Here is a 227507-nt window from a genome sequence, read left to right as displayed (position 1 = left end):
CCTTGCGTTCGGCGTACTTGAGGTACTGGCGCAGCAGCATCGACGCCCAGTCCTGCGCTTCCGTGCCGCCCGCGCCCGCCTGGATGTCCAGGAAGCAGTTCAGGGGATCGGCCGGATTGGAGAACATGCGGCGGAATTCCAGGGCTTCGAGCTTTTCCTGGAAGGCGTTGGCGTCCAGTTCGATCGCTTCGAGGGTGTCGCCGTCATCGTCGGCGGCGGCCATTTCGAAGAGTTCCTGGGAATCGGCCACGCCGGCGCCCAGGCTCGTCAGTGTTTCCACCACGTCCTCGAGCGATTTCTTTTCACGGCCCAGGTCCTGGGCGTGCTTGGGGTCGTTCCAGACGGCCGGGTCTTCGAGTTCGGCGTTTACGACCTGGAGGCGTTCAGCTTTGGCATCGTAGTCAAAGATACCTCCGTAGAGCCTGTTCGCGCTCCGCGTAGTCGGCGAGGCGGGCTGCGAGCTGGTTCTGACGTTCGGCTTCCATGATTGATCCTGTGATGACTTTTGTGCGAAACCTGGCATTTTACCGTGGTTGGACCGACTGCGCGGGCGCGCGGCGGCAGACGGGGGACGGGCCCGATTTCGGCCGCCCGGCGGCGCGGTTCCAAGTTGTTCAGTTTTTTGTCAACCCGACGGCTCTAGCCTTGGCGGGTGGCTGCGATGTCCCCGTTTGGGACCGCCGACCCCGAAAACGCCGGCCCCGCGCCGGCCTATCCCGCCAGAGGAATGGAGACAGAGATGGAAAACACGATGACCCCCGGGGTCTCGCCGGCGCTTGACGCCAGCGAAGAGGACCGGATCTACCGCAAGGTGGGCTGGCGGCTGGTGCCGCTGTTGGTGGTCTGCTATGTGGTGGCGTACCTGGACCGCGTCAACGTGGGGTTCGCCAAGCTGCAGATGCTGCAGGAACTGCAGTTCAGCGAGACGGTGTATGGGCTGGGCGCCGGGATTTTCTTCATCGGCTATTTCATCTTCGAGATTCCCAGCAACATCATCCTGCACAAGGTGGGGGCGCGGATCTGGATCGCCCGGATCATGATCACGTGGGGCATCATCTCGGCCTGCATGATGTTCGTGACCAGCGTGCATATGTTCTATCTGCTGCGCTTCCTGCTGGGCGCGGCCGAGGCCGGGTTCTTTCCCGGCATCATCCTGTATCTCACCTATTGGTATCCGGCCGCCCGGCGCGGCCGCATCACGACGTTCTTCATGACCGCGGTGCCGATGTCCGGCCTGATCGGCGGCCCGATCTCGGGATGGATCATGGCGACCTTCCACGGTGACCACGGCCTGTCGGGCTGGCAATGGCTGTTCCTGCTGGAGGGGATTCCGTCGGTGGTGATCGGCGTGCTGGTGCTGATCTATTTGGACGACCGCATCAACAAGGCCAAGTGGCTGACGGCCAATGAAAAGGCCGTGCTGATCCGCAATATCGCAGCCGAGGAGCAGCAGAAAGAGGATCCGCCGATCCGCGCCGCGCTGACCAAGCCGCGCGTGTGGGCGATGGCGCTGATCTATTTTTCGTTCGTGATGGGCCTGTACGGCGTGGGGTTCTGGATGCCGAGCCTCATCAAGAACACCGGGGTGCAGAGCCCGCTGGCGATTGGCCTGCTGACGGCGGTGCCCAACCTGTTCGCCGTGATCGGCATGATCCTGATCTCGCGCAATTCCGACCGGCAGCGCGAGCGCCGCTGGCACGTGGCCTTGCCTGCGCTGTTCGGCGCGGTGGGGCTGTTCCTGTCGGCGGTGTGGAGCGGTAACACCGTGCTGGCGATTCTGGCGCTGACGGTGGCCAACATCGGCATCTGCACGGTGCTGCCGCTGTTCTGGAGCCTGCCGACGGCGCTCCTGGGCGGCACGGCCGCCGCCGCGGGGATTGCGCTGATCAATTCGGTGGGGAACCTGGCCGGCTTTGTCAGCCCGTATCTGGTGGGCTGGCTGAAGGATATGACCGGGACGACGAACACCGGGCTGTACATGCTGGCCGGCTGCCTGGTGGCGGGTGCGCTGGTGGCGCTGGCGCAGCCGGCGAAGCTGGTGAATAAGTAACGTTGCGGGTGGACGGTGTCTGATGGGTGTCAGACACCGTCGCGCATTATCCGGCGTGTTCGATCACCAGCTGCACCGACACCATCCCGTTCCACACGTTCTGTTCCAGGCGGTACGCCGCCTGGATGTGTTCCGGCAGGGACTGGTCGTGGCCGAACCAGATGGCGTCGAAACGTTGGTGGCCGCGTTCCAGGGACAGCTTCAGGTGCTTTTCGCCGACCAGACGCTGGTTGCGCACGACGAATTCGTCCAGGAACAGGGGGGCGGCAAAGCCAGCGCCCCAGACCTGTTGCTGCAGCATGCCGGCCACGTCGGCGTTGGCGTAGCCGGTTTCCAGCGAGCCGTCGGTTTCGATGACGGGCTCGAAGGAATCGCGTCCGGTCAGCTCACGCACGGCGGCGTCGAAGGCGGGGGCGAACGCCGGGAAATCGGACTTGCCCAGCGTCAGGCCGGCCGCCATGGCGTGGCCGCCGAACTTGCGGATCAGGTCGGGATGGCGCTTGGATACGAGGTCCAGCGCATCGCGCAGGTGCACGTCCGGGATCGAACGGCCGGAGCCGCGAATCTCGTCGTCGCCCGCCGGCGCGAAGGCCAGGGTGGGGCGCCAGAATTTTTCCTTCAGTCGTGAGGCGACCAGTCCCACCACGCCCTGATGCCAGCCCGGGTCGAACACGCAGACGGTGGCGCCGGAGGCGGCGTCGGGCGCTTCCATGGCGGCCAGCGCCTGCTCGCGCATCTCGGCTTCGATCGTGCGGCGTTCGCGGTTGATGTTGTCCAGCTCGCGCGCCATTTCCAGCGCCTGCGCCTCATCGTCCGTGGTCAGGCAGGCGATGCCCAGGCTCATGTCGGCCAGACGACCGGCGGCGTTGATGCGCGGACCCAGCGCGAAGCCCAGGTCGAAGCCATTGGCGCTGCGCGGCTCGCGGCCAGCGACGGCAAAGAGCGCGCGCAGTCCCGGTTGCAGACGGCCGCTGCGCATGCGCTGCAGGCCCTGCGTGACCAGGAGGCGATTGTTGGCGTCCAGTTTGACGACGTCGGCCACCGTGCCCAGCGCAACCAGATCGGACAGCGCGTCCAGGCGCGGTCCGCCGTCCGGCGCGTAGACGCCGCGGCGGCGCAGTTCGGCGCGAAGCGCCAGCATCATGTAGAAGATGACGCCCACGCCGGCCAGGTTCTTGGACGGAAAGCCGCAGCCGGGCTGATTGGGGTTCACGATGGCCAGCGCGTCCGGCAGGGTGTCGCCCGGCAGGTGGTGGTCGGTGATGACCACGCCGATGCCGGCGTCGTTGGCCGCGGCCACGCCGTCGACGCTGGCGATGCCGTTGTCGACCGTGATGATGATGTCGGGCTTGCCCGCGCGGTGGCGGCAGGCCAGTTCGACCACGGCCGGGGAAAGGCCGTACCCGGTCTCGAAACGATTAGGCACCAGGAAGTCGACGTCGGCGCCCATTGCGGACAGCGCGCGCAGGCCGACGGCGCAGGCGGTGGCGCCGTCGCAATCGTAGTCGGCCACGATCAGCAGCTTTTTGCCGGCCTGGATGGCGTCGGCCAGGACGGCGGCCGCGTGGGCCGAATGGGTCAATCCAGCCGGCGGCAGCAAGGACGGCCAGGCGAGGCGGGTCTGGTCCGGATGCGTCACGCCGCGCGCGGCCCACAGACGGGCCAGCAGGGGGTGAATGCCGGAGGATTCGAGGACGTGGCAGGCGGCCAGATCGGCCGGACGGATGGTTAAGCGGGGTGAGACCACCAGGCGCTCCAGTTCTTCTTGGGCGCGGGCAGCAAGCCAAGCAGGCCCCCGCGCGGTTTCAGGTCAAGGGCGGCCTTGCGGTCATCGCCCAGCAGCAGCAGTTGCACCGGCGTGGCGGGCAGGCCTTTGGCGGCGGCCAGCGGACGCAGATGCTGCGTATCGAGTTCGGTCAGCGCGTCGAGCCACGCGGCCCAGTCGCCGGCGCGTTGCGGCGCGTCCAGTTGCGTCAAGACTTGCGCCGGGCCGGCGGGCGCCGACGTCCAGGGCGTGCCGCCGCCATACAGCCACAGCGCATTGACGGGCGGCAGGCCGCGGGCGGCCCGGACGTCGTTGACCGGGTGTTCGTGCCACGCCATCTGGATTTCGTTCAGCAGGCGCCGCCACGGGCGCGTTTCGGCATCCTGGCGCCACCAGTCGTTCAGGCGCTTTCCGGCCACGGCCAACGGACTGGCGGTCTGGGGGCGCAGGTCCGCCGGCAGGCGCAGGCGCCAGCGCTGCGGCGACAGCGGCTCGACCGAGAATCCGGTGCCTTCGAAGATAGGGCGCGCAGTGTCGAGCAGGGCGGCCGTTTCCGATTCGGTCAGGTCCATCGAATCCGGATCCAGCAGCGACGCCTGATCCGCGCCCAGCGCAAGGTGGACCAGTTCGCATAGCCAGACGGGTTCGTCAGCCTGTGTGTGGGATTGTTGCCCGGCCAGCAGCGGGCCGAGCCCGGCGCTTTGCAGCAGGCCAGGTTCGGGCGCATACCCGGCGCGCTCCAGCTGCCACGATTCGAAGGCGGTGCAACCGTGGGCGCGCAGGTCGTAGGCCTGGGGGCGAGCGGTCGCAGCCTGTAGCCAGCCGTGCAGGGTGGGCGCGCGCTCGGGCAGAAGCTTGGCCAGTTCGGCGGCGACGGGAAGGGCGGGCAAGGCGCCCGGAATGACGATCAGCATGGCGGCGATTGTAGTCCGCGCCGGGATGGGGAACTTAGCGCCGCGGCCAACTGCCATACGTTGTCACGCCTGGTCTAGGATCCGCACATCCGCGGGGCGATTTACGGGCGGTTAATGCAATAATGCGCACGTGCTGAAAATACCCTACGAACTATGGATCGGCGCCCGCTATGCGGGGCTTGCCCGGATCCGCCAGCGACGCGGCCGCCGCGATCGCTTCATCTCCTTCATTGCCGCCAGTTCCATGGCGGGCATCGCGCTGGGCGTCGCCGCCCTCATCGTGGTGCTGTCCGTGATGAACGGGTTCCAGAAAGAAGTGCGCGACCGCATGTTGTCGGTGCTGCCGCACATCGAACTCTATCTTCCCGGCGCATCGCCCGAACGGGTGCTTGAGCAGTGGCAGCAGTTTGCCACCGCCGCCGAGCGCAATCCCGAGGTCAAGGCCGGCGCGCCCTTCGTGGCGGCGCAGGGCATGCTGGTCCGGGGGCAGGCGTTGCGCGGTGTGCAGGTGCGGGGCATCGACCCCGCCACCGAGGGCAACGTGTCGGACCTGCCGCGCCAGATGGTGTCCGGCAAGCTGACAGACCTGAAACCCGGCGGCTTCGGCGTCGTGCTGGGCAACGAGCTGGCCGACGGCATGGGTGTCAAAGTCGGCGACACGCTGCTGATGATGGCGCCGCAGGGCTCGATCAGCCCGGCCGGGTTTGCCCCGCGCATGCGCCAGTTCACCGTGGTGGGCGTGTTCTCGTCGGGCCACTACGAATACGATTCCTCGCTGGCGTTCGTGGACAACGAAGATGCGGCGCGCGTCTTCCGCGAAAGCGGCACGGCCGGCGTGCGTCTGCGCATTGCCGACATGCAGAAAGCCCCCGAAGTGGCGGCCGAACTGCGCAACGTCCTGCCGCCGTACGTCATGGCCAGCGACTGGTCGCGCAACAACCGCACGTGGTTCGCCGCGGTGCAGACCGAAAAGCGCATGATGTTCCTGATCCTGGCGCTGATCGTGGCCGTGGCGGCGTTCAACCTGCTGTCCTCGCTGGTCATGGCCGTCAAGGACAAGCAGTCCGACATCGCCATCCTGCGCACGCTGGGCGCGGGTCCCGGGGAAGTGGCCCGCATCTTCCTGGTGCAAGGTGCGCTGATCGGCGTGATCGGCACCTTGCTGGGCGTGGCTGGCGGCATTGCTATTGCCTATAACGTGGACGTGATCGTGCCGTTCATCGAACGCATGCTGGGCGTGCATTTCCTGCCGCGCGAAATCTACTTCATCAGCGCGCTGCCGTCCGATCCTCAGGTGGGCGACATCGTCACCATCGGCGTGACCTCGCTGGTGCTGTCGCTGCTGGCGACCTTGTATCCGAGCTGGCGCGCCTCGCGCCTGCAACCCGCACAGGTGCTGCGCCATGATTGATACCCCGACGCAGAAACCGCAGTCCGGCACGACGCCGGCGCTGCAGGCCGAAAACATCGTCAAGGTCTACGACGAAGGCCCCGCCCGGATCGAAGTGCTCAGCAATGTCAGCCTGTCCGTCGCGCGCGGCGAGATGGTCGCCATCGTGGGCGCGTCGGGATCCGGCAAAAGCACCTTGCTGCACATTCTGGGGCTGCTCGACGTCCCGACCAGCGGCTCGGTTTCGGTTGACGGCCAGGTGGGCATCGGGCTGTCCGAGTCCAAGAAAAGCGCGGTGCGCAACCGCAGCCTGGGCTTCGTCTACCAGTTCCACCACCTGCTGGCCGAGTTTTCGGCGCTGGACAACGTGGCGATGCCGCTGATCGTGCGCCGCGAGAACCGCGACAAGGCCCGCGAGGCGGCACGAGAAGTGCTCGGATTGGTCGGCCTTTCCGCCCGGGAAGGGCACTTTCCCGGCCAGTTGTCCGGCGGCGAACGGCAGCGCGTGGCGCTGGCGCGCGCGCTGGTGACGCGGCCGGTGTGCGTGCTGGCGGACGAGCCCACGGGCAACCTGGACCGGCACACTGCCCACAACATGTTCGAACTGCTGACGCGGGTGAACCAGGAGTCGGGCACGGCATTTGCGATCGTCACCCACGATCCCGAGCTTGCCGCCCGCGCCGACCGTCAGTTGCTGATGGAAAACGGCCGCCTGGTGTCAGGCTAGCCCGGTCCGCAGCGAAAGCCGTCAGCGCGGGTCCGCGCGACGGCCGCGGGGCGGATAATCCGCATAAGGAGGACACGCCCATGCTCATCGACACCCATTGCCATCTGGACGCCGCTGAATTCGATGCCGATCGCACCGAGGTCGCGGACCACGCCGCCCATGCGGACGTCCAGGCCATCGTGATCCCTGCCATCGAGCGCGCCAATTTCGCGGTCGTGCGCGACCTGGCCGCCAGCATCGCCGGCGGCGCGTATGCGCTGGGCATCCACCCGCTGTACGTCGCGCGCGCCGACGACGGCGATCTGGACGTGCTGCGACAGACCATCAAGGAATCCCTGGGCGATCCGCGCTTTGTCGCCATCGGCGAAATCGGGCTGGACTTCTTCGTGCCGGAGATCGCGTCCGGCCCGCCGCGCGAACGTCAGGAACGGTTCTACGCTGCGCAACTGGACATGGCCGTGGAGTTCGGCCTGCCCGTGCTGCTGCACGTGCGTAAATCCCAGGACATCCTGCTGAAGTACCTGCGCCGCCATCCGCGCATCGGCGGCATCGCGCATGCGTTCAATGGCAGCGCGCAGCAGGCGCAGGCCTTCATCGACCATGGCTTTGCGCTGGGAATGGGCGGCGCGATGACGTTCGAGCGGGCGCTGCAGATTCGCCGCCACGCGGTGGATGTCGGGCTGGAGCATCTGGTGCTGGAGACCGACGCGCCGGACATTCCGCCCGCCTGGCTGCATGAACCCGATCGGCGCAATCGTCCCGGCGAACTGGCGCGCATTGCGCAGGTGCTGGCGGAACTGCGCGGCATCACGCCGGCGCAGGTGGCGCACGCCACCACCGCGAACGCGATGCGGGTGTTGCCGAGGTTGCCGGCAGCGATACTGGCCGACGCGGATTGACCCGTCGGAATTCGTGGCATTGAGTTCGGGTTATGGGAACACCGTCATCACGTTCTGATGCGGCACGCGGTTCGTGGCGTCACCCCGCAGCAGGGCGCGCCGCGGTGGCCGATAGCAACGGCAGATCCATGCGCACGCTCAAGCCGTGCGGGGCGACGTTGCGGGCCGATATCGATCCTTTATGCGCGGCGATCGCGGCCTGCGCGATGGAAAGACCCAGTCCCGCGCCGCCGCCCGGCGTGTTGGCGGTGCTGGCAGAGCCCGCGCGATAGAACGGTTCAAATAGCGACGCCAGCTCCTGCGTGGCGACGCCCGGGCCGCGGTCTTCGATCTCCAGGCTGGCTTCGCTGGCGCTCGTCAGAAGCCGCACACGGATGACGCTGTGCGCAGGCGCAAAGCGCAGGGCGTTGCGCAGCACGTTCTCGATGGCGCTGGCCAGGCTGGCGCGGTCGCCGGCGATGAGAATCGGCGCGGGCGTGTCCCAATCGATCTGCAGATGCCGCCCCTCGGCCTCATAGCGGGCATCGTCCACGACGCCGGCCACCACGTCCGACAGGTCCAGCGGATCGGTCGGCACGGGCAACGCACCCACGCGGGCAAGCCGCAGCGTGTTGCCCACCAGGGCGTCCAACCGCTCGCATTCGCGTTCGATGCGGTCAAGCTGCAGATCCCGGCGTTCGTCGTTGCGCCGCGCCAGTTCGGAAGCCAGGCGCAGGCGCGCAAGCGGTGACCGGAGTTCATGCGCCACGTTGTGCAGCAGTTGTTCGCGCGTATCGACCAGCGCTTTCAGACGCACGGCCATCGCGTCGAAGTCGCGCGCCAGCAGGCCAAGTTCGTCCTGGCGCGTGGCGAGCTTCGGCGGTGTTTGTGTATCCAGTTGCCCTGCCGCCAGGGCGTGCGTGGTCTCGCGCAATTGTGCCAGCGGCGCGGTGATGTGGCGCGTCAATGCCCAGCAGAAGGGCGCAGTCACCGCCAGCGCGAACAGCAGCAGCGCCAGCGCAACGGGCGACAGCGCCAGCACCTCCCAGCGCGACGAGTCGAACGGCAGGAACAACATCAGCAGTTCCGAGCCGTCCGGCAGGATCAGGATCTGCGGCTCCCACCACGACACGCGTTCACCTGCGGGATCGGCCGGCACATAGTCGGACTGCGGCGACCGGTCAGGCGCGGCGCGGTACGCCACCAGCCAGTCATACAGACGCGTGGGCAGGCGCCGGCCCAGGATCTCCTGGTCCTGCGCGTCCAGGACGTAGATCTTCAGCGCCGAGTAGTTGTCGTCCATGGCGCGAACCCAGCGTTCCAGGCCTTCTGCGCCCTGCGTGCGCGCGACCTGCGCGGCGTCGCGTGTGAGGTTGCCGGGATTCAGGCCATCCAGCGAGTTGAAGCGGTACCAGGCCACCGACGCCGTCAGCACCATGCCGCAGACCAGGATGACCGCCATGGCGCCCCAGAACGTCAGGAACGCGCGCCAGAAGAGCGAACGGGCAGGCAGCAACGTCATCACGCAGCGCCCGCCAGCACGTAGCCCAAGCCGCGCAGATTGCGGATGGACAGCGTGTCGGCGTGTTGATCCAGGCGCAGCTTCTTGCGCAGGCTGCTGATGTGCGTGTCGATGCTGCGGTCGTAGCGGTCCGGGGCTCGGCCCAACGCGTACAGGCCGATCTGGTCGCGCGCGATCACCTGGCCGGGCGTGCGCATCAGGATTTCCAGGATGCGCTGTTCGGCGCCGGTCAGCATCACTTCGTCGGCGCCCATGCGCGCGCGGCCGGTGGCCGGGTCCAGCGACAGGGCGCCCAGGCTCAGCGACGGACTGGCAGGGACGGGCGTTTCCTCGAAGCGGCGCAGCACGGCCGTGACGCGCGCCTTGAGTTCACGCGGGCTGAAGGGCTTGGCCAGGTAATCGTCGGCGCCGAACTCCAGACCCAGCACGCGGTCGGTCTCGCCGCCGTGCGCGGTGAACATGATGACCGGGCGGCGCGAGCGCTGGCGATAGTGCTTGAGCAGATCCAGCCCATTGCCGTCGGGCAGCATCAGATCAAGCAGCACCAGGTCGAAATCGTCCTGCGCCAGCAAGGACAAGCCTTGCGAGCCGGTATGCGCCAGCGTCAGCTGGCATTGATGGGGTTCCAGGTATTCGCGCAGCATCTGCGCCAGCTCGACATCGTCGTCGATCAGCAGGATGCGGCGCGCCACCGCTGAATGAGTGAAAGGCATGCGTGTTGGGCGTCGAGCATCCGGCAGTTTGGCCGAACGCTGCGCGCCGGAGTGTCAAGAAGTGCAAAGAAGATAAAAGTTGCGGAAAGCGTGTTGCGGCGTGCTGCAAGCCCCAATTCTAATATGAGAATGGTTTTCATTAATAAGTGGGAGCCGGGCAGCGCAGCGCGTGGGGCGCAGAGCGAACCGGGGACGGGAGAAGTTGGAATCATGAGCAGGAAAGATCTGGCCGCCGGCCAGCGTATCAGCGCGTCGCGCACGCAACTGGCCGCCGCCTTGTGCGCCGCGGGTTTCGGCCTGGGGCCGTCCGCCGTCTGGGCGCAGGCCGCGGACGCCACCACGACGATGGACACGGTGGTCGTGACGGCCAGCGGTTTCGAGCAACGCATCCAGGATGCGCCGGCCTCGATCAGCGTCATCACCCGTGAAGATCTGGACAAGAAGTTCTACCGCGACCTGAACGACGCGCTGGTGGAAGTGCCCGGCGTCATCGTCACGGGCGGCGGCGACCGCCAGGACATCAGCCTGCGCGGCATGGGGCCGAAGTACACGCTGATCCTGATCGACGGCAAGCGCCAGAGCTCGCGCGAAACCCGCACCAACTCGGACTCGACGGGCGTGGAGGGCGGCTGGACGCCGCCGCTGTCGGCCATCGAGCGCATTGAAGTGGTGCGTGGCCCGATGTCGTCGCTGTACGGGTCTGACGCCATGGGCGGGGTGATCAACATCATCACGCGCAAGGTGCCCGACGAATGGCACGGCGAAATCCGCATGGATACGACGATCCAGGAGAGCAGCAAGTCGGGTGACATCTACCAGGGCAACTTCTACTTGGCCGGCCCGATCAAGAACGACCTGCTGGGCCTGCAGATCTACGGCCAAGCCACGCAGCGCGACGAAGACAACATCTACAACGGCTACCGCAAGCGCAACGCCGAAAGCGTGACCGCCAAGCTGGCGCTTACGCCCAACCGCGATCACGACATCGTGCTGGAAGCGACCACGATGCGTCAGAAGTTCCAGGACACCCTGGGCAAGACGGTCGAGCCGCTGCCGCCTGGCACGGCCTGCCCGCGCACGGGCTGCCCCGCGTCGTCCGAAACCGATTACCGCAGCAGCAAGTGGGCGTTGTCGCACACCGGCCGCTGGGGTTGGGGCGTGTCCGACAGCTATGTGCAGCAGGAAGAGTTCGACAACCGCTCTCGCCAGATGAAGATCAAGAATCTGGACCTGCAGACCAGCTGGTCGCTGCCGCTGGGTTCGCACATGCTGACGCTGGGCGGCAGCTATTTGAACCAGCGCCTGCATGACCAGAACGGCAACCAGTTGGAGGGCGGCCCCAACAAGGTGGAACGGTATCAGTGGGCACTGTTCGCCGAAGACGAGTGGCGCCTGACCGAAAGCTTTGCCGTCACGACCGGCCTGCGCATGGACGAGGACGAGAATTTCGGCAGCCACTTCAGCCCCCGCCTGTACGGCGTGTGGCACATGGCCGAACGCTGGACCCTGAAGGGCGGCGTGTCCACCGGCTTCCGCGCGCCGGACCTGCGCCAGACCGTGGCCGGCTGGGGTCAGACCAGCCGCGGCGGCAACATGTACGGCAACCCGGACCTGACGCCCGAAAAGTCGGTGACCCAGGAAATCGGCCTGCTGTATGACGACGGCGAAGGCATGAGCGCCGGCGTCACGCTGTTCAACAACGACTTCAAGGACAAGATCACCCGCGTGGCTTGCCCCTTGTCGCAGTGCACGGACGGTCCCAACCAATTCGGTTCGGATCCCACCACGTACATGAACGTGGACAAGGCCGTGTCGCGCGGCGTGGAAGCCAGCCTGAAGCTGCCGCTGGCCGCCGACTGGTCGATGACCAGCAGCTATACGTTCACGAAGTCCGAGCAGAAGTCCGGCCAGTACAAGGGCGAGCCGCTCAACCAGTTGCCCAAGCATCTGTTCACGACCACGGTCAATTGGCAGCCGTCCGACGCGCTGCAGGCGTGGGCGCGCGTGAACTTCCGCGGCCGCGAAAGCCAGCCCACCACGGGCCCGTCGTCGGACGCGCTGGTCGCGCCGTCCTACACGTTCGTGGACCTGGGCGGTTCGTACGCCGTCAACAAGACCGTGTCGGTGTATGCCGGCATCTACAACCTGTTCGACAAGCAGGTCGCCTACGACGACTTCGGCTATGTCGAAGACGGCCGCCGTTACTGGCTGGGCGTGGGCGTGAAGTTCTGAATTATGACGGGGCGCCGTTGGCGTCCCACCACAGAGAGGTTTGCATGAACAATGGAAAACAGGCGGGCGCCGCCCGCCGCTGGGCAACCCGGGCCGGCGTGGCGCTGGCACTGAGCGCCGCGGCCGCCGTGAGCGCCGCGCAGTCCACCACGCCGGTCAAGCACGCACGCGGCGAAACCGCCGTGCCGGCCAATCCGTCCAAGACGATCGTGCTGGATCTGGCCGTACTGGACACCCTGCACTCGCTAGGCGTGGACCCCATCGGCGTGCCCAGCGCCGCCAAGCTGCCGCCGCAGCTCAGCCAGTTCGCCGACAAGCGGTATCTGAAGGCGGGCACGATGTTCGAGCCCAACTACGAAGTCATCCACGCCGCTGCGCCGCAAGTCATCTTCGTGGCCGGCCGCTCCGCGCCCAAGTACGACGAGCTGTCCAAGATCGCACCGACCGTGGACCTGACGGTCGACGCCAAGGATCTGGTCGGCAGCGTCCGGCGCAACACCGAAACGCTGGCCGCACTGTACGGCAAAGAAGGCGTGGCCAAGGAGAAGCTGGCCGCGCTGGACGCGTCCATCGCTTCGTTGAAAGGCAAGGCCGCCAACGCCGGCACCGCGTTGATCGTGCTGACGACCGGCGGCAAAATGAGCGCCTACGGTCCGGGCTCGCGCTTTGGCGTGATCCACGACGCCTTCGGCGTGAAGCCTGCAGCGACGGGCCTGAACGTGTCCAACCACGGCCAGGCGATTTCGTTCGAGTTCATTGCCCAGACCGATCCGGACTGGCTGTTCGTGATCGACCGCGACGCCGCCATCGGCCGCGAAGGCGTGTCGGCGCAGCGCATGCTGGATAACGAATTGGTGCGTCCGACCAAGGCGTGGAAGAACCAGCGCGTGGTCTACCTGAACGGCTTCAACTGGTATCTGCTCGGCAGCGCGGGCCTGACGGCCATGCAGCAGAACGTGGATCAGATCGCCGCGGCGTTGTCGCAAGGAAAGTAAGCAGCATGCAAGACGGGAAGGGCTGCCGGTGAACTGGCGGCGCGCAATCAGCGGGTGGGGTGGCCTGACGGCCGTGGTGGTGGTGTTGCTGCTGTTGTGCGTGGCCAGCATCAGCCTGGGCGCGGGCCAGATGCATTGGGCCGCGCTATGGAACGGGGGCGAAGAGGGCGAGCGCGCGTGGCGGCTGCTGCTGGTCAGCCGCGTCCCGCGCACCCTTGCCCTGCTGCTGGCAGGCACGGCGCTGGCGGTTGCCGGTCTCATCATGCAGATGCTGGTGCGCAACCGCTTTGTGGAGCCCACGACGGCCGGCACCGTCGAATCCGCCACTCTCGGCATCCTGGTCGTCACCTTGCTGGCGCCCGATACGTCCGTGATCGGCAAGATGGTGACGGCCACGGGTTTTGCGCTGGCGGGCACCTTGCTGTTTCTGGCGCTATTGCGCCGCGTGCCGCTGCGCACGCCATTCATCGTGCCGCTGATCGGATTGATCCTGGGTGGCGTGATCCAGGCGGTCACCACCTTCATGGCGTATCGCTTCGACCTGTTGCAGTCCCTGCATGCGTGGACCACCGGCGACTTCTCCGGCGTGCTGCGCGGCAGGTATGAACTGCTGTGGATCGGCTTTGCGCTGGCGTGCGCCGCGTATGCCGCCGCCGACCGTTATACGGTGGCGGGCATGGGCCGCGAGTTTGCGTCCAACCTGGGACTGAACCATGCGCGGCTGACGCTGGTCGGCCTGTTGATCGTTTCCGCCATCTCGGCTGTCGTTGTCGTAACGGCCGGCAGCATTCCGTTCCTGGGCCTCATCGTGCCCAATGCCGTCAGCCTGGTGCTGGGCGACAACATGCGACGCGCCATTCCGTGGGTCGCATTGCTGGGCGGCGTGTTCGTGCTGGCCTGCGACATCATCGGCCGGCTGGTCATCCACCCTTACGAGATTCCCATCGGCACCGTGGTGGGCGTGCTGGGCAGCATCCTGTTCCTGTGGCTGCTGCGCACGCGGAGGAACCGCCTTGGCTGAAGTCTCTTCGCTTTCCCGCGTGGCCGCACGCCCGCCGCAGACATGGCGTCTTGCCGCGCTGGGCGCCGGTGCGCTGCTCTGCATCGTCGCCTTCATGACGCTGGGCGCGAACGGCCAGTGGTCGTTCGTCATTCCCTTTCGCGGCGGCAAGCTGCTGGCCATGCTGCTGGTGGCGTATGCGGTGGCGGTGTCGTCCGTGCTGTTCCAGACCATCACGCACAACCGGATCCTTACACCCGCCATCATGGGCTTCGACGCCCTATACCTGCTGATCCAGGCCGTGGTGGTGTTCGGCTTCGGGCAGGCGGCGGCGACTGCCAATCATCCGGTCGCCGCATTCCTGCTGGAAGTGTGCGCGATGACCGCGTTCGCGTGCCTGCTGTTCCGCTGGCTGTTCTCCGACGCCGTGCGCAGCCTGCATTTGATGATGCTGGTGGGCATCATCTTCGGACTGCTGTTTCGCAGCCTGTCGAGCTTCGTGGTGCGGCTGATCGATCCGAATGAATTCCTGGTGCTGCAGGACCGCATGTTCGCCAGTTTCAATTCGGTGCGCGTGGAGTTGCTGCCAATCGCTTTTGGGGCAGTCTGGGCCGCGTCGCTTTTCGTTTGGCGCATGCGCCGGCGCTACGACGTGCTGGCGCTGGGGCGCGATATGGCATTGAACCTGGGCGTGAACTATCGCCGCACGCTGATGGTGACCCTGGCGGCGATCGCGGTGCTGGTGTCCGTCTCGACGGCGCTGGTCGGTCCCGTGACGTTCTTTGGTCTGCTGGTCAGCAACCTGGCGTACCAAGCCATGGGATCGGACAGGCATCGGTACACGGTGCCGGCCGCGACACTGCTCAGCGTCATCTTCCTGGTGGGCGGCCAGACGCTGTTGGAGCGCGTGTTGGGGCTGAACACTACGGTGAGCGTGGTGATTGAATTCGTGGGCGGCGTGATGTTTCTCGTCCTGATCTTGCGCAGGGGGCGCCGATGATAGAAATCCAGAACGTCAGCAAGCAGTACGGCGACACCGTCGTGATCGACGATGTCAGCCTTGACCTGCCGGCCGGCGGCGTCACCGCCATCATCGGGCCGAACGGGGCGGGCAAGTCGACGTTGCTGTCGATGGTGAGCCGGCTGCTGCCGATGAGCGCGGGCCGCGTGCTGGTGGAAGGCCTGGACGTCACGCGCGCCGACAGCCGGGAACTGGCGCGGCGCCTGGCCATCCTGCGCCAGGATAACCACCTGCCGCTGCGGCTGACGGTGAAAGACCTGGTGGCGTTTGGCCGCTACCCGCACACGGGCGGGCGGCTGACGATGGATGACAAGGTCCACATCGACCAGGCCATTGCGTACCTGAACCTGGAGCCGCTCGCGGACCGCTATCTGGACGAGATGTCCGGCGGCCAGCGCCAGCGCGCGTTCGTGGCGATGGTGCTGTGCCAGGACACGCGCTACGTGCTGCTCGACGAGCCCTTGAACAGCCTGGACATGAAGCATGCCGTCGCCATGATGGGCACCTTGCGGCGCGCGGCTGATGAACTGGGCAAGACGGTGGTGCTGGTGCTGCACGACATCAACTTTGCGTCCAGCTACGCGGACCGCATCGTGGCAATGCGGCAGGGGCGGATCGCCCGGCACGGCACGCCGGCGGAATTGATCCGGCCCGACGTGCTGAGCGATCTGTACGAACTGCCGATCGACGTGCATGAGATCGGCGGCAAGCGCATCTGCGTGTACTACCGCTGAGGCGGGGCGCCCCACTGCAGGGCGCCCGCCGGATCGAACCGCTTACTGCGTCAGATCGATCGCATAACGCGACAGCTGCGTCACGGGATCGGGCGTGGCATCAAACACCGACACGTTGGTCACGTCATGCGCCGTGGCCATCGCCAGCGTGCCCGGCACCGACGAAAACACCACCGGTCCGGCCAGCGAACTGACCTGCGCGAAACGCCAGCTGCGGTCCAGGCCGTAGGTGGCCAGGTCGAGCGTGGGGTTCTTCTTGATGTAGCTGATCAACACGTCGCGGCTGGCGTCCGGCGCCTGCAGCACGATGTCGCCCTTGCCGCCGGCCAGGCCGGGGAAGTCGCCGCCACCGCTGGCGCGGTAGTTGTTGGTCACCACCAGGAATTGCGCATTCAGATCCAGCGGCGTGCCGTTGTACGTCAGCGCCGTGATGCGCGAGCCCTTCGGCTTGGTCACGTCGATTTCATACTGCAGCGCATTGCCGGCCGCATACAGCACGTCGAAGTTGAACGTCGGAAAGCCGGTGTCGATCAGATCCTGCGGCGCGACCTGTGCGGGGTCGATCTGCTTGAACTGCTCGGCCGTCTTTTCCAGCCATTGGCGCACGATGTCGCCGCTGACCCGCACGACTTGCAGCGTGTTGGGGTACAGGTACAGGTCGGCCGCGTTGTTGATCGCGACGTTGCCTTGCTTCACATACGTGAAGTCGCCGGGACCGTTGCGCCCGCCCTTGAACGGCGCGGCGGCCGACAGGATCGGCAGGCCCGCGTACGACGGGCTGTTCTTGGCGATGTAGTCCGTCAGGTAATCGATCTGCGCCATGTTCACGATCTGCAGCGCGGACACGTCGCCGGCCAACGCGTAGTACGTGGCCATGTCGAACTGGCTCTGGCCGATCGGCGTCTTCACGTAGTCGATCGTCGCGGCGTGCTCGGCTTGAACCAGCTGCTGTGCGGCCGCGTCGGGCGCCACGTAGGTCGCCGGCGTGGATCCGCTTTGCGCGGTCAGGCGCGTGGAGATGCGCTGCACCTGCGTCGCCTCCTTCTGCACCTTCCAGCCCTGGTCATACGCGAGCTTCAGCGTGATCTGGCCGAGGTTGTTGCCCCACTGGCCGGCCTGCACGGTCGGCACGCCATTGATCAGGCCCTTTGCCAGCTCGACACCGGGTTGCCCCGCGAACTGCGATTTCTCGTTCGTGTCGGGGAACAGCAGATGCTGGTGGCCCGTGATGAGCGCGTCGATGCCGGGCACGTGGCTGAGATAGCCCGCGCCGTTCTCCATGTCGGGGCTGTAGGGCGTGGCCAGGTCGATGCCGCCGTGCGCCAGCGCCACCACCAGGTCCGCGCCCGCGGCCTTCATTTCCGGCACGTAGCGCGCCGCGGTCTCCTTCCAGCCCGTGACTTCCACGTGGCCTTCCAGATTCGCCTTGTCCCACTGCATGATGGGCGGCGGTGCGAAGCCGATCACGCCCACCTTGAGCGGCACGTCGATGGACTTGCCCGCGCTGTTGGTGGCGGTGAAGGTCTTTTCCAGCAGCACATAAGGCTTGAAGATCGGCTGCTTGGAGGCCGCCGAGACGACGTTGGCCGACACGAACGGGAACGCCGGCGCCGCGCAATCCTTGGCGCCCGCCGGGTTGGTCTGCGCCGTGCCCTTGGTGATGCCGGCCAGACCGAAGTCCACATTGGTGATCTGCGACAGATAGGGCAGGCCGTAGTTGAACTCGTGATTGCCCATCGTGGCCGCGTCGTACGACAGCAGCTTCATCTGCTTGTAGATCGCGATCATGTCGGAACACTGCACCGGCGACACCAGCGCCTGGTAGTCCGACAGCGCCGTGCCCTGCACCGTGTCGCCGTTGTCCAGCAGCAGCGTGTTCGGATACTGCTTGCGCGCATTGGCGATCAGCGTGGCCGTGCGGTCCATGCCGTAGCTCTTGTCCTCGGCGAGCTTGTAGTAGTCGTAACCCAGCACATTGGCGTGCAGGTCGGTCGTGCCCAGGATCGCGAGGTCCAGCGTCGTGCCTTGGGGCACGCTGGCCTGCGGCGGGGTCTCGGGCGCGGTGGTGTCGTCGTCATCGTCATCGCCGCCGCAGGCGGACAGGCCGGCCACCAGCGCAAAGCTGGCGGTCACTGCAAAGATCTTGCGTAGGTTTGGCTTCACCGTCTTTCCTCCGTGTTGAAGGGAGGAATTTTGGGGACGGTGTGTGACCTACCCGTGACATGCACGGGGTCAAATCAACGAAGCGGGGATTCCCGAGTCAGGCAATCCGCGTCCAGCGCCGCCAGCGCATCGAGGAACCGCCATGCGAAAGAGCCCGGCCCGTCGGCATGTGGCGCGGCGCGCTCGCCTGCGATGCCAAAGCACGACAGCGCGGCCACCGCCGCCATATAGGGATCGTCTTTCGATACGGCGGCAAAGACGCCGACCACCGCGCTGAGCGCGCAGCCGGTGGCGGTCACGCGTGGCATCAGCGGCGACCCGCCCGCAATACGTACCGCGCGCGTGCCGTCCGTGACGTAATCGACTTCGCCGGTGACCGCCACCACGCTCTTGCGGCGCGCGGCGATGTCGTGGGCTGACTGCTCGGCCTGCGCCACGGCGTCGCGGGCGTCCACGCCCTTGCCGGCGCTGTGGCCGCCGGCCAAGGCGATGATCTCGGATGCGTTGCCCCGGATGATGGCGGGTTCAAGGTCCAGCAGTTGTTGGATGGCATCGCGGCGAAAGGCGGTGGCGTGATGCGCCACGGGATCCAGGACCCAGGGGGTGCCGGCTTCTGCCGCGGCTTGCGCGGTCAATAGCATGCTGCGCAGCCAAGGCGAAGACAGCGTGCCGATGTTGATGACCACCGCGCCGGCGAAGCGGGCGAACTCGGGCGCCTCTTCCTCGGCGTGCACCATCGCGGGCGATGCGCCGATGGCGAGCACCGCATTGGCCGCGTAGTTCATGGAGACGAAATTGGTCAGGCACTGCACCAGCGGGGCGTCGCGGCGGACGGCGGCGAGGAGGTCCTGGGACTGGCGGGCGAGGGAATGCAGGTCGGGATGCGTCATGCCGGGCGGTCTCGGGGCGTGGGACGCGCATGCGGAGGCACACGCACCATCCCTACGCCAGCGTTATCTGGATCAGGTTCGACGGGTCGCCGTGCATCGCCTGCCATGGCAATGGCAGACCAACGGATTCTCAGCTTCTTGGCGAAGCTCCCCGGGTGGATGGCGTATGTTCCCGGCGGAACCCGGGAGGTGTCAAGCGGCCAATTCGTGCCGGATCGCTTTGCATACTCAATTTGAGGTATTGGCGGGTGCTATGCCTGGTTCACAATCATTGACCCGCCTCTGATCGCCTTGATGAACGCACACGCGACGGTATCGGCGGGGCGCCATGACTCCCTATGCAAGCAGGTGACCGCCATGCTGAGTGCAGAACAACTTCAACGCGTCTTTCCCAACTGCAAAGCCCCCGCTGCGTGGGCCGACGCATTGGCTCCCGCATTTCAGAAATACGAAATCGAAACCCCGGATCGCATCGCCAGCTTCCTGGCGCAAACGGGGTATGAGTCGGGCCAGTACAACCGGATCGAGGAAAACCTTAATTACTCAACTGCCGCGCGGTTGACCAAGGTGTGGCCAAAGCGATTTCCCGATGAGGCGTCGGCCATGCCGTATGTGAACAATCCGCAAGGACTGGCGAATCTGGTGTATGCGAACCGGATGGGTAATGGCGATGCGCAAAGCAACGACGGGTTCCGGTATCGGGGAAGAGGAATCATCCAGCTGACGGGGCGCAGCAATTACGATTCGGCCGGCGACGCCATGGGCGTCAATTTGCTTGAAACGCCCGAGTTACTGTCCGATCCGAAATGGGCTGCGATGAGTGCCGGGTGGTATTGGCAGTCGCGCGGGCTAAATGAGTTGGCTGACGACCGCACGCATGACGATGACCTGGAGGATTTCGCCAGGATCACGCGGCGGATCAATGGCGGGCTGGTGGGTCTGAAGGATCGTTTTGCGTTGTTCAAGCAGGTTTATGCCGAGCTGATGCGGTGAAGGCGCCGGTCCGCGTCGGCGCTTCGGATAGCCTTGTCCGGCGGCAGTCGCCACATCCGGAATCGTCAGATCACGTATGGCCAGCGTGACTAGGGTTTGCGGACGCATTGAAGAAACTGCACGTCATGCGCCGGCGCATTATTAGCCCGGCATGCTTACGCAGCCGAAGCCATGCAATACAACGCCCGCCCGGCGCAGGGTGCGGCGGGCGGGCGGTTTCAATACCACGCGTATTGCAGCTTGAGGTGCTTACGTCGCTGCGCGGAAACGATTGCGCAGATCACGGATCTGGTCGTGGTTGCGCAGCACGCCCTGATATTGGCGTTCGACAACAGCGCGCACGTTGTCAGGCAGCGTTTCCTTGAGCGCCTTTTCGTAGTCCGCCTTGGCCACGTCCTCGCCTTTCTCGCATTCCTCGAGCAGCGTCAGGTCGGTGCGGCTGGATACCGCCGCCTTGATGTTGGTCCAGCCACGATGCATGGCGCCGGCCACCGTGCCGCTGTCCTCGGGCTCGCCGCCCAGTTGGGTCACCAGGGTTTGCAACTCCGTGGCGCCGGCCGCGCAGTCGCGCGAACGGTTGCGGAACAGCTCCTGCATCTCGGGCGCCTTCGCATCTTCAGCCGCCGCGGCAAAGCCCTTTTCGCCGTTCTTCGACGTCTCGATCAGATTGTTCAGCACCTTAATTACATGTTCAGCCATGTTGGTCTCCTTGGTTTGGAAGGAACAGGCGGCGCAGGCCGCCTGGGAATTGGAGACTCAGCAAGTGGCGTGCCTGGGTGAGCAAGGGCCAGTGCGATCATTTGGCTGATCGCCTTTGTGATCATCCTTTCGCGTTAGACACGTCAGACGCGCGGACATGTGGAGCCGGCTTTCAGCGCATCAAGTTCCTCGTCGGTCATCTCCAGCGCCAGCGACGCCATCGCGCAGGTGACCGCCAAGGCGTTGCGCATTTCGTCTTCCCGAATGATGTCCGGCAGGTCGCCGCGCGACAGGATATGGCGCACGCGCGATTCGGGCTTCTCGAAGCCTGCCACCAGCCGCAAGGCGGGGATGCCGTGCTTGGCGAAATTGGCGTGGTCCGAATTCGGCATGAACGGCAGCCAGTGCGAGACCGGCACACCAGCGCGCGCCGCCGTGTCATTGACCACGCCCGCTAGCGCCGGATAGTCGCTGATCAGCGCGCAGAGGGTGTCGTCGCCCGCCACGGTGTCCAGATTGATGTCGAGCTTCAGGCGGTCACGCTCCGCAACGGGCAAGTCGGCCAGGTAGCGCGCCGAACCGGCCAGCGCCCATTCCTCGGCGGTGAAGAAGCAGATGCGCAGCCCGGGCGTGTTCGGACCCAATTGCCTGGCGAGCAGCCGTGCCGCAGCCAGCGCGACGGCGACGCCCGTGGCATTGTCCAGCGCGCTTCGGCCCAGGTCGTGACCGTCCATGTGGGCGCTGATGACGATACGGCTTTCGCGGCCGCCAGGCAGGTCCAGGACGCCGGCGCACGCCATCGAATCGCGTAGCTCCTCGCCCCGGATATGCAGCCGGACTCGCGCGCCGACTTCCGCCGTCAATGCCGAAGCCGCCTCGTGGCCGATGTAGGCTGCGGGGATGCCCGCCCCGTCACGAGGACGGCCAGAGGAACCGGACAAGGGGCCGGCGCCCGGCAGCGGGTTGGCGATGAGGAAGGCAGCGGCCCCTTGTGCCACCGCCATGTCGTATTTGCGGCGACGGTGAACGTGCGTTTGCGAGAACGGAAACTCATGGCGCACCAGCACGATCTTGCCGCGCACGGATTCGCCGGCGCGTTCAAAGTCCTCCGGACGGCCCGCGCCCAGATCCAGGATCACGCCTTCCAGCCCCTGTCCGTTCGTGGAGGCCGAGCGCAGCAGGGGTACGCATTCCAGGTCGATGGGCGTGTCGCCCAGCAGCGTCAGACTGCTGGACAGGCAACGCCACCCGTCGTAGGGCACTGGTACGCGCCGCACATCGGATCCGATCTCGCGAAGACGGCCGAGTGCCCAGTCCATGGCCGCCTCGTCCTGCCCGGTGCCGGACAGGCGTCCGCCGAAGCCGCAAATGGTCTGGAAATCGCTCATCAGGGCCGCGTCGTCTGCAGCCGCCTGTTGCCAGGGTGTCGTCATGGATGTCTCCGACGCCGCACGCATGCCGCGCGGCGCTGCAATGTTGTTATTCGAAGGTGATATTGGCGCGCTGCACCAGGTCGGCCCAGCGCGCAAAGTCCTGCGCCAGCAGCGCGTTCAGCGCGGCCGCGCTGGTGTCCGGCGGCAGGTTCATGCCAACGCTGGCCAGTCGCTGCTTGACGGGCTCGGACTGCATGACCTTGGCCATGGCATCCGACAGCTTCTGACGCACGGGTTCGGGCGTTCCGGCCGGAGCAACGAGCCCCCACCAGCTTTGCACGGTCAGCCCCGGATAGCCGAGATCCTGAAACGTCGGGACATCCGGCGTATCCGCCTGCCGTGCGGGTGACGACACGGCGATCGGCTTGATCTTGCCGCTCTGAAAGAGGGCCACGGCAGAGGCCATGGTGGTGAAGCTGGCGTCGATTTGGCGGCCGGCCAGGTCATTGACCGACGCGGACGCGCCCTTGTAGGGGATGTGCGCGAGCTTGACCTTGGTGTCCTGCATGAACAGCTCGGCCATCAGATGGGTCAACGAACCGTTGCCGCCCGAGCCGATGGAGATGGTGTCCGGCTTGGCGGTGGCGGTCTTCACCAGCGTCGGAACGTCCTGCGCCTCGAACCCGGGATTCACGAACAGGTACATCGGCGACAGGCCCAGCAGCGTGATCGGCGCAAAGTCCTTCTTCGCGTCGTACTTCACGCGATCCTTGTACAGCGCCGGGACGATGGTGAATGGGACGTCGGCGAGCAGCAGCGTGTAGCCGTCGGGCGCTTCGGTGGCCACATAGGCGGTTCCCAGCATCGAGCCCGCGCCGGCGCGGTTTTCCACGATGACGGACTGGCCCAGCTGGGCGCTCAACTGGTCGCTGATGGCGCGGGCGACCACGTCCGAGCTGCCTCCCGCCGAGTACGGTACGACGATCTTGACGGGTTTATCGGGATAGGCGGCGGATGCCGTTTGTGCGGCGGCCACGGCCGTAGGGATGGCCAGGGCGGCCAGCAGTTTTTTCCACTTGAACATGATTTTTATGGTGATCCATGAATAATTTACGTCATTGTGGTGGCTGCATTTTCCATGGGCAAAGGAAGTATGCGCATGGGATATTCCAAATGGGAATACCGAAATCCGGGCGCTTTGGAGCGTGGTGAACTGACGGAGCGGGCGCACTGCGCGCTACGCAATTCCCGCGTAGCGTCGCGTTCGAAGATTCAGGTCCCGGCCTTGCGCGATGACCCAGTCGCAGAACGCCTGGCAATACGGCCCGCCAATGTTGGGCCGGGGCTGCATGAGGTGATAGCCGTAGCGGCCTTCCACCGTCTCTCCGAACGGCCGGACCAACTGTCCGGATTCCAGATGGTCCAGCACCATGCACAACGGCATGATGCCCGCACCCAATCCATTCAGCACGGCAGGCAGCAGGATCGAAAAGCCTTCGTACTCTGGCGCCGTGGCGGCAGGGCCGGACCACAGCGGAGCGACGTCGGCTCGCCATTCGTCCCAGCCGTATCCGCGCTGGGCACGCTTGAGCAGCGGCAATTGGGTGATGTCATCCACCGACTTGACGGGATGGCGATCCAGCAGCGACGGCGCCGCGACCAGCGTCATCTCACGGCCGCAGAGATACTGTGCGCTCATGCCGGACACATAGCCCGTATGAAGCTGGATTTCCGCGTCGAACCGTTCCGAGCGGTCGCGCGCATGCAGCAGGCGAGGACGGATGTTGACGCGGATCTCGGGGTGCAGTTCGAAAAATTCGGACAACCTGGGCAGCAAGAAAAACTGCGCAAAGGACGGCGACACCGCCACGTTCAGGGCGACGCGTGAGGCGGGATTGGCGACCAGCGCGTCCGCCTCGTCGATGAGGCGCACTGCCGCGCTGATGCGTTCCAGATATAGGGCGCCGGCATAGGTCAGCCGCAGGCCGGCGGGCATGCGCTTGAAAAGCGCCGTGCCTAATCTGTCCTCCAGGGCCGCAATGTGTTTGCTGACCGCGCTTTGGGTCAGATTCAATGCTTCGCCTGCGCGGCTGAAATTCAGGGTTTCGGCGGCGGTCAGGAAGATGCGTAGCGAGGAGAGGGAATTGCGGGTGCCTTTCATGCCAGGTGGTAAGTGGGTGCTGGGTTTGGGTCTGATTTGGCGCTGATTCGGCGCTGACGTCGCGCTACTGTACTTCGCACGCCCGGACAATGGCGGTTAGCCGAGGTGGATCAATCCGTTCACTGGCTCATCCACCGATCCTGGGGCCTCCTACGCTTTCTCTTTTCAGGAGAAAGCCATTACGGGCCGATCGTTCTGCCTTGCGTTCATTGCCGGTGCGGGACTGGTGCAAATGTCGCCGCGCTTGCCCAGTGCGCTCGTGCTGTGGCTGCTTGCCGCCATTGGCGTCGCGTCGTGCGTGGCATGGGCGCGCGCCCGGTATCCTTTATCGCGTGTGCTGGCGGCCTTGGCGCTGGGCTTTTGCGCCGGTCTTGTCAACGCAGCCCTGCAAGCGCAACACCGCCTGGACGACGCGCTGGCCGACGAGCACCAGGATCAGGTCTCGCGGCTGGTGGTGCGCGTGGTGGGACTGCCCGATGGCGATGCGAACCGGCTGCGCTTCCTGGCGGAGCTTGATTCGCCCGCGCGTCCCGGTATCCCTTCGCACATCCAGGTCACGTGGCAGGCGGGGGCCGGCACCAACCAGACCGTGCCGCAGGTGCTGCCGGGTCAGGTATGGCGCATGGCTTTGGTGTTGCGCAGACCGCACGGACTGCTCAATCCCGCCGGGCCGGACACGGAGGGGCGCATGTTTGCCCACGGCGTTCGCGCGACCGGCACGGTGCGCGGACAGCCTGTGCTGCTGGACGATCGGCCGTGGGCGTCGCCCGGCATCGCGATCGAACGCGCGCGGCACCACGTGCGCGAAGGCATGCGTGCGGCGCTGGGCGAGCATCGTTATGCGCCGGTGCTGATTGCGTTGGCAATTGGCGATCAGGCTGGTGTGTCGCGCGACGACTGGCGGATATTCAACCGCAGCGGCATCACGCATCTCGTGTCGATCAGCGGCATGCATGTGACATCGATTGCGGGCATTGGCGGTCTGCTCGCGTCGGCGCTGTGGCGACGTCTGCGCTGGCGAGGAGTGGGAATGGCGGAGCGCATGCCGGCCCGCATCGCCGGCGGGGCGGTGGCCGCGTTGGTTGCGCTGTTGTATTGCCTGCTTGCGGGGTGGGGCGTGCCGGCGCGCCGCACGTTCTTCATGTTGCTGGTGGTGCTGGCGGCGGCGTTGTCTCGGCTGCCGTTGTCGGGCGGTCGTGTGCTGGCGTGTGCAGCGGCAGCCGTGGTGGCGCTGGACCCGTGGGCGCCAATGGCAGCGGGCTTCTGGTTGTCGTTCGGCGCGGTGGCAGTGTTGTTGCGCATCGCTGCCGCGCCGATTGATGTCGACGCCGGCTGGCGCGCGCGCTGCGCGACGCGGCTGGGGCAGGCCGTGCGCGTGCAATTGCTGGTGACGATTGGGCTGATGCCGTTGCTGGCATATCTGGTGCATCAGGTGTCGCTGGGCTCGCCTTTGGCCAATGCCGTGGCCATACCCGTTGTGACCTTTATCGTGACGCCGCTGGCGTTGCTGTGCGCGGCGCTGTCGTGCCTGCCGGGTGCCGAGACGTTGGCGGCATGGGCAGGGCACGCAGGACTGGACAGTTTCGACCTCACCATGGTGCCCGTGGCATGGGTGGGCAACGCAAGCTGGGCCAGCGTGCCGGTTGCGGCCGCTGGTTGGATGTGGCTGCTGCTGGCGGTCGCGGGCATGGCGTGGGCGTTGCAGGCACGCGGGTGGCCGGGGCGTCATCTGGGATGGGTCTGCATGTTGCCGTTGCTGTTCTGGCGGCCGGACAAGCCCGAACCCGGCTACTGGCGCATGAGCGCGATGGACGTGGGGCAGGGCAGCGCGATCCTGGTGGAGACGGCCAGCCAGTCGTTATTGTTTGACGCCGGGCCGCGCAGCTATGGCGGCAGCGATGCGGGCGAACGGGTGGTCGCGCCGTTCTTGCAGGCCCGGGGGATCGGACGGCTGGACGTGCTGGTGCTGTCGCACGCGGATATGGATCATGTCGGCGGCACGCGTGCGGTGCTGGCGGCGGCGCCGGTGGCGCGAAGTTACACGTCTTTCGATCTGCCGGCCTACGTGCGGCGGGACGCCCGTATGTGGCCGGACGTGGGCAACGCGCAGCCGGTCTTGCCCGATGAGATGGTGCGGTGCGAACGGGGAGGGCGCTGGGAGGCGGATGGGGTGGTGTTCACCTTCCTGCATCCGGGGCCGTCAGAACGCACACGAAAGGCGGATGACCGCAATGCCGACAGTTGCGTGCTGCGCGTGGAGGGCAAGGAGCATTCGCTGTTGCTGACGGGAGATGTCGGAGTGGCGCAGGAGAGGGCGCTGGTCGAGCAGGGGCTTGCGGCTTCCGACGTCGTGCTGGCGCCACATCACGGTTCGTCGTCGTCGTCCAGCCGTGAATTGGTGGCGGCTTCCCAGGCCAAGCACGTCATCGCGCAGGCGGGCCACCTGAACCGGTTCAAGCATCCGGCGCGGGCGGTGGAGTTGCGGTGGATGCGGGCTGGCGGAAGGTTCTGGCGCAGCGACAAGGACGGGGCGGTGATGGCCGAAGCGACGCCGCAGGGGTTGACCGTGTGGGGCCAGCGGGAATCGGCGAAGCGGTACTGGCACGGCCGGTAGATATCGCATGCAAAGGTCGTCAGGGCATTCGCCATTCACCGAGTGCGCCGCGACGCGGCAGGTTGCGGGGCTCCCGTTTGACCGGATACAGTGGAAAGCGGGATCTTTCGCCAGGGAGCATAAAGCTGGCAAGCGCCTAGCCGTTGCCGGCCGCCAACGCATCAAACAACCGATCCCCGCCCATCTGTCCGCCCTTGAGCATCAGCTCAACGCCGTCGGTCACCGGATCGTCGCTGCGCGCCACGCTGACCGTCACGCCGGGCGCCAGCACGCATCGGAACGCCAGCCCCCATAACCCCAAGGCAAGCGTGGCCTGACTTGAGGTATCGCCACCGGCGATGCCGATGCGGTTCAGCCGATGGCCGGCCTTGGCGCTGGCGCGCACGATATCCGCGACCAGCCTGGCAGTGCCACGGGCGGTGGCGGCGGTTTGGTCAGCGTTGACCGTGCCGGTGGGCCTGTCGGTGTGCACGAGCACGTTGCGGCCCGCGGCCAGCGTAGCAGTGGTCAGAGCGACTTGTTGTGCGACGTAGTCCGCATCGGAACGTAAGCGCTCCACCTGCAACGGCTGGCGCGTATAGCTCTCGCAAGCGGCGATCTGCCGGGCGGTGACCGGCGACAGGCTGCCCGCGACAACGAGCACCGGGCCGTTGGCGGGGCCGAGCGGCTTTGCCTGTGCGGCGCCGGTATGCCCAGCAGAGCATGCGCGGGCCAGCGCCTGTTGGACACTGCTTGGACCGACGGCCAACAGCGGCGCGCGGGAGGCGGCGCGTTGAATCAGGCGGCCGATCACGGCAAGCTGCGAGTTCTCCACCAGATCCAGCAGCAGCGGCCCGTCCGCGCTTTCGATGACCTCATCGATCCATGCATCAAGCGCCGTCGACCTCGCGGTTGAATCCGCAACCGAATTCGTAGCCGGGTTTGCACCCGTCTCCGGACCCATGTCCGCACCCACACCCAAAACCGAAGGATACGCAACATGCGGCACCGACCGCACGCTCTCCAACCCCTGCGCCTCCAAATGCCGCCGCAAATCCGCCTCGTGCATCGGCGTGACGGGATGCACGCTCATCACGGGATGGCGATCGATGCGATGAATCTCGGGCGCAGACCCCGCGCGCGCAAAGAGGTTTCCAAAGCTGCAATACCGGCCAATGCTGGGCTGCCCGCCAACGATCGGCACGAGAGGGTTCGCAAAGTGCCGACGCAGCTCGCGCACCGCCACGCCGATGCTGCCGACATGCGGTGCGCTGTCGAAGGTGGAACAGCACTTGTAATGCAGTACGCGCGCGCCGGTGCTGGCCATGAACGCGCCAACCGCGCGCAGTTCCTCGACCATCTCCGCCGGCGCCATCCCACGCGCGGCGCCCGCGATGCCGATGGCATCCAATGGCCCGGCACGTTCCAGTTGCGAAGAAGAAGGCACGCCCAAAAACAGCAGGCTGCGCAGGCCCGCCCGGGCGACCTCGGCGAGCGTGTCTGTGGCGCCGGTGAAGTCGTCGCCATACCAGCACACCTGCGGCGTGGGCGCGCTGCGCGCGTCGTTCGTCATTCGCGGTTGCCGAAGAAGTCGAGCGCACGCTGCAGTTCCGGCGCGTTGCGGGCGTAGTCCTCCAGGCGCGCGTTGTCCCGCACGGCGTGCCACGCCTGACGAATGCTCTGCACCCCAGCCGCCGGACCATCCGGATGCGCCAGAATGCCCCCGCCCGACATGAACAGCAGATCGTCGCTGCGCACGGCCGCCCAGGTCGCGGGCACGGTCCCGGCCCACTGACCCGACGAGAAAGCAGGCATGACGGCGTCGTCGATCCCCGGGGTCAGCGACGCCAGGCAATCGCGCGCCGAGTCCACGACTTCGCTGTCTTCCTGCGAAAACTTGCCTTGCAACCCATGCACGTGCATGTGGTCCACACCGGCCAGCCGCCACAGCGTCTGATACGCCTGGAATCCCATGCCCAGCAGCGGATGGCGCGATAGCGCGCCGAACCCATTGCGATGACCATGCAGCGCCAGCGGCGTGCTGCGGCGCAAAGTCTGGATGGCGGAATAGCCGCACCAGTTCAGGCTGGCCATGACGCAGGTGCCGCCTTCGCGTTCGATCAGGTCGGCGTGGCGGCGCATGGCGTCGGTTTCATCGGTGATGTTGAACGCGACCATCACGTTGCGGCCGGTGCGTTCGCGGTGCGCGCGCACCACGGCCATCACTGCGGCGACGCGCTGGGCGAGCGGGGCGTGGGCCGGGTTGGCGCACACCTCGTCGTCTTTGATGAAGTCCACGCCGGCCGCGCACAGCTGCGCCACCAGGTGCGCAGTCTGCTCGGGCGAGAGGCCGACGTTTGGCTTGATGATGGTGCCGACCAGCGGACCCTTGTCCACGCCGGTCAGCGCGCGCGTGCCGGCGATGCCGACCTGGGGCAGGTCGAATTGCGCGCGGTAGTTGGCGGGCAGCTCCATGCTTTCGAGCCGCAGGCCGGTGACTTCGCCCAAGTCGTACAGATTGCCGCCGACCGTGGCGGCCAGCGTGGGCAGGTTGGCGCCCACGTTGGCGACGGGAAATGCGATGCGAATCCGCGCGCGCTGGAATTTGCCGGGCATGCCGCCCGGCTGGCGCGCGAGATACGCATTGGGCAGGCTGGGCGTGTCGACCGTTTCCAGCGTCTCGATGGATTCGATCCGGGCGCGGGCGCGGGCGCGCAGTTCGTCCGTTTCGCCCTGCACGCGCGTGAAGGTGCCGCAGGACTGCTCGCTGGCCATGACCTCCGCAACCTTGGCGGGGTCGACGGGGGTCTCAATCAGGTAGGTGGCGGTAAACGATTGGGAATTCATGGTGGCGTGTGCGGCAGGGGTGTATCAGAGGCGGCTCAGGTCGGGGAAGGCGCGGACAGGGTCCTTGCCGTCCCAGTTCACCGAGCTTTCGCGGATCAGGTCGAAGAGGCGGCCTTTGGGGCCGGCCACTTCGGAGAGCTCGATGACGGTGCCGGGGTGGTATTCGGTGTCGAAGTAGATGAAGCGGCCTTTCTCGCCGACTTCACCGCTCATCTTGGGCTTGAAGCCTTGCGCAAGCAGGCGCTCCAGGTCGGCGTCGTAGCTTTCGGTCCAGTAGGCGACGTGCTGCAGGCCGGTGCGGCCGGCTTGCAGGAAGTCGCGGTACATGGAGGGCACGTCGTTGCGGGTCTGGATCAGTTCGACCTGCACATAGCCGGAGTTGGCCAGGGCGACGGAGTTGTGCGGTTCATAGCCCTTGTCGTCGTATTGGTAATTGACGATGGGCACGCGCGGGTTGTAGTACCAGGGACCCACGCCGAGCTTGGTGCTCCAGTAGTCCATGGCGGCTTCGATGTCGTGCACGACATAACCGAGTTGGCGGATCTCGCCCAGGAAACGACTCATGTTGGATCTTTATAAAAGGGTGGCTGAGAGACGGGAAGGGCGCGGCCCGCAAGGGGCCGCGCTGGGTCACAGGAAACCGATGGAGAACCAGGGGAAGGCGGCGACGACGATCAGGCCGATCAGCAGCGCGCCGATATAGCCCCAGATCGGGCGGATGCCTTCGTTGGGATCGACGCGGCTGATGGCGCAGGCGCCGTAGTAGCCGACGCCGAAGGGCGGGGCGAACAGGCCGATGCCCATGGCGAAGATCACGACCATCGCGTAATGGACTTCATGCACGCCGGCCTGCACCGCGATCGGGAACAGCAGCGGGCCGAACAGCACGATGGCGGGGATGCCTTCCAGCACGCTGCCCAGGATGATGAAGGCCACGATGGAGACGGCCAGGAAGCCGTAGCTGCCGCCGGGCATGCCCGCCATCAGCTTGGCCAGATCGCCCGAGAAGCCCGATTGCGTCAACGCCCACGCCATCGCGGTGGCGCAGCCCACGATCAGCATGATGGCGCCGGACAGGGACGCGGTCTCGATCAGCATGGGCTTGACACGAGCCCAGTCGAAGCAGCGGTAGATCACAAGGCCCACGACGACGGAGTACACGATGCCGATGGTGGAGACTTCGGTGGCGGTGGCCACGCCTTCGACGACGGCGGCGCGGATCACGAACGGCAGGGCCACGGCGGGCAGCGCGATCATGAAGAAGCGGCCGATCTCTTTGAAGGTGAAGCGCTGGACGAGGCTCAGGTCTTCTTTGCGGTAGCGCCACCAGACCACGCCGCACAGGGCCAGGCCCAGCACGACGGCGGGCAGCAGGCCCCCCGTAAACAGCGCGGCGATCGACACGCCCGTCACCGAGCCGATGGTGATGAGCACGATGGACGGCGGAATCGTCTCGGTCTGCGCGCCGGTGGCGGACAGCAGGGCGACCAGATCGCCAGGCTTGGCGCCGCGCTTTTTCATTTCGGGGAACAGCACGGGCGCGATGGCCGCCATGTCGGCTATCTTCGAGCCCGAGATGCCGGACACCAGATACATGGCGCCGATCAGCACGTAGGACAGTCCGCCGCGTACGTGGCCGAGCAGGCTGGCCAGGAACTGGATCATGGCGCGCGCCATGCCCGTCATTTCGATCAGCGAGCCCAGGAAGATGAACAGCGGCACCGCGAGCAGCATCAGGTGCGACATGCCTTCGTCCAGCCGGCCTACCATGACGACCATCGGCGTGTTGGTGGTCAGCGCCAGGTACGAGAAGGTGGCCAGCGCGAACGAGAATGCGATCGGCACGCCCGAAAATACGGTTGCGGCGACGATGCCCACGAAGAAGATCACCAGGTTCAGCTTGCCCAGTCCGGAGAACAGGGGCTGCGCGAGCCAGAACAGGCCCACGACCGCCGCCACGCCAGCCAGCGCCATCGCCACCTGCGGCAGCGGCTGCGTGCGCAAGAGGCGCAGCAGCGCAATGACGCCCATCAGGCCCATGCCGACCGGAATCGCCGAGGCACGCCACGCGTTGCTCAGTTCCAGCGCCGGCGTGATGATGAAGTGTTCTTCATGCGCGTACTCGATGGCGGGCGCCAGGATCAGCACCAGGAACGCCAGCGACGCGGCAAGCGCTGCGGTTTCAAGCTGCGCGCGCCGCGCCGGGCTGACGTTGTTCACCAGCGCCGTCATGCGCATGTGCTCGCCGCGCCGCAACGCCACGACGGCGCCCAGCATGGACAGCCAAAGGAACAGGATCGAAGCCAGTTCGTCGGACCAGACCAGCGGGCTGTGGAACGCGTAGCGCGCCACCACGCCCGCAAACAGGACGAGGATCTCGACCAGCACGATGGCCGCGGCAACGTGTTCGACCACGGTGCCCAACACGCTGTCGAGCGCGCCGGCCGCCCGGCGCAGGGGATTGGCCGGCAGCGCGGGCGCCGCGGCGTGGGGAGCGGACAGGGAGGACATGGCGCGCGACCTCAGGCCAGCTTGCCGACGGACTGCTCCAAGAGGCCCCAGGCCTCATTGCCGAACCGGCCTTGCCATTCCTTGTAGAAGCCCGCGGTGCGCAGCTGTTCGCGGAAGCTGTCGGCGGACGGCTGGTTGAACACCAGACCCTTGGATTCCAGGTCTGCCTGCACCGAGGCGTTGAGCTTCTTGATGTCTTCGCGCTGGGCCAGGCCGGCTTCGTTGATGCCGCGCGCCACCACCGTCTTCAGGTCGGCGGGCAGGCCTTCCCACATGCGGCCGTTGGCGATGAACCAGTAGCCGTCCCAGATGTGCTTGGTCAGCGAGCAGTACTTCTGCACTTCGTACAGCTTGGCGACCTGGATGATGGGCAGCGGGTTTTCTTGCGCGTCCACCACCTTGGTCTGCAGCGACGAGTAGACCTCGCTGAACTGCAGGCTGGCGGGCGCGGCGCCCAGGCCCTTGAACATGGAGATCGGCAGCGAGCTCACCGGCACGCGGATCTTCAGGCCGTCCATGTCGGCGGCCGTGTTGACCGGACCCTTGCTGCTGGTGGTCTGGCGGAAGCCGTTGTCCCACATCTTTTCAAAGGCGTAGAGCTTGCGCTGCGCGATGGCGGCGCGCACGTGGGCGCCCAGCGCGCCGTCCATGGCGTTCCAGACCTGGTCGTAGTCCTTGAATGCGAAACCGACGGCGTTGATGGCGGCCACCGGCACCAGCGTGGCGATCACCAGGGCGGACGGCGTGAAGAAGTCGATGCCGCCGGAACGCACCTGAGCCAGCATGTCGGTGTCGCCGCCAAGCTGGTTGTTCGGGAAGATCTTGATGTCGACGCGGCCGTTGCTTTCCTTGAGGATGCGTTCGGCCGCTTCCTGGGCGCGGATGTTCAGCGGATGCGTCACCGGCAGGTTGTTGCCGTACTTGAGCGAGAAATCGGCGGCGCGGGCGATCAGCGGAAAGCCGGTGCCGGCGACGGCGAGGGCGGGAACCGCGCAAAGGCGGCGCAGGGCACTGCGGCGAGCAAGCAGCTTCATGGTTGTCTCCATTGTCTTTCTTATGATGTTTTTTGATGTGCCACAAAACCGCCTTAGCCCTGCGGCACTGTGGACAATAGTGAATAGGCGCTATCATCGTCAAATCTTATTCATGATGGTTTTTGATGTGAATAGAAGCGCTTCCTCTCGTGGACTCGCCAAGCTGGCGGACGTGGCTGCCCGCGCGGGCGTGTCGACGGCCACGGCCGATCGCGTGCTCAATCGCCGGCCCGGCGTGCGCCCGGCCACGGCGCAAAAGGTCTTCAAGGCCGCCATCGAACTGGATTACCTGCCGGACGACGAGGCGTACGCGGCCCCCGCGCCCGAGCCGATGCGGCTGGTGTTCCTGCTGCCGCGCGGCAGCAATCGCTATCTGCGCATGCTGGGCGATACCGTCAACTTTGCGCACGAGCACTTTGCGCCGTTAAATGCCAAGTGCCATGTCGAGTACGTGGAAAGCTTCAATCCCGACGCGCTGGCGCAGGCGCTGGCCAAACATGGCAAGCGGGCCGACGGAATTGCGTTCATGGCGCTGGAGCACCCCGTGGTGCGCGAGGCCGTGAATGCGCTGGCGCAGCAGGGCGTGCCGACGGTGACGCTGATCTCGGACATCGCCAACAGCGCGCGCACGGCTTACGTGGGATTGGACAACCGGGCCGCCGGGCGCACGGCCGGCTATCTGATCGCGCGCTTTATCGGTATGCGCGCGGCGCATGTGGCGCTGATCGCGGGGTCGCGGCATTACCGCGCCCATGAAGAGCGGGAAAGCGGATTTCTGCAGCTCTACGCCGAACAATTCCAAGCCATGCAGGTGGTGGACCTGCGCGAAGGCTATGACGACGCGCAGCGCAACTACGAACAGACGCGGCAGTTGCTGGAGCAGTATCCGCAGCTTGCCGGGATTTACAACATCGGCGGCGCGTCAGACGGGGTGGCCCGCGCGCTGAAAGAAGCAGGACAGCAGCACCGGGTTGTTTTCATCGGGCATGGACTGACGCCGGACACGCGTTCGCTGCTGATCGACGGCACGATGGACGCGGTGATCACGCAAAGCCCGATGGAAGCGCTGATGAGCTGCGTGCGCATTTTCAGCAATCTGCGGGATAAGCGCAGCGCGATGAATGGGGTGGAATTGGCGCGCAGCCAGGTGATATTCCGGGAGAACCTGCCGTAGGGGTGGGGGCGGGCGTATTATTTCGACTATGGGCTCGCACCCAGTGCGGCAGCGGCGGGGCACGCCGCTGCCTACTTCAACGGATGGTTCCTCTACAACGGTTGCCCGGCGCTTGCCGGCGGACGGCCGTGAAGGCGCTGCGCCATGGACCACACAGCCGACCGCCAGGCCGATCCCGCCGCTTGCGAGGCGGGGTCTGCCGCGCGATCACCGGCGGGTGATCACGATTTCCATGTACTCGCTGGGCACCACGACCGCCGAATCGCCGGAGCGGTTGAAGCGTTCGATCTGCGCGGTGATATCGGCGGTCAGCGCCGTCTGCGCCGCGGGTTCCAGCGCGCCGAAGGCCTTGAGCAGCGGGCCGTAGTAGGTCTTGAAAACCTGCATCCAGTGCTCGGGCGAGCGGTAGCGGAACACGAAGTGGCGCGGTTCGCACTGAATCGACGCGGCTTGCGATCCGAACATCTCTTCGATGCGCGCCTTGGTTCCCCACAGCGCGGGCGACTTGACGCCGGCGGGCGGGGGCAGGTGCTTGCCGATGGTCTTGAAGATCTGGCCGATGAAGCCGTCGGGTGTCCAGTTGGCCAGGCCGATCTTGCCGCCGTGCTTGCACACGCGCATCAGTTCGGAAGCGGCCTTGTCCTGGTCTGCCGTGAACATCACCCCGAAGGTCGACATGACGACGTCGAACGCGGCGTCGGGGAAGGGCAGCGCCTCGGCGTCGGCCTCCTGGAATTCGATCTTCAGGCGTTCCGCGGCGGCGCGCTCGCGGCCGCGGCTGAGCAGCGCGGGCACGTAGTCGGTCGACGTGACGTCGCACCAGCGGCGGGCGGCGGCCAGCGTGGCATTGCCGTTGCCGGCGGCAACATCCAGCACCTTCTGCCCGGCGCGGACATCAAGGGCTTCGCAAAGCTGTTCTCCTACGATCTGCAGCGTGGTGCCGACGACGGCGTAGTCCCCGGAGGACCAGGTGCCCTGCTGGCGGGTCTTCAAGGCGGCCAGGTCGGGCTGTGCGGTTTCGCGCACGTCACTGGTGGCAAGGGAGGAAATGGACATGGTGACTCTCCGTTATTGCGTGGGGTGCGCGACAGCATCCATTGCCAGCGCGCCGGGGTGATGCAACCAGCGCCGCGAAGGAATTCGCGTGCCGTGCGCCCCGGAAACCACGATAAGAACCGGGCGTGGAGGCGAGCGTGGTAGCGGGCGTGGAATCTGCCGTGGATTCGGCCGGCGCGGGCATCCACGTGCGCATGCTGGGGCCGCTGGCGATCAGCCGCGGCGGCGCGCCGCTGGCCTTGCCGCCGTCGCGCAAGCTGCGGGCGTTGATCGCCTACCTGGCGCTGGCCCCGAACGCCGTGATGCGGGCGCACCTGTGCGAATTGCTGTGGGATATTCCGAACGATCCGCGCGGCGAGCTGCGCTGGTGCCTGAGCAAGGCGCGCGGCCTGCTGGATGAGCCGGGCCGCCGCCGGATCGAGACGGTGCAGGACGCGGTGCGCCTCGACCTGTCCGATTGCCGCGTGGATGTCCTGGACATCGGCGCGGCGATGCAGGACGGCATCGACAAGGCGGGTCCCGACAGGCTGCGCGCCCTGTTGGCGCTATTCCAGGGCGATTTCCTGGAAGGGCTTGAGATCGGCCGCAGTCCGTTCTTCCATAGTTGGCAGACCGCGCAGCGGCGGCGCCTGCGCGCCTGCCACGCGGCCGTGCTGGCGCACCAGGCCGCAAGCCTGCCGGCGGGCGCGGAAGAACGCTTCGCCTGCCTGGACAAGTGGCTGCAATTGGCGCCATTCGATGCGCAGGCGCATGAACTGATGCTGGACGCGCTGGGCCTGCGCGGGCAGTGGCGCGAGGGCGAGGAACATCTGGCTGCGGCTGTGCGCGCGTTTGAGGCCGAGGGGCTGGATGGGCGGCCGCTGCGCGAGGCGTGGCGTGACGTGCGCGCCCGGCGGGCGGGCGGCGTGCAGACGTTGGGGCAGGGCTTGGGTCAAGTGCTGGATCCGGCTTTTGCGGTGGCGCCGCGGCCTGAAGAGGCGGGGGCGATGATCACGGCCGAGACAGGCGCGCAGATCACGGCCGACCCGCCGTTCCAGCCGACGCCCGAAGCGGCTCTGCGTTCCCGCCTTTCCGAGCTCCCGCCGGACCGGCGCGGACGGGCATCCATCGCGGTCATGCCGTTCGTGGACCGGTCCGCGCAGGCCGGTGTACGGGGCGGATTGGCGGACGGCCTGGCCTTTGACGTTATCGCGCGGCTGGCTAAGCTGCGCAGCCTGTTCGTCATTGCGCAGGGCACCGTGTTTGCGCTGGATCAGCGCAGCGTCGGACCGGAGGAAGCGGGCCGCACGCTCAACGTGGATTATGTCGTCAGCGGCTCGCTGCGGCGCCACGGTCAGCGCCTTGCCGTGGACGTGCAACTGGTCGATTCCCGCACGGCACGCATCGTCTGGGCCGATGTCCTGGATCACCCGTTCGATGACGCCTTGCTGGCGCTGGACGAGATCGGCAACCGGATCGTGGCGTCCGTCGACATCGAGATCGAGGCGGCCGAGCGCAACCGCGCCATCCTGACGCCGCCCAATTCGCTGGACGCGTGGCAGGCGCATCACCGCGGCCTGTGGCATATGTACCGGTTCAACCGTACCGACAATGAGCAGGCCCGGCATTTCTTCGAGATGGCGGTGCGGCTGGATCCGACGTTTTCGCGGGCCTATGCGGGCTTGTCGTTCACGCATTGGCAGACCGCGTTCCAGCGTTGGGACGAGCAGGGCGATGCCATCGACCGGGCGTTCGACACCGCCGGCCAGAGCCTGATCGCCGATGACCGCGATCCGGCGGCGCATTGGGCGATGGGGCGGGCGCTGTGGCTGCGCGGCAGCCAGGATCAGTCGGTCAGTGAACTGCAGATCGCCGTGGACCTCAGCCCGAACTTCGCGCTGGGCCATTACACGCTCGGCTTTGTCGACTGCCAGATGGGCGATGCGCAAGCCGCCATCGGCGCATCCGATCACTCGCGCCACTTGAGTCCGTTCGATCCGCTGCTGTTCGGCATGCTGGCCGTGCGCGCGCTGGCGCTGGTGCGGCTGGGCCGGATCGACGAGGCGGCCGGATGGGCGATCAAGGCGGCCGCGCGCCCCAACGCGCACGTGCACATCCTGGCGATAGCCGCGTGTTGCCTGTCGCTGGCCGGCCGGACCGACGAGGCGCTGGGGTTTCTGCCCGCCATCCGCAAGGCGCAGGCGACCTACCGGGTCGACGACTTCCTGGCGTCGTTCCGGCTGGAGCCCGACACGCAGGCGCTGTTCCGCGAGGGCGCGCGGCGGATCGGAATCGGATAGTGCAGCATTCGCCACGCATCGCCAGATTCCGCTTGCTAGGTAGCTGCCTAGGCAGCTAATATTCCGCCATTGATATCGACGGCGGCGCGCCGGGCCCATCATGAGCAACGCAACTCCTTCCGTGCTGGACGAACTGTGCACCGGCGAACTGGGATTCCTGGTGACGTCGGTGCGCAACGGCATTCTGGACGCACTGGACCGCGATCTGGCCCCGTTGCAGATCACCGTGCAGCAGTACGTCGTGCTCAATTGCATCGTCAAGGGGTGGGGACGCACGCTCAGCGACTTCTGCCGGGTGCTGTCCTATGACTCGGGCGCCATGACCCGATTGCTGGATCGGATCGTGGCCAAGGGCTTTATTCGCCGGGTCGAAAACGAAGCCGACCGCCGCAGTTCGCTGATCGAGCTGACCGAACAGGGCAAGGCGGCTTTTCCGCAGGCGCGCCAAGCCACCGAAGTGGCGTTTCGCCGGCTGCTGGACGGCTTTTCCGAGGCAGAGGCGCAAGTGCTGCACAAGCTGCTATCCCGAATCCTGATCAACGCGCGGCCGGCGTAATTTGCCGGGCGCTTTTTTTTATCCATTTATCTGCCTAGGCATATACAGCCTGGGCTGTGAACCATGTCCCACCCTAAGCCTTCCGTCTCGCTGCTCCTCGTCATCGGCGCGCTGACGTTCATCGACTTCCTGCAGAACGGCATGGCCACCTTTGGCGCAGCGCCCATCATGGGAGAAATCGGCGCCAGCCCCGAGGAATACACCCACATCGCGCTCATCTACGCCTGCGTGGCGGTCATGATGATCGCGTTGCAGGGCTGGCTTACGCATCGGCTGGGCTTGCGCGCCTACCTGCTGGCGTCGCTGGCCGCCGCCGGCATGGGCGCGGCGGTCTGCGCGCTGGCGCAGGACCCGGCGCAATTCCTGTTGGGGCGCGTGTTGATGGCGCTGGGCTGCGCAGCGTTGCTTACCTCGTCCCGGCTGACCGTCAACCTGATTCCACCCAGCCCCGCGCGCTTCCTGGGCATCAAGGCCTTGGCGACCGGTCTGTGCCTGGGGACCGCGCTGGCGCCCTGGCTGGCCGCGATGGCGGTCGAGCACGATGGCTGGCCGTTGATGTTCTGGCTGATCGCGGCGCTGTCGGTGCTGGCGATGGCGCCCGTCTTGCTGGCCATGCCGGGACGCGAGGCAGGATCTGTCCTGGCCGGCAACGTGCGCCTGCTGCCGATCGCCGCGCTGGGCGCGGGCAGCTTCCTGGTGCTGCATGCGTTGCAGCGCGCGTATTACGACTTCTTCAGCCACGGCAGCCTCCTGGCGCTGTCGGCGGCGGCGGGGGTAGCCGCGCTGGGTTACTTCGTGTGGTCGGAAACGCGCAACGGCGCGCCGCTGCTCCGGCTGGGCGGCATGAACGAAGCACGGTTCCTCTGCGGACTGGCGCTCTTCACGGTCTGCTATGTGATGCTCGGGGCCAATGGCTACCTGGTGCCGGTGATGCTGCAGCGTGCGCTGGGACAGGCCTGGGTCACCGCGGGCAAATTCTTTGCGCTGGGATTGGGGGCGGGCGTGCTGACCTGGGCCGTGATGTCGCAATTGCTGCCGCGCTGGCCCTCGCCGCGCAAGTTCTTCGTGACCGGCTTCCTGGCGCTGGCGGCGTTCGGGGTGTGGATGTCACGCGTGACGCCCACGGCCAACATGTGGACCGACGTGTTTCCCGCGCTGGCCTGCTACGGCATGTTCATCATGACCCTCATGCCCACGACCGCGATGCAGACCTTTACGGGCCTGACGGGCGACCCGGCAGTGTTCGCTCATGCGCAGCAGGTCAAGAATATGCTGGCGCAGGTCGGCCAGGCGCTGGGGATCATGCTGGCCACCATCGGGCAGCAGTGGTTCACATTGCGGCACTACACGGTGTTGCGGGAAAGCATTGCGACCGGCAACGCGCAGTTCGAGGCGGCGATGGCGCAGCTGACCGCCTATTTCACCGCGGCCGCGGGGCCAGCACAGGCGCGGCAGCTTGCCACGGCGCAGATCGCGCAACTGCTGGACCAGCAGTCGGTGCTGCTGGCCAGCCTGGATCATTTCCGAATCGTTGCGGGCGTGGCGCTGGTGGCGGCCGTCGTCAGCCTGGTCCAGCGCGTGTTCCGCTAGGGGCAGGGTTCAGTTGCCGCCCAGCTGCGCGATGATCTGCCGCGCCACGTCTGCCAGCGACAGGCCGCCGTCCATCGCCGCGCGTTGCAGGCGTTCGTGCGCCGCCTGCTCGGTCAAACCGTATCGGCTGATCAACAGCAGCTTGGCGCGGTCGACGCGCTTTCTGTCGTCCAGCGCGCCACGCACACTGGTCAGCGCATCGTCGGCGTGCTGCATGCGCAGCGTCTGCTCGCGCATCATGTCCAGAATCGACCGTTCCAGCTCGCCGCCCACGCCGTCCTCGGGCGGCACGTCCATGATGCGGCTCTGCACGCTGAACACCATGCTGGGGACGCGGCCGCTGGCATGATCGGTGTAGCGGCTGAGCAGGAGGCGGCGGTCGTCCAGTTCCTGGCGGGTGTCGGCGATGCGCCGGGCGCACTGCTGCGCCAGTTCCTGCGCCAACTGCGTTTCTACGTGGCGCATGGCGTCGATGCGCGCCGTACACAGGTCAAACCACAACTCGGCCAGGCCGCTGTCGACGCGCTGCGCGTCCGACGTGTGCTGCGCCATGTCGCGCATACGTTGCACGGGTTGCGCCTGCTGCTGGACCTGGTCCCACGCTTGCAGTGGCGCGCCCTGCACATACTGCGTGTAGACGCCGAAGCTGCGGGCCTGGTTGGCCGCGAGGCCCAGCATGCGCGCCTTGCGGGCGTCGTCGAACCAGCCGGCTGTAAAGCCCATGACGCCGCAGGCGCGCTCCTGGCCGCTCAGTTCCTTGCCTTGCATGAAATTCAGCAGCGCCACCAACAGGCGCGTGACATCCGGATCGAGTGAAGAGTCGGCGGCTTCGAAGACCACTGCAAGCAGGCTGCCGATCACCTGGGTGAATCGGGTATCGGCTTCTTCCACCGCCACGCGCCGGTCGCGGACCCCGCGGCGCAAGGCCGGCAGCTCGTCCAGCCGGAAGAGGGCGTAGGCGATGCAATTGAGCAAGCGTGCCCGGCCGCTGCCGGCCGCGGGGTCGGATTCCAGTCCATCGAGAAATGCACGTACGCCGGCTTCCACGGCCTGCGCGTCGCTCGACAGGCCGGCCAGCACCGGCTGCAGCCGGTCCGCGGCGCTGCAAAGGGTCAGGTTGGAGTAGCCGCGCTCCTTTTGCAGCGCGTGCACCAGCGCGCTGATGCGCAGCACCAGGTCGCAGGTGGCGGCCAGGACTTCCAGTCCCTGAAGCTCGCTGCGGCGGGCGGCGAGCAGGAAACGCAGCGGCGGCGGCATGTGGCGTTCGGCCATCGGTATCTCTATGCGGGGTGAGGCGCGGTGTGTTCGCGGAAATCAGGCCGTCCGGCGTTGCGGCGCAAGCACGCCGCCCGCGTCGTCCAGCACGCCGAACATCCGGCAGGCGGCAACTTCGCCGATGACCAGCACGGCAGGGCTGCGCAACCGGAAGGTCTGGGCATCGGACGCCATGCTGGCCAGCGTCGACGGACAGACCCGCTGGCCGGGAAGCGACGCGCGCTCGATCATCGCTACCGGCGTGTCCGGCGCCATGCCGGCGGCCAGCAACTGGGCGGTCATGTCGAGCACCTTTGCCACGCCCATGTAGACCACCAGCGTCGTGCCGCTGCGTGCCAAGCCGGACCAGTCGGGCGTTGCGCCGTCCTGCGAATGCGCGGTGATGAGTGTAACGCCCTGGGCCATGCCACGCTGCGTCAGCGGGATCCCGGCCGACGTTGCCGCGGCCAGCCCGGCGGTGATGCCGTTTACGATTTCGCAGGCGACGCCGTGGTCGCTGAGCCACTGCGCTTCCTCGCCGCCACGGCCAAAGATGCAGGGATCGCCACCCTTGAGCCGCGCCACGCGCAGGCCCTGACGGGCGTAGCGAAGCATCAGGCGCTGGATGAAGTCCTGCGGCGTGGAGCGGCAGCCCCCGCGCTTGCCCACGCGCACGATGCGGGCGTTGGGGCAGTGCTGCAGGATCTCGGGGTTGACCAGGTCGTCGACCAGGACCACGTCGGCCCGGGCAAGCGCCTTGACGGCTTTCAAGGTCAGCAGCTCGGGATCGCCGGGGCCGGCGCCGATCAGGGACACGGTGGGATTCGTGGCGGGCATGGTCGTCTCGTTTCAGGAGGTCAGGGCCTGGATCACGATCACGATGGCCAGGATCAGGCTCAGGCCTTTCCAGAAAGCCACCGGATTGCGTTCCAAGAGGGGCAGGCGTTCGCCGCCGCGCACGTCGGGCGGATTGCGCAGCGCGTGCGTGAATTCGGACAGCTCGGGCGTGCGGTGCTGCGGGTCGGGATGCAGGGCCCGGCTGAGCACGCTGTCGATCCACGCCGGGATTTCGCGTTCCCGGTCCAGCACCGACACGTAGGTCAGCCGTAGTTGCGCGGCGCGGCTGCGCGATCGCGCCACATCGGCGCCGTACGGCAGGCGGCCGGACAGCATCTGGTACAGGATCGCGGCCAGCGAATAGATGTCGGACCGCGTCGTGCCGGCTTCGCCCAGGAAGTACTCGGGCGCCGCATATTGGGCGGTGCCCAGCACCGGCATGGCGTCGTCGCCATCGGCGCCCAGTTCCTGGATGCCGGCCGTGCGGGCCGAGCCCAGATCGATGATCTTTGCCGTGCCGTCGGGCGTGATCAGAATGTTGTCCGGCCGCAGATCCTGATGCACGATCTCCAGCCGGTGAAACGCCTGCAGGCCGCGTGCGATCTGTTCGATGATGGCGATTGCCGGTTCCAGCGCCGGACGCGGATTGGCCGCAATCCATTGCGTCAGCGTGCGCCCTTCGATGTATTCGCTCACGGTGTAGAGCGAGCGGCGCTGCCGCGTACGGGGCCAGGCGCGCACGACGTGGCGGCTGTCGATGCGGCGCGCCAGCCATTCCTCGGTCAAGAGGCGCTCCAGATACGCGGGATCGTGCCGCAGGTCCAGCGAGGGGATCTTGATGACGACGGTGTCGCCGCTGTCGAGGTCTTCAGCCAGGTAGACGTGGCTGCGGCTGCTGGCGCGCAGCTCGTCCGTGATGCGAAAGCCTTCGAACGCCTGACCCACGTCCAGCAACGGCGGACAGGGCAGACTGCCGGAATACTGCGCCATCTCAGCGGCCTGGCGCGCGGGCAGGGCGTCGACGCGCACGATTTGCATGGTCAGGTTGTCGTCGCTGCCGCGGGCAAGCGCCAGCGCGACCAATGCGCGCGCGGCGGCGTCCAGATCGCTGGCGTTGGCGGCCACGGCCTCGCGCAGATCGTCGTCGCCGACATGCTCGTACACGCCATCGGTCGCCAGCAGGAACACGTCGCCGGGTTCCACGGCCTGGGTGTGATAGTCGATTTCCAGATGCGGCGCCAGGCCCAGCGCGCGGCCCAGGTAACTTTTGTCGTGCGCGACCCAGACGCGGTGATCCTCGGTCAGCTGCTCGATCGCGCTATCCCGCAGGCGATAGATGCGCGCGTCGCCGATATGCAGGATGTGCGCGGTGGCGCCCTTGAGCACCATCACGGTCAGCGTGCAGACGTAGCCGCTGTCCTGGTCCTGCCCATGGCGCTGGCGGCTTTGCGAATGCAGCCAGGCGTTGGCCGCGCTGAGCACCTTCTGGGCCGACTTCTTCACGGACCAGGTCTCGGGCGTGCAGTAATAGTCTTCCAGAAAGCTGGCCACCGCCGTCTCGCTGGCGATGTGACTGACGTTGCTGCTGCTGATGCCGTCGGCCAGCGCGATGGCGATGCCCTTGGCGCCCAGCAGCGGCTCGCCCGGCACGCACAGCCCGTGGAAGTCCTGGTTGACGGACTTGACGCCGGGATCGGTGTGCTGGCCCACCGCCACTTTCAGCGAGGCGGCGGGCGCGCCGGGAGAGTAGCCGTCCATGCTGAAGCGATCAGTTGAAGCGGCGCTTGGGCGCGGTCTTCATGTGCGTGGTGTAGAGCGTCAGGCCCGTCAGCGAGATGCCGCCGATCAGGTTGCCCAGCACCACCGGGATTTCGTTCCAGATCATGTAGTCCATGATCGAGAAGTTGCCGCCCATGATCATGGCCGACGGGAACAGGAACATGTTGACGATGGAGTGCTCGAAGCCCATCGCGAAGAACAGCATGACGGGCATCCACATGGCGATGACCTTGCCGCTGACGGTGGTCGAGATCATGGCGCCCACGACGCCCAGCGACACCATCCAGTTGCACAGCACGCCGCGGATGAAGATGGTCAGCATGCCGCCTGCACCGTATTCCTTGTAGCCCAGCGTGCGGTCTTCGCCGATGTGCGAGATGACCTGGCCGACCTTGTTGGGCGGCACCGAAAAGCCGTACGTGAAGACGATGGCCATCAGCACGGCGACGGTCAGCGCGCCCAGGAAGTTGCCCACGAAGACCTTGCCCCAGTGCTTGAGGATGCCGCCCATCGTGACGCCGGGCCGCTTGTCAAAGAGCGCCAGCGGGGTCAGTACGAATACGCCCGTCAGAAGGTCGAAGCCCATCAGGTACAGGATGCAGAACCCGACGGGAAAGAGCGCGGCGCCCAGGATGGGCGAGCCGGTCTGCACCGTGACGGTGACGGCGAAGACCGCGGCAATCGCGAGGATGGCGCCGGCCATGAAGGCGCGGATCAGGACGTCGCGGGTTGCCATGTAAAGCTTCGATTCGCCGGCATCCACCATCTTGGTGACGAACTCGGAGGGAGCGAGGTAGGACATGATGTTTCCTGTTGCTGTGCTGATGTGATGAATACGTTTGCGGCGGCCGTCAGGCGATTTCGACCGCGTCGCCGTTCAAGCGCACCTGCCAGGTCTGCAGGCGCTGCTCGGGAAATTGCACGCAGCTGCCGTCCGCCAGCCGGAAGTGCTGCTTGTAGAGCGGAGACGCCACCACCAGATCGCCGGCCAGCTGGCCCACGATTCCACGGCCGATGACGTTGGCGCCGGACTTCGGGTCGCGGTTCGACACGGCGTACAAGGTCTGGCCCTCGGCGTCGGGCAGGTAGAACAGCGCGACTTGCGCGCCGTCGACCAGGGCGACGACGCCGGAGTTGGCGACGAGGTCCTGGCGGTTGCACGCGTGGCGCCAGGCGGGTTGGGTGTTGGGCAGGGCGGCCATCAGACGATCTCCTCGGCAATCGGGATGACGCGCTGGACGGCGCGCGCCGGGGCCGGACGGGGCTGGCCGCGTTCCTGAACGAACTGGATGTCGGGGTCGCCTTGGCTGTCGTTGACGAAGGTGCGGAAGCGCTTGAGCTTTTCAGGGTCGCTGAGGGCGTTGGCCCATTCGCATTCGTAGCGGTCCACCACCAGTTGCATCTGCGCTTCAAGCTCGGCGCCCAGGCCCAGGCTGTCGTCGATCACGACCGCCTTCAAGTAGTCCAGGCCGCCTTCCAGCGATTCGCGCCACACCGACGTGCGCTGCAGCTTGTCGGCTGTGCGGATGTAGAACATCAAGAGGCGGTCGATGTAGCGGATGAGGGTGGCGTCGTCCAGGTCGGTGGCAAAGAGTTCGGCGTGGCGCGGGCGCATGCCGCCGTTGCCGCACACGTACAGGTTCCAGCCGTTCTCGGTGGCGATGACGCCGATGTCCTTGCTTTGCGCTTCGGCGCATTCGCGGGTGCAGCCGGACACGGCGAACTTCAGCTTGTGCGGCGCGCGCAGGCCTTTGTAGCGGTGCTCGATGTCCAGCGCCATCTTCACGCTGTCCTGCACGCCGAAGCGGCACCAGGTGCTGCCGACGCAGGACTTCACGGTGCGGGTGGACTTGCCGTAGGCGTGGCCCGTCTCGAAGCCGGCGGCGATCAGTTCCGACCAGATGCCGGGCAGCTCGTGCAGTTGCGCGCCGAACAGGTCGATGCGCTGGCCGCCCGTCACCTTGACGTACAGGTTGTATTTCTTGGCGACCATGCCGACGGCGATCAGGCCGTCCGGCGTGACTTCGCCGGCCGGCATGCGCGGCACCACCGAGTAGGTGCCGTTCTTCTGCATGTTGGCCATGAAGGTGTCGTTGGTGTCCTGCAGCGGCACCAGGTGCGGGTCTTGGATGGGCCGGTTCCAGCAGGACGCGAGAATCGAGCCGATGGCGGGCTTGCAGATCTCGCAGCCGACGTGACCACGGCCGTGGCTGGCCAGGATTTCTTCAAAGGTCTCGGCACCGCTCACGCGCACGATCGCGTACAGCTCCTGGCGGGTGTAGGCAAAGTGCTCGCACAGGCTCTTGTCCACCACGACACCGCGGCTGGCCAGTTCGTGTTCGACCACCTGCTTGAGCAGGCCCGCGCAGCCGCCGCAGCCCGAGGCCGCCTTGGTGCAGGCCTTGACGCCCGCCAGGTCCGTACAGCCGCCGTCGATGGCGTCGCAGACGGCGCCCTTGCTGACGTTGTGGCAGGAGCAGATCGTGGCGGTGGCGGGCAGGGCGTCCACGCCCAGCAGCGGCGCGGCCTGGCCTTGCGGCAGGATCAGGCTGGACGGATCCGCGGGCGGTGCGATGCCGTTCTGCGCGTACTGCAGCAGCGTGTCGTAGTAGCTGTTGTCGCCCACCAGCACCGCGCCCAGGACACGCTTGCCGTCCTCGGAGATCACCAGGCGGCGGTAACTGGAGCCGGCCTCATCGATGAAACGGTAACTGCGCGAGCCGGGCGTGGCGCCGTGCGCGTCGCCAATCGACCCCACGTCCACGCCCAACAGCTTGAGCTTCGTGGACATGTCGGCGCCCGAAAACGCCTGTTCCGGCGCGCCGCACAGCTCGGCCGCGACAATGCGGGCCATCTGGTAGCCGGGGGCAACCAGACCGAATACCGTGCCGTTCCACGACGCGCATTCGCCGATGGCGTAGATGTGTTCGTCGCTGCTGCGGCAGCGGTCGTCGATGGCGACACCGCCGCGCTCGGCCAGCGCCAGCCCGGCCTTGCGCGCCAGGAACACCTGCGGACGGATCCCGGCCGAGAACACGATCAGGTCGGTTTCCAGCGGGGCGCCTTCGGCAAAGCGCATGCGGTAGCGGTATTGCGTGCCCGGCTTGATGTCCTGCGTGGCGCGCGACAGGTGCACGCCCACGCCCAGCGCCTCGATGCGCGCCTTCAGCGCCGCGCCGCCGGCCTCGTCCAATTGCACCGGCATCAGGCGCGGCGCGAACTCGACCACGTGCGCTTCCAGATTCAGCGACTTGAGCGCGTTGGCCGCTTCCAGCCCCAAGAGCCCGCCGCCGACAACCACGCCGCGCCGCGCGCCGCTGGCGGCTTCGCGGATCAGGTCCAGGTCGTCGATGCTGCGGTACACCAGGCGCGAATTGCCCTCGGCGCCCGCGATGGGCGGCACGAAGGGATAGGAGCCCGTCGCCAGCACCAGCTTGTCATAGGCGAAGCGGCCATTGGCGGTGATGACTTCCCGGGCGTGGCTGTCGATGTCCAGCACGGGCTCGCCCAGGCGCAGCGTCACGCCGTCCTGCTCATACAGCGAGGCCTCGCCCAGCGCCATCGACTCGGCGTCGCGCCCGTTCAGGTACTCGGACAGATGGACGCGGTCATAGGCGCGGCGGGTTTCTTCGCCAAAGATGGTGATGCGATAGCGCTCGAGGGCGCCGCGGGCGATCAATTGCTCAACGCAATGATGGCCCACCATGCCGTTGCCGATGACAATCAGCGTCTGCAAGGAATCGGAGGTGGCCGCTGCATTCATGGGATTTCCCCAGGCTTGGATTTTCGGTTTCAAAAGACAAACGGCGCCCTGGACCTTTCGGTCGGGGCGCCATTGCCGGTACTGCTCACGTTGTCTTGCCGGGTTTGCACCCGCACATAGGCAATTAAGCAAAGTCCATGCCAGGTATGTCGAGGCGCGATGTGTCGGGAGAAATTCCCTTGCGATTCATAGGGAAGGAGGGCGGTGCGAAGCCGCGATGAGGGGCAGCGGCCCATCCGCGCGGATCCGCGCGCGTGCTTCGTATCGGTGCATATCCGTGTGCGCCCTGCACCCGTTTGGCGCAGCGCAGCATGAATGGCCGTCGGGGCGTGCGGCGGCCGACAGCCGAATCAGGCGAATGCCGCCTGCACCGCGGCAAAGGCGGCCGCGACGAGCGGATCGTTGCGCCGCGCCGCCTGGGTGATGAAGGACAGCTCCGCCTGGATCGACAGGCCTTTCACGAGTTGCAGGCCGCTGGATTGCGATTCGCGCAGCGCGATGGCGTCGCGCGCGAGGGACAGGCCCACGCCCGAGCGCACCAGATCCAGCATCGAAGCCTCCTGATCGACCTCGGCCACCGCGTGCGGCGTAATGCCCAGGGCGTCGAACTTGTCGGACAGCAGGCGGTGGTGGACTGAATCCGGCGGGGTCCAGATCCACGGCAACGCGGCGATTTCCGCCCAGCCCCGTCCCGCGACCTGCGCGCTCCAGCTTTTCGGGGCGACGACGTAATAGGAAAAGGAAGCAAGCGGTTGGGCGTGCAGGCCGGAAGGCTGGCTGCCGTCCCGGGCGTGTGGCCCCAGAAAGAACCCCACGTCCAATTCTCCGGCGCGCACTTGCCGGCCGACCGATCCCGACATGCCGTGCCGCAGGGTGGGGCGGATCTTAGGGTAATGCTCGACCAGATACTGCAGCGTGGCGCCCAGCCGCAGGAATTCCGGGTCCAGGATCGTCCCGATGCGCAATTCGCCTTGAACGGTATCGCGCAACGCGCCGATAGCGCGCTGAAAGTCATCCAGCGCGTCCAGCACCCTTTGCGCCGACGGCAACAGCGCCCGTCCATCCGCGTTAGGCGCCAACCCCTGCGCCGTCCGCGCAAACAGCGTCAGGTCCAGCGACTCCTGAAAATTTTTGAGCTGCAGGCTGAGCGCAGGCTGCGTCAAATGCAGATGCTCGGCCGCGCGCGTCAAATTACCTTCGCGCGCGACGGCGGCAAACGTGCGGATGTGCTTCAGGTCCATGGATGCTCCCGGAAATCGCGTTGGAGGGTGTCAGACACCTCATTTCGTCCTACAAAACCGGTGGTGTCAGACACCTCATTCAGTCCTACAAAATCAGGGGTGTCTGACACCCACCCACACCCGACCAAGCGTGGAAACTGCCGAGCATTATTAGAGACGCTAATAATCCCCTTTTCAACATTTCATTGGACAGCCGCCCCGTCCTGCGCCAGAGTCTTGCCAGATTCCCGGCGCGCGTCCAACGTCGTAGCCGGGGCGGCTCACCGTGGCGGCGTTCGATTAGGACCCGCGACTTGATAAGAAGAGCTTATGGAGACATACGACTACATCATCGTGGGCGCGGGTTCGGCCGGCTGCGTGCTGGCCAACCGCCTGAGCCGCGACCCCGCCGTGCAGGTGCTGCTGCTGGAAGCCGGCGGGCGCGACAACTATCACTGGATTCATATCCCGGTCGGTTACCTGCATTGCATCGGCAATCCGCGCACGGACTGGATGTACCGGACGGCCGAAGAGCCGGGGCTGGGCGGGCGCTCGCTGATCTATCCGCGCGGCCGCGTGCTGGGCGGATGTTCGTCCATCAACGGCATGATCTACATGCGTGGCCAGAAGCAGGACTACGAGGACTGGGCCGCGCTGTCGGGCGACGCGGCCTGGAGCTGGGATCAGGTGTTGCCGGTCTTCAAGCGCAGCGAGGACTATCACCGGGGCGCCGACGAATTCCACGGCGCGGGCGGCGAATGGCGCGTGGAGTCTCAGCGCCTGCGCTGGGACATCCTGGAAGCCTTCGCTTCGGCGGCCGAACAGGAAGGCATCCCGCGCGTGCAGGATTTCAACCGCGGCGACAACTTCGGCAGCGGCTATTTCGAGGTCAACCAGCGCAGCGGCTGGCGCTGGAATACGTCCAAGGCGTTTCTGCGGCCGGTGCGCAAGCGCCCGAACCTGCATGTGATGACTGGCGCGCTGGCCGAACAGCTTGAATTCGATGAAAAGCACTGCGTCGGCGTGCGCGTCAACCAGAACGGCCGCGCGGCGTCGTTGCGCGCACGGCGGGAAGTGGTGCTGGCGGCCGGCGCGGTGAACTCGCCGCACCTCCTGGAAGTCTCCGGCATCGGCGAGCCCGCGCGCCTGCGCGAAGCCGGCATCACGCTGCGCCACGCCTTGCCCGGCGTGGGCGAGAACCTGCAGGACCATCTGCAATTGCGCGTCATCATCAAGGTGAACGGCGTCAAGACGCTGAACCGTATCGCGTCCACGTGGCTGGGCAGGGCGGGCATCGGGCTGGAGTATCTGGTGAGCCGCAGCGGTCCGATGAGCATGGCGCCATCGCAACTGGGCCTGTTCGCCAAATCCGATCCCGGCCAGGACCGCGCCAACGTCGAATTCCACGTGCAGCCGCTGTCGTTGGGGGCGTTCGGCGAACCCCTGCATGGTTTCGACGCCTTCACCGCCAGCGTCTGCAACCTGCGCCCCACGTCGCGCGGCAGCGTGCACGCGCAAGGACCGGCGGGGCAGAAGGGCAGCGAAGCGCCCGTCATCCGGCCAAACTACCTGAGCACCGACGACGACCTGCGCGTGGCTGCCGATTCCATTCGCCTGGTGCGCCGCATTGCCGCCGCGCCCGCCTTGCAGCGATACCGGCCGGACGAATGGCTGCCGGGACCGGCATTCCAGACCGAAGAAGAATTGCGCCAGGCGGCGGGCAAGATCGGCACCACCATCTTCCACCCGGTGGGCACCTGCGCGATGGGCCGGGACGCCGACAGCGGCGCAGTGGTGGACGCGCGGCTGCGCGTGCATGGGCTGCAAGGCCTGCGCATCGCCGACGCGTCGATCATGCCGCGCATCACCTCGGGCAACACCAATTCGCCGACGATCATGATTGCGGAGCGCGCGGCGGACATGATCCGGGAAGAGGCGGGGGCGGCGCGATAGCCGTCCGCCCATGACAACAAGCCGCCCGGTCAGGGGCGGCTTGTCTGGACACGCGCGAATGCGGCGGGTCTAACGCAGCGACCGGTACGTCTCCTGACGCTGCGGATGCGTCAGGATGACCTGCCAAAGCTGCCCTTCGCGCGACCGGAAAAAGCCCGCGCAGCACATCAGGTAGTACTTCCACATCCGGTAGAAGCGGGTGCCGTAGCGCGACTCCAGCGTGGGCCAGGCCTGCTCGAAGCGGTCCCACCATGCCATCAGCGTGCGGTCGTAGTCCGCCCCGAAGTTGTGCCAGTCCTCGACGATGAACCGGCCTTCGACGGCCGTCGCGATTTCGCGCGCCGACGGCAGCTTGCCGTTGGGAAACACGTAGCGGTCGATCCACGGATCGGTGCTCTGGCTGGTGGCCGCGATACCGATGGTGTGCAGCAGGAAAATGCCTTCGGGCGCCATCAGCCGCTGCACGTTGGTGAAGTACGTGTCGTAGTTCTTCGGCCCGACGTGCTCGAACATCCCGACCGACACTACCTTGTCGAAGCGGCCTTGCAGATCGCGGTAGTCCTGCAGCAGCAGCTCCACGGGCAGGCCTTTGACGCGTTCCTGCGCCAGGGCCAGTTGCTCCTTGGACACGGTCACGCCCGTGACCTTGACGCCGTAGCGCTCAGCCGCGAACTTGGCCAGTCCGCCCCAGCCGCAGCCGATGTCCAGCAGCGTCTCGCCTTCCTTCAGTTGCAGCTTGCGGCAGATCATGTCCAGCTTGGCGACCTGCGCCTCCTCCAGCGTCTGGGCGTGTTCCCAATACGCGCAGGAGTAGATCATCCGGCTGTCCAGCATCGCCTCGAACACGTCGTTGCCGGCGTCGTAATGCTGCTCACCGACTTCAAACGCCCGATGCTTGGACTGAAGATTGAACAGCTTGTGGCGCAGGTGTTCGGCGATCAGCTTGATGCGCGCCACGCCCAGCGCCGCCGATCCCATGTCGGCACGCAGCAGGCGGGTGAAGAGCTCGTCCAATTGGTCGCAGTCCCACTCGCCGTCCATGTACGACTCGCCCAGCCCCAACGACCAGCTGGCGAACACCCGCTCGTACATATGCTTGTCATGCACCTGCATGTCCCACGGCCGCGTGCCGTTGATCTGCACGTCGGCGCGCGCCATCAGGTCCTGCAGGATTTTCGGGGGGGCGGGGGGAGGGGAAATGACGCTGGGTTGACCGGCAGGCTGCTCGGTCAGCGGGGTGATGGGACTGCTTTGCTGCATACGGACTCCATATCAATTTTGGGATGACTGATCTGGCAATGCCTGAAGCTTTTTACTGTGCGCCTTGAAAGGTATGCAACTCCAATTTAATGATTGCATCGGGCCCATAGCCAACGGCAATGGGCGGCGGGCCGGGCGAGCGGCGGCGCTCGGAGGATGCAAGGATCGTAGCCACGACGGCCGGGATAGTCCAGAGCAGGCCGCACCGGCGTTGCATAACCGATAAGATAGCGGCCAAATGGCGCAGCCGTGCCGGCGCGCGCCGATCGTGGAGCCTATCGAAGTGGATGCCAGCCTGGAACCCCGTTTGGAATTCGTCACGTGCGCCAGCCCGGCGGGCCTGCACCGCATGGCCTATTGGGAATGGGGCGATCCCGCCAATGACCGCGTGCTGCTCTGCGTGCATGGCCTGACCCGCAGCGGGCGCGACTTTGACGCGCTGGCGCGCCGGCTGGCGGGCACCTACCGCGTGGTCTGCCCCGACGTGGTCGGCCGCGGCCGGTCGGATTGGCTGGTCAATCCGGCGTTCTACACCGTGCCGCAGTACGTGTCCGACATGGTGACGCTCATCGCGCGCCTGCGCCCGGCCAGCCTGTCGTGGGTCGGCACGTCGATGGGCGGGTTGATCGGCATGGCGTTGTCAGGCGCCGCTGCATTCGCCAAGGCCATGCTGGCGATGCGCCCGCATGCCGGCATGCTGCCGCCCGACCAGGGGCTGCGCCTGGACAAACTGGTGCTCAACGACGTGGGCCCGCGTCTGGAAAACGGCGCCCTGTCGCGTATCGGCCAGTACGTGGGCGCGCCTGGTGAATTCGCCACGTTCGCAGAAGCCGTGGCGACGATGCGCGCCAATTCGGAAACCTTCGGTCCGCACACGGACGCCCAATGGGCCGAGCTGGCCAAATACCTGTACCCGGCGCAGGGCGGCAAATGGGTCAAGCACTACGACCTGGCCATCGCCCAGGCGCTGGCGGCCCAGACGCCCGAAGAGCTGGCGGCAGGCGAGCAGATCCTGTGGCGGTCGTATGACGCGCTGGACTGCCCGATCCTGATTGTGCGCGGCGAACTGTCCGACCTGCTGACGCGCGCCACCGTCGAAGAAATGCGCCAGCGCAATCCGCGTGCACAGGCGCTTGAGGTGCCGGGGGTGGGACACGCGCCCACGCTGATCGCGGACGATCAGGTGAACCCGGTGGCGGAATTCCTGCTGTCCTGACCGGCCAGGCGGCAATGTGGGGACGGCACCGCGCTAGGCGCGCCGCCGGGCCTTCTCTACAATAGCCGGATGAAATCGCCCACCCTGAACATCGACCTGCATTGCCATTCCACCGTTTCGGACGGCGCGCTTGCGCCCCGGGACGTGGCGCAGCGGGCGTTCGCCAATGGCGTCGATGTCTGGGCACTGACCGATCACGACGAAGTGGGCGGCATCGCCGAAGCTTCCGCCGCGGCGCAAGAGCTGGGCATGCGCTTTGCCACCGGCGTCGAAGTCTCCGTCACGTGGGCCGGCCTGACCGTGCATATCGTCGGTCTGCGGTTTGATCCCACCAACGCAGCGCTGATCGAAGGCCTGCGCAAGACCCGCTCGGGCCGCGCCGAGCGCGCCAAGCGCATTGGCGACCGACTGGCAGACATGGGGATGCCCGGCGCCTACGAAGGCGCGCTGCCGTTTGCCGGCAACCCCGAACTGATCAGCCGCACGCACTTTGCGCGATACCTGGTGCAAGCCGGTTATTGCCCCGACGTGCAAACCGTTTTCAACAAGCATCTGGGCGACGACTGCCCCGGCCATGTGCCCATGCAATGGGCCACGCTGGCCGACGCCGTGGGCTGGATCCGCGGCGCGGGCGGCCAGGCCGTCATCGCCCACCCGGGCCGCTACAAGTACACGCCCCTGCAGTTTGCCGCGCTGTTTGACGAATTCCTGCAATTGGGCGGCGTGGGCATCGAGGTCAACACGGGCAGCCACACCGTGGAAGAAGCCCGCCAGTACGCCGAGGTGGCGCGCCGCTACGGCTTTCTGGCCTCGCGCGGCTCGGACTTCCACAGTCCCAAGGAAAGCCGGATGGACCTGGGCCAACTGCCGCCGCTGCCATCCGACCTGAAGCCGGTCTGGCACGACTGGTTCTGACGCGGGCGGCCCGCGCCGCTCATTCCGAAAGCTTCGACAGTGATCGCGCCATCGCGATGCAACCGCCATGAATAAAGCCTTTGTTAAAGAGTCCGACCACGAGGACGACGACGATCTGCCGCAGGCCCAAGCGTTGCCGGCCGGCACCAAGAACTACATGACGCCCGAGGGTTACGAGCGCCTGCGCGGCGAGCTGACCCAGCTGATGAACGTGGAACGTCCGGCCGTCGTGCAGGTGGTGTCGTGGGCCGCGTCCAACGGCGACCGCTCGGAAAACGGCGACTATCTTTACGGCAAGAAGCGCCTGCGCGAGATCGACCGCCGCATGCGGTTCCTGACCAAGCGCCTGGACATCGCCGAGGTCGTGGACCCCAAGGCGCAACCCAACCGCGACCAGGCCTTCTTCGGCGCCACGGTCGTCTACGTGGACAAGGCCGGCGAGGAACACACCGTCACCATCGTCGGCGTGGACGAGGCCGAACCCCTGGCCGGCAAGATCAGCTGGATCTCGCCGGTGGCGCGCGCGCTGATCAAGGCGCGGGAAGGCGACACGGTGGTGCTGCGCACGCCGGCCGGCATCGATGAGCTGGATATTCTGGAAGTCAGCTATCCGGAATAGGGAAGTCAGACGCCCAAAAAGATAACGGGCGCCGGTTGTGGCCGGCGCCCGTTTGGTGGGCGGGATTCTAGCGTCCCTGCCTCGGTTGGCGGCTTGCGCCGCCGGTTCCCCTGGGGCTTGCTGCGAAACTTTCGCGGTTTGCTTCTTGCGGGTTACTTCTTGCGTTCTGCGATCGACTTTTCGGCCTTGTTGACCAGGTCCTCGCCGATCTGCTTCTTCCACTTTTCATAGACCGGCTTGGTGGCCTTCACGAAGGCGTCGTGATCGGCCTGCGACAGCGTCGTCACCGTCACGCCGTGGCCGGCGATTTCCTTGAGCAGCGACGGGTCTTCGGGCGTGACGCCCTTGCGCGCGATCACGATCTGCTGCTTGCCGGCGTCCAGCGCGGCCTGGCGCACGATGTCGCGGTCCTTTTCCGACCAGGAATTCCAGACTTCGCGGTTGACCACGAAGATCAGCGGATCGGCCACGTAGTTCCACAACGTCAGGTACTTCTGACCCACGGTGTAGAGCTTGGAGCCCGTGTAGATCGACAGCGGATTCTCCTGGCCGTCGACCGCGCCGCTGGCCAGCGCGGGTTGCGCGTCCGCCCAGCTCATCTGCGTGGGATTGGCGCCCAGTGCGGTGAACGTGTCGATGTACAGCGGCGACCCGACCACGCGCAGCTTCATGCCCTTCATGTCCTCGGGCCGCTTGATCTCACGCTTGGAGTTGCTGACCTGGCGGTAGCCGTTTTCGCCCCAGGCCAGCGGCACCACGCCGGCCTTTTCGATGAGCTTGAACATGTCCTTGCCCACGTCGCCTTGCACCAGCGCGTCGATGGCGGCGTAGTCGGGCATCAGGAAGGGCAGGGAGAACAGGTTCAGCTGCTTGACCTGTGGCGACCAGTTGATGGTCGAGCCCACGGCCATGTCGATCACGCCCTGGCGGATCGCCGTGAACTCGCGGGTCTGGTCGCCCTGTACCAGCGAGGTGCCGGGGTAGACCTTGATGTTGATGCGGCCTTCGGTGCGCTCGCGCACCAGGTTCGACCAGATCTCGGCGCCCTGGCCCCACGGGAACGTGGTGCCCACGACGATGGAGAGTTTGTACTCGGGCTTGTAGTTCTGCGCATGCACGGGCGCCATGCCCACCACGGCTGCCGCGCACAGCGCTGCGCCGATCAGGTTGCGGAATTTCATGTTGCGTCTCCTCTCTCTGCGAGTCTTTCTGTTGTTGTCATCCATGGCCGGGAACCCTTGCCGGGCCGGCCCCGTCCAGCCTCTCTCAATAACCCAGTTTGCGCGGCAGCCACAGCGCCAGTTCGGGAAACACCAGCACCGCGACCAGCACCATGAACATCGCGCCCAGCAGCCACACCACCCAGCGCACGGTCGATTCCATCGGCACGCGCGCGATGCGGCACGACACCATCAGGTTCACGGCCAGCGGCGGCGTGAACTGGCCCAGCGCCACCTTCAAGGTCAGGATCACGCCAAACCACACCGGATCCCAGCCGTAGGCATTGGCGATCGGCATGAGCAGCGGCACGAAAATCAGAAAGATCGAGATGCCGTCCAGGAACATGCCCACGGTCATCAGCAGCAGGATCAGCAGCGCCAGCACGCCCCATTCGCCCAGACCGGAATTGACGATGGCATGCGTGATCGGGTCGATCACGCTCAGCGTCGACAGGGCCCACGCAAAGATCCCGGCCAGCGTCACCACCAGCATGATCACGGCGGACAGCTCGGCGGCTTCGCGCAGGATTTTGTAGAGGTCGCGGAACTTGATGGTGCGGTGGATGAAGCCGCCCACGAACAGGCCATAGAACACCGCGACGACGGCGGCCTCGGTCGGCGTGAACCAGCCCATCCGCATGCCGCCCAGGATCAGCACGGGGGCAGCCAGGCCCCAGGACGCTTCGCGCAGGCTCTTCCAGAACGGCGGGCGGGGCAGGTGCGCTTCCAGCGCGCCCATCTTGTACTTGCGGCTCAGCCACACGGCCGGAATGATCAGCGCAAAGCCAGCCAGGATGCCCGGGATCATGCCGGCGGCAAACAGCGCGGGCACCGATGCGCCCGGCACCAGCACGGAATAGATGATGAAGGCCACGGATGGCGGGATCAGGATATCGGTGGCGGCGCCGGCGGCCACCACGGACGCCGAGAACGACCCCGGATAGCCGGCGCGCGACATTGCGGTGATCATCACCGCGCCCACGGCCGCGGCGCAGGCCGGTCCCGAGCCCGAGATGCCGCCCAGAAACATGGCCACTGCAATCGACACCAGCGGCAGCATGCCCGGACCGCGTCCGACGATGGCAATCGCAAAGTCCACCAGCCGCTTGGCCACGCCCGAGCGGTCGAAGATGGAACCCACCAGCACGAACATCGGAATCGCCAGCAGCGGGTACTTCGCCAGCCCGGCATAGAAGTTCTGCGGCACCGTCAGCAGGCCATACCAGGGCGTATCCAGGTTGGTCAGCACGATCGCCACCGTGCCGCCAATGCCCAGCGCGACGCCAACCGGCACGCCGATGATCATCAGGACGATGAAGACGGTAAAGAGGATGGCGGCGATCATCGCTGGGCTTCCTGGCCCGGCGCGCGCACGAGGCGGCGCAACGTGCCGAGCGTGCGCAGCGAAATCGCGGCGGCCATGACCGGCAGCCAGATCGAATACCACCAGGTCGGCACACCGATGGCCGGCGAGGTTTCCTCGTAGATGTATTCGTCATAAACCAGCTTGACCGACAGCACGGTCAGCAACACGAAGAACCCCAGCACGCAGCCGTTCGAGATCAGCGCCATGATGCGCTGGCGGCGCGGCGATCCCGAGTCCGCCAGGATCTCGATGCGGATGTGATGATTGCGCACGAACGCCACGCTGCCGCCTGCCATCGTCAGCACGATCAGGAGGAACACGGAGATTTCTTCCGTCCAGGCGAAAGACTGATCGGTGAAGTAGCGCACCAGCACGTTCAGGAAAGTGATGATGGCCAACGTCGCCAGCAGGATCACGGCCAGCCAGTCCTCAACGGCCAGCGGCACCTTCACGGCGGGATCTGCTTCTACGGGGATGATCGGTTCTACGGGCTCGGCGGGGGCTTCTGGGCGGGACATGTGAGGCAGCGGCCAGCGGGCGCGGGGAGGGCGCTTTTCTTGTTGGAAGGGTCGCTGCATCCTACCGTTGCGCTGCCGGGCCAGGTCTTCGTGTTTTCCCGCAATGCGGGGTCGAAGCAACATGCTGCGCTGCGTCAACGGGGCGGTGCAGGAACGCCGCCGGGAGGGCAAAAGAGCTGCCTTCCGTCCCGTGGTGCCGCCGATATTGCTTTGCACCATCGCAGTGCGCGGGCCGCGGAATTCTTTTGTAACAATGGCCAAATCGGACCGCTGGAACCCGCCGCGAACTTCGGCTCCGGGAAAACCCCTTAAACGGGTAAAATCCCTGCTTTGCACCCCTCTTTATACGGCGCCCGCATCGTGTCCCTAGTTCAGCATCTGCCTGGTTCCTCCGTCCTGTCCTCCTTTCGACGTGATCGCCTTCTGGCGCAATTGAAGGAAGCCGGCCTGCCGGTGGCCGACATATCCGCCCGCTACGAGCACTTCGTCAGCACCGACGCCGCCCTGACGGCGGAACAGCAGCAGCAACTGTCGCAACTGCTCGACTACGGCACGCCCGCCACGGGGGACGCGCCCGCCAAGAGCGTGTCCCTGCTGGTCATCCCGCGCCTCGGCACGATCTCCCCCTGGGCCAGCAAGGCCACCGACATCGCCCACAACTGCGGCCTGTCGTCGGTGCATCGCATTGAACGCGGCGTGCGCTATGTCATTACGCCCGAACGCGGCCTGCTCGGCGCCAAGTCGCTCGACGAAGCCATGCTGGCGCGCGCGGCCGACTGCCTGCACGACCGCATGACCGAAACCGTGGTGGACGCCAGCTTCGACGGCCAGGCGCTGTTCCAGCCGTTGGCCGGCAAGCCCATGCGCACGGTCGACGTCCAGACGCGCGGCGCCGATGCGCTGGTCGAAGCCAACACCACGCTGGGCCTGGCCCTGTCCGACGACGAGATCGAATACCTGGCCAAGTCCTTCACCGACCTGGGCCGCGATCCCACCGACGTCGAGCTGATGATGTTCGCGCAGGCCAACAGCGAACACTGCCGCCACAAGATCTTCAACGCCGAATGGGTCATCGACGGCCAGTCGCAGCCCAACACGCTGTTCGGCATGATCCGCGCCACGCACAAGGCGCAGCCGCAAGGCACCGTCGTCGCTTATTCGGACAACGCCGCCATCATGGAAGGCGGCCCTGCGCAGCGCTTCCAGGCCGGCGTGCCGGGCCTGGCAGGCCAGGGCGCCGACAGCGCCAAGTACATCCGCCGCGACACCACCGTTCATACGCTCATGAAGGTGGAAACGCACAACCACCCGACCGCCATCGCCCCGTTCCCCGGTGCGTCTACCGGCAACGGCGGCGAAATCCGCGACGAAGGCGCCACCGGCCGCGGCTCCAAGCCCAAGGCGGGCCTCACGGGCTTCACCGTGTCGCACCTGCGCTTTGACGACGCGCTGCAACCCTGGGAAACCGACCACCACGGCCTGCCGGATCGCATCGCTTCGCCCCTGTCCATCATGATCGACGGCCCCATCGGCGGCGCCGCGTTCAACAACGAATTCGGCCGTCCCAACCTGCTGGGTTATTTCCGCTCGTTCGAGCAGACCGCCGGCGGCACGCGCTGGGGCTATCACAAGCCCATCATGATCGCGGGCGGCCTGGGCAGCATCGACGCCGGCCTCACGCACAAGGATGTGATTCCCCCCGGCGCGCTGCTGATCCAATTGGGCGGCCCGGGCTTCCGCATCGGCATGGGCGGCGGCGCTGCCTCCAGCATCAGCATGGGCAGCAACTCGGCTGAACTGGACTTCGACTCCGTCCAGCGCGGCAATCCCGAAATCGAACGCCGCGCCCAAGAGGTCATCGACCGCTGCTGGCAGCAGGCCGAGAACAACCCCATCATCGCGATCCACGACGTCGGTGCGGGCGGCCTGTCCAACGCATTCCCCGAACTGGTCAACGACGCCGGCCGCGGCGCCATCTTCGACCTGAAGCGCGTGCCTCTCGAAGAATCGGGCCTGTCGCCCGCCGAAATCTGGAGCAACGAATCGCAGGAACGCTACGTCCTGTCGATCCTGCCGCAAGACCTGGAACGCTTTGACGCCATCGCCCGCCGCGAACGCTGCCCGTACGCAGTGGTGGGCGTGGCCACCGAAGAGCGGCAGCTGCGCGTGGTGGACGGCGAAGGCCTGCCCGGTCTGGACACGATCCGCCCGCAAGGCGACGCCGAAGTGCGCCCTGTGGACGTGCCCATCGACGTCATCCTGGGCAAGCCGCCGCGCATGACCCGCGACGTGACGCGCCTGCCCGGCGTGTCCGAGCCGCTGGATCTGGCCGGCATCGACCTGACCGAAGCCGCCTACCGCGTGCTGCGCCACCCCACCGTAGCCAACAAGTCCTTCCTCATCACCATCGGCGACCGCACCGTTGGCGGTCTGTCCAGCCGCGACCAGATGGTCGGCCCGTGGCAGGTGCCGGTTGCCGACTGCGCCGTCACGCTGGCCGACTACGAAGGCTTCCGCGGCGAAGCCATGTCGATGGGCGAACGCACTCCGATCGCCATGCTGGACGCCCCGGCCTCGGGCCGCATGGCCGTGGCCGAAGCCCTGACCAACCTGGCCGCCGCCGACGTGGCGCGCCTTGAAGACATCAAGCTGTCGGCCAACTGGATGGCCGCCTGCGGTGTGGCCGGCCAGGATGCCGCGCTGTACGACACCGTGTCCGCCGTCAGCGAACTGTGCCAGGCCACCGGCCTGTCCATCCCGGTCGGCAAGGACTCGCTGTCCATGAAGACCTCCTGGGAACAGGACGGCGAGCAGCGCCAGGTCGTGGCGCCCGTGTCGCTGATCATCACGGCGTTCGCACCCGTTGCTGATGTCCGCGCCAGCCTGACGCCGCAACTGCGCACCGACGCCGGCGACAGCGTCCTGATCCTGATCGACCTGGGCCGTGGCCGTCACCGCATGGGCGGCTCGATCCTGGCGCAGACCTACAACCAGGTCGGCCAGACCGTGCCGGACATCGACGCGCCGCAAGATCTGCGCGCCTTCTTCGTCACCATCCGCACGCTGGCCGAAGCCGGCACCATCCTGTCCTATCACGACCGTTCCGATGGCGGCCTGTTCGCCACGCTGGTCGAAATGGCCTTCGCCGGCCGCACCGGCATCTCGGTCAACCTGGACATGCTGACCTTCGACCCGCAGTCGGCCGATTGGGGCGACTACAAGATCCGTCCGGAACAGGTCGCCGTGCAGCGCGACGAACTGACGCTGAAGGCCCTGTTCTCGGAAGAAGCGGGCGCCGTCATCCAGGTGCCGGCCTCGCAACGCGACGCCGTCATGCAGGTGCTGCGCGGCGCGGGCCTGTCGGCGCACTCGCACGTCATCGGCGGCCTGAATGCCGCCGACGAAGTCGAGTTCTACCGCGACGGCCGCAAGGTCTGGGGCCAGCCGCGCGCCGATCTGGGCCGCGCGTGGTCCGAGGTCTCGCACCGCATCATGGCGCGCCGCGACAACCCCGCGTGCGCCCAGGCTGAACTGGACGTCTGGAACGACACCAAGGATCCGGGCATGAGCCCGACCGTGGCCTTCGACCCGCAAGAGGACGTGGCCGCGCCGTTCATCAATACCGGCAAGCGTCCGCGCGTGGCCATCCTGCGCGAGCAGGGCTGCAACAGCCAGGTCGAAATGGCCTGGGCCTTCGATACCTCGGGCTTCGAGGCCATCGACGTCCACATGACCGACCTCCTGTCCGGTCGCCTGGACCTGGCCCAGATGCAGGGCCTGGTCGCCGTCGGCGGCTTCAGCTACGGCGACGTGCTGGGCGCCGGCGAAGGCTGGGCGCGCACCATCCGCTTCAACAGCAAGCTGTCGGATCAGTTCGCCGCGTACTTCGCGCGTCCCGATACCTTTGCGCTGGGCGTTTGCAACGGCTGCCAGATGATGGCCGCGCTGGCGCCCATGATCCCGGGCGCCGAGCACTGGCCGCGCTTCACGCGCAACCAGTCCGAAAAGTACGAAGCCCGCCTGTCGATGGTGGAAATCGCCAAGTCGCCGTCGATCTTCTTTGCCGGCATGGAAGGCGCCCGCGTGCCGGTCGCCGTGGCTCATGGCGAAGGCTTTGCCGACTTCTCGCAGCAGGGCGACGCCAGCCGCGTGCTGGCCGGCGCGCGCTTCATCGACAACTATGGCCAAGCCACCGAAGCCTATCCGTTCAACCCGAACGGCAGCCCGGGCGGCCTGACCTCGGTCACCACGGCCGACGGCCGCTTCACGGTGATGATGCCGCACCCGGAACGCGTGACCCGCAACGTCATGATGTCGTGGGCGCCCGAGAAGTGGGGCAATGCGGACTCGGGCGGTGCGTTCAGCCCGTGGATGCGCATCTTCCGCAACGCGCGCGCCTGGCTGAAGTAAGCGTTTCGGGCTAAGCCCCGAACCCCTGGCCACCGAAACCGCCGCGGCTCGTCCGCGGCGGTTTTGCGTTGACGGCCTTGCCGCGGCGGCGATGATTCCGCCGCCGAAGGGGGGAGCGCTGGCGGCAGGCGCACAAGCTGTCTGCCACGCGGTCCGCTCAACGCATGTAACCCGGTGAAATATTTAACTTTTCATTGCATTGCGCCGTTAAGGGGAAAGCGTTACGCAACCCCCGGAGTGGCTTTCAATGTTCAAGAATTTAAGTATCCGCGCAATCCTGACGACCGCCTTGGCCGTCTTCTTTGCACTCTTTCTGGTGACCGGCATCGCGGTCTACCAGCAACTGACCTCCAACCGCACCTCGATCGAGGTGATGCTGGACACCAACCTGGTCCGCGCCAATTCGCTGGACGACGCGGCGTCGGACCTGCTGCGCGCCCGCGTGGTGCTGCTGGCGGCGCATAGCGCGCTGCTCGAAGGCAAGAGCCTGGACACGACGGCCAGCAACATGCAGCGCATGGACAGCTACGTCACCAAGGCCACCGGTCAGATCGAAGCCGCGCGCAAGCTGCCGGAAACGTCGCCGCAGGGCAAGCCTTTGTTCGAGGCCGCGCTGGCCGCCTACGACGTCTACGTGCGCGAGGCCATCGGCCCGATGATCGCCGCCATTCGCGCCGGCGACGCCAAGGAGGCCGGCCGCATCAATCAGGAAAAGGTCAGCCCGCTGGGCACCAAGTTCACCCAGGCCAACCAGCAATATGTGGACTTCGCCGACGAAGTCGGCCAGCGCGTGGCGCGCGATTCCGCCGCGCGCATCAATACCGCGATCGTCTTCCTGATCTGTCTGCTGGTCGTGGTGGCCGCACTGGTCGTGGGCCTGTATGTGGTCTTCGGCCGCGCCGTCTTCCGTCCGTTGCATGAAGCCGGGCGCCTGTTCGACCGCATCGCCAGCGGCGACCTGACCAACCGCATCGAGCAGCGCGGCAACAATGAGATCGGCGTCCTGTACGGCGCCGTCAAGCGCATGCAGGACAGCCTGGCGCGCACGGTGTCGGCCGTCCGCCTGGGCGTTGAAGAGATCCACACCGGCTCGCGCGAAATCGCCGCGGGCAACATCGACCTGTCCTCGCGCACCGAGCAGCAGGCCGCCTCGCTGGAAGAAACCGCCGCCAGCATGGACGAACTGTCCTCCACCGTGAAGAACAACGCCGACAGCTCGCGCAGCGCGGCGCAACTGGCGATGGCGGCATCCGAAGTCGCCACGCGAGGCGGCCAGGCGGTCGGCGACGTGGTCGGCACGATGCGCGGCATTGCCGACAGCTCGCATCGCATCTCCGACATCGTCGGCGTGATCGATGGCATTGCCTTCCAGACCAACATCCTGGCGCTGAACGCCGCGGTCGAAGCCGCGCGCGCGGGCGAGCAGGGCAAGGGTTTCGCCGTGGTGGCCAGCGAAGTGCGCGCGCTGGCGCAGCGCAGCGCCGCCGCCGCCAAGGAGATCAAGGGCCTGATCGACGACTCCGTGCAGAAGGTTTCGGTGGGTTCGGACCAGGTGGAGGCCGCCGGCGCCACCATGCAGGAGATCGTGACGTCGGTGCGCCGCGTGGCGGACATCATCAACGAGATCTCCAGTGCGTCCGAGGAGCAGTCGCAGGGCATCGAGCAGGTGAACCAGGCCGTGTCGCAGATGGACAGCGTGACGCAGCAGAACGCGGCGCTGGTCGAAGAGGCCGCGGCCTCGGCGGCATCGCTGGAAACGCAGGCCCAGCGCCTGCGCGACGCCGTTGCGGTGTTCAAACTGCAATCCGGCCGGGTGATCGACGCTGAAGCTCCCGCGCTGGACAACCGCGGCGCTGAACCGGCCCTCATCGGCGCCTGATTCCGCCCGCCAAAGTTACGCGCCAATAAAAAGCCGGCCCCGAAGGCCGGCTTGCACGTACCACGCAAGGCCCCGACGCAACGCGCCGGGGCCTTTCGCATTACTGGTCGAGCTGGATCTTGGCGTCGTTGGCGACGTTCTTCCACTTCTTCACGTCGCTGGCGATCACTTGCTGGAAGGCGTCCGACGATCCGGCCACCACGGTGCCGCCCAGGCTGGCCATCTTGGCCTTCACTTCCGGCGTGTTCAGCGCCTTGACCGAGGCGTCGTGCAGCTTGGTCTTCACGGCTTCGGGCAGGTTCTTCGGGGCCAGCAGGCCGTTCCACGCGTTGGCTTCATAGCGCGTCAGGCCGGCTTCCTTGAAGGTCGGCGTGTCGGGCAGTTCCGGCGAACGCACGTCGGCGGCTATGGCGATCGGGCGGATCTGGCCGCTCTTGATGTAGGGCAGCGAGGCCGGCACCGGTTCCCAGATCATCGACACCTGGCCGCTGATCACGTCGGTGAAAGCGGGGCCCGCGCCGCGGTAGGCGATGTGCATCAGGTGCGAACCCGTCATCGACTTCATCAGTTCCATGGCCAGGTTGCCCAGGCCGCCCGCGCCGGACGACGCGTACGTGTACTTGTCCGGATTGGCCTTCGATTGCGCGATCAGCGCGTTCAGGTCGGCGGCGGGGAAGTCCTTGGTGACGCTCAGCACGCCGGGCACGGTGACCAGTTGCGTGATGGCCGTAAAGTCCTGCGACGCATCGTACGTCAGGTTCTTGTAGACGGCGGGGTTCGTGCCGTGGGTGCTGGAGGAGGCCAGCAGGATGGTGTAGCCGTCGGGTGCGGCGTCGGCGACGTAGCGCGTGCCGATCGAACCGCCTGCGCCCGCCTTGTTCTCGACCACCACCGTGACGCCGAGTTCGGTGCCCAGTTGCGCGGCGAAGACGCGGCCGATGATGTCGGCGGTGCCGCCCGGCGCGAACGGCACGATCATGCGGATGGGCTTGCTCGGGTAGTCGGACTGCTGGGCCGAAGCGCCGGCCGCCAGCGTGGCGCCGGTCAGGAGCGCCAGGGCGATGGTGGTTTTCTTCAGGGTCATCTGTATCTCCACGAGAAGGTTAGTCGAGGCTGCGATCGAGCCAATCGACGATCAATCCGGCAATGTGGTCGCTGTTGCGATCCAGCATGCAGAAGTGCGAGTTGCCGGCGATGCCGGCAGCGGGCAGGTCCAGCACGTCGGCGCGTTGTCCGGCCGCGCGCAGGGCGTTCCAATAGGCGTCCGTCTGGGCGCGATAGCGCTGCCAGGTGTCGTCCGCGGTGAAGTGATCGCCCCAGACCAGCAGTTGCGGGGGCAACTGACAGGAGGCCTGGGCCGGGGTGCCGGTGGGTTCAACGGCCACGACGGCGCGCACGGTCGCGGCATATTCCTGCGCGAGCTGCGTGACAAAGCCGCCGCCCTGGCTGTGGCCGACCAGGATGCAAGGGCCCACGAAGTCGAGCAGCGCGCGATAGGCGTCCAGCGCCATGTCGCCGTGCGTCAGCCAGCGCGGGACGAATTGTTTGGAAAAGGTGTCGAATGCCTCGACCGGAAACTGCTGGCCCGGATACGCCTGGCGCGGTTCGCCAGCCGGCGCATAGCCCGAGGCCGGGCCGATGCGGAACAGCCGCCACGCTTCTTCCTTTGATCGGAAGATGGGGGCCGAATCGTAGACTTCAGGAAACATCGCCCACGAGGCGCGGCCGCGTTCCGGCGCGTCGGACACGAAGACGTCCTAGCCGGCCTGCAGCAGGCGCCACAACCAGCCGTCGCGGCCATCCGGCGTGCTTTCCCATTGCGCGCCGGTCATTCCGCCGCCATGCCATAGCAGGACGGGGTAAGGCCGCGTCGGCTGGGCGAGGCGATACTCCTGGACATACAACTGGCCGACGCTGTAGCCGCCGTTCATGTCGATGAGCCGGGGCGACGCATTGCCAACCACCTTTTGCTGCTGCATCGGCAGTCCGCCGGCCACGACTTCGAAGCCGCCCAGGTAATGGCTGCGGATGGACTTGAGCTGGACAGGGATGTCGGACATAGGGTTTTCCAGGAGTGGATGCGGGGATAATAGTTGCAAGGTGTTTCTGTCTTGTGCAAAATGCGCACTGGTTGTGCCGAACAGGCACAGCCGATGAGCCGCTGGCCAACACGCATCCAGCCCCGGACAGACATGGGGCGGGGCAGGAGAAGACGCATGGACATCAAATGGCTGGAAGACTTCGTCGCGCTGTCGAAGTCGCGCAACCTGTTTCAGGCCGCGGAGTCGCGCAACGTGACGCACCCGGCGTTCGGGCGCCGCATCAAGGCGCTTGAGGATTGGGCGGGTGTGCCGCTGGTCGAACGCGGCCACCAGGTGTCCACGCTGAACGCCGCCGGCCGTAGCGTGCTGGCCGCCGCCATCGACGTGCTGGACATCCTGCACGAGACGCGCGAAGCGCTGCAGAAGCCCGAACAGGAACGCGCCCGCAAGATCTCCATCGCATCAGGCAAGACGCTGGCGCACTCGGTGTTGCCGGGGCTGATGGCCGGCGTGCAGCGCAGCCTGCCCGCGTTTCAATTGAAGGTGATCACCACGACGCTGAATTACGGCGTGGATATGCTGGGGGATGGCGAGGTCGATTTCCTCTTGTGCCATGCCCACGAGCCGCTGTACGCCAAGATCGACAATCCCAATTACCGTTGCCGGCGCGTGGGCGCCGACAAGCTGGTGGCCGTGAGCGCGCCCGTGGCGCCCGGCGGCCGTCACCCCCGGTTCGCGGTGCCCAAACTGGCGTCCGACCCGCCTGTGCCTTTCCTGGCCTACGCCGACAGCATGTCGCTGGGCCGCATCCTGCACGACAAACTGCGCGGCCTGTGCGAGGTGCCGCTACTGCACACCACCTACGAGTCCGACCTGGCCGACGCGCTGCACGCCATGGCGCGCCAGGGCTTCGGTCTGGCCTGGCTGCCGCACACGCTAGTCGAACCCGACCTGCGCGACGGCCGGCTGGTCCGTGCCGATGGCGCCCGCAACGACATCCATATGGAAATCCGGCTGTACCAGTCGGTCGGCAACACCAAGCCGTTGGCCCGCGAGGTGTGGAGCCGCATCGAGGCATACGCAGCCAAATAACGCCGTTTGCCCGCGCAGGCATAAAATAGCGGTTTGCCCCTTTCCCGCACACAGGAAGCCAGCGCCATGAACGCACGCATCCCCGAAGACGCATTGCCGCCCACCCTTGATCCAAAAGCCCTCCAGGACTTCGTGGACGACAAGTGGGACAACGAGATCATCCCCGCGCTGACCGACTACATCGCCATTCCCGCCAAGAGCCCGGCCTTTGACGCCGACTGGGAAAAGAACGCGTTCATCGAGCGCGTGGTGCGCGATGCGGCGCAGTGGGTCGAAGCGCAAAAAGTGTCCGGCCTGAAGCTGGAAGTGGTGCGCCTGCCGGGCCGCACGCCCGTCATCTTCTTTGACGCGCCCGCCACCCGCAGCGACAACGGCGACACCGTGTTGCTCTACGGCCACCTGGACAAGCAACCTGAATTCTCGGGCTGGCGCGCCGGACTCGGCCCGTGGACGCCCAAGTACGAAGACGGCAAGCTCTACGGCCGCGGCGGCGCCGACGACGGCTACGCCGTGTACGCTTCGCTGACCGCCATCATGGCGCTGGACAAGCAAGGCATCCCGCGTCCGCGCTGCGTCGGCATCGTCGAGACCTGTGAAGAATCCGGCAGCTACGACCTGCTGCCGTACGTCGACGCGCTGCGCGATCGCCTGGGCAACGTGGCCCTGGTGGTGTGCCTGGATTCCGGCGCCGGCAACTACGACCAGCTCTGGATGACCACGTCGCTGCGCGGCATGGTGTCCGGCACGCTGGAAGTCCAGGTCCTGGACGAAGGCGTGCACTCGGGCGATTCCAGCGGCGTCGTGCCGTCGTCGTTCCGCATCCTGCGTCACCTGCTGGACCGCCTGGAAGACAGCGGCACCGGCCGCCTGCTGCCGCAAAGCCTGCATTGCGAGATCCCTGCCGAGCGTATCGAACAGGTCAGCGCCACCGCGCGCATCCTGGGCGACGAAGTGTGGCGCCGTTTCCCCTGGAGCTGCGGCGCCGACGGCGGCTTCGTGCTGCCCATGACCACTGAACCCGAACAGGCGCTGCTGAACCGCACGTGGCGCCCCACGCTGTCGGTGACCGGCGCCGAAGGCCTGCCGCCGCTGTCCAGCGCGGGCAACGTGCTGCGCCCGCGCACCGCCTTCAAGCTGTCGCTGCGCCTGCCGCCGCTGGTGGACGCGGTGGCCGCCTCGCAGGAAATCAAGGAACTGCTCGAAGCCGACGCGCCCTATAACGCCAAGGTCATCTTCAAGGCCAACGAAGGCGCCGCCACCGGCTGGAATGCGCCCGCCACCGTGCCGTGGCTGACGCAGGCCCTGGACGCCGCTTCGCAGCAGTACTACGGCGCACCCTGCGGCTACATCGGCCAGGGCGGCACGATTCCGCTGATGAGCATCCTGCAAAAGGGCTTCCCGCAGGCGCAGTTCACGGTGTGCGGCGTGCTGGGTCCCAAGTCCAACGCGCACGGCCCCAACGAATTCCTGCACGTGCCGTACGGCAAGAAGCTGACCGCCGCCGTGGCTCAGACCATGGCCGCCATGCCGGCCGCTTGACCTGCACGCGTGCCACGCAGAGCGCGGGGCCTTCGGCCTTGCGCTCTTTCTATTTCCAGGACTGATTCCATGATTTCCACTTCCGACGCCTACGCCAATGTGGTCGCAGAAACCCGCCACTGGCTGAACCAGGCGGTGATCGGCCTGAACCTCTGTCCCTTCGCCAAGGCGGTGCAGGTCAAGGACCAGATCCGCTTTGCCGTCAGCGACGCCACCGACGCCGAGGGCGTGCTGACCGACCTGCAGGACGAGCTGGCGCTGCTGGCTGAAACCGATCCCGACAAGATCGACACCACGCTGCTCATCATCCCCGACGCGCTGGACGACTTCATGGAGTTCAACGACTTTGAAGACCTGTCCGATCGTCTGCTCAAGCGCATGCGTCTGGTGGGTGAGTTGCAGGTGGCCACCTTCCACCCGCAATTCCAGTTCGCCGACACGCAACCGGACGACATCGAGAACTACACCAACCGCTCGCCGTATCCCATCCTGCATCTGCTGCGCGAAGACAGCATCGACCGCGCGGTGGAGTCGTTCCCGGATGCCGCCGAGATCTACGAGAAGAACATCGACACGATGAACAAGCTCGGGCTGGAAGGGTGGAAAAAGCTGATGACGAAGGCCTGATCGGCGGGCCTTGATCGGGCCTTGATCGGGCCTTGATTGGGCCTTGATTGGGCCTTGATCGGGCCTTGATCGGGCCGCGACTCGGCCCACATCAAGTCCCCGCATCGGGTTCGGCATCGGGTCCCGCATCGGGCCCCGTATCGCGTCCATCAGCCAGGCTGGTACCGGGATATCCCTAGATAGCCCGTCGGTTGTATTGCATACAACATACGATCATTGTGACCGTCGCCGATCGGCGGCGGCCTGTACGTCCTTCCCCTTTTCATTGTCTTGCCTCGCGGCCCCCGTCGGCCGCGCGTTGGCCTTTGCCTTTGTCTGGAGAGCCGTATGCGATTCACCCGCCGTCATGCCCTGGGCGCGCTTGCCGCCTTGCCGTTGATCTCGCGCCCGGCCTGGGCCCAGCAGAACGCCTTTCCGACGCGTCCCGTGCGTCTGCTGGTGGGCTTTGCGCCCGGCGGGCTGACCGACATTGCCGCGCGCGCGCTGGCCGACCGCATGGGCAAGACCCTCAAGCAGAACGTCGTCGTTGAAAACCGCCCCGGCGGGCAGGCCATCATCGCCACCGTCGCGGTGGCGCGGGCCGAGCCCGACGGCTACACGCTGGGCTTTGCCGGCACCAACGGCATGATTCTCAACCCCTTGCTCTACAACAATCTGCCGTACCAGCCATCGGACTTCAAGCAATTGGGATCCATGGGCAAATCGCCCATGCTGCTGATCGTGCATCCCGACCTGGGCGTGAACACCGTGCAGGAGTTCATTGACCTGGCCAAGAAGAAGCCCAACGACATCACCTGCGCGCATGCCGGCCGCGGCGTCATCAATCATCTGGCGCTGCTGCATTTCCAGTCGAAGACCGGGACGCAATTCCAGGACGTGCCCTACAAGGGCAGCGGTCCGGCGCTGCTGGACCTGATGGCGGGCACCGTGCAAAGCACGTTCGACTTTCCGACCTCGGCGCTGCCCAACATCAAGTCCGGCAAGCTGAAGGTGCTGGCCGTCACTGCGGACAAACGGCTGTCCAGCCTGCCCGATGTGCCGACGATGAAGGAAGCGGGCGTCGACGACTTCGAGCTCTACACCCGCATGATGATCTCCGGCCCCGCCGCCATGCCCGCCGACGTCGTGAAGACGCTGGAGCACGCCGTGCGCGAAGGCACGCGCGATCCCAGCCTGGTCCAGCAATTCGCGGAGCAGGGCGTGGCCGTGGAGTTCACGTCGTCCGCAGATCTGGATAAAGTCATCGCCGACGAATCCGCCATGTGGGCGCAGGTCATCAAGGCCAACGGCGTGCCCAAGACCGACCTGAAGGCATAAGGCCGCGACGGCAAGGAGACGACAGTGACACAGCCCCGTATCACCGTAACGCCCGAACGCGCGCTGATCGACGTCGAGCGCGACATCCGCATCGAAGGCTTTCCGGCTTATGCCTTCATTACCGTCACGGCCAGCATGCAAATGTGCGGCGCGGCGTGGCGCTCGGAGGCCGTGTTCGTGGCCGGCCACGACGGACGCCTGGACTTGCGGCGCGATAGCCCGGTGTCCGGCTCGTACGCCGAGCCGTCGGCCATGGGCATCGTCTGGTCCATGGTGTGCCAGGACATGGACCGCGTGGTGTTTCCGCCCGACAGCACCGATGCGCTGACCGTGCACCTTCACGCCACGAATGGCGCGCTGTCGGCCGAGGCCACTTTGGTGCAGGACTTCCTGGCGGACGGTGTCACGCACCGGTCCGTGCGCGAAGAGGTGGACGGCATGTCGCTGTCCGGCGAACTATTCGTGCCGGCCGGACCCGGCCCGCATCCCGTCGTGGTCTACATGAACGGCTCGTCGGGTGGCGTCAACGCGCCCCGCGCCGCACTGTTTGCCGCTCGCGGCTATCAATGCCTGGCGTTGGCGATCTTCAACTACGACGGCCGTCCGAAGTACTTGAACGACATGCCGCTGGAATACTTCGAAGCCGCGCTGAAATGGATCCGCAAATCGCTGCAGCCGCGCGACGGCTTCGTGGCGGTGTCGGGCATCAGCCGGGGCGGCGAGACATCGTTGCTTGTTGCCTCGCATTTCCCCGACCTGGTCAGCGCGGTCGTCGCGTACGTGCCGTCGCCGGTGATGCACGGCGTGGTCAGCGCAGGCGCGCCGGGCACGGGCCGCGATGCCCAGGTCTGGACCCGGCATGGCGAGCCCTTGCCGCACCTGTGGCAAGACAACGCCACGGCCGACTGGAACGCCGCCTATGCCTCCGAGCCGCCGTATCGCCAGACCCTGGCATTCCTGAGCGCCACGCGCGATGCATCGGCCTTCGAGCGCGCGCGCATTCCCGTCGAAAACTATCCCGGTCCCGTCATGCTGGTGAGCGCGTCGGACGACGGCTTCTGGCCCAGCACCGCGTATTCCGAAATGGTGGTGCGCCAACGTCAGGCGTTTGATCTGCCCACGAACCACTACGTCTGCGCCGGGGCGGGCCACCATGTCCACTATCCCTGCCTGCCCGCCACGCTGATCAACAAGCCGCACGCGATGTCCGGACTGCTGCTGGATGCGGGCGGCACGCCGTCAGCCAATGCTGCGGGGAACGAAGGATCGTACCGGGCGGTGCTGGATTTCCTGGCGCAGGCTCGGGCTGGGCAAGCGTAGGACATCCCGAGCGCAACAAAAAGGACCGGCAGTGCCGGTCCTTAACTTTGCCATGTCAGCATCACTGCTGGCGGATGGCCTCGACCTGGATCTTCAGCTTCACCTCCGGCTTGAAGCCCATGTCCAACCCGAAATTCATGCCAAAGTCCTTGCGGCTGAATTCCGTGGAGACGTCGGCGCCGCAGACCTCGCGCTTGACCATCGGGTGATCGATGCACTTGAAGTCGTCGATATCAAGCTTCACCTGGCGCGTGACGCCGCGCAGCGTCAGGTCGCCCGTGGCTTCTTCCGGTTTGTCGCCGTCGAACTTGGTGAACTTGCCCTTGAACGTGGCGGTGGGATATTTGTCGGCATCGAAGATATCAGGCGCGACTGCGTGCTGGTTCATCTCGTCGTGGCCGAAGTCCACCGACTTGATGTCCACGGTGACTTCCAACGTACCGGTGCGCGCCGCGCGATCCAGCACGACCACGCCGCTGGACTTATTGAACTTGCCGCGCCACGTCGACAACCCGCCGAAGTGATCGGCCTCGAAGCTGGGGTACGTGTGCGAGGGATCAAGGTCATAGGTGACCGGCGCGGCGGTCGCGGCAAAGGTCATCGACAGCGCACTTGCGCCCAGCAACAGGGACGGGATCAACTTCATTGCGGCTCCTTGTGGATGGCGTTCAAGCACGCCGGCGACGGGCCGCCTGCGTGCCGGAAAGACAAGACAATAACATTCAGTTCCGTGTCAGCAGTGCGGCTTAAATCAAAAATCCGCAGCGCTTTGTGACGCATCGTTCCATGGCATCAATCCACCTTGCCAAGCCACGCAGACAGATCCTGCAAGGTCTCGCGCAGCGCGTTGAAGCGCTGTTCTCCCAGGTGGTCTTTCCATTCCTGTTCGACATCGCTCACGCAACTGCGCATCAGCACGTACATCTGCTGGCCCTTATCCGTGAGCTGCAGCTCTGTCGAATTCGACGCGGCGCCCGGCCGGCGCAGCAGATAGCCGCGCCGCTCCAGTTCCGCCAGCACGTAGTTCATCGCCTGGCGCGACATATTGCATTGGCGGGCCAGCTCGATCGGCCGCCGTCCGTGCGGACCGGGATACATGAAGACGCCGAGTTCGGTCAACGACACGTCGAATCCCTGCTCGTTGACGGCAGACAACATGCGCGCGACCACGTGCTCGCGCGGCAGCCGCAGCAAGGAACCGATCATCGGCAGGCCGGTTTGCGGTTCGGATGCGGCGCTATTTTTTCTGCTGGACATGGCGTAAAAAATTTGTACACTGGCACGTAAAGTAACTTTACACGGGAGTATGCCATGAACGTAGCGCAAGCATTCGATGCAGAAGAAGTGATCCGCGTGGGCCAACTGGAAATCCGCTATCTCCAGCCAAGCGGGCGGGGCAACCGCATGGGGGCGTTTGAATTGTGTGTGCCGCCGGGCTCGAACGTGCCGCCGCCGCACAGCCACGACAACGAGGAATTGATCTACGTGCTTGAAGGCACGCTGCGCTTTACCGTCGGCGCAGAAACGCGCGACCTTCGTCCTGGCGATTCGATGACCACGCCGACCGGTGTGGCCCATGCGTTCAGCAACCCGCACGCGGTCATGGCCAAGGCGCTGGTGATCAACACGCCGGAAATCAGCGCGGATTACTTCCGCGAGATGGCGGCGCTGATCAACGGCGGCGGGCCGCCGGACAAGGCCCGGATGATGGAGACGATGAAGCGGTTCGGCCTGACGCCGATCGCGCCGGCGCCGGCATCGGCGCCTGCTGTGGCGGCGGCGGCAGGTTGACCGCGCGCGTGATCGGCGCAGCGTTCCGGGCCGCATCGCCCGCATCCGAAGGCGGCCAGTGAGCGCGCAAAAAGGGCGTCGCCAGGACGCCCTTATTTCGGTTGATTCGACTTCGATCGCTTCAGCTTCGATTGCTTCAGTTTCGGTCGCTATCGGCTCAGTCGATTCAGCTTCGGCTGATGAATCCTCGGCTTACTCGTCGTTCGCCCACTCGACCTGCACGCCCAGGCTGCGCAGATTCTCGACAAAGCTCGGATGGGCGCGTCGGATCGGCGTGGCGTTGCGAATCTCCGACCGTCCCTTGATGCTGCTGGCCACCATGAACAGCGCGATCGCCACGCGGATGATGTAGGGGCTTTCGACCACGCCCGGCGTCAGCGGATTGCCGCCAAACGTCACCACGCGATGCGGGTCCGACGAGAACACGTGCGCACCAAATTTGGACAGTTCGCCCGTCCAGCCCAGCGCGCCGTCATAGACCTTGTTCCAGAACATCGCATTGCCCTCGGCGCACACGCCCAGCGCAATGAAGATCGGCAACAGGTCCACCGGAAAGTAAGGCCAGGGCGCCGCCTCGACCTTGGTCAGCACGTTGCTCGTGAACGGCGTCTGCACCTTCAGCGGCCCATCGCGCAGTGCGCGGGACCAGCCGTCCTTGTGCTTGATTCGCACGCCGAACTTGGCGAACGTGCGGTCGATCAGCGGAAAATTGCCCGGCGTGCGATTGCGCACCACCACGTCGCCACCCGTGATCGCGCCCAGCGCGAGGAAGGTCGTGATCTCGTGGAAATCTTCTTCAAACGTGAACTCGCCGCCGCCCAGACGCTTGCCGCCGCGCACCACCAGCCGCGACGTGCCGATGCCGTCGATATCGGCGCCCATCATCGCCATGAACCGGCAGAACTCCTGCACGTGCGGCTCGGACGCCGCATTGGTCAACGACGACTCGCCTTCAGCCGCGGCCGCGCACAACACGAAGTTCTCGGTCGTGGTCACGGACGCATAGTCCAGCCAATGATGCGTGGGCTTGAGCGGACCGCTCGCCCGCACCAGCAGCGACCCGCTGGCGCGTTCCACCTGGCCGCCAAACGACCGGAAGATGTCCACGTGGGGATCGATCTCGCGCACCCCCAGCGTGCATCCCTTGACGTTGTCCTCCAGCCGCGCCACGCCAAAGCGCGCCAGCAGCGGCGGCACCAGCATGATCGACGAACGCATCTCCTCGGGCAGCCGGTGGTTCGCCGCATCGAAGACCGTGTTCTTGTGATGCAGCGCCAGCGTGCGCGTCGCATCGTCCAGCCGGACGTCGCTGCCCAGCGTGCGGAAGATGTCCAGGATCTTGCGCACATCGGTGATGTCCGGCACCCCATGCAGTGTCAACGGCTGATCGGTCAGCAGCGTGGCGCACAGGATCGGCAGCACCGCGTTCTTGTTGGCCGAAGGGACGACGCGGCCGCGCAAAGGCGTGCCGCCGTGGACGATGAGGTTGGACATGGGGATGGGGACTGCCGGGAAAGAAATAGGGGAGAGCGCGGGGATTGTACTGGCGTTGAGCGGAGCCCAGGTGCCCCAAAGGTTTCAAGATTTGCAGGTCACCCCCAATTGGCATCGCCAGCCTTATTTCCTAATTGCCGGAGGTGATCTGGTACAGATTCCATGTCCCACGTTTTTATCCATCAACCCTTGCCTCGTTCTTAATATGAATGCCGTCAACCACTGATTGAAATGCGGGCCCCAAATGCCATTGTGGCCATCCACAACAGATTTATCCGTTTGCGCAACCACAAATGGATTCCCTTGGTCGGCGTCTCTTAGATTTCTAGTCAGGCAGATATCGCTGTGACAGAAGGCGTCATACCACCACTTGGGTTCCAAGTTCGTCACATGTTCTAGTTTTGATGGGCGAAGAGAATGTGTGACGAAGTCCGAGTAGTTGCCGATGGTTTCGCGCTCTCGTGAATGCCAGCGTGATCCCAGCATCTGGCCCAAGGGGAAGGCCGTTTTTGTCGCCAAATCATTCGATGTGGAAACGCTTAGCAATACTGGTTGCTGGTTTTTGTCAAACTGCTCTTGCCATCGGCGGCTGCTATTTATCGCGGAATAGCGGGACGCTTCAAAAGCTGGATTCAAGAGTACGGTCAGATCGGCCACTCCAGAAAAAGGTGCAAATTTTCCGCCTCGTCGTCCGGGATGACTCATTTGCATTTCGTTAAGCAGAATTGGTGACGTAGCTGAAAATAGAATTCTTGCCCCAAAGCTGTGGCCAATTGCAATTACAAGATCATTGGAATTATTTCTTTGGCAACGAACGCTGTTTATTGAGCTTAACAGTTTGGATAAGTGGCCACCGATGCTCACTCGGTCGGCAGCTCCTTTCCTGCTCCAGAAGGTAAGGTTTTGATCTAACGTAGTAAACCCCGACAGACCGGGCCACGCTACGAAGAGGCCGATCACATTTGTTGTTTCTCGAATGTTCCGCCGCAATGTTTCAACCATGGTGCGGAAGGAAGCCAAATCCTCATCGTCAACTGAAGCATCATGCTTCCAGCCATGTATGTAGATTAGAACGAACGTAGGAATGGAAGTAGGATCTTTGTCTTCTGATGCACCTCGTATTTCGTACAGTACGTCGCTCCATTGGCATCTGTCGACCAATTCGCCTTCATCTGTAAACTCCACGAGTTTTATCTGATCTTCTGAAGGGCGGGATATAGTTTCAGGGTCGTAATGTGCATCGATAAGCCTTCCATCGGGTCCCTTTACCTTCATTTTCCCTGCCATATACTCACATTCGTGTTTCGGATCCGCCGAAAGGCGGCGATTCAGGCAGCCAGCAAGTGCAGGCGGCAGCAAGGCTAAAACCAGAGCTAGAGCCACAAGTCGCAAGCAAGAGCTTTTGTTCATGTAGTCGCCTTTGGCTTATTCCACTCATGACAAATTCCGCTAGCGGATCAGGGGGTGTTGTTGCTGAGCGGACCGGGAATGAACGCGTCGTAGAAAGTACACCGTGCCCCCCGTCATCGCGCAATAGCGCTGGATGACTAGCTATTTTTGAGGCTGACCGTCACGTAATTTTGTGAATCGTGGCACATTCTGGCGAGGCCGCGTCCATACCGATCGGACTCAGTTCGATTCAGCAGAAATTGCCCTGCGCGGTGGTCTGTCTTTGAGACTTGGCATCGTTTCAGTCGGTGAAATTGCAGGGTTCCAAAACATCTTTATTGATTTGCTGGATATCAGGCATTAACCGCATTCACGGTCACGTCACGGCGACTAGGCTTATCGAAGCTGCTGCCGCAACCGAATCCTCAGACGTCATACGCTGCAAGTATGCTGGCGCTATTCCTCAACAGATGCAGGAACGTCTATTCCCTATGCGGCCTGATCCGCGCTTCAAACGCCTGAACCAACCGGCACGCCAAGCCTTTTCCTCGTTAGCGCTCATCGACGCAGACGGCGCTGATTTCGACGTGCCCATCCGGATGCTTTCGCTTGCCTACCATCGCGAATAGGCGTCTGTGTAACCGAACGCGGATGTAGGCGGCCTATTTCGTGCGTGCGCCCGCCGAAAGAACGAAGCTAAATCCTGACAGCCGATTTCTGCATGTCGGTGGGACCGGTCGCATCAAGCGTCACGACGCCCGCGACGTTCGCGAGGCGGGCGTTCCATGGGGTCCCAATGATTTGCTGTATAGCGTCAACCGGTTAAGTGTCTAGTTTGGCAATTGGTTTGCAACGCGCTTTGAAACTGCGTTGAACTGACGTCTGTAGCCCGACGGCGAGATCTCAAAGGCTGCGGCGAAGTTCTGGCGGAAGGACGCTGGCGAGCCGAATCCCACCGTTTCGGCGATCAGATCCACGGTCTTGCTACTGGTTTCGAGCAATCGTTGGGCCGAAGCCAGCCGATGGTTCAGCAGCCATTGGGCCACGGTCGCACCGGTCTTGGCCTTGAAGCGCCGCGTGAAATTCCGGCGGCTCATGCCGGCCTTGCTGGCCAGCAGGTCCAGCGTCAGCGGCTTGCACAGGTTTTCCAGCGCCCAGTCCAGCGTCGGGCCAAGTCTGTCTGAATCCTGCCAGCCGGGCAGGGGCTGTTCGATGTATTGGGCTTGTCCGCCATCCCGATGGGGCGCCACGACCATGCGGCGCGCGACGCGGTTTGCGATCTCCGCGCCGTGATCGCAGCGCAGCAGGTGCAGGCAGCAGTCGATTGCGGCAGCGGTGCCCGCCGACGTCAGGATGTCGCCGTCATCGATGTACAGCGACTTGCGGTCCAGCGTGACATCGGGATGCCGGCGCAAAAAGTCGTCGCTCCATGCCCAGTGGGTGGCGGCAGTGCGCCCGTCCAGCAGGCCGGCTTGCGCGAGCACGAACGTGCCGAGGCACAGACCGGCGATGCGGGCCCCTCGCGCGTGCGCCGTCCGCAGGGCGTGCAGCAACGCGGGCGGGGCCGATTCGTCCGGGTCGCGCCAGGCCGGCATGATGATCGTGTCCGCCTGCTCCAGCGCGCGCAGATCGTGTTCGATCTCGATGCGGAATCCGGACATCGTCATCACCATCCCGGCGCGTTCGCCGCAGATCACCAGCCGGTAACGCGGCACGCCCAGTCTGGCAAGGTCATCCCCAAACACCATGCAGGGAACGGACAGGTGAAAAGTGCTGATGTCTTCAAATGCGACGATGGCGACGGTATGCATCTTTTGGGCCAGATGAGAGCGAGCAGGTTGGCCCGATTCTAGCAACTGTTGTCCAACGGGCCACTATCGCGGCATGCGTTCTGGCGGGACACTGAGGTCCTGGGCGCTGCATGCCCACCCCGGCCCGCCATCGGCGAGCCGCCCGATTTCCACCTTGCCGAGGACCACCATGAGCCACCCCACCATCCGCACCCTTGCCGGCGCAACCGCCCCGGCCTCCCTGAAAGCCGCCAGCACCGCCTTGCTGGTGATCGACTTCCAGAATGAGTACTTCAACGGAAAGCTGCAGATTCCGGACGGCAAGGCCGCCCTGGATAACGCACAGCGCCTGATCGCGCATGCCGACGAAGCGCAGATTCCCGTGTTTCATATTCAGCACGTCACGCCGGCCGGCAGCCCGGTGTTCGCGGACCAAAGCCCGACGGGCGAATTTCATGCGGACGTGAAACCCGCGCCCAATCACAAGATCTTGCGCAAATCGACGGTCAGCGCCTTTCCGTCCACGGACCTGGACAAGCAGCTCAAGGATGCGGGCGTCAAAACGCTGGTGATCACTGGCTTGATGACGCATGCCTGCGTCGCGGGCGCCGCGCGCGACGCCGTGCCCCTGGGCTATGACGTCATCGTGGCCGAGGACGCCTGCGCAACCCGGGATCTGGATCGGGCCGACGGCAGCGTCGTGGATCACCAAAGTCTGCATCGCGCGGCGCTGGCCAGCATCGACGACACGTTCGGGGATGTGCTGACGACCGAGCAGGTGTTGAAGCTGCCGGTGGTTTAAGCCGTATCTGGCGCGTTCAGGCGGCCGGCTTATCCCGATTCTTGCGAATCAGCACCGCGCCGCCGATCGTCAGCACCAGACCGCCGCCGATGTACGGCAGGCCAAAGATCAACAGGGTGAAGAACAGCGCCGTGTTGGCATCCCGCGCGCCGGGGCCGCCGCCGGTGTGCATCGCGGGATCGATCTGCAGCATGGCAATCGCGGCGGTCAGCAGCAACATCACGCCCAGCGTTGCGCATCCCCAGCCGAACAGACGGCGCAGGTTGGCAATGCGCGCCAACGCCACGGCCGAGACGACGGCGACCAGGACATAAAGAACCACGCTGGCCATTGCGACCCGATCCAGCAAAGCCGAATCCAGTGGGTCAGCACCTGCCCCCGCGCTCGGATATACGCCGAACACCGCCAACAACAGCGGATTGGTGATGCCAAAGCTGGCGCTACCGATCAACAATCCGAAGACGATGCTGACGAGCCATTTGATCGCGGTGGGTGGCATGGGGCGGGTCGCTTCTGAAAGGTCAGTAGTAGATGTCGACGTAATCGGTCAGGCCGCCGCACGCTTCCATCTGCTGCAGGCGCCAGTACTTGCGCTTGCCGGTCGCCTTGAACTCGTAATCGCCCGTGCGTTCGCAGCGGCGGCCCTTGTCCGGCGCGTCCAGGATCAAGATGGTGCCGCGCAGCACGAAGCTGTCGCGGCCAATGGAGACGACCTCGCCTTTGACCTTCAAGGTGCCTTCATGGTTGGCCTGCGTGCCTTCCAGGCGCACCACGTCGTTGTCGTCGATCGCGTTCATCTTGCCGCGCTTGGCGGACCACAGCCATTGCAGCGTGACGCCGCTGTTGTTCAGGAGCCGTTCGTAGGCGGCCTGGTCGTTGATCTGGGTTTTTTGCACGGGCGCCAGGGCGCCGCCGGCCGGCGCCTGCTGTGCGGGCGCTTGTTGAGCGGGCGCGCGTTGCGCGGGCGCCTGCTGCATCGGGGCCTGTTGAGCCGGAGCCTGCTGCGGGGCCGGCGCCTGGTTGCCCGAATTGGCGCGCGGGGGGAGGATGGCTGCGCCAGGATCCTTCTGCGCGAAGGCGGCGGCAGAGACGAAGGCCAGGCCCAGCGCGAGAAGCAGCGTTCCGGACTTGCGTTTGATTCCCGAGGCGCGGGCAACGTGAGTTTGCATGGTCTGTATCAAGAGAGGAGAGGGATGCGCCGTCTTTCGTCTTGATGGGGCCCGGTCATCGACCCTGACCCCGATTACGGCACGGGCGCCAACTTATCACGCCCGTGCGCGCAAATAATTGCGGGGTTTACCGTAGCTGTATCTATTCGTTAGGCGGAAAACAGAATGCTTCACCCTGCCGTGATCTGAAGGTGTTTACGCCCTGCGCCGCACATTTTCTTCATGCAGTGCGCGGACCTGTTCGACGAACTCCGGCACGGGCCCTTCAGCCTGGATGCCGTCGACCACTTCGGAGATGGGCAGTGGCCGCACGGCCGACGGTGGCACGCCCCAACCGCGCATCCATTCGGCGTACTGGGCCGACGACACGGCGTAGACGATCCGGCCAAGTCCCACCCAGCCGTGCGCCGCGGAACACATCGAACAGTGCTCGCCGGACGTGTACACCGTGCAGGCCGCACGCTCGGCTTGCGGCACATTGTTGGCGGTCCAGCGGGCAATCTCGAATTCCGGATGCCGCGTACGGTCGCCGCTGGAGACGTGGTTGTGGTCTTCAAACAGCACCCGCCCGTCGCCCGACACCAGCACCGATCCAAACGGCTGGTCGCCCGCATCGAGCGCCTGTCGGGCCAGCTCGACGCAGCGTGCCAGGTGCTTCTTGTCCTCTTCGGTAATCACGCGTGATCTCCTTGCCAAAATCGAGGCCGGCGCGGACCTCCCGCGCCGGCGCAGTCGCTACAGCAGCAGCGGCGAAATCTTGCTGCCATCCACCGACACGCCCGCCATCAGGCCGCCGTTGTTCATCACGAAGCCGACGATGGGTTGCTGCGCGGTGTTGGAATCGATGCTGCCGTTGACGCCCACGTTGGCCACGGCGACGGTGGCGTCCGCGCCGATCGTCCAGCCGCTGCTGGCGCGGAACTTGGCCAGCGCGTCGTCCGTCATGAAAAGCAGCACCATCGCCTTGGACTGTGCGCCCGCCTGAAAGCCGATGGATCCGCCCGTAATGCTGTAGTAGCCCTTGTCCTGACCGCTGACCTGCAGCACGCCTGTCCCATGCTGGGCGCCCACGATGAAGCTGGCGCTCAGCACCGACGGAAACACCAGGACGCCCCGGGCGCGTTCCACCAGTTGCCGTGATTGCGGCGAGGATTCATACAGCTTGGACAGCGTGGCCGCCGTGGCGGCATCCAGTTCCTGACGCTTTTCGGCGGCGGTGGCCGTAGCGCGCGAATCCGTCGTGGTGCAGCCCGCAAAAAGAAAACCTGCCATGCCCAACGTGACGGCGGCGACGGCAGTCCTGCGGAATTTCGAAGTGATATCAAGCATTTGCGCTTCCTTTTTGTGGGTGACCAACGAGGTACATCAAATCATCTCCTGGCTGGAGATTACCCCGGCTCGCGCGAGGAGGCGACGGGTGTAGGTCGTTCGGGGTGAAAAAGTGTTTGCTTCCGGGGCGGTCGCGCGCGCTTACGGTGCACGGATCAAGAAGCGTTGCTGCGTGTGCAGAGGGGTCTGTGCCGTCACGATTTCGTTGTCCCGCGCGCAACAGGTCGCCAGCTCAGCCAATACGTCCAGCGAGGTGACTTGATGGGCGTGCGCCAGATGCTGAAATCGCCGAATCTCGGCTGACGAGCAGGCTCGGTGCGCGTCGCGCAGCAAGCCATTGGCTTGCAACAGCCTCAGATTCTCCGGATGTATCAACGCAAGCAGGCTTTCCACCTTGCCGATCTTTTCGCGCAAGACCTGCATGGCATCCGCTTCACTCGACACGCCGTACCGCTTCCATGCCGGTTCATGGTGAAACAGGCGATTTCGAAAGTCGCGCAGCGTAGCCACCAAATCATGCACATGTGCCAGCATTGCTCCGGCGCGGTGCACCGGCCATGGGCCACGGAACACCGCGGACAGATGCTTGGGCCAGATGAGTCCACGGCCCATGAACTCCGCGTCCAGGAGGAACTCCCAGGTTGAGAAATCCGTTTTTGCGATGATGCTGTGATGTTGCGGCCTTACGGTGCCTCGTACGGCATGCCGGCGGCGCAGGTCGGACGCATGGCTGCGAGTCGCTTTCGCGAAGTTCTCGCGCACAGCCAGCACGGCACGCGGCGCATCTGCGTCGGGCGCAAATGAGCGCTATCGCAGCTTACCGCCCGCCCACCAGAACCGCCCAAGTTCGGCGACAAGCGCCTGGTCGATCGCATTGCGCAAGGAAATTTCGACGGCGCTGATCAGCGGATATAGCGCACCGCAAACAAGCATGTTCCATAGGTATACGCCCATTAGCTCCACATCGTTGTTGGGAAGGAACACGCTTTGATAGCTGCTGATTCGCTCGTTGCTGATGAGCGCTTCGATCAGTAGTGGACGGTATTGAAGGGTGTGGGGCATGTCGACGCACCTTGAATGGAAGAACTGCCGCCGTGGTTTGACCGTGCCCGGCGCGAAAGCATAAAATCCGTTCAAGGTTGGTGATGGCTTCCAATGGGCGCAAGCCTAAGACCCATCATGTAAGACCTAATCCCACCCCGGCCTCGAGCCGGGGCATTCATTTTTGGACTCCCGGTTCCGCCGGCCCGTCGAATCCACTCAGCGCAAGACCGAATCCCCTCGGTTTAACATCGCGCCATGCTTCTCATCATCTTTCTCTGGATCGCACTCGCGATCGTGGTCGGCTTCATGGCCAAGCGTCGCGGGCGCAATGGTATCGGGTGGGCCTTGCTTGCCGGCCTGATCAGTGCGCCGGTCGCGGGCATTTTCCTCAAGCGCATTCCCAACCGGTCGCCGCTCGCCAGCCAGCCGCTTCTTTCCACGCATATCGAATGCCTGCATTGCGGCGAGCGCATTCTGCGCGAGGCGCGCGTGTGCCGGCATTGCGGCGGCGACGTGACCGACGCGGGTCTGACGGCCGTACGGCAAGCGATGCCTGTCGGGTACTGGTTCGACCTGCCCGACCCCGCATTCAAGCTGATGCGGACTGCGGACCGCGTGGCGTTGATAAAGCCTGTTCCGCCGTGGATCGTGGTGGACCAGTCGCTTGACTCCATCGTCATTGGCAGCCGCTGGCCCGGAAAGCTTTGGCGCGTGCGTGTTGTGAAGCAGGGTGATATGTCCGATCTGGTTGCGGAGCCGGGCTACTGGCGCGCCAGTGCCATCGAACTGCTGGAAGCGTTGCCGTTGTCGGTGCTGTTCGGCCCGAAGGGCGAGGCGGTGCTGGAGATCATCGCGCAGATCAATACGCTGTCGCGCAGCGAGGCGCAGGCGTTGGCCGACCACCTGCCGGAGAACGCCTGGATGGCGTACAGCCGCGCGTGGATGCGCTGGTCGCAAGAGGACGGCGAGCCGGCTGCGGATGAAGAAAGCAATTGGCGCGGCGCGTTGGCCGCCACGCGGCGGGGCGACAAAGCCCGGTCGCCGATTCACTCCGGCTTTCTGCTGATCCACAGCCAACTGCGGCAGCGCGCCGAGCAACTGGAGGGCGGCAACGCGTTTACCTTGATCGAGGAAGACGGCGAGACCGAACAGGTGTTGAAGCCGATGTGGCAAGCGGCTTGCGATGCGCTGCTGTTTGCCGCGATGGCGCGCGCCGCGCCACAGTATGTGTCCGACGAGGACGCGGTCATGTTGCTGCAGGCCTGGACCCGCGTGCTCAGTCGTGAAAGCGAGCGCGCTTGAGATTCACCACATCGATTCGTTCAGGATCTTCCGGGCCCGCTTGAACGTGATGACCGCTGCGCCGGCCGCCAGAATCAGCGCGATCCACCCGTTCATGTTGAACTTCATCTTGCGCGCGTAGTTCGCGTCGTGCACCAGCTTTGCATCGACCAGCGTTTCACCGTTCTTGCGCACGCCATAAACCCGGACGGGAATGGCCATGTTGTACTGAAGCGCAATCGTGCTGTCGGCAAGCTGCGCGTCGTTTTCCTGCACCGCAAACTCTACTTGCTCTCCCTCGGTATACGGAACCCTGTAGGTCGCTTCATAGAACTTGAACACCATGTAGGGATAGTTGCCTGAATACACGCAGAGCGCGCCATAGTGCTCCCACCGCCCGCGAATCTTCGCCCTGGTGTCGCAGCTTGCCACCTTGTCCACCCGCAGGCTGATCGTGTTCAGCTTCGCGGGGTCATAGGGCAGACGGACGTCTTTTGCCGCGCTGAAGCAGTAGATGGCGACGCCGGCAAGCACCAGCGCGGCAATTGCGGGAAGTCGGCAAGGCAGGAGGGCGCGTTTCCAGTCAGCCAGCTCACTGCTCATGCTGGCTGACTCGGGAACGCGGACGGCGGTTGTTGAGGCCTCGGTCGATTTTCATGACGCGCGCTGCAGAATTTGCGAGCGCTGATTTTAAACAGGCGCTGAAGCAAGCGTTGAATCACGCGGCTGCTGCGACGCCTTCCTACTTCGGATCGCAGTGATTCCGGAACGCCTTCTCGCCCGCGTCGGACACCTCGACCCACTTCTGATCCGGCGGCGCATCCTGCACATAGCTGTCGTGCCAGTTCCACCACTTGTACGGCGGCGTCTGCGGATAGCCCGCGGGGGAATCCTCCCAGGTCTCCTGCCGTCCCAGCGGCGTGATGTCCAGGTAGTTCCACGTGCCGCCCATCTGCTCGTCGCCACGGTTGTTCAGGAAGTAAGTGCGATAAATGCGGTCGCCGTCGCGAAAGAACACGTTGGTGCCGTGCCATTCGTCCACGCCGAAGTCCGCATCGAAGCTGTCGGTCAGCGTGAACGACGGCATCGTCCAGCCCATGCGCGCCTTCAGCCGTTCAATGTCCGCCTGCGGCGCGCGGGACACGAAGACCAGCGTCGTGTCGCGGGCGTTCAGGTGTGCCAGATGCGCAACCTGGTCCGCGACCATCGAACAGCCCCGGCACGCGTGGTCCGGCCAGCCGAATACGCCCGGCTCGTGAAACGCGCGGTAGACGATGAGTTGCCGGCGGCCGTCGAACAGGTCGCGCAGCGTGACCTTGCCGGACGGGCCATCAAAGACGTATTCCTTGTCCACCGCTGTCCAGGGCATGCGGCGGCGCTCGGCAGCCAGCGCGTCGCGGGCGCGGGTGTGGGCCTTTTCCTTGATGAGCAGTTGTTGGCGGGCGGCTTCCCAGTCTTCAGCGGATACGACCGGGGGCGTCTGCATGGCGGCGGGGGCGCCGTTGCCTGCGGATGCTGGGGGTGTGGTCATGGGGTGATCCTCCTGGTGTCTTTAATTCCCTTGCGCTCTGTTCGGGCGGGGGAAATGGGAACAGTGTGGCACCGGGAAGGGCGGTACAGGAGTAACAAATCTGGCGCGAAACTGCGTCAGACTGGTGCCGCACGATCTGCGCGATCCTTTCGTTCTGCGTCAGGCGGGGATCAGCGCCGCCTCCCGCGGCATGGCCTGTGCGGTCCACCCCCGCAGGCTTTCGCGCAACAGCGACATGGCGGCCTGGCCGCTTTCGTTCAGACGATGCGCCGCGTACAGGCCAAATTGCGCGCTCAGCGGCAATGCGCCTTCGTCCCCAATGGAAATCACGCGCATGGTGTCGGGCCGCAGACACTCGGTCGTCAACAAGGCCACGCCCAGGCCGTTCTCGACAGCCGCGATCGTGGCGCCCACGTTGTGACTGGTCAGCGACACCCGAAAATCCCGCCCCGACGCCGTCAGCGCATCGAATGCCAGCCGGCGCCAGGAGCACGGTTCGGCATAGACGATCACGTCCAGCGGCTGGTCCGGGTCCAGGGTTTCGTCGATGCCGCAAACCCAATGCAGATCCACGCTCCAGGACTCGATGGGTTCATCGACAAAGCCCACGCAGGCGCCCACGGCCACATCCAGCGTGCCATCCTGCCAACGCGCGGCAAGCCGCTCGCCGTCGTCGATGACAACGTCCAGATGCAGATTGGGACACGAGCGCCGCAGGCGGCCCAGCGCCGCCGGCAAGGCGGCCACCGCCACGTCCTCGGACAGCCCGATGCGAACGCTGCCAGCCACCGCGCGCTCGCGCAGCCGCGCCGCGGCGGCCTCGCCCAGCGCGAGGATGCGGTTGGCGTAACTGAGCAGCACCTCGCCCTCGGTGGTGGGCGCCATGCCACGGCCGGTGCGATGCAGCAGCCGCTTGCCCACCATTTCCTCCAGACGGCGGATCTGCGTACTGAGCGCCGATTGCGCGCGGCCGGATTGGTCCGCTGCGCGGCTCAGGCTGCCGTATCGGCAGACGGCGACAAAGGTGCGGAGCAGGGCAGGGTCGAAATCGGCTGACATTATCAATACCTGAAATCTGGTTTACGAGATATCAGTCTAGCTGTAACCCTGGCGCGTGCCTAGGATGACCCTTGTCGCGAAATGTCCGACTCAACTCAAGGAACCATCCACCATGACACACCCCCAAAACCTGCGCGTCGTCCTCGCCTCCCGGCCCGTCGGCCGCCCCAAAGCCACTGATTTCCGCGTCGAACGTGTGCCTGTTCCCGAACCGGCCGACGGCCAGGTGCTGCTGGAAGTCCAGACCCTGTCGCTGGATCCCTACATGCGTTGGCGCGTCAGCGACGAAAAATCCTACGCCACGCCCATGGAAATCGGCGATGTGATGGTCGGCGGCACGGTTGCCCGTGTTCATACGTCGCGCCATCCCGACTGGCGCGAAGGCGACATCGTCCTGTCGTCTGCCGGTTGGCAACGCTACGCGCTGTCCGACGGTACCGCTCTGCGCCGGCTCGACCCGGCCAACGCGCCGCCCTCGACCGCGCTGGGCGTGCTTGGCATGCCCGGGCTGACGGCCTATGTCGGGCTGCTGAACATCGGCCAGCCCAAGCCAGGTGAAACCGTCGTCGTCGCAGCCGCGAGCGGCGCGGTGGGTTCGGTCGTCGGCCAGATTGCACGCATCAAGGGCGCGCGCGTCGTGGGCATCGCGGGCGGGCCGGAGAAGTGCGCCTTTGTGAAGGAAGAGCTGGGCTTTGACGTAGTCGTGGACCACCATGCGCCGGACTTTGCGCAGAAGCTGGCCGAAGCCTGCCCTGACGGCATCGACGTGTACTTTGAGAACGTCAGCGGCCATGTGTGGGACGCCGTGCTGCCGCTGCTGAACGACTTTGCCCGCGTGCCGGTGTGCGGCCTGATCGCCAACTACAACGACGGCCCCGCCGACCGGAGCGGTCCCGACCGCCTGCCCGCCACCATGCGCGAGATCCTTTCGCGGCGTATCACCATGAAGGGGTTCATCGTGTTCGATTTCCCGAAGGAACAGGAAGACGAGTTCCTGAACGTGGCCGGGCAGTGGATCCGCGAGGGCAAGCTGCGGTGGCGCGAGGATGTAGTCGAGGGTCTTGAAAATGCGCCCGAAGCGCTGATCGGTCTGCTCGAAGGCAAGAACTTCGGGAAGCTGGTGGTGCGGGTGGGGGACTGACGCACCGGCGTCTGGCGTTCAGGCGGCCTATTGGCCGATCGTGCGCGCCTTGCTGCGCCGCGCCTTCGGCTTGGGCGCCACCCCCAGGCGCGGATCGCGCGCCACGGCCAATGCCGCCAGCGTTGCCGCAGTCGATTCGAAGGACTCGCTCGACTGCGGCAAGTACAGCCACTTTCCCAGCACCGGATGCGGCAAGAGGTCGGGAATGTCCGCGAGCAGCGCCGCATGACGTTCCTGCGACGTACAGACCATGACCCCGTTCCATGGGTCGTCCCGATCGGCCACGATCAGATACAGCAAGCCGTCTAGGTACGCGGCGTCGGCGCCGAACATCTTGCGATGCGTGTAGCTTGCGTCGCTTTCGAGCGGCTCAAGTATCCACAGCAGCGAATTGGATTTTCCAGCACGCTGTTTGCGAGGTGGGGCGAAGGGATCGGGCGAGTTGCGCATGGATCAGAAGCGGTCGGGCAGGGCACAGCGACTATGCCACAGCGGCTACTGCTCGAACAACGGCGCCAGTGGCAAAAGCGGCCCATACTTCTTCAGCTTTTCCCACTCCTCGGCCGCCTGGCGCAGTTCCTCGTTCTTGCGCGCTTCCTCCAGGATTTCGTCGATTCGCGGCGCCAGTGCGACGGACAGGTCAATGATGTCGTTGGCGGTGTAGCCACGCTCCCAGCGTGCGCGTAACGTCACGTCATCACCCTTGGCCCGCATGGCACGCGTCGCTTCTTTCAGCAGGGCCTTGCGCTGATCCGCATTGAGCCGCTCGGCAAACGAGATGCCCGCCACCAGGCCCTGGACCACGCCTTTTTCCCGATACCCGGTGGTAGCCGCCACCTCGCTCGCGACGCTGCGGCTGATGACCCTGGGCGCCAGGTTGTCTCGGATCCAGCTTCGGCTTAACCGCAGCAATCCGGCGCTAAGACCGTGGCCGAAGCCCGTGCGCATCCCTTCCGCGCGCGCCGCTTCCTGCGCCTCGGCGTAGGTCATCGCAAATTGCACCATCAGCATGATCGCGTCCTGCGGGCCGGGCATCAGGAAGTCGGCCACCCAGCCGGCGGCGCTGCCGATCTTGCCGAGCGCCGAGGCCGCGCGCCCTTGGACTTTCAGGACCGATCCAGCTTCTTCGGCCAGGGCGGCGGTGGTGGCGGCGGGCGCGGACGCAGCTTTCTTGCCGAAGCGTTGTTCAAATTCCTCCATCCGAGGCGGGCCGGCGGGGACCTTGGGCTGTTCGCCGGGAATGCGGGGTTTGGTAGCGGGTTGTTCGACGGGGAGTTGGGGCAGGGACCCTCTTGGCCGGGGGCGTCCTACGTTATCCGGGTGCTGAACGAACTTTTCGTCGGGTAGCCCGGCTCGCACGGCGGGGTCGCGCATGGTCGATAAGGATCGATAGTGACCCGTACCATCGTTCCAGGTCTTGACCTTGCCGCTCTCGAAATCCACTTGGCCCGCCCAGTTGACGCGTTCGCCGCGCGCCGCTTCGGTGTGACCATATCCGCCGCCGACCGTCCTCTTCGACTTGACGGCGAAGATCTCGCCGTCTTTCACCACAAAGTCATAGTTGCCGCGCGCCGTGCGGACGTACTTTGGGCCGACCTCCTTCCATGTGCCGTTGACGTTCCTGAGCCGGACGACTTCGCCCGACGATCCCGGCGCCGGCAGATCCCTGGGCAGATTGCCATAGGTCGGACCGCTTGCGTCGCGCTGGAGAAGACAGGCGCCGTGCGTGCTCATCGACGATTGCTGAACCACGTGCGCCAGCTCATGCGCCAGCAGCGCGCGGCCTGCGGTCGTGCCCGGCGCGTACTGACCCGCGTTCAAAACGATGTGATGGCCGACGGTAAAGGCGCGGGCTTCAACGGCCCTTGCAGAACCAGTCGCCAGCGCATCGGAATGCAGCTGGACGTGGCTGAAGTCGCGCTGGAAACGAGACTCCATGAAGGCGCGGGTATGGGCGTCGAGGGGACGGCCTTGGATGGATAGCACGTCGCGAAGGCCAGGAATGTCATCGAGCGATGCCGCGTTGCGTGGGTCAGCCGGCCGCAGAAGCGGGGGCGGTGGAACCGGTGTGGGTTGCAAGGTGGGCCGCACCGCGCCGTGCGCCTGATCGTCTTGGGATTGCGGCATGCGCATCACGTGTTCGGACATGCGATGCGCTTCCTGCTCTGACGCGTCGCCGGGATGGCTGATCGCAATGTGCGTGCCGGGGGGATGTACGGATATCGCGGAGACCGCATGAACCGGACGCCACCGCTGAAGTTTCGTATCGCGCGCAGCCTCATCTGGCGGCGTGCGCGACGCTGCACGCTTATCCGCTGCGTCCCGTTTGCGGCTTGCGGCCGGCCCTTTGTGAACCGCCGCCTTGGGCTTTTGCACGAAAGCGCGCATGGATTCGCTCCGTTCGTTCCGGCGATTATTGTCCTCCTTTGCTGGGTGGCTGAATACGGGCGGGTTTGGTCCGGCACCTATTTCTGTAATACTCCGGCATCACCGTTTCAGTACGCGCTCGTCATTAACTGACATCGCCAAACCCTCACGGCTTTCGGATTCCGCCCATGTCTGAACACCATCAATTCATCTTTCCCCGCGACTTCCATCTGCCGCCGCCCAATTGGCCCGCGTTGGAAGCGCGGCTGCTGGAAGGGGGTTATGTCCTGCCGGCGCATGGCGACACCATTCCCTACCGCGCCAACAACGACGACGGTTTCGACGGAGATGACGCGTCATGGCGCAGCGTCCACTACTGCCTCGGCCCGGCGGCCAGACCCTACCTGAGCGATGCTGTCAGAGAGGATTACGACGCCGATCCCAGACACTTTCCGCTCATGTTGCTGGCCTTTGATGGGCCGAATCCCCGCGTCATGGTCGGCGAAAATCTTTTCGCGCCGAGCGTGCCGGGATCGAACGAACCCGCCATGCCGATGCCCGCCGAGTCGCACATCGACTTCATCGGCGAAGCCTACGAGAACCCGGCCGTCCAATGGCAATGCGAAGAAGGCGGACGCAGTTATAGCATCCTTGAACTCGATTGGCATTACAGCCTGGCGATGGGATTCCGGATGGTGCAATGCGAAGGACTGGATCGCGAGAGTGCGGAAGGGCTGGCGGGCCTGATCGGCGAACTGACGGGTCAGGTCATGGGCTGCAGCCACCGGCATCTATGACTGCGCAGGGACGTGGACAATCGTCAGCCTACAGCCAGAGACAATTCGAAACGCCGCAGCGCGCCGGCCGACACATCTTCGCCCATGCACAATGGCATCCTATGTCTGACGAATGCCAGACCCATTTCCAAGGAGCGATATGTCGATTCAAACGTTAAGCCGCTACGGTGTTGTGTTGTTTCTTGCCGCGATGAGTTCGGGCTGCTCGGTCGTCGGCGAGTGCGGATTGCTTCGCAGCAGCTGCGGTTATGAAGGCCAATACGAGTCGGGCGAGGAAGATTACGCGGAAGACGAAGCCAAACGGTTGAATAAACAGTCTTCCGATCGGTTGCGTCGAAGCTCTGGAGACTGACGCGGCCCGCGGCTTGTCTGATTGGTGATGGCGTCCTGATCCCGCCGCGGTGCAGCTGCGCGGGTTCTTGAACGCGACGCGATCGGGATCGTCGAACACCTGACGCCTCATCCCGATAGAATGCCCAGCGCCCGGTCAGCGTGGTGCTGGGCAGAATTTCAAAATGCTCTCATTCTGAAAACGCGCTCGGCGTTTTATCTACCGAAGCCGATCATTCATTACGGCCAGTCAGCCAAGTTTCCCAAAAGATTCGAAGTAGTCTTATTTCCGTAATGATTGCCGCGGTGGTTTCATACACCTGCAGCATGCGATGTGCTGCAGGTGGAAACGCTGATAAATCCATATTCCGTTCCCAGCGAGCGCTCGCTGTAGAACGGCAGCTTCAGATTTCACGATGGTCTGCGGCGAGTAATCTGGATAAAGCAGCGGCGGCTAAATCGCGTTAAAAGTTGGGGCATAGGTAGGGTGACGCAGTTAGCCGATGCCTGGGGCCGTGGCGCAAGTCACGGCCTTTCTTTTGCATCCTCTCAATCTTGGACCCGGTGGCGTTCATGCAAGCGGCAACTGCTTCCGAGCACGCGAAAGGAAGACTGCCCGAAGTCCGAGCACCGCGGGCAAGACAACAATTGCGAGCCAGCCCGCGATCGATGCCGCCCATGCCCAACGATATTTCCAGGAGATGAATTCCGGTACGCCGTTGTCGTCAAACCACGGGTCCATTGATATCAGTATCAATCCCATGGCATAGCAAAGTATTAATGCCAAGAGGGTGACGGTAAGCGCAGGCGGCGCTCCTTTGACCGAGCGTCCCTTCACCGCACAAGCCAGCCAGATCGTCAGGACGCCCACGAATACAAGGGGAAAGATAAGGATCATCAGCATTTCGCGCTCTCTGGCTCGTCGGGGCTCATAGATACTGCTTAATACTCCCCCAGAAACTCCTCCGGATCGGCTTCGATCTCGGCAATCGACCCCATCAATAGCGCCTCAAAGCTCGGCGCCACCCAGGTGATCTGGTCCGGGTCATGGGTGAAGGCGATGATCTGCCCCGGTGTGCCCGCCTCGGTGGGCGAGTGGTCGATCATCAGCAGCAGTGTTGCGCCGCCGAAACTGGCGAAGGGGAGCCAGCCCTGGTGAAACCAGCCGTCCTTGATGCGCGCATCTCGCGGCGCCGGTTCAGCGTATCCGACATATCGCGGCGCTCGGTCTGCCATACGCGCTCGTGCCGCAATCGCCTTTTCCATCGGCAGAAAATCGTAAGCCGTCAAATAGCCCGGCTGCATGAACACCGGCTCATCGCGCTCAGCCCCGTTGGCACAAAGCCAGGCCTGCCGGGCGTCCGCAGCGATAAGGAAGCCAAGTTCCGCCTCTACCGCTTCCAGGACCGATTCCGCCGCGCCCGGGTTGAGGTTTAGCGCGTGACCGTGCGCGTCGCATGCCGCTCGAACCCGATCAAGGTAGTGGGAAAAATTCATCGCCGCTGGTGGTCCTTTTGCGTGTTACGCAGCTTGCGGCAAGAAAAACCGATCCTTTAGTTCCTGCAATCCAATCCGCTCCAACATCTCGGTCAAACGCTCGGCAGGCTTGCGAGTCGGCAGATTTTTATATTGCGCAATGATCAGCTCATTCTTCATCGAATGCTCCCAGCCGACCAGTTCAGTCACGCTGACCTGATACCCATGCGCCTCAAGCTGCAAACACCGCAGCACATTCGTGATCTGGCTACCAAACTCCCGCGTATGCAGCGGATGCCGCCAGATCTCCGCCAGCGGATCGGCCAACGCCTTCGCCTTGTTTTTCCGCAGCACCGAAGCCACTTCCGCCTGGCAGCACGGCACGACCACGATGTATTTGGCCTTCTTCTCCAACGCAAAATGAATCGCGTCGTCGGTGGCGGTATTGCAGGCGTGCAGGGCGGTAACGACGTCAATCGATGCGGGAAGCTTGTTCGAGGTGATCGATTCCGCAACCGAGAGGTTCAGAAACGACATGCCGTCAAATCCCAGCCGCTTGGCCAGTTCCTCCGACGACTTCACCAGTTCTTCCCGCGTTTCGATGCCGAAGATGTGCGAGCCGTTCTTCAGCGCCTCGGGCTGATCCTTGAAGAACAGGTCGTACAGGATGAAACCGAGATACGACTTGCCCGCGCCGTGGTCGGCCAGTGTGACGGCGCCGCGTTGCGCTTGGACGTCCTTGAGCAGCGGCTCGATGAACTGGAATAGGTGGTAGACCTGCTTGAGCTTGCGGCGGCTGTCCTGGTTCATCTTGCCGTCGCGGGTCAGGATGTGCAGAGCCTTGAGCAGTTCGATCGACTGGCCGGGGCGGATGTCGTGGGTTTTTTCGGACATGGGGAAAGGCAAAGCGCCCCGCTGGGGCGGGGCGCGTAGAGGTGCGGAAAGAGGCATTTTACCCCTCCGCGTGTTTGACTCCGGCTCTTCCTGAGCGCCGGCGCCAGACACGCAGGTCAAAGGAGCGCCTCAGACCGTCACGAGGACAGGCTCACCCAAATTCAGCATCAACCGATTCGCCCACGCAAAGATCGCGTCCGAATGCAGCAGATCCAGGATCTCACCATCATTCAATCCAACGTCCTTCAGCGCCTGGATGCTGGCCGCGTTCACGTCGGCCTGCGCTTCGGTGATCTGGATCGAGAACTTGCCAATAGCCTGTTCACGCTTCGTCGTGCCAGCCGTGATCGGATCCTCGAACACCTGCCCAATCACGTCATTGCGCTTGGCCAGTTGCTCGAACCGCTGCGCGTGCACCGACGCGCAGTACACGCAGCCGTTCACGCGCGACACGACGGTGGCGCCCAGTTCGCGTTCGGCGCGCGACATGCCGCCCGGGGCGTACATGATGGCGTTGAAGGCCGTGGAGCGTTGGCGCAGGATTTCCGGCTGGTGGACCAGAAACAGGTAGTAGTCCGAGACCTTGGCCTTGGGGTGGCTTTCTTCCAGGACGGCGATCTGTTCGGGCGTGGCGGTGTCGACGTTGACGACGTCGAGCCAGGCCTTCCACTCCAGGACTTCGTTGGTGAAACCGTGGGCCTTGATGACGTCGCCGGGTTCGGTGTTGCCGGGGTTGATGACGGCAGTCGCTTCCGCGGCAGCAGATCCGGCGCCTTGACCCTCAGCGGCCTTCATCGCCACCAACCCCGCCACCAGACGCGTCTGATACGACAGGAAGGCGATCAGCTGCGACAGGGTGACAACAGCTGGCGTCGAAACCCCCGCCGCCGGCAGCGTCTTCAGCGCCGCCTCGTCGCCTTCGACAGGCTTTTCAATCAGCTTGCGCGTGAATTCCAGCACGGCGGCCAGTTGCGGGTTGGCGGCGTCGGCCGGTTTGCCCGATTCGGCGACGGCGATGTCCGCTGCCGCGGCGCCGGCTTCCACGGCGCGGGCGCGATAGTGCGCAGCCAGCAGCGGCGACGGCGTGATGCGCGTGGCATACAGCGCGACCAGCAGCCGGTCGGTCAGCGACAGGCCGGGCAGGGCCGGGTCGAACAGGGCGTCGTAGCTGCCTTGCGTGGCGGCGGCGACCTTGTCGCGCTTGTGGCGCACGTCAAAGGTCTGCGTGCCGGGCGTCAGGCCCACGAGCTGGTCGACGAGGTCTTTGTTGATGTCGTAGACGATGGGTTGTTGTGCCATTGAGGAATTCTCCTAAAGTTTCTTTCAGCCGGCGTTGCGCGCGTCGTCCGCAGTCGCAGCCGCCGCACCCTTGGCCTTCACCGCCGCATCCAGGAATGACGTCACGCCTTCCCAGGATTCCTGATCGGCGCGGGCGTTGTCCTTGGGGTTGCCGCCGCTGGTGCTGATCTTGCCCGACACCGGGTGGGCGTACACAAGCTGCGTGGTGGGCACGTAGGGGAACAGGATCGAGTGGCCGCCGTTCTCGTAATCCAGCCACTTGACCGGGTACGGGTGCTGCACCTCGACCAGCTTGTCCTGCACCATCTTCGAATACAGGCTGGACGGCCACGAGCCGTCGTCGGTGCCGGACAGCAGCATGACCGGGCCTTCGATGTCTTCCACGCGGATGCGGGCGCGGGCGACGGCGTCGGGGTCTTGCAGCGCGGTCAGGATGGCCTTTTCGTGGCGATGCGGCGCGGGGCCTTCATCGAACGGGGCCCACGTGGCGGTACGGTTGTTTTCCCAGACGTGGGGAATGGGCTTGCCGCCCAGCAGCCACGTCGGGCCTTCGCGGCCGATCTTGGGATCGCACGCGTTCTGGCCGCTGTGGACGACGGCGCCGGGCACGTACGCCACGACCGCCGACACTTCCTTGGGGAAGGTGGCGCCCAACAGCAGCACCAGTTCGCCGCCGCGCGACTGGCCGCTGATGGCGACGAAGTCGTGCTTGGGCTGGACCTTCTTGCGCAGCCAGCGCAGTCCGGTCTGGAAGTATTCGAGCGGGGTGTTGGAAATGTAGTCCGACAGGCCTGGCGCCTTGAAGTACGCCAGCGCAAAGGCGGCGTAACCGCGCGAGGCGTACAGGGCGGCGCGCGGTTCGTTGATGCCGCCGCCAGACCCGTTCAGGATCATGACGGCAGGATGCGAACCCGGGGCGCTGCCGGCGGGCAGGTACAGGGTGCCGACCAGACCTTCCTCGCGGACCTCGACGCGCGTGACGCCGTCGGACGCCAGGCGTTGCGTGAACGAAGCGCGCGCCTCGGCGCCTTGCACGCGAGCCACCACGTCGGTGACGAGCGCGTCGGTCACCGGGTGGTTGAAGTATTCACGGCTCTTGCCGTCGTCGGGGGACTGCGCCCAGATCAGTCCCATCGGGGACAAGCCGGTGTAGTCGCCGGAAACGGGCGCTTCGCGGGTCAGGTCAACCACGCCGTCCTCGCCCGCCGTATAGGCGGCCTGGGCTTGCCAGACCACGCCGTTGCGGCGGGTGAGGGCGGTGATCTCGACGGTCGCGCCGGGCGCCACGTGTTCGACGCGGATCTGGCGCGGGACGTCGATGAGGGCGTCCGCGGGGGTGATGGTCAGGGTCGGCGCCATGGCTTTACTTGTCCGAAACCTTGGTGACCATCATGGCGGCCGTGCGGTCGCTGGTCATCGGCGTGACCTTCAGGCCCTTCTTGGTGGCCCAGATGTTCTTGTAGTGGAACAGCGGGATGATGCCGACGTCATCGGACACGAGCTTGACGGAGTCGCGCAGGATGGCTTCACGCTTGGCCACGTCGAATTCCGAGGTGGATTGCTCCAGCGCGGCGTCGACCTTGGCATTCGTGTAGTGACCCCAGTTGGAGGCGCCCAGGCCCTTCTTGGCGTCGACCGTAGCCAGGATGTTGACCAGCGCATAGCTGGCCTCACCCGTGCCGTTGCCCCACGCCAGCATGCTGACGGCGAATTCGTTCTTGTTGGCGCGGCCCGAGTACACGGCCCACGGCACGACTTCCACTTGCGTCTTCACGCCCACGCGGGTCCAGAACTGCGCGACCGCCTGAGCCGTTTCCGGGCCTTGCGGGTAGCGGTCGTTGGGGACGTGCATGGTCAGCTTGAAGCCGTCCGGGAAGCCCGCTTCAGCCAGCAGCTTCTTGGCCTGCGCGACGTCGTTGGGGATGTCCTTGATTTCGGGGTTGTAGCCGAAGGTGCCCTTGGGCATCCACTGGTTGGCTTCGGTGGCGGCGCCTTGCAGGATGCGGTCGGCGATGGCCTTGCGATTGATGGCCAGGTTCAGCGCCTGGCGCACGCGCACGTCCAGGAGCGGGTTCTTGTCCAGCGGCTTGCCGTTGTTGTCGGTGATGTACTGGTTGGGCGCGGGGTTGAAGCTGGGTTGCAGCAGCATGACGCGCAGGCCGTCGTACGGGTAGACCGAGATGTTCGAGGCCTTTTGCAGCTTGGCCAGGTCGGACACCGAGACCTTGTCGATCACGTCCACGTCGCCGGCCAAGAGGGCGGCGGTGCGGGCGGCAGCGTTGTTGATGTAGCGGTAGTTGACCTTTTCCCAGATCTGCTTGTCGCCCCAGTAGGCGTCGTTGCGTTCCATCAGGACGCGGTCGCCGGGGGTGTACGAGACGAACTTGTAGGGGCCGGTGCCGACCATGGCCTTGCCCGAGTTGTAGTCTTCGGTCGACGACTTTTCGCCGACGTGCTTGCTGACGACGTGGATGGACGCCAGGTTCAGGGGCAGGTCGGGGTTCGGGGCCTTGGTCTTGACGATGAGCGTCAGCGGGTCCTTGGCGGTCATCGTGTCGATGGTGCGCAGGTAGCCGGCGTAGGTGGCGACGCTGCCGGGCACGCCTCGGGCGCGGGTGTAGGAGTAGATCAGGTCGTCGGCCGTGAACGGCGTGCCGTCCTGCCACTTGACGCCTTCACGCAGCTTGAATTCCCAGGTGGTGTTGTCCAGCGGCTTCCAGCTCACGGCCAGACCCGGCTGCAGCTTGTTCCACTTGTTCTCGATCAGGAGGTCCCAGAAGTGCAGGGCCACCGAGCGGTCGCCGGCGTGGTTGTTCAACTGCGGGTCCAGCGACGACAGCGGGTCGGCAAAGCCGATCGACAGGTTGTCGGCGGAGGCCGCGGCCGAGGCGCCCAGGATGGCGGCGGTGAGGGTCGAGAGAATCAGGCGTTTCATTGTCCGGGATCCTTGGTAGAGGGGGAACGGAGTGGGTCCATTGACCGCGGCGGTCGTGCCGCAGTCATTGATCGTCAGGCCATGTCGTTCAGGTGACAGGCGCTCAGGTGGTTGATGGCGATTCCCTTCAATGTGGGAACCTCGGTCTTGCAGCGCGGCATCGCGTGCGGACATCGCGGATGGAAATGGCAGCCGGTGGGCGGGTTGAGCGGGCTGGGGATCTCGCCCTTGATCGCGGTAAAGGTCTTGTGGCGCGACTTCAGGGTGGGAATCTCGGCCAGCAGCGCCTGGGTGTACGGGTGGTTGGGACGCTGGAAGACTTCTTCCACCGTCGCCGTTTCCACGACGCGGCCCAGATACATGATGACGACGCGGTCGGACAGGTGTTCGACCACGCCCAGGTCATGGCTGATGAAGAGGTACGTCAGGTTCAGCTCTTCGCGCAGGTCCATGAACAGGTTCAGGATCTGCGCCTGGATCGACACATCCAGCGCGGCCACTGCCTCGTCGCAGACCAGCATGGACGGCTGCACGGCCAGCGCGCGGGCAATGCCGATGCGTTGGCGCTGGCCGCCGCTGAACTGGTGCGGATAGCGCTGGCGCAGGGCGGGGTCCAGGCCCGCGCGCTCGAGTTGCGCGCTGACGTAGTCGTCGAAGTCGCCGTTGCCGACCAGGCCATGAATGCGCGCCGCTTCGCCGACGATCTCGTCCACGCGCAGGCGCGGGTTGAGGCTGGCGTAGGGGTCCTGAAAGATCATCTGCACTTTCAAGCGCGCGGCATGGGCCTCGGCCGCGTTCATGTCGGCGGGACGCACGCCGTTGATGCGGACCTCGCCACCCGAGGGCGTGAGCAGGCCGGCCGCGATGCGGCCCAGCGTGGACTTGCCGCAGCCGGATTCGCCGACCAGGCCGACGACTTCGCCGGGGTTCACGATGAGATCGACGTGGTCCACGGCACGCGTGATGGCGGGCGGCTTGGACAGGCCCAGCGATTGCATCGCGCGGCCGGCGGCGCCGATCTTGCGTTCGCCGAAGCGCTTGCTGACCTGGCGCAGGTCGATCAGCGGGGTGGGGGCGTTGGCGGTTGCGCTCATGCCGCCACCTCGCGGTGGATCTGGATGGAAGGATGGAAGCAGCGCACGTCGTGGTCGGGTAAGGCTTGGGTGATGCCGGGTTGCTGGCCGCAGGTGGCAGTGGCGCGCGCGCAGCGCGCCGCGAACGCACAGCCGGTCGGTAGGTGCAGCAGGTTCGGCGTCATGCCGGGAATCTGGCGCAGGCGCTGCCCGCGCTGGTTGTTGCTGGGCAGACTGTCGATCAGGCCCACGGTGTACGGGTGCTGCGGACGGTCCAGCACGTCGTCGACCTTGCCGTGTTCGACGATGCGGCCGGCATACATGACGGCCACGTCGTCGGCCAGGCCGGCCACCACGGAAAGATCGTGCGTGATCCAGATGAGGCTGGTGCCGTGCTGCTGCGCGAGCTTCTGCACTTCGGACAGGATCTGCGCCTGGATGGTGACGTCCAGCGCGGTGGTGGGTTCGTCGGCAATGATGAGATCCGGGCGGTGCAGCATGGCAATGGCAATGGCCACGCGCTGGCGCATGCCGCCGGACAGTTGATGCGGGTAGGCCAGCAGGCGTTCCTCGGGGCTGGGAATGCCCATCATGCCTAGCGTGTCGCGCGCCAGGACGCGGGCCTCGGCCTTGCTCATCTTGTTATGGGCGCGTACGGTCTCGATCATCTGCACGTCCACCCGCAGCACGGGGTTCAGCGTCATCATCGGATCCTGGAAGATCATCGCGATGCGGTTGCCCTGCAGCTTGCGCAACTCGCGCGGCGCCAGCTTGGTCAGGTCGCGGCCCTGGAACAGCACCTCGCCGCCAGCGATGCGGCCCGGCGCATCGACCAGACCCATGATGGAGAAGCCCGTCACGGACTTGCCCGAGCCGGATTCGCCGACCAGGCCCAGAATCTTGCCGCGTTCCAGCTTAAAAGAGACGCCATCCACGGCGGGCAGCACGCCCGCGCGGGTATGGAACTGCGTGCGCAGGTTGCGCACTTCAAGCGTGGCCGGCGCGCCAGCCGAGGCGGTGCGGTCGGTCATTTGTGAGTCCTCGGGTTCAGCACGTCGCGCAGGCGGTCGCCCACCAGGTTGATCGCCACGATGGTGATGAGCAGCGCGATGCCGGGGTAGAAGCTGATCCAGTATTCGCCGGACAGCATGTATTGAAAGCCGTTGGAAATCAGCAGGCCCAGCGACGGTTCGGTCACCGGCACGCCCAGGCCCAGAAAGCTCAGCGTGGCTTCCAGCGTGATGGCGCGCGCGATCTGCAGCGTGCCGATCACGATCAGCGGCGGCAGGCAGTTGGGCAGGATGTGCTTCAACATGATCCGCCAGTTGGGAATGTCCAGGCAGCGGGCGGCTTCGACGTATTCGCGGCGGCGTTCGACCAGGGCCTGGCCGCGCGCGGTGCGGGCGTAGTAGGCCCATTCCAGGATCACGAGCGTCAGCACCACGTTGCCCACGCCCTTGCCCAGATAGGCCAGGATCATCATGGCCACCAGGATCGACGGGAACGACAGGATCAGGTCCACGAGACGCATGATGAAGGCGTCGACCTTGCCGCCGGCGTAGGCGGCCAACAGACCCAGCAGCGTGCCGATGATGCCGGCGATCAGCGCCGAGCCAACGCCCACCATCAGGCTGATGCGCAGGCCGTACAGGATGCCGGACAACAGGTCGCGGCCCTGGCCGTCGGTGCCCAGCCAGTAGTGAAAGGTCTCCAGGCCGTTCATGGTGCCGGGCGGCAGGCGCGAGTCCAGCACGTCGATCTGCAGCAGGTCATACGGGTTCTGCGGCGAGATCCAGGGCGCCAGCACGGCAGCCAGGATCAGCAGCGTGGCCACCACCAGGCCCAGCACCGCCGTCTTGGACGACAGGAACTCGGTCAGGTTGCGGCGCCACGGCGACTCGCGGCGCAGGGCAGGCGCCTGCGCGGTATTGGATACGGAACTCATGCCGTGGCCTCCAGCCGCACCCGGGGGTCCAGCACTTTGTACAGAATGTCGACGATCAGGTTCAGCGTCACGAACAGGCACACCACCACGATCAGGTAGGCCACGATCACGGGGCGGTCCAGCGCGTTCAGGCTATCCAGGATCAGCTTGCCGGCGCCGGGCCAGGCAAAGATGCTTTCGGTGATGACGGCAAAGGCGATGGTCGAACCGAGTTCCAGGCCCAGCACGGTCACCAGCGGAATCATGGTGTTGCGCAGCACGTGCACACAGACCACGCGGAAGGGCGACAGGCCCTTGGCGCGCGCGAACTTCACGAAGTCCAGCGGCATCACGTCGCGCACGCCGGCGCGGGTCAGGCGGATGACCAGCGAGATCTTGAAGAGCGACAGGTTGAACGCCGGCAGGATCAGGTGGCGCCAGCCGTCGGCCGTCAGCCACGACCACTGAAAGCCCAGGAACTCCACCGTCTGGCCGCGGCCGCTGGCCGGCAGCCAGCCGAGCGACACGCTGAACGCCATGATCAGCATCAGCGCCACCCAGAAGGTGGGCAGCGAGAAGCCGACGATGCTGCCGGCCATGATCATCTTGGACGCGCGGCTGTCGGGGTACAGGCCGGCGAACAGGCCCAGCGGCAGGCCGACGATGACGGCAAACGACAGGGCGGTGATCGCCAATTCAAGCGTGGCCGGCAGGCGCTGGATCACCAGTTCGATCGCCGGAATGTTGTAGACGAAACTGTTGCCCAGGTTGCCGTGCAGCGCGCCGTTCAGGAAGGCCAGGTACTGCTGCCACAGGGGCTTGTCCAGACCCAGTTCGGCGATGATGCGCGCGCGGTCGACCTGGTCCACGTCCTGGCCGATCAGGATGTCCACGGGGTTGCCGATGGCGTGCAGCCCCACGAAGACGATGAGCGTCATCAGGAACACGACCACGGCGGCTTGCGCCACGCGGCGTAGCAGCCATGCTGTCATTGCGCGGTCTCCGCCTGCGAAGCCGTCGCCGGCGCGGGGGCCGGCGCCGGGGCTGGGGTCCATTCATCGCCGAACACTTCGGGCTCGGAGAACGCTTCCATGTTGGCGTAGTGCGTGGCCACGTCTTCGCGGTAGAACAGACCCGCGATGCCTTGCGCCAGGCGCTTTGCGCCTTCGCTGATGGCGGGGATGTCGCCCGAGATCGTGCCTTGCGTCAGCGCGGCGGGGTACGAGAAGCAGTGCACGCGATCCAGGCCGGGGCAGGCGCCGGGCACTTTCTCCTGCAGTTCGAAGACGGGGCCCAGGTCGGGCGAATCATGCAGTTCCTGGTCTTCCTCGCCGGCGGGCGGCGTGTAGCGGTCGCCCCAGGCGCGCACGTGAGGCGCGAGCGGCGCGAATTCCGGGCGCACGGTCCAGTCGATGCGAAAGCCCGTGGAGAAGATCAGGAAGTCCAGCACGAACACGCCTTTGGGCGTGGTGACGTGGATCTCGTCATCGATCAGCGCCAGGTCCAGCACGCCACAGCCCAGGTTGAAGAAGGCATTTGGGTGGCGCGACACGCGCAGCGTGCTGCCGCGCGGGGGCGGCACTTGCGCGGCGTTGATGTAGTGGCGGATCTTCCACTTCCATTCGTCGGGCAGCGTCAGGTGGCCGTGGGTCAGGCCTGGGTTGCCCGCGCCCTTGCCCTTGTTGATTCGGGGGATGTCGTTGCGGCGGATCAGCAGGTCGACGCTGGCCGCGCCGGCTTCCAGCGCGGTCGCCGCGCTGTCCATGGCGGATGCGCCCGCGCCCACGACGCCGACGCGCTTGCCGGCCAGCGTGTTGTAGTCCATCACGTCGGACGAATGCGCCCACCGGTCGCGCGGCAGTTTCTTTGCAAAGTCAGGCACATAGGCGCCGCCCAGGCCGTCGCGGCCCGTGGCCAGCACGACACGGCGGGCCAGGACGGTGCTGCGCCCGGCGGGCGACTGGATGTCCAGTTCCACCAGCTTGTCGGCGCGCGGCTGCACGGACAGGATGCGGTGTTCGTTGCGCACGTCCAGGTTCAGCACGCGGCGGTACCAGCGCAGGTAGTCCATCCATTGCAGGCGCGGGATCTTGTCCAGCGCTTCCCATGCGTCCAGGCCGAATTGCGCTTCGAACCAGGCTCGGAAGGTCAACGCGGGCAGGCCGAGCGCGGGACCGGTCAGTTGCTTGGGCGAGCGCAGCGTCTCCATGCGAGCCGTCGTGGCCCACGGGCCTTCGAAGCCTTCGGGCGCCTGATCGAAAATCGGCGCGTCGATGCCCAGATGCTTCAACGACGCCGCCGCCGCAAGACCGCCCATGCCGCCGCCGATGATGGCCACGTCCAGCACCTGCTGGCCATCGACCAGCCGGGGCGTCACCCAGTTCTTGGCGGGCAGTTCCAGCCAGGACAGGTCTTGCCGAAGGCGCGCCTCCAGGGCGGGCAGGCCTTGCGGCGGGGTGGCAATGGGCAGATTCATGATGCGGGTGTTTCCATAACAGGGGCGTCATCGCCGTAGATCGACTGCAACAGCGCCGAATGCTCGCAGGCGTCGTGCAGCACGAAGCCCGGCAGCAGGGCTGCGGCGGCTTCGGCCAGTGCGTCCGCCATGGCCTGGCAGGCCGGCGTCAGCGTTTGCGACTGCGGGGTGATGACCCCAAAAAAGAAGGGGATATCCAGGTCGATGGGCCGGATCGCCACGCCCGCCACCGGCGAGCCGTAGGCAGTCACGGGTTCCAGCACCGACACGCCAAGCCCGGCGCGGACCGCGGCCAGGGCATTGACGGACGAATTGGTTTCAATGGTGCCCAGCGCCTGTACGTTGTGCGAGAGGGCCGCGTCCAGACGGCGGCGCAGGCGATAGGGATTGGCCATGGTGATGAGACGGCGGCCGGCAAGGGCCGACACCGGCACCACGGCATGCTGCGCCACAGGATCGTCTTCGGGCAGGGCGACGACGCAGGGGGCCTGGGCAATCCAGTGCACGGTCAGGCCGCGGTGTTCCAGCGGCAGGCTGGTCACGCCCAGTTGCGCGGCGCCCGACAGCACAGCGTGCACCACGCGTTCCGGCGAGGCGCTGCGCAACTGCACGCGTGCGGCGCCGAGGCGGTCTTCGATGCGTTTGAGGGCAGCGGGCACCAGACCGGCGGCGAGGGCGGACGTGGCGGTCACCAGGAGCGGCTGCGCCTGGCCGCGCGCGATCTCATCGGCACGGCCGCGGATCTGCTGCAGGCTGGTCAGCGCACGCTCAACGTCGTCATACAGCAGGAACCCCTGTTCGGTCGGCGTCACGCGGGGGCCGCTGCGCGCGAACAGGGGATAGCCGATTTCGGCCTCCAGTTCCTGCAGCAACCGGCTGATCGCCGGCTGCGAGCGTCCCAGCAGCCGTCCGGCTGCGGTGACGCTGCCGGTGGACATGACGGCCGCAAAGGCCTCGAGTTGACGGAGTTCCATTGGTCTTGATTTATGCCAAGGACGAATTCTGGCCGCTCGAGTATGCACCCTACAAATACTAAAAAGGCATAAGTAAATTCCCTAGATGCGAATGACCGCGCATTTTTAATTACCGCGAGTTATTTCAAGGACTTAGGGTAAGTCCGGAGAGGAGCCCTGTCCGGAGCGCCAGGAGAGGGCGCAGACGCTGAAGGACGATTCAGCGCAGCGCAGGCGAGAATCCAACGATGGAAATGGGGTAGGCCGGGGAGAAGCGCTAGGACCCTTCCGGTCCGGCTTGCGCGCCCTGAATCGGCGCATGAGAGGCCAGAAGCGCACGGCCTTTTTCCGTCAGCACCAGGACGGCTTCGCCCTTCACGGTGCTTTGTTCCTGCGTCATGTCGACCAGGCCATTCGCCGTGGCGTCTTCCCAGGCCGACAGCCTGGGGCAGTGGGTACGCCACGCTTCCATGGTCTCTGCGTAGGTGCGAGGACGCGCCGAAATCCACAGCAGGAATTGCACGAGGTTGCCCTGTTGTGACGCGCCGGATTCCAATTCTGCTTGCGAATGGTCAGACATGGGACATCTCCGTTCTGGGCCAGGATGCGCCTTTGACGATACTCCCGCGCCCGTTTGCGCTCCAGCGCTATCTGGGAGCCATCCCCTTGCGCAACCGGTTGGAAGGTTCCAGCAGCGCGTCTTTCATGTCGTCGCGCTCCAGCACGCAGGGTTCGCGGTGCAGGTCGCGTATGAAATCGTCGTAGAGCTCGCCGGTGATGCCGGCCGGGCGCTTGAAGTCGCCGGATAGCTGATAAGCGCGCAGCAAGATCGAACGCAGCCGCTTGACCTCCCAAAGCAGGGTGATCACATCGGGGTTCCAGGGCTGACGCTCGCGGATGCACCGCAGGTCGGCGTGGGAAAGGGGGTTTTTGAACGGCATGGCGGAAAATACTGTTTATTTATCCAGTATAGTCCGCCGGGATGAAAGGCAGGCGTCGGTGTTTACAGCAATGGCGCCCACTTCGTGGGAACGGGTAACTCCGCACTACCGAATGTGAGAATTGTTGAGCCTTTGAAGCTCAGTCGTCCGTACCATTCCGTGAAAGCAAAATGAAAGGGAGTGGAGCGATGCTGTGCGGCCAATGCGCGGCCATCACCGTGGATCAGGCGGGGGCGCCGGGGCATGAAAACCTGATCAGCCTGGGCCATGTCCGGTCGTTGCCCCTGGCGCAACGCGGCGTCACGCACGAGGCATTCACGTGCGGCGAATGCGGCGCCAATTGGGATTATCTGCACGATCGGCGCAACCCGGCATCGGGTTGGGCACTTTGTGATCGCACCATGCCCGCCCCGCAACGGTCCATCGATCCGCCGGCCGTGGAAGCGGCCTGAAAAATGGCCTGCCGGTCAATCCGGCAGGCCGCGCAAGCCTCACTAGTCAGCTGTTGCGCGTTACACCACGCGCGTATGCACCTGGCCTTCGCGGAACCACGAATCCAGGTTCGCGCGCATCAGGTCCGCCATCGCGCGGCGCGTTTCGTGGGTGCCGCTGGCAATGTGCGGCAGCATCACCACGTTGTCCATGGCGTTCAGTTCCGGGGGCGTGGCGGGTTCGTGTTCGAACACGTCCAGGCCGGCGCCGGCAATGCGTTTGCTCTGCAGCGCAGCCACCAGTGCGGCTTCGTCGACCACCGTGCCGCGCGCAATATTGATCAGCCAGCCGTCCGGCCCCAGGGCGTCCAGTACCTGCGCGTTCACCATGTGGCGCGTCGCGCCGCCGCCCGGCACGGCCAGCACCAGGAAGTCGCATTGCGCGGCGAGCTCGAGGATGTTCGGGCAATAACGGTAGCCCTCGGGCGCGTCGGGGCGCGGTTTGCGGTTGGTGTACAGGATCTCCATGTCGAAGGCCTGCGCGCGGCGGGCGATCTGCAGGCCGATGTTGCCCAGGCCGACGATGCCGCAGCGTTTGCCGGTCATGCGCGAACCCAGGCCGAATCCTTCGGTGGGCCAGCGGCCGGCGCGCACGAAGCGGTCGGCTTCGGCGATGCGGCGCGAGACGGCCAGCATCAGGGCCAGCGCGGTATCGGCCACGCAGGCGTCCAGCACGCCCGGCGTGTTGGTGACCACGACGTTGCGCGCCTTGGCCGCCGCGATGTCGATGGTGTCGTACCCCACGCCAAAACTGAAGATGCCTTCCAGGGCGGGCAGGGCGTCGATCAATTCCTTTGTCGCGCCGAAGCGGCCGCTGGTGGCAATGCCGCGGATGGCGGCGCCATGTTCGCGCAGCAGCGCCGCCTTGTCCTGGGCCTCCCAGAGGCGATGAACGCGGTAGCGCGATTCCAGGTCGGCCACCAGTTCAGGCAGCAGGGGACCGACCATCAGCAGATCGGCGGCGGAGGCGGGAAGGGATGCAGTCATGGATACGGCTTATGTAGGTAAGAAGGAAAGGCCCGCCGAGGCGGGCCGGGACCGGAATCAGTTGGTCTGGATGTTGCGGGACTTGATTATCTGCCCATAGCGTTCGCGCTCGCTAGCGGCCAGGTCCTGCAGCTCCTTGGGTGTCGATCCGTGGGCGACGGCGCCCTGCGATTCGAGCTTGGCTTTGACCGCGGGATCGGCCGCCACGGCGCGGATCGCCTCGGACAGCTTGTCGATCACGGCCTGCGGCGTGCCGGCCGGCGCCAGTACCGCCGTCCACGAGCCGCTCTGCGCGTTCTTGACGCCGGCTTCGTCGATGGTCGGCACGTCCGGCATCGCGGGCGAGCGTGTCGCGCCGGTCACGGCCAGCGCGCGCAGCTTGCCGGCCGTGACATACGGCATGGTCTCCAGGACTGACGCGAACAGCATATCGACGCGCCCGGCCATCAGATCGGTCATCGCCGGGCCGCCGCCCTTGTAGGGCACGTGCACCAGATCCACGCCCGTGGCTTCCTGGAAGATCTCGCCGGACAGGTGGGGCGCGCCGCCCGTGCCCGAGCTGGCAAAGGTGTGCTTGCCGGGCTGGGACTTGGTCAGCGTCACCAGCTCCGCGACGTTCTTGGCCGGCAGGCTGGCGGGCACCACCAGCACGAACGGCAGGTCCGAAAACAGCGACACGGGCGCAAACGCCTTCACCGGGTCGGAATGCAGCTTGTAGATCCAGGGGTTGATCGCCAGCATGCCCGAGTTTGCGAACAGCAGCGTGTAGCCATCGGGCTGCGAACGGGCCACCAGGTCGGCGGCGATCTGGCCGCCGGCGCCCGGGCGGTTGTCCACCACCACCGACGACGAGAATTTTTCGCCCAGGGCCGCGGCCAGCAGGCGCGCCGAGATGTCGGTGCCGCCGCCGGGCGAGAAGGGGACGATCAGATTGATCGGGCGTTCCGGATAGCCTGCGGCGCTGGCCGCGTGCGGCAAGGCGGCGGTGGCAGCCAGGGCCAGCGCCGCGGCGAGGAGCCGGACGCGAATCCGGGCGGTGTTCTTTGTCTCCATGGATTTTCTCTTTTATGGCGTTGATGGCGGCTAGGCCGCGAAAAATGGTGCTGCGGGTAAGGCTCCTGATGCTTCGCGGGCCGGAATCCAGCCCTGCAGCCGAGTATAGGGATGCCTGTCCATGGATAGCCGTTCGAGCTATAAATAGCATCAATCAATTCAAGGATTGAATCGATGGAATTCCGCCAGCTCGAGTGCTTCATTGCGGTTGCCGAAGAATTGCACTTTGGCCGCGCCGCCGAGCGCCTGTGCATGACGCAACCGCCGCTCTCGCGCCAGATCCAGCTGCTGGAGCAGGACCTGGGCGTGACCCTGTTCGAGCGCAACAGCCGGCAGGTGGTGCTTAGCGCCGCTGGCCGGCGCTTTCTGCGCGACGCGCGCCATTTGCTTGAGTTTTCGGCGCAGGCCGCGGCGACCGCGCGCCGCACGTCCGGCGGCGAAGCCGGCCACATCAGGCTGGGCTTCACGGCCGTGGCCTCGTATCGCCTGATGCCGTCGCTTATCGTGCAGGCGCGCAAGCTGCTGCCGGGCGTCGAGATCCAGTTGCGCGAAACCGTGACGACCGAGTTGAGCCGCCTGCTGCTGGCCCACGAACTGGATGCCATCCTGGCGCGCAGCGTGCCGCAACAGGCAGGCATCGAATCGCGCCTGCTGGAGCGTGAACCGCTGGTGCTGGCGCTGCCGGCCGAGTCGCCCTTGTGCGAGCACGCTATCGTGCCGCTGCGGTTGCTGCAGGGGCAGCCATTCGTGCTGTATTCGCCGCGGGAAGGCAAGTACTTCTACGACCGCATCGTGGGCGCTTTCGGCCTGGCGGACGTGCAGCCGCAGTATGTGCAGCGCGCCGGGCAGACGCATACGTTGCTGGCGCTGGTGCGAGCCGGGCTGGGCGTGGGCCTCGTGCCGGATTCCGCGCGCGAGCTGCGGTTTGAAGGCGTGGTGTTCCGGCCGATTGGCCAGCGCGATCTCTACGCGGACATGTACCTTGCCTGGCACGCGCAGCACGATAATCCGGCGCTGGATGCATTTCTGCAGCGCGTGGCCAAGCGAAACAGCCCGGAAACTGTCGGAAGCCCCGGACAGGCGTGAGCCAGACTTCTATCTAGCGGCGCTTGGGGCGGTTCGGTGCGGACAACGGCGCGCCGACGTGGCTGGCCAACCAGTGTTCGATCTTGTCGTCCGGGCGGGGGGCCCAGTCCTTGCCGATTTCCACAATGAGCAGGTTGCGGGTGTCGCCGTAATCCTGGGGTTGTCCATTCCCTGGGTTGTCCATTCGCGGATATATCAAGTTGAAACATCCATAGACCATCCAAGTGGATGGTTTATGATTCGATCCATGCCGCCTCGCACCTCTCAACTCGCCTCCACGCCCAAGCCTGCGGACGAAAAAATCACCATCAACCTGGGTTATGTCGACCTGGGCCAGATTGATTTGCTCGTCCAGGAAGGGTTCTACGCCAACCGCACGGACCTCATCCGCACGGCCATCCGCAATCAACTTGCCACCCACGGCGACGCCGTGCGCCAGGCCGTCAGCCGCAAGACGCTGGTGCTGGGCATCCAGCACTACACCGCCCAGGATTTGCTCGCGGTACAGACCGCGGGCGAAATGCTTCAGATCCGGGTGCTGGGCCTGGCAACCATTGCCTCCGACGTCACGCCCGAGCTTGCGCTCGCCACGATCGAATCCCTGACGGTACTGGGGGCGCTACATGCCAGCCCCGCCGTCAAAGCCGCCCTGCGTCAGCGCATCCGCTGACCCTCGCGGCGCAAACAAAGGTCACGCCATGCACCCTGATTTCCAGCACCTCATGCACCGGGCTACCCAGCTCACTCAAGCCGGCGATCTGACGGCAGCAACTGCCGCCATCCAGGCCGCCCTGCGAAACGGCCTGGCTGCCGCGCCGGCTCGGCAAGACGATGCCGACGTCATCGACGTCGAAGCTTGGGAAGTTCCGGATACCGCCCAAGCTTCCAGCGCGGCGCCGCACGTTGCCGGCGACGCTGCCCAGTCCGCCCCAAAACCTGCCGCCGCGGGCGATACGTTCACGGCGGGGTCATTCCGCAATTCGTCCGGGCAGCGCGCCTACAAGCTGTATGTGCCGCCCAACCCGGATGGCACGCCGCGTCCGCTAGTGGTCATGCTGCACGGATGCACGCAGGACGCAGACGATTTCGCCGCGGGCACCGCCATGAATGCGGCTGCGCGCGAGCAGGGCTTTCATGTGCTGTACCCCGTGCAATCGCGCGACGCCAATCCGCAGAAGTGCTGGAACTGGTTCAAGCACAACCATCAGCAGCCAGGCCGGGGCGAGCCGTCCATCCTTGCGGGCATGACGCGCGAGGTGATCGCCGCCCACAACATTGATCCCACGCGCGTGTATGTCGCGGGTCTTTCGGCGGGCGGGGCGATGGCAGCGATTCTGGCGGGCGCTTATCCCGAACTGTATGCGGCGGCAGGTGTGCATTCGGGGTTGGCCGCTGGCGCGGCGACGGACCTGCCTTCGGCGCTGTCCGCCATGAAGGGCGTGGGCCTGAAACCCGCCGCACCGGCCGGCAACGGCGTGCCGGTCATCGTGTTCCATGGCGATCGCGACGCCACCGTCAATCCCGCCAATGCCGGCAACGTGATCGCGGCCAGCGTGGGGCCCAACGCGCGTGTCGAAACCGTTCGCGTGGCGGGCGCGGGCAGCATGCGCGACAGCACGCAGCATGTATACCGCGATGCGGCGGGCAACATCGTCGCCGAACGCTGGGATGTCCACGGCGCCGGCCATGCCTGGGCAGGCGGCTCGGAGCAAGGGTCCTACACGGATCGGACCGGTCCGGATGCGACGGCCGAGATGCTGCGATTCTTCTTCGCGCGCACGTCGCGCGCTCAGTGATTCGCTAACGTTCCAGCGTGGTCAATGGCGGCTTGGATCGCGGCCAATGTAGTATCGGCCGTGATTCCCCTTGCATGTGATCCCTTGTATGCGACCACCCCTCAACGCGCCGCCAGCCGGCGAATGGAGCACCGTGAAAATCGTCAGAATCATCGAAGAAATGCGTCAAGGCGACCAGGAACAGGCCCGCGCCCATGAATCCCCGACCGAGGGCGACCTGCTCGCCGCCCTGGACAGACTGGATGGCGCGGTCTTCAGTTCGACCGCCTTCGTGATTGATGACGACACGGTCATGTCGATCGGCGGCGGTGATGGCGCCTATGTCGTGTTCATCTCATCCGGCGGCGACACGCGGATCCACACGCTGATCGACCCCGCCAAATCCGAAGATCACGACCAGGACCTGGTGGCGGGTGGACAATCAGGCAGTTATCCGCAGTACCAGTGCGTGGACCGTTCCAAGGCGGCGTCCGCGCTGTTGTACTTTCATGCGCACGGCGCCGCGTCGCCGGATTTGAATTGGGCTAGCGAATAGCCACCGGCTTGCCGTAGAACACCCGCGCGCACAGCAGACCGGCCACTGCGGCGGGCAGGGCGCCCATGAACAGCGGAAATCCCAGCGCTGCCAACGATCTGTCGCGGCTGCCGAACGTCAGCAAAAAGACAAAGGCATACGCCGCGCCAATGAGCCCCATGCGCAGGACGGCCAGCCAGGACGGCGCGACGGGCTTGAGCGCGCCCGCCGTCAACCCGCAAAAGAGCGCCGGCACACCGCCAAACAGATACGCCCACGGCAGTCCATAGAGACCGAACAGGAGCAGTTCCGGATCCTGGGCGCCGATCGACATGGTCACAGCGATGAGCACGATGGCGACGGCCGGTCCCATGAATGCGAAGATCGCGGCACCCGACAGCATGTCGCGCGACATGGTGCGGCCGGAGTCCTCGGGTCTGCGCTGCATGCGGCGGTAGACGGCAGCGGCCAGCGTAGACGCGAGAAGCAGGGCGCCAAAGAAATAGATCATCAGGTCAGTTCCGATTGTCAGGGTGTAGAGGCTTGCGGGTGGCCGGCCTGCTACTTGCGGACGAGCGTTCCGCAGGCGTGCGCCTGGCCGCCAGCATTGTGCGGGAATTGCGCCGCAAGCGCGTCAAGGCATCTTTTTCTTGCCCAGCAACGTCAGCGTCAGGCTGCGGCCGGTGCGCATGAAAGGATAGAGCGCCTTGGACAGGCACGCGTTGCTGAATATGGTGGCGTTCAGGCGATTGAACACATCGCTGCCCGTGCTGAGCAAGGCCAGCCGGTGGATCGCGTCCGCGCCCCAGTAGTCGCGGCCGTCCAGGTGCAACAGCATGCCCTGGTTCAAGTCATAGCCTTGCGCGCGATGGTGCGCGGCCAGGTCGGGATGGTCGCGCATGTTCAGCATGGCGATAGGCCCAGCGGCCTTGCGCAGCCGCATCATCCGCACGTAGTTCGAGCAGAAGGGGCAATCGCCGTCATAGAGAAGGTAGTTTTCGTCGGACTGCATCGTCGGGATCCGTCGGGGTTTGCAGAAACATACCGCAAAAATCCGTTCGGGCGGTCCGCGGGGCGCGTTGCCGACGAGCGCGCTGTCGAAATGCGCGCGGCCGGCAAGCGCCGGAACCGGTGCCTTCAGCCGCCCCGATGTCCGTGATGGCGCGGCGCCGCCACGGCGCGCGTGTTCTCCTTGTGCTGGGAACCGACCAGCGCCTTGCGCCGGGCTTCTTCCTGCTGGTGATCGGACTTTGCGCGCTCTTTTTCCGCACGCGGCGGCGCATGCGTGTCGGGCGCGGCGGCCGGGGCCGCGTGATGGGGATCGGGGCGGGAAGTCGTGGGCGTCATGGTGCGCACCTGCAAAGCCAACGCGGCATATGCCGCGTTTTCACGTTACGCCCGCGCTCCGCGATTCTCCAGGGTTCAATTGCAACAGCGTGCGCGCGGCTCAGGTCCGCGGCCGGCGAGCCGGCGATTCCCGATCCTGCGACCGCCATCCCGCGCGCAATTCGGCAATCCGGCGGACCGCGTGTTGCGACATCTTCCACCACCCGAATGGCCGCGGGTCCGCCAGCATGCTCATGGCACGGGCGTAGTCCAGCGTCAGTCCCGGGGTCCAGGCCATCGTGAGGGCACGCTTGCGGATTTGCGCGGCCACCCAGAGCTCGGGCGTCAGCAGCAGCCGGATCAGCACCCGCCAGCCGGCCTCGCCGCCATGCAGGCGTCCCACGACGCCATCCAGCGCGGCGTCCAGCGCCCGTGACACGGTGCTTGAGCAGTTGCGGTGGGTGAGGTTGTAGGTGGCGTTTTTACGGTACTCCCGCCAGAACGCCGCCAGCTTGTCCGCATCGTAGTTCCGGATACGCACGCGTACGTTCGACGGGCACCAGGCGTTTGACTCGGTCGCGTAATCGGGTTGATAGACCCCCGGAACGTCGTTGTCGGCCGTGGCGCGAAGCAGCGCGCCGAAGTCGTCGGGCGACCGGTCGATTTCCTCTTTTGGGTACAGGCTGATGTAGATGCCTTCGGGTGACTCCAGCGCCGCGTGTCCCGTTGAGATGACACCGTTGACGTCGACCGCCGCGATGTAGCGATCCACCAGCGGATAGCTGCGGGTCTGCGCCTTGGCCGAGCCCGATGGCGTCCAGACGTGGACGGTCAGCGCGCGCTCGGAATCGGCAGGCGGGCCGTCCCAGATTTGCGGCTTGGCCTGCTCCGGCGCGGCAGGTGCAAAGCCCATCGACTGCGTGGCGGCGAAGGCGGGGTTCGAGGCCAGATGCCGGACGCGGCGCGCCAGCCACAGCAGCTTTGCGCCCGCAATGCCGAGGAATAGCCCAAGGCAATACGGCACGGTACCCACGTAATTCGTGGGGTACGGCTGGAAGAAAAAGATCGCCAGCAGAATTTCCGCCACGCCGCCGGCAAACGCGTAGCGCCAGCGCTCGTAGCGCACGACGTACCCCGCGATGCACTGCAGCAACCCATCCACCAGGAACAACGCGCCGAAGATCATCGACAGGACAAAGTGTCCGTGATGATGCCCCGCCAGAATCAGCCCGCCCGCCACGAGAACGAACAACCCTTTCGCGTAGCGCAGCACGCGCTGGCCCCCGACGCCGCTGGAAGCGATCAGCAGCGTGCCCAGACCTTCGATGATGAAGAGGACAGCAAAGGCGTTGAGCGGAAAGTAGAGGGCGTCGTCCAGGGCATCGATGAACACGACGATACCGGCCACGAGGAACACCGCGCCCGCGATGGCCAGCGCGCGCCATCGCTGGCGCAGGTAGGGGACTCCCAACAGAAGCAAGACCAGCTGCGCCATGGCGGCAAACCCCGCAAAGTCGATAACGTGTACACGAACATAAGGGCAGCCGGGTGGCCGCGTCAACGCGTGGGATGAATCGGCAGGCGGCCCGGGGCCCGATTCGCCGTCCGCAAATTGGGGCCTGATCAAGTGTCATAAATATCCACCCGGACCTATGGTTAACACCTAGTCAAAACATGCCGACGGCGTATAATCTCGCTTTGCGCCCGGAGTTACCCATGCGTCTCGTTCAAAAAGCGCTCACCTTCGACGATGTGTTGTTGGTGCCTGCGTATTCCGAGGTGTTGCCGCGCGACACCTCCCTGGCCACGCGCCTGACTCGCAATATCAGCCTGAACATCCCCCTCGTGTCCGCCGCCATGGACACCGTCACCGAATCGCGTCTGGCCATCGCCATGGCGCAAGAAGGCGGCATCGGGATCATCCACAAGAATCTCTCCGCCGACGCCCAAGCGCGTGAAGTGGCTCGCGTCAAGCGCCACGAGTTCGGCATCGTGATCGATCCGGTCACCGTCACCCCCCAGATGAAAGTGCGCGACGCCATTGCGTTGCAGCGCCAGCATGGCATCTCGGGCCTGCCGGTCGTCGAAGGCCGCAAGCTGGTCGGCATCGTCACCAACCGCGATCTGCGCTTCGAAGAAAACCTGGATCAGCCCCTGCGCAACATCATGACGCCGCAGGAACGCCTGGTCACCATGAAGGAAGGCGCCACGCTCGACGAAGCGCAGGCCCTGATGCACAAGCACCGTCTGGAACGCGTGCTGATCGTGAACGACGGCTTTGAACTGCGTGGTCTTGCCACCGTCAAGGACATCGTCAAGAACACCGAACACCCGATGGCCAGCAAGGACGCCCAAGGCCAGCTGCGCGTTGGCGCGGCGGTGGGCGTGGGCGGCAACACCGAAGAACGCGTGGAAAAGCTGGTCGCCGCTGGCGTCGACGTGCTCATCGTCGATACCGCGCACGGCCACTCCAAGGGCGTGCTCGAAGGCGTGCGCTGGGTCAAGCAGAACTACCCCAAGGTTGAAGTCATCGGCGGCAACATCGCCACCGCAGCCGCCGCGCGCGCGCTGGTCGAACACGGCGCCGACGGCGTCAAGGTCGGCATCGGCCCGGGCTCCATCTGCACCACGCGTATCGTGGCCGGCGTCGGCGTGCCGCAAATCCACGCCATCTCCGAAGTGGCCAAGGCGCTGGAAGGCACGGGCGTTCCGCTCATCGCCGACGGCGGCATTCGCTACTCGGGCGACGTCGCCAAGGCGCTGGCCGCTGGCGCATTCGCATGCATGATGGGCGGCATGTTCGCCGGCACCGAAGAAGCCCCCGGCGAAGTCGTGCTGTTCCAGGGCCGGTCGTACAAGTCGTACCGCGGCATGGGCAGCCTGGGCGCCATGACGGAAGGTTCGGCCGACCGTTACTTCCAGGACCCGGCCAACAACGCCGACAAGCTGGTCCCCGAAGGCATCGAAGGCCGCGTCCCCTACAAGGGCAGCGTGCTCGCCATCATTTACCAACTGGTCGGCGGCATCCGCGCCTCCATGGGCTACTGCGGCGCCGCCACCATCGACGACATGCGCACCAAGACCGAGTTCGTGGAGATCACCTCCGCGGGCGTGCGCGAGTCCCACGTGCACGACGTGCAGATCACCAAGGAAGCGCCCAACTACCGCGCCGACTGATCCGCACAGTCAACTACAATGTCATGCATCACGCACCGGCAGATCCGCAAAGAACAGCGGGTCTGCCGGTGCGGTTTTATTTCCAACGGGTAGAGTCTCCATGCACCAGCGCATTCTTATCCTCGACTACGGTTCGCAAGTCACCCAGCTGATCGCCCGCCGCGTCCGCGAAGCCGGCGTCTATTCCGAAGTCCACCCTGGCGACGTCGACGACGCCTTCGTGCGCGAACAGCAGGCGCAGGGTCTGAAGGGCATCATCCTGTCCGGCAGCCACGCTTCGGCCTATGAAGAGGGCTCCATGCGCGTGCCGCACGCCGTGTTCGAGCTGGGCGTTCCCGTACTGGGCATCTGCTACGGCATGCAGTCCATGGCGCAGCAACTGGGCGGCGTGGTCAGCTTTTCCGACCACCGCGAATTCGGCTACGCCGAAGTCCGCGCTCACGGTCACACCAAGCTGCTGGAAGGCCTGGAAGACTTCAGCACGCCCGAAGGCCACGGCATGCTCAAGGTCTGGATGAGCCACGGCGACAAGGTCACCGAACTGCCCCCCGGCTTCAAGCTGATGGCCTCCACGCCTTCCTGCCCCATCGCCGGCATGGCCGACGAAGACCGCCGCTTCTACGCCGTCCAGTTCCACCCCGAAGTCACGCACACCGTTCAGGGCAAGGCCATGCTGGCCCGCTTCGTGAACGAAATCTGCGAATGCACGGGCGACTGGAACATGCCCGACTACGTCTCTGAAGCCGTCGCCCGCATCCGCGAGCAGGTCGGCACCGACGAAGTCATCCTGGGCCTGTCCGGCGGCGTGGACTCCTCGGTTGCCGCCGCACTGATCCACAAGGCCATCGGCGACCAGCTCACCTGCGTCTTCGTCGACCACGGCCTCTTGCGCCTGGACGAAGGCAAACAGGTCATGCAGACCTTCGCCGAAAACATGGGCGTGAAGATCATTCACGTCGACGCCACCGCGCAATTCATGGGCAAACTGGCCGGCGTCGCCGACCCCGAAGCCAAGCGCAAGATCATCGGCCGCGAATTCGTGGAAGTCTTCCAGGAACAGGCCGGCAAGCAAAAGAGCGCCAAGTGGCTGGCTCAGGGCACGATCTACCCCGACGTCATCGAATCCGCCGGCGCCAAGACGGGCAAGGCCACGTCGATCAAGTCGCACCACAACGTGGGCGGCCTGCCGGACACGCTGAATCTGCAACTGCTGGAACCCCTGCGCGAACTCTTTAAGGACGAGGTCCGCGAACTGGGTGTGGCGTTGGGTCTGCCGCCGCAGATGGTGTATCGCCATCCCTTCCCGGGTCCGGGTCTGGGTGTGCGGATTCTGGGCGAAGTGAAGCATGAGTATGCCGAACTGCTGCGCCGTGCCGATGCGATCTTCATTGAAGAGCTGCGTAATACCAAGGATGAGGCCAGCGGCCTGACCTGGTATGAGCTGACGTCGCAGGCGTTTGCCGTGTTCCTGCCGGTGAAGTCGGTGGGCGTGATGGGCGATGGCCGCACGTACGAGTACGTGGTTGCGCTGCGCGCGGTGCAGACGTTTGACTTCATGACCGCTGATTGGGCGCCGCTGCCGCATCCGTTGTTGGCTCGGGTTTCTTCGCGGATTATCAATGAAGTGCGCGGGATCAATCGGGTCGTTTACGACGTGTCGAGCAAGCCGCCGGCGACGATCGAGTGGGAGTGATCCGGCGTGGTGTAGTTGGGTAAAACAAAAGGCGCTTCGGCGCCTTTTGTTCTGGTCTGGCGCTAGCTAGGAGGGGCTGAGGTCCTAGGTAATGGATGGTTGGTCAAACGGTGAATTAGTGAAGAAGGTGCAGCCTGACAAGATATTTCTATGACGAGCTCATGTTCTCGCCGCGTTTCTGGCCACCGTTCTACTGGGAGGCGGCACGCCCAGGGCCTGTACCTCTCGTTTCCTCATTCATTCGATGCGCAGTTCAGAGCTAAAGTACATCTTTCAAAAGACGCGTCGCCGAACGAGCCAGTACTCAAGTCTTGCACCATTCGATCGGCCCCTTCCGGATCAAAAAGTGGCATCGGCACATTTTCTGCTGATCGATCAAAGGCGAAACCGTTGGGCGCGTCCCCAAATTATGCTCAACCTCCCAACGTGGACGGCGTTCTGGATTCAGTGAAAGCGATATTTGCACACCGGATCCGCCTGGACAGCTTAGGCATGCCCATTTCTTCACTCCGCCATCCATCACTAGCCACGCTCGCCGGCAGGGATTTCGGCTTTGCCCAGCTATAAAATGCGGTAAGATGCATGAAATTTCAATGAGAAATCAGGCGTGTCTGCAACCGCACTATCCGCCGTTGAGCCCCTTCGAGGGGCCGCAGCTCATCTTGCCGATGAGCTGCAAGCCGGTCGTGTCTATCGGCGCGAGGACCTGGCACGTCTGTCCACTGCAGTGGATAGGCATCTCCGTGCGCTGATAGCCACAGGAAAGCTGAAAAAACTTGCTCAGGGCCTCTACCACGCGCCGAAGCAGTCCAGCTTTGGCCCGCTGCCACCAACTGATGACCAAGTGGTGGGGGGCTTTCTTCGTGACAAGGACTTTTTGGTGTTTTCACCCTCGGCCTACAACGCCGTGGGTCTTGGTACCACTCAGCTCTATAACCGCACCTTGGTCTACAACCACAAGCGCCATGGTGTTTTCCAACTTGGCAACCGGCATTTCGATTTCCGAATGAAGCCGCGCTTCCCGAAGAAGCTAACGCCCGAGTTTCTGTATGTCGATCTGCTAAACAACCTTGAAGAGTTGGCCGAGGATCGTGATGCCGTTTTGCGCCAAGCGCGTGGCAAGCTGTCCTCGTTCGACTCAGTCCGGCTGCAGCGAGCTGCCGACAGTTTTGGCAATGTGGCGACGCGCAAGCGCCTGCGGGAGTGGATGAGTGCCTGATTTCCTGCACGCGCGGAAGGACTTTGGTCAGTTGCTTGCGCTTGTCGCTGACGAACGAGGGCTTGATCCTATGTTGGTCGAAAAAGACTACTGGATCATGCATTGCCTGTGGGGTTTGCAGGCACAGGGCTTCCAGTTTGAACTAAAGGGAGGGACGTCGCTCTCGAAGGGCTTTGGTGTCATCCACCGTTTTTCCGAAGACATCGATATTCGCATAGAGCCGCCCGCCGACATGGATGTTAAGACGGGACGCAATCAAGACAAGCCAGCGCACGTACTTTCGCGCCGTACGTATTACGACGAGCTGGTGGCACGTATCAGTATCCCAGGCATCGGCAACGTTGAGCGCGACACGCAATTTGACGACGACAAGATGCGCAGCGCCGGCATCCGCTTGATATACACGCCAAGCGTATCGGCATTGGCAGGCGTCAAAGATGGAATTTTGTTGGAGCTTGGGTTTGACGATACGGCACCCAATCGAGCTGTCACGATCTCGTCATGGGCTTTCGATGTTGCCAGAGATCGCGGCGTACACGTGTTCGACAACCGTGCAGTCGCGGTACCTTGCTATGCGCCCACGCACACTTTCGTCGAGAAGCTTCAGACAATTTCCACCAAGTATCGTCGCTTGGGTGAATCGGACGCATTTCCGGGGAATTTCCTTCGGCACTACTATGACGTGTACTGCCTTCTGGGTTTGGAGGAGGTGCAGGCATTCATGCGGGAGCCGGCCTACCGAGAGCGCAAGGCGCAGCGCTTTCGGAGCGGTGATGAGCAGGTGATTGCACGAAACCAGGCCTTTGTCCTTGCTGAAGCTGCACAACGTGAGCGCTTCGCGCTGGAGTACCGCAAGACGCGAGCGCTGTATTACCAGGGGCAGCCTGATTTCGATGCGCTCGTGGCCCGAATACATGAGCACATCGACGTGATGTGAGCTGTTGATCAGCTCTTCCCAACAGCGGCATGCACCCAACCTCTTCATACAGAACCAATTCAAAGAAGCAGCAATGCTGGAGTGATCACGAAAAGCCGTGCTGGAGAGCGCGGATTGGTTGACCGTAGCCCAAGATTGCCGAACATATTGAATCGAATCAGGCCAGCCTGAGTGAGCTATTTAGGCAATGGGTGCGAGAACGGCGGAGTTTTACGATTCGCCGCGATGGTGTCGATTATTTCCCCGGCTTTGGTTTGGGCAGGGTGGCAGCGTTTTAAGGGCTGGAGACCATACTGGAGGTCTTTGGAGATGCCAGGGATGGCTGGGGCCTAGCCTACTGGTTCCTTTCGGCCAACAGCTTTCTCGGCGGGACACGTCCTCGAATCACGTCAGCGTCTGAGCCTGAGCCGGATCGCAGCCGCGAAGGATGAGATGCAAGGTGTCGTGCGCGGCTAAATCCTGCGGAACTCTGTCTGTGGACTCCATTGGTGGGGGACCGAAGACGCGACAATTGCAGCAGCACCTATGGGAGATGGCTCAGGTACTGGCCATAGCAATCGAACTGACCGGCGACGAGAAGCGAGCCGCGTTCCTCTTGTGCAATTAGCCGTTGCGTGCCTTTTGCAGTAAGACGTCCAATTCACTCGTCCAGGAGGGAGGACCGAGGCGGTCACCACTAATATTAAGATTGCACTTCTTCCCAAATGCGAATAAAGACGTTGGGTGTTTCTAGTTGCTGTGCATAAAATTCGTAACTAATAGTTTGCGGCGGTAGGAGGATGCAAAGCATGGCGAGGCGAAGGAAATCAGGAGGAGGTGGGGGCATTGTTGCAGTCATCGTGGGACTATTGGCGCTGTTGGCTGCTATTCCGCGCGAGATCTGGATCGGGGTCGGCGTGCTCGCCGCCATCGGCGTTGGCATTTATCTCTATCTCAAGTCCCAGGGCGGTGCTCAGGAGGCCGCTCGTCCTGCTCGCGCTGTTCCTTGTCCCGAGCGTGGCGCGCCGGTTGCGCCGAGCCCGGCGGTCAGTGCGCGCGTGTCCAGCCGACTCTCTGCCGATGAACAGCCTGTAGCGGTAGCGGCCAGCCCAGCATCTGCCACACCGTCGTTTCGCATCCCGGCCGCGCCCAAGCGCTTCGGCCCCGGAGCCTGGGTTCCTGCCGGAGAGGCGGTTGAACTCGGGGGCGTCTCGATTCCCGGCGGCCTCATCTATGTCGGCACGTCGCTGCCCGCCTCCACGGGTGGCAATGATCCATGCCTCATCGATCCGTCGAAATCTGTCGCATCCAATGGCGATTACACAGAGCGGCAGATGGGCTACTGGCCGAGCTACTCGGAGATTTCACCTTCCGCCCGTCGCGCCTATCTGAACTGGCTGGCAGGCGGCAGGCAGGATCCCGAGGCCGATGTTGGGTACGTCTTCATCTTCTTCTACGGGTTGGAGCGCCGCGCCATTCTGGATGCCTCGAAGGACGACGCAGCCAAGGCCGACTGGCCTGTGATTGCAGCGGAACTGCGTCGGTTGCTGGACATCTATGGCGACAAGTCGGGCTCATTCCGAAGCTATGCGGGCTCGCTGCTGGATTGGGTCTCTCTGGCCGAGCACCCCGAGAAGGCCTATCTCAAGCCTATTCCGAGTTTTCCCAAGACTTACGAACTGCCTCTCTATATCCGTGTCGCCCTTGGCCAGGCGGCGGTCGATGGCGTGCCGGTGTCGGCGCAACTGGCACTGGCCTGGGCTAAGCTGGACCCGACCAACTACCTGCGAACGCCTGCAACGCGTTGCCCCGAAGAGTTCGACAAGCTGTTCGTGTCGAAGTACCACGAGATGTTTGGGCAGGGCTTGGCCCTTCCGAGAAACAAAACCAAGATCAAGCTAGTTCATCGCCCCGCTTCTGCAGGCTTTCGCGGGTACACGGACCTGACCCTGTCGTTTGGGAATACGCCCGACGTCACCGTGCTGACGGGGCCCATCAACAAGTTGCGCCAGGTTGTCGAGGCGGCCACGAAGGAGCTGGAGCCGTTCAGCCGCTATGTGGGGCGGAATCCAGATGGCAGGCATGCGCTGGAGGGGCTGCTGCAATTGCCTGCCACGCTGTGGCCCGAAAGCGCCCAGAAGGCCTTGCATGACCTGAAGGCACGCATGGGCGAGGAGGGGATGATCGCCATGTCGTTCCAGGAACTGCTCGGCAGTCTGGAGGCCAAGACGACTTTGACACGAGACCGGACGCTGGCGTTGGCGCGAGCACTCGAATCCTTGAACATCGGCATCGAACCGGATGTCCTCGGAGGAGCCAAGCTGCCCAAGCCCGACGAGAAGGTAGTGCTGTTCGCCGTGCCTCCGAGAGAGGCTGCCAGCCACTCCACGCCGGTTTACCAAGTCGCCGTGCTGACGCTGGACCTAGCATCGGCCGTTGCTGCGGCCGATGGTGAGTTCAGTGTCCAGGAAATGGGGCATCTCCGAGCGCAAGTGCAGTCCTGGGCGCACCTCACGCCGAATCATGTCCGCCGGCTTCTTGCGCACCTGCGCCTGCTGATGACGACGCCGGCATCACTGACCACGCTTAGAAAGAAGCTGGAACCGCTGGATGCTGCTGCCAAGGAGACCATTGCCGCGTTCATGGCCACGGTTGCGCAGTCCGATGGAGATGTTTCGCCAACGGAAGTGAAGATGCTGGAGAAGGTCTATAAAGTCCTTGGCGTTGAGCCCAAAAAGGTGTTCTCCGACGTGCATGCCGTGGCGGTAGGAGCAAAGCCAACGGCGACGACTGTCGCGAAAGCCGAGGAGACGGGGTTCAAGCTTGATCCCGCGCGCATTGCCGCCCTCCAGAAGGATACCGAAGCCGTATCGGCGCTGTTGTCGGGAATCTTCAAGGAAGAAAATCCGCCCGGGCCGGTGCTTGTCGAACCCGAGCCTGAAGGCAATACCGAGGCGGCATCACCAGGACTGCTCGGCCTGGACGAGGCGCACAGCGCGCTCGCGCGCCTGCTGTTGTCGCGGCCGGAATGGACAAAGGACGAGCTCGGCGACGCCGCCGCCGACCTGGACCTGATGGTCGATGGAGCCATCGAAGCCCTCAACGAGGCGGCCTTCGACTTGCACGACATACCGTTCACAGAGGGCGAGGATGTCGTGACGGTGAACCCTGAACTCCTGGAGAAGCTGGAAGCATGAACGCACCGATCCGCCCCAGAGACCGCGACGCGGTCATCCAATCGTTACGTGCGGGTGTCGTGCCGCGCAGCGGTCAGCACCTGATCCAAGTCGGCCGCGCCCGGGAAATCGAGACACTGGTAGACGACATCGCCCGCATTGCCGATGGGGGCTCGGCATTCCGTGTCGTCATCGGCGAGTACGGCGCTGGCAAGACCTTCTTCCTGAATCTGGTGCGTGCCGTGGCCCTAGAGAAGAAGCTCGTGGTGGCGTCGGCCGATCTGAACCCGGACCGGCGTCTTCACGCCAGTGGCGGACAGGCCCGTTCGCTCTATGCCGAACTCATGCGCAACCTGTCGACCCGAACCAAGCCGGATGGGGGCGCTCTTGCGGGCATCGTCGAGAAGTTCATCGCCACGGCCAAGACGGAGGCCAAGGCATCCAGTCAATCGACCGAGGCGGTCTTGCGCCAGAAGCTCGACCAACTGACCGAACTGGTGAACGGCTACGACTTCGCGGACGTCATTGCTGCCTACTGTCGTGGCTATGAGGAGGGCAACGAGAACCTCAAGTCCGATGCCATCCGCTGGCTGCGGGGGGAATTCGCAACCAAGACCGATGCCAGGCAGGCTCTCGGCGTGCGGAGCATCGTCGATGATTCCGAGGTCTATGACCAACTCAAGCTCATGGCGCGCTTCGTGCGCTTGGCCGGCTTTTCGGGCCTGCTAGTTGGCCTGGATGAACTGGTCAATCTCTACAAACTGGCCAACACGCAGGCCCGCAATGCGAACTACGAACAGATCCTGCGCATCCTCAACGACTCGCTGCAAGGCACAGCCGTGGGACTCGGATTTGTGCTTGGCGGGACGCCGGAGTTTCTGCTGGACACCCGGCGTGGACTCTACAGTTATCCCGCCTTGCAGAGCCGGCTCGCGCAGAACACCTTCGCCTCGGATGGCCTGGTCGACTTTAGCGGGCCGGTTGTCCGGCTGTCGAGTCTCACGCCCGAGGACTTCTACGTCCTGCTGCAGAAAATTCGCTCCGTCTACGCCTTCGGCGACGCCGACAAGTTTCTCGTTCCGGATCAAGGCATCTTCAGCTTCATGGAGCACTGCTCCAAACGCATCGGGGACACCTACTTCCGAACGCCGCGCACGACCATCACGGCCTTCATCAACATGCTCGCTGTGCTCGATCAGAACCCTGGTGCGGCATGGCAGGACTTGCTGGGCGGCATAGAGGTTGCCGCGGACAACGGCGGCGTGACTGATCAGCAGGTCGAGGCGGACGACGGCGATGAGTTCGCCTCGTTCAAGATGTGATGGTCCGCGTCTGAACACATGTCCGGCGACAGCGCTTCCTTCTTCCTGCTAGACGAGCGTATCCAGCGTTTCCTATGGGCCGAAGGCTGGGAGTCGCTGAGAGATGCCCAGGAGGCGGCCATTCCGCTGATCGTCAAAGCGGACCGTGACGTCATCGTGGCCGCCGCCACTGCCGCTGGCAAGACCGAAGCGGCATTTCTGCCGGCGCTGACAAACCTGCTTCAGGCGGAGTCGCAGGGGCTCATCGTCTACATTAGTCCGCTCAAGGCGCTCATCAATGACCAGTTCGGTCGCCTCGACCGGCTGTGCGAGCAACTGGAAATTCCGGTATGGCCCTGGCATGGTGACATCTCTTCCTCGGCCAAGGCACGCTTCCTGGCGAAGCGGCAAGGGGTCTTGCTCATCACGCCGGAGTCCCTGGAGGCAACGTTGTGCCATCGAGGTTCGTCGATCGGTGCGGTGTTCAACCGGCTGACGTTCTTCGTCGTCGACGAGCTTCACGCCTTCATCGGATCGGAGCGCGGCAAACAGCTTCAATCCCTGATGCATCGCATCGAGTGGGTCATCGGTCGCCAGGTCCCGCGTGTGGGGCTTTCGGCAACATTGGGCGACATGCGCCTGGCTGCCGATTTCCTGCGCCCGGGGCAAGGAGGCTCGGTCGCATTGGTGGAGTCGAACTCCTCCCACAGTGAACTGAGAATCCTGGTCAAAGGCTACGAGGAGCCTCTGGCCGTGCGCAATGAGGATGGCGACGAGGAGCCAGAGTCTGTCACCCCGGCCAAGATTGCCCTGCATCTGTTCCGGGGCTTGCGCGGCACGAACAATCTGGTCTTCCCGAACTCGCGCCGTGAGGTCGAACGCTACACCCACCTCCTCAACAAACTTTGCTCGCAAGAGAAGGTGCCCAATGAGTTCTGGCCGCACCACGGCAGTTTGTCCAAGGAGATCCGCTCGGAGACTGAGGCGGCGCTGAAGCAGAAGGAATTCCCCGCGACGGCTATCTGTACCAACACGCTGGAGTTGGGCATCGATATTGGCGCCGTCAAGAGCGTGGCCCAGATCGGCCCGCCACCGTCGGTAGCCAGCTTGCGACAGCGCCTGGGGCGGTCGGGTCGGCGCAAGGGAGAGCCGGCCATCTTGCGGGGCTACAGCGTGGAGAGCGCGCTTGGCGGGAAGCCCTCGCTCGCCGACGAACTCCGGCTGGAGACGGTGAAGGTGACGGCGATGATCTCGCTGCTCCTGGAGGGATGGTTCGAACCACCCATGGCGCATGGCGTTCACCTGTCGACGCTGGTTCAGCAGATGCTGTCCTATGTGGCACAGAACGGCGGAGCGTCCATCGGGCAACTTCACGCGATGTTCTGTGCCTCCGGGGCCCCTTTCACGGGGCTAGACAAAGGTGAGTTTGTGGAACTTGTTCGCCATCTTGGCCAGAAGGAGCTGCTGATGCAGGAGTCCAGCGGTCTCCTGCTGCATGGCCGTATCGGCGAGAAGTTCGTCAACCACTACACCTTCTATGCCGCGTTTGCAGCTGACGAGGAGTTCCGCATCGTCTGCGGCGGGAAAACGCTCGGCACCTTGCCGGTATCGCAGATGCTCAGTGTGGGCCAGCGCATTCTGTTTGCTGGCAGGACCTGGCTGGTGGAAGATATCGACGAGGAGCAAAAAACCATATTTGTCGTCCGCTCTGGTGGCGGGGCGCCGCCGTTGTTTTCGGGAGGAACAGGGCGCACGCACACGCGCGTTCACCAGCGAATGCGCCAATTGTTCGAGTCCTCCGAGGTGCCGCCGTTTTTGGATGAAGTGGCCAGGCGGTTCCTGGCCGAGGGCAGGGCGAACTACGCCGAGCGAAATCTGGCGAACGGATGTGTGGTGGACCAAGGGCGAGAAGTGGTGCTTCTGACCTGGCTTGGGGATGCCGCCAACGAAGCGCTGGCTTGCCTGCTCCGCCGGCGAGGCTATTCGGCCAATGCGGCCGGCCCGGGCATCGAAGTCTTCAAGGGGGTTTCGGGTATCGAGAGCATCGTCGATGCCCTTATCGATGCGGCGGTGGATGAGCCTCCGCTGCTTGACATGCTTCTGGCCGACGTCCGCAACCTGCAGCGCGAGAAGTGGGATTGGGCTTTGCCCGATGGACTCCTACGCAAGGCGTATGCAAGCCTGTACCTGAACCTTGAAGAGGCTCTCTCCTGGGCAAGGGCACTTCCTGGTGATCACGCATTCCATAGCCGTGAATCCCTCTGAAGAGCCCATTTCTGATACCGTTGGGTCCTTGCTTTCGGAGTGCGATTGTCCTGCTGAAGCAGCCCATTAGGACAATTGCAAGGCCCCCGAAGGGCTCTATCAGTTCGATGGGCCAACATGGGTATGCATGAAACCACTCAGGTCGCCTCACCCCAGCAAGACCAATCCGTCGGTATTCCTGACGGTATCAATCTCCCCACCCCAACCCGAAACCCTTGCCACACAACGCTCCCCACCGCCCCATTGACAATCGAGTGGGAGTGATCCTGCGGCCGGCATAAACCGGCCTCAAGCAGTACGCATGACGCCGAAAGCCCGCTTAACCGCGGGCTTTCGGCATTTGTGACCGGACGGCGGGTGGTGTTTCGTTATCTCTTGCTCCGCGACCATCCCCAGCGGAATCCATAGAAAGCCAAGGTGAATATGGGCGCCGTTATTGTGGCGGACAGCAGGCTTTGTCGAACGGAAGAAGCCTGACGTAGTACGCAACCAGATACACCGTTGCGAAGCAGACCAGGAAAATGCCGATCGCAGTCCGTCCAACGTTGGGTTTGGCAGATAGCGCACTCTTTCTGGCGCTGGACGAGGCAATGAAGATCAGAACGGTGTTCGTGGCAATCATGAGAGTTTCATCGGTAGTCATGGTGCGCGCTCGAATAGCGGTGATGGTGCTGTGGAGGCTAATCGGCCGCGAAGAGGAATGCCAATTAGAACAATCCGATTCGCGGCGGCGCCGTCGAACGCCGAGGCCGCTCATCGGGGGTCCATAAATGGTGTCAGACCATTGATATACTGCCCGATCTCATTTAGGTAACACCCCAGGAGATATCGGATGCGCTTAAAGGCCCTTGCACTTGGTTTGATGTCTGTTAGTGGCACGTCGGTGGCTGCACCGGACAGCACGCAAACCTTGCAGCAAGCCTTGAAGCAAGTACCGCAGGTGGTGTTGAGCGCCCCTGAAGCGATACAGATATCTTTCCTGGACGTGCAAGCGTGGCGGGGCCTTGAAAAGACCGGACCCACCGCCGACGCCATGCGTCGGTTGTCCATTGCCCAGGCAATCACGCCGCTTCAATCCATTGGCCACGGTCTGGACAAGTGGTCCGATAGCGCGCATATCGCTTTCGACGAGTTGTCCTATTTCGCCGGATTTGGCCAGTCGCCCAGCAATGTCACCTACTGGGGCCTGAACGACAAACAAGCCGCGGCGAAGTTTGTGGATCGACTGAAGCAGGCTGAGTTCAAGCCGGTGGAAAGCGATGTGGCCGGCCTGTTGGCAAACGGCGAGCCCAATAAGCCCGATCTGGCCAAAGCCACCGGGCAGCAGCCATGGCGGGGCACGATGGGCATGCCGACGTTTGTCTTGCCGCTTGATACAGCGTTGGTGCAGGCGGCAGGGCCGGCGGGAATGAAGACGCTGTCCCAGACTGCGCCGTCCGTTGCGGACAGCGAGATCGTTGCGGCTGCCGTGGCCGGGTTGAAGGAAGCCGTGCCTGCGGATGGTGGGAAGATCGTGCAAGCGGCCGTCATCTCGCCGGTTTTTGGTCTGCAAGGGGTCGATCCGGCCAAGGTGTTGTCGGGATCGCCCGGCGATCTGGATAGTGCGAAGCAGAAGCTTCAGGCGGCCGCGGCGTCCAGCGGGCGCGGCATTCCGCCTTACTTTGGGGGCATCATTGCCGATGTGCAGGTCAAGGATGCGCCGGCCGTTGTGATTGCTTTGTCGTATGCAGATTGCGCCGCCGCTCAGCAGGCGGTCGATGGTGTTGGCGCTGCGTGGAAGCAGGGCATGGCAGCGGCGGTGCAGGCCGATGTGAAGGGACGTACCGTCCAGGCTGGCAAGCTGTGCGCGGCGGTCGTCAGCTTGACTGCGCCAAAGGCGGAGAATGTGGGCAATCCGATTCTTAGCCAGATCATGAACCGCTATATGCAGCGCGACGCTTCGGTTCTGCAGATCGGTTCTTCGCAGCAGTAACTGACCGGCTTCCGAGTTAGCGACTTGATGTGCAGGTTTGGCAGTCGCTGCACCGAACATAGTGAGCAGGCGGCACGCCGAGTTGCCTGCACTCTCCCTGCGCTTTTAGCAGCGATGCCAGCGGCCAGCTGAGCTCCCAATGACGCGGGGCGCAATGAATGTCATGCGCCGGTTCCGCAATTAACGGGCGGAGCAAAGACCCTCGATGACTCGACGTGCGTGAGTGATGAACGCCTCGGTTTCAATCGCATGCCGCTGCGCCAAATCGTCCGGCGCTTGCCCAAGATAAATTGCCCGCGCGTGGTTGAGGATCGGCCGAAATTGCGGTTCGATCCGCGCCAGCAGCCACGCCGCCGCGTCCGCCTTTGAAGCGATTTCCTTCGTCACAGCCGTGTACCAGATGCGCGCCAGCGCCAGGATGATATTTCGCTCGTCGTCCGCCCAGTCCTCTGGTTGGTTCCACTGCGCAACGGTGTCGAGCAATGCGCGCATCAGATCTTGGCGTGGAACGGCGTCAAAAAGCTGGTCGGCGGGCGGGCCGAAGATCGGAATGCTGTGGCCCAATACCTTTGTCAGCAGGATGGCGAGGTCGTGGTCATGCATGGGCGGCTCCACGATGCCCGCCAGTAAGTCTTTGCGCAGCCATTCGCCAAACTGAAGTTCTCGGCGGGCCGGGTGGCGCCAAGGCACGACATGCTGAAGCGCCATCACGGTGACTTCAAGTGCGCGCAAACTGGGCGACTGGCCCGGTGGCGCGGAGACCGTCAGAAGTTCGGTCGCCAACGCACGGAGCGTGGCCGCGTCGGGCGACTCGGTCATGGTGACGAGCAGGTCGATATCGCTGTGTGGTTGCAGCCCGCCGTCGACGGCGGAGCCGAACAGATGGATGGCGGCAAGGCGGGTTCCGAGATGGCGGTCGATGACGCGTCTGGCGTCATCGATCTGCGTGGCGATGGCGATGGGCGGAGCTTGGGTCATGCAAGGATAATAGCCAAGCGTCGGGGCCATGGGCCAGCCGGATGGTTCCCGCGTGCGATCCGCCTCCATAACAGTTTTCATCGAAGCTTCATGACCAACTATCCCCAACTTTTCAGTCTTCAAGGCAAGATCGCCGTCGTGCTGGGCGCGGCGTCCGGCATCGGTCAGGCGTCGGCGCACGCGCTGGGCGCGATGGGCGCTTACGTGATGTGCGCGGACCGCGACGAGGACGGCGCGCAAATCTCGGCGCAGCAGATCATCGACGGCGGCGGTGCGGCCAACTGGATGCAGACCGATGCCGCCAGCGGCGAGTCCATCGCGCAATTGGCCGCCAGCGTTCTGGATGAAAAAAACCGGATCGACATCGCGGTGGCAACCCCGGCGCTGAACATTCGCAAGCTCATCGTCGATTACACGGAAGAAGAATTCGACCAGGTGGTGAACCTGAACCTGCGCGGCGCCTTTCACTTCATGCGCCATTTCGGCCGGCCAATGATGAAGCAGGGCGCGGGCAGCCTGATCCTCTGTTCGTCGATGCGCGCCGTGACGATCGAGCCGGGGCTCGGCATTTATGCGGCCACCAAAGCGGGCATCGAGCAGATGGTGAAGGCGTTTTCGGCCGAGGTCGGCAGCTACGGCGTGCGCGTCAACGCGGTGATGCCGAGCATCATCGAGACCCGTCTGACCGAGCCGCTGAAGGAACGTCCCGAGATCTACAACACCTACGCCGGCCACACCGTGCTGAACCGCTGGGGGCAGCCGTCAGAGGTGGGCGCTGCGGTGGCGTTCTTGGCATCGGATGCCGCGAGCTATATCTCGGGGAGCAGCCTGGCGGTGGATGCGGGCTGGACGGCTATCGACGGGCCGCCTACGGGGTTGACGCAGACACGGCCGTCAGAATGAGCGCGGCGGCGCTCGGTGGCGTTACGATGATGACCCTCTGGTTCCATCGCACGCCGGCCTGACTGGCCGGTTTGCCACGTACCGACTTTCAACGTCTCGCTGTTCAGACGCGCGAGGCTTGCCCCGGAGAATGCCCACGTGACGACGTTCGAATCGCAGAAGGGAAAGTACTTCGTTCTCAGCGCAAGCCTCTGGCGCGATGGTATTGGCCCTGGCATTGTGATCGCCAACGAGGAAAAGCTGATTCGGCCCGGCATGTACACGATGGTCCCGCCCGACGGCGATCCTTCGCAATACTGCGAACGGCCGCACATCGTCCATGTTCCTGAAAATGGCGGAGCGCTTCGGCAATTCGAGCAGTGGTGCGGCATCTGGATCGTCTCGGAGCCGTTGAAGCAGGTCTTCGAGTCGGTCGATTCCGAGGCCTTTGTGTTCAGCGCTTGCGACTACACGCAGGCCGACGGCTCGCCAGGGCCGCAATATTATTTTTGCAGCGTGATGCGCACGCTCGACGCACTGGATGTGGAAGCGTCGCGGGTCAAGAAGAAGTACGACCGGAATTTCTTTACCGGCGAAGACGAGCTGTACTACAGCATTGTGGGCGGAGCCAATCTCGTGTTTCGAGAGGAGCGCATCGGCAGTGCGCACATATTCCATCAGACGCAGATGTCGATCGACCCGGTCGTCGACCGGGTAATGTATGACGCGCTGTGTGCCGCGGACCTGAATGGGGTCGAGCTGCGGGATGCGGCGGATTTGTGATCATTCAGATCGGCGTTGTTAAATCGGCAATTGGCTTGGAGTGTCGGGTAGCAAAGATATGGCATCGGTATTCGTTCTTGGCGAAGATAAAACGCGGCAGATCCGCGATTGGACACTCCACTGGAGCGACAAGCACCAGAACCTGGTGCTGACGTGCCATTTTCCCTCGGGCAAGTCCTTTAGCCGCCCCATCAGCGATTGCCGGGTCGAGCCGACTCGTGAGTTGAACGACGTGCTGCGCATGAAGAAGGGAAGCGCCGTGGCCAAGCCTGTCGAGAGGGCGATGGTCTACGGTGAGAAGTATGTCGCCATCGAGTACGCAGGCGCTTCCAGAATTTATGTGGAGAAGCTTGCGGACATCGAACTCGTTCCACAGGCCCCGTTGCACGGCGGTGACGTATTCCAGTATTTCGTTTCGGTGGCAACTGGCCGCGAGGACGCGGCAATCGGGACCAGAAGATCGTTGCGGCGAATGTGACCCGGCAGCTGGGTCGATTGCCGCCTCGCGGAGACACTGCTTTGCATGCCTACTGCACGGGGCAGAATGTGCGGCAACAGCCTGCGGGCGACCTGATCTTTCCCTTTGGCGTCAATGAAAGCCAGTTGGCGGCAGTGAACCGCGCGTTTGAAGCGCAGGTAAGTGTTATCGAAGGGCCGCCAGGAACGGGCAAGACGCAGACCATCCTCAATATCATCGCGAATATCCTTTTGCGAGGCCAAACGGTAGCCATCCTTTCCAACAACAATTCGGCCGTGGGGAACGTCTTTGAAAAGCTCGGGAAGTGCGGGCTGGACTATCTGGTGGCTTGCCTTGGAAGCAAACAGAACCGAGAGGATTTTTTTGCGGCTCAGCCTGCGGTACCAGAGGGGGAGCCAGCGTTGCCGCCAAACATGGAGTCGTTGCAGAAGACGCTCGCGCAGCTAAAGCAGTTCTTGGCCGCGCACAACGCCGCGGCAAGGCTCAGGTCGGAAATCGACGAGGTGTCGGTGGAGCAGCGTTACCTGAAGCAATGGCAGGAAGAAAATCCAAGCCAGCGCGTCGAATCCCTGCGTAAACTCAAGCTGTCTGCGCAGAAGATGGCGGATCTGATGGCCTATCTGAGGCACCTCGGCGACGGGCGCATCGGGTTAAGGAATCGGTTTGACCTGTTTGTGCACTTCAAGATAATTCGCGTCAAAGCCTTTGGGAACGGTGAACTGCGCCAAGCAGCCGTCCACGACTTGCAGATACGGTATTACGACCGCTTGCTCAACGAGAAGAACGCGGAGTTGGCCGCCTGCGAAGGCGTATTGGCCGGCGGAAACTTCGATGCGCTGCTAAAGGACATGACCACGGGGTCGATGACATATCTGAAAGCGCATCTTCATCAGCAGGTGCAAGACACTGCTCCTTTTGAACCGGATACGTACCGCCGCCACTTCGACGCCTTTCTCAAGCGCTTTCCGATCCTTACCAGCAGCACGCATTCAATCGTCAATTCCATCGAGTCGGGCGCGGTCCTTGACTACGTCATCATTGACGAGGCCTCCCAGCAAGACATCGTGCCGGGAATCTTGGCGCTGGGATGCGCGAAGAACGCCGTCATCGTTGGCGACAGCAAACAGCTCGCGCACATCCCGTCGGGTGTTGCAGTTGCTGCTCCCGCGGCCGCTTACGACTGCGAGAAGCACAGCCTTCTGAATTCGGCCATTGATGTGTTCAAGGGGGCGTTGCCCAGGACGCTGCTGAAGGAACACTATCGCTGTCATTCCAGAATCATCCAGTTCTGCAATCAGCAGTTTTACGGCAACGAACTCATACCGATGAACAGCGACGCAAGCGACGGGGCGTTAAGGCTTGTCGTTACCGCCAAAGGAAACCATTCGCGCGGAAATACCAATCTTCGCGAACTGGATTCCCTGATGGCGTCCCTGGAAGCGCCGAGCTCGGATGGCGCGTGGCAGGATGAAGGAAGAGGGTTCATCGCACCGTTCAGAGCCCAGGTTGTCTTGTCCGGATCGCATCTGCCCAGCGATTTTGTGCGAGACACCGTACACAAGTTTCAAGGTCGGGAGTGCGACGAGATCGTCTTTTCCACAGTGCTTGATAAAAAGCGCGAGAACGAAAAGCGGATCAGTTTTGTTGACGATGCGCGCATGGTCAATGTGGCGGTGTCGCGTGCCAAGAAGCGGTTCACATTGGTGACGGGAGACGATGTCTTTACGGCTGGGAATGGTCCGATTGCTGCATTGATCCGCTATATGGAGTACTACGCAGACGAAAAGCAGATCCTGCGCGCGCCCGTGGTGTCGGCCTTTGACTTGCTATATAGCGAGTACGACAAGTCGCTTGATCGGCTTGCCTCTCGCTTGCAGCAGAAAGATTCCGCATACCGGTCCGAGCGTATCGTGGCTGCGTTGCTGCGGGACGCGCTGTCTGAACCAGCCTGCGCCGCGCTGATGTGCCATTCGCAGGTCCCGCTGAATCAAGTCGCGGCGATGTCCAATCCAGGCCTGACGGCCCGCGAACGCGAGTTCATGCGACAGGGCGCAAGCTGCGATTTCGTGATTTATTTCAGGGTGGGGAAAGCGCCCGTCGGCGTGATCGAAGTCGACGGCGGGACGCATGGCACGCTCGAGCAATCGGAGCGGGATGCGTTGAAGGACAGCATTTTGGAAAAAAGCGGCGTTGCCGTGCTGCGGCTCAAGACCGTGGAGAGCCGCATCGAAGAACGGATTGGACAGTTTCTCTTGCCCTGGGCGATGCGCGAGGCTGCGTAAGTCAGGGTAGGGTAGCCGGCCCGGGGGCCGGCTGGCGGTTTGGTCGTGACTTAACCCGCCCGCCCCATAATGCTCAGCGCCACAGCCTCGGCAATCTTGATCCCGTCCACCCCCGCCGACAGAATCCCGCCCGCATAACCGGCGCCTTCACCCGCGGGAAACAAGCCCTGCGTGTTGATGCTTTCCAGCGTCTCGTTATCCCGCTTGATGCGAATAGGCGAAGACGTCCGCGTCTCCACGCCCGTCAGCACGGCATCGGGCATGTTGAAGCCCTTGATGGTCTTGTCGAACGCCGGCAATGCCTCGCGAATAGCAGTGATCGCAAAGTCGGGCAGGGCGGTGGCCAAGTCGGTCAGGTGGACGCCGGGCGTGTACGACGGCTGCACCGCGCCAAATTCAGTCGAGGCCTTGCCTTCCAGAAAATCCCCCACCAGCTGACCCGGCGCGCTGTAGTTGCGGCCGCCGAGCTCGAAAGCCTGCGATTCCCACTTGCGCTGGAAGTCCACACCGGCCAGCACATGCTCCGGGTAATCGACCTCAGGCGAAATCCCCACGACGATCCCGGCGTTGGCATTGCGTTCGTTGCGCGAGTACTGGCTCATGCCGTTGGTGACGACGCGGTTGGGTTCGGACGTGGCCGCGACGACCGTGCCGCCGGGGCACATGCAGAAGCTGTAAACGGAGCGGCCGTTGCTGGCGTGGTGCACCAGCTTGTAGTCGGCGGCGCCCAGGATCGGGTGGCCAGCATTGGGGCCGAAGCGCGCCCGGTCGATGAGGGACTGCGGATGTTCGATCCGGAAACCGATGGAGAAGGGCTTGGCTTCCATGAATACGCCCTGGTCGAGCAACATCTGGAAAGTGTCGCGCGCGCTGTGGCCGATGGCGAGGACGACGTGGTCGGCTTCGATGTGTTCGCCGTTTGCCAGCGTGACGCCGGTGACCTTGCCGTTTTCGCGGTGTAGCGTTTCAACCCGGCTGGAGAAGCGGACTTCGCCGCCCAGCTTGGTGATGGTGTCGCGCATGACTTCGACCATGCCGACCAGGCGGAATGTGCCGATGTGGGGTTTGCTGACGTAGAGGATTTCTTCGGGCGCGCCTGCCAGGACGAATTCCTTCAAGACCTTTTCACCGTAGTGCTTGGGGTCTTTGATCTGGCTATACAGCTTGCCGTCCGAGAACGTGCCGGCGCCGCCTTCGCCAAACTGGACATTGGAGTCCCGATTCAGGATGCGCTTGCGCCACAGGCCCCACGTGTCCTTGGTGCGCTCGCGCACGGCCTTGCCGCGTTCCAGGATGATGGGCTTGAAGCCCATCTGCGCCAGCACGAGGCCGGCAAAGAGGCCACAGGGGCCGGTGCCGATGACGATGGGGCGCTTGGTGAGGGTGGCGGGCGCCTGGGCGACGAATTTGTATTCGGTGTCCGGAGACGGCTTGACGTTGCGGTCGTCGTGAAAGCGTTTGAGGATCGCGGCTTCGTTGGCGACGTCGACATCCAGCGCGTAGATGAGCAGGATGTTGTGCTTTTTGCGCGCATCGTAGCTGCGCAGGAAGATGGTGAAGCCGTTCAGGTCGCTGGCCGGAATGCCCAGCTTCTTGAGGATTGCCGCGGGCAGTTCCTCGGGCGTGTGGTTCAACGGCAGCTTGATTTCAGACAGACGCAACATGCTTGGGGTCCAGACAGAGGGGCGATCACAACGTCGCCAAACGCGGATTGTACTGGACGGCCGCCGTGGGTAAGCCCGACTTGCGCAACCGGGCCGGCCCGTTTTTACCGCTGCGCCTGCCCGGCGCGCCACCAAGCCGTTCCCGCTTGCGGCGCCCCGATATCGACGCGCTCTCCCATGACCGGTGTGGCCAGATCGACGCCATTTTCCCGCGCCAATGTCGTGATCCGCTCGAACGGCTGCTCCCACGGATGCAGGGCCAGATCGAACGTGCCGTTGTGAATCGGCAGCAGCCAGCGGCCGCGCAGGTCCAGGTGTGCCTGAAGGGTCTCTTCGGGCCGCATGTGGACGAAGGCCCAGCGCGTGTCGTACGCGCCGGTTTCCATGAGGGTCAGGTCGAAGGGGCCGTAAGCGTCGCCGATGGCCTTGAAGCCGTCGAAGTAGCCGGTGTCGCCGCTGAAGAAGACGCGCAGGTCGGCGTCCTGGATGACCCACGAGGCCCACAGGCTGCGGTCGCTGTCGGTGAGACCGCGGCCGGAGAAGTGCTGGGCGGGCGTGGCGGTCAGTCGCAGGCCGTCGACCTCGGTGGACTGCCACCAGTCCAATTGCTCGACGCGGGCGGGGTCGATGCCCCAGGCTACCAGTTGGTCGCCGACCCCCAGCGGCGCGATGAAGTGCGCGGTCTTGCTCGCAAGCTGTGCGATGGCGGCGCGGTCGAGGTGGTCGTAATGGTTGTGGGACAGGATGACGCCTGCGATCGGAGGCAGGTCGTCGATGCTGATGGGCGGCGCATGAAAGCGGGCGGGGCCGGCCCATTGCACGGGTGAAGCGCGTACGGAGAAGACGGGGTCGGTCAGCCAGAAGCGGCCGCGCAGTTTCATGAGGATGGTGGAGTGTCCAAGCCGGTAAAGGCTGCGGTCCGGGGCGGCTTCCAGGGCTGCGCGGTCCAGCGCGCGCACGGGGATGGCGATGTCGGGAACCGTGCCGCTTGGCTTGGCGAAGAGGACGGTCCAGGCGAGTTTGAGGCCTTTCCAGAAGCCCATGGCGGGGCGCGGTCGCGGATTGCTGAAACGTCCGTTGCGCTGTTGGGGGGATTGCGGATAAAGCGGCAAGGCGCGGCGGTTGCAGGCGGAGAGGACGGTCACGGCGGGTGTTCCCATGAGATTCGAAAAATGGCGCGACGGCGGCAAACCGCTCGCGCCAAAAATTACACTGCACAGTGTAGTTTTCAAAATCAGAAAAGTACACCGACCGGTGTAGAATTTCGCCCATGTCGACGAAAGCTCCCGATTCCGCCAAGGAACGCCCGCCCAAACGCCTGACCGACCGCAAGCGAGAGGACATCGTGCGCGCGGCGGTGGAGGAATTCCGCACTGCGGGGTTCGAGGCCACCAGCATGGACCGCATCGCTCAGGCTGCTGGCGTGTCCAAGCGCACGGTCTACAACCATTTCCCGAGCAAGGAGGCGCTGTTCGCGCTGATGCTGGAGCAGTTGTGGGCCAGCAGCGCGGCCAGCGTCGACATGGCCTACCGGCCCGATCTTCCGCTGGCGCAGCAATTGCGACAGTTGTTGATGCAGAAACTGGAGTTGCTGGGCGACGCCAGCTTCATTGATCTGGCGCGCGTCGCCATGGCGGAGATCATTCATTCGCCGGACCGCGCGCAGGACATCGTGTGCCGGATGGACGAGAAGGGCAGCGGGGTGACGGCGTGGATTCAGGCGGCGATTGCCGATGGCCGCTTGGCCGAGGTGGATCCCGTATTTGCGAGCCATCAGCTCGAGGGACTGGTCAAGGGCTTTGCGTTCTGGCCGCAGGTCACGCTGGGGCAACCACCGTTGAAAAAGGCGGAGCGCGAGCGCGTGGCGGATTCAGCGGTTGGGATGTTTTTGGGGTATTACGGCCGAGGCGCGTAGCCCGCCGCGCGTGCGCGCCTAACTCTTAGAAGAACTCGTCGAGCAGGCAGTAAAACGCAAGACGGCGGTCATCCGGTTCGACGCCATAGCTGCGAAAGAACGGCTCGATCCACTCGCGTCCCAGATTGCGTTCGATGCTGCGCGCGGCCAATGCAAGGTCCTGGTGGCGGTCGCTGACGCCAAGGCGGCCGCAGTCGATGTAGCCGGTGAATACGCCGCCATCGGCCATGAAGTTGGGCAGGCACGCATCGCCGTGCGCCACGACGAGATCGTGCGTGGTGGGCCGCGTCGCAAAGAGTTCCGCAAACGCGTCTTCGGCGGTGCGTCCAATTCTCTCGTCATCGAAATCCGATTCGTCCACCAGGCCGGCGTCCAGCGCCCGTCTGGCCTCGGCGATACGCCGTTCAAGGGTGTGATCGAAAGGGCATTGGTCGATGGGAATGCAGTGCAGACGATGCAGCGCATCGGCCATGATGGCGATCACCTGCGCAGGCGGCAGACCCGCGCTGGCCAGATCCTGGCCAGCTACGGCGCTCATCAGCAGCCAGTGCCGCGTGGGTGTGGCGGCCGCGTCGATCACGGTGGGGCACGGCAGGCCGTGCGCGGCCATCCATTGCAGGCGCTCGATTTCGTCTGGCAGTTCGGGCAGCGTGCCCGTGTGCTCGGATTTCAGATAGCGATCAGGCTGATTTGCGCTGCGAATGCGATAGACGTCCGCGCGCGACTCACCGATGGATTGCTGCTCGAGGCGCGCTCCGGCAAGGCGCGGTTGCCACTGCAACGGAAGGCTGTCGTGAATGCTGTATTGAGCGTGCATGGGGTTCATTTCAGGGATTGCGCGCGGTACACCACGCGTCTGCGGGCCGCATGAATCAAGGGTTTTCGTTCACCTTGCTGTCAGAAAGCGCGGCATTTTGAAGGTTCTTACGTTGTCCTTAATGCAAAAGACTTTCCCACGTCAAGAAATTCCATCTGATACGGTCGAATGAGCAGATCAGAAGCGCATAATGCCGGCACCTGCTCTTACGTCCCTTTTCAAAGAGCAGTGTTGATTTTGAGCAAGAAAAGAGCGTGTTGTCACTAGCTCGGGCAGTTCGTGTTTCCAGGTTTCATGTTCGGTAGCGCGCTAGGACAACTTGGAGTATTCACGGAGATGTCCATGACTGATGACGCACAGCCGCGCCGGCGGTTTCTGCAAACGATGGCCATTGTGCCAGCGTCGACGCTGGCGATCGGCGGCCTGACTGTCGGCTGTACCAACGCCGCCGACGGCAACGCCGCAAAGGCGGCCAAGCCCTACGAGCCCACCTATTTCACCAAGGCCGAATGGGCCTTCATCGTCGCTGCGGTGGATCACCTGATTCCCGCCGACGAGTACGGCCCTGGCGCTATCGTGGCCGGTGTGCCCGAGTTCATCGACCGTCAAATGGAAACGCCTTTCGGCCACGGCAAGCTGTGGTACATGGACGGGCCGTTCCACACCGATCAGGTGCCGGAACTGGGTTATCAGCTCGACCAGAATCCCCGCCAGGTCTATCGCAATGGCATCGAGGCCTGTGATGCCTGGTGCGTGAAGACGCACGGCAAGGCGTACGCCGAACTGGACAAGGCCTTGCAGGAACAGATCCTGAAGGATCTGCAGTCGGGCAAGATCGCATTCGAATCCGTGCCGTCCAAGACGTTCTTCAGTTTCCTCTTGGCCAACACCAAGGAAGGTTTCTTTGCCGATCCGATCTACGGCGGCAACAAGAACATGGTGGGCTGGAAGATGGTGGGCTTTCCCGGCGCGCGCGCCGATTTCATGGACTGGGTCGACCAGCCCAACGTGAAGTATCCCTATGGCCCCGTGTCGATCTCTGGGGAGAAGGGTTAAATCATGGCGATCAAGAAAGACAAAGTTGATGCGGTGCTGGTCGGATTCGGCTGGACCGGCGCGATCCTGGGTCAGGAACTGACCGAAGCGGGCTTGCAGGTGCTGGCGCTGGAGCGCGGCGGCATGCAGGACACGCCGAAGGACGCCGAATACCCCAAGGTGATCGACGAGCTGAAGTATTCGGTGCGCGGTTATCTGTTCCAGGACCTGTCCAAGGAAACCGTGACGATCCGCCACGGCGTGGATGACGTGGCCGTGCCGTACCGCCAGAACGGCTCGTTCCTGCTGGGCACGGGCGTGGGTGGCGCGGGCTTTCACTGGAACGGCATGCACTACCGCGTGCTGCCCGAAGAATTGGAACTGCGCACGCGCTATGAAACGCGCTACGGCAAGAAGTTCATTCCGGAAGGCATGACGATCCAGGACTTCGGCGTGACCTACGACGAACTGGAACCGTACTTCTCGAAGTTCGAATACGTGTGCGGCACGTCGGGCAAGGCCGGCAACCTGAACGGCAAGATCGTCGAAGGCGGCAATCCGCTGGAAGGCAAGCGCAGCAAGGAATTCCCGCTGCCGCCGCTGGCCACGACCTACGGCGCTTCGCTGTTCGAGAAGGCCGCGCGCGAAGTCGGCTTCAACCCGTATCCCACCCCCGCGGCCAACGCGTCGGGTCCGTACACCAACCCGTACGGCGTGCGCCTTGGCCCCTGCAATTTCTGTGGCTTCTGCGAGAACTACGGCTGCTACATGTATTCGAAGGCCTCGCCGCAGACCACGATTCTGCCGGTGCTGCTGAAGAAGCCGAATTTCGAGCTGCGCACGCGTTCGCAGGTCATCAAGGTCAATCTGGATTCGACCGGTAAGAAGGCCGTGGGCGTGACCTACATCGACGCGGACGGCAACGAGATCGATCAGCCTGCCGATCTGGTGATCCTGTCGGCTTACCAAATGCACAACGTGCGTCTGCTGCTGCTGTCGGGTATCGGCAAGCCGTATGACCCGAAGACCAACGAAGGCGTGGTCGGCAAGAACTACGCCTACCAGATGAACGGCGCGGTCAACGTGCTGCTGCCCAAGGGCACGCAGCTGAACCCGTTCGTCGGCACCGGCGCGGGCGGCGTGGGCATGGACGACCTGAACGGCGACCAGTTCGACCACGGCCCGCTGGGCTTTGTGGGCGGCGCCAGCATCCGTCACGTGCGCTACGGCGGCCGTCCGATCAAGCAGACGCCGACGACGCCGGGCACCCCGACGTGGGGCACGGCCTGGAAGGCGGGCGTGCAGGATGCGTATCAGCGCTTCATGACGATCGGCATTTCCGGTTCGGTGATGTCGTACCGCGATGCGTATCTGTCGCTCGATCCGACTTACAAGGACGCGTATGGCCAGCCGCTCTTGCGCATGACGTTCGACTGGCACGACAACGAGTTCGACATGCTGGGCTACATGGGCAAGCGCATGGAGACCGTGGCCAAGGCCATGAATCCTGAAAAGCACTTCGTGGCCGTGCGCAAGAAGGGCGCGCGCTACGACACGCGCGTCTACCAGAGCACGCACAACACGGGCGGCGCCATCATGGGCTCCAACCCCAAGGAAAGCGTGGTCAACAAGTACCTGCAGAGCTGGGACGTGCCGAACGTGTTCGTGATGGGCGCCTGCGTGTTCCCGCAGAACATGGGCTACAACCCGACCGGCCTGGTCGGCGCGCTGGCCTACTGGGCGGCACAGGCTATCCGCGAGCAGTACCTGAAGAACCCCGGCCCGCTGGTCCAGGCTTAAGGAGACGGAACAATGATCAAGCACACCATTGTTGCGGCCTTCTCGGCCCTCGTTGCCAGCGCCGCGTTCGCGGCCGACGGTACGCCCGCATCGACCGACGCGCAGATGATCAAGCAGGGCGAGTACCTGTCGCGCGCCGGCGACTGTATCGCCTGCCACACGGCCTCGGGCGGCAAGCCCTTTGCCGGCGGTCTGGGCATCGATTCGCCGCTGGGCATGATCTATTCGACGAACATCACGCCGGATAAGGAAACGGGTATCGGCAATTATTCGTACGAGGACTTCGACCGGGCCGTGCGCCACGGTGTGGCCAAGGACGGACATTCGCTGTACCCGGCCATGCCGTACACCGCGTACGCCAAGGTCACGCCAGAGGATGTGAAGGCCCTGTACGCCTACTTCATGCACGGCGTCGAGCCGGTGAAGCAGGAAAACAAGGACACCGACATCGTCTGGCCGATGTCGATGCGCTGGCCGCTGACGGTGTGGCGCTGGATGTTCGCGCCGGATGTCGCGACGGCGCCTGTTACGGTGAACACGAGCGGCGCGGACAAGCAGGCGCTGCTGCGCGGCCAGTACCTCGTTGAAGGCCTGGGCCATTGCAGCACCTGCCACACGCCGCGCGGCGTGGCGTTGCAGGAAAAGGCGCTGACGGACGCGGATGGCTCGGCCTTTCTGTCGGGCGGCGTGGTCGAAGGGTGGCTGGCCAAGAACCTGCGCGGCGACGCGACCGACGGCCTGGGCGCCTGGAGCAAGGAAGACATCACGGCCTTCCTGAAGTCCGGCCGCAACGGGCATTCGGCGGCGTTCGGCGGCATGGCGCAAGTGGTCGAGGAAAGCACGCAGCACCTGACCGACGACGACCTGAACGCCATCGCGGTGTATCTGAAGAGCCTGCCGCCGGTAAACAAGGACGCCACCAAGCCGCTGGCCTATGACGAGTCCGTGGCCCAGGCGCTGCGTACCGGCAAGGACAAGAGCGACGGCGCCATGGCCTTCCTGAACAACTGCGCGGCTTGCCATCGCAGCACGGGCAAGGGCTATACCGAGACCTTCCCGCAGCTCGCGTTGAGCTCGACGGTCAACTCGGCCGATCCGGCCTCGTTGATCCACATCGTGCTCAAGGGCGCGCAGATGCCGGGCACGGCGTCGGCCCCGACCGCGTACGCGATGCCGGGCTTTGACTGGCGCATGACCGACAAGGAAGTCGCCGACGTGGTGAGCTTCGTGCGGTCGAGCTGGGGCAACAAGGGCGCGGCAGTCAGCGCGTCCGACGTGGCCAAGGCGCGTAAGGACATCGGCGCGGCGCCGCAGCCGGTGCGCGCGCAGTGATGTGACGATGTCGTGATCGACGGTCCCGCCGCTTTGCCGGCGGGATGGCAAATGGCGCCGGAGAGCTTGAGGCTTTTCGGCGCCGTTTTTCATGGGTGGGTTTCATGCGGGGCTCACCAGCGACGCCGAGTACGACGCCATCACGGCGTATTTCGTGGAGCCCGAAGAAGAAGAAGGGCTGACCATCGTCAGGCACGCTTCGTCAGAATCCGGACAGGCCGGCCTGCTATGATTACTGGATAAATAAACAGTCCGTCCGGCCGCCGCCGATGTTGCCCGCCCACCGTTACTACTATCTGCACAATTTCCAGCGCGCGCTGGCGTGGGTCTCGGACCGCTACGCCGACCTGCTGGACGATGACGATTGCCGCTTTCTGGCGGATTTCGCGGCGTTGCCGCAGGCGTCGCAGGCGTTGATGGTGCGCATGCTGATGCGGCGCGGGCCGTGGTTTCGAGCCAGCCGGCTGGTGTACGAAGAGATCCCGGCCGTCGAAGAGGCGGCCGCGGCGTTGGAGGCGCTAGGGTGGCTGGACACGCGGGCGCCGATGTCGCTGGATGAACTGTTTGCATTATTGACCAAGCCCGAACTGTGCCGTGTGTTCGCATCGCACGCGGCAGCCAGGCCGGGCGCGCGCAAGGCCGACATGCTGGCGACGCTGCGGGCGGACATGCCCGACGCCCGGCCGTTCTGCGGCTGGGCGCCCGATTCCTTGGAAGCCGTCTGGCGCGTGATGGTGGCTGACCGCTGCGAACGGCTGCGCCTCATGTTTTTTGGCAATCTGCATCAGGATTGGTCGGAGTTCGTGCTGGCGGACCTGGGCGTATTCCAATACGAGACCGTGCCGTTCGATGCGGCGTCGCGGGCGTTTCAGACGCGGGCTGACGTGGACTGTTATCTCGCGTTGCATGCGTGCAGGCAGGCGCTGGACGACGGCGTGGCCGTGGACGACCTGCTGCGCGCGGCAGAGGATTGCATCAGTGGCAACGCCTGGCTGGAAAAGCGCCGCGCCAAGGTGTTGCTGCGCATCGGACAAGCCTGCGAGCGCGCGCAGGATTGGGAAGCCGCCCAGCGCGTGTACGCGGCCTGCGGCTATCCCGGCGCGCGGCATCGGCGCATCCGTGTGTATGAACGGATGCAGCGGTTTGAAGACGCGATGGCGCTGGCCATGACGGCGGCGAACGCGCCCGAAAGCGAAGAGGAAAGCCAACGCGTAGCGCGCATGATGCCGCGGCTGCGTCGCGGGCTGGGGCAGGGCGCGGCGGCGCGTGCGGCAACGCCCATCCTGCCGCGCACGGAACTGGCGCTGGTCCGCCCGGCGCATCCCTCCTCGGTCGAATACGTGACGCGCGATCACTTGCATCACGACGACGCGCCGGTGCATTACGTCGAGAACGCGCTGATCAATTCGCTGTTCGGTTTGCTGTGCTGGCCGGCCGTGTTCGCGCCGTTGCCAGGGGCGTTCTTTCATCCTTTTCAACGCGGGCCCGCCGACCTGGAAGCACGCGATTTCCACGCGCGGCGGCAGGCGCACTTCGCGGCCTGTCTGGCGCAGCTGGATACGCCCGCCTATCGCGACGTCATTCTGCAGCGGTACGCTGACAAGGCGGGTTTGCAGTCGCCGTTCGTGTTCTGGGGCGCCTTGTCCGAAACCTTGCTGGCGCAGGCGCTGGACTGCCTGCCTGCTGCGCATCTGAAGCTGTTCTTTACGCGTCTGCTGCGCGACGTGAAGGGCAACCGGACCGGTCTGCCGGACCTGGTGCGGTTTTGGCCGGCCGAGCGCCGTTATGAACTGATCGAGGTGAAGGGACCCGGCGACAAGCTGCAGGACAACCAGATCCGCTGGCTCCAGTACTGCGTGGCGCACGGCATGCCTGTGCGCGTATGCCACGTGAGCTGGTTGCAGGAGGCCGCATGAGCTACGCGGTGGCGGTGCGGGCGTTGTGCGAGTTCACGGCGCGGGCCGGCGATCTTGACCTGCGCTTCACGCCTGCGCCCAGCGGCCTGGAAGGCATGGCGGGGCACGCGGCAGTGACAGGGCGGCGCGGGCCGGACTACGAAACCGAAGTGTCTTTGTCGGGCGTGTTTGGCGATCTGCTGGTGCGCGGGCGGGCCGACGGCTACGACCCGGCGGCGAACCAGCTCGAAGAGATCAAGACGTACCGTGGCCAGTTCGACAGCGTGCGCGAAAACCACCGCGTGGTGCATTGGGCGCAGGCGAAGGTGTACGGCCATCTGCTGTGCCAAGCGCGCGGCCTGGCGAACGTGCGGGTGGCGCTGGTGTACTACAACGTCGCTACCGAGGAAGAAACCGTGCTGGTGGAAACGCACGAGGCTGCGGACTTGGCTGCGTTCTTCCAACTGCAATGCGAACGGTTTCTGGCGTGGGCCAAGACGGAACTGGCGCACCGGCAGGCGCGCGACGCGGCGCTTGAGGCGCTGGCGTTTCCGCATGGCGAGTTCCGAGCCGGGCAGCGCGATCTGGCGGTGGCCGTCTACCGCACGGCGCGCGATGGCCGCTGCCTGATGGCGCAGGCTCCTACGGGCATCGGCAAGACGCTGGGCACGATATTTCCGCTGCTCAAGGCGAGTCCGGGTACGGGCCTGGACAAGGTGTTTTTTTTGGCGGCCAAAGGATCGGGCCGCGGGTTGGCGGTGGAGGCGCTGGAAACCATCAATGCGCAGCCCGCCAAGCCAGGCTTGCGGATTCTGGATCTGCAAGCGCGCGACAAGAGCTGCGTGCATCCCGATCTGGCCTGCCACGGCGACTCCTGCCCGCTGGCGCGCGGCTTCTACGACCGTCTGCCGCAGGCCCGCGCCGCAGCGGTTGAACACACGCGGCTGGACGCGCCTACCGTGCGCGCCATCGCGCTGGAACACGAGGTGTGTCCGTATTACCTGTCGCAGGAGCTGATCCGCTGGAGCGACGTGGTGGTGGGCGACTACAACTATTACTACGATGCCACGGCCATGCTGCATGCGCTGACGCAGGCGCATCAGTGGAAGGTGGCCGTGCTGGTCGACGAGGCGCACAACCTGGTCGACCGCGCGCGCCGCATGTACACGGGCGAGCTCGACCAGAACCGGCTGACCGCCGCGCGGTATGCGGCGCCCAAGGCGCTTAAAAAGCCGCTGGACGGGCTGCACCGGTCGTGGAATGCGCTGAACAAGAAGCGGACGGAACGCTATCAGGCGTACGACGCCGCGCCGGCCGGCGTGTTGACGGCAGTGCAGAAGGCAGTGGCGGCCATCACCGAGTTCATCGGCCAGACGCCGCTGGCGCAGGATGATCCCTTGCTGGGGTTCTATTTCGAGGCGCTGCATTTCATGCGGCTGGCGGAACAGTTCGGCTCGCATGCACTGTTTGACGTGACGCTGGGCGACGCGGGCGTCAGCAGCGCCAAGACGCCGCCGTCGACGCTGTGTGTGCGCAATGTGATTCCCGCGCCGTATCTGGCGGCGCGCTACGCGACGGCGCATGCGACGGTGCTGTTTTCCGGCACGCTCAGTCCGCAGCAGTTCTACCGGGACACGCTGGGCCTGCCCAAGGACACGCCCTGGATCGACGTCGCCGCGCCGTTTCAGGCGGGGCAGCTGGCCGTGCGCGTGGTGGGCAACGTGTCCACGCGCTTTCGCGATCGCGAGCGTTCGCTGGCGCCCATCGCGGACCTGATTGCGCGCCAGTACGACGAACGGCCGGGCAATTACCTGGGCTTTCTGAGCAGCTTTGACTATCTGAAGCGCGTGACGGACCTGATGCGGGAGCGCCATCCGCAGGTGCCGATCTGGCTGCAGACGCCCGGCATGGACGAGCCGGGGCGGGCGGCCTTTCTGGCGCGGTTTACCGAAACGGGGCAGGGTGTAGGATTCGCGGTGCTGGGCGGCGCGTTCTCGGAAGGCGTGGATCTGCCGGGCAAGCGGCTGATCGGCGCGTTCATCGCCACGCTGGGGCTGCCGCAGGTCAATCCGGTCAACGAAAACATGAAGCGCGCCATGGACATGCGCTATGGCGAAGAGAACGGCTACGACTACACGTACCTGTACCCGGGCATGCAGAAGGTGGTGCAGGCGGCGGGCCGGGTCATCCGGACCGAACACGATGAGGGCACCGTGCACCTCATCGATGACCGCTATCGGCGCGCCAAGGTGCGCGGGCTGTTGCCGGGGTGGTGGCGGGTGGACTGACCGCGCGGGCCGCTAGGCGGGGCGCGCTTCGGGATGTGGTTCGGGATGCGCCGGCGAGCGGAGTTCGGTCAGCGGCTGGTTGGGATCGCGCGACAACTGATAGCCGTACCAGAGGCTGCGCGCCATGCGCTTGGCCATTTCCTGCGCGGCATCGGCCAGGGCGCGATTCGGCAGGGCGTCGGTGGTCTCGCCAAAGAGGACCAGCCAGCGTTCGAAGAGCTCGGCCTTCAGGTTGGGCATGGCCGCGTGCTTGGGCATGGGCATGCCGGTGAACCGCCGCGTGCCCAGGATCACGGCTGACCAGAAGTCCGAGAGCGTGGCCAGGTGTTCATCCCAGTCGTGGACCATCCCGTTGAAGATGGGCCCGAGCGCTTCGTCGGCGCGCGCCTTGGCGTAGAAGGTATGGACCAGGTCCTGGATTTCGGCTTCGGTGCAGATGTCGGCGGTGGCGGTATCGGTAGCGATGTCGTGCGTGGTCAAGATGGTCTCCGGGCGGGGGGCAGGAGGCGATCTTAGGGCGAGGGTGGAAGCGTGCGGGTTGATATGGCTCAAGCGGCGCGGCGTAATTTATTCGGACGCGTGCTCGGACAGGACAGGAATCCGTTTTCGGCAATAATGATATCCATTCTTATTAGGGCGGATGGATATGCAACAGATGAACGGGCGGCGCAATGGCCTGACTTCGACGGTATTGGCCGTTGCGTTGAAAGCGGCATTAACGGCTGCGCTAGCTGCGACAGCGCCGGGCGTGGCGGTTGCACAGTCAGCGCAAGGCGCGGTCATGCTACAGGCCCATGCCGACAAGCCGCTCCCCATGCAAAAGGGTGAATTCGTGGCGGGCACATGGTCGGCGGACAGCGGCGTGACGCTGGATCTGCTGGACCCGCAAGGGCGCCATGTCCGCCGCCTGAGCGACCGCGAAAAGCCGGCCGGCGTGCTGATGCTGGTAGGGCCTGCCGATGGCGTCTATACCGTTCGGGCGCAGGGGCAGGGTACGTATGAATGGTCCGTGACCGAACGCCTGCCGCTGTCCGAACAGCATGCGCCGGCGCCCACGCTGGACAGCCCGCGGCTGGCCGCGCTGGCCCAGACGTTGTCGCAGGGCGGCACGACGGCCGCGTTCTGGGAAGAGATGAAGCGGCAGGGCACGCCGCTGATCGAGCCGGCAAACGCCACGCACGATCGTGTGACCTTCCTGTGGCAGGGCGCGGAACGCAACGTGCGCCTGTTCGGCGGTCCGTCAACGGACCACGCGCAGCTGTCGCGGCTGGGCGATTCCGACGTCTGGTACGTGAGCTTCCTGGTGCCCAAGACGGCGCGCCTGTCGTACCGGCTGGCGCCCGATGTGCCGGAACTGCCGGGGACCGGCATGGCGCGGCGGCGCGCGATTCTCGCCACGGCGCAGGCCGACCCCAACAATCCCAAGGTCTATCCCGAACGCGGCATCGACGCGTTCCAGACCTATTCGGTGCTGGAACTGGCGGACGCGCCGCCGCAGCCGTGGGTCGAGCCGCGCGCGGGCGTGCCCGCCGGCAGTGTCGAAGCGCTGGAACTGCGTAGCGACATCCTGGGCAATACGCGCACGATTCATCTGTACCGGCCGGCGGGCTGGAAGCCCGCTGGCCCGGACAACCACGTGCTGGTGCTGTTCGACGCGGGCGCCTATCTGGGGCGCGTGCCTACGCCCACCATCCTGGACAACATGATCGCGGCCGGCGTCATTCCCCCGACTGCGGCCGTGCTGATCCACAACCCCACCGCAGACTCGCGCAGCCGCGAGTTGCCGCCCAATCCGGATTTCGCCGACTTCCTGGCGCGCGAGCTCATGCCGTGGGCGCGCAAGCAGGGCATCGCGGCACCGGCGGCGCGCACGGTGATCGGCGGGTCGAGCTATGGCGGCCTTGCCTCCTCGTACGCGGCGCTGCGCCATCCCGAGGTCTTCGGCAATGTGCTGAGCCAGTCCGGGTCTTACTGGTGGTCGCCGCCCGGCGAGGAAGACCAGTGGCTGACGCGGCAGTTCGTGGCAGTGCGCACGCTGCCGGTGCGGTTCTTCCTGGGCGCGGGCCTGTTTGAATCGGGGCGCGGCGGCCAGCCTGGCATTCTGGAGACCAACCGCCATCTGCGCGACGTGCTGCGAGCCAAGGGTTATCTCGTGACCCATCGCGAGGTGGCGGGTGGCCACGATTATCTGAGCTGGCGCGGGACCTTGTCGGACGGGTTGCTGGAATTGATCGGCAAGAACGGTCTGGCGCGGCAGTAGACGGGGCGCCGGGCGGCACGGCATGCTGCCGTTGTCCTGCCGGTGTCCGCGGCGCGCGGAAGCCTTCGCTTCCTGCGCGCGGGGCCGCCGATTTGCGTAGTATTGTCGCGATGCGCGCGGCCGGCCGCCGCGCTGCGCCCAATGACAATACGCGCCCGGCGGATCCGCGGCGCGCGCCAAGGAGACGAACGCCCATGCCTACCCCCGCCCCGCTCAATGACATCGTGGCCATGCCCGCGCACGCGCTGTCGGATGCCATCCGCAGCCGCCGGGTGTCCTGCCGTGAAGTGATGCAGGCGTACCTGGCGCATATCGACCGGGTCAACCCCAAGCTGAATGCCATCGTCGCGCGCCGCGACAGCGATGAGCTGCTGCGCGAGGCCGATGCGCGGGATGCGCAATTGGCCGCGGGGCAGTGGCAGGGATGGCTGCACGGCATGCCGCAGGCCCCCAAGGACCTGACCGCCGTGCGGGGCATGGTCATGTCGATGGGGTCGCTGGTCTACAAGGACGTGGTGACGGCGCACGATTCGATTCTTGTCGAGCGCATGCGCGCCGCCGGCGCGATCTTCATCGGCCGCAGCAATGTGCCGGAATTTGGCCTGGGCTCGCACACCTACAACAAGGTTTATGGCGCCACGGGCAATCCGTATGACGTCACCAAGACGGCCGGCGGCAGCAGCGGCGGCGCGGCGGCGGCGCTGGCGGCGCGCATGCTGCCCGTGGCCGATGGCAGCGACTTCGGCGGCTCGCTCCGCAATCCCGCGGCGTTCTGCAATGTGTATGGGATGCGTCCGTCGGCCGGGCGTGTGCCGTCCGGTCCGTCGCCCGAAGTCTTCCTCAAGCAGCTTTCCTACGAAGGCCCCATGGGGCGCACGCCGCGGGACGTAGCGTTGCTGCTGTCGGTGATCGCCGGCCACGACAAGCGCGCGCCGTTGTCGCTGACGGACGATCCGGCGCAATACGCGCAGCCGCTGGACGCGGACTTGTCCGGTAAGCGCGTGGGTTGGCTGGGCGACTGGAACGGCTACCTGGCGATGGAACCCGGCATCCTGACGCTTTGCGAAGCAGCCTTGAAGGACCTGGCGACCGCCGGCTGCCAGGTCGATGCGTACCAGGTGCCTTTTGCGGGCGACCGGCTGTGGCGTATCTGGCTGGCGCACCGCCACCTGATGGTGGGCGGGCAGTTCCATGCCCTGGTCAACAATCCCGAGACGCGCAAGCTGGTCAAGCCCGCGCTGATCTGGGAGGTCGAGGGGCTGGAAGGCTTGACTGCCCGCCAGATCTATCAGGCGACCGAGGAACGCAGCGCGTGGTATCAGACGGTGCTGCGCATGTTTGAAGACGTCGACTTCCTGGCGGTGCCGTCGGCGCAGGTGTTTCCGTTCGACGTGAACCTGGATTGGCCCAAGGAGATCGCAGGCCGCCAGATGGATACTTATCACCGCTGGATGGAGACCGTGACGCCGTGGACGCTGGCCGGTTGCCCGGTCATCAGTGTGCCGGTTGGCTTTAGCGCCGCAGGGCTGCCGATGGGAATGCAGTTGATCGGCCCGCCGCGCGGCGACCTTGCGGTGCTGCAACTGGCCCATGCGTACGAAAAGGCGCGTGATTGGGTGCAGGACAGGCCGCCGGTTGCGCTGTGGGAGGCTGCGGGCTGACCGCGCGCAGAGTTTCGGGCAACTGGCCCGTGACCGGCCGGCCTATGAAACGCCGCCGATCTATCGACGGCGTACCCCTGCTAACAAGGTCCGCTTGATTTTATGTAATAGAACTTTGCATTTTCCCGACAAGCTCGCCATGTTTTGCGTTTTCCGGCGTTTTTCATGGCTGTGATGCGGCACCTTTGTAATAATTGTCGAAATTTCCCACATTCCCGTAAGAATGCGCTGGCTGCCGGCGGGGAAATCACCCAGGGGCGTCCCGGCAGGGCGTCGACGAGTCGATACAGTACAAAGGTCTCCCGGTATGAAGAATGTGACGCTCCGCCAAAGAATCATGGCCAGTTTTCTGGCCATTCTTGCCATCATGACGTTGATGGTGGTGGTGGACTACCGGCGGCTTCTGGATGTCGAAGCGGAAGCCCAGATGATCAACACCGACGCCGTGCCCGGCATCTACTACAGCACGTCGATCCGGGCAGCATGGTTCGCCGGCTTCGTCGTCGTGCAGGACGCCTTCAATGCGCCGACCGAGGCCGAGCGCCGCGCCGCGCTGGAAGCCCTGCCGCGCAACGACCAGCAGCTTGAGGAACACATCGACTTCTACCGGCGCACCATCGCCCGGCAGGACGACCAGCAGATGTTCGACGACTTCCAGAAGGAATTGCTGGAGTACAAGCGCATCCGCGCCGACATCCTGACGCCGGCCCTGCTGGCGGATCCGGCGCGGGCGCAGACGCGGATCCTGACCGAGTTGCGGCCGTCGTTCTACCGGGGGCGCGACATCCTGGCCAGGATGGTGATCGAAAACAAGAAGCAGGCGGACGATGCTGCGGTGAGCATCCAGAAATCCGTGGAGTCGGCCGAGACCGGAATGCTAGTGTCCCTGCTGATGGCGATTGCCGCGTCCATCGTGTGCGGCTACCTGCTGATGCGCGCCATTGCCAACCCCATGCACGACATCGTGAAGACGCTGGAAGCGACGGGCGGAGGCGACCTGACGCGGCGGCTGAAGCTGGCGCGCAACGACGAATTCAACGCCATCGAGACCGGCTTCAACGGCATGGTCGACGAGCTGACCGGCCTGGTCGGCCGGACGCAGCGCTCGGCCGTGCAGGTGGCCACGTCGGTAACGGAAATTGCCGCGACGTCCAAGCAGCAGCAGGCCACCGCGTCGGAAGTCGCCGCCACCACCACCGAAATCGGCGCGACGTCGCGCGAGATCTCGGCGACCTCCCGCGAACTGGTGCGCACCATGACCGAAGTCTCCAGCGCGGCTGAGCAGACCGCGACGCTGGCCGGCAGCGGGCAGGTGGGCTTGGCGCGCATGGAAGACACGATGCGCAACGTGGTGGGCGCGGCGGGCTCGGTCAATGCCAAGCTGGCGGTGTTGAATGAAAAGGCTGGCAATATCACGCAGGTCGTGACGACCATCACGAAGGTGGCGGACCAGACCAACCTCTTGTCGCTGAATGCGGCGATCGAGGCCGAGAAGGCGGGCGAGTACGGCCGCGGCTTCGTGGTGGTGGCCACCGAGATCCGCCGCCTTGCCGACCAGACTGCGGTGGCGACCTACGACATCGAACAGATGGTGCGCGAGATCCAGTCGTCGGTGTCAGCCGGCGTGATGGGGATGGACAAGTTTTCCGAGGAAGTGCGCCGCGGCATGGCCGACATGCAGCAGGTGGGCGACCAGCTCTCGCAGATCATCCAGCAGGTGCAGACGCTGGCGCCGCGGGTGCAGATGGTCAACGAAGGCATGCAGGCGCAGGCCACCGGGGCCGAGCAGATCAACCAGGCCCTGCAGCAGCTCAGCGACGCGGCCCAGCAGACGGTGGAGTCGCTGCGGCAGTCCAGCCTTGCGATCGAAGAGCTGACACTGGTGGCCAACGACCTGCGCAGCGGCGTGTCGCGCTTCAAGGTGTGATCGCGTCCATGACTGCTCCTGCCGTCCGCGCCCGCGCCGCCGCGAGCCACGCCGGCTCCGCGCGCCGGCTGTACCTGCTTTTCAGAATTGGCGCGGATCGGTATGCGCTGGACGCCGGGGATATTGCCGAAGTGCTGGGGCTGCGCGTCTTCAAGCAGGTGCCGGGCGCGCCGCATTGGGTGGCCGGCATGATGGAACGCCGCGGCGTTGCCGTGCCGGTCCTCGACATGAGCGCGCTGGCCGGCGCGGGCACGTCCGCCGCCGTCACCAGCACGCGCGTGGCGCTGGTGCGCTACCGGCCGGATCACACTGACGCCGAGCGGCTGCTTGGGCTGATCCTGGAACAGGCCACCGAAACCGTCTACTACGACCCGTCGGGGTTTCAGCCGCATGCGCTGGACAATGCCGAGGCGCGCTATCTCGGTCCGGTTTTGAGCGACGCGCAAGGCATGGTGCAGGCCGTTTCGGTCAATGATCTGCTGCCCGCCTACGTGCGGGCGCTGCTGTTTCCGTCTGACGGCAACGCGTCGGCAGCCGAGGCGCAGCCATGAGCCTGGTCGAGGAATTCAGCGGGCTGCTCAAGCGCCGCATGGGACTGGACAGCGGCTCCATCGGCCAGGCGGCCGTCGAGCGCGCGGTGCGGCACCGCATGCACGCGGCTGGGGTGGACGATGAGCAGGACTATCTGATGCGCGTGCAGGCCTGGCCTGACGAGATGCAGCAGTTGATCGAAGCCGTGATCGTGCCCGAGACCTGGTTCTTCCGGTATCCGGAATCGCAGGATGCGATGGCGGCGCTGGCACGCGAGCGGTTGTTCGCGCCTGGCTGTGAAGGGCGCACGTTGCGGGTGCTGAGCGTGCCGTGTTCCAGCGGCGAAGAGCCGTATTCGATTGCCATGGCGCTGCTGGACGCGGGCGTTCCGCCGCACCGGTTCCATGTGGATGCCTTGGACATCAGCGTGCGCATGGTGGAATTCGCCCAGCGCGCCGTGTACGGCCGCAATTCGTTTCGCGGAGGCGATCTGGCGTTCCGCGATCGCCATTTTTCCGAGGTGCCAGACGGCCATCAACTGGCTGCGCGCGTGCGCGGGCAGGTCCGATTTCAGCCGGGCAACCTGTTTGATCCGAACCTGCTGGCAGGCGTCGCGCCGTATGACTTCGTGTTCTGCCGCAACCTGTTGATCTATTTCGACTTGGCGACGCAGGAGCGGGCAGTGCAGGTGCTGCGCCGGTTTGCGCGCGATGACGGTGTGCTGTTCGTGGGACCGGCCGAGACCAGTCTCCTGACCGGCCGCCGCCTGCCTGCCGTGCCGCTCGCGCGGTCCTTTGCATTCCGCGCCAAGCCTGCGCCCGCGCCGGCAGAGATGCCGGCTGCTGCGCGCGCGCCGCTGTCCGGCCAGGGTCCGATCGTTCACGCCTGGACGCCGCCGCGCCGCCCGGTCGCGCAGACGCCCGCGCCGCGGCTGCCGGTGCCACATGCGGCAATTGCCGATACGCCATCCGCACCGCCCGCCGCCGCAACGGGGCTGGCCGCGCAGGCGTCGCTGCGCGAGATCGCCGCGCTGGCCGATCTGGGCCGGGTGCGAGACGCCATGGCGAAATGCCAGGCGCACATCGAGATCCACGGCGCCAGCGCCGACGCGCTGCATCTGCAAGGTTTGCTGCTGGACGCGGAAGGGCAGTCGCGGCAGGCGCAGGCCGCGTACCGCAAGGCGTTGTATCTGGACCCGAACCACCGCGAGGCGTTGCTGCATCTGGCCGCGCTGGTGGCATCGGATGGCGATCACGAGGGCGCCCGCCGCCTGCAAGCGCGCGCGGCGCGCGGGGACGCGCGACGTGACTGACGCGATCGAAGCCCTGTCCGGCGTGGACGACTGCTGGAACCGCATCGGGATACGCGGCGACAAAAGCTGCCCGCAGCTTGCCGAGCATGTGCATTGCCGCAACTGTCCGGTGTATGCCGCGGCGGCCAAGCGTATCCTGGACCGCCTGCCGCCCGCGATGGAAGCGGCCGACGAGGCCGCCCCGCCCCAGCATTCGGCCAAGCTATCCTCGCTGCTGGTATTCCGGCTGCACCGCGAATGGATGGGCCTGCCGACCCGGTCGCTGGACGAGGTGGCCGGCACGCGCGGCATTATCAGCCTGCCGCACCGGCGCGATCCGGCGGTGCTGGGCGTGACCAACGTGCGCGGCACGCTGACGGTGTGCGTATCGCTGCAGCGCCTGTTGGGCCTGGATGCCGCGGCGCCGCAGGCGCGCGAGCGTCCTGCCACCGCCCGCATGCTGATTTTCGGCGGCGCGGGCCGCGCCGTGGTGCTGCCCGTGGACGAGGTAGAAGGCATGCACGAAGTGGACCTGGAAGCGCTGGAGCCGCTGCCGTCGACGGTGCAGGGCGCAAGCCTGAAGTATTCGCGCGGCGTGGCGCGCTGCGGCGGCCGCGCTGTCGGGGTGCTGGACGAAACCCTGCTGATGCAGGCATTGGAACGGAGCCTCGCTTGAATCCCGATCAGATGCGCGACGCCTCGCTCCTCGAACTGTTCCAGATCGAGACCCGCACCCAGGTGCAGGTCTTGAACGACGGGCTGCTTGCCCTGGAAAAGAACCCCACGTCCGCGCCTCACCTTGAAGCCTGCATGCGCGCCGCGCATTCGCTCAAGGGCGCGGCGCGCATCGTGGACCTGCATCCGGCGGTGCGCATCGCGCACGCCATGGAAGACTGCCTGGTGGCCGCGCAGGAAGGCCGACTGCTTTTGCAGGCGGCCGACATCGATGCCTTGCTGCTGGGCACCGACCTGCTGCAGCGTGTCGCGACGCCGGGCGTGGAATTGGACGCCGAGATCGGCGATCTTGTGGCGCGGCTGAGCAGCGCGCCCAATTTGCCCAACGCGTCCAAGGCGCCCAGCACGTCTGGCACGCCGCCGGCACCGGGCCCGCGCTCGGGGCGGGCGTCGGACTACCTGCCGCCGATCGTGCGAATCGAAGACGAGCCCGCCGCCGCCGCGCCAGCGCCCGCCGCAAAGCCGCCCGCACCCGCCACAATGCCATCGCGCCGCAGTTCGGACGGCAGCTTGGGCCAGGGCGAGCGGGTGCTGCGCGTGACCGCCGACACGCTGAACCGCCTGCTCGGCTTGTCCAGCGAGACCCTGGTCGAGTCGCAATGGGTGGGGCCTTTCAGCACGGCCATGCTGCGGCTGCGGCGGATGCAGACGGGCGCGGCGCACGCGTTGGACGGCCTGCGCGCCGTACTGGCCGATCAGCAACTGGACGCGCGCGGCCAGTCCGCACTGGACGACGCCCAGCGCATCCTTGAACAATGCCAGCGTGAACTGACGCAGCGCGCCAGCGAAGTCGACGAATTCGGCTGGCGCATGAATCATCTGACGCGGCGCCTTTATGACACCGCTCTCGCCTGCCGCATGCGGCCCTTTGGCGACGGCGTGGGCGGCATGCCGCGCATGGTGCGCGATCTGGGGCGTTCGCTGGGCAAGCAGGTTCGCCTTGAAATCGAGGGCGAAAACACGCAGGTGGATCGGGACATCCTCGAAAAGCTGGATGCGCCGCTCATGCACCTGCTGCGCAACGCCGTGGATCACGGTATCGAGGCGCCCGACGTCCGCGAACGCGCCGGCAAGCCGGCCGAGGGCCTGATCACGCTGTCGGCGCGCCATTCGGCGGGCATGCTGCTGGTCGAACTGGCCGACGACGGCACCGGCATTTCGCTGGACCATCTGCGTGAAGAAGTCGTCGAACGCAAACTCACCAATGCCGAGACCGCGTCGCGCCTGAGCGAAGCCGAGCTGCTGGAATTCCTGTTCCTGTCAGGTTTCAGCACGCGCGACGAGGTGACCGAGATATCCGGGCGCGGCGTTGGGCTGGACGTGGTCCAGACGATGGTGCGCCAGTTGCGCGGCGCAGTACGGGTCTACCAGCAGCAGGGGCGGGGCACGCGCTTTGTGCTGGAGATGCCGCTGTCGCTGTCGGTGGTGCGCAGTCTGCTGGTCGAGGTGCAGAACGAGATCTACGCGTTTCCGCTGGCGTACGTCAGCCACGCGTTGCAAGTGGACGCCCAGGACATCGAGCAGCTGGAGGGCCAGCAGCATTTCCGGTTCCAGGACCGGCAGATCGGCCTGGTGTCGGCGCGCCAGATCCTGCGCGCCGGCGAGGCCGCGCCGGCCACGGAGACCTTGTCCGTGGTGGTGGTGGGCGACCATGACCGGCTCTACGGCATCGCCGTGGACCGCTACGTGGGCGAGCGCACGCTGGTCGTGCAGCCGCTGGATCCCCGCCTGGGCAAGGTGCAGGACGTGATGGCGGGATCGCTCATGGATGACGGCACGCCGCTCCTGATCCTGGACGTCGAGGACATGCTGGTGTCCGTCCAGAAGCTGATCGAGGGCGGGCGGCTGTCGCGGGTCGACAGCGGGTCGGGCGCCGCGGCCGCGCGCCGCCGCAAGCGCGTCCTGGTGGTGGATGATTCATTGACGGTTCGCGAGCTTGAGCGCAAGCTCCTCTTGAACCGCGGATTCGATGTGGCGGTCGCCGTGGACGGCATGGACGGCTGGAACATGCTCCGCAGCGAGGACTTCGATCTGATCGTGACCGACGTCGACATGCCCCGCATGGACGGCATCGAGCTGGTGTCGCGGATCAAGGCGGATCCCAGGCTGCAGGCCCTGCCCGTCATGGTGGTGTCGTACAAGGACCGGGAAGAGGACAGGCAGCGCGGGCTGGATGCCGGCGCGGACTACTATCTGGCCAAGGGCAGCTTCCATGATGATGCGCTGCTCGACGCCGTTGAAGACCTCATCGGGAAGGCACGGACGTGAGAATCGGGATCGTCAACGATATGCCCCTCGCCGTCGAAGTCCTGCGGCGAGTCATTACATTGGAACCCGGCCTTGAGGTCGCCTGGACGGCGTCCGACGGTCTGGAGGCCGTCCAGCAATGCGCGCGCGACCGTCCCGATGTCGTGCTGATGGACCTCATCATGCCCGTCATGGATGGCGTCGAGGCCACGCGCCGCATCATGGCCGAAACCCCCTGCGCAATCGTTGTGGTCACCTCCGACGTGGCGGGCCACACGTCGCGCGTCTTTGACGCCATGGGTCACGGGGCGTTGGATGCGGTGGACACGCCGGTGGTCGGCGCCGCCGACATGCGCACGGCGGCAGCCCCGCTGCTGCGCAAGATCCGCAACATCGGCTGGCTGATCGGCCGTTACGGCAATCGTGCCGCATTGACACCGGTCAGCAAGCCTGCGGCGCCCGCGAGCACGCGCCGGCTGCTCGCGGTGGGCGCGTCCGCCGGCGGCCCGGCGACGCTGGCCCAACTGCTCCGCGACATTCCCCTGGATTTTCCGGCCGGCATCGTGCTGGTGCAGCACGTGGACGCGTCGTTTGCGGCGGGCATGGCGGACTGGCTCAATGACCAGGTGCCGCTGCCGGTCAGGCTGGCGCGCGAAGGCGAACGGCCGTTGCCCGGCCAGATCCTGCTGGCGGGCACGGATGACCATCTGACGTTGCTGGAGGATGGTACCCTCCGGTACACGGATTGCCCGCGCGAAAGCCTGTATCGGCCCTCCATCGATGTCTTCTTTCATAGCGTCGCGCAGCACTGGCGCGGCGTCGCGGTCGGCGTGCTGCTGACCGGCATGGGCCAGGACGGCGCGCGCGGCCTGAAGGCGCTGCGCGAGCGTGGATGCCTGACCATCGCACAAGACCAGGCCACCAGCGCCGTCTATGGCATGCCGAAGGCGGCCGCTGCCATGCAGGCTGCGGTGGAAATCCGGCCGCTCGAACAAATCGCGTCCCGCGTGATTCAGGCTTTCGCCTGAGCCGCGGGACATCGTTAGCATCAAGGACTCACTATGCTCCCATCCCCCGACGACACGGTCTCCGCGGATCTCAATTCGCATGGGGCGATGGTGTTGCTCGTCGACGACCAGGTCATGGTTGGAGAAGCGATCCGGCGCGCGCTCGTGCCCGAGGGCAACATCGATTTTCACTATTGCTCGGATCCCTACAAGGCCTTGAGCGTGGCGATCCAGACCCGGCCCACGGTCATCCTGCAGGATCTGGTGCTGCCCGGCGTGGACGGCCTGAGCCTGGTGCGCGAGTACCGCGCCCATCCCGTCACGCGCGACATCCCCATCATCGTGTTGTCCACCAAGGAAGATCCCGCCATCAAGAGCGCAGCCTTCGCGGCGGGCGCCAACGACTACCTGGTCAAGCTGCCGGACTCCATCGAGCTGATCGCGCGCATCCGCTACCACTCGCGTTCATACATGGCGCTGGTGCAGCGCGACGAAGCCTATCAGGCGCTGCGCCAGAGCCAGCAGCAACTGCTGGAAAGCAATATGGAGCTGCGCCGCCTGACCAACTCGGATGGCCTGACCGGTCTGGGCAACCGGCGTTACTTCGATGAATATTTGAATGCAGAATGGCAGCGCGCGGGACGGGACAGCCGCGAGATCAGCATGCTGATGATCGACGTGGACCACTTCAAGTCCTACAACGACACCTATGGCCACATTGCGGGCGACGAAGCGCTCAAGCGCGTGGCCAACACCATCTTCGCCAGTTGCGACCGTTCCACCGACCTGGCGGCGCGTTTTGGAGGCGAGGAGTTTGCGCTGGTGCTGCCGGGCACGCCGGGCGGCAGCGCGCGGCTGGCGGCCGAAAAGCTGCGCCGCGCCGTGGAAGCCATGCAGATTCCCCAGCGCGACGCGGGCTTTGGCCCGTGGCTGACGGTGAGCATCGGGTTGGCGACGGCGGTGCCGCAAGAGGGGCAGCCGTGCACCGAACTGATCCAGGCCGCCGATCGGGGCCTGTATGAAGCAAAGCGGCAGGGGCGCAACCGGGTGGTGCCCGGACAGCTCTGATGCGCGTGCCTGCCGCCCCGCCTGCTAGCGGGGTTGGCGGCGGCTGATGCCGGAAGCGCCCAGCATCAGCAACAGGCTGACGGCAACGGCCACCGTGGCCATCGCCATGCCTTCTCCCACTGATCCCTGCTCGAACTGCCGCCACACGAAGATCGACACGGTCTGCACGCCGGCCGGCGCCAGCAGCAGCGACGTCACCAATTCCCGGGACGCCACCGCAAACACCATCAGCATCGACGCCGCCAGCCCGGGCAACACCAGCGGCAGGACGATGCGCCGCAGCGCGCGCGCTGCGCTGGCGCCGTGGACCCGCGCCGCCGCTTCCAGGTTGGCGCCGATCTGCGCCAAGGCCGCGCCGACATACCGCACCGGGTAGGGCAGAAGCAGGCAGGTGTACGACAGCAGCAGGATGCCCCAGGTCCCGTAAGGCGTGGCCGGCCAGAACGGCTGGTTCCACGCCAGGATCAGGCCGACGCCGACCACCACGCCGGGCAATGCCGCGGGCAGCAGGGCCAGCGCGTCGATGAGCGCGGCCCCGCGCACATGACGACCCGCGACGCACCACGCCGCCAGCAATCCGACCGCGCCTGCCAGGAATGCCGTCCCGCTTGCCAGCGACAGGCTGGTCGACAGGGCTTCCCACGCGTCGCCACGCGTATGGAACAGCGCGGCAAAGTTGGCCAGCGTCAGATTGCCGGCCGCGAGGCCGCCCGACACGTTGCGCGTCAGCGCGGCCGCCAGCATCGAGGCCAGGGGCGCCGCCACCGCAATCAACGCCACTGCGGCGAAACCTAACAGCACAGGGGCGCGCCATGGGCCGAGTTCAACGCGCGCCAGCGGCGCCGGCTTGCCCGTCGTGGTTTCGAAACCCCGGCCCGCCAGCGCGGCGCGTTGGACGGCGTAGGCGGTCAGGGCCAGCGCCACCAGCACCAGCGACAGCAGCGATGCGCCGGGCAGGTCGATGGGCCAGTCGGCGAGCCGGCGTTCGATGGCGGTGGTCAGCACGGCAACGCCCGATTGCGACCCGAGCGCCGCGGGTACGCCGTACTCCTCGATGGCAAGCGTGAACGCAAGCAGCAGGCTGGCGGCAATGGCAGGCAGCGCCAGCGGCAGCGTGACGCGCACGAAGGCGCGCCACGGACCCGCGCCGAATACGCGTGCCACGTCCGCCATCCGCGCGCCGGTGGCCGCCATGCTGCGCGAGACGGCAAAGTACACGACGGGAAAGATCGCCAGGCCCATCGCCAACGTCACGCCGGTCGGCGAAAACAGCAGCGGGCCAAGATTGAAGCCCGTCAGCTGTTCCAGATAGCCGCGCGGCTGCAGTGCCATCGTCCACGACAACGCGGCGATGTACGGCGGAAGCAGAAAGGGAACCAGGAACAGCAGGTCCCACATCCGCGCCAGCGGCACGCGGAACAGCCCGCGCAGCGCACCAAGCGGAATGCCGATGGCGGCGCTGACCGCGGCCACGCCCAAGCCCAGTTTCAGCGTGCCGCCGATCAGGCTGAGCGTGCCGGGACTGCCCAGCGTCGCAGGCCAGGCGCCGAACGGATCGCGTAGCGAACCTTCGCCCAGATGGGGAAAGACGGCTTGCAGCGCCACGAACGCCATGGGCAAGGCGACGAGCACCGCCAGGGCGGCCAGGGTGGCGGCCGCCAGGAGATAGATGCTTTTCATGGAGGGGATCGGATGCCGGGCAGGCCGGCATCCCGGCCTGTCAGTGTTGGCCGAAGATCCGGCCGAAGCGGGTCAGCACCTCGGCCCGGCTGGCGCCGGACTCGGTGGCGGTGTCGGGCAGCAGGGCCAGATCCTTGAACACGGGCCGCTTGGCGGCCACGTCCTGACGCGCGGGCATCAGCCAGGCATCTGCCACGGCGCGCTGGCCTTCTTCGGACAGCACGTAGTCCACGAACTTGCGCGCCTCGTCGGCCTGGCGCGCGGTCTTCAGGATCATCATGGGACGCGGAGCGATGGCGGTGCCGCTGGACGGGAAGATGACCTTCACCGATTCGCCCTTGGCGACGCTGGCATACGACACGTAATCCACCGCGCCGAACACCGCCGCCTTGGCGCCTTGCAGCACTGGCGTCAACGCCTGGGCATTGGGCCCGGAGATGGTCATGCCGTTGTCGCGCAGCGTTTCGAACAGCTTCCACGCGGCCTCGCCCTGGGCGTTTTGCAGACCCAGCAGCAGGTCGAGCGACGCGCCTGACAGGGCCGGATCCGGCGTGGTGACCAACTGCTTGAATTGGGGGGCGGTCAGATCTGACCAGTCGCGCGGTTCGGGCGTGCCGCTCTTCGTGTTCCAGACGATGCCCAGCGCCGAGATGCCTTGCGCGACGTAGGTGGGCGCCTTGAAGCGCGCAGGCACCTGCGCGGCGTTCGGGCTTTCGTAGGCCATCAGCCAGCCGCGCTGGTCCAGGTCCTGAGCGGTATCCCAGGAGGCCGAGATCAGCACGTCGGCGCGCGGGTTGGCCGCTTCGGCCTCCAGGCGCGCCATGACCTTGCCCGTGGTGGCCTGGAACACGTCCACCTTGATGCCGGTCTTGTCCTGGAAGCCGGCTGCCAGTTGCTTGATGAGGCCGCCCGGTCCGGCGGTGTAGACGGTCAGCGCCTTGGCCTGGCCCGAGGCCAATCCGATAGAAAGCGTCATGAAGAGCGTTGCGAGTAGTTGGGAAGAAGGTGCGAGTGACATTTAAGCAGAGTCCTTGTTGACCGGAACGAGTTCGGCGATGCGGCCGTTTTGCATGCGGGCGATCGTGTGCGCCAGCGCATGGGCTTCCTCGTGGTCGTGGGTGACGTAGACAGCGGTCGTGCCGATACGGCGCAGCAGCGCGCCGATCTCGGCGCATAGCGTTTCGCGCAGCGTCCGGTCCAGGTTGGAGAGGGGTTCGTCGAACAGCAGCACGCGCGGGCGGGCGACAATGGCGCGCGCCAGCGCCACGCGCTGCTGCTGGCCGCCGGAGAGGTCGGCGGGGCGGCGTTCGGCATGTTCATGCAGGCCGACCATGGCAAGGGCGTCGCGCACGAGCGCGGGGCGCTCGCGGCGCGAGACGCCCCGCATTTCAAGCGGAAAGGCCACGTTGCTGGCCACGCTCATGTGCGGCCAGAGGGCGTAGTCTTGAAACACCATGCCCAGGCCGCGGCGCTCCGGCGGCTCGTGCTGGCCCGCGCTGCTGACCACCGCGCCACCGAACCGGATGTCGCCGTGCTGCGGCCGCAAGAGGCCCGCCAGCGCCTTGAGCAGCGTGCTCTTGCCGCAGCCGGACGGCCCAAGCAGCGCCAGGACCGTGCCCGCAGGCACGTCCAGGTCCACGCCGTCCAGCACCGTATGGCCGTTGAACGCATGCCGAAGGCCGCGCACAGCGATGGCCGTGCCGCCGGCATTGGAGGCGGGCGCGTTCAAAACCGATGCCGCATGCCGAGGTTCAGGCCGAACTGGTTCTTTCCCGGCTCGACGTTGGCGCCATACTTGCCGCCGACCACGCTCAAGGACGATTTGTCGTCGTTGATGGCGTAAGCCGCCACCGCGTACAGCGTGGTGCGCTTGGACAGATCGTATTCATTGCCGAGCACGATCATGGTCGACTTCTGGCCCGTGCCGGCGGCCTGTACGGCGGGGCAGGCGGCATTGTTCATGTCGTCGCACACCGAGTCGTTCAGGTGGTAGACGGCAGCCGACAGGCGCATGTTGCCCTGCGGCTTGTAGCTGGCGCCCAGCCACGTCATGTTGTTCTTGTAGCTGCGCTGCGTCAGCTTCTGGTCCAGCCAGCGGTAGCCGGCGTAGACCTTGACGTCCTCGAAGTCGTACGACACGCCCGCGACCACGCGGTCTTCACGGTTGCCGCTGTTGGCGCCCGTCTTGGGTTTGTCAGCGTTCTTCGAGTGATACAGCACCGCGGCGTCCAGGCCGCCCGACTTGTAGCGCAGACCGCCGCCCACCATGCGTCCTAGCTTGCTGTCATCGAACGACTGTTCGTTGTTCCAGCCGAAGCTGTAGTAGCCGCCGACGGACACGGGGCCCAGCTTGCCGACGTACATGACGGCGTTGTCGGTACGGTCCGAGAACGCGGCGTCAGGCCGCTTGATCGAGAAGTTGGCGTTGTCGAACGGGTTGTACTTGCTCATCCATTCGATCATCAGCGTGTTGTGGCGCCCCAGCGTCAGGCGGCCCCACGTGTTGCTGGAAAAGCCCACGTAGGCCTGGCGCCCGAACAGCCGTCCGCCTTGCAGCGTGGTGCCGTTGCTGGAGTCAAAGCCGTTTTCAAGCACAAAGATGGCGGAAACGCCGTCGCCCAGGTCCTCGGACCCCTTCAGACCCCAACGCGAACCGTTGAGGTTGCCTGCGCTCATGCCCGTCTTGCTGTTGCCGTCGGGACCGTTGCTGAGGTACTGCAGGCCGGTGTCGATCAGGCCATAAAGCTGGACCGAGGTGGCGGTGGCGGCGAGCGCGGCGGGCGCTGCCAGGGAGAAAGCGGACAGGCAGGCGCCAGCCGCCGCAATGCGGAGTGTCGATTTCAAAATGAAAGTCCTCTTTGGGATTCAATCGGAGCCGACACTCTAGGGGCGTGTTGCTACACGTCGATGACACTGCCCCACATGCATTTGCCACTGCCTTGCGGGTGAGCCCCGGCAAATGGCCTTTGATGATCCCGCCGCAGGTTACCCGGGCGTCTTGCCGTCCTTGCGATGCGACCGGAACAGAAGATGGGTCGTCGCCAGATGAAAGCGCACCGCGATTTCGGCGCATTCGGGATCGCGCGCGCGGATGGCGGCGATGATCTGGCGATGGTGTTCTACGCTGCGCAGCATGTCGTCGCGGCCGTAGAAGTAGAACGAGCCGATGATGATCGGCATGTCCAGCAGGTTCTCGACCAGGGATCGCACCCGCGCGGACTGCGCGGCGTTGAGCAGGGCGTGGTGGAACAGATTGTTGTAGTGCTGGACCTGGGCCACATGATCGGGCGCGCCGGAGTTGACGGCGTCGAGCATGCACTGGTTGATGCGGTCCAGTTCGTCGATCTGCTCGGGCGTGGCGCGCTCGGCGGCGGCCTTGGCGGAATAGGGTTCGAGCAGCATGCGCAGCTCGAAGGCCTCGTCGATGTCGCGGTCCTGCCAGCCCAGCACGACCGCGCCGCGCCGGCCTTCGCGGGTAACCAGGCCGTCCGCGATCAGGCGTTCGATCGCGTTGCGCACGGGCGTGCGGCTGACCGAGAGCTGCGCGGCGATGTGCTCCTCGCGCAGCGGCTCGCCGGGCAGGAACGAGCCGGCCATCAGGCGGCGGCGCAACTCTCCGTATACGTAATCACTGGCGCTCGACATGACGCGGATTGGCTCTTCTCGGATGTGGAAGCTGGGACTATAACAACGGCGCGCGGGGCCATGGGCGCCGAGGCTTTGGCCGCCGCGCGAGCGGGTTCTACACCTTCACCCCGTGCTCCGCCAGACGTGCCAGAAAGCGCGGCCAGACCTCGGGATTGAGCAGACGCGCAGGCTTGCGCCCGGCGAGCATGTCCAGGATCTGCGTGGCCGACCCCTGCGCCACCTTGCAGCGGCCTTCGTGCGTGACGCCGCCCGTGTGGAAGGCGGCGGCCACGTCCGGCCGCTGCAAAAGGCCGCTGCGCGGAGGCGGCGGTTCCACCTGCCAGACGTCCAGGCCAGCACCCGCAATATGACCAGATTCCAGCGCCGCGAGCAGGGCGTCTTCCTCATGGATGCCGCCGCGTGCGGTGGAGACGAACAGCGCGCCGCGCTTCATCCGGCGCAAGGCGGCAGCGTCGACCATCCCTCGCGTGACGGTGTTCAGCGGGCAGTGCAGGCTGACGATGTCTGCCTGTTCCAGCAGCGCATCGAACGAGACGGGCGCGGCGCCGCGTTCGGCGATCTGTGCGTCCGTCAGCAGCGGGTCGTACGCAATGACCTTCATACCGAAGCCCGTTGCGATCCGCGCCACCCTGCGTCCGATCTCGCCGATGCCCACGATGCCGATGACGCGGCCTTCGATCTCGTGACCCATCAGGGCTTCGCGGCTGACGGCGGTGCCCGCGCGCAGCGCGGCTTCCGATTCGCCCAGCCGCTTGACCAGCGACAGCAGCAGGGCGAAGGTCATTTCGGCGACCGACGCGGCATTGGCGCCGGCCTGGTTGACGACCGCCACGCCCGCGCGGGTGCATGCTGCCACATCCACCGTGTCGTAGCCCGCGCCGCCCGAAGACACGCACAACAACTGCGGGCACTGGGCCAGCAGGTCCGCCGACACTTGCCAGCGTGCCGGCACCTCGTCCTTGGCCGCGCTGACGTGATAGGCGTGCGCGCCGGCCAGACCAGCGGCCGTCACGGCATCGCCGCCGGCCGGCAGCACGCGCAGGTCCAGCGTGCCGTCCCGCGCAATGGTCTCGTCGAACACCGGATCGATCCATAGATCCAGACGCGCGACGCGCAACTGAGGCCTGCTGACTGCCGCACCGCTCATGGCTAGACTCCCGTGCAACCCAACGAACGCAGACGGGCGTCGACCCACGACGTATCCAGCGTGCCGGCGGCAATGTCCGCCAGCATCTTGGTTTCCACGTCGTGCTTTGCCGCTGCGGCCTCAAAAATGGCCTGCGCCTGATCGAACGGCACGGCAAGCAGCCCGTCGTCGTCGCCCAGGATCAGATCGCCCGGGGCGATGGTCATGCCGTCCAGCGCGACCACGCAGTTGATCTCGCCGGGGCCGTCCTTGTACGGGCCGCGGTGCGTGACGCCGGCCGCATAGACGGGAAACGCGCTGCGGCGGATGGTGCCGCAGTCGCGGATGGCGCCGTTGATGATGATGCCCGCGATGCCGCGCGACTCGGCGTAGGTCGTCATGATCTCGCCGATGATCGCGTTGGTCAGATCGCCGCCGGCGTCGACCACGATGACGTCGCCCGGTTGCGCCAGGCTCAGCGCCTTGTGCACCAGCAGGTTGTCGCCAGGACGCGTGCGCACGGTCAGTGCCGGGCCGGTCAGCGGCGTGCCGTCGTGCATGGGCCGCAGGCGCGCGCCGCCGGCCGTCATGCGCGACATGCAGTCGCTGACGTTGGCGACCGGCACCTGGCGGAATTTGTCGACCAGTTCCTTGCTGACCGCGCGTTGGCGGGCGTGGATTTCAAAACCTGTCATCACTGCTCCTGATAGCGGAATATCTACAAATCGGGTTCACTGCTTCGGAATGCCGGCTTCCTGCACGACTTTGCCGAAGGCGTCGTGGTCCGTGCGGTGGCGGCGCGCCAGGTCTTCGGGCGAGCCCTTCAGCACGCTGTAGCCGGCGTCTTCAAGCTTCTTGATCAGTTCGGGGTTGGACTGCACCTTCTGCAGCTCGGTGTTCAGCGCGGCGATCACGTCATCGGGCGTCTTGCCCGGCGCCATCAGGCCCCACCAGATCGACTGGTTGATGGTCGGAAAACCGCTTTCAGGAAAGGTCGGCACGTCGGGCAGGGCGGGCGAACGCTCGCTCGCGACGACGCCCAGCGCGCGCACCTTGCCGCCGCGGATCTGCGGCAGCAGCGACGCGACGGAGCCCACGTAAATGTCGATCCGGCCGCTGGCCAGGTCGGGGAACGCCTGGCTCCAGCCGCGGTACGGCACGTGCATCAGTTCCATGTTGGCGGCCTTGCGCCACAAGTAGCCGGTCAGGTCGCCCGTGCCGCCGATGCCGGGAATGCCGAGCGAAACCTGGTTGGGGCGCGCCTGCGCGGCCTTGACGACGTCGGCGATGGTCTTGAACGGCGAGTCGGGCACCACGACGAAGACGCTGGGCGAAGACGCCACGGGGCCGACCGGCTTGAAGTCCTTGAAGGTGTCGTAGCTGAGCTTGCTGTAGAGCCAGGGGTTCAGCACGATGTTGTCGGTCTGCGCCATGACCAGCGTGTGGCCGTCGGGTTGAGCGCGCGCCGTGGCGTCCAGCGCAAGGTTGCCGCCCGCGCCGGGCTTATTCTCGACGACGATGTTCCAGCCGGCGTCCTGGCTGATGGCGCTGCCGATCATGCGCGTCAGGGTGTCGGTGCCGCCGCCGGGGGGAAACGGCGAGATCAGGGTGATGGGGGACTTGCCCAGGTCGGCGCCATGCGCGGCGGCGCAGCCCAGCACGAGCGTTGCGGCCAGCAGTTTCTTGAACAGTTTCATTGTCTTCCTCACGAAGTGTTTGCAGATTCGGTCCGCGCTCTGTGGCGCGGTGGGGGTGTCAGGACTGGCGGGCCAGCGTGGTCAGCCAGGCCAGGCGCGCCTCGACCGTATCGGGCGCCGGGGCTTCGCCCTTGGCGCGCGCGGCCTCGATGCCACGGGTGGATCGCGCAAAGAGCTGTTCGACGCCATCAAGCACCAGCGGCTCAAGGCCCGCTTCATGCAACTGGTCGCGCGCTTCGCGCACTTCGGCCAGCCGGCGCGGCGCATGCAGCACGTGCGAGCGCACGAACGAGTCCATGAACGCGGTCAACGGCGTGCGGTCGATGTCGGCCAGCACTTCGTACAGCGATTCGCGCAGACCCATGCGCTCGGCCGCCACCAGGCATTCGACGGCCAGGCTTTCCATGCCTTTGGTCATGATGCTGCGCAAGAGCTTCAAACGCACCGCGTCGCCGGGCTTGCCTTCGATGATCCGGACCGTGGCGCCCGCGCTTTCGCCCAGCGCCGTCACCACGGCCGCGCCTTCGCCGGCGCATAACAGTGGCGTCTTTTCGGCCAGCAGGGCAATGGCGCCCATGATGGCCACGTCCATGAACGGGATGGCGCTCGCGGCAGCGGCGGCGGCCGCCTTCTGCATGTCGGGCGCGCTGGCCGTGGTGAAGTCGGCGTAGACGGCGCCGGCGCGCATGTGGGGAAAGGCTTGCGCGGCGACTTCCGCCGCGCTGTAGCCGTACACGGCCGAGACCACGACGTCGGCCTCGGCCAGCCAGGGGCCCGGTTCAGCATGCAAGGCGGCCTCTGCGGCCTTGGCGCGGTCCGCCATGTCGACGTCCGAGCGCAGGTCGCAAATGCCGCTGATGCGATGACCCGCAGCGATCCAGGCTCGGGCGTAGCAGTGGCCGACCTCGCCACATCCAATCAGTGCAATTTTCATCTTAAAAACACATTAAAAAAACAATATGTGTTTATAGATCCGCAAATTGGCCGGGAAAAGAAGGTGTTTACCCCTAGGTTTGATCCTAATGCAGTACATAAAAAAAACAAATGGGGCTTGCCTTGGTGTGGGTGACAGCGGCGACGCCGAAGGCGCCGCACGGCGTCAGCCGCCTACTTTTTCATGCCCGCCTCTTCCTGAAAGGCGCGCGTCTGCCGGGCCAGGCTGGCCCGCCATTCCTCGCCCGGCTGAAAGGCCAGCACGGCCGCGTCGCGCCCGGATGCCGCCAGGAAGGCGGGGTCCTGGAGGGTGTCCTGGAGCGCCTGTTCCAGCTTGTCGCGAATGGCGTCCGGCAAGGTTGCCGGGCCGCCCATGCCGCGCTCGGACGAATACCGCAGCGGCACCCCGGATTCCGTCGCGGTGGGGATGGCGTTGTGGCGCTTGTCGCTGGCGATGGCGATGGCCTCGAAGGGGCCTTTCGGGTCGGCGAGTTCCGGCACCTCGCTCACGGTGATCAGGCCGTAGTTGATGTGATCGCCCAGGATCCCCAGGCGGATGTCGCCGCCGCCCTTGAAAGGCACGCTGGTGCCTCGCACGTTCTGGCTGCGCTCCATGTCCATCAGCGCCAGATGTCCGGTCGTGCCGTCGCCGCTATGACCGAACGACAGCGATTCGGGCGACTGCTTCAGCTTCGCGACCAGCGCCGGCAGGTCATTCGGCGCGCTGGATCCGCGGCGCTTGATGAAGAGCAGCGGGTCGTCGACCAGACGGGCGATGACCCGGATGTCGTCGGGCTTGTACTTGGCGCCCTTGCTGACGGGCAGGTACACGAAGCCGGGCGCGTTGATCATGCCCAGCGTGTAGCCGTCCGGCTTCGCGGCGGCCACGTAGCGCACCGCGATTTCTCCGCCCGCGCCGGGCTTGTTGATCACGATGATCCGCGCCTTGTCGCCCAGACGCTTCTCCATGTGCTGGGCCACCAGCCGCGCCATCACGTCCGTGCCGCCGCCGGGCGCAAAACCCACCACCAGTTCGATCGGACGGTCGTCCGGCCAGGCGGCATGCGACGCGCCGGCCGCCAGGGCTAGCGCCCCGGCAAACAGAATCCGCTGAAATGCGTTTGCTTTCATGCTTGTCTCCTTGATTGGCTGCCATGCGCCATGGCGTGTCAGTTGACCTGGATGCCTGCGGACTGGATGAGCTGGCGGTAGCGGTCCAGTTCCTCTGCCCAGAACGCCGTGAAGGCCGCGGGCGTGCTTTGCCGCAGTTCCGCGCCCATGGCGATGAGCCGTTGGGAATAGGCGGGATCGGACATCACGGCGTTCAGGGCGCTGCTCAGTTTGTCCACGATGGGCGCGGGTGTGCCGGCAGGCGCCGCCAGACCGAACCACGTGGTCAGTTGCATGCCCGCCATGCCCAGTTCCTCGAACGTGGGCACGTCTGGAATGGCCTTGAGCCGGGCGTCGGCGGCAACGGCCAACGCGCGGACGCGCCGGCTCTGGATGTGCCCGATGGCGCCGTTGTCGAACATGTAGTCCAGCCGCCCGCCCATCAGGTCGGTTAAGGCAGGGTTGTTGCCCTTATACGGCACATGCGTGACCTCGATCTTGTTGATCGCGCGAAACAGTTCGCCCGACAGATGTCCCGAATTGCCGGTGCCGCCCGAGCCGTAGGTCAGTTTGCCGGGTTGCTTGCGCGCCGCCGCCACGATGTCGGCCGGACGCTTGAACGGCGAGTTCTCCGGGACGATGAGCACGCTGGGCACCAGCGCGACTTCACCGATCGGCGTGAAGTCCTTGATGGGGTCGAAATGCACCTTGGCATACAGATTGGGCGCCGAGACGTTGGCCGAGCTGCTGGCCAGCAGGAGGGTGTAGCCGTCCGGCGCGGCGCGGGCGAATTGGGTGGTTGCGATGGTGCCGGAAGCGCCCGCCACATTTTCGACCACGACCGTCGCATTCAGACGCTTGCCCAAGGCATCGCCCAGCGATCGGCCAATGGTGTCCGCCGAGCCGCCCGCGGGCCACGGCACGATGAGGCGTATCGGTTTGTCCGGATACGGGGCGGCCGCCATGACGGCCGCGCTGAACGCGGATGCGAGGGCGCCGCACGCCCAACGCGTGATGGGAAAGCGCATGGTGTCTCCTTGTTGAACCCTCCCTCTTGCTCGGTGGCGTGTCGGGGAGGTGTGAAAAGGCGCCGCGATCAATCTGTACGAGCCTTGGCGGCCTCCTTGGGAAGATGCGCAAGGACCAGGGACAGCAGCAGGTCTTGCGAATGGCTGAAAAAGTGGTCCGCGCCGGGCACGACGATGATCGGATGAGAGGTGGGCCGTGCCCACGCCAGCAGCGGCGCCAAGGGCGCCTGCGTGTCCGATTCGCCATGGATCAGCACCACGTCGGCGGGCAAGGGAGGCGTGTCGTAGACCCGGTCTGCCTCGACGGCGCCTACCGGCAGCCCGGCCAGGATGGCGGCGGCAGGCGCGGCGTCCTGGTCGGCCAGCGCGCGAATCGCGTGGGCCAGGGCGTAAGCGCCGAATGAAAAGCCAATGAGCGCCAGCGGCGTATCGGGGGACTCGGCGCGCACGGCATGCACGACGGCAAGAATGTCTTCGGCTTCGCCCAAGCCATGGTCATACACGCCGGCGCTGGCGCCCACGCCCCGAAAGCTCGGCCGTATCGCAAGCCATCCGGCGTCCCGGACGCCGTGCGCCAGTCTGTGCGGGATCTTGTGGCGAGGCGTGCCGCCCAACAGCGGCTGTGGATGGGTGACGATGGCCACCCCGACACGCGGCGTGGCGGGGCGGTCAATCAGCAATTCCAGCGGGCCGGCCGGACCGGGGATCAGCCGTGTTTCCGTCCTTGCGCCGGCGATGAGTTCGATATCAATCAGGTGGGACATGTCGGCCAAAAAGCGCTGTCAGGTGCCCCAGATTAATCCGTTATGAAAAAGCCGAATAAATAGAATTTCGTGATGGGTTTCATCACAGCGGGAGATGGCGCGGGCGGCGCACGGGGCTACTTGGCCAACCACCGGGCGGAAGGCCAGCGCGCATTGCGCACCGCATCGCGAGCGCATTGGATCAATTCGTTCATGACGCAATGCACGGAATTGGCGATGGGCCGGGTGGCGGGTTGCGCCAACACGATGCGCCGCACCAGCAGCGGATCCACGACCGGGGCGGCGGCCAGGATTGCGCGATCCACGTCGTCGGCCACGGCGATCGAGGGCAGGATGGTATAGCCGTGGCCGTCCAGCACCAGGCGCTTCTGCACGCTCATCGCATTGGTCTCGGCCACGATGTGCAGCTCGGTCTCCTGCGTGCGCGCGGCCTGTTCGACCAGCGAGCGCAATCCATGCGGCGCGCCCGGCAGCACAAGCGGCCGGCCGATGATGTCAGCCATGCGAACGGGCGTGCGGGTATCGAGTCCGCTGTCCGGCGGGCCCACGAACCACAGGCTCTCCTCCAGCAAGGTGCGGAATTTCAGCGCGGGATTCGGCTTGGACTCGTACAGCAGCGCGATGTCCACGTCGCCGGTCTCCAGCCACGACTGCAGGTGTCCGGCATACCCAGACGTCAGCCGCAGGCGGATGCCGGGATAGTGGGCCGCCACGGCGGACAGCAACGCGCTGGACAGCATGTCGGCCGTGCTGGGCAGCAGGCCCACGGTGACGATGCCGCCTACCGTGCCGCTGGACGGCCGGATCTCGGCGCGGGCGCGGTCCAGTTCGTTCAGGGCGCGCCGCGCATAGTCCTCGAGCGTCTTGCCGGCATCCGTCAGTTCCATGCCAAGGCGGCCGCGCGTGAAGAGCGGCGTGCCGATATCGTCTTCCAGCAGCTTCAGTTGCCGGGAAACCGCCGGCTGCACGATGTTCAACAGGCGGGCGGCGCTGGTCACGCTGCCGGTCTCGGCCACGGTCACGAACGCCTTCAGTTGCTTCAAGTCCATCTGCGGCTCCGGGTATGCGCAAGGGTGATGATTTCCATCAGGAAATTCTATTTAGTTGGCGATTCTATAGCGATATAAGATGCCTCGCAGCACTTAGCCACCGGGAAATCCACTCATGACTACAACCACCACCGAGGCGCCTGCCTGGCAGCAAGCCGTGTTCGACGCGCTGAAAGCCGGCGGCGTCCGCCAGATCGCCTACGTGCCGGACGCCGGCCATTCCTATGCCATCCGGCAGGCGCAACTTGATCCGGAAATCATCGACGTGGTGCTGACCACGGAAGAAGAGGGCGTGGCCGTCGTCAGCGGCGCGTGGCTGGGCGGCCAGCGCGCCGCGCTGCTGATGCAAAGCAGCGGCGTGGGCAATTGCGTGAACATGTTCTCGCTGCTGCGCAGCTGCAACTTTCCCTTTCTCACGCTGGTGACGATGCGCGGCGAGTACGCGGAATTCAATCCATGGCAGGGGCCTATGGGCAAGACGACCCAGCAGGCGCTTGAGCTGATGGGCATCACGGTGCTGCGGGCGTCGAACCCCGACGAGGTCGGAGAGATCGTCAGTGCCGCTGCCGATTCCGCATTTCTGGCCGGCGAGCAGGTGGCCGTCCTGCTGTCGCAAACCTTGATTGGACGTAAGAAGTGGGAGCGCAACTGATGTCGACCACCTTGAATGCTTCGGGCGCCGTGGACCGCCGCGCCTTCGTGTCGCAACTGATCGCGGCTTCGCCGGACGCGCTGATCGTGTCGGGCCTGGGCTCACCATCCTATGACGTCTTTGCCGCGGGCGACCGGGACAAGAATTTTTATCTATGGGGCGCCATGGGCGGCGCCGTGGCGCTTGGCCTTGGCCTGGCGCTTGCGCAACCGGACCGGCCCGTGCTTGTCATCACGGGTGACGGTGAACAGTTGATGGGCGTGGGCACGCTGGGCACCGTCGGCGCCAAGCAGCCCAGGAACCTGACCATCGTGGTGCTGGACAACGGCCACTTCGGCGAGACCGGGATGCAGCGCAGCCACACCAGCCTGGGCACGGACCTGGTGGCCGTGGCGCAGGGGTTCGGCATCAAGGACGCGTTTGCCGTCAGGGAAACGGGCAGGGCGGGCGAAGTCGCCGAGCGCGTGATGGCGCGTCGTGGTGTCGCCTTCGCCCAGGTGTTCATCATGCCGGACGAACCGCCGCGCGCGCTGCCGCCGCGCGACGGCGTGTACGTCAAGAACCGCTTCAGGGCCGCCCTGGGATTTTCGACGTTCTGAGCAGCGGCAGCCCCTTGGGCTGCCATCTCGGGTGCTTGGTTCGAGGCGCAGAACCCCTGCTACGCGTCGGCGGCACGTCACAACCTGCAATAACTCCCCCGCCACGCGGCGTTATTGTCTGGAAGATGCGTGACGCGCCCGCCCGGTCGGCTGGAACACCAGAATGAGGCACACCATGACGTACTCGAGCTATCACAAGAAAGACATCTTCGGCCGCCCCTTGCATGCCGAAACGCAGATGATGTCCTATGGCTACGATCCCTATCTGTCCGAGGGGGCGGTCAAGCCGCCGGTGTTTCTGACGTCCACCTTCGCGTTCCGCACGGCCGAGGACGGCGCGGCGTTCTTTGACTTGGTGTCCGGCCGCAAGCCCTTGCCGCAGGGCGAGACGGCGGGGCTGGTGTACAGCCGGTTCAATCATCCCAATCTGGAGATCGTGGAAGATCGGCTGTCGCTGCTGGATGGCTCGCAGGATGCCGCCGTGACTTCCAGCGGCATGTCCGCGATCAGCGCAGTGCTCATGGCCTTTCTGCGGCCGGGCGACCAGCTGGTGCAATCCGTGCCGCTCTATGGCGGCACCGAGACGCTGATCGGCAAGATCTTTCCGGAGTGGGGTGTCGGTTCATATCCCGTGGCGGACGGGCTTTCGCCGCGCAACATGCGCTTGGCGCTGGACGCGGCCGCTGCCAAGGGGCCGGTCAAGCTCTTTTATGTGGAGACGCCCGCCAATCCGACCAACGCGCTGTTCGATTTCGAGGCCATGAGGAACGAGCTGGATGCGTTTCAGACGCGACACGGCTACCGGCCGATTTCGGTGTGCGACAACACGCTGCTCGGGCCGATCTTCCAGAAGCCGGCGGAGCACGGGGTGGACCTGTCGGTGTACTCGCTGACCAAGTACGTGGGCGGCCATAGCGATCTGGTGGCGGGGGCGGTCACCGGCAGCAAGGAGCTCATCAAGAAAGTGCGCGCGATCCGCAGCGCCTTCGGGTCGCAACTGGATCCGCATTCGTGCTGGATGATCACGCGGTCAATGGAAACGGTGGTCCTGCGCATGAAGCAGGCGGCACGCACGGCAACCCGCGTGGCGGAATGGCTGGCGGGCAATCCGCACGAAAAGGTGCAGGTGTTCCACCCGGAACTGATTACGGATCGCGCCTATCAGGAGGTCTACAAGCGCCAATGCACCGGGCCGGGTTCGACGTTCGCCTTCGTGCTGGACGGCGGCCGCGAGCGCGCCTTCCGCTTCATCAATGCGCTGCATCTGTTCCGTTCGGCCGTCAGCCTGGGCGGCACGGAGACGCTGGTGTGCCATCCGGCGTCGACCACGCATTCCGGCGTGCCCGCGGCGGAGCGTGATGCCGCGGGCGTGTCCGAAGGCCTGATCCGGGTGTCGATCGGCCTGGAGCACGAGGAAGACCTGATCGCGGACATGGACCACGCGTTCCGCAACGGCTGATCGGTACAGGCAGAGCGCCGCCCGTCGGCGCGCCGCTAGCGACGCGCCCCGTGACGTCAGCCCGGTTGCACCGTCCGGCGGGCGCGGTTCAGCAGCACGAACGCGGCGGTGCCCAGCAGCATGATCGTGGCGGTCGCAATCACCGCCGCGTAGCCCGTCTCGAAGGCGCCACGCGCCATTTCGGTCAGCGTGGCCGCCAGTTCCGTGGGCAGGCTTTCGGCGGCGACGAGCGCCTCGTCCAGGCTGTCGCGCGCCGCGCCGGTCGCTGCCACCCCCGCCGGCAGCGACAGCGACTGCGCATACACGCCCGACAGGATCGAGCCCATCAGCGTCACGCCCAGCGCGCCGCCCAGTTCATATGAGACTTCCTCGATCGAGGCCGCCATGCCCGCGCGTTCGGGTGTGGCGCTTTGCATGATGGTGCTGGACGCGGCGGTCATGGTGGCGCCGATGCCCAGTCCCAGCACGCACAGGCTGATCATCTGCGGGATGACCGCCGCATCATAGGTCAGGAGGTACCCGCCCATACCCGCGCCTGACACCACCAGCGACAGGAACAGCATGCGCCGGCTGCCCACGCGCCCGAGCAACAGGCCCGCGAGCGGCCCGGCGACAAAGGCGGCCAGCGGCAGCGGCAGGATGAACAGCGCGGACTGGATCGGCGACATGCCCAGCACCAGTTGCAAGCGTTGGCTGAACACCAGCTCCATGCCCAGCAGCGCCGCGGCGGCAAACAAGGCGGCGGCCACGGCCGAACTGAAGGACGCGTTGCGGAAGATGGCGAAGTCGATCAGCGGATAGGGCCGCCGCCGCTGACGGCGCACGAAAACGGCCAGCATGGCGGCGCCCGCCGCGCAGGCCACGATGGCGTGCATCCACGACGGCGACGCGCGGCCCAGTTCCTTGAGCGCATAGGCAGACAGGATCATGCCCGCCATCACCTGCAAGGAGCCGATCAGATCCCACGGCCGCGATGCGTCGGGCTGGCTTGCCGGGATGAAACACCAGGCCAGCGGCAGCGCCAGCAGCACGATGGGGACGTTGATGAGAAACACCGAGCCCCACCAGAAATGCTCCAGCAGCAGGCCGCCCACGACGGGTCCGAGCGCGGCGCCGCCCGAGGCGACCGACGCCCAGACGCCAATCGCCACGGCGCGCTCGCGCTCGTCGGCAAACGCCAGGCGCAGGATGGACAGCGTGGCGGGCATCATCATCGCCGCGCCCACACCCAGCAGCGCACGCGCCGCGATCAGGACGACCGCGCCGGGCGAATAGGCGGCGGCGAGCGACGCCGCGCCGAATACGGCCAGCCCCATCATGAAAAGGCGCTTGTGACCCAGCCGGTCGCCCAGCGTGCCCATGCCCAGCAACAGGCCGGACACGACCAACGCGTATACGTTCACGATCCACAGCTTGGCGGATGCGGTGACGCCCAGTTCGTGGGTGAGCCGCGGCAGGGCGGTGTACAGGACCGTCATGTCGACGACGATCAGCAGCAAGGCGCTGGACACGATGGCCAGCACCAGCCAGCGGCCGGGGGTGGCCGCGGCGACAGCGTTCGAATGAGTCCGCTGCATGGTTCTACTCCTATGAAGACCGTGTTTCCAGTCGCGGCGTGCGCGCTTGGGATCACGGGCTGGCATTATCCATCTACATATCCGCCATAAAAAGTTGGATTACATCTATAAAATCGATGGGTTGAAAGGAGGTCGCCATGCAATGGACCTTGGACCAATTACGGCAATTCGTGGCGGCGGCTGAGGCCGGGTCGTTCTCGGCGGCGGCCCGCCGCATCGGCCGCGCCCAGTCCGCGGTCAGCACGGCGGTGGGCCTGCTGGAGGCGGATCTGGGCGTGGAACTCTTTGACCGGTCGCGCCGCAATGCGGTGCTGACGCCGGCCGGCGAGGTGATGCTGCGGGAAGCGAAAGAACTGCTGCGCCAGGCGGGCGGGCTGTCGCAGCGCGCGCTGGCGTTTGCCGGTGGCCAGGAGGCGCGACTGTCGATTGCGCTGGACGAGGCCTTGCCGTATCTGGTGCTAGGCGCGCTGGCGCTGGAACTCGCCGAGCGATTCCCGGCGCTTGAGCTGACGCAGTTGAATGGCACCGCGACCGAGGTTGCCGATTACGTGCGGCAGGGCCGGGCCAGCATCGCGTTCCACTTCGACCGGGGCGACCCCGGCAGCGACTTTGCGCACCGTTCGCTGGGCAACGTGGCGCAGGGGATCTTCGTGGCGTCTGGCCATCCGCTGGCTGCGCTGCCGCAGGTGTCGCGCGAAGACCTGGCGCGTCACCGCCAACTGGTCATGCAGATGGAAGGCGTGGAGGACATGGTGCTCAGTCCCACGGTGTGGCGCACCGACAGCTTCTACAGCATCGCGGGCATGGTGGCCGACGGCCTGGGCTTTGCGATCCTGCCGCTGAATATCGCGGAATACGAGAGCTTCAGCACCACGCTGACGCCGGTGCCGTGCGCGGAACTGGCGTTGCCGATGCTGTCCGTGCGCACGTTGTGGCTGCAAGGGGCCGTGTTGAACGAGACGGAACGCTGGCTTCAGCAGCGCATGGAGCAATTGCTGCGGGCGGGATAGCGCTGCGGAGCGGAAAGCGCGTCAGGCCAGCCGCGTCTCAGCTCAGCAGCGCGGCGACCAGATCGCTGCCCGCCTGCCGGTCACCGCTGAAATCCAGCGCGGCCAGCACGTGCTCCAGATGTTCGTCCATCAGGGCGCAGGCGCGATCGGCGTCGCCGGCGCGCGCCGCCTCGATGAAGGCGTGATGCTCGCGCGACGAGCAATTGGCGTCGTGAGAGCTTTGATACAGCACGGTGATCACCGCGCTGCGCGCCGACAATTCGCGCAGCATGCCGGTCAGCACCGAGTTGCCCACGGTTTCGGCAAGCAAGATGTGGAACTGGCTGAGCAACCGGTTTCTCGCCTGCACGTCGCCGCTTTCCAGGGCCCGGCGTTCCTCGGCCAGATGCGCATCGATGCGGCGGAAGTCGGCGGTCTTGGCGCAGGCCACGAATTCCCGGGCCAATGCCGCTTCCAGGATGCGGCGCACGGCGTAGACCTCGCGCGCCTCGTTCGCGTCGGGCTTGCTGACGAAGGCGCCCTTGTCCGGAACGATGTTGATGAGCTTGTCCTTGGACAGCATCAGGAGCGCGGCGCGGATCTTGGTGCGGCTGACCTTGTAGACCCGGGCCAGGGCCTCCTCGCGCAGCCGGGTGCCGGGCGGAAGCTTGTGCGCCACGATGGCGGCGGACACTTCCTGGGCGATGTCGTCGGCGCTGGGGTCTGGCTGGACGTCCTGATTCATGAGGCGCGGCAGGGCTGCCGGTAGCGGGAAATCGTCGGGCAGCCAGTCTAACAAAAGGCGGCCGGGACGGCAGACATTTCTTGCATACAAAATCTGTCTGCATGCTGCACGCTGCACGCTAAGGGTGCGGGGCTGCGCGCTGCGCGGGGACCGGGGCAGCAGCGCCTGCCGGCGTTCCCCTGTCCTCCCGGCGTCCGTCCCACTTGCTCGTCCCGCCAGCTTGCCCGCTACTTGGCCATCAGCCCCAGGTTTTCGATCAATGCCTTTTCCTTGACGAAGGTGGCCTGCGCCCACGCCTTGTAGTCCTCGCTGCTGCGGTAGGCCGGTTCCTGATTGAGCTGCTTCATGACGTCCATGCTGGCCTGGTCGAACAGCGCCTTCTTGAACGCATCGTGCAGGATCTTCACGACCGCCGGGTCCATGCCCTTCGGACCGGCCAGACCATACGGCGACGTGGACACGACCTTGTAGCCCAGCTCTTGCGCGGTCGGCACGTCGGGCCACCGCGTGGTTCGCTTTTCGCCAAAGGTGACCAGCAGGCGCATCTTGCCGGAATCGACGAACTGGTCCCAACCGGTGGCGTCGCTCTGCGCCATGACATGGCCGCCCAGCAGCGCCTGCTGCATGTCGGCGTTGCCCTTGAACGGCACGTGGTTGAGCTTGACGTTGGCGTTGATGGCGATCTCTTCGATGATCAGATGCGGCGACGAGCCGATGCCGGTGGAGCCGTAATCGATCTTGCCGGGCGCCTTGCGCGCCGCCTCGATGTATTCGTTGAAGGTCTTGTACGGCGAATCGGAGCGCACCGTGAAGCCGAAGGTATAGCCCGACAGGCCCAGGATGAAGGTGAAATCGTTGATCGGATCCCAGCTGCTTTTCTGCATGTAGGGCATGCGGAGCATCGCAAGCGTATACAGGGCGATGGTGTAGCCGTCCGGTTTGGCCGTCTTGGCCATGGTCGCCGTGCCCAGCGTGCCGCCGGCGCCGGGCCGGTTTTCCACGATGACGGGCTGGCCCAGGTGTTTCGAGGCGTCCTGCGCAACGATCCGCAGGTGGCGGTCGGTGGATCCGCCGGCCGGGAAGGGCACGATCAGGGTAATGGGCTTGGTGGGAAAGTCCGTCTGGGCGCTGGCGGAAAAGGGCAACGCGGCGCTTGCCAGCGTGAGCGTCAGGGCGGTAAGGACAGCGCGTCGCAGGGGAAGTCGGTTCATATTGTTTGTCTCCTGGTGGTTTGCCTGATGGTTGTTATGGGCGGCCAGTCAGTCGCGCAAGTCGACCTTGACGGGCAGCCGGGACAGCGCTTCGCGCAGCTGGGCTTTCAGCGGCACGGGCGCACCGGCGCCGGCTTCTACGGCGACATCCGGTTGCGCATCGGCCAGCACGCGGAAGACGGGATCGTCTTGCGCGCGGCCAGCCGCTTGCAGGGTACGCGCCACCACGGCTTCGACCGACACGGCGGTCGCCAGGCGGCGCAAATCGGGTTTGTAGATCTTGCCCACGTTGGTCATCGGCATGGTCTCCAGCACGACGACCCGCTTGGGCCGTGCGGGGCCTTCGTCCACGTGCTCAGCGGCGTAAGCCACCAATTCCGCCTCGGTCACCACGCTGCCTTCGGCCAGCGTGACGAAGGCGATGGGCAATTCGCCCGCGTAGGCATCGGGCGCGCCGACTGCCGCGCAAAGCTGCACCGCCGGGTGTCTGGCAAGCGCGTCCTCGATAGTCTTGGGGTCGATGTTGTGGCCGCCGCGGATGATCAGGTCCTTGGCGCGGCCCTGCAGATGCAGGCGGCCTTCGGCATCCATCAGGCCGACGTCGCCGCTGACGAGCCAGCCGTCTTCGGTGAAGGCGCGCGCGGTGTCGTCGGGGTCCAGAAAACCGGGGATGACGTTCGGCGCCTTGATCAGCACCATGCCCGGCGTGCCGGGCGGCAGATCGCGCGCGGGCTGGCCCGCGGGCATGTCCAGGCTGACGATGCGGATTTGCACATACGGCAGCGGGAACCCCACGCAGTTGACGGGGAATTCGCAGCCGGGGGGCGAGATCGAGGTGATGCCCGCCATTTCGGTCATGCCCAGGCTTTCGCTGACGTGCAGGCCGAAGAGGCGCTTGAAGCGCGCGGCCAGCTCGGCGGGCAGGGGTGCGGCGCCGGTGCGGCAGTAACGGAGCGATGAAATGTCGGCGCCGGCCAACGGCACCTCCGCCAACGCGGCCAGGATGGTCGGCACGCCCTGCAGGGAGGTCGCGCGGTGCTTTTCGACAAGGCGCCAGTAATTGCGCAGCACGTCGCGGTTGCGCAGCAGCAGGGTGGTGGGAATGACGGTTTCGACGCCGGACGACAACGCCGCCAGCGATGCCGGCAGCACGCCCGCCACATGAAACAGCGGATAGCCATTGATGACCACATCGCCGGGACCTGCGTTTTGCAGTTGCACGGCCGCCCAGGCGGAAAACACCTGATTGGCGTGCGTGTGGATCGCCAGCTTGGGCGCGCCCGTGGTGCCGCCCGTGTGGAAGTAGGCCGCCACATCGCTGGCGCGGATGACGCGTTCGCTGACCAGCCGGTCGGAAGGCTGGGCCGCACGCGCCGCATTGAAATCCATCGCGAAGTCCGACAGCGCGGGGCGGTCCGCTTCGGCTTCATGCCACGGCGCTACGCGCAACAGCGACTTCAGGGTCGGCACGCGCTCCATCAGACGCAGCGCCTTGGACCACGAGCCGCACTCCACGTCGGATCCATAGGCGATCAGCGCCTTGGCGCCGGCCGTCGTCATCAGCGATGCCAGCTTGTCTTCGGTGAGCAGCGGATTGAGCGGTTGAACAATGCCGGCCGCCTCGCCGCCCCAGAGGGCAAGGTGGTACTCCAGGCAGCCGGGCAGCAGCACGCCCACGGCGTCGCCTTCGCGGATGCCCAGGCTGTGCAGCAGGTTGGCGGTCTGGTGGATGCCGGCCAGCAGGTCCTGATAGGTCCAGCTGATGGCGTCGTCGGCGGGATCCGCGCTGCGCAGGAAGGTCAGCGCGCGTCGTTCGCCAAACGCGGCCGCGGAGTTGCAGAAAATTTCGTAGGTGCTCTGCACCGTCAGCGTTTCTTCCAGCGGCCGCGCCTGCAGCCGCTGGACGTCCTCTGCGGTGCGCACCGGGAAGGGCGCGGCGAAGGGGCGGGAGAGGGTGGCGGAACGGGATTCGATCATGGCCGTGCGTCCGCGTTCATGCCTGCCCCAGCGCAATGTAGCGGCGCAGGTGGTGGTCTTCGTCGCCCAACTGATGGTCGATCATGACCAGGCGCTTGGCGTAGTGCGCCAGCGGCAACTCCCAGGTCATGCCGATGCCGCCATGCAGCTGGATGCATTCTTCGGCCACCAGCGTGCCGATGCGCCCGATGGTGACCTTGGCGGCCGACAGCGCGCGTTCGCGCGTGACGCGGTCGGGGTGGTCGACGGCGGCGGCCGCGTTGATGACGGCCGAACGCGCCTGTTCGATCTCCAGCAGCACGTCGGCCATGCGGTGCTGCAAGGCCTGGAAGCTTCCGAGCGGTGCGCCAAACTGGCGGCGCGTGCGCAGGTATTCCAGCGTGGCGTCGCGCGCGCAGTCCATCGCACCGACGGCCTCGGCGCACAGCGCCAGGATGCCGCGTCCCACGGCGCGCTCCAGCAGCGGGTAACCGGCGTCCGCCTCGCCCAGCAACGCGCCGGGTCCGAGCTGCACGTTGTCCAGCACAAGCTCCGCCGCGCGCCCGCCGTCGATCAGGCCGTAGCCGCGCAGGCTCACGCCGGGCGTCGCCTTGGTCACCAGAAACAGGCTGATGCCGGCCTCGTCGTCGTCAGCGCCCGACGTGCGCGCCGACACCAGGAAGAGATCCGCGTGTTCGCCTGCGTAGACGACGGCCTTGGCGCCATTGAGCACCCAGCCGTCGGCGCTGCGTTGCGCACGCGTCTGCACCTGGTTGAGGTCGTAGCCGGATTGCGGTTCGGCTTGGGCCAATGCGGCGGTCAGGCTGCCGGCGATCAGGCCTTCCAGCGCCTCGCGCTGTTGGGGCGTGCCCTTTGATGCGATCGCGCTGCCCACCATCACCGCATCCAGGAAGGGTTCCACGACCATGCCGCGGCCCAGCGCTTCAAAGACGACAGAGATGTCAAAGCCCGCGCCGCCCAGCCCGCCGTCCGCCTCGGTGAACAGCGCGCCGATGGCGCCCAGCTCTGCGTAGCGATGCCAGAATTCAGGGCTGTACCCCTGCGGCGATTCGGCGTGGCGCATGCGGGTGGCAAAGTCGTATTGCTCGGCGACAAAGCGGCGCAGCATGTCCGAGAGCATGCGCCGGTCTTCGGTGTGTTCGAAATTCATGGCCAGCCCTTACAGTCCCAGGATCATCTTGGAGATGATGTTCTTCTGGATTTCATTGGAGCCGCCGAAGATCGACAGCTTGCGGTTGTTGAAGTACTGCGCTGCGGCGCTGTTGGCGCCGTCCGGGCCGATGGGCGGCGCATCGTAGCCGTCGTGCAGCGCCTCGGGCACGAAGGGGCGTGCGTACGGTCCCATGGCGCGGCGGTTCAAGGCGCTGATCTCCTGACGGATCTGCGTGCCGCGGATCTTCAGCATCGAACTCTCCGCGCCGGGCGCGCCACCGCCGGCCACGGCCGCGACCACGCGCAGGTTGGTCGTGCGCATGTTGGCCAGCTCGATCTCGACGCGCGCCAGCCGCGCAGCAAAATCCGGGTCTTCGGTCAGCGGGCGCCCATGCCGCTTCTGGCGCGCGGCCACGGCCTTCAGGCGTTCCAGCGCGGCCGTGGACTGGCCCACGCCCGCAATGTTGGTGCGCTCATAGGTCAGCAGATATTTGGCGCACGTCCAGCCGCGGTTTTCCTCGCCCACCAGGCTTTCGACGGGCACGCGCACGTCCGAGAAGAACACTTCGTTGACTTCGTGTTCACCGTCCAGCGTGATGATGGGGCGCACTTCGATGCCCGGGCTGTTCATGTCGATCAGGAGAAAGCTGATGCCTTCCTGGCGCCGGCCTTCCTGCGAGGTCCGCACCAGGCAGAAGATCATGTTGGCGTACTGGCCCAGCGTGGTCCACGTCTTCTGGCCGTTGACGACGTAGCTGTCGCCATCGCGCACGGCGGTGGTTTTCAGCGACGCCAGGTCCGAGCCTGCGCCGGGTTCGGAGTAGCCCTGGCACCACCAGTCCGAGCCGTCGAGAATACGCGGCAGCCAGTACCGGCGCTGCGCCTCGGTGCCGTACTTGATCAGCACGGGCCCCAGCATGCTCAGGCCGAACGGCACGATGCGCGGGGCGTTGGCCAGTGCGCATTCGTTGTCGAAAATGTACTTCTGCGCAGCCGTCCAGCCGGTGCCGCCGTATTCCTCGGGCCAGTGCGTGGCCAGCCAGCCTTGCGCGTTCAGGATCGCGTGCCATTCGGTCATGTCGTCACGCGTCAGCAGCTTGCCTTCGCCAACCTTCTCCGCCAGACGCCGGGGCAGCCTGGCGTCCAGAAAGGCGCGCACTTCGTCGCGGAAGGCGATTTCTTCGGGGGTGAATTCCAGATCCATGCGGGTCTCTCAGTAGATTTCAAACAGGCCGGCCGCGCCCATGCCGCCACCAATGCACATCGTGACGACGGCATAGCGGGCGCCGCGGCGGCGGCCTTCGATCAGGACATGGCCAGCCAGCCGCGCGCCGGTGACGCCGAAGGGGTGACCCAGCGCAATGGAACCGCCGTCCACGTTCAGGCGGTCCATGGGGATGCCCAGCTTTTCCTGGCAATACAGGGCCTGCGAGGCAAAGGCCTCGTTCAGCTCCCACAGGTCGATGTCCTGCACTTTCAGGCCGTGGCGCGCCAGCAGCTTGGGCACCGCGTAAACCGGGCCGATGCCCATTTCGTCCGGCTCGCAGCCGGCGATGGCAAGGCCGCGAAACGCGCCCAGCGGACGGATGCCGGCGCGCTGTGCCTCGGCCGCTTCCATCAGCACGCAGGCGGCCGCGCCGTCGGACAACTGCGAGGCATTGCCCGCCGTGACGAACTGGCCTTCGCCGCGCACGGGCGCCAGGCCGGCCAGCGCCTCGTAAGTCGTGCCGGGACGGTTGCAGGTGTCCTTGTCCACCGTCACTTCGCGTTCGGTGACGGCGCCGGTGGCGCGGTCCGTGACGGACATGGTGGTGGTGACCGGAATGATTTCCTCGCGGTAGCGGCCCGCGGCTTGCGCGGCCTCGGTGCGCGCCTGGCTTTGCGCGGCAAAGCGGTCCTGCGCCTCGCGGCTGATGCCGTAGCGGGCAGCCACGATGTCGGCGGTCTCGATCATGGGCAGATAAAGTTCGGGCTTGTTGGCGACGATCCACGGGTCCATGCCGCTGACGCCATCGTCGCGGGTGCGGATCTGCGACACCAGCTCGACGCCGCCCGCAATCACGGCGGGCGCGCCGTCCATCACGATGCGGCTCGCGGCCGACGCGATCGCCTGCAGGCCGGATGCGCAATAGCGGTTGATGGTGGCGCCGCCGACGCTGACGGGCAGCTCCGCGCGGATCACGGCCTGGCGGCCGATGTTGCGCCCGGTGGCGCCTTCCGGATAGCCGCAGCCGATGAACGCGTCTTCGATCAGCGCGGGGTCGATGCCGGCGCGGTCCACGGCGGCGCGCACGGCGTGCGCGGCCAACGTGGGCCCGGCAATCAGGTTGAATTCGCCGCGCCCCGCCTTGGTGATGGGGGTGCGGGCAGTGGAAACGATGACGGCTTCACGCATGAGGGTTCCTAGGATGAATTCGGATCAGGCGGCGTTCAGGCTGCCGAAGGTGCGGCCGGACTCGGCCAGTTCCACGAGCAGCGGCGACGGCTTCCAGAACGCGGGGTTTTCCTTCGCATAGCTGCGGATGTCGGCAAGAATGCTTTGCAGGCCCACGCTGTCGGCGTAGTGCATCGGGCCGCCGCGGTGGCGCGGAAAGCCATAGCCGGACAGGAACACGACGTCGATGTCGGACGGACGCAGCGCGATGCCCTGGTGCAGCACGTTCGCCGCTTCGTTGACCATCGCGGCCAGGTAGCGGCGCAGGATGTCTTCCTGCGTGAACGGCCGCGGCGTGACACCGGCGCGTCGGCGTTCTTCGTCGATGATGGCAAGCACTTCCGGGTCCGGCGTGCCCTGGCGCGCCCCGTCGGGATACAGATAAAAGCCGCGGCCTGTCTTCTGACCGAACCAGCCGCGCTCGCAGAGGCGGTCAGGAATCTGCACGTAGCGCAGCGCCGGGTCGCGGGTGGCGGCGCGGCGTTTGCGCGTCGCCCAGCCGATGTCTCCGCCGGCCAGATCGGCCATCTGGTACGGGCCCATCGGATAGCCAAACGCGCGCACGGCGGCGTCGATGTCATAAGGCGAGGCGCCATCCTCCATCATCATGTCGGCCGCCTGCCGGTGCACGGCCAGGATGCGGTTGCCGATGAAGCCATCGCACACGCCCGCGCGCACGGGAATCTTGCGCAGCCGTCGCGCCAGCTCGAAGCCGGTTGCCACGGTGTCCGGCGCGGTGTGGCGGCCGACCACGATCTCCATGAGCTTCATGATGTTGGCCGGCGAGAAGAAGTGCAGCCCCAGCACGTCGGCCGGTCCGCGCGTCGCTTCGGCGATGCGGTCCACGTCCAGGTAAGAGGTGTTGGTGGCCAGCACGGCGCCGGGCTTGGCAACGCGATCCAGTTGCGCGAAGACCGCCTGCTTGACGGCCATGTCCTCGAACACAGCTTCGATGATGAGGTCTGCCTCGCCCAGCGCGTCATAGCTGGTGGCTCCGGTGTAGCGCGCCATGCGCGCTGCGCGGTCGTCGGCCGTGATCCGGCCTTTCTTGACCAGCAGGTCGTACACCTGTTCGACCCGCGCGCGGCCCCGCGCGAGCGCAGCGTCGTCCTGTTCCACCATCACCACCGGCAGTCCCGCATCCAGCACCGCCACGGCGATGCCTGCGCCCATGGTGCCGCCACCGACGATGCCCACGCGTTCCAGGCGGCGTGAGCGCGCTTCCTTCAGCTCGGGAATCTTGGTGGTTTCGCGTTCGGCAAAAAACGCGTGGACCAACGCCGCGCGCTGCGGGCTGTCCAGGCATTGCAGGAAGAGCGCGCGCTCGATGCGCAGGCCTTCGTCGAAGGGCTGTTCGATGGCTGCGCGCACCGCGTCGACGATCTTTGCAGGCGAGTACAGGCCGCGGGTGGTAGCGGCGACGCGTTCGGCGGCGGCATCCACCACCGCCAGTTGCGCTTGCCGGTCTGAGAGAGCCTCGGCCGCATCACGCGTGCGGCGCGGGCCTGCGTTCAGCGCCAGCAGTTCGCGCGTGTAGGCAAGGCCTGCGTCCAGCGGATCCTCCTCTGCGGACAGCACGTCGACCAGCCCCGAAGCCAGGGCGGCTTCGGCGGGCAAGTGCTTGCCGGTCAGCATCAGGTCCAGCGCGGCCTGTGCGCCCATCAGGCGCGGCGCGCGCTGCGTGCCGCCCGCGCCGGGCAGGAGGCCCAGGTTCACTTCGGGCAGACCCAACTTGGCAGTAGCCAGCGCCACGCGATAGTGCGCCGCCAGGGCGATCTCCAGCCCGCCGCCCAGCGTTGCGCCGTGCAGCGCCGCGACGACCGGCTTGGCGCTGGCTTCGATCTGGTTGCACAGGTCGGGTAGCAGGGGCGGTTGCGGCGGCTTGCCGAACTCGCGGATGTCCGCGCCCGCGATGAAGTTCTTGCCGGCGCCCATCAGCAGAATCGCGCGGACCCGCGCGTCCGTCTGCGCCTGGGCGATGGCGTCGGACAAGTCTCGACGCACGGCGGCGCTCAGGGCATTCACGGGGGGATGGTCGATGACGATGACCAGGATGTCTTCGTAGCGGCGCGTCTGGGCCGCGCCGGTGCTTGCGCTGTCTGTCATGGACAGTGTCTCCAATGATGCTTCCTGCTCGCGCGCCGCGCCGGCATGCCGGTGCGCCGACGCCTTGCGCGAACGGAGCCTTGGCGGGCCAGGGGTGGCCCGTCTCTTATGGCTTTATTCTTTCGCAGCAAAGATGTCTTGACAATGACATCGATAATTGACACTCCGGACAAGAAAATTTGACAATGCACGGCAAGGAGCGCCGCCATGGACACCAAATCCCTTACCCTGCTCGTCGAAATCCTGGACGCGGGCAATCTCAGCGAGGCCGCGCGCCGCCTGAAGATGACGCGCGCCAACGTCAGCTATCACCTGAGCCAATTGGAGCGGTCGGTCGGCATGCAGCTGGTGCGGCGCACGACGCGGCGCGTGGAACCCACCGAGATCGGTCTGAAGCTGTACAAGCACGGGCGCAGCATCCAGGACGAACTGGCGGCAGCGCGCGAATCGATCGAAACACTGGGCAAGACACCCCAGGGCAAGGTGCGCCTGAGCGTGCCCAGCGGCTACGGGCAGTTCGTGATGACGCCCTGGCTGCTTGAGTTCAAGAAAACCTATCCCGACATCGTGCTGGACGTGCTTTTTGAGAACAGCGTCGAGGACCTGCTGCGCGACGAAGTCGACATTGCCGTGCGCATCATGTCCGAACCGCCGCAGCATCTGGTCGCGCGTGAACTCGGCCAGGTCCGCTACGTGGCCTGTGCGTCCAGGGACTACGCGGAAAGCCGCGGGCTTCCCCAGCGGCCCGAAGACCTGGCCGCCACGCCCGTCATCAGCGCCGCCGTGATCGGCCGGCCGCTGCGCCTGTCGGCCTACTACGGCGGCCAGCCCCGCCAGCATGTCGTGCTGGAACCCACCGTCGTTTCCCGCAACTATGCCTTCCTGCGCGACGCCATCCGCGCGGGGCTGGGCGTGGGCGTCGTGCCGGACTACGTAGTCCATGAGGACATCGCGCGCGGCGAACTTGTGCCCGCGTTGACCGATTGGCGCTTGAGCATTTTTGGGCGTGGCATGTATATGCTGTACATGCCCAACCGCCACCATCCACGGGCGCTGGCGATGATCATCGAATTCATCCTGGAGCGGGCGCAGCGGCAGCACGATGGCGAGCCGGGTCTGCTGGCAATCAGCAGCGGCTGAACCTGCCGGGCACGCAACTTGCTGACGGCCTTCGCAAAACGGATGTGAGGGGAAAGATGGACAGCGCGACGCCAGTGGTCACTTCGCCGCAGAGGGAAGGCCCGGAACCCGTAGCGGCCGAGGCCGCCGAAAAGAAGGCCGAGCCGGCGGCGGCAAAGCCCGATCCTTCCGAGGAAAAAGTCACGGCGCAGGACGCCGGCCTCATCAAGCCGCCGTCGCCCACGCCGCTCGTGCGCGTCAGCGGCTTTTGTCTGGTGACGCTGACTGTCCTTGCCGTGTTGTTTGGCCTGAAGGCGGGGCAGGAATTCATCGTTCCGGTGGTGATGGCGATTGTGGTCGCCTATACCCTGGATCCCGTCGTCGCCCTGATGGAGCGATATCGCGTGCCGCGCTCGCTGGGCACCGTCATCGTGATGTCGGCCATTGCCGTCGGGATCGTGGGCGTCATCTACGTCACGCAGGACCAGGTCGCCGACATCATCAATGCGCTCCCCGAGATATCTAGCAAGCTGTCCCGCACGCTGGGCGGCCTCTTGAGCGGCGACGGCTCCCTGATGGAAAAATTGCGCAACGCAGCAAGCATCCTGCAGGAGTCGGGTGCGCCCAAGCCCGGCGGTCGCGTCGTCGTGGCCAAGTCGGACGGCGGGCTGAGCGACATCCTGCTGTGGGGCTCCAAGGGGCTGGCCACCTTCGTCGGGCAGGCCACCATGTGCGTGTTCCTGGTTTTCTTCCTGCTGCTGTCGGGCAACGCGTTCAAGCGCAAGTTCGTCAAGATGGCCGGCAAGACGTTGTCGCAAAAGAAGATCAGCGTGCACATGCTGGACCAGATCAACAACTCGATCCATATGTACATGGCGATGATGCTGGTGACCAATGTGGCGCTGGGGCTGCTGTCATGGGGCGCCTTCCGCCTGCTGGGATTGGAAAACGCTGCGACCTGGGCGGTGGTGGCGGGCGCGTTGCACATCATCCCGTACTTCGGCCCGCTGATGACGGCGGTCGGCACTGGCGTCGCGGGACTGGTGCAGTTCGGTGAGCTCGGTCCCGCACTGGCCATCTCCATGAGTTCCGTCGCCATTGCGTTGTTGATGGGCGTCGTCGTCACCACCTGGATGTCTGGCCGCATCGCGCGGATGAACGCCGTGGCCGTGTTCATCCTGCTGCTGCTTTTCACGTGGCTATGGGGCATCTGGGGAACGCTGCTGTCCGTGCCCATTGCCTTCATCGCGAAGGTGGTGGCCGATCATATCGAAGGGTTGGAGGCGTTGTCGGAGTTCCTGAGCGAGTAGGGCCGATGGCGGTTCCCGGGTGCAATGGCCGGGCCGCCATCGATTGGTATGCTCGGGGCTTGCACCACCGGATCCTTCATGACCGACACTACCCAACCTCAACGAATCGCCGGCGCGCACACCGCGCTGGATGCCGATGCGCGGCGCGCGCAATTGCGCCGCATGAAGATCGGGGCGCTGGCGCTGCTTGTCGCCATGGTCAGCGGCTTCATCACCAGTCACGTCATGGGCGGTCAGGGCGCGTGGGCCTGGGTGCGGGCGTTTTGCGAGGCAGCCACCGTTGGCGCGTTGGCCGACTGGTTCGCCGTGGTTGCGCTGTTTCGGCGGCCGATGGGTCTGCCCATTCCGCACACCGCCATCATTCCCAGCAACAAGGACCGTATCGGCGACAGCCTGGCGATCTTCGTGCGCGATCACTTCCTGGACCCCGACACCCTCATTGAAAAGCTGCGCGTCTTCGATCCCGCCGCGCGGCTGAGCCGCTGGCTGGCCCGGCCCGCGCAGGCGCACGCCCTGAGCGATGGGGCGCGGCGCGTGGCGCTGCAGACGCTGGACCTGCTGGACGATCGGGCCGTGCGCGGTGTCATCCAGGAATTCGTCGTCAGCAATCTGCGCCGCTGGGATGCGGCGGCCACCGCCGGCGAGGTGCTGGGCCTGTTGACCCGCGACGGGCGCCACCAGGAGCTGCTGGACGCCGCGATGGAACGCCTGGGCGGCTACCTGGCCGAGGAAGACGTCAAGGAGCGCGCGTCGACCCTGCTCGTGAAGTTCGCCCGCAAGGAATGGCCGCGCATCATCGCCGCGGTGGACGTGGTCAAGTCCGTCGACAACATCGCCGACAACCTGGCCGACCGCCTGGCGCGCGCGCTGGTCGAAGAGCTGCGCGACGTGCTGTCCGAGCCCGACCACCCCGTGCGCCGCGACTACGAGGCGTGGGTGATGAACTACATCGAACGCCTGAAGACCGACCCGGCGCTAGCCAGCCAGGTCGAAGCCCTGAAGCAGCGCGCCATCGACCACCCCAAGGTCCAGGAATACGTTCAGGGCCTGTGGGACGACATCCATGCGGCGCTGCGGCGCGACCTGGCGGACGAACATTCCGCGCTGGCCGCGCATCTGGAAAGCGCGCTGCTGGCGCTGGCCCGCAAGCTTGGCGAAGACCCCGGCCTGCGAGAAGCAATCAACAACCACATCCTGGGCGGCGCGCGGCGCCTGACCGGACGCCTGCGTGTGGGTGTCACCGAGCACATTTCGCGCACCGTCAAGAACTGGGACGAACGTCATCTGGTCGACGAACTGGAACTCAGTGTGGGGCGCGATCTTCAGTACATCCGCTTCAACGGCACGCTGGTGGGCGGCCTGATCGGCGTGCTGCTGCATGCGGTGGTCCTCATCGTGAACGGATAGGCAGGGGCTTCGGCCTTTCCCCACACCGTGTCACAACCTTGTATCAGGAACGAAGTTTTCTGGCGGACCGCCCGGCCCCGGTGCTATCTTCATCTGCGCCGCCGGCTGCGCGAGGCGCGCCTTACCGATGGCCGCCCGCAGCTTGCGGGCATCTTTCCAGGAGGCAATTCATGAAGAAATTCTCGATGCTTGTCACGGCGCTGGCATTGGCGGGCGCGTCCAGCGCGGCGCTGGCCGAAGACGTCTCGATGTCGTTCCTGACGCCCGATGGCGTCGGCAAGAGCGCCGGCACCATCACCCTGAAAGACACCAAGGAAGGGCTGCAATTCACGCCCCACCTCAAAGGCCTGCCGCCCGGCGAGCGCGGCTTTCATGTGCACGAGAAAGGCTCGTGCGAGCCCGGCCCGGTAAGCGGCAAGACCGCGCCGGGCGGCGGTGCGGGCGGGCACCTGGATCCCAAGGGCACCAAGGCGCACAAGGGGCCGATGGCGACCGACGGACATCAGGGTGACCTGCCGTTCCTCACCGTCGCGGCCGATGGCAGCGCGACGAAAACCGTGCTTGCGCCGCATCTGAAGCTGGCTGACTTGAAGGGGCGGGCGTTGATGATCCACGCTGGCGGCGACAACTACAGCGACAAGCCCGAGCCGCTGGGCGGCGGAGGCGGACGTATCGTTTGCGGCGTCGTGAAGTAGGGGGAGTGCGCCCGCCGGCGCTTTCCTCAAGCCGTGCCGTTGCGGCCGTACTGCCGGTAGCCGTCGCGCTGCGCCAGCCGGTCGTAGTACGCCGCCACGGCTGGCAGCGCGGGCTTTTCGAACGGCGTCTCGAACCAGCGGTTCACCGACAGCCCCACCGGAATGTCGGCCAGCGTGAACGCGTCGCCGGCCACATAAGCGCCGGTGGCGGCCAGCCGCTGATCCAGAATCCCCATGAACCGGGCCCAGTCGCGGCACGACGCCGCGATGGCGGCCTCGTCCCGGTGCGCGGGCGACTGCCGCGCCAACGCCATGAAGGCGTAGCTCCACGACCGGTTCAGGTCGGTTGCCTGCCAATCCATCCACTGGTCCACCTGCGCCCGCAGCTTCGGCTCGGCCGGATACAGGTGGTGCCTCTGATACTGGCCCGCCAGATAGCGGATGATGGTGTTCGACTCCCACAGCACGAAGTCGCCATCCTGGATTACGGGCACCATGGCATTCGGATTGCGCGCCAGGAACTCCGGTTCCGATGTGGCTCTGAAACCGCTGCCCCAGTCTTCGCGATCAAACGGCAGATTCAGTTCAGCGCATGTCCACAGCACTTTGCGCACGTTGATGGACGAGGCTTTTCCCAATATTTTCAGCATGTTGGCTACCGCGGGGAGGACGTTTTTCGGAATCGAAGGTCGTCGCAGTCTAGCGGGCCGGGGAACGTGCTGCCATATACAGATTCGGGCGCCGGCAGGCAGAACAGATGCCGGGGGAACGGCACGTGACGGACAAGACCACATTGCCGCTATCCACGCGCTCCTATATTGCCGATACCGTTGCGCTGATCCTGTTCTTTACGACGACAGGCATCATCAACGAGCGCTGGATCGCGGGAATGACGTGGGAACAGGTGTTCCACGCGCGGCTGATCGGCGGCGCGCTGATGATTCCGGTAGGTAGGCCTTACGGTCTCTGGCGCGATTGGATAATGCGGCGCGCGAAGGACACGCGCGTATCCCGGCTGCTTTGGGATAGCGTGGCGCTGATGACTTTCCAGGTGCCTATCTACGCCGCGATCATCGCGATCAGCGGGGCATCGGGCGAGGGTCTGGTGCGAGGGATATTGGGCGCGGCCGTGATGATGCTTGTGCTGGGCCGGCCTTACGGCGCGTTTCTGAATGCGATCAGGCGCGTGTTCGGTCTGCCGCCGGGAGGGTCGCGGCCGATGTCGCTTAACGAGTAAGCCGTGCGCTTGGGCATGTCGTGATTGCCGCTCGGCGAGTACCCGGACTTGAAGTGTGCCGGGTACTTGCCGAAGCGGCGGTGGTATTGAATCTGCGACGCGGGTTTTACATCGTCGGTTGCGGAATCGGCGTTTCCGCCGGCATCGAGCCCGTCATGCGCGCCGGGCAACCCGACAGACCCCACTTCGTCACGATGCCCTTTTCGATCATGAACTTCTCGACGCACACGTGATAAGCCGAAATCGGGCCCCAGATTTCTTCGTACGAAATGATTCTTGCACCGCTTTCAAGCGTGTAGCTCTTCTTGGGCGGTCCCCACTTGGAAACCAGTTGCTCTTCGGTGCTGCCCACCCATGCTGCATTGACGTCGTTGTAGGTCTTGTTCCGCTTGCCGGTAATCATGCTCATCTGCGCCGAAGTGCAACCCGCGAGCATCGCAGGCAAAACCACAAGCAGTGCAATTTTTCTCATTTTGATTGTTACCCCCAAGATCGACGATTGAGATTGAGGCGCTTGAACGCGGCACGTTTTTGATCGCCGTTGTGCGTGCATGTCTCACGCACGGCGGCTGCCGCGCGGTGAGGCTGGCCTCGCTTTTTCATGATTTTTGAGGCGCCAATGTATCAGATAGGTACACGGGCGACCGGTAACAATTCTGACGGTTTGTATGGCCTGCAAGCACCGCCACGTTTGCGGCGCTCGGGGTGTTCAACGCATGCCGGTCCGCCCATTGCCCTCATCAGCGCCCACGCGATCCGAAATTCTTTCGGTGTATGCCTGCCGCCAAAATGCACCGTGCCGGTGCGTGAAACTCTGTCTCCACACCATGACCAAGGCCTTGTTAGTCGAAGACGATGCGAAGCTGGCGCGCCTGATCGCGCAGTTTCTGGAACAGCACGGATTCAATGTTGTTCAGGCGTATCGGGGTGATCATGCGGTGGATGCGTTTCGTCGTCACGAGCCGGCCATCACCATTCTGGATCTGATGCTGCCTGGCCGAGACGGCCTGCAGGTCTGCCGCGATCTGCGGGCGTTCTCGTCTGCGCCGATCCTGATGCTGACTGCCCGCGAAGACGACGTGGATCAAATCCTGGGTCTGGAATCCGGCGCAGACGATTACGTCATCAAGCCCGTGGAGCCGCGTGTTCTGCTGGCGCGGATCCGCGCCTTGATGCGTCGTCACAACCAGGCTGAACTGCAGCCTGAACTCCTGGTGTTCGGACCGTTGTCGATCGACCGTCAGACCCGCGCGGTCGTGCTGGCCGGCGCAGAGGTCGACCTGACGACGCTGGAATTTGAAATGTTGTGGGCGTTGGCTAGCCAGGCGGGCCCGCGCCTCCCCTGGGGGTCGCTTGCCGAGATGCGCAAACTGGCGGCCTCGGTATCGCGCCGCCTGGACATGCTGCGCGCTCCCTGCCTTGTCATTCATGCGCGGCAGGATGACGTTGCGCCGGTATCGAACGCGTTCAAGATTTTGAAGGGGGCGCGCAACACGAATGTGCAACTGCAGTTGCTGACAGATCGCCGTCACGTAGTCACGATGGGCCGCGGATGCGGGGATGTGGTCTCGCGGGTGGCGGCGTTTGTCAGCAACACGTCCCTTAACCCTTCGCCGCCGGCAAAGCCTTCAGCAACGCTTCGTTGAACCGCTTCGGATCCTGTACCTGCGGGGAATGGCCAAGCTCCGGCCACGTGACGAGCTTTGCATTCGGGATGGCCTTGGCCGCCTTCGGGCCCAGCTCAGGATAGTTGCCGAGCTGTTTTGCCACCTCGGGCGCCGCGGCGTCCTTGCCGGGGGCGGTGTTGTCCTTTTCCCCGATGAGCAGCGTGGTAGGCACGGCGATCTGACCGAACTCGTGCACGACGGGCTGCGTGTAGAGCATGTCGTAGGTCAGCGCCTGGTTCCACGCAACACGTTCGCGGCCTTCGCCTTGCAGCATGCCGGCGGCCATAAGGACCCACTTGTCGTAGTCGTCGCGCCATTGGCCGGCGTAGTAGGTGCCCAGCTGGTACTTCTTCATGCCCTCGAAGTTGGCCTTGAGCTCGCGCTGATACCAGTCGTCGATGCTGCGGTAGGGCACGCCTTTCTGTTTCCAGTCTTCGAGGCCGATGGGATTGACGAGCACCAGGGCGTCGGTTTGCGGGCCGTACATCAACGCGTAGCGCGCGGCGAGCATGCCGCCCATGGAGTGGCCGACGATGCTGGCGCGGTCGATTTTCAAATGATCGAGCAGGGCGTGCGTGTTGGCGGCCAGTTGGTGGAATGAAAACTGGTAGGCCTGCGGCTTGTCGGATTTGCAGAAGCCGATCTGGTCGGGCACGACGACGCGGTATCCGGCTTGGCTCAGGGCGGCAATGCTGGCGTCCCAGGTGGCGCCGCAGAAATTCTTGCCGTGCATGAGCACGACGGTCTTGCCGTTGGGCTTGGCGGCGGCCACGTCCATGTAGGCCATCGACAGCTTCTGGCCTTGCGTGTCCAGCGCCAGCCGCTTGACCTCGTGCGGATACTCAAAGCGCTCCAGGTTGGGACCGTAGTCCGGCACCTTGGGGGCGTCTGCCGCGATGGCGCTGCCGGCAAGCGCCATACCCGCGCAGAGCGCGCTCAGCCGGAGATGTTGGGATCGTGTCATTCATGTGACTCCTGTTATGACACCGGCCCGCTGCCGGCGCTGTACAACAGGGACAGCAAAAATGGGGCCTGGGTTCCGCAGGGGATTGAAAGAGACAAACGCGCACCAGGCGGCGTCAGTCGTCAACCGCCCGCTTGCTCCGCGTGCAGCGGCGGCCCAAGAAACTCCACATGCCACTTCTGTCCGAAAGCGTTCAACGCGTCGTGATGGGCTTGCGGGCCGACACGCGCTTGTACGGCATCAGCTCGCCCGAAGGTCTGGAGCGGCAGCGCGCGTCTGTTTCCGAGCATTATGAAATGATCGAGCTTGCCGCGACCCGGCAATCGGACGCCATCGCGGCGTTGATCACCCGGCATATTGAGTCGTGGAAGCCGTTGATGACTGCGGCCCTGCGGGAAGCGTCCTAGTGCCGCTCAAGACACCACCGCCTCCGGCTGCCGTTGCAGCCGCAGCACCGGCGACGTAAACAGCACGGCGAACTGGATGAAGAACCCCGCGGTCGACACCCAAAGACACGCCTCCACCCCAAACCGGGCCGCCAGCGTCGCGCCGATCAACGCGCCGATGGGCCGCGCGCCGAAGTTGGCGGTCACGATGACGGACGACACGCGGCCCAGCAGGGCGTTGGGCGTCACCGATTGACGCAGCGTGGTGGTGGTGATGGTCCACAGGATCGGCCCGGCGCCGAATAGAAAGAACCCCACCGCCGCCCATGCCCCTGACGGATACACCAGCGTCGACAAGAGGATGAAGCTGGCCAGCAAGGCGGACAGCGGGCCCGCGCCAATCATCGCGCCGAACGGCAGGCGGCGGGCGAGCCACGGGGCGGCCAGTGCGCCGGCCAGCATGCCCGCGCCGTAGACCCCCAGCGTAATCCCCACGCCCGCAGCCGACAGGCCGAGGCGGTCGACGGCGTAGGCGACGTAGATCGCCAGCAGGACAAACCAGGCGGTATTGAAAAAGAGCGCGGTCAGGAGGACCGGACGCAGCAGGGGATGGGTGGCGACGAAGGCTGCGCCTTCGCGCAATTCGGTGAGCGGATGACGGCGTTGTGCCGTCTTCGGCGCGTCCTGCGGCAGGCCTGCCAGAAAGACGGCGGCCAGCAGCGACAGTGTGGTCGCGAGCACATAGGCGGTGGAGGCGCCCATCCACCCCACGAGCGCGCCGCCCGCCGCGGGGCCGGCCGAAAACGCGGCGCTGCGCGCCAGTTCCAGCCAGCGGTTGGCATTGGAGAGTTCACCAGGAGGAACCAGCTTGGGCACCAACGCAGGCGCCGCCACGTTGTAGGCGACGGTGCCCACCGCCCCGGCGAAGCCCAGCGCGGCGAGCCATTGCAGGCTGAGGCCGCCGGACCACAACAGCGCCAGCAGCACGATCAGGCTTGCCGCGCGCACGGCCTCGGCGGCGGTCATCAGCGAGCGGCGCGACATCCGGTCGGCCAGCACGCCGGCGGGCAGGGACAGCAATAGGAACGGCAGCGTCTGCGCGGTTTGCAGGTAGCCGGTCTGCGCGGCGGTGGCGCCCAAGGCCAGCACGGCATACAGCGGCGCGGCGGCGAGCGCGATCTGCTCGGAGAACTGTGCGGCCAGGTTCGACGCCGCGAGGCGGCGGAAAGCGGAGGGCAGGGCGGGCATGGACGGGGCGGCGGGCGCCGCGGAAACGGCAAGGGCACGATGATGATCGTACCCTTGCGGCCCTGCACTCCGGTCCTTGCTGGGACGCGTCCCGATCAGGGAATCGGGGGGTAGTCGCCGAAGCCGTCAGGCCAGGTGGTCAGCACGTCGTAGCCGGTCTCGGTGACGACGACCATGTGCTCCCATTGCGCGGATAGCGAGCGGTCCTTGGTGACGACCGTCCAGCCGTCGGGGAGTTGCTTGGTCTGCGGCTTGCCGGCGTTGATCATGGGCTCGATCGTGAACATCATGCCGGGCTGCAGCACCAGGCCTTCGCCGGGGCGGCCGTAGTGCAGCACCTGCGGGTCGTCGTGATAGATCTGGCCGATGCCGTGGCCGCAGTATTCGCGCACGATGCTGAAGTGCTCGCGATGGGCGACGGTCTGGATGGCGTGGCCGATGTCGCCCAGCGTGGCGCCGGGCTTGACGGCCATGATGCCGGCGCGCATGGCTTCGTACGTGGTGTTGACCAGGCGGCGCGCAAGCGGACTGGGCTGGCCGACGTAGTACATGCGGCTGGTGTCGCCGAACCAGCCGTCCTTGATGACGGCCACGTCGATGTTCAGGATGTCGCCGTTCTTGAGCACCTTGGCCGCCGGGATGCCGTGGCAGATGACGTGGTTGACCGACGCGCAGATGGTCTTGGGAAAGCCGTGGTAGCCGACGTTGGCGGGCGTGGCTTTCAGCACGTTGACGATGTAGTCGTGACAGACGCGGTCGAGCTCATCGGTGGTGACGCCGGGACGGACGTGTTCGCCGATCATGTGCAGCACTTCGGCCGCCATGGCGCCCGCCTTGCGGGCCATTTCGATGTCGGCGGCCGATTTGATGGAAACCTTCTTGGCCATTTATGCGGCCTCCTGCTGTAAGGGTTGCGGCAACCCTTGCGAGAGGGAGGCGATGGTGAAGCCTTCTGCCTGGTCGATGCGGATCAGCAGTTGGCAGATGTCGGCGTGGCGCAGTTCGGGATAGAGCTCGGACAGCATGCCGATGCGCATCCAGTGTTCTGCCTGGGAATTGATCGAGCGGCTGAGAGCGCCGCTGGCGACGCGCAGGTTCTCATGCATCTGCTCGGAAATCTTGACGATACCCATAGTGGATGTTCCGTATATGTTTTGTATATGGAACGTATCGTACTGCGGCAAGAGGCCGCGTGCAAATCGGCCCTCAGGCTTCCTTGCTTTCCTTGCGCGGCTTGGCTCGCGTGGACTTTTTGGCAGCGCCCGCGCGCGGCGCATCCTTCGGTGCGGGGGCGGCCGCGGCGGTCATCTGTTCCATCCACATCAGCGCGTCGGTGTACGACAGGAACTGCTGGAGGTAACCGGGCGACATTTCGCGCATCAGGGTCAGCGCGCGGTGCACGAGCTGGTTCGAGTTGAGCGGGCCGGCGTTCTTGTGGACGCGTTCCTGAGATTGGCGCACCTGGCGGTCGGCGCTGAAGCGGGACCAGAGCGCGCGGAATTCGTCGAGCAGCGGCAGCTCGGGGTAGGCGGCGCGCAGGCCTAGCGGGTCGCGGGAATCGTCGGAGCCAAGATTGGCGATCAACTCGGCCAGCGGTCCGCCCGACACGGCGTCTTGCGGGGCCTCTGCATCAGCCTCAGCGTCTGCATCCGCAGCCGCATCCTCCGCGCCGATCAACTCCCCCTCGTACGCCGCGATCAGACCCGCAAGCCGCTCGTCCAGCCGCTGACGCACCGCGCCGTCGTACGCGGCCGCCCGGCGGTCCAGCGCGTCGATCAGGTGAAAGCGCAGCGGGTTGACGCGATCCGCGCCGTTGGCGCGCCAGGCGTCCAGCACCGCACGTGCGTTCAGGCTTTCAGCGCGGCTGCCGTCACTGCTCACCGGGCTTACCCGCTTCGTTGGATGGCTTGGGGATGGGCGTGATTTCCACGCGGCGGTTCTTGGCGCGGCCTTCCTCGTCGGCGTTCGACGCCACGGGTTGTTCGGCGCCAAACGCCGCGGCAAACACCGTTGACGACGGCACACCTTCGTCGATCAGGGCGCGCGTCACCGTGAGCGCGCGCTGGGCGGAAAGGTCCCAGTTGTCCGCGAAGCGGCGGTTGCCTTCGCGTACCTGCTGGTCGTCGGTAAACCCGCTGACCATCAGAATTTCGTTGTGGGTCTTCAGGTAGGCGGACAGCGGCTCGATCAGGGTTTTCAGGATCTCGCGGCCCTCGGGCTGGAGCTGGTCGGAGTTCAGCGCGAACAGCACGCTGCCGCTGATGCCGATGCGGCCGTTGATGAGCGTCACGCGGCCGGCGGCCAGGGGGCCCGCCAGCGCCTGCTCCAGGGTTTCGCGGCGATGGGTTTCTTCCTGGCGCTGCTTGACCTCTTCTTCCAGCTGCGTCGACAGCTGCAACTGCACCGCGACGACGCTGACCAGGATGAGGACGAAGGCGCCCAGCAGCACGGACATCAGGTCGCCGAAGACGGCCCAGGCGGGCGCCGTTGCCTCCACGCCGCCGTCGATATCCTCGCTCATGCCGTTTCCGCTCCGGCGGTGGCGCGCTGGGCGGCCAGCTGCTGCAGGTTCTCGATGATCTGCTTCTGCGACATCAGGCTCAGGTCGACGACCTCACGGGCCTGCGCCACGTAGTAGGAAAGCTGCTCGTCGCCGCGCGCGATGGACTTGTCCAGCGCGGCTTCGATGCGTTGCAGATGCGCCGTAAGCTTGTCGTTCGATTCGCCGAAGGCCTGCACGGCCGCGCCAAAGGATTCGCCCAGGCTGGCGACTTCGACGGCGCTGCTGGTGACCAGCGACGCCACGTCGGACAGCTTGCCGGTTTCGGATTCGACCTGCGCGGTGAACTGCGCGCCCACGCGTTCCAGCATGTCGGCCGACGAGGCGACCAGCCCGTCCACGGCGGTGCGCTGCTCGGCGGCGGTGTGGTTGACGGCGTCCAGCAGCGTGCTCAGCGTTTCAAGCAGGCGGTTGCGCTCCTGCAGCATGTCGTTGTCGCGCACCATGCTGTCAGACAGCTTCTGGCGCAGTTCGCCGATGACCTCGGCGGCGGCGCGGGGGGCTTCAGAAGCCGCTTGAACCAGACGACCGATCTCGGCGATGGTTTCACTGGCGTGGGCCTGCGTCTGGGCAGTGATGTCCTGCGCGGTCAGGCTCAGCGTGTCACAGATTTCTTGCTGCAAACCGGCAGCTTGCGCGCCTGCCTGCTGCCATTCGGTGCGCAGCGCGTCGGCCATGGCCGCCAGCTTGCCGGTCCAGGCCGCGAGGCGTTCCTCGTCGTTGGCCGCCAGCGCCGTTTGCAGGGCAGTGTGCGATTGTTCCAGCGTCTGAAGCAGCTCGGCGGCTTGCGCGCCGAAGGCGGCGGACGCGGTTTCCAGCGCCTGGCGATTGTCGCGGGCGAGTTGTTGGCCGGTTTCTTCCTGGCGGGCCTGCGCATCGGTCCAGGCCTGCGTGACGCCGCCGGCTGCCGTTTCCAGGCGCGTCGACACGCTTTCCAGCAGGGCGGCCTGCTGCTGCGTCTGGGCAGTGATGTCGCGGGCGGTCTGAGCGAGCGCGTCGCTGATTTCGAGCTGGCGCAGGGCGGCTTGGGTGCCGGCCTGATCCCATTCCTCGCCCAGCTTGGCGGCCATGGCCGTCAGCGAACCGGTCCAGGCGGCCAGACGTTCCTCGTCGCGCGAGGCCAGCGCGGTTTGCAGGTCGGCGTGCGATTGATCCAGCGTGCGCAGCAACGCGTCGGCATGCTGGCCGAAGGTGGCCGCGGCGGTTTCCAGCGCGCGCTGGTTGTCGGCGGCCAGTTGCTTGCCCAGGTCTTCCTGCCGCGTTTGCGCGTCGCGCCAGGCTTGCGTGACGCTGCCTGCCGCGGTTTCCAGGCGAGAGGACACGTCCTGCAGCAAGCGGGCCTGCGCCTCGGTCTGGCCGGTGATGCCGCGCGCGGTCTCGGCCATTGCGTCGTTGATTTCCTGCTGACGGGCCACGGTGTTCGCGCCGGCCTGTTCCCATTGCTGGCCCAGCTTGGCGGTCATGGCGCCCAGCGTACTGCTCCAGACGGCAAGGCGGTCTTCGTCGCGGGCGGCCAAGGCGGCCTGAAGTTCGGTGTGCGATTGGTCCAGCGTGCGCAGCAGCGAGGCGGCGTGCTGTTCGAAGGCCGCCGTGGCGGCTTCGAGCGCCGCCTGGTTGCCCGCGGCCAGCTTGCCGCTGGATTCTTCGTGGCGGGCGAGGGCGCGGGTCCATTGGTCCGACACGCCGATGGCGGCGGCCTCCATGCGCGCCGACACGCCTTCCATCAGCGCAGCTTGCGCCGCGGCCTGTTCGGCCACGTCGCGCACGGTCTGCGCCAAGGTGTCGTTGATTTCCTGCTGGCGGGCGGCGGCTTGCGCGCCAGACTGCTCCCATTCCTGGCGCAGCGTGGCGCCCATCGCGCCCAGCGTTTCGGTCCAGGCGGCCAGGCGCTGTTGATCGCGCGAGGCCAGATCCGTTTGCAGCGCGGCGTGCGAGGCGTTCAGCGTGCGCAGCAGCGATGCGGAATGCTGTTCGAAGCTGGCGGCCGCGGCGGTGAGCGCCTGCAGGTTGTCGCCCGCCAGCTTCTCGCCGGCTTGCTGCTGGCGCGACAGCGCGTCGGTCCAGGCTTGCGACATGTTGCCGGACGACGCTTCCAGGCGCGCCGACACGCTGTCCAGCAGGTTGGCCGAGCGTTGCTCGAAGGTCTGGGCGAAGCGATCGAGCGAGGCGCGCAGGTCTTCGGCCATGGCCTCGCTGGCGCGCTGCTGGCCGGCCACTGCCTGGCTCCAGATGCCGGCAACGTCGGTCGTCGCGGCTTGCAGGCCGGCGGTCAGGCCTTCCAGTTGCTGGCGCACGGCCTGCGAGACCGTGTCCTGCAGTGTGGCGGTTTCGCGCGACAGGCTGTCCATGGTGGCTTGCACGACGGGCTGCAGCGCTTCGCCGGCGGACCGCGCGCTTTGCGCCACGCTGTCCTTCATGGACTGTTCCATCACGGATGCGAGGCGGGCGTAGGCGGCTTCGGCCTTGCCCTGGAAGGCGGTCTGACTGGCGATCTGGCGCTCGTTCAGCGCCTGATTCTGCTGTTCCATGCTCTTCATCATGGATTCCAGCTGGCCGACGATGGCGGGCATCGCGTCGGCCTGACGTTGCATCACTTCAGCCTGGCGCTGGAGCAGCTTGAAGGATTCTTCGCGCTGATAGCTTTGCGAATACACGCGCAACGTGGTCGCGGCCTGGGTGTCCAGGAGTTGCGCGGCGTGGACGCGGTCGCGGCGGCACAGCGCGGCCAGGAGGCCCAGCATGGCGGACGCGGCGACGCCAGCGATCGAGGTGCCGAACGCAAAGCCCAGGCCCTTGACGGGTGCGGCCAGCGACGCGCGGATCGCGGCCAGATCGGTGGAGCTTTCAAGCGCAAGGCCGGTGCCGCGCAGCGTCACGACCATGCCGAGGAAGGTGCCCAGCATGCCCAGCAGAACCAGCAGGCCGACGAGGTAGGGCGCCAGCGTCGGGCCGGGCAGGCCCACGCGCTCGCCTTCGATACGCAGGCGCGCTGCGTTGCGCAGGCCGGCCGGCACCTTGTCCAGCCAGGCGCCCAGGCTGCCGGGCGCTTCCTTGATGTCCGTCACGGCGCGTGACAGGGCAGTCGTTGCCTGCTGGTAGCGCAGCAGCTCGAGCGCGCCGGCCAGGTAACAGACGCCGATGAGCAGCGTCACGGCCAGCGCCAGCGGGTTCGTTCCCGCGTATCCGGCGCCGATCCAGCCCACAACGGCCAGTCCGGCCAGGAAAACCACGATATTGATCAGAGTCTTGGACATAGTGTCCTAATTAGCTGGTGCGAAGGGCGGCAAGCAACCCTTCGACCGGTTGTAAACGAACATCCAATTCGGCCAGCAGCACGGCGCGCATGTCGGCGCGGAACGTGTCCAGCCAGGCGCCCGCGGTAATTGCCGCGACGGGCGCCGCCGCGTTGGCTGGCGCGGCGTCAAGGGCTGCGACCGCTGCATCGCCGTCGGCCCTTGCATTGCCGTCCGCCTCCGCAGCGGTATCAGCCGCCGCGTCGGCGTCAGCCAAGTCCTGCGCCTCGGCAGCAGCCTGGGCTTCTGTGGCAGCCAGCGCCGCTTCCTCGGCCTTGCGCAGCCGGTCAAAGTGCGTCTGCAGCAGTTTCGGAATCGCGCCGAGCAGGGCCCGCTCCTTGGGCAGCAGCGCGCGGTCCATGATCGCGTCCACCACGGCCAGGCGCGTCCATTCGCCATTGCGCGCTGCGACCATCCCGCGCAGGCGGCTGCGCAGATTGCCAATGCTGGTCTCCATCGTGTGCTGCAACGACAGATACCGCTGGCGAAAACTCGAGTAATCGAACTCATCCTCGGCCAGGACGGCAGCCAGTTTCTTGGCTGGCGCCGGTACCGGGGCGACCCGCTTGGCGGCCGTGGCCGCCGTGTCACTGGCGATGGCGTCCGCCAGGGTGGTGCGCACGCGCACGCATTCGCGTTCTTCGGCGCTGCTGAACAGGCGGGCGCCGGGCGCAATGACCGGCGGGCTTGTATTCAAGGCCGCCGACAGGGCGATCGCGTCCGTCCAGCCAAGCCATTGGCTCAGATGGTCGGATAGCGACTGCCTGGACTGCTGGACTTCCGCGTCCGTCAGGCGAGTCAGCAAGCGAATGAGCGTCGGGCCGCTTAAACCTGTGCGCTGGGGGGCTTGCAACATACCACCAGAGTCAAAAAGGGGGGAGTTTACACGCTGCGACGGGCCGAGAGGGCCTGTCCAGGCGGTCCGGGCGGCCGTCCGGGTCACAAAGCGGGGTCGCATCATGGATACTGCGTCGAAGGCGCTGCAATACTGTGTCGCCGCCCAGCGAGCAGGAACCCTGGGGCCGCATGGCCGTCGAACGTTCCATGGATGCCCGCACCCCCTGGCGATTTGCCCGACGACTTCTCATCCTGGCCGCGTTGGCCGCCCTGGCGGTCTGGGCCTGGCCGCGTCTGCCGGAGGCGGCGCGCGCGCCCTGGCACATGGCGCGGCTGTCCTGGCAGGACGCGCCCGTGTCGCTGCCCGTGCCGGTGCAGGGCGTTGCGCCCCGGCGGCTGGCCGATACCTGGGGCGCGGCGCGGTCGGGCGGGCGAACCCACCAAGGCATCGATATCTTTGCCAAGCGCGGCACGCCGGTGGTGTCGGCGACCGAAGGCGTGGTCACGCGCATCGGCGAAAACACGCTGGGCGGGCAGGTCGTCTGGGTGATGGGACCGGGCCGGCAGATGCACTATTACGCGCACCTGGACGGTTACGCGGATATCCGCCGGGGCCAACTCGTTGCCCCGGGCGACGTGCTGGGCTTTGTGGGCAATACCGGCAACGCCAAAGGCACGCCGCCGCATCTGCATTACGGCATCTATGCAGGGGGCGGCGCGCTCAACCCGTATCCGCTGTTGACCCCGCCCAGCGCACCGCAAGGTTCGTCTCTGCCCGTGTCGTCCGCGCAATAGCGCTGCAAGCAGCCCGCTGCGCGGTGTAGATTGGTGCCCAGGCCAAGAAAAACGGGGCAGGCGGTGCCGCACTTTCCATGGACTTTCTGATTGAAACGGCGGCGCGCGCGTTGGCCGCAGGCGACCCGCTTGGCGCGTTGAACCAGGTGGCGCTGCGCAGCGACGCACCCGCGCTGGCCTTGCGCGGCATTGCCTTCGCGCAACTGGGCGATCTGCCCCGCGCCAGGACGCTGCTGCGCAGCGCCGCCCGTGGGTTTGGTCCGCGGCAAGCGGTGGCGCGGGCCCGCTGCGTGGTTGCCGAAGCCGAGATCGCGCTGGCTTCGCGAGATCTGAGCCACCCGGACAAGGCGCTGGACACGGCGCGCGCCACGCTGCAGGCGCACGGCGACGTGGTCAACGCGGCGCATGCCGGTCATCTGACGGCGCGCCGTCAGTTGCTGCTGGGGCGGCTGGAAGACGCGGAGCACACCCTCGCGCAGGTGGATGCCGGCTCACTGCCTTGGGCGTCGCGCGCCATCCAGGACCTGATCGTCGCGGGCATCGCACTACGCCGCCAGCAGGCGGCCGCCGCCCGCGCAGCGTTGGCGCGCGCGGAGCAGTTCGCCGAGCGGGCCGGAATTACGGCGCTGATGGCGGAAGTGGCCCACGCGGTGCAGGCATTGGACGCGCCCGCCGCCCGGCGTATCGGACGCGACGGCGAGTGCACGTTGTCGCTGGACCAGGTCGAGGCCTTGCTGGCGTCCGGCACGCTGGTCGTGGATGCCTGCCGGTTCGCTGTGCGGGGTGGGCAAACGGCTGTCGCGCTGGCCGGCCGTCCCGTGCTGTTTGCGCTGGCGCGGGCGTTGGCGCAAGCCTGGCCCGAGGATGTGACGCGCGACGCGCTGATCGCCCAGGCGTTTCGCACGCGCTACTTTGACGAGACGCATCGTGCGCGCCTGCGCGTCGAGATGGGCCGCCTGCGCACCGCGATCCGCCCGTTGGCCGGTGTCCACGCCACTCGGCACGGCTATGCGCTTGCGCCTGCGGGCGCTTGCGACGTTACGGTGCTGGCGCCGGCCGGCGACGAAGCGGATCCGGAGCAGGGGGCGCTGTTGGCCTATCTGGCTGACGGCGAGGGCTGGTCGAGTTCGGCGCTGGCGCTGGTGCTCGGATCGAGCCAGCGCACCGTGCAGCGCGCGCTTGAGGCCCTGGCCGAGGCCGGCAGGGTGCAGGCCTTCGGCCAGGGGCGCGCGCGGCGCTGGATGCTGCCGCCGGTGCCTGGATTCACGACAAGCTTGTTACTCCCGGCGATTCTGCCCGCCCAGTAGCATGGAAGCACCCCTCTAAAAGGAAGCCACCATGAAACGATCACAAGCCGAAATCCTCCGTGAATATGGCCCGTTCCCGGGCGTCGAGGCCGTCCATGGGCTGACCTATGACGGCAAGCAGGTGTGGTTCGCCACGGGCGACAGCCTCGTTGCCCTGGACCCGGCCACCGGACAGACGTCGCGCTCGCTCGACATCACCGCGAATGCGGGCACGGCCTTTGACGGCACGCACCTCTATCAGATCGCCGATGGCTGGATCCAGAAGGTCGATCCGCAAAGCGGCAAGGTGCTGTCCACCATCCCGGCGCCCGGCGGCGAGGGCGTGTCTGGCCTGGCCTGGGCGGAAGGCAGCCTGTGGGTCGGCGCCTACCGCGACCGCAAGATCCACCAGGTCGACCCCGAAACCGGTAACGTGCTGCGCACCATCGACTCCAACCGCTACGTGACGGGCGTCACATGGGTGGACGGCGAGTTGTGGCACGGCACATGGGAAGCCGAAGAAAGCGAATTGCGGCGTCTTGAACCGCGCACCGGCGAAGTGCTGGAGGCGGTCGAGATGCCCGCGGGCATTGGCGTGTCGGGCCTGGAATCCGATGGCGGCGCGCGGTTTTATTGCGGCGGCGGCGAAAGCGGCAAGGTGCGCGCGGTGCAGCGGCCGGGCAAGCCGGAGGATTAAAAAAAAATGGGGAAAAACAACAGTAGATGGAGATGATAAGGATTTGCATTTAAACTTCCTGCCGATTTGTCACCCTTTTGACCCACTCGGTAGGAAGCCCAATGCAAGCAGAAAGACGCGCCCGACGCGGTCACATCGTTCACCCACGTTTCATGCTGCGCCGCACGTCGGCGGCGGTTTTCCTGGCGTTGGCCTCGGTGGCCGTTGCCGCGCAGGACGCCAACGTGTCGACGCTGCCTTCGGTGCAAGTGGTGGGCGAGAACGCCAATCCGAACACCACCGAGGGGACGGGGTCCTACACCCCGCGCGCCACGGCGGCCAGCACCGGGTTGTCGCTGTCGCTGCGCGAGACGCCGCAGTCGGTCACCGTGATGACGCGCCAGCGCATGGATGACGAAGACATGCGATCGCTGGCGGACGTCATGGGCAGCACGCCGGGCATTTCGGTGCAGAACTTCGACAGCGAGCGTTACACGTTCAACTCGCGCGGCTTCAGCATCACCAACTACATGTACGACGGCGTGCCCACGGCATTCGACGTGGGCTACGCGGCGGGCGAGTCGTCCGTCGACCCCATCATCTATGACCGGGTGGAGGTCGTGCGCGGCGCCACGGGCCTGATGACGGGCGCCGGCAATCCGTCGGCCTCCATCAACCTGGTGCGCAAGCACGCCGACAGCCGCGAGTTCAAGGCGGACCTGAGCGCGGGCGTGGGCAACTGGGACACGTATCGCGTGACGGCCGACCTGTCCACGCCGCTTAACGCCGAAGGCACCGTGCGGGGCCGCATCGTCTCGGCCTACCAGGACAACCATTCGTTCCTGGACTACTACCAGAACAAGAAAAAGGTCTTCTACGGCGTCGTGGACGCCGACCTGACCTCGCGCACGACGCTCAGCGTGGGCTACAACTACCAGGACAACGAGCCGCAGGGCAGCAGTTGGGGCGGCTTTCCGCTCTGGTACGCCGACGGCGGCCGCACCGACTGGCGCCGGTCGCTGAATACCGGCGCGCGGTGGACCTCGTGGGGCAGCACGACGCAGGGCGCGTTTGCCAGCCTGGAGCATCGCTTCGACAACGATTGGCGCGTTCAGGCCGTGGGCTCGTATTCCAAGAACGAAATGGACGGCAAGCTGCTGTATCTGTACGGCTGGCCGGACCGCGAAACCGGCCTGGGCATGGGCGCGTCGCCCGCCTGGTATCTGGGCGACCGCAAACAGAATGCGCTGGATCTGAAGGCCAACGGTCCGTTCACGCTGTTTGGCCGCCGTCACGAAGCCGTGGTCGGCGCCAGCTTCAACCGGCAGAAGGGCGATTTCAACTACCGGTCCGCCATCGATGCGGCCGACGTCGGCAACTTCCTGGACTGGAACGGCTCGTATCCCGAACCGGACTGGAACGATTCCATCATCGCCAACCGCTACACCACCACCCAGACCGGCTGGTACGGCGCGTTGCGCCTGAACCTGGCCGATCCGCTCAAACTCATCGTGGGCGGGCGCTACAGCACGTGGAAGACGAACTCGATAGGCTTTGGCGGAGAAGGCCGCACCGAGTTCGACAAGAACGCCTTCACGCCGTACGCCGGCCTGCTGTACGACATCAACGACACCTACACCGCTTACGTCAGCTACACCGGCATCTTCAATCCGCAGACCTACCAGGACCGCAACGGCAACTGGTTGGATCCGCTGGAAGGCAAGACGTACGAGGCCGGCATCAAGGGCGAATGGCTGGAGGGCCGTCTGAACGCCAGCGCCGCGATCTTCCAGATCGACCAGGACAACGTGGCGCAGGTCGACCCGGGCCAGATTGTGCCGGGCACGACCAATCAGGCCTACACGGCCGCGCAAGGCACGCGCAGCCGCGGCTTCGACCTGGAAATGTCGGGTGAGGTGACGCCGGGCTGGAACGTGGCGGCCGGCTGGTCGCATTGGACGGCCAGCGACGGCGAGGGCAACGCGATCCAGACCGACCAGCCGCGCAGCCTGGTGCGCGTCTTCACGACGTATCAGTTGCCGGGCGACTGGAACCGCCTCACGATCGGCGGCGGCGTGAACTGGCAAAGCCATGTCTACACCATCGCCAACGGCCCGAACGGCGACGAACGCGTCAGCCAGGGCAGCTACGCCATCACCAACCTGATGGCGCGCTACCGCTTCAACCGCAGCCTGTCGGCGCAGTTGAACGTGAACAACGTGTTCGACCGCAAGTACTACAGCCAGATCGGCTTCTACAGCCAGGGCGCGTGGGCCGCGGGACGCAGCGCGATGCTGACGATGCGCTACCAGTATTGATCGCGGGCGTCATGCGGGTCGGCCTTGTACGGCCCGGCCTTACCTGGGCCCGGCATTACCCGGCCCGGTCTCAAGCCGGCCCGACCGGTCCGGAGGCTGCCCGTGCGGCCTCCGCGATGCTGGCGATGAACGCCTTGGCGGCCTCGGGCATGATGCGTCCGGCCAGCGTCTGCACCTCGAAGTGACGTTCGTTCATTTCGCGGTCGCGTAGCGGCACGGCGACGATCTTTCCCCATTGCAGGCGGTTGCGGATGGCCAGTTCACCACAAAAGGCGACGCCGCCGCCCGCGCTGGCAAAGCCGACCAGCGCGTCGATGCTGCGGCTGGTGAACGCCGCCTCGCAATGCAGTTGCTGGCGGCTGCAACTGATGTCGATCAGCTGGCGCAACGTGGAATCGGGGCTGGGCAGGGCCAGGGGATAGGCGATCAGCTGCGCCAGCGCCATCTCGCGCCGGTCGGCCAGCGGATGGTCTGCCGCCAGGATCGCGCGCACCGGCGCCGGCACGCGCGCTTCCACGCGGATGTCGCGCTGCGACGTGAGGCTGAGGGTGATGCCGATATCCGCCGAGCCGTCCCGGATGCGCTGGGGGATCTCCTGCTGCGAGCAGACGTCCAGCGAAAACCGGATGCCCGCGTAGTGCTGCCGGAAAGCCGCGATGGCCGCCGGCACGAACTCCGACGCATAGCCCTCGGTGCTGACGATGCGCACATGGCCCTGCCGCAGGCCGCGCAGCGCCAGGATGTCGCCCGCTACCCGTTCCACGTCCTGCTGCATGCGCTTGGCGTGCGCGGCCAGGAGTTCGCCGGCGGCGTTGGGGACCATGCCGCGCGCGCGGCGCTCGAACAGCAAGGTGCCAAGTTCCCGTTCGATGCGGGCGATCTGGCGGCTGACGGCCGAGGGGGCCACATCCAGGCGCCCCGCGGCTTCACTGACCGAGCCGGTGCGCACGACTTCCAGGAAATAGCGCAGGGAAATCTCCTGCAGGACGCGGGGGTTCATGGTCGGCTCCAAAGTTTGCGGAAAACGCAAAGAAGAATTCTAACCATTGATATTGCTGCAAAGCGCTGGCCGCCTCTAGGATGTGGGCATTATTTGCGCTTCCCATTCGCTACCACAGCCATGTTTCAATCCGACGCTCCCTCCCAATCCCCCGTTCTGGATTCCCTGCGGCAGGCCAAGCCGGTGCTGTGGACAGGCCCGGACATGCCGGCGCCCGCAAGCGGACCGGGTGCGCATTTCCTGATGGATCAGGTGCTGTCGGCGCAGGAACGCTTTACGCGATTCGCGCCGCTGCTCGCCGAGCTGTTTCCGGAGTTAGCCGAGACGGGCGGCGTGATCGAGTCGCCGCTGCTGCCCGCCGCGGCCATGCAGGTAGCGATCGGCCTGCCGCCGGACGCCGGCCGGTTGTGGATCAAGGCGGACCACGCATTGCCGGTGGCCGGTTCCATCAAGGCGCGCGGCGGCATTCACGAAGTGCTGGAATTTGCCGAATCGCTGGCGCTGCGCGAAGGGTTGCTGCTGCCGGGCGACGATTACCGCAAGCTGGCCGGTCCGGAAGCCCGCGCCGTGTTCGGCCGGTATCAGGTCGCCGTGGGTTCCACGGGCAACCTGGGCCTGTCCATCGGCGTGATTGCATCGGCGCTGGGGTTCCGGTCGGCCGTGCACATGTCTGCCGATGCCAAGGAATGGAAGAAGGCGCGTCTACGTGCGCGCGGCGTCGAGGTCGTGGAGCACGCGGGCGACTACGAAAAGGCCGTGGCCGCGGGCCGGGCGCAGGTCGAAGCCGATCCTTTTGGCTATTTCGTGGACGACGAGCGGTCGGCGTCCCTGTTCATGGGCTACGCCGCCGCCGCGTTGCACCTGCGCGTCCAATTGATCGAAGCGGGCGTGCGGGTCGATGCGGAGCATCCGCTGTTTGTCTACCTGCCTTGTGGCGTGGGCGGGGCGCCGGGCGGGATCGCCTTCGGCCTGACCCAGCTGTATGGCCCGCACGTGCATTGCTTCTTCGCCGAGCCGGTGCAGTCGCCGTGTTTCCTGGTGCGCATGATGGCCGGCCAAGGCGAGCCGCCGGGTGCGCCCGCGTCCGCGTCGGTGTACGACGTCGGCCTGACCAACGTGACCGAGGCCGACGGCCTGGCGGTTCCGACTGCGTCGGAGCTGGCGTACGCGGCTGTCGGCGCGCAACTGCGCGGTGTCTACACCGTTGAAGACGACACGCTTTACGCCGACCTGGCGCGCCTGAAGGACAGCGAAGGCCTGCGCATCGAACCGTCCGCGGCCGCGGGTTTCAGCGGTCCGCGCCATCTGTGCGGCACCGACGCCGGCCGCGCTTGGCTGCGCGCGCACGGCCTAGCCGCGCATCTGCCGCGCGCAACGCACCTGGCCTGGACCACCGGCGGGCTGTTCGTGCCGGACGAAGAATATGACCGATTCCTGAGCCGCGGGCGTTCGCTCGCGGCCGGCAACTAGGCGCCGACAGACGCGCCGATTATCCACCACCTCCCCATCGAGCACCGCCATGAAAACCTCGTTTCTTGCAGTCAGCCTCGCTTTTGCCAGCACCGTCGGCGCCGTCGCGCCCGCAGTGGCCCAGGACGCCTATCCCAGCCGGCCGATTACGCTGGTCGTGCCTTTCCCGCCGGGTGGCGCCACCGATGTGCTGGGCCGCGTGGTGGCGCAAAAACTGGGGCAGGAATTGGGGCGCACGATCGTGGTGGAAAACCGCGCGGGCGCTGGCACGGTGATCGGCGCCAGCTTCGTCGCCAAGGCCGCGCCGGACGGTTACACGCTGCTGGTCAGTTCGGGCACGACGTTCACGGTCAACCCGGCCATTCAAGGCAACTTGCCGTACGACCCGGTCAAGAGCTTCGAGCCGATCGGCATTGTCGGCCGCACCGGCCTGGCGCTGCTTGCGAACCCCAAGGTGCCCGTCAAGGACTTGAAGGAGTTCGTGGCCTATGTGAAGGACCCGGCTCACGATCAGCCGCCGTACGGATCGTTCGGCACCGGCACCACCGCGCATTTCGTGGGCGAGGCCTTTACCTCGGCCGCCAAGCTGAAGATGACGCACGTGCCGTACAAGGGCAGCTCGCCCGCGATGACCGACCTGATCGGCGGACAGATTCCGTTCTCGGTCGACACCGTGGCCGCGGCCCTGCCGCAAAGCAAGCAGGGCAAGGTGCGCGTCCTGGCAGTGTCCGCGCCCAAGCGCTCCGCCTTCCTGCCCGACGTGCCCACGTTCGCGGAACAGGGCTATCCGTCGGTCGCGATGGATACGTGGCTGATGGTCGCCGCGCCGCGTGGCCTGCCGGCCGACGTGAAGACGCGGCTGGAGAAGGCGCTCAAGGCGACCGTCGAATCGCCCGAGGTGGTCAAGAGCCTTGAGGCGCAAGGCTTCGAAGCCGCCTTCGCCAGCGCCGCTGAAGGCGAGGCGCTGATCCAGCAGGAACTGCCCGTCATGCGTGAAGTGGCGCAGCGGGCCAACATCAAGATCGACTGAAGGAAGACGACGATGGCATTGGACGACACCCTGGTATCCCTGACGGCGGTCGAGCTGCGGCGCATGATCGGCGCCCGCCAGCTTTCGCCGGTGGAATTGCTGGAGGCCTGCATCGCGCGCATCCAGGCCGTGAACCCGTACATCAACGCGGTGACCGCCACTGCCTATGAGCGGGCGCGGGCGGAAGCGCGCGCCGCCGAGCGCGCCGTGATGGCGGGCGAGCCGCTGGGCCTGTTGCACGGCCTGCCGATGGGGGTGAAGGACCTGGAACCCACCGCCGGTGTGCTGACCACATACGGCTCGCCTTTGTATCGCGGCCACGTGCCCGAGGAGGACATCGAGCTGGTGGCGCGCCTGCGCCGCGCCGGCGCCATCGTCGCTGCCAAGACCAACGTGCCCGAAATGGGCGCGGGCGCCAATTCACGCAACACGGTGTGGGGCGCGACCGGCAATCCGTTCAACCCCAACCTGAACGCAGGCGGTTCGTCGGGCGGTTCGGCTGCGGCGCTGGCCAGCGACATGCTGCCGGTCTGCACGGGTTCGGACACCGGCGGCTCGCTGCGCATTCCCGCGTCCAAATGCGGTGTTGTCGGATTTCGGCCGTCGCCAGGCATCGTGCCCAGCGTGCGCAAGCCGCTGGGGTGGACGCCGATTTCCGTGGTCGGGCCGATGGGCCGCACGGTGGCCGACGCCTGCCTGCAGATGGCGGCGTCCGCGGGCATGCATGCCGGCGATCCGCTCAGCTATCCGCTGGACCCGCTGCAATTCCTGAACCCCGGCGTCGCGGACCTGGGCTCGCTGCGCGTGGGCTACACCGAAGACTTCGGCGCGTGCGACGTCGACGACGGCATCCGCGCCACCTTCCGCGAAAAGATCGCCGCAATGCGGCATCTGTTTGCCGCCTGCGATCCGATCGACCTGGATGTGGGCGAGGCCCACCGGTGCTTTGACGTCCTGCGCGCCGAAGCCTTCGTGGCGGGCATGCGCGACGCCTACGAGAAGGATCCGTCCAGCCTGGGCCCCAATACCCGTGCCAACTTCGAAATGGGCGCGGCGATGAGCCTGAAGGACTGCGCGTGGGCGCAGGCCGAGCAGACGCGCCTGATCAAGCGCTTTCAGCGCGCCTACGACGATTACGACCTCATCCTTTCGCCCACAACGCCGGTGTCGCCGTTTCCGTGGACGCAGCTGTACGCGGACAAGATCAACGGCGTTGCGCAAGAGAACTACTACCGCTGGCTGGCACTGACGTATGTGGTCACGCTGACCACGCACCCGGCGCTGACGCTGCCGTGCGGGCGCGATGCCAAGGGCATGCCGTTCGGGCTGCAGATCGTGGGCCGCTTTCGCGCAGACCGTGAAGTGCTGGCCGCGGCGCAGGCGATGGAGCAGGCGTTTGCGGGCTCGGACGTGCTGCAGCGCCCAAGGCCGGATCTGGCGGCGTTGCGTCCTGCCGAGCCGGCGTTGACGTCGATCGTGACGTCGCCGCCACAGTTGCAGGGCGGGGGAGAGTCGGGTTCCGTGTCGGCGGTGTAACCCCCGCCTTTAACCGCATCGGGCCAGCACGCCGCGCCACGCGGCCTGCTGGCCCTTTGCTATTTCGGCCTAGTCCGTTTTCTAGGGTTATTCCTGACTAAAAGCTGATTGTCAGCCGTTTGTCAGGCAGGTTTAATCACACCAAAGTTGCGCATCAGACGCATCAATCGGCATCGGATGGCTCGCCGCAGCCAATCTGTGCCACACCCTTGCAGCCGTAGTAACAACACGCTGGTCCATGTAGTCCACCCCAGGAGACAACAAGCCATGCAACACGTTACAAAGCCCCGCCGCCGCAAATTCATCTCCGGCGCAGCCGCCGCAGGGGTCGCGGCGCTAGGATTTCCCGCCATCGCCAAGGCGCAGAACGCGCCCATCTCCTTCCGGTTCCAGAGCACCTGGCCCGCGACCGACATCTTCCACGAATTCGCCCGCGACTACGCCAACAAGGTCAACGAGATGGCCGGCGGTCAGTTGAAGATCGAAGTGCTGCCCGCGGGCGCCGTGGTCAAGGCGTTCGACTTGCTGGATGCGGTGTCGGCCGGGACGCTGGACGGCGGCCACGGCGTGGTGGCCTACTGGTACGGCAAAAACACGGCGGTTGCGCTGTGGGGGTCCGGTCCGTCTTTCGGGATGGATGCCAACATGCTGCTGGCCTGGCATGAATACGGCGGCGGCAAGGAGCTGCTGGTCGAGATCCAGAAGGCCATGAACGTGAACGTGCAGTCCCTGATGTACGGACCGATGCCGACGCAGCCGTTCGGGTGGTTCAAGCGGCCGGTCACGAAGGTCGAGGACGTCAAGGGCGTGAAGTTCCGTACCGTGGGCCTGGCCATTGACATGTACACCGCGATGGGCGCGGCCGTGAATGCGCTGCCCGGCGGGGAAATCGTGCCGGCCCTGGACCGCGGCCTGCTGGACGGAGCGGAATTCAACAACGCGTCTTCCGACCTGGCGCTGGGATTCCAGGACGTCTCCAAGATCTGCATGCTGCAGAGCTTTCACCAGAGCGCGGAGCAATTCGAGGTGCTGTTCAACAAGGCCAAGTACGACGCCTTGCCGGAACACCTGAAGCACATCCTGAGCTATGCGGCGCAGGCGTCCAGCGCGGACATGTCCTGGAAGGCGGCGAACCGCTATTCGCAGGACTACATCAAGCTGCAGAAGGATCACAACGTCAAGTTCTACAAGACGCCGGACGCGATCCTGCAGCAGCAGCTCAAGATCTGGGACGAGATGATCGCCAAGCGGTCGGCGGAGAATCCGCTGTTCAAGAAGGTGCTGGAATCGCAGCGGGCGTTCGCGGAGCGGGTGGGGCGCTGGCACGGCGACACCACCGTCAACTACCGCATGGCCTACAACCACTACTTCTCGCGCAGCACCAAGCCGGCCTGACGCCGTCCTGCGCCGCACCCGCGCGCCGCCTGGCCGGCGCGCGGGGTTTCGCCATGCGTCCAGGTTCCGTGCGCGCCGGCGGCAGATTTGCCGCGGCCTGAGCGGATCCGACTCCAGGACCTTCGATGATCCGAATCGTACGTTTCATAGATAGCATCTCCACCCTTGTGGGCAAGACCTTTGCCTGGCTGATCGTGGTGCTGACGCTGCATGTGTGCTGGGAAGTCGCGGCGCGCTACATCCTGAACCAGCCCAGCGCCTGGGCGTTCGACCTGCAGATGATGTACTACGGGATCCTGTTCATGATGGCCGGGGCGTATACGCTGGCCAAGAACGGGCACGTGCGCGGGGACATCCTGTACGGATTCCTGCCGCCGCGTGTGCAGGCGGGGCTGGACCTGCTGCTCTTCATCGTCTTTTTCTTTCCGGGCGTCATCGCCCTGGTGTGGGCGGGCTGGTACTACGCCGGCTATTCCATCGCCATCCGCGAGCATTCCTCGCTGATGGCCAACGGGCCGCCGATCTATCCATTCAAGGCCTTCATACCCGCTGCCGGCGCAGTGCTGCTGCTGCAGGGCGTGGCCGAGGTCATGCGCTGCATCCTGTGCCTGAAGCAGGGCGCGTGGCCGTCGCGTGAAGAGGACGTCGAGGAAGTGGACGTCGACAAGCTCAAGGAGATGGTGCACGTGAAGGACGAAGACATCGCCAAGCTCGATCGTTACGTCAACTCCGGGGAGTCCCAGCGATGAAAATCCACAAGGCATTGTGGTTCGGCCTGTCGTGCATCGCGCTGGTGCTGCTGATGATCGCGTTCCTCACGCCGTGGGACAACCTCACCACGGGCCACATCGGGCTGTTGATGCTGGCCCTGATCGTGGTGGCGATCATGCTGGGCTTTCCCACGGCGTTCACGCTGATGGGCATGGGCGTGCTGTTCACGTTCCTGGCGTATTACATGCAGAGTTCCGATCCGGGGCGGTCGCTCGGACAGACACTGGATTTGATGGTGCAGCGCACGTACGCCACGATGACGAACGATTCGCTGATTTCGATTCCGCTGTTCGTGTTCATGGGCTATCTGGTCGAGCGCGCCAACCTGATCGAAAAGCTCTTCCGGTCGATGCATCTGGCGCTGGCGCGGCTGCCCGGCGCGCTGGCGGTGGCCACATTGGCGACGTGCGCCATCTTCGCCACGGCGACAGGCATTGTGGGGGCGGTGGTCACGCTGATGGGGTTGCTGGCAATGCCGGCCATGCTGAAGGCGGGTTACAGCGTGCGCCTGACGGCCGGTTCGATCACGGCGGGCGGCTGTCTGGGCATCCTGCTGCCGCCGTCGGTGATGCTGATCGTGTACGGCGCCACCACGGGCGTGTCGGTCGTGCAGTTGTATGCCGGTGCGCTCTTTCCCGGGCTCATGCTGGCGATTCTGTACATGGTGTACGTCATCATCGTGGCCAAGCTGCGGCCCGACATGGCGCCGCCTTTGCCAGAAAGCGAGCGTGGCGTGCCGCTGTCGCCCGGGACGGCAGCGCTTGCCGCGGGCCCCTACACGCGCGCCGTATCGGGCATGCTGGCCGCCATGTTCAAGGGCCGGCGCAACAGCGCGGTGTCGTTTGGCTATCTGACGCGCAATATGGCGATGGCGTTGTCGCCGTTGTTGGTCACGGTGCTGATGCTGGCGGTGGTGCATCATGCGCTGACCAAGCCCGCTGTGGAGTACGAGATTCCCGCCGAACTGCAGTTGGGCTCGGGCGGCTTCGATTCCGGCTCTGGGTTGAGCGAACCGCCCACGGATGGCTTGGCCGAGCCGCCGTCCAATGACCTGCCCGAACCCCCTTCCAATGAACTTGCCGAACCGCCGGGTAGCGCGCCCGCCGCGTCGGGCTTGAGCGAACCGCCGGGCACGCCCGCCGCCCAGCCGCCAGCAGGCGCGGCCGCACCTGCACAGCAGGCCGCACCCGACACGGCCGACGCCCGCAAGCCCGCGCCCACCGGCTTCTGGATCTTTGCAGGCGTCTGCGCAGTGATGCTGGCAGTGTTCTACGCCGCGCTGACGTGGGCGCGGCTGGAAATCTTCAAGATGCTGATGGCGTCGTTCTTTCCGCTGGCGGTGATGATTGCAGCTGTGCTGGGCTCAATCGGCTTTGGCCTGGCCACGCCCAGCGAGGCCGCCGCCATGGGCGCGATGGGCGGGGCGCTGCTGGCGCTGGCGTATCGCAGGCTGAATCTGCCGGTGCTGCGCGAATCGGTGTTCCTGACGGCCAAGACTAGCGCCATGGTGTGCTGGCTGTTCGTGGGGTCATCGATCTTCTCGGCGGCGTTTGCGCTGCTGGGCGGCCAGCGCATCATCGAGGAATGGGTGCTGTCGCTGGGTCTGACGCAGATTCAGTTCCTGCTGCTGGCGCAGATCATCATCTTCCTGCTCGGCTGGCCGCTGGAATGGACCGAGATCATCGTGATCTTCATGCCGATCTTCGTGCCGCTGCTCAACACGTTCGGCATCGATCCGCTGTTCTTCGGCTTGCTGGTCGCGCTGAACCTGCAGACCGCGTTCCTGTCCCCGCCGGTGGCCATGTCGGCGTTCTACTTGAAGGGCGTGTCGCCGCCGCACGTGACGCTGAATCAGATCTTCCTGGGCATGATGCCGTTCATGGGGATCCAGGTGGTCGCGATCTTCCTGCTGTACATGTTCCCGGCGATCGGCATGTGGCTGCCGACGGTGCTGTATCGGTAAGGCGTGAAGGTGTCAGACACCTGCTTTCACTCGGGTGTCAGACACTATTGCTGAGGTACACCACGGCCGCGACGAGCCAGGACGCCGCCAGCGCCACATAAGCCAGCAGCAGGATCTGCGTAACCGATGCCGGCCAATGCTTGCCCAAGCCGGCGCTTTTTCCCAGCGCGCCCAACAGGTAACCGCCGTTCGCGCCCGGCAAAGGCAGCAGGTTCAGCGCTGCCGTAGTGGCGGCGGTCAGGCCCAGCAACGTGGAAAATGGCAGACCTTGCGCGGCGCCATCCACGCGCGCCAGCAGCGCCTGCGCGGTGTGCAGCGGCGACAGCGCGCCGATGATGATGTTCGCAAATCCACCCGTCAGCGCCTGCACGCCCGCCATGCCGCCGAGCAGCGCGCACGCCAACGCGATCAGCGCGAGGCAGCCGGAAGCGCCGATGAACAGTTGCGCCCAGAGCGGCTGCGCTTCCAGGTGTTGCGGGTGAATGTCCGCGTCATCCGCCGGCATCGTGTCGCCCGCCGTCTGGAAGCGGACCGCGCCGCCGACAGGCAGCAGCCGGATGCTGAGCCTACCCATCCGCAACAGGCGCGGCCCCAGCCCGAACGACAGTTCGTCCAGCGCCACGCCCAGCGCACGTCCCGCGAAGGCCATCACCATCACATGCAGCAGGGCACAAAGGACAACGGCCAGCAGCAGGCCGATGGCCCCTGACGCTACCGTCACTCGCTTTCCGCCTTCGACAGCGACACTTTCCCAAATGTCATCCACACATGCGCCGTCTCCGACGCCTGCGCGCGATACGAGCCGGAGGCTTCACCCAGCCGCATGGCGACGGCGGTGAACTCCCAGGCCTGGGCGTCGTCGCAATCGACTTTGCGTTCGGTGTAGGCGGGCAGTCCATGCGCACGCCCGAATGCCAACGCCAGTTGCGCGTGCTCGGCCAGTTCGGCCGGCACGGACGGATGGTCCCAGCCCCACAGGAAGCTGCCGTCCTCGCTGTTGGACGTGCCGATGATCTGCACCGGCGCGGACGCGACGGTGCCGCCCGGCAGCTGGAACACGATCAGGCCGCTATCCATGTCCACCGACCATTGCTCGGCCTCGTCCAGGTGCCAGGTCGCGCAATGCGCCGTGGTGGCGGCCTGCATGCCTTCCATGCTTTGGGCGATGAAGTTCTGGACGTCGAAGGGCTTGGTGGTGTCGGACATGCTCGCTTGTTCCATCTAGATAAAGGGGCCGGTGATGATACGTGAAACGCGTTTGTGCGCGGCAATGAGAGGGGGCGCGCCGTCGCAACGGGATCGGCGGTCCCGCAGCTCAATACGGAGAAATGGTGTCTGACATCCCCAGGGTGCCGTCTCGAATTGACGATCAGTTGCTCGGGTGTCAGACCCCGGGGCCGATCCTGACGATCCTGCCGCCCGGGTGTCAGGCAACGCCTGCTGCAGCGCTTCAATACGTCAGCGGCGCGCCCGTGACGACCTCATACAAAAACCGGTCCAGCGTCTCGGTCTGGCCGTCGGGCCGGTCGAAGTAGGGCGCCTTTTCCAGTTCGGCCAAGGTCGATTCAAGATACGCGTGGATCAGCGGGAAGCGAGGACCGTGCTCGGCTTCGCCCGCCGCCATCTTGATGGCCAGCAGTTCATTGATCTCGGCGCGCAAGGCGGCGTCGGTGATGATGACGTCGGCCAGATCGGCAAAGCGCATCGGCGGAACGCCCCGGCCGCTGTCGATCCATTGCGCGGCCAGCACTGGGCGCAGGACGTACAGATACTTCTTCAGGCGAACCGTGTCGCCCTGCAGCGATTCGCGGAAGTTGCGGCCGGCCATGGCAACGTAGTGCCAGCGCCCCTTGGTGCTGGAGAAGTAAGCGCTGCGGAAATGCCGCAGCCACGCGCTGACGGCGTCGTCCTGGCGATAGATGATGGGCGAATCCAGCCACTCGAAAAGCGTGGGATTGGAACCGCGCAAGAGTTGCAGGGACTTGCGCAGCTCCCATCCCGAGACGTCCAGTTCGTCGTCAATCGGCAGCTCGATCACGTCGCGTTGCGGCGCCACGCGCAGATACCAGTCCAGCTTGTGTACGTACAGAAAGCGCACGTCGTAGTCGCTGTCGGGCGAGGCAAAGCCCCAGCCGCGGCTGCCGGATTCGCAGGCGAGCAGGACGCGCACGTCGTGGCGCTGCTCGATGTCTTGCAGGGTCGCCATCACGCGTTCGCGGACGGCGGGGTCGATGGGGTGGGCGTGCAGGATCGAAGTCATGCCCCGCATCCTAGCACCGCCCGGCCATCGGCCCGGCGCCGGCTCAAAGCTGGCTCATCCCGCCGTCCGCAATGATCTCCGTGCCAACGATGAAGGCCGATTCGCGCGCAGCCAGATGCAGGACGGTTGCGGCGATTTCCTGCGGCGTCCCGAAGCGGCCCAGCGGAATCTGCGACTGGATGCTGGCGGCGGTCTTCTCCAGCGTGTCGGCGTCCAGGCCCAGCTTGCCGTAGATCGGCGTCGTGACCGGACCGGGGCTGACGACGTTGACCCGGACGCCGCGCGGCAGCCATTCGGCCGACAGCGTTTTCGCCAGCGAGATCAGCGCCGCCTTGCTGGCCGCGTAGATCGACGACGCCGGCATGCCGATATGGGCGTTGATGGACCCGTTGAGCACGATGGACGCGCCCGCGTTGAGCAAGGGGTCCAGCGCCTGCAACTGGAAGAATACGCCCTTGACGTTGGTGTCGAACGTCTGGTCCCACAGGTCTTCGGTGGCGTCGGCCAGCGTGGCGAATTTGGCGATGCCTGCATTGACGAAGACGGCGTCCAGGCGCACGCCTGCCGAGGCCAATGCGTCCGCCAGGGCCGCCGCCGCGCCGGGCGCGCCAGCGGTGTTCTGGATGGCCAAGGCGTTGCCGCCCAGGGTGACGCGGGTCTTTTCCAGCGCCGCGGTGTCGCGTCCGGTGACGATGACGCGGGCGCCTTCGGCGGCAAAGGCTTGGGCGGCAGCGAGGCCGATGCCGCTGGTGCCACCGGTGACCAGGACGGTCTTTTGTTCAAAACGGTTCATGACGGGTTCCTTTGGTGTGGAGGTGAGGTGTAGCCATGCTGCGCCTGGCCCGGTTGTTTGTCGTACGATCTGACGCACAAACACGTTCGAAGAAATTGCACATGTTTGGCCCGGAACGTGTATCCCCAGAGGTACAGCCCACTATGTTGAGCCCGCGATGCTGACTGCGAATGAACTCTCACTGCTGGAAGCCATCCGCGATAGCGGCAGCCTGTCCCGGGCGGCCGCCCGGCTGGGCAAGGCGCCGTCTTCCGTGTCGCACGCCGCGCGGCAACTGGAGGAACGCTTCGATGCCCTCTTGTTCGACCGCCGCGGGTATCGGCTGCAACTGACGCCCGCCGGCCAATTGCTGGCGGACGAAGCCGCGCGGCTGGCGCAGGATGTCAGCCGGTTCACGCAGCGCGTGCGGCAAGTGGCCAGCGGCTGGGAAGACCGCCTGCACATCGTCAGCGACGAGATCCTGGAATTTGAACTGATGGCGCCGCTGGTCGGGGCCTTCGACAAGCTGGATTCAGGCGTCAGGCTGCGCTTCACGCACGAAGTGCTGGGCGGCACGTGGGAAGCGCTGCGCGAGGGACGGGCAGACCTGATTGTGGGCGCGACCAACGAGCCGCAGACCATGCCGAACCTGCAATGGGCGGCGTTGGGCGAGATGGAATGGCTGTTTGCCGTATCACCGCGCCATCCGCTGGCCAAGGCAAAGGGGCCGTTGCGCCAGGACCAGATCCAGCAACATCGCGCCGTCGTCGTCGCCGACACGGCGCGCGGCTCGTCGGCGCGCGGGTACGGCAGGGTCGGCGGGCAGGCGACATTGGCCGTGCCCAGCATGCGCGCCAAAATCCTGGCGCAACGCGAAGGGCTCGGCGTGGGTTGGGTGCCGCGCCACCGCGTGGCCTCGCTGCTGGCGCGAGGCGAACTGGTCGAGATGGCCACCGAGACGCCGCGCGAGCCCAACCTGCTGTATCTCGCCTGGCGCGGCGATCACGACGGGCGGGCGCTGCGCTGGTGGCTGGACCAGTTGCGCCAGCCGCGCATGGCGGCGGCGCTGATGCGGGGCATCGACGGGTTCGCCTGACGCGTTGTAGTCTTGACCGCGTGCGGCAGCGCGGGCCTCCGGCGCGCCAGACCGCGAACAACAGTCCAAAGGACGAACATGGAAGAGACAAGGCAGGAAGCCGCGCTCGATTGGGCGTCGCTGGTCGACGACCTGAACCGGCTGCTGCGGCTGAAGACCACCGTCATCGGCATGAAGCTTTACGAGCACGAAGCCGACATGGCGGGGGTGAAGGGCCTGCGCCGGCCCAAGGCCACGCACACCACGGACCAGATCGTGGGCATGGCGGCAAGGCTGGGCTGGACGGTCGGCATCACGGGCGACGATCTGGTCGGCGCGCAATGCCGCGCGGTCATCGGGCTGGGGCCGCAGGACGAAGATTGGAAGCGCGGCAAGGAATATGTGGGGGTCTGGCATGCGACCGAAGCCGATGCCCGGGCGCGCCAGGAGGCGCTGACCTGTGTGCCGGCGGACAAGTACCGCGCCATGGTCGTGTCGCCGCTGGCATCGGGGCGCCTGGATCCGCCGGACATCTGCCTCGTGTACGCCACGCCGGGTCAGATGATCATCCTGATCAACGGGTTGCAATGGAAGAACTACCGGCGCTTTGACTGGAGCGTCGTCGGAGAAACCGCCTGTGCGGATTCCTGGGGCAGGGCGCTTGCCACCGGCGAGCCCAGCCTGTCCTTGCCCTGTTTCGCCGAACGCCGCTATGGCGGCGTGCCCGACGAAGAAATGCTCATGGCGCTGCCTCCCCGCTATCTGCCGATTGCCATCGAGGGCATGAAGGCGCTGGCAGCCAATGGCCTGCGCTATCCCATCGCGCCCTATGGCATCCAGAACGACGTGCGCGCCGGCATGGGAGTGAGCTACGCGCAGCCGCCCAAGGCTCAGGGGTGAATGCCGGCGTGCAGCGCCGCGGCCAGCGCGCGCGCGGCCGGTCCCAGCGGCCGGTCGATGCGGTGCGCAAGATACGTTTCGGTGGTGATCTGGCTGTCGCGGCCCAGGCTGGCGGTGGGCACGCGCAGGAGGCGGCCCTCGGCCAGGTCGCGCTCGACCTGCCACAGCGGCAGCCGGCCCCAGCCGAGCCCGGACAGGATCAGCGCGTGCTTGGTGTCCTGGCCGCTGACGCGGCAGGTCTGCGGCGACAGCACGGCAAAGTCGCGGCCTTCGGACAGCGACGAGGGATCGGACTGCACGATCTGAAGGTGATCCGCCAGGTCCGCCGCGGTAAGCGCGCGGCCGGCGCGCGCAGTCTGCGCCAGGGGATGCGAAGCGCCGACCACGGCCACCATCTGAATGGCGCCAAGCGCCTGCACCGCAATGCGCGGATGCCGGAAATGCTCGCCTGCAAGAATGCCCAACGTGTGCGTGCCGGCCAACAGCGCGTCGACCGGTCCGCCCAAGGGCAGCACCGAGACACGCATCGCCACCGAGGGATACGCCGCGCGCATGTGGTTCAGCGCCGCGCCAGCCCGTTCGATCGGAAAGAGCGTATCCACCACCAGCGAAAGCTCCAGCTCGACGCCTTCGCCCAGGCCCTGCGCGCGAGCGCGCATCGCATCGACCCGCAGCAGGATGTCGCGGGCGTTGGCAAGCAGCGCCTGGCCCTGCGGCGTCATGACGGGACGATGGCCGGTGCGGTCGAACAGCGGTACGCCCAGTTGCGCCTCCATGTTGGCAATGGCGTGGCTGACGGCGGACTGCACCCGGGACAAGCGGCGGGCGGCCGCGCGAAAGCTGCCGGTATCTGCGACGGCGGCGAACACACGCAGTTGGTCCAGGGTCAGCGCGTCAATCATGGGAAGGTTGATCTATTTGTTCGATCAAGATCGTCGAAAGGTTATCACTTCGCGGAATCAATTTTGCGAGGCATGATGCCGGAATCTTGGTGAAAGCGAGGGTGGGATGGACAAGGTCGAAGGGGCGGAACGTGCCATCGGGCACCCGCATTGGGGCGCGGTGCTGGCCATCGTGGGCGCGGGTGTCGTGGCGGCGTTGCAGGTGGGCAAGGTCATCATCGCCGCGCCTCTGCTGCGCAAGGACATGGGGCTGGACCTCGCGTCCATTGGCACGCTGACGGCGGTATTTTCGATATTGGGCATGGTGGGCGGCATCGCGGCGGGCGGGGTGATCGCGCGCTTTGGCGCCCGGCGCATGCTGATCCTGGGCCTGGCGGCGACCGCGGCGGGCACGGCGGTGGGCGCGCTGGCGCCCGGCTATGGCGTGCTGCTTGGCTCCCGGGTGATCGAGGGACTGGGTTTCCTGATGATTACGGTGGCGGGGCCCGCCGCGCTGCAGCGCATCGTCACCGGCGGCAGGCGCGATTTCGCCTTTGCACTCTGGAGCTGCTACATGCCGGCCGGAATGGCAATCGCGATGCTCGCCTCGCAGGCGTTCGATGACTGGCACGCCTATTGGTGGTGCGCGGGCATCGCTACAGGCGTGGCGCTTGCCAGCATCGCCGTGCTGGCGCCGCCCACGCCTCGCGGCGCCGCCCTGTCGTGGCAGGGGCTACGACAGGACACGGTCGACACCATGGGCGCGGCCGGCCCGATGCTGCTGGCGCTGTCGTTCACCCTCTACAGCCTGATGTTCTTCGCGCTGTTCACCTTCCTGCCGGTGCTGCTCATGGAGCAACTGGGGCTGACGCTGGCGGCAGCCGGCCTGTACAGCGCCATCGCCAGCGCCGCCAACGTGGTGGGCAATCTGGGCGCGGGCGTGCTGCTTGCACGCGGCTGGCGGCGGTCCACGTTGATCGCCTGCGCCAGCGCAGTGATGGCGGGCGTGTCGCTGCTGATCTTCGGTTCCGCGCTGCCGGCCATGACCACCTTTCTGCTGTGCGTGCTGTTCTCGGCCGTGGGCGGGCTGATCCCTGCGACGCTGCTTGGCACCGCGCCGCAGGTGGCGCCACGTCCGGCGTTGACCGCGGCGTCGGTGGGGCTGGTCATGCAGGGCAGCAATCTGGGGCAGGTCATCGGACCCGTGGCGGTGGGCGGCGCGATCGACCGCTTTGGCTGGTCGTCCGCGTCGTTCATCGTGGCGGCGGCAGGACTAGCGGGCGTGGCCGTCGCCTGGCGCCTGCGGCGCGTCGGGGGCACCAACCTTTGAAGGCTTGGCAGCGCGCGCCGTCGGCCACTGGGTGCCGGTCATGAGGCGGGCGCTTCGCTGTAACCGGGCTGGCCTATCATGGAGCGGCCGAACGCGTTGGAGGATACATGCACACGCCCGCCCCGCGCCTGGTCATCTTTGATTGCGATGGCGTCCTGATCGACAGCGAAATCATCGCCGCGCGCGCCCAATCCAGCGCCCTGGCCGAACACGGCATCGCCATCACGCCCGAAGAGGCCGCGCTGCGCTTTGCCGGCATTCCGGATGCGGACATGTGGCGCACGTTGCAGGCCGAGCACGCCTGCGCGCTGCCCGAAGGCTTCGCGCGCCAGTATGCCGATCGGCTGGATCGCACGTTCCGCACCGAACTGCGCCCTTTGCCGCACGTGCACGAGACGCTGAAGGTGTTGAAGGAACGCGGGCTGGACCTGTGCGTCGCGTCCAGCAGCATGCCGGCCAAGCTGGAGGCGGCGCTCAAGATGGTGGGTCTGTGGGAGACGTTTGCACCGCATGTGTTCAGCACGGCGCAGGTGGCCAAGGGCAAGCCGGCGCCGGACGTTTTTCTGTACGCAGCGCGGCAGATGCGGGCCGCGGTGCTGGATTGCGTCGTGGTCGAGGACAGCGTGCCGGGTGTGCGCGCTGCCCGTGCGGCGCGCATGAGGGCGGTGGGGTTTGTGGGCGCCTCGCACAACGGACCGCAACAGCGGCAGCGGTTGCTGGACGAGGGCGCCTTTGAAGTGATCGACGATCTGCGGCGGCTGCCGGAGATCATCTGAGAGGAGCTGCCGACCTATGCCGCGGCGGGCATCTCGCCGTGCAGCAGGTAATCCATCAGTTCGCGCACGGAACGCATGGCATTGCCGAACGGCAGTTTGGACGCGCCGCGGAAGAAAAGACCGCGGCTGACTTCGCCACGCATGGCGGCCGCGAGTTTCAAGTCGATGCAGAATTGGCCGAACTTGGCGATGCCGTCGCGCAGACCGCATTGCGTCAGGCAGTCCATACGCTGGCTGCAGCGGCGCGGATCGGCGCGGGTGTTGGCTTGCAGCGTGCCTTCCTGGCGCAGGTAGCGCGTCAGCCACGGCGTGGCGACCGCACGTGCCGGCAGGCCGGCCACGCTGGTGAATTCCGCCAGTTCGGCGGGGTCGGCGTCGATCAGGACGCGTTTGAAGTTTTCGTGGGCGTCGCCTTCGTGGGTGACGGCGAACGCGGTGCCGACCTGCACGCCGTCGGCGCCGTTGCTGAGCCAGTGGCGGACCTGTTCGTGGCTGCCGACGCCGCCCGCGACGATGAGGCGGGGGGCGTCACGGCCCAGTTGCAGTTCAGTGAAAAGGGCGTGGCAATCGGCCAGCACCTTTTTGAAATCGAAGCGTTCGCTGTGCAGGTCGTCGATCCGCGCCGCGCCCAGGTGGCCGCCCGCGTAACCCGGGTGTTCGATGACGACGGCGTCGGCCAGGCGTCCCTTTTTCATCCATTTCTTCAGCACGGCAGCAACGCCGCGGGCCTCGGAAAGAATGGGCACGAGCGCCACTTTGGGGAAGTCGGCCGTCATTTCAGGCAGGTCGAGCGGCAGGCCGGCGCCCATGACGATGGCCTCGGCGCCGCTTTCGCAGGCCTGACGCACCAGCGCGGGATGGTCGCGCACGGCTTTCATGACGTTTACCGCCACCAGACCGCGCCCTTGCGCCGTATCGAGCGCGGCGCGGACCTCCCGATGCAGGGCCTCGCGGTTGGCGGTGTCGATCGTGTCGCGGTCATTGCATTTTTCGGTTTTTTCCACGAGATCGGCGTGGTGATGGCGCAAATCGACGCTGGCAATGGTGCCCACGGCGTTCTGGCTGGCAACCGCGCCGGCCAGGCGATGGGCGGATACGCCAACGCCCATGCCGCCCTGCACGATGGGCAGCAACTCGCGTCCGGCGAGGGTGAGTGATTTGAACCACGTCATGATATGAGTCTTTCCTCTGGTCAAGAGAGCAGAGGCTAGAGCAACGTGGGGAGCGCCGCCTTGCGAAGGATCAAGTGGTGCGGCAATGGGCGGGGGCCAGACAGCTCCCGCCCATCCGTCACGTTTTTATCCCAGCAGCTTGATGATCGCCGGCACGGACAGCACAGCGGTGTAGTAGCCCATGAACTGCACGCCGGTATTGAAGCCGAACAGGCGCGACAGCAGGCCGCCAATAAGGCCCATGGTCAGGATGACGAGCAGGCCCAGGAATTGGCCTTCCCAGACGCTGATCACGATGATCAG

The 227507-nt window shown here is 65.5% G+C and carries 203 protein-coding genes, 1 pseudogene and 1 riboswitch (2 of these 205 only partly in view); of the genes and pseudogenes, 91 read left to right on the top strand and 113 right to left on the bottom strand.

The window, feature by feature from the left end; translation table 11 throughout:
* Positions 1-485, bottom strand: a protein-coding gene (gene prfB / locus B3098_RS25285; protein ID WP_175138336.1) for a peptide chain release factor 2 whose coding sequence is annotated in 2 segments (ribosomal slippage) — positions 1-403 and positions 405-485 — 1104 coding nt in all; it reaches 620 nt to the left of the window's first position. Because the reading frame shifts where the segments join, the coding sequence is not laid out codon by codon here.
* A gap of 254 nt (positions 486-739) precedes the next feature.
* Between prfB and B3098_RS25280 the strand changes: the two genes are divergently transcribed.
* On the top strand, positions 740-2050 hold the full coding sequence (locus B3098_RS25280) for an MFS transporter (protein WP_286899764.1): 1311 nt from the start codon (positions 740-742) through the stop codon (positions 2048-2050).
* Positions 2051-2096: 46 nt separating this feature from the next.
* On the opposite strand, the gene recJ is transcribed toward B3098_RS25280, so the two are convergent.
* Positions 2097-3797, bottom strand: coding sequence for a single-stranded-DNA-specific exonuclease RecJ (gene recJ / locus B3098_RS25275; RefSeq protein ID WP_286899762.1), 1701 nt, complete (start codon positions 3795-3797; stop codon positions 2097-2099).
* The gene (locus tag B3098_RS25270; protein ID WP_286899759.1) at positions 3779-4729 is read right to left on the bottom strand and encodes a hypothetical protein; all 951 of its coding nucleotides are present in this window, start codon (positions 4727-4729) and stop codon (positions 3779-3781) included. Before B3098_RS25270 ends, recJ begins: the two co-directional genes overlap by 19 nt.
* A gap of 130 nt (positions 4730-4859) precedes the next feature.
* Here B3098_RS25270 and B3098_RS25265 point away from each other — a divergent pair, with 130 nt between their 5' ends.
* From B3098_RS25265 to B3098_RS25255, 3 genes are all read left to right on the top strand, one after another.
* Complete coding sequence (locus B3098_RS25265) at positions 4860-6140, top strand: lipoprotein-releasing ABC transporter permease subunit (RefSeq protein ID WP_056318935.1); 1281 nt, start codon at positions 4860-4862, stop codon at positions 6138-6140.
* Positions 6133-6846, top strand: a complete 714-nt coding sequence (locus B3098_RS25260; RefSeq protein ID WP_279972135.1) for an ABC transporter ATP-binding protein — start codon at positions 6133-6135, stop codon at positions 6844-6846. The genes B3098_RS25265 and B3098_RS25260 overlap by 8 nt, the downstream gene beginning before the upstream one ends.
* Positions 6847-6926: 80 nt before the next feature.
* Entirely contained in the window at positions 6927-7745 is an 819-nt protein-coding gene (locus tag B3098_RS25255; RefSeq protein WP_175123379.1) for a TatD family hydrolase, read from the top strand.
* A 79-nt stretch (positions 7746-7824) separates the two neighbouring features.
* On the opposite strand, the gene B3098_RS25250 is transcribed toward B3098_RS25255, so the two are convergent.
* Together B3098_RS25250 and B3098_RS25245 are read right to left on the bottom strand one after the other, a co-directional pair.
* Positions 7825-9246, bottom strand: a complete 1422-nt coding sequence (locus B3098_RS25250) for an ATP-binding protein (RefSeq protein ID WP_286899753.1) — start codon at positions 9244-9246, stop codon at positions 7825-7827.
* On the bottom strand, positions 9246-9959 hold the full coding sequence (locus B3098_RS25245; protein ID WP_175138330.1) for a response regulator transcription factor: 714 nt from the start codon (positions 9957-9959) through the stop codon (positions 9246-9248). The genes B3098_RS25250 and B3098_RS25245 overlap by 1 nt, the downstream gene beginning before the upstream one ends.
* Positions 9960-10169: 210 nt before the next feature.
* On the opposite strand from B3098_RS25245, the gene B3098_RS25240 reads away from it, so the two are divergent.
* The 5 genes from B3098_RS25240 to B3098_RS25220 all read left to right on the top strand — a co-directional run bounded on the left by B3098_RS25240 (position 10170) and on the right by B3098_RS25220 (position 15941).
* Complete coding sequence (locus B3098_RS25240) at positions 10170-12191, top strand: ligand-gated channel protein (protein WP_286899751.1); 2022 nt, start codon at positions 10170-10172, stop codon at positions 12189-12191.
* 44 nt (positions 12192-12235) lie between these two features.
* Entirely contained in the window at positions 12236-13186 is a 951-nt protein-coding gene (locus B3098_RS25235) for a siderophore ABC transporter substrate-binding protein (RefSeq protein ID WP_279972127.1), read from the top strand.
* A 28-nt stretch (positions 13187-13214) separates the two neighbouring features.
* Complete coding sequence (locus B3098_RS25230) at positions 13215-14207, top strand: ABC transporter permease (RefSeq protein WP_279972126.1); 993 nt, start codon at positions 13215-13217, stop codon at positions 14205-14207.
* Positions 14208-14301: 94 nt separating this feature from the next.
* Complete coding sequence (locus B3098_RS25225; RefSeq protein WP_279972316.1) at positions 14302-15186, top strand: iron chelate uptake ABC transporter family permease subunit; 885 nt, start codon at positions 14302-14304, stop codon at positions 15184-15186.
* Positions 15183-15941, top strand: a complete 759-nt coding sequence (locus B3098_RS25220; RefSeq protein WP_286899742.1) for an ABC transporter ATP-binding protein — start codon at positions 15183-15185, stop codon at positions 15939-15941. Before B3098_RS25225 ends, B3098_RS25220 begins: the two co-directional genes overlap by 4 nt.
* Positions 15942-15983: 42 nt before the next feature.
* Here B3098_RS25220 and B3098_RS25215 read toward each other — a convergent pair whose 3' ends face one another.
* Both B3098_RS25215 and thiM read right to left on the bottom strand, forming a co-directional pair.
* Positions 15984-18104, bottom strand: coding sequence for a 5'-nucleotidase C-terminal domain-containing protein (locus tag B3098_RS25215; protein WP_286899740.1), 2121 nt, complete (start codon positions 18102-18104; stop codon positions 15984-15986).
* 74 nt (positions 18105-18178) lie between these two features.
* The gene (gene thiM, locus B3098_RS25210) at positions 18179-18994 is read right to left on the bottom strand and encodes a hydroxyethylthiazole kinase (RefSeq protein WP_286899739.1); all 816 of its coding nucleotides are present in this window, start codon (positions 18992-18994) and stop codon (positions 18179-18181) included.
* Between the two features lie 31 nt (positions 18995-19025).
* A riboswitch (TPP riboswitch) is annotated at positions 19026-19158 on the bottom strand.
* Between the two features lie 193 nt (positions 19159-19351).
* On the opposite strand from thiM, the gene B3098_RS25205 reads away from it, so the two are divergent.
* Entirely contained in the window at positions 19352-19987 is a 636-nt protein-coding gene (locus tag B3098_RS25205; protein ID WP_286899738.1) for a glycoside hydrolase family 19 protein, read from the top strand.
* A 249-nt stretch (positions 19988-20236) separates the two neighbouring features.
* On the opposite strand, the gene B3098_RS25200 is transcribed toward B3098_RS25205, so the two are convergent.
* From B3098_RS25200 to B3098_RS25185, 4 genes are all read right to left on the bottom strand, one after another.
* Positions 20237-20686, bottom strand: a complete 450-nt coding sequence (locus B3098_RS25200) for a PA2169 family four-helix-bundle protein (protein ID WP_175138322.1) — start codon at positions 20684-20686, stop codon at positions 20237-20239.
* Positions 20687-20829: 143 nt separating this feature from the next.
* Positions 20830-22119, bottom strand: a complete 1290-nt coding sequence (locus B3098_RS25195) for a M28 family peptidase (RefSeq protein ID WP_286899736.1) — start codon at positions 22117-22119, stop codon at positions 20830-20832.
* A gap of 46 nt (positions 22120-22165) precedes the next feature.
* On the bottom strand, positions 22166-23143 hold the full coding sequence (locus B3098_RS25190) for a Bug family tripartite tricarboxylate transporter substrate binding protein (RefSeq protein WP_286899734.1): 978 nt from the start codon (positions 23141-23143) through the stop codon (positions 22166-22168).
* Positions 23144-23296: 153 nt separating this feature from the next.
* On the bottom strand, positions 23297-24220 hold the full coding sequence (locus tag B3098_RS25185) for a LysR substrate-binding domain-containing protein (RefSeq protein WP_279972111.1): 924 nt from the start codon (positions 24218-24220) through the stop codon (positions 23297-23299).
* Between the two features lie 232 nt (positions 24221-24452).
* Between B3098_RS25185 and B3098_RS25180 the strand changes: the two genes are divergently transcribed.
* Entirely contained in the window at positions 24453-26834 is a 2382-nt protein-coding gene (locus B3098_RS25180) for a DNA internalization-related competence protein ComEC/Rec2 (protein ID WP_286899733.1), read from the top strand.
* 136 nt (positions 26835-26970) lie between these two features.
* Here the strand turns inward: B3098_RS25180 and B3098_RS25175 are convergent, their stop codons facing one another.
* From B3098_RS25175 to B3098_RS25155, 5 genes are all read right to left on the bottom strand, one after another.
* Positions 26971-28386 (bottom strand): four-carbon acid sugar kinase family protein, encoded by a 1416-nt coding sequence (locus tag B3098_RS25175; protein WP_286899732.1) that lies wholly within the window; start codon positions 28384-28386, stop codon positions 26971-26973.
* Positions 28383-29660: a ribulose-bisphosphate carboxylase large subunit family protein gene (locus B3098_RS25170; protein ID WP_286899731.1), complete on the bottom strand. Its 1278-nt coding sequence runs from the start codon at positions 29658-29660 to the stop codon at positions 28383-28385. The genes B3098_RS25175 and B3098_RS25170 overlap by 4 nt, the downstream gene beginning before the upstream one ends.
* Positions 29661-29684: 24 nt before the next feature.
* Positions 29685-30224 (bottom strand): VOC family protein, encoded by a 540-nt coding sequence (locus B3098_RS25165; protein ID WP_286899730.1) that lies wholly within the window; start codon positions 30222-30224, stop codon positions 29685-29687.
* Positions 30225-30290: 66 nt separating this feature from the next.
* Entirely contained in the window at positions 30291-32171 is a 1881-nt protein-coding gene (locus tag B3098_RS25160) for a TRAP transporter large permease subunit (protein WP_175121126.1), read from the bottom strand.
* A gap of 11 nt (positions 32172-32182) precedes the next feature.
* Positions 32183-33205 carry a TRAP transporter substrate-binding protein gene (locus tag B3098_RS25155; RefSeq protein ID WP_286899727.1) on the bottom strand — a complete coding sequence of 341 codons (1023 nt, stop codon included), beginning with the start codon at positions 33203-33205 and terminating at the stop codon, positions 32183-32185.
* Between the two features lie 112 nt (positions 33206-33317).
* Here B3098_RS25155 and B3098_RS25150 point away from each other — a divergent pair, with 112 nt between their 5' ends.
* A complete protein-coding gene (locus B3098_RS25150) occupies positions 33318-34379 on the top strand; it encodes a LacI family DNA-binding transcriptional regulator (RefSeq protein WP_239212803.1) in 1062 nt (353 codons plus the stop codon).
* A 207-nt stretch (positions 34380-34586) separates the two neighbouring features.
* Here the strand turns inward: B3098_RS25150 and B3098_RS25145 are convergent, their stop codons facing one another.
* Positions 34587-35435: a class I SAM-dependent methyltransferase gene (locus B3098_RS25145; protein WP_218344232.1), complete on the bottom strand. Its 849-nt coding sequence runs from the start codon at positions 35433-35435 to the stop codon at positions 34587-34589.
* Positions 35436-35596: 161 nt separating this feature from the next.
* On the opposite strand from B3098_RS25145, the gene B3098_RS25140 reads away from it, so the two are divergent.
* The 3 genes from B3098_RS25140 to B3098_RS25130 all read left to right on the top strand — a co-directional run bounded on the left by B3098_RS25140 (position 35597) and on the right by B3098_RS25130 (position 39860).
* A complete protein-coding gene (locus tag B3098_RS25140; protein ID WP_286899726.1) occupies positions 35597-37714 on the top strand; it encodes a transcriptional regulator in 2118 nt (705 codons plus the stop codon).
* Positions 37715-37814: 100 nt separating this feature from the next.
* Positions 37815-38270, top strand: coding sequence for a MarR family winged helix-turn-helix transcriptional regulator (locus B3098_RS25135; RefSeq protein WP_239212519.1), 456 nt, complete (start codon positions 37815-37817; stop codon positions 38268-38270).
* A gap of 63 nt (positions 38271-38333) precedes the next feature.
* Positions 38334-39860: an MFS transporter gene (locus B3098_RS25130; RefSeq protein ID WP_286899725.1), complete on the top strand. Its 1527-nt coding sequence runs from the start codon at positions 38334-38336 to the stop codon at positions 39858-39860.
* Between the two features lie 9 nt (positions 39861-39869).
* On the opposite strand, the gene B3098_RS25125 is transcribed toward B3098_RS25130, so the two are convergent.
* The 7 genes from B3098_RS25125 to B3098_RS25095 form a co-directional block, all read right to left on the bottom strand.
* Positions 39870-41132, bottom strand: a complete 1263-nt coding sequence (locus tag B3098_RS25125; protein ID WP_286899723.1) for a nitrate- and nitrite sensing domain-containing protein — start codon at positions 41130-41132, stop codon at positions 39870-39872.
* Positions 41133-41174: 42 nt separating this feature from the next.
* Positions 41175-41951: a uroporphyrinogen-III C-methyltransferase gene (gene cobA, locus B3098_RS25120; RefSeq protein WP_239212525.1), complete on the bottom strand. Its 777-nt coding sequence runs from the start codon at positions 41949-41951 to the stop codon at positions 41175-41177.
* A 12-nt stretch (positions 41952-41963) separates the two neighbouring features.
* Positions 41964-43709, bottom strand: a complete 1746-nt coding sequence (locus B3098_RS25115; protein ID WP_286899722.1) for a bifunctional protein-serine/threonine kinase/phosphatase — start codon at positions 43707-43709, stop codon at positions 41964-41966.
* Positions 43710-43719: 10 nt separating this feature from the next.
* Positions 43720-44532: a formate/nitrite transporter family protein gene (locus tag B3098_RS25110; RefSeq protein ID WP_056562246.1), complete on the bottom strand. Its 813-nt coding sequence runs from the start codon at positions 44530-44532 to the stop codon at positions 43720-43722.
* A 49-nt stretch (positions 44533-44581) separates the two neighbouring features.
* Entirely contained in the window at positions 44582-44932 is a 351-nt protein-coding gene (gene nirD / locus B3098_RS25105) for a nitrite reductase small subunit NirD (RefSeq protein ID WP_279972093.1), read from the bottom strand.
* Positions 44932-47493, bottom strand: coding sequence for a nitrite reductase large subunit NirB (gene nirB, locus B3098_RS25100; RefSeq protein WP_175121136.1), 2562 nt, complete (start codon positions 47491-47493; stop codon positions 44932-44934). The genes nirD and nirB overlap by 1 nt, the downstream gene beginning before the upstream one ends.
* Positions 47494-47843: 350 nt before the next feature.
* A complete protein-coding gene (locus B3098_RS25095; RefSeq protein ID WP_286899719.1) occupies positions 47844-48734 on the bottom strand; it encodes a LysR family transcriptional regulator in 891 nt (296 codons plus the stop codon).
* 309 nt (positions 48735-49043) lie between these two features.
* Between B3098_RS25095 and B3098_RS25090 the strand changes: the two genes are divergently transcribed.
* Positions 49044-50666, top strand: coding sequence for a GMC family oxidoreductase (locus B3098_RS25090; RefSeq protein WP_175121138.1), 1623 nt, complete (start codon positions 49044-49046; stop codon positions 50664-50666).
* Between the two features lie 69 nt (positions 50667-50735).
* Here B3098_RS25090 and cfa read toward each other — a convergent pair whose 3' ends face one another.
* Positions 50736-51926 (bottom strand): cyclopropane fatty acyl phospholipid synthase, encoded by a 1191-nt coding sequence (gene cfa, locus B3098_RS25085; RefSeq protein WP_175136175.1) that lies wholly within the window; start codon positions 51924-51926, stop codon positions 50736-50738.
* 238 nt (positions 51927-52164) lie between these two features.
* Here cfa and B3098_RS25080 point away from each other — a divergent pair, with 238 nt between their 5' ends.
* The 3 genes from B3098_RS25080 (at position 52165) to greB (ending at position 54676) form a co-directional block, all read left to right on the top strand.
* Positions 52165-53142 carry an alpha/beta fold hydrolase gene (locus B3098_RS25080; RefSeq protein WP_286899717.1) on the top strand — a complete coding sequence of 326 codons (978 nt, stop codon included), beginning with the start codon at positions 52165-52167 and terminating at the stop codon, positions 53140-53142.
* Positions 53143-53211: 69 nt separating this feature from the next.
* On the top strand, positions 53212-54057 hold the full coding sequence (locus B3098_RS25075; protein ID WP_191575517.1) for a 3',5'-nucleoside bisphosphate phosphatase: 846 nt from the start codon (positions 53212-53214) through the stop codon (positions 54055-54057).
* Between the two features lie 67 nt (positions 54058-54124).
* The gene (gene greB, locus B3098_RS25070; RefSeq protein WP_056319052.1) at positions 54125-54676 is read left to right on the top strand and encodes a transcription elongation factor GreB; all 552 of its coding nucleotides are present in this window, start codon (positions 54125-54127) and stop codon (positions 54674-54676) included.
* 152 nt (positions 54677-54828) lie between these two features.
* Here greB and B3098_RS25065 read toward each other — a convergent pair whose 3' ends face one another.
* The 3 genes from B3098_RS25065 to B3098_RS25055 all read right to left on the bottom strand — a co-directional run bounded on the left by B3098_RS25065 (position 54829) and on the right by B3098_RS25055 (position 57780).
* Positions 54829-55857: a DctP family TRAP transporter solute-binding subunit gene (locus tag B3098_RS25065; protein ID WP_218344222.1), complete on the bottom strand. Its 1029-nt coding sequence runs from the start codon at positions 55855-55857 to the stop codon at positions 54829-54831.
* An 85-nt stretch (positions 55858-55942) separates the two neighbouring features.
* On the bottom strand, positions 55943-57241 hold the full coding sequence (locus tag B3098_RS25060) for a TRAP transporter large permease (protein WP_056562218.1): 1299 nt from the start codon (positions 57239-57241) through the stop codon (positions 55943-55945).
* A complete protein-coding gene (locus B3098_RS25055; RefSeq protein WP_175136177.1) occupies positions 57238-57780 on the bottom strand; it encodes a TRAP transporter small permease in 543 nt (180 codons plus the stop codon). The genes B3098_RS25060 and B3098_RS25055 overlap by 4 nt, the downstream gene beginning before the upstream one ends.
* 360 nt (positions 57781-58140) lie before the next feature.
* Here B3098_RS25055 and purL point away from each other — a divergent pair, with 360 nt between their 5' ends.
* Together purL and B3098_RS25045 are read left to right on the top strand one after the other, a co-directional pair.
* Positions 58141-62190 carry a phosphoribosylformylglycinamidine synthase gene (purL, locus tag B3098_RS25050; protein WP_286899709.1) on the top strand — a complete coding sequence of 1350 codons (4050 nt, stop codon included), beginning with the start codon at positions 58141-58143 and terminating at the stop codon, positions 62188-62190.
* Positions 62191-62437: 247 nt separating this feature from the next.
* Positions 62438-64069: a methyl-accepting chemotaxis protein gene (locus tag B3098_RS25045; protein ID WP_175121145.1), complete on the top strand. Its 1632-nt coding sequence runs from the start codon at positions 62438-62440 to the stop codon at positions 64067-64069.
* A 100-nt stretch (positions 64070-64169) separates the two neighbouring features.
* On the opposite strand, the gene B3098_RS25040 is transcribed toward B3098_RS25045, so the two are convergent.
* Positions 64170-65153: a Bug family tripartite tricarboxylate transporter substrate binding protein gene (locus B3098_RS25040; protein WP_175121146.1), complete on the bottom strand. Its 984-nt coding sequence runs from the start codon at positions 65151-65153 to the stop codon at positions 64170-64172.
* Between the two features lie 19 nt (positions 65154-65172).
* Positions 65173-66129, bottom strand: a pseudogene (locus tag B3098_RS25035) (alpha/beta fold hydrolase).
* A gap of 156 nt (positions 66130-66285) precedes the next feature.
* Here B3098_RS25035 and B3098_RS25030 point away from each other — a divergent pair.
* The 5 genes from B3098_RS25030 (at position 66286) to B3098_RS25010 (ending at position 72006) form a co-directional block, all read left to right on the top strand.
* Positions 66286-67203, top strand: coding sequence for a LysR family transcriptional regulator (locus tag B3098_RS25030; RefSeq protein WP_286899707.1), 918 nt, complete (start codon positions 66286-66288; stop codon positions 67201-67203).
* A 66-nt stretch (positions 67204-67269) separates the two neighbouring features.
* The gene (locus tag B3098_RS25025) at positions 67270-68742 is read left to right on the top strand and encodes a M20 family metallopeptidase (protein WP_286899706.1); all 1473 of its coding nucleotides are present in this window, start codon (positions 67270-67272) and stop codon (positions 68740-68742) included.
* A gap of 69 nt (positions 68743-68811) precedes the next feature.
* Complete coding sequence (locus B3098_RS25020; RefSeq protein WP_175121149.1) at positions 68812-69369, top strand: DUF1415 domain-containing protein; 558 nt, start codon at positions 68812-68814, stop codon at positions 69367-69369.
* Between the two features lie 327 nt (positions 69370-69696).
* A complete protein-coding gene (locus tag B3098_RS25015) occupies positions 69697-70686 on the top strand; it encodes a Bug family tripartite tricarboxylate transporter substrate binding protein (RefSeq protein ID WP_175136183.1) in 990 nt (329 codons plus the stop codon).
* A gap of 24 nt (positions 70687-70710) precedes the next feature.
* Positions 70711-72006, top strand: a complete 1296-nt coding sequence (locus tag B3098_RS25010; RefSeq protein ID WP_286899704.1) for an alpha/beta fold hydrolase — start codon at positions 70711-70713, stop codon at positions 72004-72006.
* A 61-nt stretch (positions 72007-72067) separates the two neighbouring features.
* Here B3098_RS25010 and B3098_RS25005 read toward each other — a convergent pair whose 3' ends face one another.
* Positions 72068-72652 (bottom strand): YceI family protein, encoded by a 585-nt coding sequence (locus B3098_RS25005; protein WP_286899702.1) that lies wholly within the window; start codon positions 72650-72652, stop codon positions 72068-72070.
* Between the two features lie 146 nt (positions 72653-72798).
* The gene (locus tag B3098_RS25000) at positions 72799-73263 is read right to left on the bottom strand and encodes a MarR family winged helix-turn-helix transcriptional regulator (protein ID WP_286899701.1); all 465 of its coding nucleotides are present in this window, start codon (positions 73261-73263) and stop codon (positions 72799-72801) included.
* A gap of 96 nt (positions 73264-73359) precedes the next feature.
* On the opposite strand from B3098_RS25000, the gene B3098_RS24995 reads away from it, so the two are divergent.
* The gene (locus B3098_RS24995; protein ID WP_286899699.1) at positions 73360-73797 is read left to right on the top strand and encodes a cupin domain-containing protein; all 438 of its coding nucleotides are present in this window, start codon (positions 73360-73362) and stop codon (positions 73795-73797) included.
* 192 nt (positions 73798-73989) lie between these two features.
* On the opposite strand, the gene B3098_RS24990 is transcribed toward B3098_RS24995, so the two are convergent.
* Positions 73990-75291, bottom strand: a complete 1302-nt coding sequence (locus B3098_RS24990) for a UDP-N-acetylglucosamine 1-carboxyvinyltransferase (protein WP_286899697.1) — start codon at positions 75289-75291, stop codon at positions 73990-73992.
* Positions 75292-75414: 123 nt separating this feature from the next.
* Positions 75415-76701, bottom strand: coding sequence for a hypothetical protein (locus B3098_RS24985; RefSeq protein WP_286899696.1), 1287 nt, complete (start codon positions 76699-76701; stop codon positions 75415-75417).
* Between the two features lie 269 nt (positions 76702-76970).
* Between B3098_RS24985 and B3098_RS24980 the strand changes: the two genes are divergently transcribed.
* Complete coding sequence (locus B3098_RS24980) at positions 76971-77309, top strand: hypothetical protein (protein WP_286899695.1); 339 nt, start codon at positions 76971-76973, stop codon at positions 77307-77309.
* Between the two features lie 201 nt (positions 77310-77510).
* Here the strand turns inward: B3098_RS24980 and B3098_RS24975 are convergent, their stop codons facing one another.
* Positions 77511-78491, bottom strand: coding sequence for a GlxA family transcriptional regulator (locus B3098_RS24975; protein ID WP_286899694.1), 981 nt, complete (start codon positions 78489-78491; stop codon positions 77511-77513).
* 169 nt (positions 78492-78660) lie between these two features.
* Here B3098_RS24975 and B3098_RS24970 point away from each other — a divergent pair, with 169 nt between their 5' ends.
* Positions 78661-79272: a cysteine hydrolase family protein gene (locus B3098_RS24970; RefSeq protein ID WP_286899693.1), complete on the top strand. Its 612-nt coding sequence runs from the start codon at positions 78661-78663 to the stop codon at positions 79270-79272.
* A 16-nt stretch (positions 79273-79288) separates the two neighbouring features.
* On the opposite strand, the gene B3098_RS24965 is transcribed toward B3098_RS24970, so the two are convergent.
* From B3098_RS24965 to B3098_RS24940, 6 genes are all read right to left on the bottom strand, one after another.
* Positions 79289-79771 carry a hypothetical protein gene (locus tag B3098_RS24965; RefSeq protein WP_175136193.1) on the bottom strand — a complete coding sequence of 161 codons (483 nt, stop codon included), beginning with the start codon at positions 79769-79771 and terminating at the stop codon, positions 79289-79291.
* Positions 79772-79793: 22 nt separating this feature from the next.
* Positions 79794-80441, bottom strand: coding sequence for a hypothetical protein (locus B3098_RS24960; protein ID WP_175121157.1), 648 nt, complete (start codon positions 80439-80441; stop codon positions 79794-79796).
* A gap of 195 nt (positions 80442-80636) precedes the next feature.
* The gene (locus B3098_RS24955; protein WP_286899690.1) at positions 80637-81119 is read right to left on the bottom strand and encodes a nucleoside deaminase; all 483 of its coding nucleotides are present in this window, start codon (positions 81117-81119) and stop codon (positions 80637-80639) included.
* A gap of 57 nt (positions 81120-81176) precedes the next feature.
* A complete protein-coding gene (locus tag B3098_RS24950) occupies positions 81177-81770 on the bottom strand; it encodes a BPSL1445 family SYLF domain-containing lipoprotein (RefSeq protein ID WP_286899688.1) in 594 nt (197 codons plus the stop codon).
* 141 nt (positions 81771-81911) lie between these two features.
* Positions 81912-82541 carry a hypothetical protein gene (locus tag B3098_RS24945; protein WP_286899686.1) on the bottom strand — a complete coding sequence of 210 codons (630 nt, stop codon included), beginning with the start codon at positions 82539-82541 and terminating at the stop codon, positions 81912-81914.
* Between the two features lie 36 nt (positions 82542-82577).
* Entirely contained in the window at positions 82578-82832 is a 255-nt protein-coding gene (locus B3098_RS24940) for a hypothetical protein (RefSeq protein ID WP_286899685.1), read from the bottom strand.
* Positions 82833-83069: 237 nt separating this feature from the next.
* On the opposite strand from B3098_RS24940, the gene B3098_RS24935 reads away from it, so the two are divergent.
* On the top strand, positions 83070-84116 hold the full coding sequence (locus tag B3098_RS24935; protein WP_286899684.1) for a hypothetical protein: 1047 nt from the start codon (positions 83070-83072) through the stop codon (positions 84114-84116).
* A gap of 3 nt (positions 84117-84119) precedes the next feature.
* Here B3098_RS24935 and B3098_RS24930 read toward each other — a convergent pair whose 3' ends face one another.
* From B3098_RS24930 to B3098_RS24920, 3 genes are all read right to left on the bottom strand, one after another.
* Positions 84120-84698, bottom strand: a complete 579-nt coding sequence (locus B3098_RS24930) for a hypothetical protein (protein ID WP_286899682.1) — start codon at positions 84696-84698, stop codon at positions 84120-84122.
* Positions 84699-84837: 139 nt separating this feature from the next.
* Positions 84838-85581 (bottom strand): DUF899 domain-containing protein, encoded by a 744-nt coding sequence (locus B3098_RS24925; RefSeq protein WP_286900271.1) that lies wholly within the window; start codon positions 85579-85581, stop codon positions 84838-84840.
* A 204-nt stretch (positions 85582-85785) separates the two neighbouring features.
* A complete protein-coding gene (locus B3098_RS24920) occupies positions 85786-86685 on the bottom strand; it encodes a LysR family transcriptional regulator (protein ID WP_286899680.1) in 900 nt (299 codons plus the stop codon).
* A 112-nt stretch (positions 86686-86797) separates the two neighbouring features.
* Here B3098_RS24920 and B3098_RS24915 point away from each other — a divergent pair, with 112 nt between their 5' ends.
* A complete protein-coding gene (locus B3098_RS24915; RefSeq protein WP_286899679.1) occupies positions 86798-87826 on the top strand; it encodes an NADP-dependent oxidoreductase in 1029 nt (342 codons plus the stop codon).
* A gap of 27 nt (positions 87827-87853) precedes the next feature.
* Here B3098_RS24915 and B3098_RS24910 read toward each other — a convergent pair whose 3' ends face one another.
* Positions 87854-88276 carry a hypothetical protein gene (locus B3098_RS24910; protein ID WP_286899678.1) on the bottom strand — a complete coding sequence of 141 codons (423 nt, stop codon included), beginning with the start codon at positions 88274-88276 and terminating at the stop codon, positions 87854-87856.
* A gap of 45 nt (positions 88277-88321) precedes the next feature.
* Positions 88322-90214, bottom strand: coding sequence for a DUF4157 domain-containing protein (locus B3098_RS24905; protein ID WP_286899677.1), 1893 nt, complete (start codon positions 90212-90214; stop codon positions 88322-88324).
* A gap of 167 nt (positions 90215-90381) precedes the next feature.
* Between B3098_RS24905 and B3098_RS24900 the strand changes: the two genes are divergently transcribed.
* Positions 90382-90990 (top strand): hypothetical protein, encoded by a 609-nt coding sequence (locus B3098_RS24900; protein ID WP_286899675.1) that lies wholly within the window; start codon positions 90382-90384, stop codon positions 90988-90990.
* 139 nt (positions 90991-91129) lie between these two features.
* Complete coding sequence (locus tag B3098_RS24895; RefSeq protein ID WP_175121166.1) at positions 91130-91342, top strand: hypothetical protein; 213 nt, start codon at positions 91130-91132, stop codon at positions 91340-91342.
* 549 nt (positions 91343-91891) lie between these two features.
* On the opposite strand, the gene B3098_RS24890 is transcribed toward B3098_RS24895, so the two are convergent.
* The 14 genes from B3098_RS24890 to B3098_RS24825 form a co-directional block, all read right to left on the bottom strand.
* Positions 91892-92224: a hypothetical protein gene (locus tag B3098_RS24890; RefSeq protein ID WP_286899674.1), complete on the bottom strand. Its 333-nt coding sequence runs from the start codon at positions 92222-92224 to the stop codon at positions 91892-91894.
* 38 nt (positions 92225-92262) lie between these two features.
* Positions 92263-92817, bottom strand: a complete 555-nt coding sequence (locus B3098_RS24885) for an SMI1/KNR4 family protein (RefSeq protein WP_286899673.1) — start codon at positions 92815-92817, stop codon at positions 92263-92265.
* A 24-nt stretch (positions 92818-92841) separates the two neighbouring features.
* Positions 92842-93690, bottom strand: coding sequence for a class I SAM-dependent methyltransferase (locus tag B3098_RS24880; RefSeq protein ID WP_286900269.1), 849 nt, complete (start codon positions 93688-93690; stop codon positions 92842-92844).
* A 129-nt stretch (positions 93691-93819) separates the two neighbouring features.
* Positions 93820-94989 carry a CMD domain-containing protein gene (locus B3098_RS24875; RefSeq protein WP_279972034.1) on the bottom strand — a complete coding sequence of 390 codons (1170 nt, stop codon included), beginning with the start codon at positions 94987-94989 and terminating at the stop codon, positions 93820-93822.
* A 24-nt stretch (positions 94990-95013) separates the two neighbouring features.
* A complete protein-coding gene (locus B3098_RS24870; protein ID WP_286899671.1) occupies positions 95014-96348 on the bottom strand; it encodes an acyl-CoA thioester hydrolase/BAAT C-terminal domain-containing protein in 1335 nt (444 codons plus the stop codon).
* A gap of 4 nt (positions 96349-96352) precedes the next feature.
* Entirely contained in the window at positions 96353-97924 is a 1572-nt protein-coding gene (locus B3098_RS24865) for an ABC transporter substrate-binding protein (protein ID WP_175121171.1), read from the bottom strand.
* Positions 97925-97998: 74 nt separating this feature from the next.
* Positions 97999-99018, bottom strand: a complete 1020-nt coding sequence (locus tag B3098_RS24860; RefSeq protein ID WP_175136204.1) for an ABC transporter ATP-binding protein — start codon at positions 99016-99018, stop codon at positions 97999-98001.
* Positions 99015-100028 (bottom strand): ABC transporter ATP-binding protein, encoded by a 1014-nt coding sequence (locus B3098_RS24855; protein WP_286899667.1) that lies wholly within the window; start codon positions 100026-100028, stop codon positions 99015-99017. Before B3098_RS24855 ends, B3098_RS24860 begins: the two co-directional genes overlap by 4 nt.
* Positions 100025-100942 carry an ABC transporter permease gene (locus B3098_RS24850; RefSeq protein ID WP_175136206.1) on the bottom strand — a complete coding sequence of 306 codons (918 nt, stop codon included), beginning with the start codon at positions 100940-100942 and terminating at the stop codon, positions 100025-100027. Before B3098_RS24850 ends, B3098_RS24855 begins: the two co-directional genes overlap by 4 nt.
* Complete coding sequence (locus tag B3098_RS24845; RefSeq protein WP_056566643.1) at positions 100939-101913, bottom strand: ABC transporter permease; 975 nt, start codon at positions 101911-101913, stop codon at positions 100939-100941. The genes B3098_RS24850 and B3098_RS24845 overlap by 4 nt, the downstream gene beginning before the upstream one ends.
* The gene (locus B3098_RS24840) at positions 101910-103397 is read right to left on the bottom strand and encodes a flavin-containing monooxygenase (protein ID WP_286899666.1); all 1488 of its coding nucleotides are present in this window, start codon (positions 103395-103397) and stop codon (positions 101910-101912) included. The genes B3098_RS24845 and B3098_RS24840 overlap by 4 nt, the downstream gene beginning before the upstream one ends.
* Entirely contained in the window at positions 103394-104371 is a 978-nt protein-coding gene (locus B3098_RS24835; RefSeq protein WP_175136208.1) for a LysR family transcriptional regulator, read from the bottom strand. The genes B3098_RS24840 and B3098_RS24835 overlap by 4 nt, the downstream gene beginning before the upstream one ends.
* Before the next feature lie 256 nt (positions 104372-104627).
* Positions 104628-104930 carry a hypothetical protein gene (locus B3098_RS24830; RefSeq protein WP_286899664.1) on the bottom strand — a complete coding sequence of 101 codons (303 nt, stop codon included), beginning with the start codon at positions 104928-104930 and terminating at the stop codon, positions 104628-104630.
* A gap of 67 nt (positions 104931-104997) precedes the next feature.
* Positions 104998-105291 carry a hypothetical protein gene (locus B3098_RS24825; protein WP_175136209.1) on the bottom strand — a complete coding sequence of 98 codons (294 nt, stop codon included), beginning with the start codon at positions 105289-105291 and terminating at the stop codon, positions 104998-105000.
* A 170-nt stretch (positions 105292-105461) separates the two neighbouring features.
* Between B3098_RS24825 and B3098_RS24820 the strand changes: the two genes are divergently transcribed.
* A complete protein-coding gene (locus tag B3098_RS24820) occupies positions 105462-105743 on the top strand; it encodes a hypothetical protein (RefSeq protein WP_246282758.1) in 282 nt (93 codons plus the stop codon).
* A gap of 60 nt (positions 105744-105803) precedes the next feature.
* On the opposite strand, the gene B3098_RS24815 is transcribed toward B3098_RS24820, so the two are convergent.
* The gene (locus tag B3098_RS24815) at positions 105804-106769 is read right to left on the bottom strand and encodes a 2-hydroxyacid dehydrogenase (protein ID WP_286899662.1); all 966 of its coding nucleotides are present in this window, start codon (positions 106767-106769) and stop codon (positions 105804-105806) included.
* Between the two features lie 57 nt (positions 106770-106826).
* On the bottom strand, positions 106827-107822 hold the full coding sequence (locus B3098_RS24810; protein WP_175183743.1) for a Bug family tripartite tricarboxylate transporter substrate binding protein: 996 nt from the start codon (positions 107820-107822) through the stop codon (positions 106827-106829).
* Positions 107823-107996: 174 nt separating this feature from the next.
* Between B3098_RS24810 and B3098_RS24805 the strand changes: the two genes are divergently transcribed.
* Positions 107997-108908: a LysR family transcriptional regulator gene (locus B3098_RS24805; RefSeq protein WP_286899661.1), complete on the top strand. Its 912-nt coding sequence runs from the start codon at positions 107997-107999 to the stop codon at positions 108906-108908.
* 13 nt (positions 108909-108921) lie between these two features.
* Here B3098_RS24805 and B3098_RS24800 read toward each other — a convergent pair whose 3' ends face one another.
* Positions 108922-109092 carry a hypothetical protein gene (locus tag B3098_RS24800; RefSeq protein ID WP_286899660.1) on the bottom strand — a complete coding sequence of 57 codons (171 nt, stop codon included), beginning with the start codon at positions 109090-109092 and terminating at the stop codon, positions 108922-108924.
* 63 nt (positions 109093-109155) lie between these two features.
* On the opposite strand from B3098_RS24800, the gene B3098_RS24795 reads away from it, so the two are divergent.
* The 3 genes from B3098_RS24795 to B3098_RS24785 all read left to right on the top strand — a co-directional run bounded on the left by B3098_RS24795 (position 109156) and on the right by B3098_RS24785 (position 111239).
* The gene (locus tag B3098_RS24795) at positions 109156-109578 is read left to right on the top strand and encodes a CopG family transcriptional regulator (protein WP_175121184.1); all 423 of its coding nucleotides are present in this window, start codon (positions 109156-109158) and stop codon (positions 109576-109578) included.
* Positions 109579-109606: 28 nt separating this feature from the next.
* Positions 109607-110704 carry an alpha/beta hydrolase family esterase gene (locus B3098_RS24790; protein ID WP_286899659.1) on the top strand — a complete coding sequence of 366 codons (1098 nt, stop codon included), beginning with the start codon at positions 109607-109609 and terminating at the stop codon, positions 110702-110704.
* Positions 110705-110837: 133 nt separating this feature from the next.
* A complete protein-coding gene (locus B3098_RS24785) occupies positions 110838-111239 on the top strand; it encodes an Imm1 family immunity protein (protein ID WP_279972009.1) in 402 nt (133 codons plus the stop codon).
* Here B3098_RS24785 and B3098_RS24780 read toward each other — a convergent pair.
* The 4 genes from B3098_RS24780 to B3098_RS24765 form a co-directional block, all read right to left on the bottom strand.
* The gene (locus B3098_RS24780; protein WP_286899657.1) at positions 111229-111729 is read right to left on the bottom strand and encodes a hypothetical protein; all 501 of its coding nucleotides are present in this window, start codon (positions 111727-111729) and stop codon (positions 111229-111231) included. The two genes, B3098_RS24785 and B3098_RS24780, sit on opposite strands and share 11 nt — an antisense overlap.
* A gap of 123 nt (positions 111730-111852) precedes the next feature.
* Positions 111853-112230, bottom strand: a complete 378-nt coding sequence (locus tag B3098_RS24775; RefSeq protein WP_056562054.1) for a DCC1-like thiol-disulfide oxidoreductase family protein — start codon at positions 112228-112230, stop codon at positions 111853-111855.
* 125 nt (positions 112231-112355) lie between these two features.
* Complete coding sequence (locus B3098_RS24770; protein WP_286899656.1) at positions 112356-112565, bottom strand: hypothetical protein; 210 nt, start codon at positions 112563-112565, stop codon at positions 112356-112358.
* A gap of 100 nt (positions 112566-112665) precedes the next feature.
* Entirely contained in the window at positions 112666-114039 is a 1374-nt protein-coding gene (locus B3098_RS24765; protein WP_279972001.1) for an HdeD family acid-resistance protein, read from the bottom strand.
* A 221-nt stretch (positions 114040-114260) separates the two neighbouring features.
* On the opposite strand from B3098_RS24765, the gene guaB reads away from it, so the two are divergent.
* Both guaB and guaA read left to right on the top strand, forming a co-directional pair.
* Positions 114261-115721 (top strand): IMP dehydrogenase, encoded by a 1461-nt coding sequence (gene guaB / locus B3098_RS24760; protein WP_175121189.1) that lies wholly within the window; start codon positions 114261-114263, stop codon positions 115719-115721.
* Between the two features lie 100 nt (positions 115722-115821).
* Entirely contained in the window at positions 115822-117414 is a 1593-nt protein-coding gene (gene guaA / locus B3098_RS24755; protein ID WP_175121190.1) for a glutamine-hydrolyzing GMP synthase, read from the top strand.
* Positions 117415-117718: 304 nt separating this feature from the next.
* On the opposite strand, the gene B3098_RS24750 is transcribed toward guaA, so the two are convergent.
* Positions 117719-117934 carry a DUF6527 family protein gene (locus tag B3098_RS24750; RefSeq protein ID WP_286899654.1) on the bottom strand — a complete coding sequence of 72 codons (216 nt, stop codon included), beginning with the start codon at positions 117932-117934 and terminating at the stop codon, positions 117719-117721.
* An 87-nt stretch (positions 117935-118021) separates the two neighbouring features.
* On the opposite strand from B3098_RS24750, the gene B3098_RS24745 reads away from it, so the two are divergent.
* From B3098_RS24745 to B3098_RS24725, 5 genes are all read left to right on the top strand, one after another.
* The gene (locus B3098_RS24745; protein WP_286899653.1) at positions 118022-118633 is read left to right on the top strand and encodes a hypothetical protein; all 612 of its coding nucleotides are present in this window, start codon (positions 118022-118024) and stop codon (positions 118631-118633) included.
* Complete coding sequence (locus B3098_RS24740) at positions 118626-119570, top strand: nucleotidyl transferase AbiEii/AbiGii toxin family protein (RefSeq protein WP_286899651.1); 945 nt, start codon at positions 118626-118628, stop codon at positions 119568-119570. Before B3098_RS24745 ends, B3098_RS24740 begins: the two co-directional genes overlap by 8 nt.
* Before the next feature lie 779 nt (positions 119571-120349).
* Complete coding sequence (locus tag B3098_RS24735; protein WP_286899648.1) at positions 120350-122746, top strand: TerB N-terminal domain-containing protein; 2397 nt, start codon at positions 120350-120352, stop codon at positions 122744-122746.
* Complete coding sequence (locus B3098_RS24730) at positions 122743-124047, top strand: ATP-binding protein (protein ID WP_286899646.1); 1305 nt, start codon at positions 122743-122745, stop codon at positions 124045-124047. The genes B3098_RS24735 and B3098_RS24730 overlap by 4 nt, the downstream gene beginning before the upstream one ends.
* Positions 124048-124065: 18 nt before the next feature.
* Complete coding sequence (locus B3098_RS24725; protein WP_286899644.1) at positions 124066-126291, top strand: DEAD/DEAH box helicase; 2226 nt, start codon at positions 124066-124068, stop codon at positions 126289-126291.
* A gap of 433 nt (positions 126292-126724) precedes the next feature.
* Here the strand turns inward: B3098_RS24725 and B3098_RS24720 are convergent, their stop codons facing one another.
* Positions 126725-126934 carry a hypothetical protein gene (locus tag B3098_RS24720; RefSeq protein WP_286899643.1) on the bottom strand — a complete coding sequence of 70 codons (210 nt, stop codon included), beginning with the start codon at positions 126932-126934 and terminating at the stop codon, positions 126725-126727.
* 189 nt (positions 126935-127123) lie between these two features.
* Here B3098_RS24720 and B3098_RS24715 point away from each other — a divergent pair, with 189 nt between their 5' ends.
* Positions 127124-128263: a hypothetical protein gene (locus tag B3098_RS24715; protein ID WP_286899642.1), complete on the top strand. Its 1140-nt coding sequence runs from the start codon at positions 127124-127126 to the stop codon at positions 128261-128263.
* A gap of 180 nt (positions 128264-128443) precedes the next feature.
* Here B3098_RS24715 and B3098_RS24710 read toward each other — a convergent pair whose 3' ends face one another.
* A complete protein-coding gene (locus B3098_RS24710; RefSeq protein ID WP_286899641.1) occupies positions 128444-129241 on the bottom strand; it encodes an aminoglycoside adenylyltransferase family protein in 798 nt (265 codons plus the stop codon).
* 90 nt (positions 129242-129331) lie between these two features.
* Between B3098_RS24710 and B3098_RS24705 the strand changes: the two genes are divergently transcribed.
* From B3098_RS24705 to B3098_RS24690, 4 genes are all read left to right on the top strand, one after another.
* The gene (locus B3098_RS24705) at positions 129332-130144 is read left to right on the top strand and encodes an SDR family NAD(P)-dependent oxidoreductase (protein WP_286899639.1); all 813 of its coding nucleotides are present in this window, start codon (positions 129332-129334) and stop codon (positions 130142-130144) included.
* Between the two features lie 138 nt (positions 130145-130282).
* On the top strand, positions 130283-130906 hold the full coding sequence (locus B3098_RS24700; protein WP_286899638.1) for an imm11 family protein: 624 nt from the start codon (positions 130283-130285) through the stop codon (positions 130904-130906).
* A 58-nt stretch (positions 130907-130964) separates the two neighbouring features.
* Positions 130965-131384 carry a hypothetical protein gene (locus tag B3098_RS24695; RefSeq protein WP_286899636.1) on the top strand — a complete coding sequence of 140 codons (420 nt, stop codon included), beginning with the start codon at positions 130965-130967 and terminating at the stop codon, positions 131382-131384.
* Between the two features lie 41 nt (positions 131385-131425).
* On the top strand, positions 131426-133666 hold the full coding sequence (locus B3098_RS24690; protein WP_286899635.1) for an AAA domain-containing protein: 2241 nt from the start codon (positions 131426-131428) through the stop codon (positions 133664-133666).
* Between the two features lie 50 nt (positions 133667-133716).
* Here the strand turns inward: B3098_RS24690 and B3098_RS24685 are convergent, their stop codons facing one another.
* Both B3098_RS24685 and B3098_RS24680 read right to left on the bottom strand, forming a co-directional pair.
* On the bottom strand, positions 133717-135330 hold the full coding sequence (locus B3098_RS24685) for an NAD(P)/FAD-dependent oxidoreductase (protein ID WP_286899634.1): 1614 nt from the start codon (positions 135328-135330) through the stop codon (positions 133717-133719).
* A gap of 104 nt (positions 135331-135434) precedes the next feature.
* Positions 135435-136490 carry an MBL fold metallo-hydrolase gene (locus B3098_RS24680; protein WP_414631312.1) on the bottom strand — a complete coding sequence of 352 codons (1056 nt, stop codon included), beginning with the start codon at positions 136488-136490 and terminating at the stop codon, positions 135435-135437.
* A gap of 110 nt (positions 136491-136600) precedes the next feature.
* Between B3098_RS24680 and B3098_RS24675 the strand changes: the two genes are divergently transcribed.
* Positions 136601-137245: a TetR/AcrR family transcriptional regulator gene (locus B3098_RS24675; protein ID WP_286899630.1), complete on the top strand. Its 645-nt coding sequence runs from the start codon at positions 136601-136603 to the stop codon at positions 137243-137245.
* Positions 137246-137270: 25 nt separating this feature from the next.
* On the opposite strand, the gene B3098_RS24670 is transcribed toward B3098_RS24675, so the two are convergent.
* On the bottom strand, positions 137271-138062 hold the full coding sequence (locus tag B3098_RS24670) for an APH(3')-II family aminoglycoside O-phosphotransferase (RefSeq protein ID WP_286899629.1): 792 nt from the start codon (positions 138060-138062) through the stop codon (positions 137271-137273).
* Positions 138063-138404: 342 nt separating this feature from the next.
* On the opposite strand from B3098_RS24670, the gene B3098_RS24665 reads away from it, so the two are divergent.
* The 6 genes from B3098_RS24665 (at position 138405) to B3098_RS24640 (ending at position 146412) form a co-directional block, all read left to right on the top strand.
* The gene (locus B3098_RS24665; protein WP_175121198.1) at positions 138405-139118 is read left to right on the top strand and encodes a gluconate 2-dehydrogenase subunit 3 family protein; all 714 of its coding nucleotides are present in this window, start codon (positions 138405-138407) and stop codon (positions 139116-139118) included.
* 3 nt (positions 139119-139121) lie between these two features.
* Positions 139122-140897 carry a GMC family oxidoreductase gene (locus tag B3098_RS24660; protein WP_063952253.1) on the top strand — a complete coding sequence of 592 codons (1776 nt, stop codon included), beginning with the start codon at positions 139122-139124 and terminating at the stop codon, positions 140895-140897.
* A gap of 12 nt (positions 140898-140909) precedes the next feature.
* On the top strand, positions 140910-142229 hold the full coding sequence (locus B3098_RS24655; RefSeq protein ID WP_286899626.1) for a cytochrome c: 1320 nt from the start codon (positions 140910-140912) through the stop codon (positions 142227-142229).
* A gap of 91 nt (positions 142230-142320) precedes the next feature.
* Positions 142321-142461: a hypothetical protein gene (locus B3098_RS24650; RefSeq protein ID WP_286899623.1), complete on the top strand. Its 141-nt coding sequence runs from the start codon at positions 142321-142323 to the stop codon at positions 142459-142461.
* 37 nt (positions 142462-142498) lie between these two features.
* Positions 142499-144145, top strand: a complete 1647-nt coding sequence (locus B3098_RS24645; RefSeq protein ID WP_286899622.1) for a VRR-NUC domain-containing protein — start codon at positions 142499-142501, stop codon at positions 144143-144145.
* Positions 144142-146412: an ATP-dependent DNA helicase gene (locus B3098_RS24640; RefSeq protein ID WP_286899620.1), complete on the top strand. Its 2271-nt coding sequence runs from the start codon at positions 144142-144144 to the stop codon at positions 146410-146412. The genes B3098_RS24645 and B3098_RS24640 overlap by 4 nt, the downstream gene beginning before the upstream one ends.
* 12 nt (positions 146413-146424) lie before the next feature.
* On the opposite strand, the gene B3098_RS24635 is transcribed toward B3098_RS24640, so the two are convergent.
* A complete protein-coding gene (locus tag B3098_RS24635; protein ID WP_286899618.1) occupies positions 146425-146892 on the bottom strand; it encodes a group III truncated hemoglobin in 468 nt (155 codons plus the stop codon).
* Between the two features lie 301 nt (positions 146893-147193).
* On the opposite strand from B3098_RS24635, the gene B3098_RS24630 reads away from it, so the two are divergent.
* The 9 genes from B3098_RS24630 to B3098_RS24590 all read left to right on the top strand — a co-directional run bounded on the left by B3098_RS24630 (position 147194) and on the right by B3098_RS24590 (position 159139).
* On the top strand, positions 147194-148672 hold the full coding sequence (locus tag B3098_RS24630) for an enterochelin esterase domain-containing protein (RefSeq protein ID WP_286899616.1): 1479 nt from the start codon (positions 147194-147196) through the stop codon (positions 148670-148672).
* Positions 148673-148866: 194 nt separating this feature from the next.
* Positions 148867-150333: an amidase gene (locus B3098_RS24625; RefSeq protein WP_286899614.1), complete on the top strand. Its 1467-nt coding sequence runs from the start codon at positions 148867-148869 to the stop codon at positions 150331-150333.
* A 307-nt stretch (positions 150334-150640) separates the two neighbouring features.
* Entirely contained in the window at positions 150641-152260 is a 1620-nt protein-coding gene (locus B3098_RS24620; protein ID WP_175121204.1) for a methyl-accepting chemotaxis protein, read from the top strand.
* An 8-nt stretch (positions 152261-152268) separates the two neighbouring features.
* Positions 152269-152811, top strand: coding sequence for a chemotaxis protein CheW (locus B3098_RS24615; RefSeq protein ID WP_286899611.1), 543 nt, complete (start codon positions 152269-152271; stop codon positions 152809-152811).
* Positions 152808-154103, top strand: a complete 1296-nt coding sequence (locus B3098_RS24610) for a CheR family methyltransferase (protein ID WP_286899608.1) — start codon at positions 152808-152810, stop codon at positions 154101-154103. The genes B3098_RS24615 and B3098_RS24610 overlap by 4 nt, the downstream gene beginning before the upstream one ends.
* Positions 154096-154758: a chemotaxis protein CheW gene (locus B3098_RS24605; RefSeq protein WP_286899606.1), complete on the top strand. Its 663-nt coding sequence runs from the start codon at positions 154096-154098 to the stop codon at positions 154756-154758. The genes B3098_RS24610 and B3098_RS24605 overlap by 8 nt, the downstream gene beginning before the upstream one ends.
* Positions 154755-157085 (top strand): hybrid sensor histidine kinase/response regulator, encoded by a 2331-nt coding sequence (locus B3098_RS24600; RefSeq protein WP_286899605.1) that lies wholly within the window; start codon positions 154755-154757, stop codon positions 157083-157085. Before B3098_RS24605 ends, B3098_RS24600 begins: the two co-directional genes overlap by 4 nt.
* Complete coding sequence (locus B3098_RS24595) at positions 157082-158092, top strand: chemotaxis response regulator protein-glutamate methylesterase (protein WP_175121209.1); 1011 nt, start codon at positions 157082-157084, stop codon at positions 158090-158092. Before B3098_RS24600 ends, B3098_RS24595 begins: the two co-directional genes overlap by 4 nt.
* 33 nt (positions 158093-158125) lie before the next feature.
* Positions 158126-159139 (top strand): response regulator, encoded by a 1014-nt coding sequence (locus B3098_RS24590; protein WP_175183722.1) that lies wholly within the window; start codon positions 158126-158128, stop codon positions 159137-159139.
* A 24-nt stretch (positions 159140-159163) separates the two neighbouring features.
* On the opposite strand, the gene B3098_RS24585 is transcribed toward B3098_RS24590, so the two are convergent.
* The 13 genes from B3098_RS24585 to B3098_RS24525 form a co-directional block, all read right to left on the bottom strand.
* On the bottom strand, positions 159164-160819 hold the full coding sequence (locus tag B3098_RS24585; protein WP_286899600.1) for an ABC transporter permease: 1656 nt from the start codon (positions 160817-160819) through the stop codon (positions 159164-159166).
* Positions 160820-160859: 40 nt separating this feature from the next.
* Positions 160860-161795, bottom strand: a complete 936-nt coding sequence (locus tag B3098_RS24580) for an ABC transporter substrate-binding protein (protein ID WP_279971207.1) — start codon at positions 161793-161795, stop codon at positions 160860-160862.
* A 42-nt stretch (positions 161796-161837) separates the two neighbouring features.
* Positions 161838-162548, bottom strand: a complete 711-nt coding sequence (locus B3098_RS24575; protein WP_105239282.1) for an ABC transporter ATP-binding protein — start codon at positions 162546-162548, stop codon at positions 161838-161840.
* Complete coding sequence (locus B3098_RS24570; RefSeq protein ID WP_218344169.1) at positions 162545-163663, bottom strand: porin; 1119 nt, start codon at positions 163661-163663, stop codon at positions 162545-162547. The genes B3098_RS24575 and B3098_RS24570 overlap by 4 nt, the downstream gene beginning before the upstream one ends.
* A 141-nt stretch (positions 163664-163804) precedes the next feature.
* Entirely contained in the window at positions 163805-164464 is a 660-nt protein-coding gene (locus B3098_RS24565; RefSeq protein WP_279971201.1) for a GntR family transcriptional regulator, read from the bottom strand.
* A gap of 97 nt (positions 164465-164561) precedes the next feature.
* On the bottom strand, positions 164562-165614 hold the full coding sequence (locus tag B3098_RS24560) for an NAD(P)-dependent oxidoreductase (RefSeq protein WP_286899597.1): 1053 nt from the start codon (positions 165612-165614) through the stop codon (positions 164562-164564).
* 2 nt (positions 165615-165616) lie between these two features.
* Complete coding sequence (locus B3098_RS24555) at positions 165617-166288, bottom strand: RraA family protein (RefSeq protein WP_286899595.1); 672 nt, start codon at positions 166286-166288, stop codon at positions 165617-165619.
* Between the two features lie 36 nt (positions 166289-166324).
* Positions 166325-167290 (bottom strand): Bug family tripartite tricarboxylate transporter substrate binding protein, encoded by a 966-nt coding sequence (locus tag B3098_RS24550; RefSeq protein WP_175136242.1) that lies wholly within the window; start codon positions 167288-167290, stop codon positions 166325-166327.
* 58 nt (positions 167291-167348) lie between these two features.
* Entirely contained in the window at positions 167349-168224 is an 876-nt protein-coding gene (locus B3098_RS24545) for an NAD(P)-binding domain-containing protein (RefSeq protein WP_286899593.1), read from the bottom strand.
* Positions 168225-168397: 173 nt separating this feature from the next.
* The gene (locus tag B3098_RS24540) at positions 168398-169354 is read right to left on the bottom strand and encodes a tripartite tricarboxylate transporter substrate binding protein (protein WP_279971193.1); all 957 of its coding nucleotides are present in this window, start codon (positions 169352-169354) and stop codon (positions 168398-168400) included.
* Between the two features lie 38 nt (positions 169355-169392).
* Positions 169393-170361 carry a Bug family tripartite tricarboxylate transporter substrate binding protein gene (locus tag B3098_RS24535; RefSeq protein WP_286899592.1) on the bottom strand — a complete coding sequence of 323 codons (969 nt, stop codon included), beginning with the start codon at positions 170359-170361 and terminating at the stop codon, positions 169393-169395.
* A gap of 68 nt (positions 170362-170429) precedes the next feature.
* Positions 170430-171125: an alpha/beta hydrolase gene (locus B3098_RS24530; protein ID WP_286899591.1), complete on the bottom strand. Its 696-nt coding sequence runs from the start codon at positions 171123-171125 to the stop codon at positions 170430-170432.
* Between the two features lie 116 nt (positions 171126-171241).
* Entirely contained in the window at positions 171242-172174 is a 933-nt protein-coding gene (locus B3098_RS24525; protein WP_191575417.1) for a LysR family transcriptional regulator, read from the bottom strand.
* A gap of 115 nt (positions 172175-172289) precedes the next feature.
* Between B3098_RS24525 and B3098_RS24520 the strand changes: the two genes are divergently transcribed.
* The 3 genes from B3098_RS24520 to B3098_RS24510 all read left to right on the top strand — a co-directional run bounded on the left by B3098_RS24520 (position 172290) and on the right by B3098_RS24510 (position 174884).
* Positions 172290-172826, top strand: coding sequence for a thiamine pyrophosphate-binding protein (locus B3098_RS24520; RefSeq protein ID WP_279971186.1), 537 nt, complete (start codon positions 172290-172292; stop codon positions 172824-172826).
* Positions 172826-173425, top strand: a complete 600-nt coding sequence (locus B3098_RS24515; protein ID WP_286899588.1) for a thiamine pyrophosphate-dependent enzyme — start codon at positions 172826-172828, stop codon at positions 173423-173425. Before B3098_RS24520 ends, B3098_RS24515 begins: the two co-directional genes overlap by 1 nt.
* A gap of 175 nt (positions 173426-173600) precedes the next feature.
* Positions 173601-174884: a cystathionine gamma-synthase family protein gene (locus B3098_RS24510; RefSeq protein WP_286899587.1), complete on the top strand. Its 1284-nt coding sequence runs from the start codon at positions 173601-173603 to the stop codon at positions 174882-174884.
* 56 nt (positions 174885-174940) lie between these two features.
* On the opposite strand, the gene B3098_RS24505 is transcribed toward B3098_RS24510, so the two are convergent.
* On the bottom strand, positions 174941-176461 hold the full coding sequence (locus tag B3098_RS24505; protein WP_286899585.1) for an MFS transporter: 1521 nt from the start codon (positions 176459-176461) through the stop codon (positions 174941-174943).
* Positions 176462-176598: 137 nt separating this feature from the next.
* Here B3098_RS24505 and B3098_RS24500 point away from each other — a divergent pair, with 137 nt between their 5' ends.
* On the top strand, positions 176599-177471 hold the full coding sequence (locus tag B3098_RS24500; protein WP_218344153.1) for a LysR family transcriptional regulator: 873 nt from the start codon (positions 176599-176601) through the stop codon (positions 177469-177471).
* Positions 177472-177508: 37 nt separating this feature from the next.
* Here B3098_RS24500 and B3098_RS24495 read toward each other — a convergent pair whose 3' ends face one another.
* The 7 genes from B3098_RS24495 to B3098_RS24465 form a co-directional block, all read right to left on the bottom strand.
* Positions 177509-178195 carry a GntR family transcriptional regulator gene (locus B3098_RS24495; RefSeq protein WP_218344152.1) on the bottom strand — a complete coding sequence of 229 codons (687 nt, stop codon included), beginning with the start codon at positions 178193-178195 and terminating at the stop codon, positions 177509-177511.
* Between the two features lie 227 nt (positions 178196-178422).
* Positions 178423-179406 (bottom strand): tripartite tricarboxylate transporter substrate binding protein, encoded by a 984-nt coding sequence (locus B3098_RS24490; RefSeq protein WP_279971176.1) that lies wholly within the window; start codon positions 179404-179406, stop codon positions 178423-178425.
* 48 nt (positions 179407-179454) lie between these two features.
* Complete coding sequence (locus tag B3098_RS24485; RefSeq protein ID WP_286899582.1) at positions 179455-181383, bottom strand: acyl-CoA synthetase; 1929 nt, start codon at positions 181381-181383, stop codon at positions 179455-179457.
* A gap of 16 nt (positions 181384-181399) precedes the next feature.
* The gene (locus tag B3098_RS24480) at positions 181400-182533 is read right to left on the bottom strand and encodes an acyl-CoA dehydrogenase family protein (RefSeq protein ID WP_279971173.1); all 1134 of its coding nucleotides are present in this window, start codon (positions 182531-182533) and stop codon (positions 181400-181402) included.
* Between the two features lie 9 nt (positions 182534-182542).
* Positions 182543-183739 carry an acyl-CoA dehydrogenase family protein gene (locus B3098_RS24475; RefSeq protein WP_286899579.1) on the bottom strand — a complete coding sequence of 399 codons (1197 nt, stop codon included), beginning with the start codon at positions 183737-183739 and terminating at the stop codon, positions 182543-182545.
* A gap of 9 nt (positions 183740-183748) precedes the next feature.
* Complete coding sequence (locus B3098_RS24470) at positions 183749-184930, bottom strand: acetyl-CoA C-acyltransferase (protein WP_105239242.1); 1182 nt, start codon at positions 184928-184930, stop codon at positions 183749-183751.
* A 24-nt stretch (positions 184931-184954) separates the two neighbouring features.
* Positions 184955-187075: a 3-hydroxyacyl-CoA dehydrogenase NAD-binding domain-containing protein gene (locus B3098_RS24465; protein ID WP_286899578.1), complete on the bottom strand. Its 2121-nt coding sequence runs from the start codon at positions 187073-187075 to the stop codon at positions 184955-184957.
* 207 nt (positions 187076-187282) lie between these two features.
* Between B3098_RS24465 and B3098_RS24460 the strand changes: the two genes are divergently transcribed.
* From B3098_RS24460 to sodC, 4 genes are all read left to right on the top strand, one after another.
* Positions 187283-188215, top strand: coding sequence for a LysR family transcriptional regulator (locus tag B3098_RS24460; RefSeq protein WP_286899575.1), 933 nt, complete (start codon positions 187283-187285; stop codon positions 188213-188215).
* A gap of 56 nt (positions 188216-188271) precedes the next feature.
* On the top strand, positions 188272-189504 hold the full coding sequence (locus B3098_RS24455) for an AI-2E family transporter (RefSeq protein ID WP_175183689.1): 1233 nt from the start codon (positions 188272-188274) through the stop codon (positions 189502-189504).
* 78 nt (positions 189505-189582) lie between these two features.
* Positions 189583-190911 carry a DUF445 domain-containing protein gene (locus tag B3098_RS24450; RefSeq protein WP_286899573.1) on the top strand — a complete coding sequence of 443 codons (1329 nt, stop codon included), beginning with the start codon at positions 189583-189585 and terminating at the stop codon, positions 190909-190911.
* A 170-nt stretch (positions 190912-191081) separates the two neighbouring features.
* Complete coding sequence (gene sodC / locus B3098_RS24445) at positions 191082-191606, top strand: superoxide dismutase [Cu-Zn] SodC (protein ID WP_286899570.1); 525 nt, start codon at positions 191082-191084, stop codon at positions 191604-191606.
* A 26-nt stretch (positions 191607-191632) separates the two neighbouring features.
* Here the strand turns inward: sodC and B3098_RS24440 are convergent, their stop codons facing one another.
* On the bottom strand, positions 191633-192256 hold the full coding sequence (locus B3098_RS24440; RefSeq protein ID WP_286899569.1) for a glutathione S-transferase family protein: 624 nt from the start codon (positions 192254-192256) through the stop codon (positions 191633-191635).
* A gap of 125 nt (positions 192257-192381) precedes the next feature.
* Here B3098_RS24440 and alaE point away from each other — a divergent pair, with 125 nt between their 5' ends.
* Positions 192382-192843 (top strand): L-alanine exporter AlaE, encoded by a 462-nt coding sequence (gene alaE / locus B3098_RS24435; protein ID WP_279971161.1) that lies wholly within the window; start codon positions 192382-192384, stop codon positions 192841-192843.
* A gap of 106 nt (positions 192844-192949) precedes the next feature.
* Here alaE and B3098_RS24430 read toward each other — a convergent pair whose 3' ends face one another.
* A complete protein-coding gene (locus tag B3098_RS24430; protein WP_239212621.1) occupies positions 192950-193246 on the bottom strand; it encodes a hypothetical protein in 297 nt (98 codons plus the stop codon).
* A gap of 424 nt (positions 193247-193670) precedes the next feature.
* On the opposite strand from B3098_RS24430, the gene B3098_RS24425 reads away from it, so the two are divergent.
* Positions 193671-194489, top strand: a complete 819-nt coding sequence (locus B3098_RS24425) for a response regulator (RefSeq protein ID WP_286899566.1) — start codon at positions 193671-193673, stop codon at positions 194487-194489.
* Here the strand turns inward: B3098_RS24425 and B3098_RS24420 are convergent.
* Complete coding sequence (locus B3098_RS24420; RefSeq protein ID WP_279971155.1) at positions 194446-195474, bottom strand: alpha/beta fold hydrolase; 1029 nt, start codon at positions 195472-195474, stop codon at positions 194446-194448. The two genes, B3098_RS24425 and B3098_RS24420, sit on opposite strands and share 44 nt — an antisense overlap.
* Before the next feature lie 170 nt (positions 195475-195644).
* Here B3098_RS24420 and B3098_RS24415 point away from each other — a divergent pair, with 170 nt between their 5' ends.
* Complete coding sequence (locus B3098_RS24415; RefSeq protein WP_286899564.1) at positions 195645-195881, top strand: FCD domain-containing protein; 237 nt, start codon at positions 195645-195647, stop codon at positions 195879-195881.
* A 6-nt stretch (positions 195882-195887) separates the two neighbouring features.
* On the opposite strand, the gene B3098_RS24410 is transcribed toward B3098_RS24415, so the two are convergent.
* The 7 genes from B3098_RS24410 to B3098_RS24380 all read right to left on the bottom strand — a co-directional run bounded on the left by B3098_RS24410 (position 195888) and on the right by B3098_RS24380 (position 203817).
* Positions 195888-197108 (bottom strand): MFS transporter, encoded by a 1221-nt coding sequence (locus tag B3098_RS24410; protein ID WP_286899562.1) that lies wholly within the window; start codon positions 197106-197108, stop codon positions 195888-195890.
* A 95-nt stretch (positions 197109-197203) separates the two neighbouring features.
* The gene (gene map / locus B3098_RS24405; protein ID WP_286899561.1) at positions 197204-197995 is read right to left on the bottom strand and encodes a type I methionyl aminopeptidase; all 792 of its coding nucleotides are present in this window, start codon (positions 197993-197995) and stop codon (positions 197204-197206) included.
* Entirely contained in the window at positions 197996-198241 is a 246-nt protein-coding gene (locus B3098_RS24400; RefSeq protein WP_175121249.1) for a ParD-like family protein, read from the bottom strand.
* Between the two features lie 73 nt (positions 198242-198314).
* A complete protein-coding gene (locus tag B3098_RS24395; RefSeq protein WP_286899558.1) occupies positions 198315-198989 on the bottom strand; it encodes a DUF2894 domain-containing protein in 675 nt (224 codons plus the stop codon).
* Entirely contained in the window at positions 198979-199629 is a 651-nt protein-coding gene (locus B3098_RS24390) for an OmpA family protein (protein ID WP_175183673.1), read from the bottom strand. Before B3098_RS24390 ends, B3098_RS24395 begins: the two co-directional genes overlap by 11 nt.
* Positions 199626-202922: a DUF802 domain-containing protein gene (locus B3098_RS24385; RefSeq protein ID WP_286899555.1), complete on the bottom strand. Its 3297-nt coding sequence runs from the start codon at positions 202920-202922 to the stop codon at positions 199626-199628. The genes B3098_RS24390 and B3098_RS24385 overlap by 4 nt, the downstream gene beginning before the upstream one ends.
* Before the next feature lie 10 nt (positions 202923-202932).
* Positions 202933-203817 carry a DUF3348 domain-containing protein gene (locus tag B3098_RS24380; protein ID WP_286900266.1) on the bottom strand — a complete coding sequence of 295 codons (885 nt, stop codon included), beginning with the start codon at positions 203815-203817 and terminating at the stop codon, positions 202933-202935.
* A 188-nt stretch (positions 203818-204005) separates the two neighbouring features.
* Between B3098_RS24380 and B3098_RS24375 the strand changes: the two genes are divergently transcribed.
* The 4 genes from B3098_RS24375 to fhuE all read left to right on the top strand — a co-directional run bounded on the left by B3098_RS24375 (position 204006) and on the right by fhuE (position 208873).
* Positions 204006-204593 (top strand): M23 family metallopeptidase, encoded by a 588-nt coding sequence (locus B3098_RS24375; protein ID WP_286899553.1) that lies wholly within the window; start codon positions 204006-204008, stop codon positions 204591-204593.
* Positions 204594-204670: 77 nt separating this feature from the next.
* Positions 204671-205900 carry a helix-turn-helix domain-containing protein gene (locus B3098_RS24370; protein ID WP_286899551.1) on the top strand — a complete coding sequence of 410 codons (1230 nt, stop codon included), beginning with the start codon at positions 204671-204673 and terminating at the stop codon, positions 205898-205900.
* A gap of 31 nt (positions 205901-205931) precedes the next feature.
* Positions 205932-206576 (top strand): PQQ-binding-like beta-propeller repeat protein, encoded by a 645-nt coding sequence (locus B3098_RS24365; protein ID WP_286899549.1) that lies wholly within the window; start codon positions 205932-205934, stop codon positions 206574-206576.
* A gap of 101 nt (positions 206577-206677) precedes the next feature.
* On the top strand, positions 206678-208873 hold the full coding sequence (gene fhuE, locus B3098_RS24360; RefSeq protein ID WP_286899547.1) for a ferric-rhodotorulic acid/ferric-coprogen receptor FhuE: 2196 nt from the start codon (positions 206678-206680) through the stop codon (positions 208871-208873).
* 70 nt (positions 208874-208943) lie between these two features.
* Here fhuE and B3098_RS24355 read toward each other — a convergent pair whose 3' ends face one another.
* Positions 208944-209873, bottom strand: a complete 930-nt coding sequence (locus tag B3098_RS24355; RefSeq protein WP_175121256.1) for a LysR family transcriptional regulator — start codon at positions 209871-209873, stop codon at positions 208944-208946.
* Positions 209874-209993: 120 nt separating this feature from the next.
* Between B3098_RS24355 and B3098_RS24350 the strand changes: the two genes are divergently transcribed.
* The 6 genes from B3098_RS24350 (at position 209994) to B3098_RS24325 (ending at position 218038) form a co-directional block, all read left to right on the top strand.
* Positions 209994-211343 carry a D-serine ammonia-lyase gene (locus tag B3098_RS24350; RefSeq protein ID WP_286899545.1) on the top strand — a complete coding sequence of 450 codons (1350 nt, stop codon included), beginning with the start codon at positions 209994-209996 and terminating at the stop codon, positions 211341-211343.
* Between the two features lie 49 nt (positions 211344-211392).
* Positions 211393-212373: a Bug family tripartite tricarboxylate transporter substrate binding protein gene (locus B3098_RS24345; protein ID WP_286899543.1), complete on the top strand. Its 981-nt coding sequence runs from the start codon at positions 211393-211395 to the stop codon at positions 212371-212373.
* Between the two features lie 12 nt (positions 212374-212385).
* Positions 212386-213909 (top strand): amidase, encoded by a 1524-nt coding sequence (locus tag B3098_RS24340; protein ID WP_286899541.1) that lies wholly within the window; start codon positions 212386-212388, stop codon positions 213907-213909.
* A 267-nt stretch (positions 213910-214176) separates the two neighbouring features.
* A complete protein-coding gene (locus tag B3098_RS24335; protein WP_175121260.1) occupies positions 214177-215304 on the top strand; it encodes a TRAP transporter substrate-binding protein in 1128 nt (375 codons plus the stop codon).
* A 125-nt stretch (positions 215305-215429) separates the two neighbouring features.
* Positions 215430-216053 carry a TRAP transporter small permease subunit gene (locus B3098_RS24330; RefSeq protein ID WP_175136290.1) on the top strand — a complete coding sequence of 208 codons (624 nt, stop codon included), beginning with the start codon at positions 215430-215432 and terminating at the stop codon, positions 216051-216053.
* Positions 216050-218038 carry a TRAP transporter large permease gene (locus B3098_RS24325; protein WP_286899536.1) on the top strand — a complete coding sequence of 663 codons (1989 nt, stop codon included), beginning with the start codon at positions 216050-216052 and terminating at the stop codon, positions 218036-218038. Before B3098_RS24330 ends, B3098_RS24325 begins: the two co-directional genes overlap by 4 nt.
* A 37-nt stretch (positions 218039-218075) precedes the next feature.
* Here the strand turns inward: B3098_RS24325 and B3098_RS24320 are convergent, their stop codons facing one another.
* The 4 genes from B3098_RS24320 to B3098_RS24305 all read right to left on the bottom strand — a co-directional run bounded on the left by B3098_RS24320 (position 218076) and on the right by B3098_RS24305 (position 221091).
* On the bottom strand, positions 218076-218759 hold the full coding sequence (locus tag B3098_RS24320; RefSeq protein WP_286899535.1) for a site-2 protease family protein: 684 nt from the start codon (positions 218757-218759) through the stop codon (positions 218076-218078).
* Positions 218756-219244: a DUF6882 domain-containing protein gene (locus tag B3098_RS24315; RefSeq protein WP_286899534.1), complete on the bottom strand. Its 489-nt coding sequence runs from the start codon at positions 219242-219244 to the stop codon at positions 218756-218758. The genes B3098_RS24320 and B3098_RS24315 overlap by 4 nt, the downstream gene beginning before the upstream one ends.
* Positions 219245-219488: 244 nt before the next feature.
* Positions 219489-220298 carry a nucleotidyltransferase domain-containing protein gene (locus B3098_RS24310; protein ID WP_175183662.1) on the bottom strand — a complete coding sequence of 270 codons (810 nt, stop codon included), beginning with the start codon at positions 220296-220298 and terminating at the stop codon, positions 219489-219491.
* Positions 220299-220341: 43 nt separating this feature from the next.
* Positions 220342-221091 carry an SDR family oxidoreductase gene (locus B3098_RS24305; RefSeq protein ID WP_175183661.1) on the bottom strand — a complete coding sequence of 250 codons (750 nt, stop codon included), beginning with the start codon at positions 221089-221091 and terminating at the stop codon, positions 220342-220344.
* A gap of 157 nt (positions 221092-221248) precedes the next feature.
* On the opposite strand from B3098_RS24305, the gene B3098_RS24300 reads away from it, so the two are divergent.
* Positions 221249-222166: a LysR substrate-binding domain-containing protein gene (locus B3098_RS24300; RefSeq protein WP_286899531.1), complete on the top strand. Its 918-nt coding sequence runs from the start codon at positions 221249-221251 to the stop codon at positions 222164-222166.
* Positions 222167-222244: 78 nt separating this feature from the next.
* Entirely contained in the window at positions 222245-223045 is an 801-nt protein-coding gene (locus tag B3098_RS24295; RefSeq protein WP_286899529.1) for a DUF169 domain-containing protein, read from the top strand.
* Here the strand turns inward: B3098_RS24295 and B3098_RS24290 are convergent.
* The gene (locus tag B3098_RS24290) at positions 223036-223947 is read right to left on the bottom strand and encodes a LysR family transcriptional regulator (RefSeq protein WP_286899527.1); all 912 of its coding nucleotides are present in this window, start codon (positions 223945-223947) and stop codon (positions 223036-223038) included. The genes B3098_RS24295 and B3098_RS24290 overlap by 10 nt on opposite strands.
* A gap of 106 nt (positions 223948-224053) precedes the next feature.
* Between B3098_RS24290 and B3098_RS24285 the strand changes: the two genes are divergently transcribed.
* Together B3098_RS24285 and B3098_RS24280 are read left to right on the top strand one after the other, a co-directional pair.
* Entirely contained in the window at positions 224054-225256 is a 1203-nt protein-coding gene (locus B3098_RS24285) for a CynX/NimT family MFS transporter (RefSeq protein WP_286899526.1), read from the top strand.
* Between the two features lie 107 nt (positions 225257-225363).
* On the top strand, positions 225364-226032 hold the full coding sequence (locus B3098_RS24280; RefSeq protein WP_175121271.1) for an HAD family hydrolase: 669 nt from the start codon (positions 225364-225366) through the stop codon (positions 226030-226032).
* 14 nt (positions 226033-226046) lie between these two features.
* Here the strand turns inward: B3098_RS24280 and B3098_RS24275 are convergent, their stop codons facing one another.
* Complete coding sequence (locus tag B3098_RS24275; protein ID WP_218344115.1) at positions 226047-227204, bottom strand: NAD(P)H-dependent flavin oxidoreductase; 1158 nt, start codon at positions 227202-227204, stop codon at positions 226047-226049.
* Positions 227205-227330: 126 nt separating this feature from the next.
* Positions 227331-227507 carry the end of a tripartite tricarboxylate transporter permease gene (locus B3098_RS24270; protein WP_175121273.1) on the bottom strand. It continues 1209 nt past the right edge of the window, so 177 of the gene's 1386 nt are visible here — the last part of the coding sequence; the start codon falls outside the window, past its right edge; the stop codon is at positions 227331-227333.

It is taken from the genome of Achromobacter sp. UBA2119 (assembly GCF_002331005.1).
GTDB lineage: Bacteria > Pseudomonadota > Gammaproteobacteria > Burkholderiales > Burkholderiaceae_B > Achromobacter > Achromobacter animicus.
Note: the sequence above shows the minus strand (reverse complement) of the source record. Positions and strands in the feature narration are given on the sequence as shown.

What these genes read in the sequence shown, in the direction of transcription:
- B3098_RS25280 (WP_286899764.1), top strand. Translation starts at nt 740, where the DNA reads ATGGAAAACACGATGACCCCCGGGGTCTCGCCGGCGCTTGACGCCAGC.
- B3098_RS25270 (WP_286899759.1), bottom strand. Translation starts at nt 4,729, where the DNA reads ATGCTGATCGTCATTCCGGGCGCCTTGCCCGCCCTTCCCGTCGCCGCC.
- B3098_RS25260 (WP_279972135.1), top strand. Translation starts at nt 6,133, where the DNA reads ATGATTGATACCCCGACGCAGAAACCGCAGTCCGGCACGACGCCGGCG.
- B3098_RS25255 (WP_175123379.1), top strand. Translation starts at nt 6,927, where the DNA reads ATGCTCATCGACACCCATTGCCATCTGGACGCCGCTGAATTCGATGCC.
- B3098_RS25250 (WP_286899753.1), bottom strand. Translation starts at nt 9,246, where the DNA reads ATGACGTTGCTGCCTGCCCGTTCGCTCTTCTGGCGCGCGTTCCTGACG.
- B3098_RS25245 (WP_175138330.1), bottom strand. Translation starts at nt 9,959, where the DNA reads ATGCCTTTCACTCATTCAGCGGTGGCGCGCCGCATCCTGCTGATCGAC.
- B3098_RS25240 (WP_286899751.1), top strand. Translation starts at nt 10,170, where the DNA reads ATGAGCAGGAAAGATCTGGCCGCCGGCCAGCGTATCAGCGCGTCGCGC.
- B3098_RS25235 (WP_279972127.1), top strand. Translation starts at nt 12,236, where the DNA reads ATGAACAATGGAAAACAGGCGGGCGCCGCCCGCCGCTGGGCAACCCGG.
- B3098_RS25225 (WP_279972316.1), top strand. Translation starts at nt 14,302, where the DNA reads ATGACGCTGGGCGCGAACGGCCAGTGGTCGTTCGTCATTCCCTTTCGC.
- B3098_RS25220 (WP_286899742.1), top strand. Translation starts at nt 15,183, where the DNA reads ATGATAGAAATCCAGAACGTCAGCAAGCAGTACGGCGACACCGTCGTG.
- thiM (WP_286899739.1), bottom strand. Translation starts at nt 18,994, where the DNA reads ATGACGCATCCCGACCTGCATTCCCTCGCCCGCCAGTCCCAGGACCTC.
- B3098_RS25205 (WP_286899738.1), top strand. Translation starts at nt 19,352, where the DNA reads ATGCTGAGTGCAGAACAACTTCAACGCGTCTTTCCCAACTGCAAAGCC.
- B3098_RS25200 (WP_175138322.1), bottom strand. Translation starts at nt 20,686, where the DNA reads ATGGCTGAACATGTAATTAAGGTGCTGAACAATCTGATCGAGACGTCG.
- B3098_RS25195 (WP_286899736.1), bottom strand. Translation starts at nt 22,119, where the DNA reads ATGACGACACCCTGGCAACAGGCGGCTGCAGACGACGCGGCCCTGATG.
- B3098_RS25190 (WP_286899734.1), bottom strand. Translation starts at nt 23,143, where the DNA reads ATGTTCAAGTGGAAAAAACTGCTGGCCGCCCTGGCCATCCCTACGGCC.
- B3098_RS25185 (WP_279972111.1), bottom strand. Translation starts at nt 24,220, where the DNA reads ATGAAAGGCACCCGCAATTCCCTCTCCTCGCTACGCATCTTCCTGACC.
- B3098_RS25180 (WP_286899733.1), top strand. Translation starts at nt 24,453, where the DNA reads ATGTCGCCGCGCTTGCCCAGTGCGCTCGTGCTGTGGCTGCTTGCCGCC.
- B3098_RS25175 (WP_286899732.1), bottom strand. Translation starts at nt 28,386, where the DNA reads ATGACGAACGACGCGCGCAGCGCGCCCACGCCGCAGGTGTGCTGGTAT.
- B3098_RS25170 (WP_286899731.1), bottom strand. Translation starts at nt 29,660, where the DNA reads ATGAATTCCCAATCGTTTACCGCCACCTACCTGATTGAGACCCCCGTC.
- B3098_RS25165 (WP_286899730.1), bottom strand. Translation starts at nt 30,224, where the DNA reads ATGAGTCGTTTCCTGGGCGAGATCCGCCAACTCGGTTATGTCGTGCAC.
- B3098_RS25160 (WP_175121126.1), bottom strand. Translation starts at nt 32,171, where the DNA reads ATGTCCTCCCTGTCCGCTCCCCACGCCGCGGCGCCCGCGCTGCCGGCC.
- B3098_RS25155 (WP_286899727.1), bottom strand. Translation starts at nt 33,205, where the DNA reads ATGAAGCTGCTTGCTCGCCGCAGTGCCCTGCGCCGCCTTTGCGCGGTT.
- B3098_RS25150 (WP_239212803.1), top strand. Translation starts at nt 33,318, where the DNA reads ATGATGGTTTTTGATGTGAATAGAAGCGCTTCCTCTCGTGGACTCGCC.
- B3098_RS25145 (WP_218344232.1), bottom strand. Translation starts at nt 35,435, where the DNA reads ATGTCCATTTCCTCCCTTGCCACCAGTGACGTGCGCGAAACCGCACAG.
- B3098_RS25135 (WP_239212519.1), top strand. Translation starts at nt 37,815, where the DNA reads ATGAGCAACGCAACTCCTTCCGTGCTGGACGAACTGTGCACCGGCGAA.
- B3098_RS25130 (WP_286899725.1), top strand. Translation starts at nt 38,334, where the DNA reads ATGTCCCACCCTAAGCCTTCCGTCTCGCTGCTCCTCGTCATCGGCGCG.
- B3098_RS25125 (WP_286899723.1), bottom strand. Translation starts at nt 41,132, where the DNA reads ATGGCCGAACGCCACATGCCGCCGCCGCTGCGTTTCCTGCTCGCCGCC.
- cobA (WP_239212525.1), bottom strand. Translation starts at nt 41,951, where the DNA reads ATGCCCGCCACGAATCCCACCGTGTCCCTGATCGGCGCCGGCCCCGGC.
- B3098_RS25115 (WP_286899722.1), bottom strand. Translation starts at nt 43,709, where the DNA reads ATGGACGGCTACTCTCCCGGCGCGCCCGCCGCCTCGCTGAAAGTGGCG.
- B3098_RS25110 (WP_056562246.1), bottom strand. Translation starts at nt 44,532, where the DNA reads ATGTCCTACCTCGCTCCCTCCGAGTTCGTCACCAAGATGGTGGATGCC.
- nirD (WP_279972093.1), bottom strand. Translation starts at nt 44,932, where the DNA reads ATGGCCGCCCTGCCCAACACCCAACCCGCCTGGCGCCACGCGTGCAAC.
- nirB (WP_175121136.1), bottom strand. Translation starts at nt 47,493, where the DNA reads ATGAATGCAGCGGCCACCTCCGATTCCTTGCAGACGCTGATTGTCATC.
- B3098_RS25095 (WP_286899719.1), bottom strand. Translation starts at nt 48,734, where the DNA reads ATGGACCTGAAGCACATCCGCACGTTTGCCGCCGTCGCGCGCGAAGGT.
- B3098_RS25090 (WP_175121138.1), top strand. Translation starts at nt 49,044, where the DNA reads ATGGAGACATACGACTACATCATCGTGGGCGCGGGTTCGGCCGGCTGC.
- cfa (WP_175136175.1), bottom strand. Translation starts at nt 51,926, where the DNA reads ATGCAGCAAAGCAGTCCCATCACCCCGCTGACCGAGCAGCCTGCCGGT.
- B3098_RS25080 (WP_286899717.1), top strand. Translation starts at nt 52,165, where the DNA reads ATGGCGCAGCCGTGCCGGCGCGCGCCGATCGTGGAGCCTATCGAAGTG.
- B3098_RS25075 (WP_191575517.1), top strand. Translation starts at nt 53,212, where the DNA reads ATGAAATCGCCCACCCTGAACATCGACCTGCATTGCCATTCCACCGTT.
- greB (WP_056319052.1), top strand. Translation starts at nt 54,125, where the DNA reads ATGAATAAAGCCTTTGTTAAAGAGTCCGACCACGAGGACGACGACGAT.
- B3098_RS25065 (WP_218344222.1), bottom strand. Translation starts at nt 55,857, where the DNA reads ATGAAATTCCGCAACCTGATCGGCGCAGCGCTGTGCGCGGCAGCCGTG.
- B3098_RS25060 (WP_056562218.1), bottom strand. Translation starts at nt 57,241, where the DNA reads ATGATCGCCGCCATCCTCTTTACCGTCTTCATCGTCCTGATGATCATC.
- B3098_RS25055 (WP_175136177.1), bottom strand. Translation starts at nt 57,780, where the DNA reads ATGTCCCGCCCAGAAGCCCCCGCCGAGCCCGTAGAACCGATCATCCCC.
- B3098_RS25045 (WP_175121145.1), top strand. Translation starts at nt 62,438, where the DNA reads ATGTTCAAGAATTTAAGTATCCGCGCAATCCTGACGACCGCCTTGGCC.
- B3098_RS25040 (WP_175121146.1), bottom strand. Translation starts at nt 65,153, where the DNA reads ATGACCCTGAAGAAAACCACCATCGCCCTGGCGCTCCTGACCGGCGCC.
- B3098_RS25030 (WP_286899707.1), top strand. Translation starts at nt 66,286, where the DNA reads ATGGACATCAAATGGCTGGAAGACTTCGTCGCGCTGTCGAAGTCGCGC.
- B3098_RS25025 (WP_286899706.1), top strand. Translation starts at nt 67,270, where the DNA reads ATGAACGCACGCATCCCCGAAGACGCATTGCCGCCCACCCTTGATCCA.
- B3098_RS25020 (WP_175121149.1), top strand. Translation starts at nt 68,812, where the DNA reads ATGATTTCCACTTCCGACGCCTACGCCAATGTGGTCGCAGAAACCCGC.
- B3098_RS25015 (WP_175136183.1), top strand. Translation starts at nt 69,697, where the DNA reads ATGCGATTCACCCGCCGTCATGCCCTGGGCGCGCTTGCCGCCTTGCCG.
- B3098_RS25005 (WP_286899702.1), bottom strand. Translation starts at nt 72,652, where the DNA reads ATGAAGTTGATCCCGTCCCTGTTGCTGGGCGCAAGTGCGCTGTCGATG.
- B3098_RS25000 (WP_286899701.1), bottom strand. Translation starts at nt 73,263, where the DNA reads ATGTCCAGCAGAAAAAATAGCGCCGCATCCGAACCGCAAACCGGCCTG.
- B3098_RS24990 (WP_286899697.1), bottom strand. Translation starts at nt 75,291, where the DNA reads ATGTCCAACCTCATCGTCCACGGCGGCACGCCTTTGCGCGGCCGCGTC.
- B3098_RS24985 (WP_286899696.1), bottom strand. Translation starts at nt 76,701, where the DNA reads ATGAACAAAAGCTCTTGCTTGCGACTTGTGGCTCTAGCTCTGGTTTTA.
- B3098_RS24975 (WP_286899694.1), bottom strand. Translation starts at nt 78,491, where the DNA reads ATGCATACCGTCGCCATCGTCGCATTTGAAGACATCAGCACTTTTCAC.
- B3098_RS24970 (WP_286899693.1), top strand. Translation starts at nt 78,661, where the DNA reads ATGAGCCACCCCACCATCCGCACCCTTGCCGGCGCAACCGCCCCGGCC.
- B3098_RS24965 (WP_175136193.1), bottom strand. Translation starts at nt 79,771, where the DNA reads ATGCCACCCACCGCGATCAAATGGCTCGTCAGCATCGTCTTCGGATTG.
- B3098_RS24960 (WP_175121157.1), bottom strand. Translation starts at nt 80,441, where the DNA reads ATGCAAACTCACGTTGCCCGCGCCTCGGGAATCAAACGCAAGTCCGGA.
- B3098_RS24950 (WP_286899688.1), bottom strand. Translation starts at nt 81,770, where the DNA reads ATGCTTGATATCACTTCGAAATTCCGCAGGACTGCCGTCGCCGCCGTC.
- B3098_RS24940 (WP_286899685.1), bottom strand. Translation starts at nt 82,832, where the DNA reads ATGCCCCACACCCTTCAATACCGTCCACTACTGATCGAAGCGCTCATC.
- B3098_RS24935 (WP_286899684.1), top strand. Translation starts at nt 83,070, where the DNA reads ATGCTTCTCATCATCTTTCTCTGGATCGCACTCGCGATCGTGGTCGGC.
- B3098_RS24930 (WP_286899682.1), bottom strand. Translation starts at nt 84,698, where the DNA reads ATGAGCAGTGAGCTGGCTGACTGGAAACGCGCCCTCCTGCCTTGCCGA.
- B3098_RS24925 (WP_286900271.1), bottom strand. Translation starts at nt 85,581, where the DNA reads ATGCAGACGCCCCCGGTCGTATCCGCTGAAGACTGGGAAGCCGCCCGC.
- B3098_RS24920 (WP_286899680.1), bottom strand. Translation starts at nt 86,685, where the DNA reads ATGTCAGCCGATTTCGACCCTGCCCTGCTCCGCACCTTTGTCGCCGTC.
- B3098_RS24915 (WP_286899679.1), top strand. Translation starts at nt 86,798, where the DNA reads ATGACACACCCCCAAAACCTGCGCGTCGTCCTCGCCTCCCGGCCCGTC.
- B3098_RS24910 (WP_286899678.1), bottom strand. Translation starts at nt 88,276, where the DNA reads ATGCGCAACTCGCCCGATCCCTTCGCCCCACCTCGCAAACAGCGTGCT.
- B3098_RS24905 (WP_286899677.1), bottom strand. Translation starts at nt 90,214, where the DNA reads ATGCGCGCTTTCGTGCAAAAGCCCAAGGCGGCGGTTCACAAAGGGCCG.
- B3098_RS24900 (WP_286899675.1), top strand. Translation starts at nt 90,382, where the DNA reads ATGTCTGAACACCATCAATTCATCTTTCCCCGCGACTTCCATCTGCCG.
- B3098_RS24895 (WP_175121166.1), top strand. Translation starts at nt 91,130, where the DNA reads ATGTCGATTCAAACGTTAAGCCGCTACGGTGTTGTGTTGTTTCTTGCC.
- B3098_RS24890 (WP_286899674.1), bottom strand. Translation starts at nt 92,224, where the DNA reads ATGCTGATGATCCTTATCTTTCCCCTTGTATTCGTGGGCGTCCTGACG.
- B3098_RS24885 (WP_286899673.1), bottom strand. Translation starts at nt 92,817, where the DNA reads ATGAATTTTTCCCACTACCTTGATCGGGTTCGAGCGGCATGCGACGCG.
- B3098_RS24880 (WP_286900269.1), bottom strand. Translation starts at nt 93,690, where the DNA reads ATGTCCGAAAAAACCCACGACATCCGCCCCGGCCAGTCGATCGAACTG.
- B3098_RS24875 (WP_279972034.1), bottom strand. Translation starts at nt 94,989, where the DNA reads ATGGCACAACAACCCATCGTCTACGACATCAACAAAGACCTCGTCGAC.
- B3098_RS24870 (WP_286899671.1), bottom strand. Translation starts at nt 96,348, where the DNA reads ATGGCGCCGACCCTGACCATCACCCCCGCGGACGCCCTCATCGACGTC.
- B3098_RS24865 (WP_175121171.1), bottom strand. Translation starts at nt 97,924, where the DNA reads ATGAAACGCCTGATTCTCTCGACCCTCACCGCCGCCATCCTGGGCGCC.
- B3098_RS24860 (WP_175136204.1), bottom strand. Translation starts at nt 99,018, where the DNA reads ATGAGCGCAACCGCCAACGCCCCCACCCCGCTGATCGACCTGCGCCAG.
- B3098_RS24855 (WP_286899667.1), bottom strand. Translation starts at nt 100,028, where the DNA reads ATGACCGACCGCACCGCCTCGGCTGGCGCGCCGGCCACGCTTGAAGTG.
- B3098_RS24850 (WP_175136206.1), bottom strand. Translation starts at nt 100,942, where the DNA reads ATGAGTTCCGTATCCAATACCGCGCAGGCGCCTGCCCTGCGCCGCGAG.
- B3098_RS24845 (WP_056566643.1), bottom strand. Translation starts at nt 101,913, where the DNA reads ATGACAGCATGGCTGCTACGCCGCGTGGCGCAAGCCGCCGTGGTCGTG.
- B3098_RS24840 (WP_286899666.1), bottom strand. Translation starts at nt 103,397, where the DNA reads ATGAATCTGCCCATTGCCACCCCGCCGCAAGGCCTGCCCGCCCTGGAG.
- B3098_RS24835 (WP_175136208.1), bottom strand. Translation starts at nt 104,371, where the DNA reads ATGGAACTCCGTCAACTCGAGGCCTTTGCGGCCGTCATGTCCACCGGC.
- B3098_RS24830 (WP_286899664.1), bottom strand. Translation starts at nt 104,930, where the DNA reads ATGTCTGACCATTCGCAAGCAGAATTGGAATCCGGCGCGTCACAACAG.
- B3098_RS24825 (WP_175136209.1), bottom strand. Translation starts at nt 105,291, where the DNA reads ATGCCGTTCAAAAACCCCCTTTCCCACGCCGACCTGCGGTGCATCCGC.
- B3098_RS24820 (WP_246282758.1), top strand. Translation starts at nt 105,462, where the DNA reads ATGAAAGGGAGTGGAGCGATGCTGTGCGGCCAATGCGCGGCCATCACC.
- B3098_RS24815 (WP_286899662.1), bottom strand. Translation starts at nt 106,769, where the DNA reads ATGACTGCATCCCTTCCCGCCTCCGCCGCCGATCTGCTGATGGTCGGT.
- B3098_RS24810 (WP_175183743.1), bottom strand. Translation starts at nt 107,822, where the DNA reads ATGGAGACAAAGAACACCGCCCGGATTCGCGTCCGGCTCCTCGCCGCG.
- B3098_RS24805 (WP_286899661.1), top strand. Translation starts at nt 107,997, where the DNA reads ATGGAATTCCGCCAGCTCGAGTGCTTCATTGCGGTTGCCGAAGAATTG.
- B3098_RS24800 (WP_286899660.1), bottom strand. Translation starts at nt 109,092, where the DNA reads ATGGACAACCCAGGGAATGGACAACCCCAGGATTACGGCGACACCCGC.
- B3098_RS24795 (WP_175121184.1), top strand. Translation starts at nt 109,156, where the DNA reads ATGCCGCCTCGCACCTCTCAACTCGCCTCCACGCCCAAGCCTGCGGAC.
- B3098_RS24790 (WP_286899659.1), top strand. Translation starts at nt 109,607, where the DNA reads ATGCACCCTGATTTCCAGCACCTCATGCACCGGGCTACCCAGCTCACT.
- B3098_RS24780 (WP_286899657.1), bottom strand. Translation starts at nt 111,729, where the DNA reads ATGATCTATTTCTTTGGCGCCCTGCTTCTCGCGTCTACGCTGGCCGCT.
- B3098_RS24775 (WP_056562054.1), bottom strand. Translation starts at nt 112,230, where the DNA reads ATGCAGTCCGACGAAAACTACCTTCTCTATGACGGCGATTGCCCCTTC.
- B3098_RS24770 (WP_286899656.1), bottom strand. Translation starts at nt 112,565, where the DNA reads ATGACGCCCACGACTTCCCGCCCCGATCCCCATCACGCGGCCCCGGCC.
- B3098_RS24765 (WP_279972001.1), bottom strand. Translation starts at nt 114,039, where the DNA reads ATGGCGCAGCTGGTCTTGCTTCTGTTGGGAGTCCCCTACCTGCGCCAG.
- guaB (WP_175121189.1), top strand. Translation starts at nt 114,261, where the DNA reads ATGCGTCTCGTTCAAAAAGCGCTCACCTTCGACGATGTGTTGTTGGTG.
- guaA (WP_175121190.1), top strand. Translation starts at nt 115,822, where the DNA reads ATGCACCAGCGCATTCTTATCCTCGACTACGGTTCGCAAGTCACCCAG.
- B3098_RS24750 (WP_286899654.1), bottom strand. Translation starts at nt 117,934, where the DNA reads ATGGATGGCGGAGTGAAGAAATGGGCATGCCTAAGCTGTCCAGGCGGA.
- B3098_RS24735 (WP_286899648.1), top strand. Translation starts at nt 120,350, where the DNA reads ATGCAAAGCATGGCGAGGCGAAGGAAATCAGGAGGAGGTGGGGGCATT.
- B3098_RS24730 (WP_286899646.1), top strand. Translation starts at nt 122,743, where the DNA reads ATGAACGCACCGATCCGCCCCAGAGACCGCGACGCGGTCATCCAATCG.
- B3098_RS24725 (WP_286899644.1), top strand. Translation starts at nt 124,066, where the DNA reads ATGTCCGGCGACAGCGCTTCCTTCTTCCTGCTAGACGAGCGTATCCAG.
- B3098_RS24720 (WP_286899643.1), bottom strand. Translation starts at nt 126,934, where the DNA reads ATGACTACCGATGAAACTCTCATGATTGCCACGAACACCGTTCTGATC.
- B3098_RS24715 (WP_286899642.1), top strand. Translation starts at nt 127,124, where the DNA reads ATGCGCTTAAAGGCCCTTGCACTTGGTTTGATGTCTGTTAGTGGCACG.
- B3098_RS24710 (WP_286899641.1), bottom strand. Translation starts at nt 129,241, where the DNA reads ATGACCCAAGCTCCGCCCATCGCCATCGCCACGCAGATCGATGACGCC.
- B3098_RS24705 (WP_286899639.1), top strand. Translation starts at nt 129,332, where the DNA reads ATGACCAACTATCCCCAACTTTTCAGTCTTCAAGGCAAGATCGCCGTC.
- B3098_RS24695 (WP_286899636.1), top strand. Translation starts at nt 130,965, where the DNA reads ATGGCATCGGTATTCGTTCTTGGCGAAGATAAAACGCGGCAGATCCGC.
- B3098_RS24685 (WP_286899634.1), bottom strand. Translation starts at nt 135,330, where the DNA reads ATGTTGCGTCTGTCTGAAATCAAGCTGCCGTTGAACCACACGCCCGAG.
- B3098_RS24680 (WP_414631312.1), bottom strand. Translation starts at nt 136,490, where the DNA reads ATGGGAACACCCGCCGTGACCGTCCTCTCCGCCTGCAACCGCCGCGCC.
- B3098_RS24675 (WP_286899630.1), top strand. Translation starts at nt 136,601, where the DNA reads ATGTCGACGAAAGCTCCCGATTCCGCCAAGGAACGCCCGCCCAAACGC.
- B3098_RS24670 (WP_286899629.1), bottom strand. Translation starts at nt 138,062, where the DNA reads ATGCACGCTCAATACAGCATTCACGACAGCCTTCCGTTGCAGTGGCAA.
- B3098_RS24665 (WP_175121198.1), top strand. Translation starts at nt 138,405, where the DNA reads ATGACTGATGACGCACAGCCGCGCCGGCGGTTTCTGCAAACGATGGCC.
- B3098_RS24660 (WP_063952253.1), top strand. Translation starts at nt 139,122, where the DNA reads ATGGCGATCAAGAAAGACAAAGTTGATGCGGTGCTGGTCGGATTCGGC.
- B3098_RS24655 (WP_286899626.1), top strand. Translation starts at nt 140,910, where the DNA reads ATGATCAAGCACACCATTGTTGCGGCCTTCTCGGCCCTCGTTGCCAGC.
- B3098_RS24650 (WP_286899623.1), top strand. Translation starts at nt 142,321, where the DNA reads ATGGGTGGGTTTCATGCGGGGCTCACCAGCGACGCCGAGTACGACGCC.
- B3098_RS24645 (WP_286899622.1), top strand. Translation starts at nt 142,499, where the DNA reads ATGTTGCCCGCCCACCGTTACTACTATCTGCACAATTTCCAGCGCGCG.
- B3098_RS24640 (WP_286899620.1), top strand. Translation starts at nt 144,142, where the DNA reads ATGAGCTACGCGGTGGCGGTGCGGGCGTTGTGCGAGTTCACGGCGCGG.
- B3098_RS24630 (WP_286899616.1), top strand. Translation starts at nt 147,194, where the DNA reads ATGCTACAGGCCCATGCCGACAAGCCGCTCCCCATGCAAAAGGGTGAA.
- B3098_RS24625 (WP_286899614.1), top strand. Translation starts at nt 148,867, where the DNA reads ATGCCTACCCCCGCCCCGCTCAATGACATCGTGGCCATGCCCGCGCAC.
- B3098_RS24620 (WP_175121204.1), top strand. Translation starts at nt 150,641, where the DNA reads ATGAAGAATGTGACGCTCCGCCAAAGAATCATGGCCAGTTTTCTGGCC.
- B3098_RS24615 (WP_286899611.1), top strand. Translation starts at nt 152,269, where the DNA reads ATGACTGCTCCTGCCGTCCGCGCCCGCGCCGCCGCGAGCCACGCCGGC.
- B3098_RS24610 (WP_286899608.1), top strand. Translation starts at nt 152,808, where the DNA reads ATGAGCCTGGTCGAGGAATTCAGCGGGCTGCTCAAGCGCCGCATGGGA.
- B3098_RS24590 (WP_175183722.1), top strand. Translation starts at nt 158,126, where the DNA reads ATGCTCCCATCCCCCGACGACACGGTCTCCGCGGATCTCAATTCGCAT.
- B3098_RS24585 (WP_286899600.1), bottom strand. Translation starts at nt 160,819, where the DNA reads ATGAAAAGCATCTATCTCCTGGCGGCCGCCACCCTGGCCGCCCTGGCG.
- B3098_RS24580 (WP_279971207.1), bottom strand. Translation starts at nt 161,795, where the DNA reads ATGACGCTTTCTATCGGATTGGCCTCGGGCCAGGCCAAGGCGCTGACC.
- B3098_RS24565 (WP_279971201.1), bottom strand. Translation starts at nt 164,464, where the DNA reads ATGTCGAGCGCCAGTGATTACGTATACGGAGAGTTGCGCCGCCGCCTG.
- B3098_RS24560 (WP_286899597.1), bottom strand. Translation starts at nt 165,614, where the DNA reads ATGAGCGGTGCGGCAGTCAGCAGGCCTCAGTTGCGCGTCGCGCGTCTG.
- B3098_RS24555 (WP_286899595.1), bottom strand. Translation starts at nt 166,288, where the DNA reads ATGACAGGTTTTGAAATCCACGCCCGCCAACGCGCGGTCAGCAAGGAA.
- B3098_RS24550 (WP_175136242.1), bottom strand. Translation starts at nt 167,290, where the DNA reads ATGAAACTGTTCAAGAAACTGCTGGCCGCAACGCTCGTGCTGGGCTGC.
- B3098_RS24545 (WP_286899593.1), bottom strand. Translation starts at nt 168,224, where the DNA reads ATGAAAATTGCACTGATTGGATGTGGCGAGGTCGGCCACTGCTACGCC.
- B3098_RS24540 (WP_279971193.1), bottom strand. Translation starts at nt 169,354, where the DNA reads ATGAAAGCAAACGCATTTCAGCGGATTCTGTTTGCCGGGGCGCTAGCC.
- B3098_RS24535 (WP_286899592.1), bottom strand. Translation starts at nt 170,361, where the DNA reads ATGCGCTTTCCCATCACGCGTTGGGCGTGCGGCGCCCTCGCATCCGCG.
- B3098_RS24530 (WP_286899591.1), bottom strand. Translation starts at nt 171,125, where the DNA reads ATGTCCCACCTGATTGATATCGAACTCATCGCCGGCGCAAGGACGGAA.
- B3098_RS24525 (WP_191575417.1), bottom strand. Translation starts at nt 172,174, where the DNA reads ATGGACTTGAAGCAACTGAAGGCGTTCGTGACCGTGGCCGAGACCGGC.
- B3098_RS24520 (WP_279971186.1), top strand. Translation starts at nt 172,290, where the DNA reads ATGACTACAACCACCACCGAGGCGCCTGCCTGGCAGCAAGCCGTGTTC.
- B3098_RS24515 (WP_286899588.1), top strand. Translation starts at nt 172,826, where the DNA reads ATGTCGACCACCTTGAATGCTTCGGGCGCCGTGGACCGCCGCGCCTTC.
- B3098_RS24510 (WP_286899587.1), top strand. Translation starts at nt 173,601, where the DNA reads ATGACGTACTCGAGCTATCACAAGAAAGACATCTTCGGCCGCCCCTTG.
- B3098_RS24505 (WP_286899585.1), bottom strand. Translation starts at nt 176,461, where the DNA reads ATGCAGCGGACTCATTCGAACGCTGTCGCCGCGGCCACCCCCGGCCGC.
- B3098_RS24500 (WP_218344153.1), top strand. Translation starts at nt 176,599, where the DNA reads ATGCAATGGACCTTGGACCAATTACGGCAATTCGTGGCGGCGGCTGAG.
- B3098_RS24495 (WP_218344152.1), bottom strand. Translation starts at nt 178,195, where the DNA reads ATGAATCAGGACGTCCAGCCAGACCCCAGCGCCGACGACATCGCCCAG.
- B3098_RS24490 (WP_279971176.1), bottom strand. Translation starts at nt 179,406, where the DNA reads ATGAACCGACTTCCCCTGCGACGCGCTGTCCTTACCGCCCTGACGCTC.
- B3098_RS24485 (WP_286899582.1), bottom strand. Translation starts at nt 181,383, where the DNA reads ATGATCGAATCCCGTTCCGCCACCCTCTCCCGCCCCTTCGCCGCGCCC.
- B3098_RS24480 (WP_279971173.1), bottom strand. Translation starts at nt 182,533, where the DNA reads ATGAATTTCGAACACACCGAAGACCGGCGCATGCTCTCGGACATGCTG.
- B3098_RS24475 (WP_286899579.1), bottom strand. Translation starts at nt 183,739, where the DNA reads ATGGATCTGGAATTCACCCCCGAAGAAATCGCCTTCCGCGACGAAGTG.
- B3098_RS24470 (WP_105239242.1), bottom strand. Translation starts at nt 184,930, where the DNA reads ATGCGTGAAGCCGTCATCGTTTCCACTGCCCGCACCCCCATCACCAAG.
- B3098_RS24465 (WP_286899578.1), bottom strand. Translation starts at nt 187,075, where the DNA reads ATGACAGACAGCGCAAGCACCGGCGCGGCCCAGACGCGCCGCTACGAA.
- B3098_RS24460 (WP_286899575.1), top strand. Translation starts at nt 187,283, where the DNA reads ATGGACACCAAATCCCTTACCCTGCTCGTCGAAATCCTGGACGCGGGC.
- B3098_RS24455 (WP_175183689.1), top strand. Translation starts at nt 188,272, where the DNA reads ATGGACAGCGCGACGCCAGTGGTCACTTCGCCGCAGAGGGAAGGCCCG.
- B3098_RS24450 (WP_286899573.1), top strand. Translation starts at nt 189,583, where the DNA reads ATGACCGACACTACCCAACCTCAACGAATCGCCGGCGCGCACACCGCG.
- sodC (WP_286899570.1), top strand. Translation starts at nt 191,082, where the DNA reads ATGAAGAAATTCTCGATGCTTGTCACGGCGCTGGCATTGGCGGGCGCG.
- B3098_RS24440 (WP_286899569.1), bottom strand. Translation starts at nt 192,256, where the DNA reads ATGCTGAAAATATTGGGAAAAGCCTCGTCCATCAACGTGCGCAAAGTG.
- B3098_RS24430 (WP_239212621.1), bottom strand. Translation starts at nt 193,246, where the DNA reads ATGATTACCGGCAAGCGGAACAAGACCTACAACGACGTCAATGCAGCA.
- B3098_RS24425 (WP_286899566.1), top strand. Translation starts at nt 193,671, where the DNA reads ATGACCAAGGCCTTGTTAGTCGAAGACGATGCGAAGCTGGCGCGCCTG.
- B3098_RS24420 (WP_279971155.1), bottom strand. Translation starts at nt 195,474, where the DNA reads ATGACACGATCCCAACATCTCCGGCTGAGCGCGCTCTGCGCGGGTATG.
- B3098_RS24415 (WP_286899564.1), top strand. Translation starts at nt 195,645, where the DNA reads ATGCCACTTCTGTCCGAAAGCGTTCAACGCGTCGTGATGGGCTTGCGG.
- B3098_RS24410 (WP_286899562.1), bottom strand. Translation starts at nt 197,108, where the DNA reads ATGCCCGCCCTGCCCTCCGCTTTCCGCCGCCTCGCGGCGTCGAACCTG.
- map (WP_286899561.1), bottom strand. Translation starts at nt 197,995, where the DNA reads ATGGCCAAGAAGGTTTCCATCAAATCGGCCGCCGACATCGAAATGGCC.
- B3098_RS24400 (WP_175121249.1), bottom strand. Translation starts at nt 198,241, where the DNA reads ATGGGTATCGTCAAGATTTCCGAGCAGATGCATGAGAACCTGCGCGTC.
- B3098_RS24390 (WP_175183673.1), bottom strand. Translation starts at nt 199,629, where the DNA reads ATGAGCGAGGATATCGACGGCGGCGTGGAGGCAACGGCGCCCGCCTGG.
- B3098_RS24385 (WP_286899555.1), bottom strand. Translation starts at nt 202,922, where the DNA reads ATGTCCAAGACTCTGATCAATATCGTGGTTTTCCTGGCCGGACTGGCC.
- B3098_RS24380 (WP_286900266.1), bottom strand. Translation starts at nt 203,817, where the DNA reads ATGTTGCAAGCCCCCCAGCGCACAGGTTTAAGCGGCCCGACGCTCATT.
- B3098_RS24375 (WP_286899553.1), top strand. Translation starts at nt 204,006, where the DNA reads ATGGATGCCCGCACCCCCTGGCGATTTGCCCGACGACTTCTCATCCTG.
- B3098_RS24370 (WP_286899551.1), top strand. Translation starts at nt 204,671, where the DNA reads ATGGACTTTCTGATTGAAACGGCGGCGCGCGCGTTGGCCGCAGGCGAC.
- B3098_RS24365 (WP_286899549.1), top strand. Translation starts at nt 205,932, where the DNA reads ATGAAACGATCACAAGCCGAAATCCTCCGTGAATATGGCCCGTTCCCG.
- fhuE (WP_286899547.1), top strand. Translation starts at nt 206,678, where the DNA reads ATGCAAGCAGAAAGACGCGCCCGACGCGGTCACATCGTTCACCCACGT.
- B3098_RS24355 (WP_175121256.1), bottom strand. Translation starts at nt 209,873, where the DNA reads ATGAACCCCCGCGTCCTGCAGGAGATTTCCCTGCGCTATTTCCTGGAA.
- B3098_RS24350 (WP_286899545.1), top strand. Translation starts at nt 209,994, where the DNA reads ATGTTTCAATCCGACGCTCCCTCCCAATCCCCCGTTCTGGATTCCCTG.
- B3098_RS24345 (WP_286899543.1), top strand. Translation starts at nt 211,393, where the DNA reads ATGAAAACCTCGTTTCTTGCAGTCAGCCTCGCTTTTGCCAGCACCGTC.
- B3098_RS24340 (WP_286899541.1), top strand. Translation starts at nt 212,386, where the DNA reads ATGGCATTGGACGACACCCTGGTATCCCTGACGGCGGTCGAGCTGCGG.
- B3098_RS24335 (WP_175121260.1), top strand. Translation starts at nt 214,177, where the DNA reads ATGCAACACGTTACAAAGCCCCGCCGCCGCAAATTCATCTCCGGCGCA.
- B3098_RS24330 (WP_175136290.1), top strand. Translation starts at nt 215,430, where the DNA reads ATGATCCGAATCGTACGTTTCATAGATAGCATCTCCACCCTTGTGGGC.
- B3098_RS24325 (WP_286899536.1), top strand. Translation starts at nt 216,050, where the DNA reads ATGAAAATCCACAAGGCATTGTGGTTCGGCCTGTCGTGCATCGCGCTG.
- B3098_RS24315 (WP_286899534.1), bottom strand. Translation starts at nt 219,244, where the DNA reads ATGTCCGACACCACCAAGCCCTTCGACGTCCAGAACTTCATCGCCCAA.
- B3098_RS24310 (WP_175183662.1), bottom strand. Translation starts at nt 220,298, where the DNA reads ATGACTTCGATCCTGCACGCCCACCCCATCGACCCCGCCGTCCGCGAA.
- B3098_RS24305 (WP_175183661.1), bottom strand. Translation starts at nt 221,091, where the DNA reads ATGAACCGTTTTGAACAAAAGACCGTCCTGGTCACCGGTGGCACCAGC.
- B3098_RS24300 (WP_286899531.1), top strand. Translation starts at nt 221,249, where the DNA reads ATGCTGACTGCGAATGAACTCTCACTGCTGGAAGCCATCCGCGATAGC.
- B3098_RS24295 (WP_286899529.1), top strand. Translation starts at nt 222,245, where the DNA reads ATGGAAGAGACAAGGCAGGAAGCCGCGCTCGATTGGGCGTCGCTGGTC.
- B3098_RS24290 (WP_286899527.1), bottom strand. Translation starts at nt 223,947, where the DNA reads ATGATTGACGCGCTGACCCTGGACCAACTGCGTGTGTTCGCCGCCGTC.
- B3098_RS24285 (WP_286899526.1), top strand. Translation starts at nt 224,054, where the DNA reads ATGGACAAGGTCGAAGGGGCGGAACGTGCCATCGGGCACCCGCATTGG.
- B3098_RS24280 (WP_175121271.1), top strand. Translation starts at nt 225,364, where the DNA reads ATGCACACGCCCGCCCCGCGCCTGGTCATCTTTGATTGCGATGGCGTC.
- B3098_RS24275 (WP_218344115.1), bottom strand. Translation starts at nt 227,204, where the DNA reads ATGACGTGGTTCAAATCACTCACCCTCGCCGGACGCGAGTTGCTGCCC.